Here is a 185,472-nt window from a genome sequence, read left to right as displayed (position 1 = left end):
AGAAGAAAACAATCGTGATTCCGTCAGTAGCGGCGAGCGAAAGCGGAGGAGCCCAAACCAGAGAGCTTGCTCACTGGGGTTGTGGGACACCTTATACGGAGTTACAAAGGAGCAGATTAGGCGAAGAGGTCTGGAAAGGCCTGCCACAGAAGGTAACAGCCCTGTAGCTGAAAGTCTGCTCTCTCCAAGGTGGATCCCGAGTACGGCGGGACACGGGAAACCCCGTCGGAATCCGGCAGGACCATCTGCCAAGGCTAAATACTCCCTAGCGACCGATAGTGAAGCAGTACCGTGAGGGAAAGGTGAAAAGCACCCCGGGAGGGGAGTGAAAGAGAACCTGAAACCGTGTGCTTACAAGAAGTCAGAGCCCTATGATTTTCTTCGGGAAATCAGGGTGATGGCGTGCCTTTTGTAGAATGAACCGGCGAGTTACGCTTGCATGCAAGGTTAAGGTGAAGAGCCGGAGCCGCAGCGAAAGCGAGTCTGAACAGGGCAAAGCATAAGCTTACGAAGTAGCAATACTTTGTATTGCTTGGAAGTATGCAGGCGTAGACCCGAAACCGTGTGATCTACCCCTGTCCAGGGTGAAGGTGAGGTAACACTCACTGGAGGCCCGAACCCACGAATGTTGAAAAATTCGGGGATGAGGTGGGGGTAGCGGAGAAATTCCAATCGAACTCGGAGATAGCTGGTTCTCCTCGAAATAGCTTTAGGGCTAGCCTCGGGTTAGAGTGATGGAGGTAAAGCACTGATTGGGTGCGGGGCCCGCCAAGGGTTACCAAGTCTAGTCAAACTCTGAATGCCATCCACTCGGTGCCCGGGAGTCAGACAGTGAGTGCTAAGATCCATTGTCAAGAGGGAAACAGCCCAGATCATCAGCTAAGGTCCCCAAGTGTGTGTTAAGTGGGAAAGGATGTGGAGTTGCACAGACAACCAGGATGTTGGCTTAGAAGCAGCCACCATTTAAAGAGTGCGTAATAGCTCACTGGTCGAGTGACTCTGCGCCGAAAATGTAACGGGGCTAAATACACCACCGAAGCTATGGGTCCTAATTAAGGGCAGTAGGGGAGCGTTCCAAGCAGCATAGAAGGTTGACCGTGAGGACAGCTGGAGCGCTTGGAAGTGAGAATGCCGGTATGAGTAACGAAAAGATCAGTGAGAATCTGATCCGCCGAAAGCCTAAGGGTTCCTGAGGAAGGTTCGTCCGCTCAGGGTAAGTCGGGACCTAAGGCGAGGCCGAAAGGCGTAGTCGAAGGACAACAGGCAGAAATTCCTGTACCACCAAACACCGCTATGAGCGATGGGGTGACACAGTAGGGTAGGGACGCAAGCTGATGGAAGTGCTTGTCCAAGCAGTGAGGCTGGTGTGCAGGCAAATCCGCACACGATGAAAGCCGGGCTGTGACGGGGAGTGAAAATAGCAGTAGCGAAGGTCTTGATCTCACACTGTCAAGAAAAGCCTCTAGCCAGGTGCAGGTGCCCGTACCGCAAACCGACACAGGTAGGCGAGAAGAGAATTCTAAGGCGCGCGGAAGAACTCTCGTTAAGGAACTCGGCAAAATGACCCCGTAACTTAGGGAGAAGGGGTGCCCCGGTAGAGTGAATAGCTCGAGGGGGCCGCAGTGAATAGGCCCAAGCGACTGTTTAGCAAAAACACAGGTCTATGCGAAGCCGCAAGGCGAAGTATATGGGCTGACGCCTGCCCGGTGCTGGAAGGTTAAGGGGAGTGGTTAGGGCTTAAGGCCCGAAGCTATGAACCGAAGCCCCAGTAAACGGCGGCCGTAACTATAACGGTCCTAAGGTAGCGAAATTCCTTGTCAGGTAAATTCTGACCCGCACGAATGGCGTAACGACTTGGGCGCTGTCTCAACGAGAGATCCGGTGAAATTTTAATACCTGTGAAGATGCAGGTTACCCGCGACAAGACGGAAAGACCCCATGGAGCTTTACTGCAGCTTGATATTGGACTTTGGTACGATCTGTACAGGATAGGTGGGAGCCTAAGAAGCCGGAGCGCCAGCTTCGGTGGAGGCAGCGTTGGGATACCACTCTGATCGTATCGGAGTTCTAACCCGGGACCGTGAACCGGTTCGGGGACAGTGTCAGGTGGGCAGTTTGACTGGGGCGGTCGCCTCCTAAAGAGTAACGGAGGCGCCCCAAGGTTCCCTCAGAATGGTTGGAAATCATTCGAAGAGTGCAAAGGCAGAAGGGAGCTTGACTGCGAGACCTACAAGTCGAGCAGGGACGAAAGTCGGGCTTAGTGATCCGGTGGTACCGCATGGAAGGGCCATCGCTCAACGGATAAAAGCTACCCTGGGGATAACAGGCTTATCTCCCCCAAGAGTCCACATCGACGGGGAGGTTTGGCACCTCGATGTCGGCTCATCGCATCCTGGGGCTGAAGTAGGTCCCAAGGGTTGGGCTGTTCGCCCATTAAAGCGGTACGCGAGCTGGGTTCAGAACGTCGTGAGACAGTTCGGTCCCTATCTGTCGTGGGCGCAGGAAATTTGAGAGGAGCTGTCCTTAGTACGAGAGGATCGGGATGGACGTACCGCTGGTGTACCAGTTGTTCCGCCAGGAGCACAGCTGGGTAGCTATGTACGGAAGGGATAAGCGCTGAAAGCATCTAAGCGTGAAGCCCGCCTCAAGATGAGATTTCCCAAGTAGTAAGACCCCTTGAAGACGACGAGGTAGATAGGTTGGGGGTGGAAGCGCAGTAATGCGTGGAGCTGACCAATACTAATCGGTCGAGGGCTTATCCTAAAGAAACAACTGTTCTAAGTACACTTTGCTTCGCTGCTAGTTTTCAGGGTAAAAGTAAATGAGTAAGTCTTATGGACATATTCCATAAGGCTTTTTTTGTTAGATTTGGGGAATAAACTCGCTCAGAATGTTAAGAATAAAAATGAGGAAGAAAACAAGACCTATCCCTTGCATAACTCAGCTAAACCTATTATAATTGAGTTAAGGTCAAAGAAAGTCAAAGTCAATTAAATCCTTACGGAGGATGAATTGATGAGAAATGTATCTGAAATCATCGAACACTACTTAAAACACATATTACAGCAAAGCCCGAATGGAGCTATCGAAATTCAGCGTAATGAACTGGCAGATCAGTTTCAGTGCGTGCCTTCGCAAATCAATTATGTCATTAGTACCCGATTCACCTTAGAAAAGGGATACTTAGTTGAGAGTAAACGTGGGGGCGGCGGATATGTCAGAATTCAAAAGATTGAGTTGAATTCACATGGGTCTATTTTGGATTATATTTTAACGACAATTAACCAGAGTATTGACCAGTCAACATCGGAAGGATTGATTTACCGCTTAGAGGAAGGCGAATTCTTAACCGCACGTGAAGCAAAGCTCATTCGCGCTGCCATATCCCGGGATGTTTTGCAGTTTAAGCTGCCACTTCGGGATGAAATACGGGCTAAGATTTTAAAGGCGATGCTAATATCCTTGCTATCGAGATAAGGAGGGGTAAACCATGCAATGCCAAGATTGCGGCAAAAGACCAGCCACTTTGCATTTTACCAAAATTGTAAACGGCGAAAAAACGGAATTTCACATATGTGAATCCTGTGCCAGAGAAAAAGGGGAACTGATTCCGGGAACGGCCGGGGGTTTTTCTATTCATAATCTGCTTTCAGGCCTATTAGACTTTGATCAGACATCTAACGGCTCTGTTTCTTCCCAGTCCCCGGCATCCTTGAGATGTGAAAACTGCGGCTTAACCTACTCCCAGTTCAGCAAGTTGGGCAGGTTTGGGTGCGGACAATGCTATCACTATTTTGAAGACAAATTAGATCCGCTTTTCCGCCGTGTCCATGGAAATACCGCTCATAGCGGTAAAATTCCTAGACGGGCAGGAGGACAGCTTCAGCAGCGCCGTGAAATTGATGAGCTGAAGGCACAAATGCAAAGAAGCATTGAGCATGAAGAGTTCGAGAAGGCCGCTCAGCTAAGAGATAAAATTCGTGAACTTGAGCGCAAACTGACCAGTGGAGGATAAAATTTGTATTCGAAGGGATTTGAAGAAACAGGTTATTGGAGGTGGGGTGTCCATGAACCACGAACGTTTCGTTAAAGATGCAATCAGTGAATGGATGAACGGTGACGGCCCAGATTCTGATATCGTCATCAGCAGCCGAATACGCGTAGCCAGGAATCTTAAGGATTATCCTTATCCGATGCTCGCCACAAATCAACAGTCCAAAGAAGTGCTGGACCAGGTAGCAAATGTGCTTAACAATGAAGATTTAAAAACGATCAGCCACTTCACGCTTGTTTCGTTAGGAGATATGAGTGAACTTGAGAAAAAAGTGCTGGTTGAGAAGCATTTAATAAGTCCTGGTTTGGCTAATGAATCCCGGAACGGGGCAGTCATTATTAATGATAACGGGTCCATCAGTATCATGGTGAACGAAGAGGACCATTTACGTATACAGTGTTTATACCCGGGTTTTCAGATCAGGGAAGCCTGGGATTTGGCAGATCAGTTAGATGACATTTTTGAGGCCCATTTAAATTATGGCTTTGACGAAAAAAGAGGATATTTGACCAGTTGCCCAACCAATGTGGGGACCGGTATCCGAGCTTCCGTTATGATGCATTTGCCTGCCTTGGTTTTAACCCAACAGATTAACCGAATTCTTTCGGCTGTAACTCAAATCGGGGTTACCGTAAGAGGGTTATACGGAGAAGGCAGTGAGGCGTTAGGGAACTTGTTCCAAATATCAAACCAGATTACATTAGGGCAATCCGAGACAGATATCATTGAAAATCTGTACAGTGTAGCCAGACAAATTATTGAACATGAGCGTGCCGCAAGAGCTAAATTGATACAAGATTCCAAACTAAAAATAGCGGACCGTATCAATCGTTCTCTGGGTATATTAACGCACGCGGTTATAATGGATTCTAAAGAAGCTGCCCAACGTTTATCGGATGTCCGCCTTGGAATAGATTTGGACTTAATTCAGAAGATACCTTCTAAAGTTCTTAACGAATTGCTTGTAATCACACAGCCTGGCTTTTTACAAGAGGACGCAGGCAAGCTATTGAATGCTGAAGAAAGAGATGTACGAAGAGCCAAAATTATCAGGGAACGATTCAGCAGAGCAGCACAAGTGTAATTCACTTTAATGGAATCGATGCTAACCATATTTTTTATTTGGAGGTGCAAAGAATTATGATGTTTGGAAGATTTACTGAACGAGCTCAAAAAGTATTATCCCTATCTCAGGAAGAAGCCCTGCGTCTAGGACATAACAATATTGGAACGGAGCATATCCTACTTGGGCTAATCCGTGAAGGGGAAGGCATTGCCGCAAAAGCATTGGTTGCTTTGGGATTGAGTCTGGAAAAAATTCAGGATGAAGTAGAGTCTCTTATTGGCCGCGGTCAAGAGCAGCCGACGAATCCTGCTTACACACCCAGAGCTAAAAAGGTCATTGAACTTTCGATGGACGAAGCCAGAAAACTTGGTCATACGTATGTAGGAACCGAACATATTCTGCTTGGATTAATCCGTGAAGGCGAAGGTGTAGCAGCACGGGTATTAAACAATCTGGGCATCAGCTTGAACAAAGCCCGACAGCAAGTACTTCAACTCCTCGGCAGCAGTGAGGTGACCTCCAGCAGCAGCGGAGCAGGCAATCATGCCAATACACCAACGCTGGATAGTCTGGCACGGGATTTAACCGCAATCGCCCGGGAAGGCAATTTGGACCCGGTTATCGGGCGAAGTAAAGAAATTGAAAGAGTCATTCAGGTGTTGAGTCGCCGTACAAAAAATAACCCGGTTCTGATTGGGGAACCAGGGGTCGGTAAAACAGCCATTGCGGAAGGACTCGCTCAGCGTATTATAAATAATGAGATCCCGGAAACATTAAAAAATAAACGTGTGATGACCCTGGATATGGGTTCTGTAGTTGCGGGAACAAAATACCGGGGTGAATTTGAAGACCGGCTTAAGAAAATCATGGATGAAATTCGTCAAGCCGGAAACATCGTTCTTTTTATTGACGAGCTGCACACATTGATCGGTGCAGGTGGAGCGGAAGGTGCTATCGATGCTTCCAATATTCTGAAACCTGCACTTGCCCGTGGTGAACTGCAGTGCATCGGTGCGACCACACTCGATGAGTATCGCAAATATATTGAAAAAGACGCTGCTTTGGAAAGAAGATTTCAGCCGATTACGGTTGACCAACCATCTGTAGAAGATGCTATCCAAATTCTGCACGGATTGCGTGACCGTTATGAGGCTCACCATCGTGTGAAAATTACAGATGAATCTATAGAGGAAGCTGTTAAATTGTCCGACCGCTACATTACAGACCGTTTCCTTCCCGATAAAGCGATTGACTTGATCGATGAGGCCAGTTCAAAAGTAAGGCTTCGTTCCTATACTGTACCGCCAAGCCTCAAAGAACTGGAGCATAAACTGGAAGAGATCCGCAGGGAAAAAGATTCAGCTGTACAAAGTCAGGAATTTGAAAAAGCGGCTTCTTTAAGGGATACGGAACAGAAATTAAGAGAAGAGCTGGAAAGCACAAAAAATGAATGGAAGCAAAAGCAAGGAAGCATGGATACCGAAGTAACAGCCGAGGATATTGCCGAAGTTGTAGCCAGCTGGACAGGAATACCGGTCCGTAAGCTTGCAGAAGAAGAAACGGAGCGCTTGCTCAAGATGGAAAGCATTCTTCATAGCCGGGTCATCGGTCAAGAAGAAGCTGTAAAAGCCGTCAGCAGGGCTATCCGCAGGGCCAGAGCAGGACTTAAAGATCCAAAGCGTCCGATGGGCTCCTTTATTTTCCTCGGCCCTACAGGGGTAGGTAAAACTGAGCTGGCACGGGCCCTTGCTGAGTCTTTGTTCGGTGATGAGAATGCAGTGATCCGGATTGATATGTCCGAATATATGGAGAAGCATTCCACCTCCCGTTTGGTAGGTGCTCCTCCGGGATATGTAGGTTATGAAGAAGGCGGCCAATTGACGGAAAAAGTCCGCCGCAAACCTTACTCTGTCGTCCTGCTCGATGAGATTGAGAAAGCTCATCCGGAAGTGTTCAATATCCTCCTGCAAGTACTGGAAGACGGACGCTTGACCGACTCCAAAGGCCGTACTGTCGATTTCCGCAATACGCTGATCATTATGACATCAAACGTTGGCGCAGAAACTATTAAGAAAAGCTCTACACTGGGCTTTACTGTAGTTGCAGATGCGGAAAAAGACTACAACTACATGAAAGATAAAGTTATGGATGAGCTGAAGAAAAGTTTCCGCCCGGAATTCCTGAACAGAATTGACGAAATCATCGTGTTCCACTCTTTGGATGAAAAACACATTGCGCAAATCGTCACTCTAATGGCCGAAGATTTAAGAAAACGCCTGAAAGAACAAGATGTAGACTTCGGTCTGACCGATAGAGCAGTTAAGTTCCTTGCCAAAGAAGGATTCGATCCCACTTATGGAGCCAGACCTCTTCGTCGTGCAATTCAAAAGCACATCGAGGACCGTCTGTCAGAGGAACTGCTTAAAGGTAACATTAACAAAGGTGATTCGCTTACAATTGATGAGCAGGGTGGAGAACTTGTTGTTTTGCACAATGAAAAAGAAACAGAAACTGCAAATCAATAATTAAGGAAAAAATAATAAATACCTTAAAAGCATTTTGCATGCTATCAAAATAGATGCAAAATGCTTTTTTCTTTAAGTTCAGGTCTTTCATAGCCTCTTTAAAAATGGTAAACTTTGAATGGTACACATAGGTAAATAATTACCTTTGTCTGTCGAAAATAGAAGGGAAAGAATGATGGGTAAACAGAAGACTAAGTTTTATTGTCAGGATTGTGGGTACGAATCGATTAAATGGCTGGGAAAATGTCCGGACTGCGGAGCTTGGAATACATTTGTCGAGGAAATACAAAAAATTATGAAGACACAAGGAATGGATTCATCCTTGTTTCAAACGAAAGAAAAACCACAACCAATCATAAATATAGAAAGCAGCCCGGAGCCTAGGGTAATTACAGAGAACAGAGAACTCAACAGGGTATTGGGGGAGGGTTCGTTCCCGGGTCCCTTATATTAGTCGGAGGGGATCCAGGAATAGGAAAGTCCACTCTTCTTCTTCAAACTTCTTATTCTTTAGCAAAATCCGGCCAGAAGGTTTTATATATATCCGGAGAGGAATCGGTGAAACAGACAAGGCTGCGGGCGGACCGTTTAAATGCTATGTCACGATTGCTTTATGTCCTCTGCGAGACGAATCTGGAATCCATTGAGGAGGCAATTCGGGAAGTAGAACCTGATTTTATGGTTATCGATTCCATTCAGACGGTATACCATCCTTCTGTTACTTCTGCTCCAGGTACTGTATCCCAGGTCAGGGAATGTACAGGGCATTTCATGAGAATTGCCAAAACGAAAGGAATTGCTACTGTACTGGTAGGCCATGTCACCAAAGAAGGGGCCATTGCCGGACCAAGAATGCTGGAGCATATGGTTGATTGTGTCCTTTATTTCGAGGGAGAGCGACATCATTCTTACCGCGTTCTTCGGGCTGTCAAAAACCGTTTTGGCTCAACTAATGAAATCGGTATTTTTGAAATGCAGGAAACCGGTTTGACTGAAGTTCATAATCCTTCCGAGCTGTTTTTGTCAGAGAGGCCTCTGGGGGTTGCAGGTTCCACGGTAGTCGCCAGTATGGAGGGGACACGACCCGTATTGGTTGAGATTCAGGCGTTGGTCTCAATGACCAACTTTCCTTCTCCAAGAAGGATGGCTACAGGTATAGATTATAATCGCTTATCTTTAATCATTGCCGTTTTGGAGAAAAGAGTAGGATTATTTTTACAAAATCAGGATGCTTATTTGAATGTCGCAGGCGGAGTTAGACTCGATGAACCTGCGGTAGATCTGGCCGCGGCTATCAGTATTGCATCCAGCTTCAAAGAACAAGCTACCCAGCCTTTTGATGTTGTTTTTGGTGAGGTAGGGCTTACCGGCGAAGTAAGGGGAGTCTCCCGGGTAGAGCAGCGGGTCAACGAAGCCCAGAAGCTTGGATTTAAACGTGTCATTATGCCCGAAAAAAGTCTTAAAGGATTCACACCACCACGCGGGATTGAAGTGATAGGGGTTAACACGGTAGATGAAGCATTAGCCATTACACTAGGCTAAAACAAGAGCCATATGCCTTCGGGAGGATAAACATGACGAAAGAAGACAACAAAAAAGATATCATGAGCCAGCTCCTGCAATTGGTTGCCCCTGGCACCCCTTTCCGTGATGGGCTGGAGAATGTGTTAAGGGCCAAAACAGGGGCCCTGATCGTAGTTGGTTATAGTCCGGAAGTGATGGAAATTGTGGACGGCGGATTCTCTATAGACTGTGAATTTTCGCCGAACTATCTATACGAGCTGGCCAAAATGGACGGGGCCATTATTTTAAGTGAAGATGGCAAACGGATCCTGTATGCCAATACTCAGCTGATTCCAGACCCGACAATCAGCTCTTCCGAAACGGGGATCCGGCACCGCACTGCCGAAAGGGTAGCACGACAAACCGGCAAACTGGTTGTATCCATTTCACAGAGACGAAATATTATCACGCTTTATCAGGGAACATTAAGATATTCACTGAAAGATATCGGTGTCATTCTAACGAAGGCCAATCAAGCGATTCAGACGATGGAACGATACCGAACGGAACTGGACCAGTCTTTAATTAACCTGGGGGCATCTGAATTCGAAGAAATGGTTACTTTGCATGATGTTACTCACGTGATTCAGCGTGTAGAAATGGTACTTCGGATTAAGACAGAAATCAACCGTTATATTAATGAGCTGGGTACGGAAGGACGCCTGATCAGCATGCAGCTGGAAGAACTGGTTGGAAATACTGAACTTGAAGTCCGACTTTTGATTAAAGATTATATCCGTGAACCAAGTGACGAGAAAGTCAAAGATGTATTAAATGGGCTTAAACGCTTGTCTTCCGATGAACTGCTCGATCCGCATCATATTATACGGCTGCTTGGTTTTCCCCATACCAGTTCCATTTCTGAAGAACCTGTATCTCCACGAGGCTTCCGGGTATTAAATAAAATTCCTAGACTTCCGTCCATTATCATCGGAAATTTGGTAGAGCAATTTGAATGTCTTCCCCATGTTATGACGGCTACGATTGAAGAGCTGGATGAAGTGGATGGCATCGGAGAGGTGCGTGCGCGGGCTATAAAAGAAGGACTTCGCCGCATTCAAGAGCAAGTATTGATTGACAGACATATTTAAATTGCATACAATTAATAAGTAATGCATTTATAAAAAATGGGTATAGTATACCTTAGAGGTGGACTAAATATATGTTTACAAAATCTTTGCCCAGTGTATTTACAATCGGAAACTTATTTCTTGGAATCATCTCGATCATTCTGGTTTTTAATGAGATGCCGGAGTATGCAGCCATCCTGGTTATCATAGCGATGCTGCTCGACGGACTGGATGGTCGTGTAGCACGGGCGCTGAATGCGCAAAGTGAATTTGGTAAAGAACTTGACTCTTTGTCTGATGTGATATCGTTTGGTATGGCTCCGGCTTTTATTATGTATGTGACTGCTTTTACTGAATTGAATGCAGCTACGGCTTGGATTGTGACCGCTATTTTCCCTATTTGCGGAGCTATCCGTTTGGCGAGATTTAATGTAATAGCAGGGATTCCGGGCTATTTTATCGGTTTGCCTATCCCGGCTGCAGGAGGAATCCTCTGTACGCTTGCCCTGTTTCATAATGACTTGCATGCGTATATCCTGGTTCTGGGTACATTACTTCTTTCATATTTGATGGTCAGCAACGTGAAATATCCTAATTTTAAAAAGGCGGGATTGCCGAAGGCAGCTATTTGGATTTCACCTATCATTATAGCTGTGGCCGCAATTATCGGAATTCAGTATCCGCAATATATCTCTAAAATGATTCTTGTGGTGCTTTTGGCTTATGCCCTGTATGGCTTAAAAAAAAACGTTGACCGGTCCATCACAAGATTAAAAAAGAAAAACCGCCGCAACAAAAAGATGGACGATACGGCTAAATCCGAATCATCCATGTAATAGTTCAAAGGAAAAAGCATGTGTTCTCTAATGAGACATACATGCTTTTTTTGTCTTGTCAAAAGAGATAATGTCAAGTTTTCCGTACACTCTAGTTATCTTTCTCTAAGACATATTAAATAAACCGAGAGCAGCACATTTTTTTGATTCACTTTCCACGGTTTCTTCCAAATCTACATCAAGCAGATTGGCAAGAGCGGATAAATAAAAGAGGTGTTTGCCAATTTCAGCCCCAACTACTTCCATGCAGTTTTCGCACAGTTGGCCCTCTAAATGGGTATTCAGCTGCAGCTTAGCCTGCTCCAATGTCATTTCCGGTGTATAAGTTTGCTTGCGGGCTGTTACTTCTACACAACCGCACTCGGTTATTGACTTGATGACGGACCTGTTAACAGCTGCACCGGATTGCTGCAATTTGGACAAAACATCCAGAACACTACGGTGACGCAACAATAATTCAGATACTTGATCCTGGAAATCTTTTAAAGACGGAGCACTCATCCCATGCACCTCATTTTGAAATCATTTCTACTTTATTATATAGGACCTTGGCTAATATTTCAATTTTTATGATTAGCGAGGAAACATTTGGAACATAATTGTAACATAAAGGTTCTGTATTTATTTATGGAGGTGAACTATTTTGAAGAAATGGTTCTTGTTATTGTTTACTTGCATGGGTGCTCTATTAGGATATGAAGCTGCTAATTATGTGAAGGAAATCGTAGGGGCAGAGGTACTTGCTGGGCAGCAGTTCTGGGGAGCTGCACTTGGTGCGGGGATGTTTATGCTTCTATCTCTCTGGCTCACAGATACGGGTGTCTATCTCCTGAAGCAAGGGGTCTCCCTCGTCTCGGCAGTGCCGACGGCTGATTTGGCTGCCGGACTTATAGGCATGATTACAGGTCTACTCATTTCGGTGCTCATTTATCCTTCCTTGACGCAGATAAACTGGCTTACTTCATGGTTTCCTGTTGCTATCACCGTACTGCTGGGGTTTGCGGGTTTTCAGGTAGGGTTTAGCAAAAGGGAAGATTTGCAGCAGTGGATGTCCAAACCCAAGAAACAGATCCATTATAATGATGACGGAAGTAAAACGTATGAAGAACATAAAATTCTGGATACCAGTGTGATAATTGACGGCAGAATCGCAGACATTTGCAAAACCGGTTTTATTGAGGGCACTCTGGTTATTCCGGAGTTTGTTTTGGCGGAGCTGCAGCATATAGCGGATTCCTCGGACTTATTGAAGCGGAATAGAGGCAGACGGGGACTGGATATTTTAAATAAGATCCAAAAAGAGCTCGATGTCAAAGTGCTGATCTATGAAGGGGATTTTGAAGAGAGTTCGGAAGTGGACAGCAAATTGGTACGCCTGGCAAAAGTACTTGAGGGAAAAGTCATAACGAATGATTTTAATCTTAACAAAGTTTGCGAATTGCAGGGTGTATCCGTACTTAATATCAATGATCTGGCCAATGCCGTAAAACCGGTGGTACTGCCGGGGGAAGAAATCCTCGTACAGGTCATTAAAGACGGCAAAGAACATGGACAAGGGGTAGCCTATCTTGATGACGGAACAATGATCGTAGTAGAGGGAGGACGTGATTTTATCGGTGCGATGCTGGAAGTAATGGTTACCAGTGTGCTTCAAACTTCTGCCGGGCGAATGATTTTTGCTAAACCGAAACTGTTGGAAAAAGCCCAGTAAAACCAGTATGATAGGGAGAGTACAGTTTTGGTTAGGAAAGCAGGGGGAAACACATGGAGACATTCGGTGTCATCATTGTGGCAGCCGGTAAAGGTTCTAGAATGGGGACCAAAGAAAGCAAACAATATCTGAAGCTGGGGGGAAAACCTATTCTGGTACATACACTGGAACGGTTCCAGCAGATGACGGAAACACATTCAATCGTCCTGGTAGTAGGTCCGCAGGAGGTTGAACGATGCAAGTCTTACGTGAAAGATTACGGGCTCACCAAAGTGGTCCGTGTATTACCGGGAGGCCGGGAGAGGCAGGATTCTGTTTATGAAGGGCTAAAGGCACTGCCTGCCTCCGTTCAGATGATACTCGTTCATGATGGAGTAAGACCTTTTGTTCGGGACAAGCAAATTAGGGCCTGCTGGCAAGCTGCCGAGAAGGCAGGAGCTGCCGTATTAGCTGTTCCCGTCAAAGATACTATCAAGGTTATAGATGAATCCGGATATATCCGGTCTACACCTGACCGCAAGAGCTTGTGGGCCATTCAAACACCGCAGGCTTTTTGCCGTTCTCTTCTGGAGAAAGCTCATGACAAAGCTAAGCAGGATAATTTCACCGGGACAGACGATGCCATGCTGGTAGAACGGCTGGGAGCTCAAGTATTGGTTGTAGAAGGCGATTACAGGAATATAAAAATCACAACACCCGAGGACCTTCCTTGGGCTGAATGCATCTTACAGAACAAGGGAGAGGAATTGTAGATGATCAGAGTAGGACAAGGATTCGATGTGCACCAGCTTGTGGAGGGACGCAAATGTATCATTGGAGGAGTAGAACTTCCTTATGAAAAAGGGCTTTTGGGCCACTCCGATGCTGATGTATTGTTACATGCCATTACGGACGCCATTCTGGGAGCGCTCGGACTTGGAGATATTGGTACTCACTTTCCGGATACGGAAGAGGAATTCAAAGATGCCAACAGCCTCGTGCTGCTCAAAAGGGTATGGGGGTTGGCTAAGGAAAAAGGATACCGGCTTGGAAACGCCGATTCCACTATTATTGCGCAGCAGCCTAAAATGAATCCTCATATCCCGGCTATGGTGAAAATCATTGCTGAAGTGTTGGAAGCGGATGAGGAACAGGTGAACGTTAAGGCTACAACGACAGAAAAACTGGGCTTTACAGGACGCGGGGAAGGTATTGCGGCTCAATCCGTAGTTTGTTTGATCAGGGATTTATGATAGAATCAACTTCATAAATCTATTTCATAATTCGGGTTTTCTTCCGATAGATGAAGTAAAGAGGGGTTAACGATGACAGAACAGATTCGAGTGCGTTATGCGCCCAGCCCAACCGGACATTTACACATTGGCGGGGCACGGACGGCCTTATTTGACTATTTACTTGCTCGCCGTTTTGGTGGGCAGTTCGTAATTCGATTTGAAGATACCGATCAGACAAGACATGTAGAGAGTGGTGTTGAAAATCAATTAAACGGGCTGAAGTGGCTCGGTTTGGACTGGGACGAAAGTGTCGATGTTGGAGGGCCTTATGGCCCTTACCGCCAAACGGAGCGTCTTCATTTGTACAAGCCTTTTGTAGAGCAGCTCCTGCGGGAAGGAAATGCTTATGAGTGTTATTGCTCAGAAACTGAACTGGAAGCTGAGCGGACGGAGATGGAAGCTCGCGGGGAAACCCCGATGTATTCCGGCAAATGCCGTCATCTTACAGCTGAACAAAAAGCTCAGTATCAGATGGAGGGACGAAAACCGTCGATACGCTTCCTTGTACCCCGGGGGCGGGTCATTGCTTTTGATGATCGTGTTCGTGGGCATGTGGAGTTTGAGTCTGACGGAATCGGTGATTTTATCATTGTCCGGCCGGACGGAATTCCCACTTATAATTTTGCTGTTATCCTTGACGATCATCTGATGAAAATCAATCTGGTGATTCGCGGAGAGGAACATTTAACCAATACCCCGCGCCAGATTATGATGTATGAAGCTCTGGGTTTGACTGTTCCGGAGTTTGCCCATCTGTCCCTGATCTTGAACCAGGACCGTAAAAAAATGAGCAAACGGGATGAATCGATTATCCAGTTTGCAGAACAGTATAAGGAGCTTGGCTACCTGCCTGAAGCTGTAATGAACTTTATTGCACTGTTAGGCTGGTCTCCTCAGGGTGAGGAGGAGATTTTCACCAAAGAGGAACTGATCCGCCAGTTTGATCTGGACCGTGTGGCAAAGAGTCCTTCAGTTTTTGATATGGATAAGCTGAACTGGATGAACAATTATTATATCAAAAAGGCTGATCTGAAGCGGATAGCGGGGCTTGCTCTGCCTCATCTGCAAAAGGCGGGAAGGCTGCCTGAGAAGCTTACAGAAGAGCAGCAAAAATGGGCTGAAGACCTGATTGCGTTGTATCAGGAGCAATTAACATATGCGGCGGAAATCGTGCCTTTGACGGACGTATTTTTCCGTGAGGAATTGACCGTGGAGGACGAAGCGGCCCCGGTGCTTAAAGAGGAGCAGGTACCGGCTGTTCTTGCCAGTTTCCTGGAGAAGGTAAGGCAGGCCGATGTGTTTACGGCGGATAGCATCAAAGCAATGCTTAAGCAGGTACAGAAAGAAACGGGCTATAAAGGCAAACAGTTATTTATGCCGATTCGTGTAGCTTTGACAGGCCAAATGCATGGCCGCGATCTGAATATGACCGTTCAATTATTGGGATGTGAAAAAGTTACGGCAAGATTGGAGAACTTATTGTAAACTGAAGGAAACTCCGCTATACTAGTAGCAAATTCTATTAGATTGACAGGAAAAAGCAAAAAGCACTGAACAGGAAAGTATGCATAATGAGGGAATATACAGAGAGGATAACCTATATATAGGCTGAGAGTTATCTATTCCCCTTATGAGGAAATGCACCTGGGAGCTGTTATGCCGAACTGTTTCCGCAGTAGGTGTAACCGGTACACGCCGTTATGTGTTCAAGTATGATGGCCAACCGCGGAAGTGGTCTGCGGTGGCAATCAAGCAGAGTGGAACCGCGTCCTACACGCCTCTGCAGCCGTTTCGGCTGTGGGGGCTTTTTTAAAGACCAGATGCTCCGATTTCTTCCTTATGATTCCAGAAAAATAAGTAGTCATTCAGGTGATTAAAGTATTTTCTAGGATTCCACCCAAAGAAGGTGAACACGATGTGGAAAACAATCAGGTCTGATATACAGGCTGTTTTTGATAACGACCCTGCGGCACGAAGCATGTTTGAAGTTGTTTTTACCTATTCCGGGCTCCATGCGATATGGTGGCACCGGATAGCCCACTGGTTTTTTCGAAAACGTTTTTTCACGATAGCCAGGATTCTCTCTCAGATTTCACGATTTCTTACCGGGATTGAAATCCACCCTGGGGCTGTTATCGGGAAAAGGCTTTTTATTGACCATGGGATGGGAGTAGTAATCGGCGAGACTTGTGTCATCGGGGATGATGTGGTCCTTTATCAGGGAGTTACTTTAGGGGGAACTGGTAAAGAAAAAGGAAAGCGGCACCCCACAATCGGCAATAAAGTGGTCATTTCTTCCGGAGCCAAAGTGTTAGGTTCATTTAAAGTAGGCGATAATTCGAACATAGGGGCCAATGCAGTTGTACTTAGGGAAGTTCCTCCGAATAGTACTGTTGTTGGCATTCCGGGAAAAGTGGTGAAACGCGACGGCATGCGGGTGAATAAGCTGGACCATGCCAATCTGCCCGACCCTGTGATGGATGTATGTAAACATATGCAGCAGCAGATTGACGAGCTCCGGTTGGAACTGGAGAAGGAAAAAGCGAAGAATAGAAACGGAGGAGTCAAGGAACATGACACTCAGAATGTTTAATACCATGACCAGAGAAAAAGAAGAGTTTAAACCCGTAGTGCCGGGTAAAGTGAGCATGTATGTCTGCGGCCCAACGGTTTATAACTATATTCATATCGGCAATGGACGCCCTGCCATCTTTTTTGACGTAGTACACCGTTACCTGACTTACCTCGGATATGATGTCACTTATGTTGTTAATTTTACCGACGTGGATGATAAATTGATCCGCAAAGCGGAGGAAACCGGAGAAACTGTAAAAGAGCTTGCTGACCGGTTTATTGAGGCTTACCTCGAAGATATGGAAGCGTTGGGAATTCGTAAGGCGGATATCAATCCCCGCGTCACCGAAAATATGGATGAGATCATCTCGTTTATCCGGTCGCTGGTTGACAAAGGCTATGCTTATGAGAACGGAGGAGATGTGTTCTACCGTACGCAGAAATTTGCGGATTATGGTAAGCTTTCTCATCAAAATCTGGATGAGCTGCAATATGGCATTCGGATTGAAGTGGATGAAAGGAAAGAAAATCCGCAGGATTTTGTCTTGTGGAAAGCGGCCAAACCCGGTGAAGTATACTGGTCCAGTCCTTGGGGAAATGGGCGGCCGGGCTGGCATATTGAATGCTCCGCTCTAGTACACAAATATTTGGGTGAAACTATTGATATTCATGGTGGCGGTGTGGACCTAACCTTCCCTCATCATGAATGTGAAATTGCCCAGACCGAAGCCCTTACGTGTAAACCTATGGCAAAGTATTGGCTCCATAACGCTTTCTTAAATATTGATAATGAAAAAATGTCAAAATCACTTGGTAACGGAGTGCTGGTCCGGGAAATTTTGAAGCGGGTAAAACCCCAAGTACTGCGCCTTTTCATGATGATGGCTCATTACCGGAATCAGATTAATTTTAACTCGGACGGCTTGGAGCAGGCGGCTAACGGACTAGAAAGGATCATGAATTCCGTAACTAATTTGAAGCATCGGCTGAAAATCGCTCAGGAAGGGCCTGCCGATGAACAGGTCAAGAATCGTATTCAAGCAATCAAAGCGCAGTTTGAAGCTAAGATGAATGATGATTTTAATACGCCTGATGCCATTACAGCCGTATTTGAGCTGGTTTCCGAAGCTAACAATACACTAAAAGAAGAGCGGGTTAATGTTTCCACCCTCGAAATGCTACTGGACCAGTTTAAATCGTTTGATACTGTGCTAGGCATTCTTGAGCCGGAGGAAACAGATCTGATGGATGAAGAAATAGAGAAGCTGATAGCAGAACGGACAGAAGCAAGACGGGCCAAAAATTGGGCAAGGGCAGATGAAATCCGGGATATCTTAACGGAAAAAGGGATTCTTCTGGAGGATACACCCCAAGGCATCAGATGGCGGCAAAAATAATGACATATAGCTCATCTAACCTCTTTTATTTCCCGCCGGCCCAGCCGGCGAATTTGTTGAACCCTCTTGTTCTGGCCTATGTGGGAGATACCCTATATGACCTTTTTGTCAGACAGTATGTAATTTCAAAACCAAATCAGCGTCCCTATTATTTACATCAGCAGGCCACGCGCTTTGTTTCTGCCAAAGCCCAGGCAAGAGCGCTTGAAATGCTGATGCCTGAGTTGTCGGAAAAAGAGAAAGATATAGTAAAACGCGGACGCAATGCGAAGTCAGGTTCTGTGCCCAAGAATGCTGACATTATAGACTATAGACATAGTACCGCTTTTGAATGTTTGCTGGGGTATTTATATTACACCCAGCAGTATGAACGGCTGGAAGAGATCATGAGATCCTCGATCGAAGCCGCGGAAGAGAAATAACTAGGAGGAAAATTATCGATGGAGGAATTTATTGGCGGCAAACATTCCGTGCTTGAAGCACTGCGATCCGGAAGAACTATCAACAAAATCTGGATCGCTGAAAATGCCGGCAAACAGCAGGCGGGCTCCGTTTTGTCGGAAGCCAAAAAGCATGGGATTATTGTACAGACGGTAGATAGGCGGAAGCTGGACCAAATGGCGGAAGGGATTCAGCACCAGGGGATAGTTGCCCAAGTAGCAGCTTACGAATATGCCTCTGTTGAAGATATTTTGAATAAGGCCACACAAAAAGGGGAAGACCCGTTTATCCTAATTTTGGATGAAATCGAAGATCCGCATAATCTCGGTTCAATTCTTCGGACTGCTGACTGTACAGGTGTTCATGGTGTGATCATTCCAAAAAGAAGATCCGCAGGCCTTACTGCAACAGTATCGAAAACATCTGCCGGTGCTGTTGAGTATGTGCCTGTAGCCCGGGTTACGAATCTGGCCCAGACTATAGAACAACTCAAGGAAAAGGGAATCTGGGTGGCTGGTACTGATGTTAACCAAGCGGAGGACGTCTATCGCTCCAATTTCAGAATGCCCATTGCCCTAGTGATTGGAAACGAAAATAAAGGTGTGGGCAGATTGGTGAAAGAAAAATGTGATTTTCTCGTCAAATTGCCTATGCACGGACAAATTAATTCACTGAACGCTTCCGTGGCTGCCGGGGTACTTATGTATGAGGTTGCCAGACAAAGAAGCTCAAGTTAAAGAGTCGGTTTCACATGGAAGAGGTATTAATTGTCGATGGATATAATATAATAGGGGCATGGCCGGATCTCCAAAAATGGATGGATTCCGGGATGGAAGAGGCAAGGGACCGGCTAATCCATATGCTTGCAGAGTACCAGTCATATTCCGGAATAAAAGTATACCTGGTTTTTGACGCCTATAAAATTCCGGGCCTCGGAAAAAAGTACAATCAACACCGTTTGACTATCTTGTTCACTAAAGAAAAAGAAACGGCAGATGAACTCATTGAACGGTTGGTTACAGAACACGTCTCCCGGCGTAAAAGAATCTATGTGGCTACCTCTGATATGACCGAACAGCATGTGATTTTCGGCAAAGGTGCCCTGCGCCTTCCTGCCGGGGAACTTCTGGTGAAAATCCGGCAAAACCAGAAGGAGATCGGGCGCAGTCTGAAAGAAGACTTTGTTCCTGGGCGCAATACGTTTGACCGTAGCCTCAGTGATGAACAAAGGCTCCTTCTTGAGCAATGGAGGAGAGGAAGGGACTAGGAAACGTACGGAAATCTATCAACAATTTAGCAGAAAACTTCCAGTTTCCCGTTGACGTTGATAGATTACATAATGTATACTTATCCTATCCTTAGAGTGCAAATCAATCGCGTTTTGCAAGCCGGAGGGATGGATTGTTAGTGAGTGTTGACCTCAAAGAACTAAGAATGTCCACCTTTGATCTTATGACTGACGAAGATATCGTGGAAGAATACCGTGCGGGGAACAGCGAAGCTCTCGAGTATTTGATTAACAAATACAAGAATTTCGTTCGGGCCAAAGCCCGTTCTTATTTTTTGATAGGAGCGGATCGTGAAGATATCGTACAAGAAGGCATGGTAGGATTGTATAAATCCATTCGTGACTTCCGTGGAGATAAACTGGCCTCCTTTAAGGCATTTGCCGAATTATGCATCACCCGGCAGATTATCACCGCGATCAAGACGGCAACACGGCAAAAGCACATTCCTCTCAATTCGTACGTGTCATTAGACAAGCCTATTTACGATGAAGATTCCGACCGCACCCTATTGGATGTAATTTGTGGATCACGGGTGACGGATCCTGAAGAACTGATTATTAATCAGGAGGAATTCAGCGGGCTTGAGGATAAAATGGGCGAAATCCTAAGTGATTTGGAACGAAGAGTTCTAATGCTCTACCTCGATGGACGTTCCTACCAGGAAATTGCGGTAGATCTGGACTGTCATGTCAAGTCGATTGATAATGCCTTACAAAGAGTCAAACGAAAGCTCGAACGCTATTTGGAAATAAGAGACATTTAGAATGGCGCCCTTATCTTGTAAGCAAGTAGGGGTGTTTTTTATTCTAAATAAGAAAGATGAATGATGGTTAGGTTAAGGGGGCTTAGGTTTAATCTGCAGGGCCCCCGTGAATAATGGAATACTATTAAGAATGCAGGGAGCAGCCTTTTACCAGGTATCTTTTCCTTGACACTACATGCGCATTGTGATAAATTATTGCAGGTAGCCTGAAATCTCGCTTATTTTAGTATGGGCAATTTTAGGACTGAATACGGAGCTTGTCTCGGGAGGTGTACATCATGCGGGTTATCATTACATTGGCATGCACGAATTGTAAGCAGAGAAACTATACAACCGATAAAAATAAGCGCAACCATCCAGACCGTATGGAGTTAAAGAAATTCTGCAAATATTGCAATGAACATACCGCTCATCGTGAAACCAGGTAGTCTGTGGAGGTGTAGTTAATGGCTTTTCTGGCTAAAGTAAAACGTGGCTTTGGGTCAACTTTCTCTTACTTTGGTGAGAGCTGGGCTGAACTCAAAAAAGTGAAGTGGCCAAGCCGTAAAGAGTTGACTAGCTATACCATTGTCGTTCTGGCAACGGTAGCCTTCGTGACGATCTACTTTTTCCTATTAGACCTGGGCATTTCTGAGTTGCTGCGACTTGTGTTCAAATAAATCAGGAATATTAGGTGGAAGATATGGAAAAAAGATGGTATGTCGTCCATACCTATTCGGGGTATGAAAACAAAGTTAAAGCCAATTTAGAGAAGCGCGTAGAATCCATGGACATGACGGACAAAATATTCCGTGTGCTTGTACCGATGGAGGAAGAGCTGGTAAACAAGGACGGCAAGAAAAAAACCGTCATGCGTAAAGTTTACCCCGGCTACGTGTTGGTTGAAATGATTCAAACCGATGATTCGTGGTATGTTGTCCGCAACACTCCTGGGGTTACCGGCTTTGTAGGTTCTACCGGCTCCGGCTCTAAACCAACTCCTTTGCTTCCTGAAGAAGTAGATCAGATCTTGAAGCATATGGGTATTGAAGAACCTAAACCGAAGATTGATTTCAATCTGAAGGAAACTGTTCGGGTGAAAGTAGGGCCATTCGCCAACTTTGTCGGAACAGTAGAGGAAATTATACCCGAGAAGAGCAAGTTGAAAGTTCATGTCAATATGTTTGGCAGAGAAACTCCGTTAGAACTTGATTTTGATCAGGTGGAGAAGCTTTAGGAGATTGATTCTCCGGTTTTTTTGCATTCTCAGAACAGGCCGTTTATGGCTTGCTTCTGATAATGGATATATAGTTTCCCTGGGTCTATTCAACTAATGTGTAGGGTAGGCCTTTGTCAAAAGGTAGGAAGTATGAGAATCTCTTATAACATCTTATCTTTTCATGCAAAACGGCATCATCCTGTTATGGGGTGACCGAAGTCGTTTGCTTGGTGGGAGGGTTATATACCCGCCTGTACCACATTACGCGCGAGGAGGTGTCTCACATGGCAAAAAAGGTAATCAAAATTGTTAAACTGCAAGTGCCAGCAGGGAAAGCGAATCCTGCTCCGCCAATTGGTCCGGCACTGGGTCAAGCAGGTGTTAACATCATGGCTTTCTGTAAGGAATTCAATGCAAAAACTGCCGATCAAGCCGGCCTGATTATTCCGGTTGAAATCACAGTATTTGAAGACCGTTCCTTCACGTTCATCACCAAAACTCCGCCGGCTCCGGTTCTTCTTAGAATCGCTGCAGGTATTGAAAAAGGTTCCGGTGAGCCGAACAAGAAGAAAGTCGCAACTGTTAAGCGTGACAAAGTCCGTGAAATTGCCGAGCAAAAAATGCCCGACCTGAACGCTGCATCTGTTGAAGCTGCTATGCGTATGGTTGAAGGTACTGCCCGCAGCATGGGTATCACTATTGAAGACTAATTCCATTTATAAGCCGGCCTAGTGCCGCGCACATAGTGGGAGGATTATCCGTTAATACCACAAAGGAGGACAAGAACGTGCCTAAACACGGTAAGAAATATAATGAAGTGGCTAAGCTCATTAATGCAGATGCTACTTATGAGCCGGCTGAAGCGATCGAGCTTGTTAAAAAGGCAGCTTCGGCTAAATTCGACGAGACTATCGATGTAGCGGTTCGTCTTGGTGTAGATCCAAGAAAACAAGATCAGGCTGTTCGTGGCGTTGTTGTATTGCCGCACGGAACTGGTAAAACCAAACGCGTCCTTGTATTTGCGAAGGGCGAAAAAGCGAAAGAAGCGGAAACAGCTGGTGCGGATTTTGTAGGTGATCAAGATATGATCAACAAAATTCAGCAAGGCTGGTTTGACTTCGATGTCTGCGTAGCGACTCCAGACATGATGAGCGAAGTTGGTAAGCTCGGACGTCTGTTGGGTGGTAAAGGTTTGATGCCTAACCCTAAAGCAGGTACCGTTACTTTCGACGTAGCGAAAGCTGTTCAAGAGATCAAGGCGGGTAAAATTGAATACCGCCTGGATAAAGCAGGACAAATCCATGCTCCACTGGGCAAAGTGTCTTTTGACGCTGAGAAGCTGAACGAAAACTTCAAGGTGCTGATTGATGCTTTGTTAAGAGCGAAACCGGCCGCTGCAAAAGGTATATACCTGAAAAGCGTTGCTATTTCCTCTACAATGGGACCTAGTGTGCGTGTGAACCTACAATCTTTCAGGTAGGAAATGATTGCCATTTGACATCATCGGTCAAAATGTACTAACCTAGTTAAGATTGTTATGAAATTGAATATGAAAACCGTAGACAGCAGGTGCCGAAAGGCTTAATATCCCGCCGAGGTGTTATGATATATGATTCGATCTTCTCGATTGAATGCCGTCATGCCTTCGTGTCGTCTACGAAGGCATTTCTTAATTTACTTTAGCCATTGTCAAGCCCCTCAAGAGGTGTTGCCAATGGCGGTTTAAGAAATGCTTGGATATAGAATCTGTATAAGCAGATCAAGATGCTGAAGAAGTGAGGTGTAAACTATGGCAAATGCAAAAGTTCTTGCGATGAAAGAACAACAAGTGTCCGAAGTGGCTTCGAAATTTCAAGAATCTTCCTGCGCGATCGTAACCGATTATCGCGGTTTGAATGTGTCTGAAGTGACTGAGCTTTGTAAAGCACTTCGTGAAGCAGGCGTTGAATTTCAAGTTTTGAAGAACACTACTCTGCGTCGCGCAACTGCAAATGTGGACCTGAGTGATCTGAACAGCCACTTTGTAGGCCCAACAGCTGTTGCATTCAGTAAAGAAGACGTAGTGGCTCCTGCTAAAATTCTGAGTGATTTTGCGAAAAAACATGAGAACTTGGAAATTAAAGCTGGCGTAGTTGAAGGTAAGGTTGTAGATGTTTCCCAAATTAAAGCCCTGGCAGAACTGCCTTCCAGAGAGGGTCTTCTGTCCATGCTGCTTAGCGTTCTTCAAGCCCCTATGCGCAACTTTGCTCTTGCAGTTAAAGCTGTTGCAGAGAAGCAAGAAGGCGGAGTCGAAGCTGAAGCTTAATTTTCACCCAAAACTATTTAATCATTTAAGATAATGGAGGTTTAACCATGAGCAAAGAGCAAATCCTTGAAGCCATTAAAGGCATGACTGTACTTGAACTGAACGATCTTGTAAAAGCAATCGAAGAAGAATTCGGCGTAACTGCTGCTGCCCCTGTAGCTGTTATGGGTGGCGCTGCTGGTGGTGCTGATGCTGCTGCTGAGCAATCCGAATTTGATGTAGTCCTGACTAACCCAGGCGCATCCAAAATCAATGTTATTAAAGTAGTTCGCGAGATCACTGGTCTTGGTCTGAAAGAAGCTAAAGAATTGGTTGATAACGCACCTAAAGCCATCAAAGAAAAAGTTAGGAAAGAAGAAGCCGAAGCTATCCAAGCTAAACTTTCCGATGCTGGTGCAAACGTAGAACTGAAATAGTTGGTCTTGAACGAAGACGAACCTCTTGAAGCTTGGCTTCAGGAGGTTCGTTCATATATCAGCAGGTTGACCGTATAGATGGATACGGTTTTTCGCTTAATATCCATTGTCTTGGGAAAACGCCACCGTTCTATGCACGGTTCAAGCCTCTTCCCCTTGAAAGCTAAGAAAGGTAGAAAGTTTTTTTATACTGGTTTTATCTTTCACTGTGGGAAGGAGCACCGTCCCCGATTGGGACGACCAAGTCGTTTCCGCTTGTATTGGAGGAAATCTGTATGACAGAACACTATTATTCCAAAAAGCCGACCGTCAACAGTCAAATACAGACGATTCATGCCTCACTCCGGGGAATTGCTTTTACGTTTCAATCGGACGCTGGAGTGTTTTCTAAAAAAGAAGTCGATTTTGGCAGTCGCGTTTTGATATCGGCAATGGAATTGCCCAAAGATGCCCGAATTCTGGATGTAGGGTGCGGTTATGGTCCTATAGGGTTAACGGCTGCGAAACTTTGCCCGGCCGGCCATGTTACCTTGATCGACATCAATGAGCGAGCAGTGGAACTGGCTAAGCTGAATGCCAGGAATAATCACATTTCCAATGTAACGATCCTGCAAAGCAACTTATTTGAGCATGTTCGGGATCAGAAGTTTGATGTAATTTTGACGAATCCTCCCATTCGTGCAGGGAAACAGGTTGTCCACCAAATTTTCTCCGATTCTTTTGATTGCCTTAAGCCAGGCGGCTCTTTGTGGGTTGTCATTCAAAAAAAGCAAGGGGCACCATCCGCTTATGCCAAACTAGAACAGTTATTCAGACAGGTTCATGAAGTGACCAAAGAGAAGGGTTATCGTATTTTTCAGGCTATCAAGCAGTAATCCTTCTTTAAAGAAAAATATTTGACTTGACATTTTCATTGTGGTATCATTAAGAAACGTCAGTATTAAGATGGGCGTGATCTCTTTAGCTGACAAAATGTCAAGTTTTTTCTTTAGAGGATGCATAAAATTTAAGCGTTTGACGTATAATGTTTGAATTTTGGGCAACTCTAACAAGATAGAAGAAATATATGGAAGATCTTAACTGAATCAACAAGAAAAACCTCTACTCACTGTACGGGCGCTTTTACAGAACAGGTAATGAGCTATTTGTGAAATTTCCTGAACGAAAGAGCGCGCTTATTGTTTTTCTTGTGCGTCAGCATGCGGATAATTGGAAGTTCGCTAAAAGTTGGGGCCGGGGAAATGATAGGAGTTTTGGGACAAATACAGAGCTTGAGTGTGATCAATCCGTTTTTTTCTTAATGTCCTTTTCTTGTCTCAGGTATGAGATAGGGGGGATTAAGGGAGAACGAAGCTTTGCCTCATACGGGCCAGAGATTTCGATTGAAGTTTTTCTTATTTATTTTTATAGACTTGAGGGGTGAATGAAGTTGGCGGGACATCTTGTTCAATATGGTCGACGTAAACGCAGGACTTATGCACGAATTAATGAGGTGCTTGAGATCCCTAACCTGATTGAAATCCAACAAAAATCATACCAGTGGTTTTTGGATGAGGGTCTGCGTGAGATGTTTCAGGATATCTCACCGATTCAGGATTTTACGGGGAATCTGGTGCTGGAGTTCATTGATTATAGCTTAGGTGAACCTAAGTACACCGTCGATGATTCCAAAGAGCGTGATGTCACTTATGCTGCTCCGCTCAGAGTTAAGGTTCGACTCATCAACAAGGAAACAGGAGAAGTCAAAGAGCAGGAAGTCTTTATGGGAGATTTCCCGATCATGACGGAAACAGGAACCTTCATTATTAACGGTGCAGAACGGGTTATCGTCTCACAGCTGGTTCGTTCTCCCAGTGTCTATTATAACACGAAAGTGGATAAAAACGGTAAAAAGGCGTTTACCGCTACCGTGATTCCGAACCGCGGAGCATGGCTTGAACTGGAAACTGACGCCAAAGATATCATTTATGTCCGTATCGACCGTACACGTAAAATCCCGGTAACTGTTCTTCTCAGAGCACTCGGGTTTGGTACGGATGCGGAGATTCTTGATCTTCTTGGCGATGATGAATATATTCGCAATACCCTTGATAAAGACAATACGGACTCGACAGATAAGGCTCTGATCGAGATTTATGAACGTTTGCGTCCAGGCGAGCCGCCTACTTTGGATAACGCTCGAAGCTTGCTCTACGCCCGTTTCTTTGATCCAAAACGCTATGATTTGGCAAATGTGGGCCGTTACAAAATCAACAAAAAGCTGCACATTAAAAACCGTTTGTTTAACCAGCGCTTGGCGGAAACGCTTGTCCATCCGGAAACGGGTGAGATTATTGCAGAAGCCGGGCAGCTTGTTGACCGCCGCCTTCTGGATGAGATTCTTCCCTGCCTGGAAGAGGGAGTCGGTTTTAAGGAATACAGCGTTCCTAATGGTGTGTTGGAATCAGATCATATTCCAATGCAAACCATTGACGTATTTTCGCCAATTGAGGACGGCAAAGTAGTGAAGGTAATTTCCAATGGTGTAATTGATAAAAATGTAAAGAATATTACCCCTGCGGATATTATTTCCTCCATTAATTATTTTATAAATTTACTTCATGGTATTGGAAACACAGATGATATTGACCATCTGGGGAACCGCCGTCTCCGCTCTGTAGGTGAATTGCTGCAGAACCAGTTCCGTATCGGTCTTTCCAGAATGGAACGTGTGGTTCGTGAGAGAATGTCCATTCAGGATGCGAATGTAATTACGCCGCAAGCTCTGATTAATATCCGTCCGGTCATTGCTTCGATAAAAGAGTTCTTCGGCAGCTCCCAGCTCTCCCAGTTTATGGATCAAACCAATCCGCTCGCCGAATTGACACACAAACGGCGTCTTTCTGCTCTGGGACCGGGTGGTTTGACTCGTGAACGGGCAGGTTTTGAAGTTCGTGACGTTCACCACTCTCACTATGGCCGTATGTGTCCGATTGAAACTCCTGAAGGACCAAATATCGGGTTGATTAACTCCTTGTCTACATTTGCACGGATTAACGAGTACGGATTTATTGAGGCCCCATACCGTCGCGTGGACCCTAAGACAGGAGTGGTTACCGATGAGATTGTCTATATGACGGCAGACGAAGAAGATAATTATGTCGTAGCCCAGGCAAACGCTGAATTGAATGAGGATGGGACTTTTGCGGCTGATAATGTGTATGTCCGTTACAAAGATGAAATTCTCACATTGCCTAAAGAACGTGTTGACTATATGGACGTATCCCCTAAACAGGTTGTGTCCGTCGCAACGGCCCTGATTCCGTTCCTTGAAAATGACGACTCCAACCGTGCGCTGATGGGATCCAACATGCAGCGCCAGGCCGTTCCGCTTCTGATGCCTAAAGCTCCTCTTGTAGGAACAGGCATGGAATATAAAGCGGCAAAAGACTCTGGTGTATGTGTCGTTGCAAAGCATGACGGGATTATAGAGAAGGTTTCCGGAAATGAGATTTGGCTTCGTCGCCAGGAAGAGGTCGACGGCAGATTAGTTTCCGGTAATATTACGAAATTCAAGCTTCATAAATTTATGCGTTCCAACCAGGGAACATGCATTAACCAGCGTCCGCTTGTGCTTGAAGGACAGCGTGTCAAAGCAGGGGATATTCTTGCAGACGGACCATCGACGGAACAGGGTGAACTGGCACTGGGAAGAAACGTGGTGGTAGCTTTCATGACCTGGGAAGGTTATAACTACGAGGACGCGATTCTGCTGAGCGAGAAACTTGTGAAAGAGGATGTTTACACTTCCATTCACATTGAGGAATATGAGTCTGAAGCCCGGGATACCAAACTTGGTCCTGAAGAAATAACGCGAGACATTCCTAACGTTGGGGAGGACGCTCTGAAGAATCTGGATGAGCGTGGAATTATCCGCGTAGGAGCTGAGATTGGCGCAGGAGACATTCTTGTAGGCAAGGTTACACCAAAAGGAGTAACAGAACTGACTGCAGAAGAACGCTTGCTGCATGCTATCTTCGGTGAAAAGGCCCGTGAAGTCCGTGACACTTCCCTCCGTGTTCCTCATGGAACAGACGGAATTGTGGTTGATGTCAAAGTGTTTACACATGAAAACGGCGATGAGCTGCCACCAGGTGTGAATCAACTGGTTCGTGTTTATATCGCCCAGAAACGTAAGATTTCCCAAGGGGATAAAATGGCAGGACGCCACGGTAACAAAGGGGTTATCGCAAGAATCCTGCCTGAAGAAGATATGCCGTTCCTTCCAGACGGGACTCCGGTTGAGGTCGTACTAAACCCGCTGGGCGTACCATCCCGGATGAATATTGGTCAGGTACTTGAAGTCCATTTAGGTATGGCTGCCAAACAACTGGGGATTCATGTGGCAACGCCGGTATTTGACGGTGCACATGAATACGATGTGTTCGATACGATGGAAGAAGCAGGTATGCAACGAAACGGTAAAACGAAGTTGTACGACGGCCGGACCGGTGAAGAATTTGAACGTGAAGTAACCGTCGGGGTTATGTACATGATCAAATTGGCACACATGGTCGACGATAAAATCCATGCCCGTTCCACTGGCCCTTACTCGCTTGTTACCCAACAGCCGCTTGGTGGTAAGGCGCAGTTTGGTGGTCAGCGATTCGGTGAGATGGAGGTTTGGGCTTTAGAAGCCTATGGTGCGGCGTATACGCTCCAGGAGATTCTGACAGTCAAATCCGATGACGTGGTCGGTCGTGTGAAGACTTACGAATCCATTGTCAAAGGCGAAAACGTCCCAGAACCAGGTGTTCCAGAATCTTTCAAAGTTTTGATCAAAGAACTTCAAAGTCTTGGTATGGATGTGAAGATTCTTTCCGGTGATGAAGAAGAGATCGAAATGAAAGAATTGGACGATGAAGATGATGCCGGCAGTGATAAACTCAATCTGAACCTGGAAGGTGCAGAAATGGGGGCAGAGTAATTCTCTGTTGAATGCACAAGATCAATCAGCCAATAAGCAGGGCCTCCGGGCCCTTGCTATGATTCAAAACAGTTTACACATTCTAAAAGGAGGGTTGCTCCTTGATGGACGTTAACAACTTCGAGTTTATGAAAATCGGCTTGGCTTCACCGGATAAGATCCGTTCTTGGTCCCGCGGGGAAGTGAAAAAGCCTGAAACCATCAACTACAGGACGCTAAAACCGGAAAAAGAGGGTCTTTTCTGTGAAAAGATCTTCGGACCAACAAAAGACTGGGAGTGCCATTGCGGTAAATATAAGCGTGTCCGTTATAAAGGCGTTGTTTGTGACCGTTGTGGCGTGGAAGTAACTAGACAAAAAGTGCGCCGTGAGCGTATGGGTCATATTGAATTGGCGGCTCCTGTTTCGCATATTTGGTATTTCAAAGGTATTCCTAGCCGCATGGGGCTAGCGCTCGATATGTCTCCCCGTTCCCTGGAAGAGATTATCTACTTCGCATCTTATGTGGTTACGGACCCGGGAGATACTCCGCTCGAGAAAAAGCAGTTGCTTTCCGAAAAAGAGTACCGCAGCTACCGTGAGAAGTACGGTTATGCATTCCAGGCGGGAATGGGTGCGGAAGCCGTGAAAAAGCTTCTGCAAGATATTGATATTGATAAAGAAGTGGATGTGCTGAAAGAAGAGCTGAGAACTGCTCAAGGCCAGCGCCGAAATCGGGCGATAAAACGTCTGGAAGTCATGGAAGCATTCCGTAACTCCAAAAACAAACCGGATTGGATGATCCTGGACGTTCTTCCTGTTATCCCTCCGGAACTTCGTCCGATGGTACAACTTGATGGCGGCCGTTTTGCCACTTCCGACCTGAATGACTTGTACCGTCGTGTCATCAACCGGAACAACCGTCTGAAAAGACTGTTGGATCTTGGTGCTCCGGATATCATCGTACAAAATGAAAAACGGATGCTGCAGGAAGCTGTCGATGCGTTAATCGATAATGGCCGGCGCGGCAGACCGGTAACTGGTCCGGGCAACCGTCCGCTAAAATCCCTCAGCCATATGCTGAAAGGGAAGCAAGGACGTTTCCGTCAAAACCTTCTGGGTAAACGGGTAGACTATTCTGGACGTTCCGTTATCGTTGTAGGACCTAGCCTTAAAATGTATCAGTGCGGCCTGCCTAAAGAAATGGCACTCGAATTGTTTAAGCCTTTCGTTATGAAAGAGCTGGTAAACAAGCAGTTGGCCCATAACATCAAAAGTGCAAAGCGAAAAGTAGAACGCGTAAGTCCGGAAGTTTGGGATGTGCTTGAAGAAGTAATTAAAGAACATCCGGTTCTGCTTAACCGTGCGCCTACTCTTCACAGACTGGGTATTCAGGCGTTCGAACCGATTCTGGTAGAAGGACGCGCCATCATGCTGCATCCGCTCGTATGTACGGCCTATAACGCTGACTTTGATGGTGACCAGATGGCGGTTCACGTACCTTTATCGGCTGAAGCCCAGGCTGAAGCCCGCATTCTTATGCTGGCAGCCGGCAACATTTTGAACCCTAAAGATGGAAAGCCGGTCGTCACACCATCTCAGGATATGGTTCTCGGAAGTTTCTACCTGACTACTGATAACAAGCATGCCAAAGGAAGCGGCATGATTCTCCGTTCTGTTCACGAGGCTTTCTCCGTTTATCAGAATGGAACCGCCGAACTGCACGCAAGGGTAGCAATTCCGGCCAAAGCCCTGAACAAAATAAGTTTTACTGATAAACAGCAAGACGCTTATCTTATTACAACCATCGGTAAAATTATCTTTAATGAAATCTTCCCGAAAGATTTCCCATATATCAACCAGTCTACGACTTCTAACCTGATGCACGGTCCTAGCGATGATTATTTTGCGTTTGAAAAGGGCAGTGACATTCGGGCTAAGATGGAAGAACTGCCTGAATGCAAAGCGGTTGGTAAGGATTATCTCGGGTCAATTATTGCAGAGTGCTTCCGTAAATATCATACAACCGAGACCTCTATCATCCTGGATAAAGTGAAGCAGCTTGGTTTCACTTACTCGACAAAAGCAGGAATTACAGTAGCGGTTGCGGATGTTATTGTACCAAAAGAAAAACAAGAAATTCTGAAGGAATCCGAACAAAAAGTCCAAACTATCACAAACCAGTACCGCCGTGGTCTGATTACAGACGACGAACGTTATGACCGTGTTATCGCGATCTGGAGTAAAGCGAAGGACGATATTACGGATATCCTGATGAAATCCTTGGATAAATACAACAGTATCAACATGATGGTAGAATCCAAAGCACGGGGTAACAAATCCCAGATTACCCAGCTTGGCGGCATGCGGGGGCTTATGGCAAACCCGGCTGGTAAAATTATCGAGCTCCCGATTAAATCCAATTTCCGTGAGGGTCTGACCGTATTGGAGTACTTCATTTCCACACACGGTGCCCGTAAAGGTCTGGCGGATACGGCGCTTCGTACAGCAGACTCCGGTTACCTTACCCGCCGTCTGGTTGACGTGGCCCAGGATGTTATTGTGCGCGAAGAAGATTGTGGAACGGACAAAGGATTTGTGGTCAGCAAAATTCAAGACGGTAAAGAAGTTATTGAAGATCTGTTTGACCGTATCGAAGGCCGCTATGCTTTCGAAACCGTGCGTCATCCGGAAACGGGAGAGATCATTGTCCATCGCAATGAGCTTATTGATGCTAATCTGGCGAGCCGCATTGTTGAGGCCGGTGTTGAAAAAATTCAAATTCGCTCTGTCATGAGCTGCCGTGCCCGCTATGGGGTATGTAAAAAATGCTATGGACGAAACCTGGCTACTGGCCAGCATGTTGAGATTGGCGAAGCTGTTGGTATTATTGCGGCTCAATCCATTGGTGAACCAGGTACCCAGCTTACGATGCGTACCTTCCATACCGGTGGGGTTGCCGGAGATGATATTACCCAAGGTTTGCCTCGGATTCAGGAACTTTTTGAAGCACGTAATCCGAAAGGGCAGGCGATTATCACTGAGATCGACGGTATGGTTAAAGATATTCGTGAAGCTAAAGATCGCCGTGAGATTGAAGTAGAAGGAGAGGCCGAATCCCGCGTATACTCCGTACCATTCGGTTCGCGCATCCGTGTTGCGGTAAATGATCATATCGAAGCAGGGGATGAATTGACGGAGGGTTCTATTGACCCGAAAGAAATGCTTCGCATTAAAGGAATCCGCGGAGTACAGAATTACATTCTTCAGGAAGTTCAGCGCGTATACCGGAACCAAGTGGTAGAAATTAACGATAAGCACGTTGAGGTTATGATCAGACAGATGCTTCGCAAAATCCGGATTGTCGATGCGGGTGATACTAACCTTCTGCCAGGTTCCTTTGTTGACATGCATGAATATGAAGAAGCAAACAAAACGGCTCTGCTGGAAGGCCGTGAACCTGCTGTAGCCAAACCGATTCTGCTTGGTATTACGAAAGCATCTCTTGAAACAGATTCTTTCCTTTCCGCAGCTTCCTTCCAGGAAACTACCCGTGTCCTTACGGATGCAGCGATTAAAGGGAAAGTGGACCAACTGCTCGGTCTCAAGGAGAACGTTATTATCGGTAAGCTGATTCCTGCTGGTACAGGTATGCAGCGTTATCGGAATATACGCATTACAGATGCGAACGGCGAGCTGGTTCCGGAGGAACTAACGGATGAGAAAGAGACTGTTGCTGTAGAATAAATTTGTTTTGACGGTAAAAAAAGAAGAGAATAATCGCCTGCCTTTTCAGAAAGATTTTGTTCTGGAAAGGCAGGTAATCTTCTTGACACCCTAATAGCAAAATGCTAATATATCAAAGTGTGCCTAGGATGATTTTATTTCCCTGTGCTTTGGAGGAACAGAATCGTGTCTTATGATAAAGTGAAACAGGCGACGAATATTAGCATTGGCACCAAACAAGCAACAAAACTTATTGAGCTTGGTAAAGCCGATGAAGTATTTGTTGCCGGGGATGCAGATCCTCGAATGACAATGAAGATGGTTAACCTCTGCAAGAAAATGGGCGTTAAGGTTACCTATGTAGACTCCATGAAGCAGCTTGGTAAAGCTTGCGGTATTGAGGTCGGTGCTGCAGTTGCAGCAATAGCCAAAGAGTAGTGCATAGCCGTTTTTGTGGAAATGCTCGACAGCAAAATAAAGAGAAATCGTTGTTTTGTTGTGGGATGGAAACAAAAACTTTTCCTTTGTCCATTTATGACATGCCTGGATCTGTGGGCTTGCGATAGAGGATTCCTTTTAAAAGATGAGAGAGGAGGTGGCGAAATGCCAACAATTAATCAGTTAGTCCGTAAAGGACGCCAAGCGAAGGTGGTTAAATCCAAATCCCCAGCTCTTCAAAGAGGATACAATGCTCTGAAAAGAGAGGCTACGGATATCAGCGCTCCGCAAAAACGTGGTGTATGTACTCGTGTGGGTACCATGACTCCTAAGAAGCCAAACTCCGCGCTCCGTAAATATGCTCGTGTACGCTTGACTAACCGTGTTGAGGTAACAGCATACATTCCGGGTATCGGTCACAACCTGCAAGAACACAGTGTTGTATTGATTCGTGGAGGTAGGGTAAAAGACCTTCCGGGGGTACGTTACCATATCGTTCGTGGTGCACTGGATACTTCCGGAGTGAACAACCGTATGCAGGCCCGTTCCAAATACGGTACCAAGAAACCTAAAGAAAAGAAATAATGGATCAACAAAATCTAGAATGACTTTTGAAGAAAGGGGGATAAACTATGCCTCGTAAAGGTCCAGTACCTCGTAGAGACGTTTTGCCAGATCCTATTTATAATAGTAAGCTGGTTACCCGTCTGATTAACCGTATCATGATCGACGGTAAAAGAGGAGTAGCCCAAACTATCCTATATAATGCTTTTAACATCGTGAAAGACCGCACTGGTAAGGAACCGATGGAAGTGTTTGAACAGGCTCTGAAAAACATCATGCCAGTACTTGAGGTTAAAGCTCGCCGTGTAGGTGGTGCCAACTACCAAGTGCCAATTGAAGTTAAGCCTGAGCGTCGTACCACTCTTGGTCTTCGCTGGTTAGTAAACTACTCTCGTCTCCGTGGTGAAAAAACTATGGAAGAGAGACTTGCAAACGAAATTATCGATGCAAGCAACAATACGGGTTCTTCTGTTAAAAAACGTGAAGATACTCATAAAATGGCTGAAGCAAACAAGGCGTTTGCTCACTACCGTTGGTAGGATTTTCGTAAGAAAAGGAAGGAGACATAACTATGAAAAGAGAGTTCTCCTTAAAAGATACACGTAATATTGGTATCATGGCGCATATTGATGCCGGTAAAACTACTACCACGGAGCGTATTTTGTTCTACACAGGCCGTACTCATAAAATCGGTGAGGTACATGAAGGTGCTGCAACGATGGACTGGATGGAGCAAGAACAGGAGCGCGGGATTACCATTACTTCCGCTGCTACTACCGCTCAATGGAAGAATCACCGGATCAATATCATTGATACCCCGGGTCACGTTGACTTCACGGTTGAAGTTGAACGTTCCCTTCGTGTACTAGACGGAGCGGTTGGCGTATTTAGCGCTAAAGAAGGGGTAGAACCTCAGTCCGAAACCGTTTGGAGACAAGCTGACAAATATGGTGTTCCTCGTATTGCTTACGTGAATAAGATGGACATCATTGGTGCGGATTACCTAGCTGTTGTTGAATCCATGCATGAGAAGCTTGGTGCCAACGCAGTTGCGATTCAACTTCCGATTGGTGCAGAAAATGATTTCAGAGGCATCATCGATTTGATTGAACAAAAAGCATACATGTATAAAGATGACCTTGGTAAAGAGATGGAAATTATCGATGTTCCTGCTGAGTTTGCTGACAAGGTTGAAGAACTCCGCATGGAACTTATTGAGAAGGTCGCTGAACTGGATGAAGATCTGACCATGAAATACCTGGAAGGTGAAGAAATCACTGTGGATGAGCTGAAAAAAGCTCTTCGTAAAGGTGTTTGTGAAGTTAAAATCTTCCCTGTAGTTTGCGGATCTTCCTACCGTAACAAAGGGGTTCAGCTGATGCTGGACGCAGTTATTGATTACCTGCCTTCCCCGGTAGACGTTCCGGACATTAAAGGTCAACTTGAAGATGGTACTGAAACTGTTCGCAAATCTTCCGATGATGAACCGTTTGCCGCACTGGCATTCAAAATTATGACGGACCCTTATGTCGGTAAACTGACATTCTTCCGTGTATACTCCGGAATTCTTCAATCAGGTTCTTATGTTTTGAATGCAACAAAAGGCAAACGTGAACGTATTGGTCGTATCCTTCAAATGCATGCGAACAGCCGTCAAGAAATCAGTGAAGTATTCTCCGGAGATATCGCGGCAGCTGTTGGTTTGAAAGATACAGGTACAGGTGATACCCTTTGTGATGAGAAAAATCCGGTTATCCTGGAATCCATGAACTTCCCTGATCCCGTTATTGACATTGCGGTAGAGCCTAAAACTAAGGCAGACCAAGATAAATTAGGTGTTGCTCTGGCCAAACTGACAGAAGAAGACCCTACTCTTCGTGCTAAGACTAATGAAGAAACAGGCCAAACCATTCTTTCAGGTATGGGTGAGCTTCATCTTGACATCATTGTGGACCGTTTACGCCGTGAATTCAAAGTAGATACCAATGTTGGTAAACCGCAGGTTGCTTATCGTGAAACTTTCCGTGCTTCTGCTAAGGTAGAAGGTAAATTCGTTCGCCAATCCGGTGGTCGCGGACAATACGGCCATTGTTGGGTTGAGTTCGAACCGCTTGAACCGGGAACAGGTTTCCAATTTGAAAGCAAAATTGTGGGTGGAGCTATTCCTCGCGAATATATCGCTCCAATTCAAGCCGGTATCGAAGAGTCCATGCAAAACGGTGTACTCGCTGGTTACCCAGTTGTAGATATCAAAGCTACAGTTGTTGATGGTTCCTACCACGATGTCGACTCCTCTGAAATGGCGTTCAAAATCGCTGGTTCCATGGCGCTGAAAGCTGCAAAAGACAAATGTCAACCAGTTATTCTTGAGCCTATGATGAAAGTGGAAGTTACCGTTCCTGAAGAGTATATGGGAGACGTTATGGGTGACCTTAACTCCCGTCGTGGACGTATTGAAGGCATGGATAACCGTGCGGGTGCACAAATCATTCGTGCGAAAGTACCTCTTTCCGAAATGTTCGGATACTCCACAACGCTGCGTTCCAGAACACAAGGCCGCGGTGTTTTCTCCATGGAGCTTTCTCATTATGAAGAAGTGCCTAAGTCCATTGCAGATGAAATCATCTCAAAGAACAAAGGCGCATAAAATAACTTTTAACCATTTAAGGAGGATATGTTTAAAATGGCAAAGGCTAAATTTGAACGTAATAAACCGCATGTTAACATCGGTACAATTGGTCACGTTGACCATGGTAAAACAACTCTGACTGCTGCTATTACTACTGTGCTTTCCAAAACTTATGGCGGTGCTGCAATTGCATTCGACCAAATCGACAAAGCACCAGAAGAGCGCGAGCGTGGTATCACCATTTCCACATCTCACGTAGAATATGAAACTGACAAACGCCACTATGCACACGTTGACTGCCCAGGCCATGCTGACTATGTTAAAAACATGATCACTGGTGCTGCGCAAATGGACGGAGCGATCCTGGTAGTTTCCGCTGCCGACGGTCCTATGCCACAAACTCGTGAGCACATCCTTTTGTCCCGTCAGGTAGGCGTACCTTACATCGTAGTATTCATGAACAAGTGCGATATGGTTGAAGACGAAGAACTTCTTGAACTGGTTGAAATGGAAATTCGCGATCTTCTTTCCGAGTATGAATTCCCTGGTGATGACACTCCAATTATCCGTGGATCTGCTCGTGAAGCACTGATGAACCCTGATGGAGAATGGGCTAAGAAAGTCATTGAACTGTTCGAACAAATCGATGAGTATATCCCAACTCCAGAACGCGATACTGACAAACCTTTCTTGATGCCAGTTGAGGACGTATTCTCCATCACTGGTCGTGGTACTGTTGCTACTGGCCGTGTTGAGCGTGGTGTAGTTAAAGTATCTGACGAGGTTGAAATCGTTGGTCTTGTTGAAGAAACTAAGAAAACCGTTGTAACTGGTGTGGAAATGTTCCGTAAGCTTCTTGATTCCGCTCAAGCTGGTGATAACATCGGTGCCCTTCTTCGTGGTGTAGACCGCAAAGAAATCGAGCGTGGACAAGTATTGGCCAAACCGGGTTCTGTTAACCCACATACTCAATTTACTGCTCAAGTATACGTACTGACTAGCGAAGAGGGTGGCCGTCATAAGCCTTTCTTCCCTGGATACCGTCCTCAGTTCTACTTCCGTACTACGGACGTAACGGGTGTAATCCAGCTTCCGGAAGGTACTGACATGGTTATGCCTGGTGATAACATCACCGTTACTGTTGAACTGATCGCGCCAATCGCTATCGAAGAAGGAACTCGCTTCGCGATTCGTGAAGGCGGACGTACAGTAGGTGCCGGTGCAGTAGCATCCATCATTAAGTAATATCTCTTCTAGAAGAATAGAAAAAACAAATAAATGAAACTTGTATTGGAACGAATTGTACTGTAACGAGAAAGACCCTGTTGCCGATTCGGCAGCAGGGTTTATTTCTTACTATATAATAGAAAGAATCAATTTCATAAAACTTCTGGTGAGCGTTTAATTGAGAAGATATAGATAAATACAGTTCAAATTTATCTATATCTTGTACCAGTTCGGATGGAAATCTAAGTTATGAAATTGATTCAGAAAGAATAAAGTTTGCTGTTTTTCTTGCATTATAGAGAAATGTTTTATATAATAGTGAACGTTGGTCTGTGACGTTGCGATGATGTGAGAGGTTGCTGACACACCCGGTCCCTTTGCCATGGGAGAGGTGTTCAGGAGATTTTCACGGAGTATGTCCGATACTAAATTGGGCGATAGAAGGAGGGACTTATATGGCAAAGCAAAAAATCCGTATTCGTTTGAAAGCATATGATCATAGAGTTATTGATCAATCTGCTGAGAAAATCGTGGAAACAGCAAAAAGATCCGGCGCAGGTGTGTCTGGTCCTATTCCGCTTCCGACTGAGAAGCAAATTATCACGATTCTTCGTGCGGTACACAAGTACAAGGATTCCAGAGAACAATTCGAAATGCGCACTCATAAGCGTCTGATCGATATTGTGAACCCTACACCACAAACTGTAGATGCTCTGATGCGCCTTGACTTGCCGTCCGGTGTAGACATCGAAATTAAACTGTAAGTGACTATATAGCATAAAAGTGAGAAAGAAAAGAGGTGTCAACGATGACTAAAGGTATCTTAGGTAAAAAACTTGGGATGACTCAAGTATTTACTCCGGAAGGTCTGGTAGTACCGGTTACTGTCATTCAAGCCGGTCCTTGCGTGGTTCTTCAAAAGAAAGATTCCGAGAACGACGGTTATGAAGCCATCCAAGTTGGTTTTGAAGATAAAAAAGAAAAAAGAGCTAACAAGCCTGAAATTGGCCATGCCAAGAAAGCTAATACAACGCCTAAGCGCTACGTGCAAGAATTCCGTGGAGTTCAGTTATCAGATTATGAAGTTGGCCAGGAGCTGAAAGCTGATCTGTTTGCTGAGGGAGAATTCGTTGACGTAACCGGTACATCCAAAGGTAAAGGATTCCAAGGTGTAATTAAAAGACATAACCAGTCAAGAGGACCTATGTCTCACGGTTCCCGTTACCATCGCGGTCCTGGTTCCATGGGTTCCATTGCAGCCAACCGTGTATTTAAGGGTAAGAACCTCCCAGGACATATGGGACATGAAACGGTGACTTTACAAAATCTTCAAGTAATTAAAGTGGATGCAGAACGTAATGTGATTTTGGTAAAAGGATCTATCCCTGGACCGAAAAACAGCTATGTTAAAGTGCAATCCGCAGTTAAAAAGTAAGAAAGGAGGAAGACTGATGCCAAAAGTAGCTTTATATAACGTACAAGGTACTCAGGTAGGTGAAGTAGAACTATCTGATGCAGTATTCGGAATTGAGCCTCATGTACACGTGTTGCATGAAGCCGTAGTTATGCAACAAGCATCCCTTCGTCAAGGTACACACAAAACCAAGGGCCGCTCTGAAGTTCGCGGTGGCGGACGCAAGCCGTGGAAACAAAAGGGAACGGGACGTGCTCGCCAAGGTAGTATTCGTGCGCCTCAATGGAAAGGTGGCGGTACTGTTTTCGGACCTACGCCTCGCAGCTATGCTTACAAACTGCCTAAGAAGGTTCGCCGCTTGGCAATCAAATCGGCTTTATCTTCTAAAGTGATTGATAATGAGATCGTAGTTCTGGATGATCTGGCTATGGCTCAACCAAAAACAAAAGAATTTGCAGCAATTCTGACCAACCTCAAGGTTGAACGTAAAGCGCTGGTTGTAGCTTCTGAGCATGATGAGAACGTAGCTCGCTCTGCCCGTAACATTCCAGGCGTGAAGTTTCTTGCTGCTGATGGAATCAACGTATTGGACGTATTGGGATATGACAAATTGATCATTACGAAAGATGCGGTTCAGAAGGTAGAGGAGGTGCTTGCACAATGAAAAACCCACGCGATATAATCAAGCGTCCGGTTATCACTGAACGTACTGCTGACATGATGGCAGATAAGAAATACGTATTTGAAGTAGATATCCGTGCTAACAAAGTGGAAATTAAGCAAGCCATCGAACAAATTTTTAAAGTGAAAGTTACTAAAGTAAACACTTTGAGAATGCCAGCCAAGCCTAAACGATACGGCCGTTATAATGGATATACTTCCGAGTGGAAGAAAGCTTTTGTAACACTTAGTGAAGATAGCAAAGAGCTGGAATTCTTTGAATCGGTATAAGAAACTAGAAAGTAAGGAGGGAATCTAGGTGCCAATTAAAAAGTATAAACCAACATCCCCGGCTCGACGTGCAATGTCGGTTTCTACATTCGAGGAAATCACCACGTCTACTCCGGAGAAATCCTTGCTAGCTCCGCTTAGCAAAACGGCTGGACGTAACAACCAAGGTAAAATTACAGTTCGTCACCATGGTGGTGGACATAAGCGTAAATACCGGATTATTGACTTCAAACGGAACAAAGATGGAATACCAGGACGCGTTGCTACAATTGAGTACGATCCTAACCGTTCCGCTAACATTGCTCTGATTCACTACTTGGATGGTGAGAAGAGATACATCATCGCTCCGAACGGCTTGAAAGTCGGAGATATGATCCAATCCGGTACAGATGCGGATATCAAAGTAGGTAACTGCCTTCCTCTGGAAAAAATTCCGGTCGGTTCGGTTATCCACAACATTGAACTGAAACCTGGTAAAGGTGGGCAACTGGTACGCGCAGCCGGTACCGAAGCTCAGCTTCTTGGTAAAGAAGACAAATATGTAACTATTCGTCTTTCCTCCGGTGAAGTTCGTAAAGTGCTGAAAGTTTGCCGCGCCACGATCGGATCTGTGGGCAACAAAGACCATGAGCTTATTAAGATTGGTAAAGCTGGACGTAACCGCTGGTTAGGTAAGAGACCAGAAGTTCGCGGGGTTGTTATGAACCCTAACGATCACCCTCACGGTGGTGGTGAAGGTCGTGCTCCGATCGGTCGTAAGTCTCCAATGTCTCCATGGGGTAAACCGACTCTTGGTTATAAAACTCGTAAAAAAGGCAAAGCTTCTGACAAGTACATTGTACGTGGTCGCACGAAGTAAAACAGCTTTCGAATTTAACCTTAAGGATCAGAGAAGGGAGGAGCATCAATGGGACGCAGCCTGAAGAAAGGGCCATTTGTTGATGGTCATCTAATGAAAAAAATTGAAGAAATGAACGAAGCGAACAAAAAGGTTGTTATTAAGACCTGGTCTCGCCGTTCTACGATCTTCCCGCAATTCGTAGGACATACGGTTGCTGTATATGATGGAAGAAAACATGTTCCTGTGTATGTGACAGAGGATATGGTTGGGCACAAGCTCGGTGAATTTGCGCCTACTCGTACTTACAAAGGACACGTTGACGATAAGAAAACGAAACGCTAACAGCGATTTTTCTCTGAGAGGAGGTACTACCTATGCAAGCAAAAGCTGCTGCTAATCATGTTCGGATTGCTCCTCGTAAAGTGCAATTGGTTATTGACTTGATCCGGGGCAAGGCAGTGGGTGAGGCGATTGCGATTCTTCGTCACACTCCTAAAGCGGCATCTCCAGTCGTGGAGAAATTGCTTAACTCTGCTATTGCTAATGCAGAGCATAATCATTCGTTAGATCCTAACAAACTGGTGATCAGCGAAATTTATGTGAACCAAGGACCAACTATGAAACGCTTCCGTCCTCGCGCAATGGGATGTGCAAGCCGTATTAATAAACGTACCAGTCATATTACATTGGTTGTATCTGAGAAATAAGGAGGGATAAAGTATGGGTCAAAAAGTAAGCCCGGTGGGCCTTAGAATAGGTGTTATTCGCGATTGGGAATCCAAGTGGTACGCAGACAAAGATTTCGGCGCATTGCTGATTGAAGATGTGAAGATCCGTGAGTTCTTGAAGAACAAACTGAAAGACTCCGCCGTTTCTCACATTGATATAGAGCGCGCGGCTAACCGTGTGAACGTAACTATTCACACAGCTAAACCAGGAATGGTAATTGGTAGAGGCGGATCTGAAGTTGAAGCAATCCGTGCTCACATTGCCAGAATGACTGGTAAGAAAATTCATATCAACATCTCTGAAGTGAAAAACCCAGAGCTGGATGCGATTCTTGTAGCTGAAAGCATTGCACAACAACTGGAACGTCGTGTTTCTTTCCGTCGTGCTATGAAGCAAGCTATCCAAAGAACCATGAGAGCTGGAGCTAAAGGGATTAAAGTTACAACAAGCGGACGTCTAGGCGGAGCGGATATCGCCCGTTCAGAAGGATATAGCGAAGGAACAGTTCCCCTTCACACACTTCGCGCAGATATTGATTATGGTACTGCAGAAGCTCATACAACATATGGCCGTACTGGTGTTAAAGTATGGATCTATCGTGGAGAGGTACTTCCGACTGCTAAGAAAAAGGCTGCTACGGAAGGAGGAAATTAATCATGTTAATGCCAAAACGTGTGAAACACCGTAAAGAGCATCGTGGAAGCATGAAAGGCCGCGCAAAAGGCGGTACTGAAGTGGCTTTCGGTGAATACGGTCTTCAGGCTCTTGAGCCAGCGTGGGTAACTAACCGTCAGATTGAGGCTGCTCGTATTGCCATGACTCGTTACATCAAGCGTGGTGGTAAAGTATGGATTAAAATCTTCCCATCCAAGCCAATTACGCAAAAACCGTTTGAAGTTCGTATGGGTAGCGGTAAAGGTAACGTAGAAAAATGGGTTAGTGTTGTTAAACCGGGCAAAATCATGTTTGAGCTTGCCGGTGTTAGCGAAGAAGTCGCACGCGAAGCGATGCGTCTTGCAGCTCACAAACTTCCTGTAAAATGTAAGTTTGTGAAAAGAGAAGAAGTAGGTGGTGAAGCAAATGAAGGCTAGTGAATTTCGCAACTTAACCACTGCTGAGATCGAACAAAAAATTTCTGGATTTAAAGAAGAACTCTTTAACCTCCGTTTTCAACTAGCTACCGGTCAACTGGATAACCCAGTAAAGATTCGTGAACTGCGCAAAGAAATAGCGCGAGCGAAGACTGTTTTGCGTGAAAGAGAGTTAGGGATTGGCTAACACAATTCAGAGAGGAGGGTTCGTGCATGGCAGAACGTAACGAACGTAAAGTCCAAATCGGTAAAGTGGTCAGTGATAAAATGGATAAAACCATCGTAGTTGCTGTCGAAACTTACAAAAAACACGATTTGTACCACAAACGGATTAAATATACGAAAAAATTCAAAGCTCATGACGAAAACAATGACGCTAAAATCGGCGACACTGTAAAAATCATGGAAACTCGTCCGCTCTCCAAAGACAAGCGTTTCAGACTTGTGGAGATCGTAGAAAAAGCGGTAATTATTTAATCGACAAGGTGAACGAAAGGAGGGTTTAAGATGATTCAACCTTTATCTCGGCTGAAAGTTGCTGATAACTCCGGTGCAAAGAAGCTCATGTGTATCCGTGTATTAGGCGGAACCGGCCGTCGTGCTGCTAACATCGGTGATCTGATCATCTGCTCTGTGAAAGAAGCAACACCAGGGGGCGTTGTCAAGAAAGGTGATGTAGTAACTGCGGTTATCGTACGTACGAAAAGCGGTGCACGCCGTAAAGACGGTTCTTACATTTCTTTCGATGAGAACGCAGCGGTTATTGTGAAAGACGATAAGAGCCCTCGTGGAACTCGTATTTTCGGACCGGTTGCCCGTGAACTTCGTGAAAGAGACTTCATGAAGATCGTTTCTCTGGCTCCTGAAGTTATCTAATTAATTGGTTTCCCGCTAGAAAGCTGAACGTGAGTCATTATTTCGGCGGAGGCTTGTAGGAGGTGTAAAGGAATATGCCAAAACAAAAAAAGAGACTGGAATCTCATAATCATAAACTTCATGTGAAAAAAGATGACACTGTCATCGTGATCACAGGTAAGGACAAAGGGAAAAAGGGCCGTGTAATCGCCGCATATCCTCGTCAAAACCGCGTACTGGTTGAAGGCGTAAATATGGTAAAGAAACATGCGAAGCCTTCCCAACAAAATCCTCAAGGCGGTATCTTGAACCAAGAGGCTGCTATCCACGTTTCCAACGTGATGCTTGTTGATCCGAAGAGCGGAAAACCTACACGCGTAGGATACAAAGTAATGGACAACGGCAAGAAAGTTCGCGTAGCGAAAAAATCTGGTGAAGTCATCGATTAATTCAAATAAAGGCGGAAAGGAGGCCATCTGAATGACAGCGAGAATGAAAGATCGTTTTCTGAACGAAATTACTCCTGCTTTAATGCAAAAATTTAACTACACCACTGTAATGCAAGTGCCAAAAGTAGAGAAAGTAGTTATCAACATGGGTGTTGGTGAAGCTGTATCAAACTCCAAAGTACTTGATAGCGCAGTTGAAGATATGCAAAAGATTTCTGGTCAAAAGCCGGTTATCACAAGAGCGAAAAAATCCATTGCCGGTTTTAAACTTCGTGAAAATATGCCAATTGGTGTAAAAGTAACCCTGCGTGGTGAGCGTATGTATCACTTCCTTGACAAGCTATTCAACGTAGCTCTTCCACGTGTGCGTGACTTCCGCGGAGTATCCAGCAAAGCTTTTGACGGTCGCGGTAACTATACGCTTGGCCTGAAAGAACAGCTGATTTTCCCTGAGATTGAGTATGATCAGGTTGATAAAGTACGCGGTATGGACGTGGTTATCGTAACTACTGCAAAAACTGATGAAGAAGCTCGTGAATTGCTATCTGAACTCGGAATGCCGTTTGTAAAATAAGTTTAAATAACTGGAGGGACTTTCTAAGGAAAGCTCCTATAGCGGAGGTGTAAAATTAAGTGGCAAAAACTTCGATGAAAGTGAAGCAACAACGTCCCCCTAAGTATAAAGTGCGGGCCTGCACTCGTTGCGAACGCTGCGGTCGTCCCCACTCCGTACTTCGTAAGTTTAAAATTTGCAGAATTTGTTTCCGTGAATTAGCATACAAAGGTCAGATTCCAGGTGTTCGTAAGGCAAGCTGGTAATCATCCTATTTTCGGGAAGGAGGTTTACACATATGGTAATGTCAGATCCAATTGCAGATATGCTTACTCGCATTCGTAATGCAAACATTGTTCGTCATGAAACAGTGGAAATCCCGGCTTCCAAGGTGAAGAGAGAGATCGCTGAAATCCTTAAAAAAGAAGGATTCATTCGTGACGCTGAATATATCGAGGATAACAAGCAAGGGATTATTCGTCTGTTCCTGAAATACGGACCAAACAGCGAGCGTGTTATTACTGGTCTGAAAAGAATCAGTAAACCAGGACTCCGTGTTTACACGAAGAGCCAAGAAATCCCGCGCGTGCTTGGTGGACTGGGGATTGCAATCATCTCCACATCCAAAGGCGTTATGACCGATAAAGAAGCTCGTCAAAACAAAGCTGGCGGAGAAGTTGTCTGCTACGTTTGGTAATTCCCTAGCTTAATTGAATGGAGGTGCAAAGATGTCTCGTATTGGCCGCAAACCAATCGCAATCCCATCTGGTGTTGATGTAACATTAAACAATACCCTGATTACTGTTAAAGGACCAAAAGGTACACTTTCCCGTGAACTTCACAAAGACATGAAAGTGAATGTGGAGAACAACGAAATTACCGTCGAGCGTCCTTCTGAACATAAACTTCATCGTTCCCTGCACGGTACTACCCGAACTGTAATAGCTAACATGGTGAATGGTGTCACTGAAGGTTTCATTAAGACGCTGGAACTGGTAGGTGTAGGTTACCGTGCTAACAAATCTGGAGATAAGCTTGTATTGAACGTGGGTTACTCCCATCCGGTAGAAATTACTCCGGAAAAAGGCATTGAATTTGAAGTAGTTAACAATACAAAAGTTATTGTACGCGGTATCGACAAAGAGCGTGTAGGTGCGGTTGCAGCAAATATCCGTTCCGTACGTCTTCCTGAGCCTTACAAAGGTAAAGGAATCAAGTACGAGGGCGAACGTATTATCCGTAAAGAAGGTAAAGCTGGTAAGAAGAAATAAGATCGGCAGCCAGTTGATCGCTTCTTAATTTTTGGATGAAAGGAGTGCGAACGATGATCAGCAAAGGTGATAAGAACAAAGCTCGTCTGAAAAGACATCTGCGTGTTCGTAAAAAAATTCAAGGGACTTCTGAGCGCCCTCGTCTGAATGTATACCGTTCCTCCAAGCATATGTACGCACAAATCATCGATGATGTAAAAGGCGTAACTTTAGTATCTGCATCCACTCTGGATAAAGATCTTAAAGGTGAAGTTGAAAATGGCGGTAACGTAGAAGCAGCACGTAAGGTTGGCGAATTGATCGCAAAACGTGCCAAAGAAAATGGCCTGACTAACGTGGTATTTGACCGTGGTGGATACTTATACCATGGACGTGTTCAAGCATTAGCGGATGCAGCCCGTGAAGCAGGGCTTGAATTCTAGAACTTATTTACAAGGAGGTAAAAGACTTGCGTGTAGATCCTAACACTTTAGAGCTAACTGAAAAAGTTGTTAATATTAACCGCGTAGCTAAAGTAGTAAAAGGCGGACGCCGTTTCAGCTTTAGTGCTCTTGTCGTTGTTGGCGACGGCAACGGCTGGGTTGGCGCTGGTATCGGTAAAGCATCCGAAGTCCCAGATGCCATTCGCAAAGGTATCGAAGATGCCAAGAAAAACCTGATCCACATTCCTATCGTAGGTACAACCATTCCACACCAAGTAACAGGACGTTTCGGTGCAGGCCGCGTACTGTTGAAGCCGGCATCCGAAGGTACTGGGGTAATCGCAGGCGGACCGGTTCGTGCGGTTCTTGAGCTTGCTGGAATTGGTGACATTCTGACTAAATCGCTAGGTTCTTCCAACTCCATGAACATGGTGAATGCTACTCTGGAAGGTCTTCAGCGCCTGAAGAGAGCGGAAGAAGTAGCTAAGCTTCGCGGAAAAACCGTAGAAGAGTTATTAGGTTAGGAGGGGTAAACATGGCTAAACAATTACAGATTACCCTGAAACGCAGTCTGATCGGACGCCCTGAGTCACAACGTACGACTATTCGTACATTAGGACTGCGCAAAGTGAACCATACTGTTGTACAAAAAGATACACCTGCTATCCGTGGTATGGTGAATCAAGTAAGCCATCTGGTTGAAGTTAAAGAAATCGAGGCGTAATGCTTTAAATCAAAGTTCTAAGGAGGTGCAACGATGAAGTTACATGAACTAAGTCCTGCCACTGGTGCCCGTCACACTCGTAAGCGTGTTGGTAGAGGTATCGGAAGTGGTTTAGGTAAAACTGCTGGTCGTGGACACAAAGGTCAAAATGCACGTTCCGGTGGAGGTGTTCGTCCTGGTTTTGAGGGTGGACAAAACCCACTGTATCGTCGATTGCCAAAACGTGGTTTCAACAACCCGACACGGAAAGAATATGCAGTAGTGAATGTGGAGGAACTCAACAAGTTCGCAGCAGGTACGGAAGTTACTCCTGAAGTTCTGATGGAGTACGGTATCGTAAATGCTCCTAAAGATGGCATCAAGATCTTAGGCAACGGAGAGTTGACTGTAAAGCTAACAGTTAAAGCGAATAAGTTCTCTCAATCTGCGGTAGATAAGATCCAGGCTGCCGGCGGTCAATCCGAGGTGATTTAATGTTTCGCACCCTATCCAATATCTTTAAGGTAGAAGATTTGCGCAAGAGAATTATTTTCACGCTTCTTGTGTTGATCATCTATAGATTAGGTTCGTTTATCCCGGTACCTAATATTAACACTGAGCTTCTCAAAGTGCAGGATCAGGCAACGCAGGCCGATGTGTTCGGATTGTTAAATACCTTCTCCGGTGGAGCACTGTTCCAATTCTCCATCTTTGCGATGGGAATTGTACCGTACATTACAGCATCGATTATCGTACAACTCCTCTCTATGGATGTTGTCCCCAAGTTCACCCAATGGTCGAAAGAAGGGGAAGTAGGGCGTAAAAAAATTACACAGGTAACCCGATATGGTACAATCATATTGGGGCTTATTCAAGCTTTCGGGCTGGCAATTGGTTTTAACAGGATGTTTAATGGTCTTGTTAAAGACCCGAGTTTCACTACTTATGCGATGATTGCGATTGTAATTACTGCTGGAACAGCATTCTTAATGTGGTTAGGGGAACAAATCACCGAGAATGGCATCGGAAACGGGATATCGATCATCATTTTCTCGGGTATCGTCGCGGGAATTCCTGGTGGCATTCGTAAACTTTTCATTGGAGAGTTTATAAAGGCGGATGGAGCTCTTTTCTTGAACATCGTGAAAGTGGTATTGTTGGTAGTGGTGGTTATCGCCATCATTGTCGGTGTTATTTTTGTACAACAAGGGGTTCGGAAGATCCCGGTTCAATACGCAAAGCGCGTAGTAGGCCGTAAGATGTACGGTGGCCAAAGCACTCACATTCCTTTGAAAGTGAATGCAGCAGGGGTTATCCCGGTAATCTTCGCAATCTCTCTGCTTTCCTTCCCGGTTCTTATTGCAAACTTTTGGGCTGGAAGTGCGGTTACGAACTGGATCAATGCTTACTTGAACTTAAATAACTCTTCACCGCTAGCGATTGTACTTTACGTACTGCTGATTATTGGATTCACCTATTTCTACACCTTCGTACAGATCAATCCGGTTCAAATGGCGGATCAAATGAAAAAGAATGGCGGATATATACCAGGCGTTCGCCCGGGTAAACCGACATCCGGTTATTTGACCAAGGTGATGTCCAGAATTACCCTTTCGGGAGCAATTTTTCTGGCACTCATCTCTATCCTGCCGATGATCCTGGGTGCAGCTGCCGGCCTTGATAGCTCGATTCGGATCGGCGGTACTTCCCTTCTGATTCTGGTGGGTGTGGGATTGGAGACCATGAAGCAGATTGAAAGCCAATTGATGAAGCGCCATTACAAAGGCTTTATTAATAAATAGCAAATAGGTACTGGTGTTGGCAGCTTAGCATGCGGCATCGGCACCTATTGTGCTTTTCGTATTGCCAAGCGCAACCTGAGGAGGGGAACGAATTGAATATTATTTTTATGGGTCCTCCTGGTGCAGGCAAAGGTACACAGGCGGAAAAAATTGTAAGTGATTTTCAAATTCCTCATATCTCAACAGGTGATGCTTTTCGTTTAGCCATGAGCCAAGGCACGCCACTGGGCATTAAAGCTAAGGGCTATGTGGATAAGGGACTTCTGGTTCCTGACGAAATCACAAACGGAATCGTTAAAGAAAGATTGGAGCAGCCGGATTGTGCCAAAGGTTTTCTTTTGGACGGATATCCAAGAACCATTGCACAGGCGGATGCACTCGATGAGATGTTAAAGTCTCAATCCAGACAGATTGACCACGTCATGAATTTGACTGTTGATCGCGAATTGCTACTAGCTAGATTAACAGGTCGCAGAATTTGCAAATCCTGTGGTGCTACGTACCATGTGTTGTTCAATCCTCCTAAGCATGAAGGTATTTGTGATAAATGCGGTGGTGAATTGTATCAAAGATCAGATGATACGGAAGAAAAAGTCGGTACTCGTTTAGATGAGTACACAAATAAAACGGCTCCGCTGCTGGATTATTACCGTCAAAAAGGAATTCTGCGAGAGGTTAACGGTGAACAGGATATAACCGCGGTTACTTCTGAAATTAGCTCTATATTGCGAGGTCAGACTGAATGATCCGTTGTAAGTCCGAAGTTGAACTTAAGCTGATGCGGGAAGCTGGACGTATTGTTGCGGACACTCACCGTTTATTGGCAGAAGCGATTTGTCCGAATATTACAACCAAGGAACTGGATCAGATAGCAGAAGACTTTATACGCAGTCAAGGGGCAATTCCATCTTTTAAAGGTTACAATGGTTTTCCTGGCAGCATTTGTGCTTCAGTCAATGATGAGTTAGTGCATGGCATTCCTGGCGAAAGAAAGCTGCTCGAGGGCGACATCATCAGCATCGATATCGGTGCCGAGTTTCAAGGGTATCATGGTGACTCTGCTTGGACCTACGGGGTTGGGCAGATATCCGAGGAAGCAAAGAGACTCTTGGAGGTTACCGAATTATCTTTGTTTGCGGGACTTGCGGAAGCAAAACCGGATGCGCGTCTTTATACAGTCTCTCACGCTATCCAAAAATGCATTGAAGATGCTAAAATGTCAGTGGTGCGCGAATATGTGGGCCATGGGATTGGAACCCGCATGCATGAAGAACCTCAAATCCCGAATTACGGTATCCCAAACAGAGGTCCTGCCTTAAAGCCCGGCATGACATTAGCCATTGAGCCTATGGTGATTGCAGGCAAAAGACATGTCAGAACACTTAAGGATAACTGGACTGTTGTAACAGTGGACGGTTCCTTGTGTGCTCACTTTGAACATACGATTGCGGTTACGGATGACGGTTACGAAATCCTGACTAAATCAAAGGCGTAGGTGAAAGCGAGTGGACAAAGAACGTAGCCCTGGGAAGGGGCAAATCGTAAAGGTTCTTCGTGGAAGAGATGCCGGAAAGTATGCTGTGGTGATCGGTTTGGTGGATGAGAAATTTGTCTTGATAGCAGATGGGGACAAACGGAAATTCGACCAGCCGAAGAAGAAAAACATTCAACATCTTGAATTGCAGGATACAATTAGTGGCGAGGTTGTAAGGAGCTTAGAGGAAAGCAACCGCGTGACGAACGGAAAATTAAGGTACGCGCTTGCCAAGTTTATGGAAAGTCAGCCATCTGAAGCCGATGAGAAAGGAGAATGACTGTGGCCAAAGAAGATGTAATTGAAGTAGAAGGTACAGTGATTGAACCTCTTCCAAACGCCATGTTCAAAGTTGAACTGGAAAATGGTCATAAGATTTTAGCCCACGTTTCTGGTAAAATCAGAATGCACTTTATCCGGATCCTGCCCGGTGATAAAGTTACCGTGGAACTATCCCCTTATGACTTAACAAGAGGCCGTATAACCTATCGATTTAAATAAAGCGGAGTATACCTCAAGGGAACTCCAATTGTCGTTACAGATGCACAGGTTTTTGGAAAGTGGTTTTTCTTTAATGAAAAACACGCAGGCTTTCGACAATAGTTTCTGATATAGAAACTTCTAGGAGGTAATCAAAATGAAGGTAAGACCGTCGGTCAAGCCAATTTGTGAAAAATGCAAAGTCATTCGCCGCAAAGGCAATGTAATGGTTATTTGTGAAAATCCTAAACACAAGCAAAAACAAGGTTAATCAAAGGGAGGTGCATGTAGTACATGGCACGTATAGCAGGTGTAGACTTACCTCGTGACAAGCGCGTTATCATCGCGTTGACTTACATTTTTGGGATCGGTAAAACAACCGCTCAAAAAATCATTAATGAAACAGGCGTAAATCCGGATACTCGCGTACGCGATCTGACTGAAGATGAAATCAGCAAGATTCGTGACGTAATCGACAAGCAGTTGAAGGTAGAAGGGGATCTTCGTCGTGAGATCGCTTTGAACATTAAGCGCCTTGTGGAAATCGGATGCTACCGTGGTATTCGTCATCGCCGTGGACTGCCGGTCCGTGGACAACGAACGAAAACAAATGCCCGTACTCGCAAAGGTCCTCGTCGTACCGTAGCTAACAAGAAAAAATAATAAAGGGGGTAAGAGATAAATGGCAAAAGCTAAAAAAGTGGTTCGTACTAAACGTCGTGACCGTAAAAATATTGAATCCGGAGTAGCGCATATCCGTTCAACTTTTAACAATACCATCGTAACCATTACGGATCCTCATGGTAACGCGATTTCTTGGGCAAGTTCCGGTAATCTTGGTTTCAAAGGTTCCCGTAAAAGCACTCCGTTCGCGGCTCAAATGGCAGCTGAAACAGCAGCTAAAGCAGCGATGGAGCATGGGATGAAAGTAGTTGAAGTTATGGTTAAAGGTCCAGGAGCCGGTCGTGAAGCAGCGATCCGTTCCCTGCAAGCAGCTGGTCTTGAAGTTAACCTGATTAAAGACGTAACTCCAATTCCGCATAACGGCTGCCGCCCTCCAAAACGTCGTCGCGTATAATTTTGCAGCGGGTTGTGGTATAAATATTCCTAACATGTGAATAATGATGTTGAAGGATAGGCATACTACATGGTTTATGACTAAAAAGTCCGGGGAAACGACGTTTTGAAGGAGGGTTCATTTCATGATCGAAATCGAAAAACCAAAAATAGAAACCGTATCTGTCAATGAGGATGGTTCGTACGGCAAATTTGTAGTCGAACCTCTTGAGCGTGGATATGGGACAACTTTAGGCAACTCACTACGTCGTATCTTACTTTCGTCACTGCCGGGTGCAGCAGTAACTTCTGTACAAATTGACGGGGTTCTTCATGAGTTTTCGACCATCCCTGGGGTTATCGAAGACGTGACGGAGATTATCCTGAACCTGAAAGGATTATCCCTGAAGATTCATTCCGACGAGGAAAAGATACTGGAAATTGATGTTGAAGGAGAAGGTAGAGTCGTAGCCGGAGATATTCGCGCGGATAGCGACGTGGAAATCCTAAACCCGGATCTTCATATTGCTACGTTATCTTCTGACGCACGTTTGCATATGCGCATTCATGCAGGAAGAGGGCGCGGTTATGTCCAAGCTGATAAAAACAAATCGGAAGATCAACCGATCGGTGTTATTCCGGTTGATTCCATCTACACTCCTATCACCCGTGTCAACTACAGCGTGGAAAACACTCGTGTCGGCCAAGTGACCAACTATGACAAGCTAACGCTTGAAGTATGGACAGATGGCAGCATTCGCCCTGAAGAGGCTGTGAGCCTTGGCGCAAAGATTTTGACGGAGCATCTCATGCTGTTTGTAGGCCTTACTGATGAGGCTAAAGACGCTGAGATTATGGTAGAAAAAGAAGAAGACAAGAAAGAAAAAGTTCTGGAGATGACTATCGAGGAATTGGATCTTTCTGTTCGTTCGTATAACTGTCTCAAGCGCGCTGGTATTAATACCGTGCAAGAGCTGATTACGAAGACCGAAGAAGATATGATGAAAGTACGCAATCTAGGACGCAAATCTCTTGAAGAAGTACAAGAAAAGCTCGAAGAGCTTGGGCTTGGCCTTCGTACTGAGGAATAATACGACCTAGAGAAGGAGGTTACAGAACATGGCATATCAAAAGCTAGGCCGTGATTCCAGCGCTCGTAAAGCACTTTTTCGTGACCTGGTAACGGACCTGTTTATTCATGAGCGCATTCAAACGACTGAAGCGAAAGCGAAAGAAGTTCGTTCTATCGCAGAAAAGCTGATTACTCTGGCTAAGCGTAATGATCTTCATGCACGCCGCCAAGTGGCCGCTTTCGTTCGCCGCGAAGATGCTAACGGAGAACAAGATGCAATTCAAAAGCTGTTTGCTGAGATTGCATTTCGTTATTCCGAGCGTCCAGGCGGGTACACCCGTATCCTGAAACTGGGTCCTCGTCGCGGTGATGCAGCTCCTATGGTATACCTGGAACTTGTAGATCGGGCATAATAACGGATGGGAAAGGGTGGACAGAATCCTAGGATTCTGCTGAAGCCCTTTTTTTGCACTCTGGTATCCGAAACCTATTGTGAGCGTGAAGAGCATCTCTACGGAGGCGTAAGATTTGAGAAACCTGCGTTTTACCCTCAGTTATGACGGAACGTCCTATTCGGGATTCCAAACACAGCCTGACGGCAATACGGTCCAAGATCAGTTGGAGGAAGCCATACACATGTTAACTGGAGAAAAAGTCAAAATAACTTCTTCCGGGCGGACGGATGCAGGTGTCCATGCACGGGGGCAAGTTGTAAACTTTTTGACTTCCTCCAGAATCCCTGTAGACAGATGGTGTCTTGCTCTTAATTCCAGGCTGCCCCGGGATATCGTTGTGTATGAAGCTGAGGAAGTGTCGCTTACTTTCCACTCGAGAAAATCCGCTAAACGGAAAACCTATTGTTATGAAATCCGTACCTCTCGGTTCCCGGATGTATTTCACCGGGCCTTTGAAGTGCATTATCCAACTCCTCTAAATATTGAAGCCATGAAAGAAGCACTGTCTTGCTTTATAGGAACTCATGATTTCACATCTTTCTGCACAACCAGAACGACTATGGAAAACCGTGTGAGAACGATATACGAAGCCAGGTTAGAATATTTACCGGATCAGGATGATCCCGCCCGGGGACTTATCCAGATTTATCTGACCGGTAGCGGATTTCTGTATAACATGGTTCGGATTATCGTTGGCACCATTTTGCAGGTTGGAGAAGGGAAAGAGAAGAGCTCGGAAATACCGGTGATTCTGGCTGCCAAGGACCGGAGAAAAGCAGGGCCGACAGCAATGGCCAAAGGGTTAACTCTTTGGAAAGTTGAGTATGAATGAAGCCAAAAATAGGCTTGCTATTCTAAGTTCAATCATGTAGAATATTATTTGGTATTTCATGGTCGGCTATCCCACAGCCCCGGATCATGCAAATAACCACATACATGATTTTGAACATGAATATGATTGAATATGAGATATATTTGTTTAGGAGGATAAAGCATGCGTACCACATATATGGCTAAACCGAATGAAGTTGAGCGCAAATGGTACATTATTGATGCTACTAATAAAACTCTGGGACGTCTGGCAAGTGAAGCGGCTAGCATTATCCGCGGTAAACACAAGACTCAATTCACACCACATGTGGATACTGGAGATTTCGTAATCATCATTAATGCCGAAAAAATTCATCTGACAGGTAAAAAACTGACAGATAAAAAATATTACCGCCATTCCATGCATCCAGGTGGTTTGAAAGTAACTACAGCCCAAGAAATGCTGAAAAATAAACCTGAGCGCATGTTGGAACTGGCTATCCACGGTATGTTGCCAAAGAACCGTCTTGGTAACTCAATGAAAACCAAGCTGAAAGTTTACGCAGGTTCGGAGCATCCGCATCAAGCACAAAAACCAGAAGTTTGGGAACTTCGCGGTTAATAGAAAGGGAGGACTGACTCGTGGCACAAGTTCAATACTATGGAACCGGTCGTCGTAAACATTCGGTAGCGCGTGTACGCCTTGTACCGGGTGAAGGACGTATCATTATCAATAAACGTGATCTTAACGATTACTTCGGCCATGAAACGCTGAAGCTGATTGTAAAACAGCCTCTGGCTTTGACTGAAACATTGAATAAATATGACGTTATCGTACTGGCCCATGGCGGCGGTATGAGCGGACAAGCGGGAGCCATCCGTCATGGGATTTCCCGTGCACTTTTGAAGGCAGATCCGGAAAGCCGCGGTTCTCTGAAGCGTGCAGGCTTCCTGACTCGTGACCCTCGTATGAAAGAACGTAAAAAATACGGTCTTAAAGCTGCTCGTCGCGCACCACAATTCTCTAAGCGTTAAGATCATTCCTGTATCAACAATTATTGCCCTTGGTCTACTTTGGCCAAGGGTTTTATTTTTTCTGCAGAGGATTATCCGTGACCATATTTTTACCCTATTTTCTCAGTTGAAGGAATTTCTTTAATTGAGATGAGGTTTGTTTTAGGTATAATATCCTGATCAAGGCAAAGAAAATTTTACACCATAAATTTCCAATCTTCACCAGGCAGTACTGTTAAGTCTTTATGTACCAATCTGCTTTTCTTCATTGAATAAAGAAATGGTATATCTCAAAGGAATATCAATTTGATGGACTAGTCTTACGATAAACTCAGAAGATAGATAACGAGATAGTATCTGTTTTATGATTTACTCAATATAAATATTTAAAATTTTTTTAAAAATTGAGGAATATGATGGATTTTTGATGACTGAAAAAAATTTTAAATGGCTGAAAAGTTGCAAGACCCCAACTAATTATGCTAATCTTCTCAAAGACAAGGGAACTTTTTTGTATTTTAATAATAGCCGAATCCTGCTTTTCTACATCGGAAACAGGTACGGGGACGATATACTTGGGGTGAATTTGCGACATTTGTGCATTAGGGAATTCCTCTTCCCGAACCCGTCAACTAACCCCGGAGGCTACGTACAGGAGGTAATTTATGGCTACAAAATGGTTGAAAAGTTTGGTTCTTTCAGGAGCTTTAGTAACGGTAGGGTTAATAGCATCAAATACTACTGCACACGCAGCTGTTCCAGACGGTGTCAAAGTTCAGATCAATAACCACTTAGTTAATTTTTCGGATGCTATGCCTTATTTGAACCAAGGATCGTTAATGGTCCCAATGCGCGCGGTAGCTGAGAATTTAGGCTACAAATTGGAGTTTGAAATGGTTCAAAATGGTACTCAAGTCAGAGTCAAACTCATAGGAGATGGTCATGTATTTGAGTTTGAGTCCGGTAAGCAGAAGGCAAAAGTAGATAACAGAAGTGTGACCCTAGATGAAGCACCTGTTATTAAAAATGACCGTGTCTATGTACATATCCGTTCAATTGGAGAGCATTTTGGACATATTGTCCAATGGGATATGAACAATAATATCGGCATTCTGGGTGCAGATGGAAAATACCATGCTCCTGCGTGGTATAAGCCTGCAAAACGAACTACACCAAGCAAAGATGTAACCTTGTCTGCTAAGAAGTCAAACAAATCTGCAGGAAAGCAGCATACCGAGAAACCTGCTGATAAACAAGTAAAATCGGCTACAAGCAAAGATGTAACCTTGTCTGCTAAGAAGTCAAACAAATCTGCAGGAAAGCAGCATACCGAGAAACCTGCTGATAAACAAGTAAAATCGGCTACAAGCAAAGATGTAACCTCATCTGTTAAGAAGTCAAACGAATCTGCAGGAAAGCAGCACACCGAGAAACCTGCTCATAAACAGGTAGAACCAGCTACAAGCAAAGATGTAACCTCAACTGATAAGAAATCCATCGTATCTAAGGCAACAAGGCAGATTGGGGTACCATACTTATGGGGGGAACTTCCCCAAATGGGTTTGATTGCTCGGGTTTAGTAACTTATATCTTTAAGCAACAAGGTATTAATCTTCCTAGGACTTCCTCAGGCATGTATGGTGTGGGAACATCGGTATCCAATCCCGAACAAGGGGATCTTGTATTTTTCGCTGATGGCGGTAAAGTGTTTCATGTAGGCATTTATGTTGGTGGCAACCAGTTTATTTCTGCAACCGACGATGGAGTTAAAATTGATAGTTTAGGAAATCGTTATTGGAACAAATTTTATATAGGCGCTAAAAAAGTGATATAAGATTATATTCGTATTGGAACAGTTAAGACCAAGTCACTTTTCGGATTTTGTCCGAAAAGTGACTTTTTATATAGATAAAATCCATTTCATAACTTAGATTTCCATCCGAATGGGTACAAGATATAGATAAATCTCTCTGAACCATATGTATCTATATCTTCCCCATTAATTACTCACCAGTTGTATTATAAAATGGATTTCACATAATGTATTAAAATATTATCTTGAGGTCCAGATAATTGACTAAGTCATTTCTGATGTTTACGAAACCTGCTGTTGATTCCAATATAAAATAAGCTGCCCTGTAATTGATTACAACCTGTTAACAAGAAACATGGAGGTTCCTCCTAAAAAGGAGAGTCAGGTTAAATAAATAAATTTGACTACATTTAGTGATGGAAAAGGAGAACTTCTTGATTACATGGCTGGTCCAAGTAATCTGAAGCAAGTTTTAAGAACGTAAAAAATGCGGTCCTAAAACTGTTCGCTCCCGCATCACAATTCCCCAAACATTATTTGAGGATAGATAGCACTCAAATCCCTTTTTTACGGTATATAAAGAAAAAGATTTTTTATTTTTTCACCAAATTCATTCCCGCCCAATACAATACAAAAGTGAGTAGGCCTGTGAAATTATGGTTGACACACCCGGCAGGTCATGCTAAATTTCTAGTAATTTATTAATCATATAAGAATAATCGGAAATAAGGTGGGAGACTATGAATTTGCCCGAAAAAGAAGTTTTATTGTCTCAGATCAGCCAAGAGTATGAACAAAAGTCCGCGGAGGAGCTTGTAGTAAAAGCTGTTGAAACGTTTCCTCACATTACTTTTGCCTGCAGTTTTGGTGCTGAAGACGTAGTGCTCGTGGATATCATGCAAAAAGTAGCGCCATCCATTGATATCTTTTACTTGGATACTCATGTTCATTTTAAAGAAACGTATTTGACCAAAGACCGGTTGCAGGAGAAGTATAATATTGAGTTTATACAGGTCGAGCCTAAGATTTCCCTGGCGGAACAGGCCGATCGGTTTGGTGAAGAACTTTGGAAATCTGATCCTAACAGCTGCTGCAATATCAGGAAGGTAGAACCTTTGTCACGGATCTTAAGCGAATATGATGCCTGGATTACTGGTATAAGACGTGATCAGGCCCCCACGAGAGCCAATGCACCGAAAGCTGCCTATGATACAAAATTTGATCTCGCTAAATTCAATCCTTTAGCAAACTGGACATCAGATGATGTTTGGGACTATATCCGCGAATATGAGCTTATTTATAATCCTCTGCATGATCAAAATTACCCGAGCATCGGTTGCGAGTACTGCACACGGCAGGTTCTACCGGGAGAAGATCTGAGAGCGGGACGATGGTCCGGTTTTGGGAAAACGGAATGCGGCCTGCATCAGCCCCAAACTTAACTCATGGAGGTTGAAAAAATGACTGAATCCATTGCCCCGCACGGCGGAAGGCTTGTCAACAGATTCCCGGACAAACGGGATCGTGACAGACTCCTGAAGCATGCTGAGTCTCTTCCCCAAATCCAATTAAACGCATGGTCGCTGTCCGATCTGGAATTAATAGGAATAGGAGCTTTCTCCCCATTGCAGGGATTTATGAATGAGCGGGACTATCTATCCGTACTAAATTCCATGAGACTGGAAGATGGAACAGTATGGAGTCTGCCTATTACCCTTCCTTTATCGGCAAAGGAACAAGCTTGTATTCGAGTGGGGACGGAAGCTGCACTTATTGGGGAAGATAAGCACATATATGGAATTATTCAAGTTGATAGCCTATATGATATAGACCCGGTTTTTGAAGCTATACAAGTATTTAAGACCAGAGATGAGGCCCATCCTGGTGTAGCCCGGCTTATGGCTAAATCTTATACTTATGCGGGAGGTACGATTCAGCTTTTACGAAGGACACAACCTGAACAGTTCGCCGATTATTACTTTGATCCCGCTGAAACCAGAGAACAGTTCCGCCAAAGAGGTTGGAAGACTGTTGTAGGCTTTCAGACCCGGAATCCGGTTCATCGGGCACATGAATATATTCAAAAGTCTGCCATGGAGATAGTAGATGGCTTATTTCTCAATCCTTTGGTTGGGCAAACCAAGTCTGACGACATATCTGCTGAAGTAAGAATGAAGAGCTATCACACCCTCCTTGTACATTACTATCCGGAAGACCGTGTTTTCTTGGGGGTATTTCCTGCCGCCATGCGGTATGCAGGCCCGAGAGAAGCTATTTTTCACGCCTTAGTGCGTAAAAATTACGGCTGTACACATTTTATAGTGGGGAGAGACCATGCCGGTGTAGGTGATTATTATAGTACTTATGAAGCGCAAGATATTTTCCGCCGTTTTACTTCAGAGGAGATTGGAATCATTCCGCTGTTTTTCGAACACAGTTTTTACTGTACCGCTTGTGGTAATATGGCCTCCAGCAAAACATGCCCGCATGATTCTTCCAAGCATTTGCATCTTTCCGGCACTAAAGTGAGAGCCCTTCTAAGGAAAGGCCAATGTCCGCCCCCGCAGTTCACAAGACCGGAGGTGGCCAAGGTTCTAATCGGGGGAATGAAGGAACAAGTCTCGCCCATAAATTCGTAAGGATACTGACTTAACTCAACTCTGAGGTATATTTGTCCACCCTGTCCAATATAGATGAGAACAGAAGTTTATGGGAACAGAGGTGGTTTTTTGTGCCTAAAAAAAGAAAACGGCTGGTTGTCTGGCTCACCTTCCAAAGTGGATTGAAAATTGTTTTCTCGGCTATACTTGTCGCCCTCTTGGTTATGATCTATGCCTATAAATTGCCGGCAACCGAGACATGGACGGAATGGACGCAGCCGTTAGCGGGAAAAACCATTGCTTTGGACGCGGGGCACGGAGGGCCGGACGGGGGAGCCTCCAGCAAGAGTGGAGTCATTGAAAAAGATATTAACTTGATTATCTCACTATATGTGAGAGATTATTTACAGCAAGCGGGGGCGATTGTCGTGATGACAAGAGAGATGGATAAAGATCTGGCCAATCCCGATACGAAAGGTTACAGCAAACGAAAGACAGAGGATTTATTGAAGAGGGCGGAGTTTGTTATTCAGAAAAAAGCGGATTTGTTTCTCAGCATCCATCTCAATAGCGTCCCTTCACCAAAGTGGAGGGGAGCCCAGGCATTTTATTACCCTAATAATCAAGATAATTACCGTCTGGCATCTCTCATACAAGAGGAGATAAAGCGGAACATGGAGAACACAGACCGGGTTGCTAAGCAGGAGGAATCCGTATATTTGCTAAAAACACTAAAAATGCCGAGTACACTTATTGAATTGGGGTTTTTATCCAATCCGGATGAAGCCAGAATGCTGGCGGATGATAAATACCAAAAGAAACTGGCCGCATCCATTTATCAGGGTATTCTGCGCTACTATGCAGGGGAAAAAGTGAGCACATCGTAAAAATATGATATAATGTAATCGTTTAAAAATGTGCTTACCGAGGTGTGAGAAGATGACCAGAGAGGAAGTACTTGAGGCTTTGCAGGATTTGGTGGATTCGCATTATGGGAAATCAATCGTAGAACTTGGCGGCATAAAAGATGTGATCATCAAAGGACAAACCGTTGCGCTTACCTGCGTCTTATCCAAAGACGAAGGCGTAAACAAAGATAAACTTAAGCAAGATATTACGGAGGTCCTTACCCGGAAAGAAATTGAACAAGTACATATCCGTTTTCGCGTTATGACGGATTTTGAGCGTGCCCAATTGGGACAGGAGGCAGGAACCCCTTCTGCTGGGAGCAAACCCGTATCTTTATTATCTCCTTCCAGCAAAGTGCAATTTATTGCTGTGGCTAGCGGAAAAGGAGGGGTCGGTAAGTCTACTGTTACAGTTAATTTAGCCGCTTCACTTTCCAGACTGGGTAAAAAGGTTGGAATTATGGATGCCGACATCTATGGTTTCAGCGTACCTGATATGATGGGAATCGAGGAACAGCCCCGCCTGGAGAATGATCATATTATTTCGGTAGAACGTCATGGTGTAAAAGTGATCTCCATGGGATTCTTTGTTCAGGATAACGCCCCTGTTATTTGGCGCGGTCCTATGCTGGGCAAAATGCTCCGTAATTTTTTCAATGAGGTAAATTGGGGCGATCTGGATTATATGCTTCTTGATTTACCACCCGGTACCGGGGATGTAGCTCTGGATGTGCATCAGCTTCTGCCGGGCTGCAAAGAAATCATCGTAACAACCCCTCATGCTACAGCTGCTTATGTGGCTGCCAGAGCGGGTGCTATGGCTCTTCATACTGATCATGAGATTATCGGTGTAGTAGAAAATATGTCCTATTATTCCTGCAGCAAATGCGGAAATAAAGATTATATCTTCGGAAGAGGGGGAGGAGGCAAACTTGCGGAAGAACTCCATACCGAGCTGCTTGCCCAAATTCCGCTAGGAGCACCTGACAACCATGTTGCTGAGCCGGATTATTCACCCTCCGTCTTTAAAGAAAGTACAGAAACCGGGCAGCTATATTTAGAACTGGCCCGGAAAGTTTTGGAGAAACTATAGTTTACATCAATACAAGCAGAGGACTGCCGTATTAAATAATAAACGGGCAGTCCTTTTCTTTTTTATATTACTGATTCTCATCGTCTTTCTTCTTTTTCTTCTTGTTCGAATCAGTATCACTTTCACTATCGGAATCACCGCTTGAATCTTTGCCTTCCTCTTTACCGCTGCTTTGTTCCTTATCCTTTTTTTTCCCTTGGTCCTTTCCCTCTCCGCCTTTTCCCTCTTTTTCTTTTCCTCCTTCAGTCTTTTGCTGCATAGGCTGTTCCTGCTGCTCCACTGCTTTTTTCATCAGAGAAATAAGCTGAGTTTTAAAAAGCGGACTCTGCATGGATTCCTGAATTAAATTCATTACTTGCTGACGGTACGGAACACTCTTCATAACTTCCAAAACCATTTTTTCATAATCAGAGTTTTTCATGATTTCCAGCATTTGTTTTTGATATTCCGGATCTTTCATAAGATCTTTTTGCAGCTGTTTGTTGTCATTTTTTATGGCTTTGGCGAACTCACCGGCAAATTGCGGATCTTTCATTATTTCCTGCAACAATTTGCTGTTGTCCGTGCTGGTGAGTACATCTTTGGCCGCAATCTTTAGCTGTGCCAGCTGGCTTTCAGACATCATGCTCATGGCCCCGCCGCCAGAACCTGAACCCGAATTTCCCCCGCCTTTCGAAGCTTCCTTTATGGCTTTTTTTCCTTCTTCTGATTTCAAAATATCCATGACCATTGTTTTGGTGTCTTTATAATTACCTTGGTTTGTTCCCGAACTTTGGGAAGTGTCCGGACCGCAGGAGACCAACAAAATAACAAATAGAAGAACCGGGATAAAGCGAAGTTTCGTTAGAACATTCATTTTCATAAAAACTCCCTTTCCTGCTTAAGTACATATAGTATGTGTGACCAGGGCCCGTTTATGATTCGCAAAAATTAGCTTTTTACTGTGAACGTTGGTACAATTAGGAGATAAATTTGGTGTTTTTTTCTCAAAGGAATGGGAAGAAATAATCGGAATAGAAATTAAAAGCAACAAAAAAATAAAAAGAAGAGCTGAAATCAGCTCTTTTTCCGAAATAAGGGGGCTTTATCGTTCAAAAGGTTAAGGACGCTTTTTGTATTGAATATTAAGGATACTTAACGCTTAGGTTATATGAAGATTTGCTGCCTGGTCCTGAACGTCTTTATTTTCAGCTTTGGCTTGCTTCAATAATTCGCCCACAGTAACAAATTCATAACCCTTTGCCTTAAGCTGGTCGATGATAACGGGAAGGGCCTCATGAGTTTGTTTACAGGAATCACTTGCGTGCATAAGTACGATATCTCCGGGATGGACCTTTTTCATAACACGGTCAATGATCTTGTCTGTTCCAATATTCATCCAATCAAGGGAATCGGTATCCCATTGAATAACAGAATAACCGAGGTCCTTGGCAATTTTCAGTACACGTTTGTCAAAGTCCCCGTTCGGCATTCTGATGAGATTTGGCTTTTGGCCGACCGCATCAGTGAGCGTGCTATCGGCTGTTTGAATCTGCTTGCGGATTTCTTCATCATTCAAGCTGCTGTAATTGACATGCTTGTGGCCATGGCTGCCGATTTCAAATCCGCCGTCTTTTATTTTCTTGACAATCTCTGGATGGCTTTTCGTCCAGGGGGAGGAGAGGAAGAAGGTTGCGTTCTTTACTCCTTTTTCTTCGAGAATCTTCAGGATGGGCTCGGCCCTCTTATCCCCCCAACTGATATCGAAGGTCAGTGCAATTACTTTTTTATCAGTGGGTACGCTATAGATGGCTTTAGGCCCTGTATCTTTTCCTGCAAACGCACTGATGTTTTCCCGTTCCGCGTAAACAATACCGGCGGCAAACAGGAGAGCTGCAATGATAAATATGGCTTGTTTCAGCTTTTTCCCGTTCATGACATAAAAATAGTTCACTTTAGCTGTGACCTCCTTAAGCCTTTTGCAAGGCTTGTATAAATTCGCTTAGTACAATGTATGCTCGTACCATTAAGTTATGCGTGATAACTTCTGAAGATAAGGAAGGATGCAGAATGAAATTCAAACCATTATGGCGTCATTTTAGAGAAATGAAACATTATTTTATTGCTACTACACTTGTTTTTGTTGTAGGGATCTTTCTTGGCGCGGTTTATAATCAGCAGTTTTATGACTTTTTGGCAGCCCAAACGAAGGGGATGAAGGATCTTGTCAATAAGATAAACTCACAGGAAACGCCTCAGATCTGGTTTTTTGTTGTGATCTTTTTAAATAATTCGATCAAAGCGTTGTTGTTTATTTTCTCTGGATTGTTTTTCGGTCTGCTACCGCTGTTTTCGATGATAAGCAATGGACTACTGCTGGGGTTTCTGATTTCCCGGACTCCCGCTTCCGATGTATTTGAAATGGTGGCTAAGGGAATCCTTCCCCATGGAATTATTGAGCTTCCTGCAATTATCATTGCTTCTGCTTACGGATTAAAACTCGGGGGCCTGGTATTTAAGGGGATGTTTTCGCTATTCAGGCCTGCAGCTTTATCTAATGTAAAAAAAGAACTGATTCAGGTTCTTAAACTGACTGGTCCTCTGGCTGTTGTACTCGTTGGAGCCTTATTTATAGCGGCAATTATTGAAAGCACACTGACTTTTTGGCTGGCGCAAGGATAAGTTTTCAAAGTGATTGTCATAAAAATGGTAAAAAATGAGCATAACAATAAAGCCCGTTTTTATTTGCATTAACTTATGTCGAGAGGATTGGTTTCAGTCATGTTAGGATTTTTATTTAACGACCGCGAATGTAAAGAATTAGACTATGTACTTCGCAAGGAATTGGACGAAATGCTATTTGATCTAAATGACAAGCGTTTGGATGAAGAAATTAAGGCGGCTATTGAAGCAAGGTACCGGACCGTATTCAGGATGTATGCCCGGGTTGCCACTCCTAAAGAAATTTCAAAGTACGCAAGAAACCGGGTTTATCACTGAAAATGATGAAAATAAAAAAAGTATATTGACTTCTTTAGGAAGTTATGATAAATTCTAAATCGTCGCTTCTAGGCGGAAGCCTCAGAAACACTATATAATAGTAAACTTCTTTTTTAAAAAAAGATGTTGACTTGAAAGATCTGAGTGTGATATATTAAAGAGGTCGCCGCGAGAGCGGCTGACACGAAATGTAAGATTAACTCACATGATTGTCCTTTGAAAACTGAACAACGAGTGATAAAGCGGGTCACGCAAAGTGACTAAGAGAAGAAATTCTCGTCAGCAAAGTATAGTTGAGCAATCAGCTCATTCGATAAAGAAACAACTTTATTGGAGAGTTTGATCCTGGCTCAGGACGAACGCTGGCGGCGTGCCTAATACATGCAAGTCGAGCGAACCTTGTATTTCCTTCGGGAGACGCCAGGTTAGCGGCGGACGGGTGAGTAACACGTAGGCAACCTGCCTGAAAGACCGGGATAACTTGCGGAAACGTGAGCTAATACCGGATAGCTGGTTTCTTCGCATGAAGAAGTCATGAAAGACGGGGCAACCTGTCACTTACAGATGGGCCTGCGGCGCATTAGCTGGTTGGTAGGGTAACGGCTTACCAAGGCGACGATGCGTAGCCGACCTGAGAGGGTGAACGGCCACACTGGGACTGAGACACGGCCCAGACTCCTACGGGAGGCAGCAGTAGGGAATCTTCCGCAATGGACGAAAGTCTGACGGAGCAACGCCGCGTGAGTGATGAAGGTTTTCGGATCGTAAAGCTCTGTTGCCAAGGAAGAACGGCCAGGGGAGTAACTGCCCCTGGAGTGACGGTACTTGAGAAGAAAGCCCCGGCTAACTACGTGCCAGCAGCCGCGGTAATACGTAGGGGGCAAGCGTTGTCCGGAATTATTGGGCGTAAAGCGCGCGCAGGCGGTCTTTTAAGTCTGGTGTTTAAGCCCGGGGCTCAACCCCGGTTCGCACTGGAAACTGGGAGACTTGAGTGTAGGAGAGGAAAGTGGAATTCCACGTGTAGCGGTGAAATGCGTAGAGATGTGGAGGAACACCAGTGGCGAAGGCGGCTTTCTGGCCTATAACTGACGCTGAGGCGCGAAAGCGTGGGGAGCAAACAGGATTAGATACCCTGGTAGTCCACGCCGTAAACGATGAATGCTAGGTGTTAGGGGTTTCGATACCCTTGGTGCCGAAGTTAACACAGTAAGCATTCCGCCTGGGGAGTACGGTCGCAAGACTGAAACTCAAAGGAATTGACGGGGACCCGCACAAGCAGTGGAGTATGTGGTTTAATTCGAAGCAACGCGAAGAACCTTACCAGGCCTTGACATCCCTCTGACCGGTTTAGAGATAGACCTTTTCCTTCGGGGACAGAGGAGACAGGTGGTGCATGGTTGTCGTCAGCTCGTGTCGTGAGATGTTGGGTTAAGTCCCGCAACGAGCGCAACCCTTGATCTTAGTTGCCAGCACGCAGAGGTGGGCACTCTAAGATGACTGCCGGTGACAAACCGGAGGAAGGTGGGGATGACGTCAAATCATCATGCCCCTTATGGCCTGGGCTACACACGTACTACAATGGTCGGTACAACGGGAAGCGAAGGAGCGATCCGGAGCCAATCCTCAAAAGCCGATCTCAGTTCGGATTGCAGGCTGCAACTCGCCTGCATGAAGTCGGAATTGCTAGTAATCGCGGATCAGCATGCCGCGGTGAATACGTTCCCGGGTCTTGTACACACCGCCCGTCACACCACGAGAGTTTACAACACCCGAAGTCGGTGAGGTAACCGCAAGGGGCCAGCCGCCGAAGGTGGGGTAGATGATTGGGGTGAAGTCGTAACAAGGTAGCCGTATCGGAAGGTGCGGCTGGATCACCTCCTTTCTATGGAGTACAGAAATGTACAAGAAGGCTTTACTCACTCGTTGTCAGTTTTGAAAGGGCAGCCTTTCATCTGTTCGCGGTGCGAACTACCTGTTTGGTGGCGATGGCGGAAGGGAACCACACGTACCCATCCCGAACACGGCCGTTAAGCCTTCCAGCGCCGATGGTACTTGGACCGAAGGGTCCCGGGAGAGTAGGACGCCGCCAAGCAGACCCACTGTGGTGGGTTTTTATTTTCGAAAAAATATGTTTTAAACACATGCTTTCCTGTGTAAAGGATAGGGCATAACCTTTCGGATAAGTTAGTTTTACAAGTTAAATGTTTATTCCATTGAAGTAATTTTTCGAGGGCCCTTAGCTCAGTTGGTTAGAGCGCACCCCTGATAAGGGTGAGGTCGGTGGTTCGAGTCCACTAGGGCCCACCATTAAATATCCTAAAGATTAGGGTCATAAAAATATGGGGCCATAGCTCAGCTGGGAGAGCGCCTGCCTTGCAAGCAGGAGGTCAGCGGTTCGATCCCGCTTGGCTCCACCAGAAACGCTTCAGCAAAGCCAACCTTTCCAACAAATAGAGGCTTGAAAAGAACGGAGCGCTTGTGGTAAGATAGCTTTTGCCGCCGACGCGGCGAAACCTTGTACCTTGAAAACTAGATAGCGAAACAAAGCGAGAACTTAGAACATCCTTAGTATAAAGCGAAGTGTTTCGTTTGAAGTGAGCGACTTTGCAGATGAATGTTCACCTTACGTGTGATTGAAAACATTCAGGTGCAGCGAAAGCCCTTCAAAGAAATACAAAGCATAGGTTAAGCTGGTAAGAGCACACGGAGGATGCCTAGGCGCTAGGAGCCGAAGAAGGACGTGGCGAACAACGATATGCCCCGGGGAGTCGTAAGCAGACTTTGATCCGGGGATGTCCGAATGGGGGAACCCGGCTGCGGTTATGCGCAGTCACTCACTTCTGAATCCATAGGAAGTGAAGAGGCAGACCAGGGGAACTGAAACATCTAAGTACCCTGAGGAGAAGAAAACAATCGTGATTCCGTCAGTAGCGGCGAGCGAAAGCGGAGGAGCCCAAACCAGAGAGCTTGCTCACTGGGGTTGTGGGACACCTTATACGGAGTTACAAAGGAGCAGATTAGGCGAAGAGGTCTGGAAAGGCCTGCCACAGAAGGTAACAGCCCTGTAGCTGAAAGTCTGCTCTCTCCAAGGTGGATCCCGAGTACGGCGGGACACGGGAAACCCCGTCGGAATCCGGCAGGACCATCTGCCAAGGCTAAATACTCCCTAGCGACCGATAGTGAAGCAGTACCGTGAGGGAAAGGTGAAAAGCACCCCGGGAGGGGAGTGAAAGAGAACCTGAAACCGTGTGCTTACAAGAAGTCAGAGCCCTATGATTTTCTTCGGGAAATCAGGGTGATGGCGTGCCTTTTGTAGAATGAACCGGCGAGTTACGCTTGCATGCAAGGTTAAGGTGAAGAGCCGGAGCCGCAGCGAAAGCGAGTCTGAACAGGGCAAAGCATAAGCTTACGAAGTAGCAATACTTTGTATTGCTTGGAAGTATGCAGGCGTAGACCCGAAACCGTGTGATCTACCCCTGTCCAGGGTGAAGGTGAGGTAACACTCACTGGAGGCCCGAACCCACGAATGTTGAAAAATTCGGGGATGAGGTGGGGGTAGCGGAGAAATTCCAATCGAACTCGGAGATAGCTGGTTCTCCTCGAAATAGCTTTAGGGCTAGCCTCGGGTTAGAGTGATGGAGGTAAAGCACTGATTGGGTGCGGGGCCCGCCAAGGGTTACCAAGTCTAGTCAAACTCTGAATGCCATCCACTCGGTGCCCGGGAGTCAGACAGTGAGTGCTAAGATCCATTGTCAAGAGGGAAACAGCCCAGATCATCAGCTAAGGTCCCCAAGTGTGTGTTAAGTGGGAAAGGATGTGGAGTTGCACAGACAACCAGGATGTTGGCTTAGAAGCAGCCACCATTTAAAGAGTGCGTAATAGCTCACTGGTCGAGTGACTCTGCGCCGAAAATGTAACGGGGCTAAATACACCACCGAAGCTATGGGTCCTAATTAAGGGCAGTAGGGGAGCGTTCCAAGCAGCATAGAAGGTTGACCGTGAGGACAGCTGGAGCGCTTGGAAGTGAGAATGCCGGTATGAGTAACGAAAAGATCAGTGAGAATCTGATCCGCCGAAAGCCTAAGGGTTCCTGAGGAAGGTTCGTCCGCTCAGGGTAAGTCGGGACCTAAGGCGAGGCCGAAAGGCGTAGTCGAAGGACAACAGGCAGAAATTCCTGTACCACCAAACACCGCTATGAGCGATGGGGTGACACAGTAGGGTAGGGACGCAAGCTGATGGAAGTGCTTGTCCAAGCAGTGAGGCTGGTGTGCAGGCAAATCCGCACACGATGAAAGCCGGGCTGTGACGGGGAGTGAAAATAGCAGTAGCGAAGGTCTTGATCTCACACTGTCAAGAAAAGCCTCTAGCCAGGTGCAGGTGCCCGTACCGCAAACCGACACAGGTAGGCGAGAAGAGAATTCTAAGGCGCGCGGAAGAACTCTCGTTAAGGAACTCGGCAAAATGACCCCGTAACTTAGGGAGAAGGGGTGCCCCGGTAGAGTGAATAGCTCGAGGGGGCCGCAGTGAATAGGCCCAAGCGACTGTTTAGCAAAAACACAGGTCTATGCGAAGCCGCAAGGCGAAGTATATGGGCTGACGCCTGCCCGGTGCTGGAAGGTTAAGGGGAGTGGTTAGGGCTTAAGGCCCGAAGCTATGAACCGAAGCCCCAGTAAACGGCGGCCGTAACTATAACGGTCCTAAGGTAGCGAAATTCCTTGTCAGGTAAATTCTGACCCGCACGAATGGCGTAACGACTTGGGCGCTGTCTCAACGAGAGATCCGGTGAAATTTTAATACCTGTGAAGATGCAGGTTACCCGCGACAAGACGGAAAGACCCCATGGAGCTTTACTGCAGCTTGATATTGGACTTTGGTACGATCTGTACAGGATAGGTGGGAGCCTAAGAAGCCGGAGCGCCAGCTTCGGTGGAGGCAGCGTTGGGATACCACTCTGATCGTATCGGAGTTCTAACCCGGGACCGTGAACCGGTTCGGGGACAGTGTCAGGTGGGCAGTTTGACTGGGGCGGTCGCCTCCTAAAGAGTAACGGAGGCGTCCCAAGGTTCCCTCAGAATGGTTGGAAATCATTCGAAGAGTGCAAAGGCAGAAGGGAGCTTGACTGCGAGACCTACAAGTCGAGCAGGGACGAAAGTCGGGCTTAGTGATCCGGTGGTACCGCATGGAAGGGCCATCGCTCAACGGATAAAAGCTACCCTGGGGATAACAGGCTTATCTCCCCCAAGAGTCCACATCGACGGGGAGGTTTGGCACCTCGATGTCGGCTCATCGCATCCTGGGGCTGAAGTAGGTCCCAAGGGTTGGGCTGTTCGCCCATTAAAGCGGTACGCGAGCTGGGTTCAGAACGTCGTGAGACAGTTCGGTCCCTATCTGTCGTGGGCGCAGGAAATTTGAGAGGAGCTGTCCTTAGTACGAGAGGACCGGGATGGACGTACCGCTGGTGTACCAGTTGTTCCGCCAGGAGCACAGCTGGGTAGCTATGTACGGAAGGGATAAGCGCTGAAAGCATCTAAGCGTGAAGCCCGCCTCAAGATGAGATTTCCCAAGTAGTAAGACCCCTTGAAGACGACGAGGTAGATAGGTTGGGGGTGGAAGCGCAGTAATGCGTGGAGCTGACCAATACTAATCGGTCGAGGGCTTATCCTAAAGAAACAACTGTTCTAAGTACACTTTGCTTCGCTGCTAGTTTTCAGGGTGCAAGAGGCTGGTTCAAGCTGCATGCCTTTTCTAAGGCAGGATATTTTCTCGCAGCCTGATCGAAGCAGTAACGCTTCGAAAAATCCGATCTGAATGGCCATATTTTGCTTCGCAAAAATGGTAGTCTAAGGTAGGATATTTTTTCGCAGTCTGATCGAAGAAGCAATGCTTCGAAAAATCCGGTTTGGTGACGATAGCGGAAGGGAACCACGCGTACCCATCCCGAACACGGCCGTTAAGCCTTCCAGCGCCGATGGTACTTGGACCGAAGGGTCCTGGGAGACTAGGACGTTGCCAAGCTTATATTCCCTGATAGCTCAGTTGGTAGAGCACTCGACTGTTAATCGAGTTGTCACAGGTTCGAGTCCTGTTCGGGGAGCCAGTCTGCTTCCATAGCTCAGTAGGTAGAGTGCATCCATGGTAAGGATGAGGTCACCGGTTCGATCCCGGTTGGAAGCTTACTTAAGGCCCGTTGGTCAAGGGGTTAAGACACCTCCCTTTCACGGAGGTAACAGGGGTTCGAATCCCCTACGGGTCATATTAATCCCCGCAAAGCGTTGGCTTTGAGGGGATTCCTAATTGTGGACGCTTAGCTCAGCTGGGAGAGCATCTGCCTTACAAGCAGAGGGTCGGCGGTTCGATCCCGTCAGCGTCCACCATGAATATGACAATGAATTGCCGGTGTAGCTCAATTGGTAGAGCAACTGACTTGTAATCAGTAGGTTGGGGGTTCAAGTCCTCTCGCCGGCACCACGCTGGGGGTTAGCCAAGCGGTAAGGCAACGGACTTTGACTCCGTCATGCATAGGTTCGAATCCTATACCCCCAGCCATTAATTAGAGCCATTAGCTCAGTTGGTAGAGCACCTGACTTTTAATCAGGGTGTCGAAGGTTCGAGTCCTTCATGGCTCACCAGTTTAAACAATGAGGTCAGGTCATAATTTCATAATGTGCGCGTGTGGCGGAATTGGCAGACGCACTAGACTTAGGATCTAGCGTCTTTGACGTGGGGGTTCAAGTCCCTCCACGCGCATAACTTAAAAACCTTGTAAAGCCATTAGCTTGCAAGGTTTTTTTGTATGTCTTCCTGCTTATTCATGTTTTATACCTAGATCTAACTGCACGAGCGGGGATAAATTCAGCCACAGAAGCAAAAGTCAATAATTAAATTCATAAAGAATAAGCGAGATTTGTTTTCTTGACCAATATTTCTTCCTTTCCTGCTGATATTTGGAAAAAACAAGAAAAAAAGATCCTTGACAAGCTCGCGTTAATTCTTCTTCAAAACTTATCTTCTTTTTCATATACTAAATTGTTTACGCATTAATGTGAAAAACTGTAAAATATTAACGGAATAAAAATGAGATTATATCCTTTATTGTTAATTACTTGATATAAGGTGAACTTTATTTTAACAATTTTTGATTGAACAGTGAACGAATGCTGAACATACGGTGACATTTAGTTTATTGTGCATTTATTAGTTGATTAGTTTGATAAAATGAAAAAGCCTTAAAGAATGCAAATGGGAATTATTACTTATCTCCATTATTTATCTTCAATTACTTAATTGTTATAGGGAAGGGAAGGAAAAGCTCTTGATTAAGCCAAACAAGCCGTTGTTCACGCTGGGTTTATTTTTGACTTTTTTTCTATTAAGCGGCTGTGATTATGTGGTACTTGATCCAAAGGGCCCGGTTGCCGAAGAACAAAAAAACCTCATCTTGTATTCCATCATCTTTATGATCTTTATCATCCTTGTGGTTTATGCATTGTTCTTTATTATTGTGGTGAAATACCGGGAACGCAAAGATAAACTGGATTACGAGCCGTCGCAAAAAGAGGGGAGCAAGCTTTTGGAGACGATTTGGACAATTATTCCGATTATAATCGTGATTGCATTGTCCATCCCTACTGTGAAAGCGATATACGCAATTGAAAAACCAAAAGATGAATCCCAGGAACCATTGGTGATCAATGCAACATCCGTAGACTGGAAATGGGTATTCAGCTATCCTGAGCAAAACATAGAGACTGTTAATTACATTAAGATTCCGGCTGGGCGGCCTGTTTTGTTAAAATTAACGTCTGCCGATTCGATGGCCTCTTTCTGGGTTCCGGCACTAGGCGGCCAGAAATATGCAATGGCCGGCATGGAAAACAAACTTTATCTTGAAGCCCACGAACCGGGAGTGTTTGACGGACGCAATGCAAACTTTACGGGGGAAGGTTTTGCCCATCAAACTTTTAAGGTAACGGCACAGACAAAAGAAGATTTTGAAAAATGGGTAAATGAAAGTAAACAAACAGCGCCGCCTTTGACACAGGATCAATATGATCAGTTAATGCTTCAAGGCCCGGCTGACGTAATGACATTCTCAAGTACCCATCTGCAGTGGGTGGATCATGCACGCGAGCAGGATTATGCTTTACGGGTGCGTGAAAAGCTTGGTCAATTGCCAAAAGGTACCGTTGATCGGAAAAAAAATGAAGATATACCGTTATCTTATATGGGATCGTATGAATCAGAGAAATCTGGGCACGAGTACCAGTCCCACTCAGGTTCTCATTAACGGGGGAGGAAAGACAGAATGAAATGGGATGAATTTTTCGTTACCGGGGACCCGCTTATTTACGGGGCGGACGCGTCCATTATCCTGGCTACCATCGCCATTGTAGCGGGTCTTACTTATTTTAAAAAATGGAAGTGGCTTTGGAGAGAGTGGCTGACTACCGTTGACCACAAAAAGATCGGGATCATGTACATTATCTCCGCTGTCCTGATGTTGTTTCGCGGTGGAGTGGATGCTTTATTAATGCGGACCCAGCTGGCTGTTCCGGATGCAGGTTTCCTGGATTCCACCCACTATAATCAGATTTTTACCACACATGGTACGATCATGATTATTTTTATGGCGATGCCGTTTTTGATCGGGATTATGAACGTAGTTCTTCCGCTGCAAATCGGCGCGCGTGACGTGGCATATCCTTACTTGAATGCTGTCAGTTTCTGGTCGTTCTTTATGGGAGCGATGCTGTTTAATATCTCTTTTGTCATCGGAGGTTCTCCTGAGGCTGGATGGACCAGTTATATGCCGCTGGCGAGTAATGAGCTAAGTCCGGGACCAGGACAGAACTATTATCTTCTGGGTCTGCAAATTTCCGGGATCGGGACCCTATTAACAGGGATTAACTTTATTGTAACCATCCTGAAAATGCGTGCCCCCGGCATGAAACTGTTCAAAATGCCTATGTTTGCCTGGTCTTCCTTAGTGACCAGCATTATTATTGTGTTTGCTTTTCCTATTTTGACCGTTGCACTGGCTCTTATGACGTTTGACCGTCTTTTCGGTGCGCACTTCTTTACATTGGCCGGGGCGGGAATGGATATGCTTTGGGCTAACTTGTTCTGGCTTTGGGGCCATCCTGAGGTTTATATCGTTATTTTGCCGGCATTCGGTATTTTTTCGGAAATCATCAGTACATTTTCCCGGAAGAGGCTGTTTGGTTACCACGCTATGGTATATTCCATGTTGATTATCGCGGGCCTTAGCTTCCTGGTATGGGTGCATCACTTCTTTACAATGGGTTCAGGAGAATTGGTTAACTCCTTCTTCTCTATTTCCACGATGGCGATCGGGATTCCGACAGGAGTTAAGTTGTTCAACTGGTTATTTACGATGTATCAGGGCCGAATCCGGTTTACCACTCCAATGCTGTGGTCCCTTGGTTTTATTGTAAACTTTGTTATCGGGGGAGTAACCGGGGTTATGCTTGCTATGGCTGCGGCTGACTATCAATATCACAATACGTACTTCCTGATTTCGCACTTCCACTATGTGCTGATCGCGGGTACTGTATTTGCCTGTTTTGCCGGTCTTACTTATTGGTATCCGAAAATGTTTGGCCATAAGCTCAATGAACGTATTGGAAAATGGTGTTTTTGGATATTCATGATTGGATTTAATGTCTGCTTTATGCCAATGTATTTCCTGGGTCTCGCCGGTATGCCAAGACGGATTTACACATACCCAGCGGAGACTGGCTGGGGCGGCATGAATATGGTGGCTACCATTGGTGCGTTCCTGATGGGAATCGCCTTCCTGCTACTGGTATATAACATTTACTACAGCTTCAGATATGAAAAACGGGAAGAAACAGGTGATGCCTGGGATGGCCGTACGCTTGAATGGGCTACACCGAAGGCGATACCTCCTCATTACAATTTTGCTGCCGTTCCTAAAGTAGAGAGTCTTGATGCTTTCTGGCACATGAAGATGGAGAAGAAAAAATGGATTGTGAAGGACAACTTGCAGCCTATTCATATGCCTAGCAATTCCGGTGTTCCGTTTGTAATGGGCGTCTTCTTCTTCATTGCCGGCTTTGGACTTGTATTTGAATGGTTCCCTATGGCGATTGCCGGTGGAATCGGGGTCATTTTGACCATGATCATCAGATCTTTTGACTACGACCAAGGTTTCTATGTTCCTCTGGAAGAAATTGAACATGACCTTTCGTCGGTAAAATAGGAGGGGCATTATGGAAATAGCACACGGTCATGATAAATCTAACTCTGGCGCCCCTTTGGAGTATCAGTCCGAAACAGGACGATTAAATATTTTGGGATTCTGGATTTTCCTTGGGGCAGAAATTGTATTGTTCTCTACTTTGTTTGCCACTTTTATGGTTCTGGTTAACCGGGTGGCAGACGGACCTACACCTCAGGATTTGTTTGAAATCAAAGGTGTTCTCATACAGACCTTTTTACTGCTTACCAGCAGCTTTACCTGCGGCATAGCTGTTCATGAACTGCGCCGGCGGAATGTGAAAGGACTTGTTTTATGGCTGGTAATTACACTGGCATTAGGCCTTGGATTCCTGGGATTTGAAATAAAAGAATTCGTAGAATATGTCCATGAAGGAGCTACAATCGGTACCAGTGCTTTCTGGTCTTCCTTCTTTGTTCTGGCCGGTACGCACGGTGCCCACGTTACCCTCGGAATAGGGTGGATGATTCTGATTATCTTCCAGCTTTTGAAGAGGGGGCTTACACCGTTTACTTCTTCTAAAGTATTTATTGTAAGTTTGTATTGGCATTTCCTGGATGTGGTATGGATCTTCATTTTCACAGTTGTTTACTTGGCAAGGATGGTGATGTAAATGTCCAATTCACACGATACATCTGCCGAACACAAAGGTTTCCCTTGGAAACACGTTGTAGGGTATCTGGTTTCCATCGTGCTTACGCTTCTGGCGCTTTGGGTCGCATTTAAATCAGGTTTCAGCATTAATGTGCTGATGACCTTCATTTACATTCTGGCGTTCCTGCAAGCTGCTCTTCAGCTCCTCATGTTCATGCATATGACGGAGAGCAGCAACGGGAAGTATCAGACAGGTACGATGCTCTACGCAGTGTTTATTGCTATAGTTATTGCCGCCGGATCGGTATGGGTTATGTCTTCCGGGCATGCCGCCCACTAGCATGCAAAAGCTATATAAGTATTTAATACGGACAGAAAATTCAATGGATCGTGCAGAGGGATATAGAACCTCTGCACTTTTTTTCAATAATATTCGCTCCAGATGACCTTCCAATTATTCCCTTAATTAAGAAGAAAAAAATTTAAAAAAAGGTTGCATTCTTTATTGGTTTTTGTTATATTACTTCTTGTGACATTTGAAATACGTGATTATCTGCGGAAGTGGCTCAGGGGTAGAGCATCGCCTTGCCAAGGCGAGGGTCGCGGGTTCGAATCCCGTCTTCCGCTCCATATGTGTGCCCTTAGCTCAGCTGGATAGAGCGTTTGACTACGAATCAAAAGGTCGGGAGTTCGAATCTCTCAGGGCACGCCATTTATAACTCGAGTTAAGCTTTTGAGTATTGTACTCAAAGCGGCAGCATCACCTCTGCTTCGGGACGTAGCTCAGCTTGGTAGAGCACCTGGTTTGGGACCAGGGGGTCGCATGTTCAAATCGTGTCGTCCCGACCATATAGATTTGCGGGTGTAGTTTAATGGTAGAACTCCAGCCTTCCAAGCTGGTAGCGTGGGTTCGATTCCCATCACCCGCTTACCTTTCGAGTGCAGAAGGGGCTCCTTTATGGAGCCCCTTTTTGCAGTATAAATATTTGAGGGAAATTAGTTTAGTCTTGTGCTTAAAGCGTATGCTTAAAACTTGCTTCTCCCGAATACAAAATAAACCCTTTCCGCTTAACTAATGAGTTTAAAGCTTAACCTCATAAACTTATATTCACGTGAACCGTATAAAGGTCCATTACCCATAAAAGTATCAATATCCCCCTGCTTCTATCAAGGCTGAGCGGGATTTCCAGAAAAAATCCCTATATCGGAATCCTTTATTGTGGTAAAATATTCTGAAATGAACAGGACTTGAACCAGATCAAGATCAAGATTCAACTTATGCAGGCGGCTACATAAAGATGAGGTGAGAGAATGTCGGATAACGAAATGGTATTTCAGAGAAACGTTACCAATAACCTGCTTCGCCGGGATATCAGCTTCCTTGGGCATATTTTGGGCGAAGTGCTTGTGCATCAGGGTGGCAATGGGTTGTTAACAGTAGTTGAAAAAATCAGAGAGATGAGCAAATCCCTTCGGGCTCAATATAATCCTGAAGTATTTCGTGAATTTAAAGAAACAATTCACTCCTTAAATCCGGAAATCCGCCACCAAGTTGTTCGGGCGTTCGCGATTTATTTCCAACTGGTGAATATTGCAGAACAGAATCACCGGATCCGGAGAAAGAGAGATTATGAGCGTACATCTGGTGTCATGATTCAGCCGGGTTCTATTGAAAGCATTATCCAACACTTAAAACAAAAAAACGTTCCCGCGGAAGAGCTGAAGGAAATGATAGGCGGTGTGACCTTAGAATTGGTTATGACCGCCCATCCGACCGAAGCTGTCCGGAGAACCGTGCTGAATATACACCAACGTATTGCCAAAGACGTAATGTTGCTGGACAACCCTACACTTACGTACCGCGAACGGGAGCAGCTAAGGGAAAAACTCCAGGCGGAAGTCATGACGCTTTGGCAAACGGATGAACTTCGGGACCGAAAACCAACGGTGCTTGATGAGGTTCATAACGGTTTATATTATTTTGATGAGACACTCTTTGATGTTATTCCTGAAGTTTATCAAGAGTTAGAACGGTGTCTGACCAAGTATTATCCTTCCGAGACTTGGCATGTACCGACATTCTTAAAATTCGGCTCCTGGATAGGAGGAGACAGGGACGGAAACCCTGCCGTTACCTCCCGGGTTACCTGGGATACTCTGGAGCTCCATCACCAACTGGCTCTCAAGAAATACGAAGAGATTCTGCATGAAATCAGGGACCATATGAGCTTCAGCAAAAATATTGTAAATGTCAGTGAAGAACTGCTTGCGTCGCTCCAGGCGGATCAGGAGGCCCTGGGCCGGCGTGATGTCTGGCCGAACGAAAAAGAACCTTACCGAATCAAGATCGGTTATATGATTCAAAAGATCCGTAACACAGGCAACGACCAAATTGCCCGGTTCCAGAAATATAATAAACCGGAAGAATTGATCAATGATCTTGTCATTATAGAACGAAGCCTCCGCAATCATTATGCTGATTTTGTTGCCGATGCTTATATTAATAAGCTGATCAGGCAGGTGGAGCTGTTCGGATTCTATGTCGCTGCTTTGGATATACGGCAACACAGCAAGGAGCATGAGCTGGCTCTTGATGAGATTTTATCCAAAATGGGCATTCAAGATCATTACAGCGAATTGGATGAAGAGACGAAGATAGACCTGCTGACCAGGCTTTTGAACGACCCAGGGCCAATTACTACCCCTTACCTGGAATATTCGGAATCCACTCAGGAATGTCTGGATGTCTTCAAGACAGTGAAGCAAGCACAAAAAGAATTTGGGGAAACTTGTATCACCAGTTATTTGATCAGTATGACCCAAGGCTCCAGTGATCTTTTGGAAGTCCTTCTTTTTGCCAAGGAAGTGGGATTGTACCGCAAAGAAAAAGACGGTACGATAACAAGCACGCTGCAGCCGGTTCCTCTTTTTGAGACAATTGAGGACTTGCATGCAGCCCCCGAGATCATGAACACAGTCTACGAGATTCCGGCTTATCGTGAAAGCGTGGAAGCATACGGCGACCGTCAGGAGATCATGCTGGGATACTCCGACAGCAATAAAGACGGCGGGGTTATAACAGCAAATTATGAATTAAGGTTGGCTCTGCGAAGTATTACGGCAGCATCAGATAAATATGGCGTTAAGGTGAAGTTCTTCCATGGCCGCGGGGGTTCATTGGGCCGCGGAGGGATGCCGCTTAACAGGAGCATTCTTACACAGCCTGCCGATACAATCGGAGGAGGCATTAAAATCACGGAACAGGGAGAAGTTCTGTCATCCCGTTACTCTCTTCAAGGGATTGCTTACCGAAGCCTGGAACAAGCAACCTGCGCGTTGATTACTGCAACAGTCATTTCCCGCAAGCCGGAGGTTCTGCCGTACGAAGCAGAATGGGATGAAATCATGGTGGGTATTTCAGAGGCGGCTTATAACAAGTATCAGGATCTGATCTTCCGTGATCCGGACTTCTTAACCTTCTTCAAGGAAACTACCCCGCTGCCCGAAGTCGGAGAGCTAAATATCGGATCAAGACCTTCCAAACGGAAGAACAGCGACCGTTTTGAAGACCTCAGAGCCATTCCATGGGTTTTTGCCTGGACCCAAAGCCGATATTTGCTGCCAGCCTGGTACGCTGCAGGAACGGGCTTACAGAGCTTCTATCAGGGTAAGGAAGAGAATCTGCAAATCATGAGGACAATGTATGAGAAGTGGCCTTTCTTCCGGTCCATGATCGATGGTCTGCAAATGGCCCTGGCTAAAGCTGATCTACTGATCGCCCAGGAATATGCCCGCATGGTCAAAGATCAGGAGGCGGGACAGCGTATTTTTGAATTCATCCGGGAGGAATTCAAGTTAACCTCTTCCCTGATATTGAAAATCACAGGACAGAAAGGAATTCTCGACAATGTACCTGTAATTCAGGAGTCCATCCGTCTGCGCAACCCGTATGTGGACCCGCTCAGCTACCTGCAGGTTGACCTGTTGACCGAGTTAAGGGCACTCCGTGAAGAAGGCAACGATGATGCGGAACTCTTAAGAGAAGTTTTACTTACTATCAACGGCATCGCTGCCGGATTAAGGAATACGGGATGATTCTCATTTTTCCTATCATGATGCAGGGGCGGTAACCGGTATGAAGACGGTTGATCCGTCTCTCCTATACATACATGCTGTCTGAACGGGCCTTGGAACCTGCTCACGGCAGGATACTTTTTGTGTTACAATAAGGTAATATTGAAGGACAAACCGGGGCATGTGGTACGAAGAGATACAGAAAGAAAACGAGAAACGAAAGAACTTCTAAAGTTGGGGGATTTGGAGTGAATGTTGTAGAGGTACGGCTAGCAAAACTGGCGCGAAAAGGGGATCGTGGAGCTTTTGCAGAGTTGGTAAATCTGTACAAGGATAAAATTTATCATCTTGCATACCGTATGCTAAGTAACTCCCAGGAAGCGGAAGATGCGGTTCAGGAAACTTTTTTGCGTGTTTATATGAATTTAGAGCGGTATGATGTGAAACAGAAATTCTCAACCTGGATTTTTCGAATTGCAACAAACTTGTGTATTGACCGACTTCGCAAAAGAAAACCAACGTACTCTCTCGACGCAGAAATGCCGGACAGCGAGGGGAATGATTTTTATGCCATGCTGCCCAGTAAAGAGGATACTCCGGAAGATCAGGTTATTCTGTCTGAGACTCAGGAGCATATCCGCTGTGCTATCAATACACTCCCAGTAAAATATAAAACGATTGTTGTACTGCGTTACTTGCATGATATGTCCCTTCAAGAAATCAGTGATGTGCTCAATATCCCTGTTACTACGGTTAAGACCAGAGTCCACCGGGGAAGGGAATATTTACGTCAAAAATTATCTGACGAGTATCAGAAAAAAAGATGAAACATCTTGAGACAGTGAAACGTAATGTATTACACGAACGGTAGAGGACCAAGAAAGGAGTGGCTCTAGGTGGATTGCAAACAAGCCCTTCCCCTCATGCATGAGTATCTGGACGGGGATTTACAGGGTGCTGACGCCTTAGCACTGAAAGAACATCTTATTGCGTGCCCCGGGTGCAGGAAACTCTACAAGCAAATGGAGACAACTGATGCGCTCGTCAAGTCTATACCTACCGCGCAATTGCCTGACGATCTTACCGATCGTATCATGACCAAACTGCCTCCTGAGAAGAAACGTAACTCAGTGGTCCATTGGCTGCGAAGGCATCCGGGCCTCTCGGTTGCAGTCGTTTTTGTTGTAGTCATGTTAGGAAGCTTTCTCACTCTTTGGGACGAAAACAAGCAGGTCATGGTCAAGGGGCCTGAATCTGGTCAAGTCATTATTGATGGGAATACAGTTATTGTTCCTGAAGGGGTTACCGTTAACGGGAACCTTGTCGTACAAGGTGGAGAGCTGGATGTAGAGGGTGAGTTGGACGGAAATCTTACACTTATTGACGGCACGCTGAATTTGGCTTCCACGGCACACATCTCAGGAAACGTACAGCGCATAAATGAATCAATTGGATGGCTGTGGTATAAAGTGAATGAATTCTTTAGCTCGTTTACGAAATAAAGAACTGGCCTCCCTAACAGGGAGGCTTATTTATGTCCTGTTTTTTTGCCGGTGGAAGTTATGGCATTTCCCCCCAATAGAAGATTTGCTTTGAATGTGGTATCATCTAGGAATAGACAGAAAACAATAGAAATACTACGTTAATCGGTAAGGTGTTGGTCTGGGGGATAAAGGATGGAATACTTCGCTGTTTTTTCATTCAACGACATTGTTGATATTCTGATTGTCAGTTATGTCATATATAAACTGATTATGCTGATCCGGGGAACAAGAGCCATTCAGCTGATGAAAGGGATTTTCATCGTGGTGGCCACCTGGGCGTTCAGTTTTTTGTTTAAGCTTAATACCCTGCAGTGGATGATGAACCAGATGTTTAACATCGGGGTTATTGCCATCATCATAATTTTTCAACCTGAATTAAGACGGGCTCTGGAACAGCTCGGACGAGGAAAATTATTTAGCAGAAGCAATGATCTTGATCAGGATGTAAACAAGCGAATTGCTGAAGTTATCAAAGCGCTGAATTATTTATCCAAACGTAAAATCGGCGCGCTTATTGTGTTTGAAAAAGAGACAGGCCTTACTGATTATATCGAGTCCGGGATTCCTATGGAGTCCAAAATTAGTTCGGAACTGCTGATCAATATTTTTATCCCTAATACACCTCTTCATGATGGTGCCGTCATCATTCGCGGCCATCAGATTATGGCTGCCGGATGTTATTTGCCTCTTTCGGAGAATCCTTTTATCAGCAAGGAGCTCGGAACCAGGCACCGTGCGGCTATTGGCATGAGTGAAGTTTCAGATGCGGTTTGTTTGATCGTTTCGGAAGAAACCGGACAAATTTCGCTTTCTCTTAATGGACAAATTGTCCGCGACATCAAGGAAGAGTCTTTAATCTCCAAATTGTTCGAGCAGTTGAAACCGCAGGGACGCAGCGGAGACAAGAACCCTTTCAAGAAATGGTGGGAGGGACGAAGACGTGGATAAGTGGCTGCGAAATCCAAATGTTGTGAAAGTTGTCGCCCTTATGCTGGGCATTATGCTATGGGTGGTTGTCCGTATGGACGGGAACACGGGAAATATTTCTTCAGTGGGCTTAAAGGAGCAAACGATCAGTAATGTGGCCGTAGTTCCGAAATATGACTCCAGCCAGTATTATGTCTCATCCATAGAACCGTCTGAAGTAACGATTCGTCTAAAAGGCAGACAGTTTGACATTGATAAAGTTAGTACCAGTAATTATAAGATCGAGCTTGATTTAACGAAGGCCTCCGCTGGTGAATACTATCTCGCTCCTATGGCGGTAGGGCTGCCTTCTTCCCTGGATTGGGAAATTTACCCGCGAACGGTGAAGGTTGCCATTGAGAAGCAGCAGAAAAAAGAGGTTCCTGTTGTCATTGATGTGACGGGAACACCGAAAGAAGGCTTTAAAGCAGGACAACCTATAGTTAAGCCTAACCGGGTACATGTCACCGTACCAGACAGCAAAGCGGACCTGGTAGATTCCGTACACGGGGAGATCTCCGTGGATCAGGCGGATTCAACTATTAAACAGCAGGTGAAACTAAGGGCCTTTGATAAAAAGGGTAAAGAGCTTGATTTTGAGGTATCACCTGCCGTAGTGGATGTAGAAGTGCCGGTAACGATGCCGTTTAAGGCTATGCCTTTACAGATCAAATTGGTTGGGGACCCCCCGCCGGGATTTGCGGTTGCCTCTGTCAAGCAGAGTACCGATAAAGTGACAGTATATTCAAACTCGCCTAATGATTTGGATAAAATGGAGTTTTATGAAGGGCCTGAAGTGAATTTGGCGGATTTGAAGGAAACGAAGAAATTTACATTGGATATTCCTCATCGGAATAATGTAACACAAACAGATCCGGATAAAGTGGATGTGACGGTGGAAATCGTACCTTCGGTGACCAAGCAGGTCGAAAATTTCCCCCTAAATATAACGGGGCTTGCGAAGAATATGAATGCCAAAATTACAACACCGGAATCCGGGCAAATTAGCTTTACCATGGAAGGAGCGCAAACGCTCCTCAATGAGGTGAAACTGGAAGATATTCAGGCTGCTATAGACGTGACCAATCTTCCGCCAGGTGATCATGAAGTAACGGTCAATATTAATCTTCCGCCATATATTAAAAATGCAACCGGCGAGATTAAAGCCACTGTTACCATTACCGAAAAAAAGAAAAGGGCAAAGTGATAGCAGAAAAGGGGAATGAACAAAATGGGGAAATATTTTGGGACAGACGGAGTACGCGGAATCGCAAACAGAGAATTGACGCCTGAACTGGCTTACAAAATCGGCCGATGCGGCGGGTATGTACTGACAGGAAAGGCGGAACATCCCAAGGTGATTATTGGCCGCGATACCCGTATCTCCGGTCCTATGCTGGAGGCAGCACTGGTAGCAGGGCTACTTTCCATTGGAGCAAACGTAATCCGGGTCGGGGTAGTCTCTACACCGGCCGTGGCTTACTTAACAAGAACATTGGATGCGGACGCGGGAGTTATGATCTCTGCTTCCCACAATCCTGTGGAAGATAACGGCATTAAGTTTTTCGGGGGAGACGGTTTTAAGCTGTTGGACGAGACAGAGCTTGAGATTGAGCGCCTGCTTGATGCCGAGACCGATGAACTGCCTAGACCGATTGGCGGAAATATCGGATCGGTGCTGGACGATGAAGAACTCAAATTCAAGTATGCGGAATTTTTAAAATCGACGGTAGATGTATCTTTTGAAGGCATGAAAATTGTACTTGATTGTGCTAACGGGGCTGCCTATGAACTGGCGCCGAAAGTATTTAAAGACCTCGGCGCAGAAGTAATTACGATGGCGGCATATCCAAACGGAACCAACATCAACGACCATTGTGGCTCGACTCATCCGGAAAAGCTGAAAGAATTGGTCGTCAAAGAGAAAGCGGACCTGGGTCTTGCTTTTGACGGGGATGCCGACCGCTTAATCGCAGTGGATGAGAATGGAGAAGAAGTAGACGGCGACTTCATTCTTAGTATTTGCGGTCACGATATGCACCAAAGCGGCAAGCTGAAGCAGGGTACCATTGTAACGACTGTAATGGCTAATATCGGATTCTTTAAAGGCATAGAGAAGGTCGGTTTAAAAGCGGTTCAAACAGCTGTAGGCGACCGCTACGTGATGGAGGAAATGCGTAAAGGCGGCTATAATCTGGGTGGAGAACAATCCGGGCATGTGATCTTCCTTGATCACAATACTACGGGCGACGGTATTCTTACCGGTCTTCAGCTGGTCAATACGGTGAGGAAAGCCGGCAAAAAACTGAATGAAATGAAGAGCATCATGAGGAAATCCCCGCAGGTACTTGTGAATGTACGTGTAGGGGATAAGAACAAGCTGAAAGATAATCAGGCAGTCGCAGATGTTATCCAAGCCGTTGAAGCAGAGCTTGGCAGCAATGGCCGGGTTCTGGTTCGGCCATCGGGCACAGAGTCCCTCATCCGTGTTATGGCAGAAGGTCCGGATAAGGATCAGGTGGAAACACATGTGCAGCAAATTGCCGAAATAGTGCAAAGAGAGCTTTGCTAGTTTTTGAGTTTCATAGATAGCTAGATCAATAGAAATAGCCGGGCTATAAAAAACCACCAAAATATTAAAATTTTGGTGGTTTTAGCTTTTGAAAAACCAACTTTACGGGAGAAATGGTCTGTATAAGACGGTGGGGATATCCCTCCAGCCGTTTGCCCGGAACCCGCAAAAGAGATTGAAATTAGCGGTATTTTCACGGGCTCCAAAAACGGGTGTAACTCTTTAGCTGACCCACCTTAAGCTATATAAAAACCACAATTGAGTGTTTAATAGAGAAGATATAGATAAATACGGTTCAAATTTAACTATATCTTGTATCCGTTCGGATGGAAATCAAAATTATAAAATTAATAAAAACTCCTATAAATCGACATATATAAACGATTTCATTTAGTTTTTTTTAAAACTCAGCGTTTTCTGGAGTTGCATTACGGCTCCAAAATGAATATGATGTATATATGTTTTTTCCACTCAAGAAGAGAAAGGTAGGGTAGAGGTAGGAAGCAACATAAGCGCCAGAACTTAGGATGGCATCGGAGTCTTTTTCATCCCGGCAGCCTGGCTGCATATCTGTTTTGTCGAAGGAGCGTAAGGAAAGACAATGGCAGGTGGGAAGAAGAAGCGAAGAGCATCTAAGTTGACGAGGTGAAGGTGTTCGAAACATTCGGCGGGGACCTTCCGGCATTTCATTCATGCCGTAAGCTTGGAAAGCAAACTGCCCGGGTGACCGGGTAAACAAGATTCCAGCATAATGATGCATATGATTTTTCGGAAAATTTAAGGGATCGGACCTTTTTTTGTGCTGCCCAAATCTAGATACGCTTCAAAAAATGACAGATAGCGTACCTTTATTTGTGTTGGCCTCAAAAGGATTCCGATCCGGAAAACTTGAATGAACGAAGCATGTGACATCAATAGTCAGCAGGCTTATTCAATAACGGAGGGAATCGACTTATGTGTGGAATTGTTGGATATATCGGAAACCGGAACTCAAGAGAAGTACTGATCAATGGACTGAGCAAGCTTGAATATAGAGGATACGACTCTGCGGGAATCGCAGTTCAAACAAAACAAGGTCTTCAGGTTAAGAAAGCGAAAGGACGCCTGGCTATTTTGGAGTCCAAACTGAATGAGGAACCTGTTCAAGGAAGCGTAGGGATTGGCCATACACGCTGGGCTACCCATGGGAAACCATCGGACGTGAATTCACATCCTCATACGGATGACTCTTCCAAATTTGCAGTTGTGCATAACGGAATTATCGAAAATTACATTGCACTGAAAGAAGAACTTATCGCCAAAGGTCATCATTTTGCATCTGAAACGGATACGGAAGTGATTGCCCATTTGATCAGCGAACTGTATGACGGAGATATCGTCAAAGCAGTTCAGCAGGCCGTAAAACAAATACGGGGTGCCTTCGCACTTGGTGTATTGACCGAGTATGAACCGGATAAACTGGTTGCCGTACGTTTGGCCAGCCCGCTGATCATTGGAGTAGGTGAAGGGGAAAACTTCATCGGCTCGGATATTCCGGCAATCCTTGAATATACCCGTAATGTATATATTCTGAATGATGGTGAAATGGCTGTTCTGACACGGGATGGTGTCGAATTAAGAACAATCGAGGGTAATTTTATTTCTCGGGAAATGTTCCATGTCGATTGGGATCTGATTACCGCGGAAAAGGCGGGTTACGAGCACTTTATGCTGAAAGAGATCTACGACCAGCCGAAAGCTTATCGGGATACCATGGGAAGCCGTATTGCGGATGGGGATAAAATTAACCTGGAACAAGTGAGCATGTCCAAAGAGGACATCAAGAACATAGACCGGATTCACATTGTCGCTTGCGGTACCGCATATCACGCCGGATTGGTCGGGAAATATGTGATCGAAAACCTGGCTCGCATTCCGGTAGAAGTCGATGTTGCTTCCGAATACCGTTACCGTACCCCAATCATTACGGACAAAACGCTGGTAATCGGTGTGAGCCAATCCGGTGAAACGGCAGATACACTGGCGGCCCTGCGGGAAGCTAAACGCTGCGGTGCCCGTATTTTGGCTATTACAAACGTAGTAGGAAGTTCCGTAGCCCGTGAAGCGGATGACCTGATCCTGACTTGGGCAGGACCGGAAATCGCAGTGGCATCGACCAAAGCATATACAACCATGCTGATTTCGTTCTACCTGCTTGGCCTTCATCTGGCTCAGCAGCTCGGTACGAAAGACGAGGCTTACATCAAGAATGTCATCGCAGCAATGAAAAGCCTGCCGGAGCAAGTGGAAAGCATCCTGAACCGGACCGACGAAATCAAGAAATTTGCTGAAGAAATTGCGGGCTATGAAGATCTGTTCTTCATTGGACGTGGCCTGGACTATGCGGTAGCATTGGAAGGTTCCCTGAAGCTTAAGGAAATTTCTTACATCCATTCCGAAGCTTATGCTGCCGGTGAGCTTAAACACGGTACACTGGCACTGATCGAAGAGGGAGTACCGGTTATCGCACTGGCTACACAAGCTGACCTGTTCGAGAAAACCGTCAGCAACATCAAGGAAGTAACAGCCCGCGGAGCACATGTGCTTGGACTGAGCCATGAAGGAGATAAAGAACTGAAGAAATCCGTAGATCAGTATTTTGTGATCCCGCAAACGCTGGATCTGCTGTCCCCGGCCCTTTCCGTAGTACCTCTGCAGCTGCTGTCCTACTACGCTTCCCTGGCACGCGGCAACGACGTAGATAAGCCGCGTAACCTGGCTAAGAGCGTGACCGTGGAGTAAGTTGGGATAGATTTAAAGAAAAATGTCCCGTGATAAAAAACTGTGGAACCAGTAAAAAATGTGTGGAACTAACATGCAAGATGATTAGTGCATCTAGAGGGGAGCCTGAAGGAATCATTTCGGGCTGCCCTCTTTTTAAGGTAGTGTGATTGTTGATGGTGACTTCCTTTGGAAGGTAAAACAACAAAGAGGAATTCCGCATAAATTTCGGACTCATATAATGCGGTAAAGAAAAATTGCCATTTTGAGAAGGGGGAGTTTCGGAGTTGAGTGATTTTCATAAGAGTCTACTTAAATATAAAAAAATGTTTTGGGAAAAGGGGATAATACATTACGAAGATGTATTGGCTTTTGCTTGGGAGATTTTAAATTCATCTAAGGAAATTCTTCGCATAATACGTTCTAAATTCCCGTATTTCTTCATTGATGAATTCCAGGACACTAATCCAGTCCAAACTGAGATTATTAAACTAATAGCCGAAAAAGAAACGGTTATGGGGGTTATTGGAGATAAAGCTCAATCTATATATGAGTTCCAAGGTGCTGATGTTAAGCAATTTGATAATTTTGTATTGCCGGAAATGGTATTTTACAAATGGAAGATAACCATCGAAGTACTGAAAGTATAATCAATCTATTAAATGGAATTAGGAAGGATATTGTTCAAAGAAGCCCAGATAAAAAAGTAGGGAGCTCCCCATGTGTTATCGTTGGTAAACCTTTGCTGGCGTTAAAACATGTACAGGATATTGTGGATGGTGAAGATGTTATTACCCTTTCATATTCGAATCTTATGGCGAATTCCGTTAGAAATAACAAGGATTATAAAGATGGACAGAAGTGGATGTTAATTGATGAAGCATTTGTAGATTCAACCCCTGATCGAAGAAAAGTATTGATATCAATTATTAAGAGTATTGAGTACGCAAGACTGAATCATTATAAGGATGCGATAAAAGAATTAAGTAGACATTTGAGATTAACTGATGATCATAATGGACAAAAGACTGCATTAATGTTTATTAAGATGATGTTGAATGAATATAGTGACTATTGCGATAAACCATTATGGGAAATTTATTGCAAGATAAATGGAACAGGGTTCTTTGACATTCCAAAGATACGGGAGAGTAAGGGGAATAGAGCTCCATCATCAAATGAAGAATTCTATAAAAATACGATTTATACTAGTATTGCTCTGCATGTGAAAATAGCTGAAGATGAAATTTACATCGTACAGTTCATAAAGCAAAAGGTAGTGAATTTGATAATGTACTGGTAATTGTCAAGGGCAAGGATGGTTATAAGTACAATGAAGAGAGGGATTTGGGATTTCTACTAAAGCCCGATCTAGATGGTAATGAAGATCACAGGGTTAACTATGTAGCATGTAGTAGGGCGAAAAAGAAATTATATATTTGTGTTCCTGAGATTTCGGATGAAGCTCATACGATTTTATCAACTAAGTTTATTATAAGAAAATTGTATTAATATAGAAGGCGTATTTATTTTAATTCCATAAGGTTACAAATTGAATTGCCATCATGAAAAATATCTAGTTTAGTGATTTATATTCAATTATTGGAATATTGGATATCAAGACAACTGTAACCGTCAAGTACCTTTAAGAAGATTCCGCTAAATAATACACCCAGATGTTACTAAAAATGGTTTCCCGATGTTTGAGACGGAAGCTGTCTCCGCTCAACGTTATCACTCGCTTTTTTGCAAAATCCGGACGAGGATGGCGGTTGTAATCGCCGGATCACCTGTCGTTCATAGGTATAGTGATTGGACGTCCATAGAGTTGAGACGGGTATTGTTTAAACGAAATGCACTACATAACTGCAACCGTAAGTTAACAAAATGTATGTTGTAAGATAGAACTTAGAGCAATGTCTGATTTTGAAAGATCTTTGATTGAAAGATTAAATTTGCCATTTTGAAAAAAGGAAAACGTAAAATTGTTATTTTGATTAAAATGTGCTAAAAAAAGCGATACAATATGTACCATAAATAGTAAATTGTAAAACGGAGGGAGTTAAATGATTAATTTTACTGCCATTGGGCAAAAGAAAAACTTTACTACATTTAAAGCCACTCAAGGGCAACAATTCGGTAAATGTGTAGTATCAATTCAATGTACTGTAAATGAAATTTTAAAATTCATTGAAATTGATAAGTCAGTTCAAAGGGAGATTATTGATCAGCATTTACTTAACTTTTCTAAAAAGGGGTGAAATGAAATGAAACAATTTTTAAAATTGAAGGGTACGGTTCTTCCAATTGATGAGCGTCAGCCTACAAAAGGGCTAATGACTACTCAAATAAAGGTGAAGAATTTATTAAAAATTTACTTGATAGATAGTGAAGTGAATAGAGATATAAATATCAATAGAATACCTAAAATTGAAAAATATATTGACACTTTTGAAAGTAACTTAGGGATATATTTCCCTGCAATAATGTGTAATATACAACTAAAAGAATTTAATTACGATGAAGAAAATTCAGCATTAACTATTTATCCCAATGAAAAGTTAGTGATAATAGATGGTCAGCATCGTATTACAGGGTTAGAAAGATATTTAAGTACAATGAAGGAGAGTGATATAAGAAAGGTAAAAATACTTGATAGCATGCTTACTTTACAACTTTATATTAATTTAGATAAAGCGGAGCAAAGAGAGTTATTTACTTCTATTAACTCAAATGCAAAAAAAGTATCAATGTCATTAACGACATCATACGACAGCAGAGATATATTAAATATTTTAGCAAAAGATATACTTTCAATTTCCGAATCTTTACAATCATTAGGGGTCGAGACGAATAAATCGAGATTAGCAAGACCAAAAAATAAAAATTTAACTTCAATGACCAGACTAAAAACTTTCCTTAGTCTATTACTTTTCGGAAAACCAACATTAAGTAATAGTAATGAACAACTCATTAAAGAGAATTATGATTCAGTGTTAAATTTTTTAGAAAGACTATTTTATAATTTATATTCAGATTTAAATTCAAATTCAATTTTCCCTCGGGAACCGGGAAATGTAAAGAAATATGTATTAGGTCATGAGGCAGTATTGAATGCGTTGGCTATTTATTTAAACCGAAAAATTGTAGTTGCTCAAAATGATGGTTTTCTTTTCCATCATGATTTAGACGATTTTTTAGAAACACTTACTTTAATAGATTGGTCAGTTGAGGATTCTTCTTGGAAACCGTTTTTACAAGTGGCACAAAGAGGCCAAAGTACGGAATTTAAGACTATAGATTTAAAATTTCAAGATGCAATTGCTGAGTATTTAACTGATGTTCTGTCTTAATTTAAAAGAAAGTCCAAACTATCAAGACATAACTTTGAAATAAAATCGAACCGTTTATAAAAAAGAATACGATGTTTTGAAAAATTGCGAAGCTTTCCCCCTTTGGTTATGATGAACCAAGGGGTCTTTTATATAGTGAAAAGAACATATGTTAAAAGAGGTTTAAGGAATCAGGAACTCATATTATTGATTAAAGACTAGTGAAGAGGAGCTATTTTATGAATTCAAAAATTCCCTTAACCTGTTGATGCTTATATATTAATCCGCATTTACATGATAATAGCGGCATATGAATTCCTGGTGAAAAACGAGAGCATATGGAAAGATTAGACGAGAAAAAATGGAGGAAAATGAGGAATGAATTGGTTTTGATCGTAGTTAAAATCATTACAGGGTATGAAAGAGTGGAGCAACAGGTTTTACCATTAAATAAATCAAAGGGATTTTGAGTATATATAAAGAAGTGGAATTTCTTCAAAGAGGCTGAGCATAAATCAAATTTCGACTTATGTCTCAGCCTCTTATAATCTCTTTATGTTTATTGAGCTGTGGATTGTATGTTTTTTTTCATAGCTCTCATGGATTCGGCCACTTTCACCATCATGGAACATTCTACCCTCTTGCGGAAGATGTCACAACTGAAATCGTAGATTCCATTGATGGACCCTGTTGCGTGCAGCGCGTTAGCAGGGCAACCGCCACTGCAGTAAAGTTTCGCCCAGCAGTCCTGGCATTTCGGCTTCGAGTAGCAGCTGCTCTCTTTAAATTGGCACTGCGTCTCTTGTTTTGTAATCCCATCCCAGATGTTTCCTATCTTGTATTCGTTATTCCCGATGAACTGGTGGCAAGGGAAGAGTTCGCCCCATGGTGTGACAGCGAGATATTCGGTTCCTGAGCCGCAGCCGGAAATTCTCTTTTGGATGCAGGGGCCTTCTGAGAGGTCAAGCATGTAATGGTAGAAGGTGAAGCCATTGCCCTCTTCCCCACGTTTCAGCATTTCCTTGGCGAGAATTTCGTACTGGTTATATATATCTGGAAGGTTTTCTGCGGTAAGCGCATAGGGTTCCCGGGGATCACAGATGACGGGTTCCATCGAGATTTTGTCGAAGCCAAGATCTGCGATATGAAAAATGTCATTGGTGAAGTCAACGTTGTTGCGGGTATAAGTCCCACGCACATAATATTCTTTATCTCCACGCTTTTCAACGAATTCCTGGAACTTCGGAACGATATAATCGTAGCTTCCCTTTCCGGTTACTGTTTTACGAAGGTGATCGTGAACTTGTTTTCTTCCATCAAGGCTCAATACGACATTGTACATTTCCTCATTCAAGAAATCGGTGACCTCATCGTTTAATAACATACCATTTGTAGTAAAGGTGAAGCGAAAAGTTTTTTTGTACTCTTTTTCTTTGCTTCTTGCGTAAGCGACAATTTGTTTAACAACTTTCCAGGCCATAAGCGGTTCTCCGCCAAAGAAATCAACGTCGAGGTTTCGGTGGTGACCGGAGTTTTCCAATAGGTAATCGATAGCTCTTTTGCCAACCTCATAGCTCATGATCGCTCTGCTTCCGTTGTATTTTCCTTGGCTGGCAAAGCAGTATTCACATGACAGGTTACATGTATGTGCGACGTTGAGGCAGAGGGCCTTTACATAAGTTTGGCGATTTTTTAAATCCATTGAGAGATTCTTATATTCATCCTCAGTAAAGAGTTCCCCATCATTTTTTAGCTCTTCGATATCGGCAATTGTTTCCCGAATGTCCTTCTCAGAGATATTGGAATCATGTACGTATTTTTCCAGCATTAGTAGTCTCATAAAGGGCGATGATTTCATAGGCGAGATCGTCGACAACATGTACCGATCCGCTGTAGGTATCGAGTACGATGTTGTATCCGTTTAGTTTATATTGATGAATCATACTTGATAATCAAGCTCCTTTTATTTATAAAGTAAAACCTCCGTTTATGAGACGTTTACTTCCTGCTGATGTGAGATAAAAATGGCCGCCCATCCGGAAAGCAGTTGGGCGGTACGTTTCTTGGTTTATCTGTTCATTATGTTTTCGCATTTTTGATTTGCAACTCCGCAAGACGTTTTGCAGGCTGATTGGCAAGATGTTTGACATGCACCACATCCGCCATATTTTATTGTATCTGTCAGTTTACGGGTGCTTAGTGTTACGATTCTTTTCATAATAAATAACTCCTTTTAAAAATATCTTTTAAGAAACAAGTTCAATTATTGTGAATAATTTCACATTAATTCCATTAATAATTTTAACAACAGCTTTGGTTCACGTCAATCATTTCGTGATGTTTTGTTGCTGCGGAAATTCACTCAATTGTGCAGCTCTTTTTTTATCGTGATGTGAAGGGTCTTGAGGGTCCAACAACGTGATTCTTCTTATTGTCGACAAGCCGACAGAAGAATAATGAGTAGGAGTTTTATTGTAGCATTTCAAGGTTGATGTTACCAAGAAGTGTACCTTTATGGTTTCGTATGTATCTTTCTTTATCCGGGTTTTCCGTGTAATATTTGTCTGCCATCTTGGAATATAACAAAGAGACTTAATTTAGCCTTAAAAAAAGGAAGGCAAGCGTAAATTGGGACTGGGTCGCATTCGTGTTCGTGGCGCCGAATCCAGTTTGACCGTCATCGCCCTTCAGTTTCTGGTCATCAATCTGGAGAGACGACTTCTGAAAGGCAATGTTCAAATTTGCGATAGGTAGGAGAAATGTTAATATCTTGACGTGTTTATAGGGCAAGCGCGTGTCATTCGAATTCCCAATAAATCCGTAATCGGCATTAAGGAATTGTCCAGTTTCGACCTCGATGGCGTAACGCGGCTCTTAATTCGGACAGACGCTTGGCCAGACCGAACCGTATTTCCGGTTTCTATCCCTTACATGGATCCTCAGGCAATCGGCTACTTGTCGGACAAAGGTATCCGTCTCATCGGATTTGATCTTCCATCTGTAGATCCGATTGAAAGCAAAACTCTTCTCGTCCATCATCAATTATCACATGCGGATATCTCGATTTTAGAGGGGCTAGTATTGGATCACATTGATGCCGGTGATTATGAGTTCATTGCCCTCCCCCTTTCTCTAAGTGAGGCCGATGCAAGTCCGACTCGTGCTGTCTTAAAAAAATTACCTAAAGTAAAGAAAGGGGAGCAAACCAAAATGACAGCCACAAACAATACAATTGAGAAGTTAGATGAAACACATCTAACGAATCAACCAGCAGAAATGAGACATTCGATGACGTATGGAGACTATTTATATTTGGATCGGCTCCTCTCTAGCCAACATCAACTCTCCGGACATCATGATGAAATGTTGTTTATAATTATCCATCAAGCGAGTGAACTGTGGATGAAGTTAATGCTGCATGAAATTAATGCGGTCATTTCCTATATCCAAAGTAACCATTTGCAAAAAGCGTTTAAAATCTTAACCCGGGTATCTAAAATACAAGAGCAATTAATTCAGTCATGGAACGTGCTCGTAACATTAACCCCAGCAGAATATATGGAATTCAGAAATCAATTAGGGCAATCATCCGGGTTTCAATCGTATCAGTATCGTTTGATTGAATTTGCACTAGGAAATAAAAATACTCAAAAGTTGGCGATATTTGAGCATCAGTCGGAATTGTACCAACAATTAGCAAAAGCCGCACATGCACCCAGTCTTTATGATGCAGCCATTCAAGCCTTGGCTGTAGCGGGATTGTCCATTGATTCCGATATGCTGGATCGGGATTTTTCGAAAAAGTATCAACCGAATGCAAGTGTAGAGCAAGCTTGGTTAACGGTGTACAAACAGACAGAACAGTACTGGGAACTCTACGAATTAGCTGAAAAGCTAATGGATATCGCGAGCCAACATCAGTTTTGGCAAGCGAAGCATATGGGGACCGTCGAACGAATTATTGGAAGCAAAGTAGGGACCGGCGGAACTTCAGGAGTATCTTATTTAAAAAAGGTACTGGAGCAAAACCTATTCCCCGAACTGTGGAACCTTCGAACAAAAATGTAAACAGTCAGCCGGCTTAACGTATATAGCCAACAACGTGATTCTTCTTATTGTCGACAAAGCGACAAAAGAATAAATGAGTACAGAAGCAGGTCATATTCAAAATGGCCTGCTTCCGCATACAGCTTTACTCGATATTTACTTGCTTATACCGGTAATCAGGCTTCTATTATGCGGCATGACAGCAAATTGAGAAGTTTGAGGAAATTGGTTTTTTGAATCACAAAACCAATAAATCGGCAAATCAGGCAAGCCTGTTTCTTGAAACAGGAGTAATTTCATAGGAAGGGGTGTGTTCATTATTTTCCAAAATTAGTTTATATTTCTGGAAAATCAAGAAAAAGATCGGTATACTGGTTATGTATCCTGTTATTCCTACTTGACGGATTAAACACATCTTACGGAATGTACAGATGTTTTTTTATTTCTTAAGCTTCATTTCATAATGTTTTCAACCACTATGTTTGCTGTAGAGCCTTTTATATTGGAGTGATGATGATGAAAAAAGGTGCAGGTATCGTTTTGCTGTTATTAGTTTGTATTCTCTTCCTGGATGGCTGTACATTACAGGAGGAGTATGATGAAAGTGGCCGCAGAAAGGATACCTTCATTCCGTTGAAACGGCCCAATATGTTCACCTTAAACTTTCATGACCTGTATGACCAAATTTTCGCCAAAATTAAGGCTGAAGATAACAAGGTAGCCGATCCGACTATGAATATCCTGTTTACTCCCGGAGGCGAAATTATGCATGTCGATTGTTCCGTTCATGCACTGATGGAATCCTCGGATTCGGAAGATCAATACACCATGAGGCTGTATAGAATCAGGAATAACCACGAAACCGAATTCAATAACAAGCAATCCCTGCCAGAAGCATTCTCGGCACCTTCTTCAACCATGACGGGAATTGACGTATATCGGGAATCGGGAGGGTACTATGACGGGAGAGATATGGACATGTTAAACTTTCAAAAGTTCCCCAAGTTCATAGAGTGGTTTGCGAACTTCAACTTAAAATCAGTATTAGAACAATATACGGTGGGAAGACCCGTTCGCTTCCAACTTCTATCTGGGCCTATCACAGGCGAGGTTGTCAAGAATCCAGATGTGCATGTTACTTACCTGGACTGCTCGCCAAACGACATACGTGAAATGGACAAACCGAAATCATACCCGGTGTCCCGTTATTTGGAATTTACCGATAAAGACTATTACGCCGTGATCCCCTATTATGTACAGGATGGAACCATAAAGGGGTTTAATGAAATGAAATTGGGGCAGACAGAAAAAATCACGTATATAGCCAATAACGTCATTCTTCTTATTGTTGATAAAACGACAAAAGGATAAACGAGTATAGAAGCAGGCATTTTGAACATGGCCTGCTTCTACATGCAGCTTTCTCGATATTTACTTGCTTATACCGGTAATCAGGCTTCTATTATGAGGCATGACAGCAAATTGAGAAGCCTGAGGAAATTAGTTTTTCGAATCACAAAACCAATAAATTGGCAAATCAGGCAAGCCTGTTTCTTGAAACAAGAGTAATTTCAATAGGAAGGGGTGTGTTCATTATTTCCCAAAACTTGTTTATATTTCTGGAAAATGAAGAAAAAGATCGGTATACTGGATATGTATCCTGTTATTTCCTCTCGATGGACTGATCACATCTTACGGAATGTACAGATGTTTTTTTATTTCTTAAGCCTCATTTCATAATGCATCAAGCACTATGTTTATTGCAAGCTTTTATAATTGGAGTGATGATGATGAAAAAAGGTATAGGTATCGTTTTGCTGTTATTGGTTTTCCTCCTTTTCCTGGGTGGCTGTACATTACAGGAGGAGTATGATGAAAGTGGCCGCAGAAAGGATACCTTCATTCCGTTGAAACGGCCCAATATGTTCACCTTAAACTTTCATGACCTGTATAACCAAATTCTCGCCAAAATTAAAGCTGAAGATAACAAGGTAGCTAATCCGACTATGGATATCCTGTTTACTCCCGAAGGCGAAATTATGGATGTGGATTGTTCCGTTCATGCACTGGAGGAATCCGCGGAAGATCAATACACCATGGGGTTATATAGAATCAGGAATAACCATAGAACCGATACAAAAAACCAGCAATCCATGCCGGAAACGTTTTCAGCGCCTTCTTCAACCATGACGGGGATTGACGTATATTGGGAAACGGGAGGGAAATATGACGGGAGAGATATGGCCATGTTCAACTTTCAAAAGTTCCCCAAGTTCATAGAGTGGTTTGCGAACTTTAACTTAAAATCAGTTTTGGAGCAATATAGGGTGGGAAGCCCAGTTCGCTTTGAACTTCAATCGAAAGTTATAAGTGAGGTGGTTCAAAATCCGGATGTGCATGTTACTTACCTGGACTGCTCATCAAACGACATACGGGAAATGGACAAACCGGAATCATACCCGGAGTCCCATTATTTGAAACTTACCGATAAAGACTATTACGCCGTGATCCCCTATTATGTACAGGATGGAACCATAAAGGGGTTTAATGAAATGAAATTGGGGCAGACAGAAAAAATCACGTATATAGCCAATAACGTCATTCTTCTTATTGTTGATAAAACGACAAAAGGATAAACGAGTATAGAAGCAGGCATTTTGAACATGGCCTGCTTCTACATGCAGCTTTCTCGATATTTACTTGCTTATACCGGTAATCAGGCTTCTATTATGAGGCATGACACCCATTTCAAATCCCAAATCAACAAACCCGTATGGTTCACCCGGGATTAAGCTTTCCCATGTGTTGCTTCCGGGAATCATTTTGGCGGTGCATTGAATCCAGTGTGGGTAGGACTCTCCCGTACTAGATGATGCCAAAATTTCGATTTTTGTTCCAGGTAAAAGATCGCTATAATAATCGGAATCTTGGTTGTAGCATTTCAAGGCTGATGTAACCAAGAAGTGTACCTTTATGGTTTCGGGTGTAAGTTCTTCGGACAAATAAAGATCTCTAGGGATCAAAGTTGCCTGTTTGCCATCGCTATCTCTCCATACCTCTGTACCTCCAAAGTAATGATAGACAAACTTCCCCTTTCCTTCATTCGGATAATTAATCAAAGACGACTCGTCAATATAACCCGCATTCAGTCGACCACCGACATCTCTGAAATATACATATCGAATCTGATCCCCTTTACTGTCATCCCGGTTTGGGTTTATATCCCGCCGGCTGTAAAACGCACCAACTGGAATGCCGTCATACATGGGGTATTTGGCTTCGAATTTCCCGTCAGCCCTTTTCACTTTAGCCCAATAGCCCTTAAGTTTACTTTTATCATCCGGATAGGGTCCCTTTGGACCTTCTATAAGCATACATGCACGACCGTTATTAAGAATCTGATCCCATTCATTATCATGTACTTTCTCAAAGTCATTAAAACCTTCATACCGGCCTGAACTCACATTCTTATCAATTCCGATGCTTACAGATGAACTCGGGCCGTATTCTTTGATTTGGTCAAAGGCCCAATCGTCCGGTAGGGGATATCCCATATTTCCGCTGTACCCGGTTGAAAGATCGGAAACAAAACTACTGACAGAATAACCCTCATTTTTCACAAGTGAACATGTGTTACGGGAACCATAAATCCCGATCCTGAAGATATTCCGGGCTTCCTTCGCATATTCATTAATCCCTTTAAAATAAGGAATGATCTTCGACTTGACCTGATCTTCCATAAAATCATAATCTACCGTAAAATAAATGATTTCGTTCCTCGGAACACCAAGTGATTTGGCGGCGGAAAACGCCTTCTCAGCATCGGCATATCCCCGCTTTTGTGTAAAATAGTTTACAATGTTCTCCTCATCCGGGTTTTCCGTGTAATACTGTCTGGCATCTTGGAATATAACAAAGAGTCTTAATTTAGCTTTAAAAATAACCTCCATCTCTGGACGCAGCAGATTTTTGGCAACCCGGGTATTCTTTACGACGATATCCCCGGTCAGGTACCGGCCAACAAGTTTATATTTTGCTTCTTTTAATTGGGCTGCGATAGCAGGCGTAATTCTGGAAGCACAGTCACAAACGTCGCCGGCACGGTCCGGATTACCTGTGCTGACAAGCAGTGCCATCCATTCATCTATTCCAATCCTGTCCCTGACAGGCAAGGCGGCATCTCTTTGGAATTTATGAAGAGCCTCTCGGGTTGAATTATTAAACTCTCCGTTAAACTTACCGGGATCATATTTGCTTCCATTGAAAGGAAGTGCGCTGTACCGGTCATGCCCGACACAATATAAGGTGAACTGTACTAACTTAATGAACCGGGTAATACTTTCGCTGTTGTAGGCTTTGCCATGATAATCTTTTTGTGCTTGCGTATAAGGAATTTCCGGACAGCATTTCCTGGTTGTAACGCCAAAGTTGCCATTTGCAACACTGGTAGGTAAATGTTCTTCAGCCTGTAAGGCATAAATTAGAGCCGCATTTGTTCCGCAAGAATAAATCCCATCACAGGGGCGCAGACCTGTATAGTCCAAATACCTGCGGTTCAGTTCCTGCTGCATTTCCCGTATCTTGCTGTCTCCGCGGCTGACTTTCTTGTATTCATCAGGGCCAAGAACCGCCTTCATTTGAAGTCCTTTTGCAGCTGTTGAGATTTGGTTTTCCGATAGTCCGGCGTCCTGTTGAATGGATTTCAACGCGTTTTGTGTATGTTGATTAAATACCCCATCCGTATTCCGTGGATTATACCCTTTACAGTAAAGCCCATATTGGAGTAATTTGACTTTGTTTCCCGTACTTCCGGTATCCAGCGGATTTACATCGCAGGCCTTGGAAGTCATATTTCCAAAGTTTCCTGTAACAGAAGAAAGCCCCAGTTCAATTTGTAAAGCGGATATTAATGCTTTCGAAGTTGCCGTCCCGGGGTAGCCCGTCTCCTTTACGCGTATGTACCTTGAATCTTTCCCATAGGTAGAATTTAGCCATACCTGCGCGTCTAAAACTTCTTTGGACATGAGAATTCCCTCTTTCTTTCATGATTTGAATCCATTTCATAACTTGGATTTCCAACTGAGCCGGTCCCAGATACAGCTAAATCTGAACCTCATTTATCTATATCTTTTCTATTTAAACGCATACCCGTTGTTGAGAAGTGGATTCTGTTTCTTAAAAAGTGACTTTCTTATTAGTAGATTACCATTAATTTCATATATTAACAATATTAATTAAAAGTAATAATTTTGGAGCCAGATATTGAAATCACGCAAGCACAGAAATTTGAGTGGCCCTATTAACAGGGAGAAGACCTCTTTCCTTGTTGCATTGACAAGGCTCGCGGAGGATACTATCTATTTTGCAGGGAAGTGTAAATGAAACAGACAAGTATATAACTTTTGGACATGTAATGAGCAACTGGCCTATCAATTGCTCATGAATTATATAAAAGAAAGTGGAGTGAACATGTGAAAATTAGGAGCAGCAAATGAAGTAGACTACTCCGATTTAAGAAGGTTATACCTGGAGTCACGCTGTAAAAGTTTCCATTGGGCAAATATAGAAGACATGACTTTGGAAGATTTCGATAAGCATACTGCAGAAGAGTATATCATGTTGGCAGAGTCTGTATCGGAGAATTTAAAAGCAATGAAATTTTATGAGAATAACGATAGGAAGAAAGTTGTTGAAGAAGGAGAACCGGGAGAAAGATATTGGGTGATGGTCTACGAATAAAATATATTGTTTCTTGCATCGGAAAACTAAAAACACGCTTTAGTTGACAATTTTTATGAGATGATCTAGTCTAAACTCAATCATTTATGCGTTAAAATGTTTCGGATAATTTTAGAAAACAGGGGAAGGAGGGTATTCCAATGAAGAAAAAATCTTTAAGGTCTTTATCTAAAGGTATCGGAACTCTATTGCTGTTTTCTTTGATGCTGCTAATCACGGGAGAAGTATGTCCAAATTTGGATGAGAGCGGCTTTTATCCTTTTGATTAGAACGGTATTGCAAGGATACAGTGGAAAAATACCATAGGTCGCTTTTCCTGTGGTTGCATATAGGTTGACATGTACACTACAGGAGATCTATGGTGTTTTTTATTTTGTTAAAAAGGAGAGGGACAAGATGAAATTAATGGGCCAAAACATTTATGTCAAACCGGCGGAGGAAGCGGATACCAGTCGCTTTTAAAACTTGAAATGAAAAATAAAGATTTCTTTCAGCTGTTCACCGGATTGTGGAGTATCGATATCATGAATGTAAACAACGATTTGAAAATTAACTAAATATATTTTGTATCCCTTTTTTTGTCTTCTAACCCTAATGTTGTTTAGTGAGTGAATTTGACAAAAAAATAAGTCATTGCTATAATTCCCATCATATATTAAGGAAGGATGATTCCGATGGTTCGCCGTCTAAAAATGCTTAAGAATGTAGCTACCGCATTTAGCTTCTAAGTAACCATTGTAAGAAAATAACTTAGAAGCGAGGATATCAAAATGAATAAAAACAAATTTAAACACTGGTCTGAGATTAAATATTTAAAGGATATCGTAACGAATCCATTAATCGAAGTCGGTGATTACTCCTATTACTCCGGTTATTATGATAATTATTCCTTTGAAGACGGATGCGTGAGGTATTTATGGGGAGATAAAAAATCTAGGAGCTTATTCAATCCAATCGAGGAATTTGGATGGCAAATAGACCGATTAATTATTGGTAATTATGTATGTATCGCAGGTGGTGTCGTCATTCTGATGGGGGGAAATAACAATCACCATGCAGAGTGGATTACTGTTTATCCGTTTGTTGAACAAATTAGCCATTCCTTTGAACCAAAAGGGGACACAATCATAGAAAGTGATGCATGGATTGGCATGAATGCAATGATTATGCCAGGTGTTACCATTGGTGAAGGCGCAATTGTTGCAGCAGGTTCAGTTGTAACAAAAGATGTTGCACCTTACACTATAGTTGGCGGGAACCCTGCAAAAGAAGTAAAGAAGCGTTTTTCAGAAGAGGAAATTGCGAAGTTAAAAGAGATACGCTGGTTTGATTGGAAGAGGGAGTCTATTGAAGCAGCCACTCACTTACTTTCAAGTTCTTCTATTGATGAGTTATATGAGTACTATTTACGAGAAATTAAGGACTGAGATCCTATAAATATAAAGCTAGGCAGAATATTCTGCCTAGCTTTTTAATATTACGGTAATCCTAAGATACTTACCAAGATGACTGAAGAACAACTACAAACAATGAATCATCTCTGGTAAATCTCTTTAAAATCGCTTCTGCTGATGCAGTTCCCAACCGTACCGTTGCATACTTAATGATTTGTTCATACTGTTGACGGATGAGATCCCAGTTAATCGGTCTACTTAAAACTTCCTGTAAATAAGGATATTCCTCATTCATGCCAGCTTCCGGACGATATAACTTTTGAGAACCGATATTTTTGAACCGTGGCATCAGTTTAAAACCAAGTAGATGACAAAAAGCAAAAGCAACGACACTTTGTCCATGCGTAATAATTTCGGTCATTTTCCTTTGCTTATCAAATCTAAAAGCTTGATGAGCTGTATCAGATTTTAAACGTGAAACCCGTAAGAGTTTTCGTCCGCCTTTGGAACCCGTGAAAATAGCGTTAAATTCCAATCCCTTTCATAGGTTCCGGGCAGACTGGAGGGATATCCCCACCTTCCTATGCAGCCAATTTCTGCGTGAAGCGGGTTTCCGGGTAAGGTCAGCCCCTTAAAGAGGCTTTTTTTAGTTATACGGGAATGTCCGGAACCAAAACTCCCCAATGTCACATTTGTTCAACATGATTATTCTTGTAAATGTTTCGATATACAGCAGGAGTAAGATTCTCGAACTTTTTGAAAGTTTTAATAAAATATCCGGCATCACAGAACCCTAACTTGTCACTAATTTGATTAATGGATAGCTCAGTTGTCTCTAAAAGCTGTTTAGACCATTCAATTTTTAAGCGTGGGACAAAGACTGAGAAATTTTCTCCCGTTTCTTTGGTAAAAATTCGGCTGAAATAGCTTGAACTGATGTGGCACAGTTTTGCCATTTCATTTAATGTAACATTTTCATTTTTATGATGATAAATATAATCAAAAGCTGGTTGAAGCAGCCGGTTAGAAGGACGGATTTCGTGTGATGTAAATTTCTTTACTTTCGTTTCAATAAGAGTACTGGACAATTCATTTTGGATAGCCTGTATATTCCGGTACGTACGGTCAGAAGAGACAATCGAATCCATGGATGGGGGATCTGTATCCAAGGATACGGCTTTTTTATACATCTCTATAGTTGAATGTTTGTTTATAGCCTCTTCCACGATGTAGGTGCATAAGTGAAATAACATATCCGCGATGGTTGAAACTTCTTCGAACGATAAGACGGGTAAAGAAAGATAGTCCTCTTCCAGTGTTTTAAATTTATTGTTTGTTTCTGAGTTTGCCGGGCGGGATACGATTTGTTCAAGAAGCGGAATATCCGGATCGCGCAGCTTGATTTGTCCGGCCATAATAGCTCCAATATATTGATTATCAATAATGATGGGGATTGCAATATCAAGAATGTTGAAATGGCACAAATAGATATACGGTTTATTTAACCGTACTGCTTCTAATCCTCCTCTTGCATCACATTTTTGACAATACTGGGAAAGCAGGGGATCTTTCCTCACACCCTGACAAAACGATTGGCAGTTACTGTGTTTGGAAACCGGAACCCCCTTGTAATCAACCGTAATGATCGCCATTTTGGTTACGAGAGAAAGGGAGTCTTGCAGTTTATGCCATTTCTTTAAATCAATAATTGCATTTAGATCAAACCGCGATTTCACCATAATTTTGCACTCTCCATGAATTAAAATATAAAATTGGACCGTTGCTTTTGAATAATCATGAAATCCCAGGTTCTTGAGAAACCCGTGAAAGGTTTGGAATTGGCGGTTTTTCACGTGTTCTAATCTGTTTTAATTATACTAAATTCATCATACAAAAGGACAAAATTTTACGATTTCCCAGATAAAAGACAAGAAAAAACAATATGAAAACGCTTAAAATCGGATATATAGTTCAATGTTAACTGACAAATATCACATTATAATAGAATTATACTCAATCAAGGGAGGCAGTTGTTATGAGAAAAGCTTTTATTAGCCCTACCAAATATGTCCAAGGTGAAGATGAATTATTAAATCTGGGATATTTCGTAAGAACGTTTGGAGATTCGGCTTTGCTAATTGCCCATCCGGATGATGTAAAAAGAGTGAAAGATAAACTTGAATATACGAAGAAAAAATTTAATATTAAATTGATTGAAAGCGATTTCCAAGGGGAGTGTTCACGCGAAGAGGTCAAGAGATTGCAAGAATTGGCTAAACAAAATTCCTGTTCCAGTACGATTGGATTAGGCGGGGGAAAAGCCATTGACACGGCTAAGTGCATAGCGGAGGGAGAAGCATTAATTATTGTTCCGACTATAGCAGCAACCGATGCACCAACAAGTCATTCGGCGGTTCTTTATACACCGGACGGTGAATTTGATGACTATGCCTATTTTAAGCAAAGTCCCAGTGTAGTAATGGTTGACACTACAGTGATTGCCAATGCCCCTACAAGATTTCTTGTTTCAGGCATGGGAGATGCACTCTCTACCTATTTTGAAGCCAGAGCAACATCCAGATCTTTTTCTAACGTTAATGCAGGATTGCCATGTGGTGTTCACGAAGGAGTATGCGGTGATGCCAAGGGAACTAATACGGCACTGGCACTTGCTACATTTTGTTATGAGACCTTATTAAAAGACGGTTTAAAGGCAAAAATAGCTTGTGATTGCAATTTAGTCACGCCTGCTCTTGAGAACATTGTAGAGGTCAATATTCTTCTGTCAGGGTTAGGCTTTGAAAGTGGCGGATTAGCTGCTGCCCACGGCATTCATGATGGTTTAACGGCACTGGAGGGGACCCATCACTATTTCCATGGAGAAAAAGTTGCCTTCAGTACAATAGCCCAACTGGTTCTTGAGAATGCAGACAAAGATGAATTGAATGAAGTATTGGAGTTTTGTACAGCAGTCGGCCTTCCGGTATGTCTTGCAGACATTGGTGTGGACAGCATTTCGGAGGAAGAGTTGATGAAAGTGGCCCAAAAAGCTTGTATTCCGGAAGAATCCACTCATTCTATGCCATTTCCAGTCACGGAAGAAGCTGTGGCAGCTGCCGTCATGGTAGCAGATCAAATCGGCAGGGAGTTTAAAAAGAAAAGGGGGGAATAATATGAAAAAAATCATAAATAAACCGGAAAGTCTCGTCAGGGAAATGTGTAACGGATTAGTTCTGGCACATCCTAACCTGGAGTTTAACAGTAAATATAAAATAATAAAAAAAAGAGAAATAAACAAAGAAAAAGTAACTTTAATAAGTGGTGGAGGAAGCGGTCATGAACCGGCACATGCCGGATTTGTCGGAAAGGGTATGTTGGATGTGGCTGTTTGCGGGGATGTTTTCGCGTCCCCTTCGCAAATTCAAGTGTACCAGGCTATCCGCTCCTCAGCGAGCAATAAGGGAACATTGCTGATTATTAAAAATTACAGCGGCGATATTATGAATTTTAAAAATGCGGCTCATCTTGCCGGTGAAGACGGCATACAGGTCGATTTTGTTAAAGTTGATGATGATATTGCGGTGGAGGACAGTCTCTACACCGTTGGGAGAAGAGGCGTAGCGGGTACGGTTCTGGTTCATAAAATTGCAGGTGCAGCGGCAGAAGAAGGATTGTCGTTAAGCCAAGTGAAAGAGGCGGCCCAGAAGGCAATAGACAATACAAGAAGTATCGGATTCGCTCTGACCTCCTGCACGGTTCCTGCCAAAGGCACTCCCACTTTCAAACTTGAGGATAACGAAATGGAATACGGCGTCGGCATACACGGAGAACCGGGAATCCGCAGAGAAAAAACGGTTTCAGCCAATGAATTGGCCAATAGAATGGTGACTGCCCTATTGGAAAGTTTAAACCTGGAACATGATGCTGAACAGGAAGTGGCTGTACTAGTCAACGGATTCGGCGGAACTCCGCTTCAAGAACTATACCTTTTGAATAATTCGGTTATACGTGAGTTAGCGACCAGAAATATCAAGGTATATCAAGTTTTTGTTGGCAATTACATGACGAGTATAGATATGGCAGGAGCATCGGTTTCTATTATGAAACTGGACAATCAGTTGAAGAAATTATTGGCTGAAGAATGTGATACCCCTGCGCTGGTTATTCATGAACCTTTCGAACCGGTGGAATACACCGAGGCAATCTTCGAACAAAATGGAGAAAAATCCGTATCGTTTAAAGTTGAGACCGATGCAGATTATGCAAAAATTGAAAATGGTAAGTTATCTTTAAAAAATTTCATTTATCTAATTGATAAAATGAGTGAAGTGATCATTGAGAATGAAGTTCCTTTCTGTGAGTTAGACGCTCATGCCGGGGACGGCGATTTTGGTATGAGTGTTGCGAAGGGATTCAAACAATTAAAAACAGAGTGGAACGAAATTGTAACAAACCATACAGCGGATATTGGAAGTTTTCTGGATGCTTGCTCTCTGGTTATTATGGAGCATTGCGGGGGAGCTTCTGGTCCAATTTGGGGATCGGCTTTCCGGGCAGCGGGTAAACATGTTGGAAATAAAAAGGAGCTGTCCGTTGGCGAGATTGCCGAAATGATGGCCGCTGTTGCGAAAGGTGTGCAAGACACAGGAGAGAGATCCTTTGGAAGAGGGGCCGTTGTGGGTGACAAAACCCTGATTGACGCCCTTGTTCCTTACGCCGAATCCTGGAAAAACAGTGCCCGCAATGTCGATGATATAAAAACGGCATCAACCAAGGCAGCGGATGCCGCCGTACAAGGGGCGAAGCAAACCGAGAAGATTGTTGCCCGGATGGGAAGAGCCGGTACGGTTGGCGAGAGAAGTATTGGTTATCCTGATGCAGGAGCCTACGCATTAGGGGTTATTTTCACAGAGCTTGCAAAAGCAATCAGATAAAATGCTTGGTTTCCGACAATAAATGGTCCAAACGAAATCCTACCGGTTTCCTCTTAACTGAATGATTATTCATTTTTATGCGGATCTATGGTACGTGATAATGGATATTCCAAAAATTAGGAGGTAACCGGTGTGGATATTAAAACAGATGATGTGTTTACTTGGGAAAGGACATTTACCGAGGAAGAAACTTTACAATTCGCACATCTTACAGGTGACCGGGGAAGGCACCATATGGAGCGGGATGAAAAAGGCCGCCTAATGGTTCATGGATTATTGACTGCAAGTATAGGAACTAAAATTGGCGGGGATTTACATTACATTGCAAGGGAAATGGTCAATGAGTTTGTCCGGCCTGTTTTCACTGGAGATACGATTACTTGTGAGCTTATCCTGACAAATGTTGAACAAAGAGAAGGATATAAAAAAGTAGGCATAAAGTGCGTTTACCGTAATCAAGACGGCAAAGAAGTATTGATAGGGACAAGTCACGGGATTATTCGGGAATGAAAGTAAGCGGAACTTAATCATAAGGAGAACATGTTTCGGGTGGACGTGCCGGGATGTTCTCTTTTTTAGTTTACGGGCAGTATTGCATTGTGGGATCGGGAATGTTATGAGTGCCCCAATACTTTAAACGATAAAAATCTTATATATTTTAAACAATTAGAGGATAACTCTTTCCCTATTATGTTATGAATTCAAGTGAATCTTAATTATCCTCATCTCTATAATTTGTAAAAAATTACAAATTTATGAACTCCTTGACCCTTTTTCAGAAGAATAGGTAGGATGATAGTGTGCTTTACAATACGAATGCAGGAGGAACAAGGCAGATGCCAAAATTAGAAGGTAAAATCGCAATTGTAACGGGTTCCGCGAGGGGGATTGGAAAAGGGATTGCCACAGTTATGGCTAAATATGGCGCCCACGTCTTGTTATTTAACCGGAGCGAAAAAGTATTTGAAACCGCGAAGAGGCTTCGGGAGCAAGGGCTTAAAGCCACAGAATTTCAGGTGGATGTGACAGACCGTGAAGGGCTCAAAAGGGCTGCAGCGGAGGCCCATAACAAATTAGGGAAAATTGATATATTGGTGAACAATGCCGGAGTTATCAGGCTGGCTAATTTTACGGAAACCGAAGACGAGATTCGCGATTTTCATTTCAGCATCAATATTAACGGGGTTTGGAACATGTCTCAGGTTGTGCTTCCTTATATGAAAGAGAGAAAATGCGGTAAGATCGTGAACATATCTTCCGTTACCGGTTATATGGTTGCGGATCCGGGGGAAGTTGCTTATGCTACGACGAAATCGGCCATTATCGGATTTACCCGTTCACTGGCTGCCGAAGTTGCCGCCTATAACATTAATGTGAATGCTATTTGTCCGGGTTATATCGAAACGCCGATGACTGAGCAAATCGGAAAAGAATCTAATCCGGATAATCCCGAAGCCGTTATCCAAGGGATTGCAAACAGTGTACCGTTAAAACGGTTGGGCAAGCCGGAGGAAGTTGGAGAACTCGCTTCGTTTTTGGCTTCTGAAGAAGCAAGCTATATTACAGGTACCCAAATCGTGATCGATGGCGGCAGCACCTTACCGGAAACTCCATCCGTTGGTGTTTAATTAACAGAATACATACTACATCATTTAAAATATATATGTGTTTAGGACCGGAAGACCACCAAAGACCTCTGATATGCTCCCCTCATAGTAGACAGTAGAAAAAACAAAAACATCTACTCTACAATGATGGGAGTTTTTACAATGTCCAAAAGGAGTCCAACTTCTTTAGAGGTAAAGCTACGTGTCGTAAAGCGATGTCTTCAGAATGAGACAAACCCAAGTTATGAGGCGAAACAGCTGGGAATAGACAAAAACACGGTAACAGATTGGGTAAGGAAGTATAAAGCAGATGGTCTTGACGGATTAAAGGAATCCACGCAGAAAGGATATGAATATGTAAGAATAGATGAATTGCTGGGAAAGGATGAGAAACGCCCTATGGAAAAGCCCCAAAATGGCGGTCAGGCCGGAACCTCATCCCATGAAAAAGTAATTACATGAATAAAGATTAAAATGAATCCCGATTTCAGTCAGACTATGGCCAAGGAAAAAGTCATGGATACACTACATTTGATCTCCCGGGATTTGATACTCTTCTAATTGCCGCTTTTAACTGGAGCCAAAATAGAATGCAGATGGGCCAGCCAATCTTGTACGTGTTCATATCCGATATGTTTGTCCACGACGTCTTCACTAGTATGGATTAAAACAAAAGAGGGCAGAAACCCCATCTGAAAAATGGCAAAAAGGTCATGATGATGATCTAACAGAGTAGGGGTAACGATTTTATGGGAAAGAATTACTTTATCGATACCGGATACGTCCAGATCCTCTTCACATATGGGAACATGTACACCGACCACTTTGACCTGATTCTTCACCTCCTCGTAAAAAGACTGTATAGCGGGGAGTATTTCTTTGCAGTATCCACAGCTCACTGACCAAAAGTAAAGAAAGGTATGCTCAGAATCGTTTTCCAGAACATCTGCTTGATATCCATTCCAGCATTCGAGTGACCGAAGGGTTTGAAATATATTCTTCAATTCAATGGCCTCCTTCACTGTTTTAACTGATTTCCGATGACTTTCCCCAATGCCTCCTCAGCTGCTATCATCTCAATCGGATTGGTTGAATCTTTGTGAGCCTTGTACAAAGCGGCTACCGCTTTTTCTTCCAGAGGAGAATTGAGCAAAGCCAAAGACCAGCTGGCCCAAAAACAATCTTCATCGTCTGCCGAAGCAATGTACTCTCTGATCGGATGGATACTTTTGTCGCCAATTCTTACTAAAGCTAACGCAGCAGCCATGCGCATTTGGTCGTTCTCTTCTTTTAACAAATCCAGTAATACGGGAATAGCCGGCACAGCAGCCGTTTCAAGTTCCCCCAAAACCACTACTGCCATAACACGAGTGGATTCTTCCTCCCGCCGGATAGCTTTCATTAAATAGGGGAGAGCCTGTGCCCCCTGATCTTTCAGGTTACTGATTGCTCTAAACGCCTCCGGTATATTCTGACTGCCCAGCTTCTCTATCATGCTTTGATTTGGGTCTTTTGGTAACATTCTATAAACCTCCTGCTAAAAATTTGAACATCCTTATAAGTATTCATGAACGGATAGACACTGGCGATCCATATGGAAATCGGGAGAGCATAAGCGACCAGTCCGATAAAATTAAGACATGCTCCAAACACAATAATAGCTGCAAGAATAAACAAACTATACTTAAATAAAATTAAGTAATACTGGGTTACAGAGGATGATTCTGACCGCAGGAACGCTTTACAAAAAATCTGGCATCTCAATCCTATAATCAGAGCCCATGTAGCGGGAACGGTTAAGAACAAGCTGTACTGAATCCCATTTGAAGCGATACTCCAAATCAGACATAACAGGGCAAGACTAATCGTAGCGGGAAGCATAGAGATAAGTTCTAATGTGTATATTTTTTTTATAAGTTGACCAGGCAGTAAAAACAAATCTCCAGTTTGTGCGTGTCTGGCCAAACCGGAAAAGTAAGAGCCGATGAGAGAGGCGATCAGAATCAGTCCTGCAATCATTCCAAATGAATGAGGGGCCCATTGTAAGGCGGCGTACATAAGCAGAACCCCTAATACGAACTGGAAAAGGACAGATTTCAAGTGTTTCCTGATGATCGCAAACTCAAACCAGACGAATGAGCCTACTCCTCTTAACCTCCTGCCCCCCACCAACTGGGCCGGTCTTTTCCGCGAATCGAAGATACCAAAGAATGAAAATCTTTAAATTCAGACCAGAAGCTGGCTTCCGCCACTAATTTTTCTTTGTTTTTCAGCTTCAGGCTGGAGACATAAATAAGGAGGAGGGAAAGGGCGGCTATGGCGCCAATAAAAAGCACTCCCGCAAGACTGAACGTACCGGTCAGCAATAGACCTATAGGCTGAACAGGATCAATGTACACGGAGTTTTCGCGAAAGATAAAGAGATATGTTATTCCCATGTGAAAAATCAAAAGAACAGCCAGAATGAGACCTGCCCATAAGGTGTACATTTTATTTCCCCGTAAAGAGGAGGCAACCAAACAGCAAAATTCCAAAGTGACCAGGATCAGGAAACTCGACATAGAGGATATGGCCAAGTGATAGAACCCTTGATTTATGAACAAAAGGCCGATATCGGCGACGATTGCCGACCCGATCCAGAAGACAGCTCTTACGATGACTTTCGGTATAAAGCAGGCGTAAATGATTTTATAAAAGGGCAGGGGAACAGAGTAAATCCACAGTACATCTTCCATCCGGGAAGGCATACGGGTTGATATCAATCCGAACAGACCGTACACAATATAAATTCCCACAATTATCCAACCACTTATGCTTGCATTGGCAGGGCCGTCTCCGGTTCCTATATAAATATGAAGACCCATAAGAGCAAAAAAAAGAAGGAGAGGGGTCCATAATCTGCTTTTGGATGTTGTTACATCGGTAAAGGTCCTGTATGTATGGAGCAGCTGCAAGGAGATGATATTATTCATGGCTATCCAAAACTCCCCCTAACTCTTCAATAATTCCGTTACACCATGCTTGAAGTTCAGCCTTACCCTTCGGCACTGGTTTGGAGCTTTTCAGTTCTCCCTGCTCAATCAAAATGACACGGTATGTTGTTTCAATAACAAAGTCCAGGCTATGGGAAGAGATAAGAATACTTCTTTTGTCCATAGCGTTTTTCTTGATCCAGTGGGCAAGCCATTGCTTGGAGGGAATATCCAACCCTACGGTGGGCTCATCGAAAATGATTAAATCCGCTTCTTGAAGAATGGCGGCAGCCAGCATGACTCTTTGCTTCTGGCCTTTCGAGAGATTGCCGCTTAATCTGTCGGAAAATTTCTCCAGACCGACTTCTTCTAAGACGTGATAGACCTTATCTTCCAGATGTTCCTTAGCAGTTCCAAAAGCCTTGGCTTTGAATTGAAGATGTTCAGCCACTGTAAGGGTAGGGTACAGATAAGGGGTATCCGGAATAAAAGCCGTGGCTTTTTGAGCTTCAACTGAACCCGGGTAGGCCCCCCTGATTCTGATATCCCCCGTATCCGGCAGGTATAGGCCGGTGATACATCTTAAAGTGGTTGTTTTACCAGCTCCGTTAGCACCTAATAAACCGACGATTTCACCGGCTTCCACGGAAAACGAAATATTATGGACTCCATCCCCGTTTGAATATCTTTTTTCTAAATTATTGACTGTCAGCATAACTTTAACCCCTTAATTTAGTGTTATATCCTTTTCTATTTTTTGGAAGTATTTTCCTTCTTTTATTTGGATTTTATAGGAAAAAAGTGGAAGAGAGGTCAGGATAAAGTTGTGTACGAAATGAGCGGTCAGTACGGTCAAGAAGCCAACATGCAGATAGGCGTAGCCCAGAATAATTCCAAAGATAACGAGTTGGGACCAGCGATAGACAGAAGGATTATACCCGCTTCCCTGATGAAGAAATGCCCATAAAACAGAAGTAAGTAAAATAGCCATAAGATCATGCCCAAAAAGCCAAATAAACAGGGAAACTCCCAGCAGCCTAAAGATAAGTTCCTCCATAAGGGAGCTTTGAATGCTCATGCTGATACTTTGGCGATATTTAAATCCCGACAGGAATAAGGACCTCTCCGATAGTTCAGGGGATATGCGCACCAGTCCTTTGTTCTCCAAGATCCTAAACAACAGGGAAAATAACCCTAAACAAATAAGGCCAATACTTACTCCGTAAGTAATCTGGGATACCTGATTCCGGAAAAGGGGAATCTGTTCTAAAGACGCCAGATTAAAGCCTGCCAGAGAGGTGACGAAGACTACACAACTATAGGCCAATCCGGCCATAAGAGCGGATAAATATCCGATAATGTACACGGATTTTATGGTCAAACGAGAATCATAGGCGTTCACAATGCCCATTTTCACATCATCCGTGCTGGTAAGAAATACGGCAAATACAATAATGGCGGCAAGCAGAACACTGATGGTTGAACCAATGGAAGCATCCGTATAAATCAGGCTTAAAACACCGGCTATTGTAGCTCCAAGGGCACCGATAAAACCGGACAGGTTAAGGGCAGTCTCCCGAAACTCCTTTTTCACTACTTGCTGGATATTAGAGGTTTTGATTTCGGTATCACTAAGAATGTTTATGATGCGGCCCTGGCTTACTTGAACAGAAATTTTCATTCTTAGGTCTTGGCCTTCAACAAGATACCAGTATGTATCGATATTACTCAGATCTTCCGTTCGTTGGCCCTGACCGATTATTTTCGCATCTTTCCAGAAAATACTGTCCTTCTGAGTTAATGTCCGTTTGATATCCCCGATAGATTTCTCCTGTTTTTCACCCGTATAGTGCCGGTTATCTCTAACGGTAACGTTCAGAAAAGTAACTTCTCCCCTGGCATTTAAGCCAATAATGATTGAATTATTGAGACTTATAAAACGAATCCTCCAGGACTCCACCAATCCCCAATTGAATAATGTTTTTCTTAATGTATCCAGCTTGTTTAGCTGATGCAGTCTGCTAATTGTATTCCGGTCGTGCCAATACATGGCGTAAGCTTTCCATGTTGAAACATCAACCCCTGCGAGTTCAAAAATACGTTCCCGGGCCAACCTGATTGCCTCCGTCCTGGGAATAAGCATGGACTCGTATGATTTGGGGCGATATTTAACGAAAATGCCCAGCGATACGAAGCCAATTATGAGCCATATAAGTTCCATTAAGGAAAACCTCCTATTTTCCGGTATAAATGTATGGCAGGTCCACATCTTCAGGCAGTTTCACTTTTCTGATACAATTACAGGATTTTGCAGTCTCCTTTACCCGTTTCAGACGTTCAGGATTTCCGATGTCCCCAATAGAGTCTCTTAAAATATGGCCCAGCGATTCACTTTCAACCTGACAGGGTGTGACAACCCCATCCGCCCGTATGTACCATTGAAGATAACCGGGGGTACAGAAATCAGTACAGCCGTCATGATCATCCTCTTCCCAATTGGAGATATAGATTTGATCTCCATAAAGACGTGATGATTCTTTAAGCTGCTGATTTACACAGGAATATTGTTCGTCTGTTAATCCAAAAGAAAAGCCCTCAGCTCTGCCTGCAGGAAGGGTGATTCCTGCCCGGAATATTCGGGCCCCGGCGTTTACGCTATCCTTCACCACATCTTTGACAGTATGGAAGTTTTTTGGGTTTACTGTCATCGCTACCAGGCAGTTTATATGGGCGGAAGCCATTCTTTTTATATTGTTAAAAGTCTCCTCATAAGCTCCCTGTCTTTCTCTTAAGAGATTATGAATCTCCGGGGTGCTGTCGATGCTGACCTGGACAAAAACATTGCCAAGATTTTGAATGAGTTCAATTTCATCATCTCTCCAGTTCAAACCATTACTGAATAAGTGAACACTTGTAAACAAGGAACTGGCAGCTGTAAGGATATGTTTAAAGCCTTTGGCTAATCTGGCTTCACCGCCGGTTAGCGTCACATCGTTCACCCCGACCGCCGCAAGTTTTTTCAATATTTGTAACCATTCATCTGTTGCCAATTCATTTTCCAGTCTTTTACCCGACGAGGCATAACAAAAAGAACAACTTAAATTGCACCCGTTGGTAAGCTGTAATGTGCAGCTTATTGGCACATAGGAGCGGGTTGACCCGTAGACAGGCAGCCTTCCCTCTATGCCGTTCTTCCATGTATCCGTTAGCGGATGGGCACTCAACTGAGCCAGTAAATCTTCTTCGGTAATCTTGCTTCCTTTGGTCATACTTAAAATGTTGGCCGTTCTTCGAATGCTTTTATTTCTGGCAAGCAGAAGGGCAATCTCAACGGCCTCCCCGCTTAGCCGGAAGTAATACATGCTTCTTTTTTCAACCAGTAAAGCACCTTGAGGCTGCAAATGTATGAAAAACTCCGGACCGGCTTGTTGCTCAGTTTCAGTCTCCATACCGGGACCTCCTCAACTAAAATGAAGTTGAGAAACGGAAGAATCTCTTTTCCGTTTCTCCTAAGTAATTGTATTAGAGCGCTAAGTTGATTGGGGTTGGCGGTAAGCAAGCCCGGGTCAGAGAAATGTTCTTGGCGCCCCAGCATGCTGCACAACCTACCGACTTAATGAGAGGAATACCGGCAGGCTTGCTCAAATTATTTTGCGCCGATGATTCCCAGGCAGGGGCAGGTTCATTACGGACATTATGATTAGACATATTTATCACCTCCTTTTTACAGTATTTTACAATAAAGATGTATAAAAGTAAAATCGTTATATAAAAGACAATATATTACAAATTTGTGTCGAGAAACAACGGCAAAAATGAAGAAATCCAGGCTTCACCGGAATGAAATTTGCCTTTTTTATATTTGGTGCTGTAGCTGCTGATAAAATGATCAACGGAACCATTCATATATGTCAATTATTTTTGCCTGTTTTTTCTTTTATGTCGATTGGACTGTATTAAAGAATATATGGCTATTCTATGGAAATTGAATTATTTCCCAAAATTATATTTAGATAATTGGAATATAATGGTACAATTTAAATGAATATTACTATTCTATAACGAAAAGAGGTTGATAGTTTATGAAGAAGTTATCTGTTCTTTTATTTGCCGTATGCATGTGGGCTTCGTTCAGTGTTCCTACCTTTGCTGCTGCAGGCCAACATTACCTCAATGAGGGTGAATCTCTTGTAAGAGGTCAATGGCTGAAATCAAATAACGGAGAATATACTCTTATCTTGCAGGATGACGGGAATCTGGTGTTGTATGGCAGGGGGAAAGCGTTGTGGAATACGAATACGCACGGATTAGCAGCGAAAAATCTGGTTATGCAATCAGATGGTAATCTGGTGTTGTACGGATACAGTGGCTCGCTATGGCACTCGAATACGCACGGATATCCAGGTTCTTATCTGGTTGTTCAGGACGATGGGAATGTGGTGATTTACATAGGCCGATTAGCAATTTGGAATACAGGTACGAATTAAATCTTTTCCCACTCATGTTCTCATTCTATAGTAATTAAGGCACCAACCGAAGTAAGAAAGAGCTCATTACAAAAAACACACGGTATGATTACAAGCTGATGTAATCAAGCATGTGTTTTTTTGGTTTTAGTTCCTGACGGGCACTTGAATCTCTGTGAGCCATTCATCCTCCTGTTTTCCCGGGGATGATCAGCAACCTGATAGCCGTTATCACTGATCCACTTCATGACGTGGGTGTAAGGCTCCGATTGCCTATTAATTGCCTTTATGGAGGACACAGGCGGCAGCATCCATTTTTTTGAACTTGAGGAGGTTCATATCCGGTCTGAGTTCAGTCACAGCTTCACAGATTTCCACATCGATATCCGATTCGTGTCCCCTTAGAGGAGAGTCAAACAAGAAGTTGAGCGTTTGCTCCATCGTGCTTCATAACGGTTGCATACATCCCATCCCAGCATATTTTCCGGTAATTCTGCGGATCGGTCAAAACTTCACACGTTTCTTTGGCTACAGCAGTTCCCGGATGCCGGGTTCAATCTGTTCAGGGGTTTCAGTAGGTGCAAATCTTTTAACTACTTAAACATCAAAATGAATGAGCTGGAAAATTTGGGCTATGAACGGTTTCTGATTAAATTTTATTACACAAGGGGGCGCGTCATGTGTTTCCGGTAAAGAACATTTATTGCAGGGAGAATGAGACAAACCCACTTTAATTGACAATGATAATCTTTATCAATTAAAATACAGGAAACGAATGCCAACAAATTGGGGGAGGGCGAACAATTATGTTTATCGAGATGAAAACCATTGTTGTCAAAGAGGGAACTTCAGATAAAGTGGTGGAACGTTTCGGCCAGGATGGGATAATTGAACAATCCGAAGGGTTTATTGACTTGAGCTTACTGGTAAAGAAAGTGCGGAGAGGGGTCGAAGAAGTGGTCATCCTGATCCGCTGGGAGTCGGAAGAGGCCTGGAAAAAATGGGAGACAAGCGAAGCCCATATTGAGGGACATCGGCAAAGTAGGGGAAAACCGGTACCGGAGCATGTCCTCAGCCGTTCTCACGCTAATTATGAAGTGAAAGCAATTAAGGGTGCCAAACAGCCCCAATAGTTATTGGTAAAACAAAGGTATGCCGGGAAGCAAGGCTATCCGGGTGTGCCGACAGATTATATGTTTTACCTGTATACCCTGGAATAAAGAGACAGGCAGACCTCCGGTTTGCCCTCTGCATGCCGGTTATCCTGCCTGTCAGCTTATTTTAAATCTTTTCAGTTGTCCCCATTCGCCTTCCTTCTGTAAAATTTCCTTCTGCTTGGGACCAAGTAGATCGAAGTGGGGAAAAGGGGGGCGATTATGAATATATTCAGTGTCTAGGCACCATTTGGCCAGGCGCTCCAAGTCGGAACAGCCTACTTTCGTTACCGTCCGGACGCCCGGAAAGCGGTCGTCAAGCCAATAGTGGGTGAGGAAGGCAATGTCCCCCTTCAGGACGGAGGCCTTCCATCTGGCCAGTTCTACCCGTGTTATGCCAAATGCCATATAGGGCTTCATTCCCATCTGCTTTTTGCTGAACTGTAGTTTTCTTACCCATTATAACAAATTATTTACCCTCATGCCGGTCACAGTAAACATGCATAGCCTCCCGCATGAAAGCAGCCAACCCAGGCTGATGCTTATCAATATTGGACGAAAACCGTTTATCCGCCATATATAAATCCCCAATGCCGCGAGCTTTTTGAAGGATTTGATATGAAGGAGATTGAAGAAGCGAAGGCCAAGTATACGGAAGAAGCCCGGCAGAAGTACGGCCTGCAATTTTTTGATAAATGGCTCCCTGTTTTTTCGTTATAGTTGCCCAATCCTCTCTCGTATAGCGGTTAGTTTTGTTGAGAGTTTCATCTACTATTTTTTTGCTTGTGTTTAATTCGGAGGTTATGATATTTCGTCGCGGTTAAGAGGGTCCTTAATATAGTCAAGCGCTCCTTTACAAGCCGGGACGGATGATGGAAAGACGCCTTTGTCTCTTGCCCAAGAGCGGGGAAACTGCAAGGTTACAGAGAGATTGATGCGGAGCGGACAAGCAAAACAGGAAAAAATCCGGCTGGTGACGGGCCGGATTTTTTAGATGAATTAGAACAACTAACTTTATGTTCAGCTAATATTTGATAAGTTTTCTCGTCATACTTTAAATTTAGACAAGGTTTCCTGAAGCTCCTGGGCCATTTCGCTTAAGGCACGGCTTGATGCGGAGATCTCTTCCATAGAAGCAAGTTGTTCTTCAGAAGCTGCGGAAATAGACTGGGTACTACCGAAGGAATTTTGCGAGATTTGCACCACTTCCTGCATGGATGCGCTGACTTCCTCCGAACTTGCTGACATTTGCTCGGTAGCCGCCGATACTTCACGTACCTGATCTGAGATGACCTCCACTGCTGCGGAAATTTCCTCAAATACAGCTCCTGCCGTGTCGATCAGGGAAGAACCTTTCTCCACTTCGGATACGCCCTGGTTCATCGTAGTAATGGCTTTTTTCGTAGCGGATTGGATCTGTCCGACCAATCCGGCAATATGTTGCGCGGAAGTCGCCGACTGTTCAGCCAGTTTCTTTACTTCCTCTGCGACAACGGCAAAGCCCCGGCCTGCTTCACCGGCTCTGGCTGCCTCAATAGAAGCATTGAGCGAGAGCAATTGCGTTTGTTTCGCAATGGCTGTGATTGCCGTTATAATCTCGTCAATCTGCTGGGTATGCTCACCAAGAGTATGCAGTTCCGAAGAAGTAGTCTTCACGGACTGGTGAATGGACCTCATTTGGCCTACAGCCTTCTGAACTGCCTCATTCCCGCGTTTCGTTTCCTGAGCGGTCCGGGCCATCGTATCGGAAACGGTGGAAGAGGACTCTGCAATCCGCTGTATGCCTCCTGCCATTTCTTCCATTGCGGTTGAGCTTTGCTCGGCACTTTGCAGCTGGGTCTCTGAGCCTTGCACCACCTGTTCGACAGCTTTTGTCACATGCTTATGAGCTTCAACGGATTCTGCCGAAATAGCCGTCAATTCCTCCGAAGAAGCGGCAACTTGTTCTGAGGCTTGATGGACTTGTCCGATTATCTGGCTCATGGCACCCAGCATCTGATTCATGTCTTCCGAGATCTGACCCACCTCATCTTTGGTTTTCACCTGAAGACGTGGCGTCAGATCACCCTGAGCTGCCCGATTAATCGTGGCAGAAAGGCTAAGCAGCGCTTTTACGGCAAAGCGTCCCATTACTATAGAGATAAGCAGAATCAGGGCACCCGCGGTGATAACAAGCAGAGTATTAATTCTAATCATCTTATTGACCGGGGCAAGGACCTCGTCTTCGTTAGCCAAAATGACTAATTTCCAATTGGCTGTCGGAATGAGAGAATACAAAGCAACACGGTCTTCATGTTCATTGGAGAGGTACGTGACAAGGCCTTTGTCTTGTTTTAACACTTCATTCTGAAATTTTTCCAATGCGTCCGGGTTTAAAACATCCGTTATATTTTTCCCGATCTGTTCTTTCTCTTTATGGGTAACATAGGTTCCATTTGCGGAGAGTAAATAACCGAATCCGCTTTCTTTTACTTTAATATCTTTCATCAGATTCATTAGGGTATTCGTGTTGACCTCACTGTGAATAGTTCCGATAAGCTCTTCCCCGTCCATTAACGGTGCCGCAATGACCACAATGGGAGTGCCTGTATTTTTATCGTACAGAAAGTCACTCACAGCAGGCTTTTTAGTTTCCTTTATCTTTTTATAATAGTTCCGGTCGTTAACATCGGATACCTGTCCTGTGGTACTAGTGTTTACTCCATTTCTGTCCGTATAGGAGTAAACTTCCACTTCATTATCAACTTCACCAATTGTATTCAAAACAGAGAGAATCTGATTCTTGTCGCCCTTTTTGAATTCCGGATGCTTCTTGATCGTTTCTTCAATAAATGAAATACGTTTTTGAAACCAGGCATCTATATTCTCGGCAATGACCTTGGCGAGATTTTGCACATTCTCCAATTCCCTGTTTTCGGCACTCGTCTTGGTGAAGTTCTGAGTGATTAGCGATAAGGTAATCATCGGGACTAATGAGATCACCATAAAAGTAACGATCAGCTTGATTTTGATAGAGTGTCTCCATTTTCGTTTTTTTGTGCTCAATGTCTTAATTTCTCCCCCAACTAAATAAAATGAAAGTACCATATTTATCGGCTAAAAATTATGTCGAAATTAATAGTTTTATGTAGTTTGATGAAAAAAATATAATTAGTTTCATTTACTCCCTATATAATTCCTAAAATGTAATTTTGACCCGGACCATTTCATTCTTTATCGATAGGAGAGGCAAGATGATCTTTATAATAATCAATGATTAAATTCCCCTTGGTGGATTTCACCGCATAAAACACATCCGAGACTTTCTTTCCTTTCTTACTTAATTGGGAGGTTAGCCATTCTTTTGTGATTCCATGAACGGCCAGATTATCTTCCTGAATCTCCCCGTCCATGATTAGTTCCACTGGAAAGCTTGATTTTAAGGAGTATGGGAGTTTCAGATCTTTCATTGTGACGGTTTTGTATTCCGGTTTCTTTTTCACTGAAATCTTTCCGTTCGTCTCCAATATCGGGTATTCGACTTCGTCTATATCAAATATATCTTTTTCACGAAGGGATTGAATGAGGGAGTCGAGAGAATATTTAATCTTCTTCATGTTATCCTCAAGAATCTTTCCTTTTTCAATGACCACTGTAGGACTGCCCGAAATCCATTTTCTGGCCTTTTTGCTCTTTAGCGGCAACCAGGACAAAATTAAAGAAGTTATTGCAAAGACGGCAAGACATAGAATAATGTGGAGAGCCGGCATCTTTACGTTAAACGCTAAATTAGCCGCAATGGCCCCCATTGTTATTCCCGTAGCAAAATCATGAAAAGTCATGTTCGAAATGGTCTGTTTGCCAAGCAATCTGCCAATTAATAAAATGATGATTAAAGCGGATATTGTTCTAAGCAGAATATCTATATATTCATTCATTACATATCACCCCTAGCTTACAGTTTGTACAAACCAAACATAATTAAGCCATGGAAAGAGTTTTTTTACTAAAAAGTTTAGCTTCCGGACCTGTTCATTCCAGGGAAGCCAGATTAAAGCTGTATGGTTATTCCCCGGAATAAAAGGCAACCGCTACCGTACTTCGGCTAAATTTCCGGTATATTCAACGGCTTTCTCCGTACCATTCTTTCAACTCCATCTTTTCAAAATCTTCCTCTACATCCAGCCGCAGTGGCGATATCAGCTCCAGCAGATTATCGTCAGGATCGGTAAAATAGATGGCGGCATGGGCATGCGGATTATTATTTAGAACAAGAGGCTGTTGGCCGGGGGAGAAGCAAAGAATTCCTTGACCTCTATGCCGCGTTTTTCAAGCCATTCTTTTGCACGCTCATATCCTCCAGTTCTATTGAAAGGCGACATGGCGAATCGAGGCAGGGCAGGGAATGTTTACTTGTTCACACGGCCACAGACCAAGCCAGATCTTTCCCTTCTCAAGCCAGAAAAAAGTAACAAGCTCGTTTTTATAAGCCAGTTCCAGCCCCAATTTATTATAAAACTCGATGGATCTTTCGATATCACGAACGGGCAGGTAGGCTTCGTATAATCCTTTAATCATGGGGATTCCTCCTTGGAATGAAAGATTTCGTTAATAAATTACCCGTAAAAAGGGCGGGAAGCGTCATCGAAAGGTATGAGAGAGAATACGACTTTAGATGGAGGGGTTTTTAGAGTGTCTTTTGTTTGACAGCGTAAATTGGTTTTTATTATAGTTTATATTATCAACTGTTTATGGGGTGAACTAATTGGATCAGAAGCAGGTACAGATGATTGTAGACCGGTACGTGGATATTTTCCTGTACGGGTCCAAGGGGGTATTAGACCTGATGTCGGAGCAGTTATTTGAACAGTTATCATTCATGCAGTACTCTCTTCTCCGGATATTATATGAGAAAGAGCCCCTACGGATGTCCGAATTGGCCGGCCTTTTAGGCATACATAAAAGTGCTGTTACCGTTAAGGTAGAGAAGCTGGAGAAAAAAGGACTGATTGAGCGCGAAAGGGACAGGCAAGACAGAAGGAACATTTATTTGTACGTTTCTCCTAAAGGGAAAAAACAATATGAGGAAACCGAAGAGAAGATAGCCCAGTTTTTGACAGACATTATGCAGCAGCTTTCACCAGAGGAGATGGAGGCTTTCCTTGACGGATACGTCAAGATAGCAAGTGCAATCAAGAGATATGGGGAGGAGAAGAAATGAAACATATTATTCGTTTACGCTGGATTGTTCTGGCTGTATGGATTGCGGCAGCTGTTCTTCTGATGTGGCAGGCGCCTGACATGGCCAAACTGGTTCGTGAAAAAGGCCAGCTTACTGTACCCGATGGCTATCCGTCCAAAATAGCGGGGGAAATTCTGGATAAGCACTCTTCCAAGGAAAAAGGAGTAGAATCGTTTATCGTCGTATTCCATAGTAAAGAGAAATTGACAGATAGCCAGCTTGGTGAGATCGAAAATACGGTGAACCGGCTGAAGAATGAGAAAGACCGGCTCAATATAGAGAGCGTTACAACTCATTTCGGCGATAAGGATCTGGAGAGTCAACTGGTATCTAAAGACGGGAAGACAGTTATGACCTTGCTGAATGTAAAGATGAAAGGCAAGGAAGTTAAGGATGTCCGGAAACCGCTTGAGCAAGCCATTCATACCAAAGATGTGGATGCCTATATGACAGGGAACTCCCTGATTAATGAGGATGTGGTCATCAGTTCGGAAAAGGGTCTGGCGAAAACGGAAGTCATCACCGTGATCTTTATCCTGATTGTGCTTATCCTTGTATTCCGTTCCGTAATGGCTCCGTTGATTCCGCTCCTGACCGTCGGCATGACCTACTTGATCAGCCAATCGGTAGTGGCCTTCCTCATAGACAGAATGGACTTTCCGGTCTCTACCTTTACCCAGACGTTCCTGGTGGCTGTCTTGTTCGGAATCGGAACCGACTACTGTATTTTACTGCTCAGCCGGTATAAAGAGGAGTTATCAGATGGGAATGAAGTTGGAACTGCTATTTTAAATACGTATAAAACTGCTGGTAAAACCGTCATATTCAGCGGTCTTGCCGTGATGGTCGGCTTTGCTTCCATCGGTTTCGCCAGCTTTAAGCTGTATCAGTCTGCCGTTGGCGTGGCAGTAGGAGTGTTTGTCCTTCTCGTGGCCCTTTTTACACTGGTTCCGTTCTTTATGGCTACACTCAAAAAAGGATTGTTCTGGCCTGTAAAGAAAGACATTTCCCATTCCCAAAGCCGGATCTGGGGCTGGATGGGCAAACTGTCCATAATCAGACCTCTGATTGCCCTGGGAATCGTAGGGATTCTGACCATTCCTCTTCTTATCAGCTATGATGGAGAACTCTCCTTCAACTCGCTGGATGAAATCGGGAATGAGTATGATTCGGTTAAAGCGTTCAATATCGTTTCGGATAGTTTTGGTCCAGGGGAAGTTATGCCGGTTCAGATAGTGCTTGAAAATGATGATAGTATGAAAAACAAAGAATATTTGACGATCATTGAAATGATAAGCAACAAGCTTGAAAAATTGGATCACGTGAATAAAGTTCGTGCCATTACCCGCCCAATGGGAGATAAACTGGAAGAAATCTATGTTAAGAAGCAGGCGGATGAAATGGGAAAAGGGATTGAACAAGGAACAGATGGAATCAATACGATCAAGAACGGGTTAAACGATGCCTCCAAAACACTGCAGGACAATAAGCCCCAGCTTCAGGAAGCAACCGGTAGCATAGGCAAACTGACGGACGGAACGAAAGGGCTTCAATCAGGTATTGGCCAGCTTCAAACTGCTCTGGGCGATATTGAGAAAGGCATTCGAAGCGGATCTTCGGGTGCGGCCCGGTTGAAAGAGGGAGTGAAGGAGGCTCAGGAACAGGCGCTGAATATACAGCAAAAAAACCGGCAACTGCTGGGAGGACTTCAAGCAGCCGAATCGGGGTTTCCCAAGTTAGTGGAAGGATATAACAATGTATCCGTTCCACTTCAAAACGCACTGGAACAGCTGATGAGTTTGGAGAAACCTCTTCAAGAACTGATGGAAAATCATCCTGAAATCGCAGCTGACCCTAATTTCCAGCAAATCCAGGGCATTATTCATAAAGCAGCAAGGCAGGTGGCTATTGCTAAGGGGACCGTATCGGCATTAAATCCGGAGCTGGACAAAGTTCAGTCGGGGCTTCAGAAAGCCAATGCCGGATTAACTGAACTGACAAACGGCCTGGGCCAATATGCAAACGGCATGCAGCTTATTATTGATGGATTGGGACAGCTCCAATCGGGTATGGATCAAGCTGCTAACGGGCAAAATCAGGTGATCGGGAAGATTCCGGAAATATCCAAAGGTCTTGATCAGATTGCAAGTGGTCAGCAACAATTGCAAACCGGATTTGGTAAAGTCAGCGGACAGTTGGATCAGCTTACCCAGGGACTTTCGGACAGCAGTACAGGTCTTGCCAAAATCGGAGATGGCTTAGACAATGCGCAGAACTATCTGGAGGATTTGTCCAAGGATACGAACCTTCAACAATCCGGTATTAACATCCCGGATCAATTGCTGAAAGATGAGCAGTTCCAGCGCGTATTTGATGTGTATATGTCCAAGGACGGAAAAATGACCACTGTGGACGTGATTCTGGATACGAATCCATACTCCAATCCTTCTATGAAAATGATTCATCAAATTGAGCAAACGGTGAAGGAAGAGACCAAAGGCACCAAACTTGAAAACGCCCATGTAGGAATCGGAGGAATTACCAGTACACACCGCGATCTGGAAACCATGTCAAACTCCGATTATAACAAGACCGTAACCTACATGATGATCGGCATCGTTCTTGTTCTGATCATTTTGCTGCGCTCCCTGATTATGCCCGTCTATTTAATTGTTTCCCTGCTGCTTACTTATTACTCATCTATAGCCGTTACGGAAATAATCTTTGTGGATATTATGGGATATCCTGGAATTAACTGGGAGACGCCTTTCTTTGGATTCGTCATGCTGATGGCGCTCGGAGTGGACTACTCGATCTTCCTGATGGCCCGATTCTCGGAGTACAAAGAACTGGACGTGAAAACAGGTATCCTGCTTGCTATGAAAAATATGGGTACTGTCATTATGAGTGCTGCCATCATCCTGGCGGGGACCTTTGCGGCGATGCTGCCTTCCGGCGTGCTGTCCATGCTGCAAATTGCCACAGTTGTGCTGACCGGACTTCTATTCTACGCTTTAATTATTCTGCCTTTGTTCGTACCGGTTCTGATCAGTTTGCTCGGTAAGGCGAATTGGTGGCCTTTTACGAAACGCGATCATTCCGGCTCGGACCATTCTTCGAACCATCACGGCATAAGCCAATAAAAGAAAGGGCGGTCCCGGATATTCGGGCAAGACAGAGGTTCTCGCGTGATTTCCGGTCTTAAGGCAGCCCCTGCACTGCTACTTAGCGAAAGATGATACCGGGGGGAAGGAACGCTATAGTAACATGTAAGGAGAACATGAATTCTAGAGAAATTCTAAATCGGCAGTATGTGTTGAAGAAAGGAGTTAGTCAGGGTTATGAATAAATTTAAGGCAGAGTATATCCTTACTATGGACGATATTGTAAGGGAAGGGGACCCGATTTTGAGAGAGGTTACACAACCTGTTCATGTTCCCCCTTCTGAAGAAGATCGGGAAACGCTGTGTTGTATGCTGCAATTCCTGAAAAACAGCCAGGACCCCGAGCTTGCCGAGAAATACCAGCTCCGCGGCGGGGTTGGTCTCTCTGCGAACCAGATCGGACTGAATAAACGGATGTTTGCTGCCTATTTACAAGATGAGCAGGGAAAGACACACGAGTACATGGTTGTGAATCCGCAAATCATCAGCCATTCTGCTGCCATGACTTATCTGGATCAAGGGGAAGGCTGTCTGTCTGTGGACCGCCCTGTCCCCGGATTCGTTCCCCGTTATGAACGTATAAAAGTAAAGGCGTATGATATAAACGGGGAAGAAGTGGTTCTGCGGCTTAAAGGATATGTATCTATTGTCTTTCAGCATGAGATGGACCATCTTAACGGGATCATGTTTTATGATCATATTGATAAGAAGAACCCTTACAAACTTCCGGATGATGTATTCATTGAACCGCTATGGAGAAGCTAAAGCAGATGGCCTGCTTGGCCGGTTAATTCATCAGATAAAAAGGAGGGAAACACCATGAATGGGGAACAAGGCAAACATACAGAACTGGCCACCTTCGCCGGAGGTTGCTTCTGGTGCATGGTCAAACCATTTGATGAGCTTCCGGGGATTAAAAAAGTAGTATCCGGGTATACAGGAGGTCACACGGAAAACCCTACTTATGAAGAAGTCTGCTCCCATACGACGGGGCATATTGAAGCCGTCCAGATCACTTTTGATCCTGAGGTGTTTCCGTATGAGAAGCTGCTCGGTATCTTCTGGCAGCAGATTGACCCTACGGATCCGGGGGACAGTTTTATGACAGGGGAGAATCGTATAAGACGGCGATTTTTTACCATACAGAGGAGCAAAAGCATAAGGCGGAAAATACCAGAGAGAAATTGGAAAAAAGCGGGCGCTTTGATAAACCGGTCGTAACGGCGATACTTCCAGCGGGCCCATTCTATCCTGCGGAAGACTATCATCAGGATTATTATAAGAAAAACCCGCTCCGGTATAAGATGTACCGCAAGGGTTCAGGCCGTGATGTATTCCTTAGAAAACATTGGGATACAGGTAAAGACAAGGAAGAACGAAAAAAAATATTGACGGAGGTGCAATACGAGGTTACCCAAAATAACGGGACGGAGCCTCCTTTCCGCAATGAATTTTGGGATTTCAAAGGAGAAGGCATCTATGTGGATATCGTCTCTGGAGAGCCCCTGTTCAGTTCGCTGGACAAGTTTGATTCAGGGTGCGGCTGGCCAAGCTTTACCAAGCCGCTTGAAGCCTCGAATGTGAAAGAGAAACAGGATTACAGCCACTTTATGATCCGTACAGAAGTCAGAAGCCGGGAGGCGGATTCTCATCTGGGTCATGTTTTTGATGATGGTCCCGGTCCAAATGGCCTGCGTTACTGTATCAATTCCGCCGCACTCCGCTTTATACCTAAAGAAGATCTGGAGAAGGAAGGATACGGGCAGTATAAGAAATTATTTGAATAGATAAGGAGAAAAGCAGCAAAGGCATTGCCCTTTGCTGCTTTCTCTTTCAAATAATAGCATATATATTTCTTCTTCGTACGGAGCATTTTTCTGGATAGCATGGAACAATTCGATTGCTTTATCTAACCATGACTGTTTTGTATAATAATCGATCAATCCATAAGTAATTCTATAGTAAATATTCCGGAGTCTTATTTTTTTCCTTCTGCCCACCAGTAATGACAATTGCTGAAATAATCCACTATAGATTTCAACCAGGCTCACCTCTTTTGGAATTTCGAAAGTGTTGGTCGATTTAAAACGAACGGCTAACTCGGAGACAGAATTGATTCTGGGCATTATTATGTTTGAGGATATATTCCTGGCTGTATACCTCTCTATCATTTCGGGTCTGGTCCGCGGGGATTCTTCTTCCCTTTTAGGCACGTTTACCTCGATTTTCATAGCCTTTGGCTATATGTTCCTGTTCTTCGTGATCGCTCGCAAAGGAGCACCCCTTTTAAACAAACTATTAAACATCCGTTCGGATGAAATCTTTATTCTCGTCATTTTTACTTCTCTGGCGGGTTTTTCGGAACTCATTCATGTGGCTGAAGCGATAGGTGCGCTCTTACTGGGTCTGGTCTATTCTGAGACTGAGCATCGGGAAAGGATCGAACATCTCGTAGTACCCTTCCGTGATTTCTTTGGAGCTATTTTCTTCTTCAGTTTTGGTTTGAGTATTGATCCTTCTCTTTTGTCACATCCTCCAATTCCTCCGCTTTCAACAAAAACCGGTCTACCAGACTTTCCAACTGACGCAGCTCCTCGGCAGAATAAGATTGGAGAAGGGACTCATGGTAATGTTTTACCAGTCCATTCCAGAAACCCAGCTTTTCCCTTGACAAATCGGTGAGGGCAATTTCCCGTTCCTTTTTGTTTTTGCCCGCCACACGCTTGACATATCCAAGCTTCTCCAGCCGGTTTATCGTTTTGGTTACGGTTGGGGGTTTAATAATCAGCGCATTCGACAGATTGGTCACTGTAGTGGGACCTAAATCATGAATGGCGTTAAGCATCACCCATTGGGACTCATAAATTCCATGAGGAGCCAGGCGGCGGTTAATCCCGGTATCAAGGGAGCGTGCAATCTTGCTTACTTTGGTGAAAATACTGCTGGAATACATAAATATAACCTCCGGAGTTCAAAGCCGCCTAAGCGGTATTAAGGTAAAGATAGTACGGCTGTATGACGTTTGTCAATGAACTGGGGAACAAAGACAAGCCACTCCTCTTGCAGGAAATAGGAGAATGGGTTATACTGGGGAACATGATTATTAGCTAGGAAATAAAATTCGGAGGAGCTGAGAAATATGCCTACATCCAGATCTGCTGCAGCATCGTTTTTTCTGGCACTGGGTATTTTGCTGATCGCAGCCAATATGAGGGCGCCAATAACGGCGGTTGGGCCTCTGGTAGGAAATATCCGTTCTGATCTCGGTATTTCCAACAGCATGATGGGATTGCTGACTACTTTGCCTATTCTGGCCTTTGCCTTTATGTCTTTTCTAGTGCCTAAGCTGTCAAGGTGCCTGGGGACGGGCCTTACGCTGTTCTTCAGCTTGGTGGTGATCGGAGCCGGGATCGCAATTCGTTCGATTCCGTTTATTTTATCCTTGTATCTGGGCACACTCCTTTTGGGTATTGGCATCGCAGTTTGTAATGTTCTGCTTCCAAGTGTGATCAAGAAAGAATTTCCCGGTCATATCGGGAGCATGACAGGGGCTTATTCTGTAGCCATGACTGTAATGGCGGCCATTGCTTCCGGGATCAGCATCCCCATGGCTAACCTGTTTGGCTGGCGGTCTTATTTGTTTATGGCTTTACTACTGCCTGTCGCCGGGATACTGGCCTGGCTTCCGCAGCTTAAGCATCCGCAGGAAGCCAATGTGGAAATTCCTGAACAAACAGGGAGTGTATGGGGATCAAAGTTGGCCTGGCAAGTTACTTTGTTTATGGGCCTGCAGTCCCTGGGGTTTTATGTCACAGTGGCCTGGCTTCCGGATATTTTGATTGAAAAAGGGTTTGAAGCTTCACTAGGAGGGTCTTTGCTGTCATTAAACCAGTTCGTCAGCATGCCTGTTGCTCTTGTAATCCCGATTTTGGCAGGTAAAATGAAGAGTCAGAAGCTGCTTGTAGCCATTACTACAAGCTTTAGTATAGCCGGCTTTGCCGGTCTTTGGCTGAGTTCTCTCGCAGTGCCTTTATGGGCGATCCTGCTGGGAATAGGCCAAGGAGCAAGCATCGGGCTTGCACTAAGCTTTATTTCCATGAGGGCTGCTAATACCTATCAAGCTGCAGAGCTTTCCGGAATGGCCCAATCCGTCGGGTATTTGCTTGCTGCGGCGGGACCTATATCGATGGGGGTTCTGCATGATATGACCGGAACCTGGGGCGTTTCCTTGCTTCTTTTAATTCTTTTATCCGTTTTGCAGCTGCTGTTCGGTTTAGGGGCCGGCCGTAATGCTGTAGTTACATCCGCACTTAAAACGGCTGTCCTTAAATCCAGATGGGGATATAAAAAATCCAATTGAAATTAATAAAAGACCGGAATCTCTATCAAGATTTCCGGTCTTTCAAATTGCCAGCACTTTAGTTCCTTTGCTGGTTTTCTTATAGGATGATCCAATTACAACGCCTGTTGCAATTCCAACCGCCATCCCCAATGTCATATTATGTAGAACTAATCCGAGGAGTAATCCCGTTAGAATCCCTATACTCATTCCAACAGAGAAGTTTTTTTCAATTAATCAACCTTGTAAACAGGGAATAGGAAAGGCGAATCTTGAAAAAACTAATGGATGTAACTATAATTGTTACATATACATAGATACAAGAGGAAAGGGCTTTGCCGTCTTCTTATACTTCAATAAAGACCTCTCGGTATCTAAAAAGGAGACGAAGTGAATGAAAATTAGCAGTCGCTTTAGTGTAGGGGTGCATATCCTTTCTCTGCTGGCCATGAATGATAATTCGCTTTGCACCTCCGAATGGGTTGCAGGGAGCGTAAATACGAATCCGGTTGTCATTCGGAGGATTATGGGCCAGCTTAAGAAGGCCGGACTTGTTCAGGTTCGTTCGGGTACAGGAGGGGCTTATCTGTTGAAAAGCCTTGATGAAATTACTCTGCTGGATATTTATAAAGCGGTGGACGTAGTGGAAGAAGGAGAACTGTTCCAAATGCATGAGGACCCGAATCCGAACTGCCCCGTCGGAGCTAATATTCAGTCTGTTCTTATGCTTGTGCTGGGACGGGCTCAAGAAGCCATGGAACAGGTCCTGAAGGATATAACAATGGACGAACTGGTTACCAGCCTCAGTAAAGAAATTGGTTGACCGTAATCCAAAGGGTATCTGCAATATGCCGTATGGCTTGCTCTTTCCACAGAAGGCCGTGGTGTTTCCATTCAGCATTATAACCCTCTGATTGACGACAAGGTACGGGAAAAAGGGGAAATTCCCAAGGCCCGTTTTCTTGAATTCAAAAAAGAAAGCCTTTACAAAATAATGAGTAAAGTTTAAAATAGTAATGACCTCATAACCAGCATTAAGATTAGGAGGTGAAAGATGAAACACATCAATAAGCATAGCCGGATCCCATTATATATCCAGCTTATGGATATCCTAATCGAAGAAATGGAGAATGAGCTGGGTGAGCACGAGCAGCTAAGCCCCGAGAGGGAGATTTGCTCCAAGTATGACGTATCCCGGACAACTGTCAGACAAGCTATAAATGAACTTGAGAGAGACGGTTATATTTATAAGGTCCAGGGGAAGGGTACGTTTGTTTCTCCCAAAAGGGTAAAACAGGATCTCATTAAGTTTTATTCTTTTACCGAGGAGATGAAAAAACAGGGAAAGATCCCCTTTTCGAAGGTTTTGACGTTTGAGGTCGTTGAAGCTGATCGGAAATTGAGCGGCAAGCTTTCTATAGCCGAAGGAAGTAAAGTCTATGTATTTTCAAGACTTCGTCTGGCTGACAATGTACCCATGATGTTAGGCACTTCTTATGTTCCTTATGATTTATTTCCGGGAATAAGCAAGAGGGATCTGGAAACAACAGCACTGTATGATCTCTTTACTAAGCGCTTTCATACCAGCATAACGAAGGCCGAAGAATTATTTACCCCGGTTATGACAAGGGCTCATGAGGCCAGGCTTCTGAACATGCCTGATTCTATTCCGTCATTAAGGATTGAACGTTTTACTTACATGGGAAATCAAATCATTGAGTATACAAACACAATTGCCAGAGGGGATAAATTTAAATATCGGGTGAGCCTAGAAAATTAACTCTAGGTGTACAATAATTGATAATGACATCATGATATGGTAATCCGGCAAAGCGTTTTTGAATAAAGTAGTTCGCATCTTTAATGACCCGTATACCAGCTTCACCGACTTCGGTCAATCGGGTCGTGAATGGTGCTCTAATAGAATCAATTTCATAGTACAACTTTAGATGGAAATCTAACTTATGAGGAAAGGAAGCGAGTTTCTTATGCCGAACATTTTGTTAACGAGGATTGACAACCGTCTGGTGCACGGGCAAGTAGGAGTAACTTGGGTGAATCATTTGGGAGCTAATTTAATGGTTGTCGCTAACGATGAAGTAGCAGAGGATGAAGTGCAGCAGGATTTAATGGATATGGTTGTGCCCGGGACTATCGGAGTTCGATTTTTTTCCATCCAGACAACAATCGACGTCATTCATAACGCAGCGGATGACCAGCATATCTTCCTGGTTGTAAGGACTCCCCAAGATGTACTGCGTTTGGTTAAAGGGGGAGTACCTATTGATAAAGTGAATATTGGAAACATGCATTATTCGGAAGGAAAGACACAATTATTCTCTACAGTTTCGGTAGATGAATCGGACAAGGAGGCTTTGAGAGGCTTGCGGGATCTTGGCGTTAAATTGGAAGTCCGACGGGTACCGGATGAAAAAGCGGATGATATTTTGAAACATCTTTAAAAAAGGGAGTGGAACCTTATGGCTGATATGTTGATACCGGCATTACTCATTGCCCTATGGGCAGGTATTGCAGGGCTGGATCTGTTTAACGGTCTGTTTCATATTCACCGTCCAATTGTAACCGGTGTCATCGTTGGACTTATTTTAGGCGATTTGAAAACGGGGGTCATTACAGGTGCGGCTATTGAACTTGTATGGGCCGGGATGGTACCCCTTGCTGGAGCACAACCACCTAACGTTGTTATTGGGGTGTAATCGGCACGGCATTTGCCATCCTCACAGGCCAGGAACCCAAAGTAGCCATTGGGATTGCGGTTCCGTTTGCAGTTGCTGTACAGGCATGTATAACACTTATGTTCACCGCTTTCTCCCCGGTTATGCATAAAGCGGATAAATACGCTGAGGAAGCTAATACAAAGGGAATAGAACGAATCAATTATCTGGGGTTAATTCTGTTGTTTATTTTCTATTTTGTAATCGGTTTCCTTCCTATCTTCTTCGGGGCAGAAGCAGCCAAAAATGTAGTGGAAATGCTGCCGTCATGGCTGATTGACGGGCTTGGAGTAGCAGGAGGAATGATGGCGGCTATCGGTTTCGCCATGCTTTTGAAGATTATGCTCAAAAAGCAGTATGTAGCCTTTTTTATCGTCGGTTTTATCCTGGCTACCTATTTGAATCTGCCAATCATAGCAGTAGCTTTAATTGGGCTGTCCATCGCTCTCTACGATTTTTATAAGTCAAGCGGCGATAATTCCGCAAGGGGGGTTTCTAAACGTGGCATCTGATAAAACAGTTTCTGAAACTCAGCAAAACGTTCAAATAAGTCCTGATCATTATGAAGATCCTTCAACCGAACAAGTATTAACGAAAAAAGATTTAAATAAGATGGTCTGGCGCTCGCTATTATTACAAGCTTCCTTTAACTATGAAAGGATGCAAGCTTGCGGCTGGCTTTACTCGATTCTTCCGGGGCTGAAAAAAATTCATAAGAAGAAGCAGGATCTCAGCCAATCCATGAAGAGCCATATGGAGTTTTTCAATACCCATCCTTTCTTGGTGAACATCATTATGGGTATCGTCCTTGCCATGGAAGAGAAGAAGCAAAACCGGAATACCATCAGGGCTATCCGGGTGGCTATGATGGGACCTCTTGGAGGAATAGGGGATGCTTTGTTCTGGCTAACGCTGCTTCCCATTTGCGTAGGAATAGGGGCCTCGTTAGGACAGGATGGAAATCCGATGGGTGCCGTTATCTTCCTGATTATTTTCAATATCGTACATTTTGGTTTGAGGTTCGGCTTGATGCATTATGGTTATAATACCGGTACTAATGCGATCAGTTCATTAAAAGAGAATACGAAAAAAGTATCCCATGCGGCTTCCATTGTTGGACTGACTGTTGTGGGAGCCCTTATCGCTTCATTCGTAAAAGTTCAGACCAGCTTTGTCATTCATGCAGGACAGGCGGAAATCGCATTGCAAAAGGATCTGCTGGATAAAATCATGCCGAATATTTTGCCGCTCGGTTATACCTTGCTGATGTATTTCCTGCTTAAAAAAGGCTTATCGCCTGTTATGCTGATCTTAATCACAGTGATTATCGGAATTATTGGGAAAATACCATTTTCGTTCGGAACAATATTATAACTTCAGGAGGAAACACAATGAATGGATTGATCGTAAGCGGACATGGAACTTTTGCTTCAGGCCTTCAATCTGCGGCAAAACTGATAGCGGGAGACCAGCCGAATGTTGGGTTCGTTGATTTTTTGGAATCGGATTCCGTTGCGGATTTGGAAACAAAATTTAAAGCGGCCATAAATAAGCTTAAAGATTGTGAAGGTATTCTGTTTCTTTGTGACCTGGCAGGAGGATCACCCTTTAAGACAGCTGTTTTAATTTCGGCGGAACACCCGAACAGTGTTGTCATTGGCGGTACTAACCTGGTTATGGTTGTGGATGCGGCAGTTTCAAAGGATAGTTTTTCCATAAAAGAATTAAAAGATGCAGCCATACAGTCCGGGATGGACGGCATTAAAAGTTTTCAAAAGACGGAACGCCCCAAGAAAGAAGGCGGCGGTATTTAATTCCCTTAACTAACAATAAGAGGCCCCGGCTATTTCAGCTGGGGCTTGTTTTTGATCTGCTATATTATTTATTGGTAATTCTCGGCTTAGGGAAGTAACCTACTTCAACGGCATGAAGAATCATCTTTTGTATGAAGGCTTGATCTACCGGTTTGCACCGGACTCTTCCCCGGTTGAGGAAGGCTGTTGTTTCCTTGCATCCGTACCGGTATGCTGAGTCTTTAGCGCCATCACCTTCCAACTGGGCCATGGCAAGCTGAAGGGCTTCTGTCTCTTTGGGAATTGAAGAATCCAGTAGCCAATTCGTATACTCATCGAAAGCCATCGTCTCTACGTTATAACCGCAGGCGCGAATCATGCCCAAAAGCTGTTCATAGCGGATTGGTTCGGGGTGGCAGATATGGAAGATGCGGTTGGCTGTATCCGGTTGAGAGGCCAGATGAACGATCGCTTCACTGGCGAAATCGACAGGAGTAAAGTCTACGTGCCAATTAACTTCAGGTGCCTTCTCAAGGAGCAGCATGGCTTTGATCATACGATAGAACGCATTGCTGTCGATATTGCGCTGGAAACGTCCGCTTTCGGAGTGGCAGCTTAAGTTGCCGGCCCTGTAGATGGTAATGGCAGCACCCTGTTTGCTTGCTTTAAAGAGCAGTTTCTCAGCTTCCAGCTTGCTCTGGGTATAGACATTTTCTACTCTCAAATCCGGGTCGAATTCTTCTTTCCGGAGAACTGTTTCCCATTGGCCGCTTAATGCCAGATCCTCCGGAATACCCATCGTGGAGATATGGTGGAAACGTATTCCTTTTTTAAACATTGCCAGATCCGCCAAATGCTTTGTAGCGAAAATATTTGTTTTTTCAAACTGGGCAGCATCACCAAAATGACGGACATCGGCTGCACTGTGAACAATAGTGTCAATATGCTGGCGCAGAAGGGAGAGATTCTCCCCGGGTAAACCAAGACCCGGCGCTTCCAGATCTCCTTCCATTACTTTCACACGGTTCTTAGCAAGTCCCAAAACGGCCTCACCGAAATACAGCTTAAGGATATCCTGCAATCTGGATCTTCCTGTACCGGCAGAAGTCTTCCGTACAATTGGATAAATGACGGCATCCGTTTTCGTCAGAAGCTCATACAGCAGATGAGATCCCAGATAGCCGGTTGCACCTGTGAGAAGAACATGCTTCGGAACACCATATTTCAGGGTCCCCGCACTGTTCTTCAGATATAAAGGATGCTCGTCAAGGTCCGTAATATTCGTAAAGGATGCGGCATTCTTCCTTCCTTGTGTCTCTTCCATTAGATCTTCTGCCCGTTCAGCTAATTGTTCTACGGTCTTGTACGTAAAGAAATCATTGATCCTTAGCTTGGTAAAACGAGGTTTCAGCAGCGCCAGAACATGAAGTACGTCAAGAGAGTCACCGCCGATGTCAAAGAAATCATCTGTAAGACCAATTGGTTTCTTGTTTAGTACCTCTTCCCAGGCTTTCGCGATCAGGCGCTGGGGTTCCGTTTGGGGAGCCACGTAATTCCGGTCCTTGTCAAATGCATCCTCATGCGGGAAACCGGCCAGTTTTTTGCGGTCGATTTTTCCTGTGGGTGAAAGAGGAAGCTGATTCAACTGGCACAAATATTTTGGAATAAAGTAAGACGGCAGGCGGTCCGAAAGAAACTGTTTTACCTTGGATAAAGGCAGCTTGTCCTGATCTTTGGAAGTGAAGTAAGCGACAAGCATATTTTGACCGTCGGGCTCTTTTTTAGGAATGACAGCTACGTCCTGGACATCCGGGTATTTGGCAAAATTGTCTTCGATTTCGCCAATTTCGATACGGTGCCCGCGTATTTTGATTTGCGAGTCTCTGCGTCCCACATACTCTACCGTTCCGTTTTTCAGAAGTCTGGCAATGTCTCCGGATTTATAAATAAGTTCATTTAGCGCAAACGGGCTCGGAATGAAGGATTGCCTTGTTTTCTCGGGTTGATTCAGGTAGCCTTTTGCCAGTCCGACAGTAGAAATATAGATCTCTCCGGGGACATTAAGAGGACAAAGCTGATGGTCTTCATTCACGATATATATTTTATAATTATCTATCGGTTTGCCAATGGGTACATTCGCAAGATCTTCCGGTAAATATCCGCTGATTTTATGGGTCGTAGTACAGACCGTACATTCCGTAGGCCCATAGACGTTGATGATCTCAATATGCTCTCCGAACTTCCGCTGGACGGAACGGACGAGTTCACCATACAGGGCTTCCCCTGCTACGGTAATCAGCTTGACTTTTTTCAGTTTGGTATACCCCTCATCTGAGAGGTAGGTGGCCAGCTGATTGAAAAAGACGGTCGGTAAAATGGTGATAATAGTTGTCCCTGTCCGCTCGATGGCATCAGCGAATTCCTCAACCGATACTCTCTCTTCCGCGGAAAGCAGGTACAGCTTCGCACCGAAAAACAGGGCTCCGATCGTATCCCACACAGAAGCATCAAAGCTGTACGTGGCAAATTGTGTCAGGACCTCCCGCTCACTGATTCCGCACTGTTCTTTCACGACAAATCCCAGATTTACCACGCCTCTATGGGCAATAAGCGCTCCTTTCGGTTTGCCCGTCGATCCGGAAGTGTAAATAATATAAGCCAAGTCATCCGGATCTACATGGACACCCGGATTGTCGGCAGGATAGTTGTCCAAATCTTTGCTATCTATTGGTACAATTTCCTTTACTGACGTTATGGGAGTACTCAGATGTCTGGCCTTATCCGCGTAAATCTGTTTAGTCAGGATAAAAGCGGAACGGGTATCTTCCACAATATAGCTATTTCGTTCTTCAGGGTGATCAGGGTCTACCGGGACGTAGACACCGCCCGCTTTCATAATGCCAAGCAGACTGATGATAGTTTCCAGACTCCGGTCCATAAAAATGGTAACAAAGTCACCCTTCCTTACCTCTTTTTCAAGGAGAAGATGAGCGATTTGATTGGCTCTTCGGTTTAGTGCCGCATATGTATATTCTTCTTGTTGTGAAGCCAGGGCAAGATGTTCGGGAAAGCGGCTGGCGGCTTGTTCGAACATCCCGTGTATCGTCTGATTCTCAGGATAAGGAGTTTCAGTCCGGTTCAGCTTCTGATACATATTCAGGTCTTCATCCGTCAAGATGTCCACACTGTTAATCCGCTGATCCGGTCGGTTTCCCGCAGCTTGAAGCAGGGTTAGAAAATAGGAAGAGAAGCGTTTCACAGAATCTGGACTGAGCAGGGAAGCATCATACCGGATTAGGATAGAGAATTTTCCTTTCGTATTCACCCGGACCAGCCAACTGATAATGGGGCCTTTTTCCTCGTTCTCCGGAAATCCGGAATGGCACAGAAAGAAAGTGTCTGTTTGAAGGGCTTCTTCTTCAAAGTTTTCGGATTGTTCCGGGATTCCGGCCAATTGGTTTCGAATTAGTTCTTCCAGAGCCTCAAAAGTGTGAATGTTCTCCAAAGAGAGCTTAAGAGGGAAGAGGGTTCCGCTTTTCCCTTCTATGCCGGCAGCCAGTTCTTTTTCACCGGATAACCGGTACATCCAAGAAAAATAGGCTGTCAGCAGGAGGACCTGACGGTCCTTGTGGTCTGCCAACAACCGGTTGATTGCAGAAGGAACAGAGTTTTCCGTTTGGGTATATTTATATGTTCTGACATGCCGTGCGGCATCCAAAGGAATTTGCAGCACAGGCAGTGACTGATGACTTGAATGATATTGTTTTTTTACCGTAAACATAGTTTCCTCCCGCTTAGAAGTCATTTTTTCGAAACATAAAGGGAAAAGCCTCCATGCGAGATAGAGGTCCTTTTCTGCTTGCCTTTATACAGATTTGGATACATAAAATTGGCAGATTAATTGCTGCAGCTCTTCCGACATTTGAGTCAGCTTATTGGAAGCATCCACCAATGATAAGATAGAGGAATTTTGTTCTTCCACTTTGCTTGAAATGTTGTTGCTGCTTGAAGCCGTTTTACGGGCGGTATTCGTCAGTTCTTCCGCCGTTGCGGAGATTTCCTGAGTACCCGCCGAGATTTCCTCGGTTGCGCTGGATACTTCCTGGGTCTGCAAGGTTACTTTTTTCGTAGCTTCCAGGATATCCCCGAACAGTCTGCCTGTCTCCTTTGCAATCTCCATGCCGGCAGTTACTTCCTTGGTGCCTTTTTCCATAGATTGGACCGCGTCGCGGATTTCCGTCTGAATTTCCTTGATCAACTCGGCAATCTTGTTGGAGGATTGAACTGATTGTTCGGCCAATTTGCGGACTTCGTCAGCAACGACGGCAAATCCCCGACCTTGTTCACCGACGCGGGCGGCCTCGATAGCTGCATTCAAGGCGAGCAGATTAGTCTGGCTGGAAATTCCTGCAATGATATCTGTAATTTCACCGATTTCCTGGGAGCGATTTTCCAGGACTTTGATGGCATGGGAGGAGCTGTTGACGGAATCTGAAATCAGATTCATTTGTTCCGTTACCTTCTGGATGATTTCATTTCCTTGCAGAGATTTCATCTCCATGGCATATGCCTCATCTGACACATTAGCGGAACTGCTGGCAATCGTTTGAATGACCGCTGCCATTTCGGACATCGCTCTGGCCGTATCAACAGTGGTTTGCTCCTGGGTTCGGATACCGTAAGCCACCGTCTGCATGTTGGTCGAGATGAAGGATGCTCTCTCGCTGTGTTTTTCCATGATGCTGAGCAGTCCTTTTGCTGAGTCTGTCACTTCATGTGAAGTATCCTGAACCGTTAGAATCATGTTGCGGATTCGAGCAATCATATTGTTGAACTTCTGATTAATTTGACCGAGGTCACTATTGGCTGTCTTGATCTCGAAATCCAGGTTTCCCTTACTTACTTCATCAATACCGCTCATCAAATCTTTAATAGGAGACAAAATCTTTTTGACTACTACGTATTGGAACAGCAGAATCAGGGTAAGGAAACCGATCAGCAGGGTAATGCCGTAAGTAAGCAGCTTTTTCAGACCGGCAGGAACCATTCCCGCATTCGCATCTACCGCAAAATAAGCAAAAATAGTTCCGTTTGCATCTTTAATTGGATAAGTAATCGTAGTCCACGTACCAAACATGTCATGATAGAAATCGGTAAACATGACCTCGCCTGTTTTGAGCATTTCCTTTACTGTTTTGGCTACTTCCATAGGCTGTTCGTACAAATCCCCGATGTTCACGTTATCTTTGCTGAAATCTTCCATCAAATTTTGCGGCATTGCCACCAGGGAGGTTTTGCGTCCGTCCGCAAGCTCGGTTCCGAACACATAGCCCTGGGCAATGTTAGGATTATATTTGTTGACTTGGCTGAGATACTCGCGAAGTTTCGTTTGAACAGGTCCATCATAACTCTTTTCCTTAATAGCGGTCTGGATATCGTTAGGATCAATACCCTGGACCCACTTATCGGTTACAGATTGAATCTGCTGGTGCAGCTGTTTAATCAGAATTTGCTTTTGAACCAGGTAGCTGGAGACGATTAAAATAGTACCGATCAGGATGATGTTCATAAATGATAAAAGAAGATTTTTTGAGAAAAAAGATAAATTAGTAAATTTTCGCACGTGATTCCACTCCCGATTTTAGTAAAAATAATGTGACTTAAGACCTATGATCTCCACTGGGTTTATTGCCTTCAGACTCATCCCCGCAATTAAATCTGTATTATATATCGAACCAAAGTCACTAAGTTGTTAGAGATTTTTTCATGTTTTTATCATTTTTTTCATAGTAATTTTCAAAAACTTAATAATATGTACATATTATAAACTGAATTTACCTGCTGTGGGAATATGAAGAAGTTACTCATTTATAGGTCTTTAGATGCAAAAATGAAGGAAAAATTCAAGGAAAAGAAAACACGGGGCAAAAGGCAAGAAAATAGACATGCAAGGGTTTCCGCCGGATTAGAAAAGAAAAATCAGTTTGAAAGACCCGGATGTCCTATACAATAGGAGAGGCAGCCTTAATTTTGGATTTGGGGCTGCCTTAGAAACGTCAAGCCGCTTTTCAGGAAGAAGGCGGGATCGCTGCTGTCCGGGAGACGGGAGCAGGATTTTGCTTCCACTTCCGGAAGGTTTCTATAAATTGGCGTTTGCTTTCTTCATCAGGAAAGCTTTGTTTCGGAATGATAAAAGCCTGCAGGCCATTGAAATAAATGAAAAGATGCTGATCCGTTTCAACCAGGTCTCCAACCGTTTCCCATTTGACTTGGGTTTCTCCGCCGTTATTTTGCTCCGTAATTCCGTCTTCCGTTACCTCTAGCGTCTGTTTTCCGAATAAATGCTGCACGTTTGCTCCGCTCACATATTTGGTTACACTTCTGCGGGCCATACTTTCAAAAAACTTAGGATAAAATACCGCCCACACTATGGCCAAACCAATAAAAATAACAAAAAAGGGGTGTAGCCCATTCCTGATTCATGTAAGACAGAATAAACGGAATCATGATATAGATAAGCGGGATAATGAAACGCTGAATCAACAGAGAACGCTGTACGGATTTCGCATGCTTCATATGATACATATTAAATGTGATGAAATCATCTGCTGTTGTTTCGCATTGGATCTTCATACCGGGCTCCTTTCGCCAAAAAGTAATAGAGGCAAACACCTCCAGGTTCCACCCCATCATTATAACGTACCTTCAAGAGAAAACAACCTTGCCATTCTTGTTCAAGTACGGCTATTCGTTGGTTATAAAACACTGGCTTCAATTAAGAAAGCACGCGCCGCGAACTTGCTGCTCGGACATGCTCTCGTTGTGGATTTGTAGTGAAAAGAAGCAAGCAATTGTATCAGGCTATATGTGATTTTATGCACCCAGGTTTCTGAAGTTTCTTAGTCCTTTACTTACAGCTTTGGCAATAATCAGATATACGATAAATAACAACAGGAACAGAATCGAGTAGACACCGAATACGATGCAATACGGCAGGAAACCGAATTCCATACCAAGCATATTGTCTGCGGCAAAAAACGGCAGGGTAAGTAAGACAAGCAAAGCTAGCTTGAACCAGGTACCCTTATTATAAATCCTGAATGAAACGGTAAGCCGGATCCCGGCGTAATTAAGCAGCGACATTATCAAGAAAGCCAGAATGGAAGCGGTCATGATGCCATCAATACCCCATTTGGGGGCAAGTATAAGGTTTCCGATGATTTTAGTCAGTACTCCAAAGAGAACGGACCAAATCAGAAGACGCATTCTTCCCGTGCCTGTCAGGATAGCGCCGGAGGTTTGCATTAGAATCTGGAAAAAAGCACTGATGACCATCAAAATCATCATACGTGGCGCAAGCTCTACACCAATTTGTACACCGCCAAAATTGAAGATGCCCGAAATCGGAAAAGCTGTGATACAAAGAAGCAAAACCATCGGCAATCCGGTGATAATCGATATGCGATAGACCTTGGTCACATTCCGGCTTACGATTTCCATGTTCCGCAGCGAATAGTTGGATGAAATAATCGGTACGGCCGTTTGGCTGAGGGCAATAGCCAGGATCACCGGCAGCCCTGCAATCGGCTGGGCGATGCCGGTATAGACTGATACTACATCGGCAGCATCGGATAGTCCCATTTGTCCATGCAGCAAAGAAATAATGGTGGAAGTATCGATCGTATAAATGACCGTCACCGCCATGGAATAGATGACGATAGGAAGACCGGTCAGAATAATCATGTGAAAAAAAGATTTATTAAATAAAAAATATTTAAGCTTGTGCGGCCTCTTTGTATTCCTTAATGTCCGGAGTACGGAGGTTTCCGGAAACATCTTTTTCGAATAGAACACCATAATGAATAATGCCCCTATCCCGCCTACAACGGCTCCGAAAGAAGCACCGGCAGCAGCCGCATTCGTGTTGACGGACAAGAAGACCCAGGCAAGAAGCAGTGAACTTGCTACACGGAAAATTTGTTCTACGATTTGTGAAATGGCATTAGGCGTCATATGCTGCCGCGCCTGAAAATGGCCGCGCATAATCGCAATCAACGGGAAAAACAGCAGTGTCGGTGCGATTGCCCGGATAGATGAAACAGCCGACGGGCTTTTGACCCAGGATGCATAAAGAGGAGCAGCTATGTATAAAAGCAAGGCTGCCAAAAAACCGATCAAAATGGCATAGAGGATAGCGGAAGCGTACAGTTCCCGGGCCTCTTTTTCACACCCGTTTGCCAGTTTGGCAGAGACTGTTTTGCTTAGTGCGCTTGGGATTCCGGCCGTAGCCACGATAAGGATCAGTGAATAAATATTGAAAGCGATGCCGTAGGTACCCACGTCACTAAGGAGCATATAGTTAAGCGGGAGCTTTTGAAAGACCCCTAAAAATCTTGAAATAAATGCGGCCAGTGTGAGAACCAGCGTTCCGCGGATTAACGAGTCTTTAGTCAAAGGGTGTACACCTTCCCGTTTCAAAAATAAGAATGAATTGCCGATCGGCTTCATGCAAGCAGCAAATTTGTTATCTATTGTATCACAAGTCAGTGATCATGAACGAGAAGAAAGTAGGAACGGGGCGGTTTTTGGCGGAAAATGCCAAACATTCATGGAGCTGTCGGATAACAATGAAAAGGAAATTGTGGATAGATAGCTTCTTCGCAATGAACTATCCACAGATTTTTCTGAAAAATAAGAAGAATACACAATTCATCAACAAAGTTTTGCACATTTTCCACAGATATTGTGAATGATTGGTAGTTATAACCCAGATGTTGTGGATGAGTAAGACGGGAGGAAGAAATCATCCACAGAAAAACAGTAGGGAATTCTTTGGGGACTAACGGAAAAAAATCGACAGGTTCCGATTGTACCACGTTTTGGGAAGAAAGCAAACAACTGTTCCGGAGATTTTCCTAAAAGAAGAAAAAAGTTTCCCGCAACACCTTGCAGGTGTAACAGGAAACTTCTTTGTGTGTAAGCTTTAAAAATAATCAGCATGCCAAGGCTGCTCATTCGGAATCAGGCGCTCAAGCCAGTTAACCATTTCAACCGGACCTTTAATCCGTTCCACTTTTTTCAGATAGGCAGGGCGCCTGTAGCTGAGCATCATCGTTGTTAGCGTCTGAATGTCCATGGAAAGGCCGTCCTCACGTCCAGATTCCTTAGTTACGGTTAGCCGGCTTTCATCATTCCAGGAAAGGACGAAAGTATCGTTGTTCCAATCCAGCATAGGGTCTTTTAGATGCAGTACAATCTCCTTGATTGCAGGATCTGTCCGAACAGGTCTCTGGAAAGGGAACTCCTCCAGAAATCCTTGAACGTCTACAATTCTTCCCATGTAATAAGGGGAGATTTTTTGCTCAATTTCACCGTCTTCCAGCAGAAAGGCGAGGGGTTCATTGGTGAAAATTTTGCCTTTTACATCGTATACCATCGAGATATGGGCCCGGATAAAATTCCAAAGGCCGCGCCTGGCTTCCTCGTCCAAATAAATCATTTCCGTGGCAAAGAACGTTTCTTCCTCCACCTTATAATAGATATATCCGGTCGGCTGGCCTTCAGGATTATAATATATGGCTACCGATAAATCCGACCTCTCCCAGCGGAAACGTTCGTCCCAGGCCAAAGCGTTGCGGATCATGGCTCCATGGGTCCGTCTGGCGAAACGGGCATATACCTGTTCCTTATCGGGATGATCGATTACAACCCTCATCGTGCGTCCCGGCACTTGGCTCATTTTGGGAATCTGTGTATCTTTTACTCTGTAATCAATCACATCGGATATGATCTCCCAGCCTTTTTTTCGATAATAGGGGATGGAGTAGGGGTACAAATAGGAAAGCGTCTGGCCTTTCTCTTTCATCCGGAACAGCATTTCCTTCATTAGAGAGTGAATGAGCCCTTTGCCGGCATATTCGGGATAAGTACCAACCCCGGTGAGACCCCCCATTTTGTATAATTTGCCATGGATATTAACTTGAAAAGGATAGACCATGATCTGGGAAACCAGTTTATCTTTATCGAACCACCCTAATACATCGCAAGCTTGCAGGAGCGGTTTTTTCATATTGAGCAAATATTTATCCCCGATTTCATTGATCTCCGCATTTGTAATTTGAAATACGTAATTCATCAGGTCGTTAAACTGTTCCAAGTGTTTTTCTTTGACTTCGCGCATCTCTAAACTTTCTTTAAGGTCTTGCGGTGACATGATGAGACTCTCCTTTAGTTCATCTTTTTTTATAAGAAACAGATACATCCTATTATGGATGGGTGAATGGAATGTATGCATAAATAAACAGGCAGAAACTCCTGCTGAACAAGCGATTACTGAATAATAAAAATCATTGGGGTTAAAGAACAAAAGTAAATTGGAAAAGACAACGGGAAAAGAGCCGCTCTTACAGCAATTAAGGAAGAGGCAATAAGGAAGGGATGAAGCTATGTATAGGAGAGGTCAAAACGTTTCCAGATAATAAAGCAGGTATTCCGTCGGTGCGGTTCCATAATTTCAATTCCTTTCATCAAAATGGTTCTTTATTCTTATTATAGCATAGAAAAGGGTTAGACTTAAAATCATCGGGCCGCCTCAAAAGCATTTACCCCAAAAAATAGCCGCCTGTTGCAGAACAAGCGGCTATTTTTATACTGGTATTCAATTGCCGGAAGCGACTAGCGTATACTTATCATTCGTCAAATTAAGTTTCATTCCGGAAGTGGTATAGACCTTCTTGTCTTTGGTTATAAAAACCGCTTCAACCCCCTTAAGTTTTTCCACAAAATCCAATCCTTTTTCAAGTCCGAGGGTGAAGGTCTTGGCCAAAGCATCGGCATCGATGGATTTGTCCGTCAAAATAGTGACGCTGCTTAAATTGTTTTCTACCGGATATCCGGTATCCGGATCTAAAATATGATGATAATGTTTGCCGTCTTCAACGAAATAACGTTCGTATATTCCCGAGGTCACAACAGTCTGGTTATCTACCTTGATGTTTCCGATCTGATTTCCCCGTGATTCAGCCGGATCCTGGACGCCTACTGTCCACAGCCGGCCATCCGGTTTTTTGCCGAGGGCAAATATATTACCTCCCAAATCAATAATGGCACTGTGAAAATCATGCTCGGTCAAGTAATCCGCAATGCGGTCTGCGATATACCCTTTGGCGATACCTCCAAGATCCAGAGCCATACCGGCTTCTTCCAGCTTAACCGATTTATCTTCATCATGAAGCGTTATTTTGCGGAAATCACTGAGTTTACGGTTTTTTTCAATTTCATCTTTGGGAGGTACCTTGGCTCCTTCTGTGCCGATTCCCCACAAAGAAACGAGAGGACCGATAGCCGGATCAAAGCGGCCATCTAGCATTTCCGCATATTTCATGGCTGTTTTGATAACGTAATAGGTCTCGTCCGAAATCTTGACGGCTTCTTTACCGGCAGCCTGTTGGATCTTTGAAAGTTCGCTATCCTCTACAGTCCGGCTCATTTTTTGGTCAATATCCTTCATCATGTCGTGCATTTCTTTAAAATTTTGATCCGTAACACGAGGGTCATACACTTTAATGGTTACAATCGTATCGAAAATAAAATAGGTTTCAGATTTGGGCTCGACCGCAGCCGTGGATGCTCCTTTTTTGGATTCAGATTGGTTGCTGCAGCCGACCAGACCTATAGCAAGCATAACCGAGAAAAGAAGAATGCTTGTTTTTTTGAATGTATGCATAGAATTCCCTCTCTCTTCTGATTCTAGCTGGATTATATCATTCAGAATAATGCGGGAATGTGATATTGTTCACAAAAAGCTGTTAAGAATCGTACTATAGTAGAAGATAGAGAAATAGGAAGATTTCATGACACTGTGAAGTTTTGATGGTTGATGATTGTACAGGCCCTTTGAAGTGCTCTTTCAGGACAATCTTCATTGATGATTTTCTGCGGGGCAGTGTATAATGGGCGTGTTTTTTCAAAATTTTGATTCAAGGAGACCGTATTTCAGCCATGAAATTAAAAAGAGGAGACTGGATGATCATTATCCTGGTCATAGTGGCAGGATTAGCTTTCATGATTCCAAGATACTGGCCGTCTGACCAAACAAATGGAAAAAGTCACAACAATAAAACGTATGCGAAGATTTCCGTGGACGGAAAGGAATTTAAAACCGTCGAGCTCACACAGGAAGAACAAATCATAGAAGTAAAAAGTGATCATGGCCTTAATATCATAAAAGTTCATGATTACGGGGTGGAAATGACCGATGCGGATTGTCCGGATGAAGTATGTCTGACGTTTGGATTTGTTACCAAACCAGGCTAAAATATTGTATGCCTGCCTCACCGGGTGCTTGTTGAAGTGATAGGAGACGGCGGCATACAGGGAGATGATGAAATCGATGCCTCAACCTAATTCAATGAGGGAAACCTCGTCTGCTTTGAAAAAGGCAGTGATTATTGCCATCTTTGCCGCAGTAGCCGCTGTACTCAGTGTAGTAGAAACCATGATTCCAATGGGGGTCCAAATTCCCGGTATCAAGCTTGGGCTTGCCAACATTATGGTCCTGACCTGCCTGTATTTTATGAAGGGGCGGGATGCTTTTTCGCTTATTATTCTGAAAACGATCTTAACCGCCTTCCTATTCGGGACGTTCTCCGTATTTTTGTTCAGCTTCTTTGGTGCCTTATTCAGTTTCGTCGTGATGCTGCTTCTGATGAAACTTGGCAAAAAAGAGTTCAGTCTGACCGGTATCAGTATAGCCGGCGGTATTTTTCATAATATCGGCCAGCTGACGGCGGCTATGATTGTTATGAAATCGTCGGTTATTTTTTATTATCTTCCGGCTTTAATGTTTAGCGGCGTCGTAACGGGGGTCTTTATCGGGATAGCCGTCCGATATCTGACTGCGGCTTTGTCCAAGCTGTCTCTGTTTGAATCATTTCTGGCAGAAGAAGCCTGAGAATTCGCAGAGAAAAAAGAGCGGGAGAGGAAAAAATGAGGGATCCTTTGATAGAACTGAACCGCGTTTCATTTGCCTACCGCGAGGGGGAACCGCTTCTTCAACAGATCAATTTGATCATACCTGAAGGACAATGGGTGTCCATAGCAGGCGCTAACGGCTCAGGCAAATCTACACTAGTCAAACTCTTAAACGGACTATTGGCCCCTTCCGAAGGGAGAGTTTATATCGGTGCTATGGAAGTGATGCCGGATACGCTTGTTGAAATAAGGCAGAAGGTGGGTATGATTTTTCAAAATCCGGATAACCAGTTCGTTGGCACAACGGTAGAAGAAGATATAGTGTTCGGCCTGGAAAACCGCTGTCTGGATATAGAGGAGATGAAGCAGCGGCTCCATCAATATGCCTATAAACTGCAGATTGCGGACCTGCTGGATAAGCACCCCAGCCAATTATCCGGCGGGCAGAAACAAAGGGTTGCTATTGCCGGAGTGCTTGCTGTAGAGCCTGATATTGTCGTATTTGATGAATCAACCTCGATGCTCGATGAGAGGGCCAAACGGAACATCATCAGCCTCATGAAGCAGATGCGGGCGGAAAGACGATATACGATGATTACCATTACTCATGATACGGATGAGATCGCCGCTTCGGACCGGGTGGTTGTTTTGAACGGGGGAAACGTGGCGGCAGACCGGACTCCGGAGGAGCTCTTCCAGGACGAAAAGCTGCTGGCTTTATGCAGGTTGAAGGAGCCTTTTCATATGCAGGTATGCAGGCGGCTAAGGGAAAGAGGAATTCAGGTAGGTCTGCATCTCGGGGAAAAGGAGCTGTTGGAAGAGCTATGCCGATTCAATTCGAAGAAGTAAGCTATGCTTATCAGGCGGAGAGCCCCCTGGAGCAGGAGGCTCTGAAAGCGGTCAGCCTAACTGTTGATAGTGGTCAATTTGCAGCTATTATAGGAGCAACCGGTTCCGGCAAGTCTACGCTTGTGCAGCATATGAACGGTATTCTTAGACCGACCAAAGGTACTGTCCGCGTATTGGACATGACAATAAGGCCCGGTTTAAAACAAAACATGAAGGAGATCCGCAGGCGTGTCGGGCTGGTCTTTCAGTTTCCCGAACAACAACTGTTCGAGGAAACGGTTGAGAAGGACCTGTGTTTTGGTCCGCGGAATTTCGGAGCCGGTCCGGAGGAAGCGAAGCTTATGGCACATCAGGCCATGGAGCTGATGGGACTGGACCCGGTACTGCTGGGGCGCAGTCCCTTTCAGCTTAGCGGCGGGCAAATGCGTAAAGTTGCCATCGCTTCTGTACTCGCGATGGACCCGGATGTCCTTGTGCTGGATGAACCAACGGCCACACTTGATCCTCAAAGCCGTGAGGATTTAATGAAACTTTTGCACCGCCTAAGCACAGAGAAAAACAAAACCGTCATTCTGGTCACTCACCGTCTGGATGAATTGCTCGAATTATCCGACCGGATTGTGGTCATGCATGAGGGAAGTGTCCTGTTTGCAGGTTCGAAAAAGGAGTTTTTCCACCAGTCCCTTATGTTGGAGAGCAAGGGAATAGAGCTTCCCAAGTCCATCCGGTTGTTTCACAACTTAGAGCGGAGCTTTGGTGTTAAACTGGACCCATCCGGTTTTTCACCGGAGAAGGCCGCCGAGACAATCGCTTCCGCACTGGGGAATATTTCTGACCGTTAAGGAAGGGGGGAGCGGCATGAACGATGCTTTTATCCTCGGGAGATATATAGAGACAGGCTCCTGGATCCATAGAATGGACCCGAGGGCCAAAATTACGGCAATGGTGCTGTATTGCATTGTCATTTTAGTCACGGATGATCCGGATTCCTATGGCCTCGTTACGGTTTTTTCCATCCTGATGCTGCTCAGCTCCAAAATACCGCTAAGTACCTATGTGAAGGCGATGAAACCGCTGCGGTTTCTCATGCTGTTTATCTTTCTGTTCCATCTGTTATTTATCAAAGACGGAACAGCTCTTTTTTCGCTTGGCGTAGCGGAGGTCCACTCAGGAGGATTAATTCTGGCCTGTACTACAGTATGGCGGATGGGTATGCTGGTTTCATTTACAGCCATTCTTACGTTTACCACTACACCGAATAAATTGGCACAAGGATTGGAGGATGTGATGAAGCCGCTTGGATGGGTAGGTTTGTCCCCCGAGAAGCTGACTCTTATGATCAGTCTCGCACTCCGGTTCATTCCGACCATATTCGAAAAAACGGAAAAAATTCTCAAGGCGCAAGCTTCGCGGGGAGCGGATATCAAGGAACTTCCCTGGGTGGAAAAAGGAAAAATGCTCGTGTCTTTGTTGGTCCCCGTTACCGTAAGCTCCTTTCGCCGTGCGGAAGACCTGATTCATTCCATGGAATCTCGGGGATATGTGCTCGGTGCTCCCAAAACCCGGTATCACAGGTTGAACTGGTCGAGAAATGACAGCCTGTTCTTGGCTTCATTTCTTTTGCTTGTCTTTCTGGTAATATCAGGGGGAATTTGGTTGTAGTCCCGTCTTGTTCCATGATAAAATTCACAGTATCGCCCCGCCTATGAGGTATAAACGTGTGATTTTTCACACAAGCACATCGTCGGGCCTTGTTACACTTGAGATATCTTACAAGCGACGGAGGATGACATCATGGCAAGATATTTTAACGGAAAAGAAATTGAACTGCTTGCTCCGGCAGGCACATTTGAGATTTTTGAAGCGGTTATACGGGCAAACTGCGATGCCGTCTATTTTGGCGGTCCCAGTCTGAATATGCGGATGATCCGCAAGGGATATAACCTTTCTTATGAGGAAATTGAAAAAGCTGTTTGCATAGCCCATGAACTCGGAAAAAGGGTCTATGTGACCGTAAATAATCTGCTTAACCAAGAAGACCTGGAGGAGGCGCGCAAATATCTTCAATTTCTGGACGGCGTATAGCCGGATGCCATTATTGTACAGGATTTCGCCATTCTTGCCCTGATTCGGGAGATGAACCTGAGTATTCCGGTTCACGCTTCCGTCATGATGAATGTGCACAACCTGGAGATGATTGAAGCTCTTGAGAAGCTGGGAGTTACCCGGGTGGTGGCCTCCAGAGAAATGGACCTGCAGACAGCCCAGTATCTTCAGTCCAAAACGGGGATGGAGTTCGAGTATTTTGTTCATGGGGATATGTGTTCGGTGAACGGGGGGAACTGCCTGTACAGTTCATTCCTGTTCGGCATGAGCAGTAACCGGGGACGCTGTCTGAAGCCCTGCAGATGGGACTATCGGGTGAAAAGGGACGGTTATGTCTTCCCCACAGAATATCCGCTGGCTGCCAAAGACATGTATATGTACGAGCATATTCCGGAGCTGATCAAATCGGGCATTTGCTCCTTTAAAATTGAAGGCCGCATGAGGGAAAAAGAGTTCCTTACCAAACTTGTGAACAGCTATGGGGAAGCCATCGACCGGTACATTGAAGACCCTGTCGGATTTGACCGCCGTAAAGACCAGCAGCAGTTGTTCGAAAACCGGAAAAGGGATTTCTCAACGGCTTATGCCTTCGGCAAACCGGGACTGTCCAACATTAACCGCCGTTATGAAGGAACGGGCAAGTTCTACAGTACGGGCAAAGTATTCAGTACACCTACTGCAGAAAGGGAAATAAGTGATAAACGTCTGGAGGAAATTCAGGAGGCTCTCATGCAGGAGCATAACCGTGAACGCAAGGAACCTGAACTGTGTGTAAGAGTCAATAACATGGAACAGGCCAAAATGGCGCTGGAACAAGGTGTGGAACATTTATATCTGTCCGGTGATGTATTCCTTCCGGATCTTCCGTTCACAAAAGCAGAGGTGGAGGAACTGATTCGGTTAAAAGGGGATACCCGTCTTTATTTGGGCATGCCCCGGATGATGAATGAACTGCAGACGGAGCAGTATTATCAACTTCTGAGTGCAAAGCAACTGGATTTGGACGGCCTGCTGGTGACAAGCATCGGGGCCATGGATAAATTTTATAAATTTGGCTATCCCATGATCGGGGATTTCAATCTGAATCTGTATAACCATAAGGCTGCCGAAGTGTATGCCGACTTTGGGGCACGCCGTATGACAGCTTCCCTGGAGCTTCCGCTTGAGGATTTCGTAAACCTGATTCATAACAATCCTCTTCCTACAGAAGTCATTGTGCATGGTTCCCCGGTTGTGATGTACATGGATCATGATCTGTACGAAAATACGGAAGTGATGGAACCGATAGCGGAAGAGGACAATGCGTACGTAGATAATAAATATCTCGTACTGCTTACTGACAAAGGGGAAAATCCGGTATATAGAGATTCTTTCGGACGAAATCATCTGACCTTATCCAAGGAACTTTGCTGCCTTCCGTTTCTTTCCCAGCTGATAGGAGCCGGTGCGGGGCACTTCCGCATTGAGGGATGCACATACACAACCGAACAGCTCAAACATATCATTCAAACCTATAAACAGGCTTTGCAGCAGCCGGAAGAGGCAGAGACTTTGTATAGACAAATGAAACCTGTGTATGCAGGCTATACGCTGGGAACATTGCAATTTTAACCCCGGCGTCCATATGGAAAGGAGCGTAGACAGATATGAACCAGGCTATAGGAGCCGAAGCCATTCTGAAGAAGCGCAAGCAATATTTTTATCCCTGTACCGCCCATTTCTACAAGCAGCCTCCGCAAATTGTAAGGGGCCGCATGCAGTATCTGTATGATGACAACGGCAAACAGTACCTGGACTGCTTCGCCGGAGTTTCCGTTGTTGCTTGTGGCCACTGTAACGAGGAGATTACGCGTGCCACTATCCGTCAGCTGGAAACCCTGCAGCATACGACGACCCTTTACCTGACGCAGCCGATGGCAGATTTGTGTGAGCGGCTGGAGCGTATCCTCCCGGGGCAAATCAGACGGACTTTCTTCTGTAACAGCGGTTCGGAAGCTAATGAGGGAGTGCTGCTGCATGCACGTTTGTATACAGGGCGCAGAAACTTCATCGCTTTGGATAAAGGACTGCACGGACGCACTTACTTGACGATGGGGGTAACCGGACTGCCTATGTGGCGTGCAGATGATTACCTGGATGCCGAAGTCAGTTTTATTTCGCGTCCACATGATGTCTCCTTAACATCTGAAGAAGCTGCCCATCGTTCGCTTGATGAACTGAAGCGGCTTCTCGAAGAAAAGGGGGAAACGTTTGCGGCCATGATCGTGGAGCCGGTTCAGGGTAACGGGGGCATGATCGTACCCGCTCCATGGTATTTCCGTGAAGTGAAGGCACTGCTAAAACAGTATGGCATTCTGCTTATCGCAGATGAAATTCAGACCGGCTTCGGCCGTACAGGCAGGATGTTTGCAATGGAGCATTTCGGAGTAGTACCGGACATCCTCTCGATGGCTAAAGCGCTTGGCAACGGTATCCCTATCTCTTGCTTCTCCACGACAGATGAGATCGCATCCGCCTTTAACCGGCCTTCGGCCTCTACTTTCGGAGGAAATCCGGTATCTTCTGCTACGGCGATAGCTGTACTTGAATACATTCAAGAACATAATTTGGCGGAGTGTGCGGAGAGCCTTGGGAATACATTGATGCACGGGCTGAACATGATGCTCAAATACAAGATTGTAAGTGAAGTACGCGGACTTGGCCTGATGGTTGGGGTGGAGATTTGTGCGGAGAATCCGGAACGGGGAGCTGTATTGGTGGACCGGATTCTGGAGGAAATGAAAGACCGCGGTTATTTGATCGGCAAAAACGGTGTAGGGCGCAATGTTCTGGCCTTTCAGCCACCCCTTGTGATTACGGAAGAGGACTTGAACAGCATGCTGGTTGCTTTGGATGAAGTGATAGCCGGCTGCCAGTCTTAGAAGGAGAGAGAAGATGACCTACCGAAACTTGCAGGAATTCATCCAGGACCTGGACCGTAAAGGGATGCTGCATATTATTGAAGCGGAAGTGGACAGCCATTTGGAGATTACGGAGATTACTGACCGCGTCTCCAAGCAAGCGGGCAAGGCCCTGCTGTTTAAGAACGTCAAGGGTTCACCGTATCCCGTCCTTATTAACAGTATGGGGTCTTATGAACGGATGAACATGGCGCTAGGTGTGAATCACTTCGACGAAATTGCGGATCGGATTGAAGAGTTTATGGATCTGGCCAATTATAAAGGGCTATGGAATCAAATCAAAATGGCTCCGGACTTGTATAAGCTTTCCAAGGTGTTTCCGAAAAAGGTGAAAAAGGCAGCCTGCCAGCAAGTGGTGGAGGAGCCGGATTTGGCGAAATTGCCGGTGCTTCACTGTTGGCCTCAGGATGCGGGAAGATTTATTACTTTGCCGCTTGTGATCACGAGGGATCCGGAGACCGGGCAGCAAAATATGGGGATGTACCGGCTTCAGGTGTATGATAAGCAAACAACAGGCATGCATTGGCATCTGCACAAGGACGGCAGGGAGATTTACGGGAAATACCGGAAGCTTGGATTGAAAAAGATGCCGGTTGCCGTAGCGCTGGGATGTGACCCGTCCATGATTTATTCAGCCACGGCTCCTTTGCCGAAGATGATCGATGAAATGATCTTTGCTGGATTTTTACGACAGGCTCCCGTTGAAGTTGTGAAATGCATTACAAATGATATCTATGTACCGGCCGAAGCGGAGTTTATTCTGGAAGGTTATGTGGATTTGGATGAAATGAGGCTGGAAGGGCCTTTTGGAGACCATACGGGATATTATTCCCTGGCTGATATGTATCCGGTGTTTCACGTAGAGAAAATTACCCGCAGGCAAGAGCCGGTCTACCCGACTACCATTGTCGGGCAACCGCCGATGGAGGACTGTTACATCGCCAAGGCGACGGAACGGATTTTCCTCCCTTTAATGAAGATCCAGCTGCCGGAACTGGTAGACATGAATTTACCGCTTGAGGGAGTTTTCCATAATTGTGCCATCGTCTCGATCAAGAAGGCTTACCCGAAACATGCCCAGAAAGTCATGTATGCTTTGTGGGGGATGGGCCAGATGATGTACACGAAGATGATTATCGTTGTGGATGAGAAGGTTAATCCGCATGATGTATCCAAAGTAATGTGGAAAGTATTTAACAACATTGATCCTAAACGGGATTTAGTAATTACTGAAGGGCCACTGGATGCTCTCGACCATTCTTCGCCTACGGCTCTTTATGGGAACAGGATCGGTATTGACGCTACGAAAAAATGGGCGAGTGAAGGGCATACAAGGGAATGGCCGGACGATATTGAAATGTCGGAAACAGTGAAAAAGCTCGTGGATGAAAGATGGCAAGAGTATGGTTTTTAAGCAGGCGGTTCACAAAGTAAAAATGTTCGGCGAGCTCGTCATGTTTTCCCATACGCTCTTTTCTCTTCCTTTCGCCTTGATCTCGATGATCTGGGCGGCCCAAGGCTTTCCCTCTGCGGAGAAATGGTTATGGATTCTTATCGCTCTGGTGGCAGCACGCAACGGTGCCAATGCCTTCAACAGGCTGGTGGACCGGAAGTTCGACGCGGAAAACCCCCGTACTGCACACCGCCATTTGCCGCAAAAAAAACTGGGGGAGCGGGAAGTAGCCGTCTTTATCGCCATTAATTATGCGATACTTATCCTTGCTGCGTACATGCTGAACCCGCTCTGTTTTTTCCTGTCGCCGGTTGCGATTATCCTGATCTCTTCTTATTCATATACCAAAAGATTTACGTGGTTAAGTCATCTGTATTTAGGTTTTACCATCGCATCCGCTCCTATTGGTGCCTGGTTTGCAATAACAGGGCAATTCGCTTTTACCCCCTTCATACTGGGGACGATTGTTATGCTGTGGATTGCCGGATTTGATATTATTTACGGGACACAGGATATTGAATTCGACCGTAAAACCGGCTTGTGGTCTATACCAAGCTACTTTGGTTTGGAGAACGGGTTGATGATTTCCAAGGGGCTTCATGCCATTATGGTTTTGCTCCTTATAGCTCTTTATTTTATCCGGGATTTGGGACCTTTCTATTTGTCGGGAATTGCACTTGCTGCGGTTCTTTTGGCCGTGGAACACAACATCGTAAAGCCTGCCAACAGGAGAAGGATGAATCTCGCTTCCTATAATCTCAACCAGGTGATCAGTATGATAATCCTGTTCTTTACGCTGACAGATTTCTTTGTTTAAAGGAAAAACCCTCAAGGATGGAGAAGATGACATTTTTCCATAACCTTGGGGGTTTTACCGTACCGTGGGAAAAAGATAGGGGATACAACAAATATGGACTTATTAGAGCGTCTAGACAAAGTATGTCCGAAATGAAAAGGTATAAGTTTTTGCTTCCGGTGCTCTTAATTCCAGGGAATTCTGAATGAAAGTATGGATCGTTATTCTCCGGAATTAAAGGCGCACGCTATCGCTTTCCAGCCAAAAACTTTTACCTTAACGTTGAATTCAAAGACTTTATCGACAGTCTGGGACTTATCAAAGTCTATAAGGAGCCATGCGCTAAATTTGGCCGGTCAGACATTAGCTTAATAAGGGTATGGGAAAAATACAGTAACTTTCGTACCCGAGTTGGAAATGTTCTTTACCAATATTTCCCCGCCATGCTTTTCAATGATTGTTTTTGAAATAGACAAACCCAGTCCATTACCCGGAATATGTTGGGACCGCGATTTGTCCGCCCTGTAAAAAGGTTCGAAAATATGGGGAATACATTCATCCGTCATCCCGATTCCGGTATCTGTAACAGAAATCGATATCTTGCCACCGGTTAATTTATTTAAGGCTACCTTAACTTCCCCGTTCTCTTTATTGTATTTAATGGAATTTTCTATAATATTGAAAAAGGCATTTTGCAAAAGATAATTTTATCTCTCCAGCATGGCATTAAACGAATTTGTCAGGCTTCCCATTTCATCATCTGGTGCCTTCGCCTCTATTTTTGTGTTTAGATTGTGTTCATTTATATTTCGTATGCGCAGGCTTAATTGGGTAAGCGGCTTTAATGCATTACCAACAATGAAATAGGTTGCACAGAGACCCAAAATAATAATGAAGACCATAGCTGCGACACTTTGCGTTGAAAATCCTTCCTGCGCTTCCGTAATTGCAATAGCAGAAATGGCGCTATCCAACCCTGTATTATCGTGATTATTGCTAATAATACTGCTCACACAATAACACTTTCCGTCTGGGTGAAGGACCATCGTAAAAGATTTCGTATCCTTGCTGCAAGTTCATTGAAATCAAAAGGTTTGGAAAGATAATCGTTTGCACCGGCATCAAGTCCTGACACTTTATCTTCAACTTCGTTACGTGCGGATAAAATTAAAACTTTTAACTCTTTTTTGGTATGCCGAAGCGTTTTCAGTACCTCTATCCCGTCTATTCCGGGAATATTCAGGTCAAGAATGACCAGATCATATTCATTGAGTTCCATAAGCTCCAGGGCATCTTCCGGCATGTTGTCAGGCATTTCCCCTGTTGCGTATGTCTTGATTTCAGCAGACACGTTGTCTGAGTCTGAGTTGGCCTTTGTTTCATCAGGTACAGTATCACTGGTTTTGGCAGGCATCTTGGCTTTCGCATGTTGGACATTGGAAACCCAGTTTCCGGCTGCCATCCGTGCATCATCACTTGCGGCAAAAGCTGTAAGGGCTGAGCCCGTTCCAATGATAGCGGCTACTAATAATCCCGTTTCGATTTTCATTAGTTTCATTATGCTTCCTCCGTATAATTTATTTGGTTGCTTATCAACCATGGCCCGATTATACAAGAGAGTAAGTTAGATTTCGGTTAGGAATGAACAAAGGCTTATAAAGATAGATTAAGCAGTTGTTTAATAGGCTTTAGATCATTCAGAATCAATTGATCTGAAATCCAAACTACAGGGACTTGAGTATTTTTGATTTTGTAATTTGTTATAATAAAATCGAATTTGGTAGTATCGCCAGGTTCTGTTTGAAGGTTTAGAATGTTACCGAATTCATTATTTAATTTATGATAAATAAATTTTTTCCAGGTTGTTGGCCCGGATAATAGCAATAAAACCTTTTTCTTATAATTTGAAAGGAAAATAGATAGAATATTGAACGTTACATAGTAGATTTCATCTTCAGTTAATCTGTTTTCATTAATTATTTTATTCCAAGAGGTAATAAGAGGTTGAATAATATTGTAACCGTCTATTAATTCATGAGGTACGGTCTTAAATTCCCCCAAAAAGTAATCTAATGGTAAATTGAGGCGCTTAAATGTATAGATTTTATGTAAAGAAAAATGAATGTCGTGTTTAATTCCTTCTATTACTTTGTCATTCATATTTATTTCACATGAAATCATATTAATTAAAGTCAGGTGCTTATCGTAAGTTTTTTTATGTAATTTATGATAGTAATTCTTAATTTTAGTTTTTTCTTCAATATCACCCTCTGAGATTATGAAAAAGAATAGGGTGAAAAAGTTAAGTTCTCTTTTGGGAAAGAAAACTTTATAAAAATTTTCAACTTCAGATATAATAGCATAGGTACAATCTATCTTATCAGAGCTAAATATGTATTCAGTATTAAGATTTTTTGAAATAAAATGTTTATGTATATTTCTGTTTACTGATACATGGGTAATTATTGTTAATAGATTATAATCTATATCAATTTTATGAAAACTAATAATATTTTCAATTTTCTGTTGCAAGTTAGGGTCCAGAGTGAAAACTTCTTTGTATTTTTGTATATTGTAAAAAAAAATTATGTAGAAGTATCTGATGTTCAATTCCTTTCCAATTAATTGAATGGTTGTTCTGAAATTAAAATCAATTTTAAAATCTTTAAGTATTTTTCTGAAATTATTTAAGTTTTTTTAATGTTAATTTGTCCAGGTACAGTATTTGGGACCATTTTTCTAAGCTATAATACTTATTGTTAAATATTCCCAATAAAATCTTATAAATTTCACTATTTATCAGGTAAGTGGCTATAACGCTTGAAAGATGATCTAAAGGATCTTTTTTTTAATAAATACCCTTTAGAATTGACGCTTATTATGTCCCAATTGTTTGGGAGAATTTGTTTTATTTGGGAAATGTCACTTATAATAGTTCTGCTTGTGCATTGCAGCTTACGCGCTAAAAATCTTGAAGATACTATACCATTGTTATCAATTAAGGATTCTAAGATATGGAGTTTTCGAATGATTGATTTATTTTGAATTAATTGAATAATAAATTTATCCATTTGCTTTTCCCTCCAAAACCAAATATATATAACAAAATCTAATCTGCTGAAGTTGATACCGAATCAACTTGGTATTCAAAACGATACTATATGGCTTGGTTTGATAGGTTTTTTTTCATAATTGTCATAACATTTGGAAGAATTGTTTAATTTAAAATTAACGTAAATATCTTTAAAAAAAGCATAAATATTTTCACCTATTAATGAAAATATTTTTATGCAATAGGGCAGAAACTGTCTCTAAATTCTTCCGAATATGTGCCGGACCACGAAGAACTGCGAAATCCGACATTTTCATTCCTCGATCTTTCATTTCATATTTAGAAACATTATTTGTCATTTTTTTCCCGAAAGAGTTCCAAAAGTTGCATAAAGATCTGAATTTATTTATATTTTGACATCAAAATTACAATTGGGAACTTTGAGTGTTCAAATTTTGTCATTTAATTGTCTTTTTAAAAAAATTAAAAGATAAAATGCTTGTGATTTCAATCAAGAGAATCTATAAGCTGGAAAGCGGGGGAAAAGAATGAAAAGAGATATAGAAAGAACTATTGAAGCAGGGGGCAGCCAGCCATCATCAAGACAAAGATTTGGAACACTAGTAATCACTTCAGATCCTCAGTATCCCTGGACAGAAAAAACATATAGTTTGCTAGCGACGCGTAGATCTACCGCCGAACATTATTATAAACAAAGATATTACGGCACAAGGTTATGGATGGAAAATATCAAAAATGAAGGAATTACTTAGTATATTAAAGGAGCAATTTTGGATTAGGTAATCATGATATTGGAAAAAATTGTGTTTTAGATGTATGCTTCAGAGATTCAATGAGTTTATATATGATTAGATCTCCTAAAAAAACGAGGGTAATCTCTCTCGTTTTTTTATTTTTCCTACAATCTGAACATACATTTTTTCATTAATAGATGAAAAAATGTATGCTCTTTAGAAAAAAGGTTTGAAGACCCTACAGGTTTAAATGACGGGAATCCAGTTGAATTAAAAGTAAAAACAGACCGTGACCAAAACCAGAATCCCCCAGTGATTCTTGTGGACTCTTACTATTCCGAAGAGCTTAAAAGCCCGTTGTTGAACGGTATCGTAACTAGTATGTTTAAAGAATGGTTAAATGAAAACATCAATAAATTCGAAAATATTTTTTCGTACTTTCTTTTGCAAGAAACTGCAAAAGATGAAAATTTCCAATGGTTGAAGCCGACGACGGCTTATTATGGAGTAGCAAGTGTGGAGAATAATGGTAATCCCGATTTGGATAAAAGTGTATTCTCTGTTATGGCGATGGTAGAGAATCATAAGAATGAATTTCCACAACATACAGTAGATGCGCGATTATTACACGCAGTTAATAATGAATCAGCCTTTGGGATTGATATGCCATTATTTGTAGATAAATTTTTGACACAAGGGCTAAATATTATGCAAGTTGGTACTCCAGATGAATTTGAGAAAACCAATAATGGACTGTTTATCCAAAACAAAAATAAAATTAAGTTTGGTAATATACAAGTTTCTGAAGATAAATATGAGGATGCCTGGATTGATCCTAAAAAGTTTAAATTAGATATTAGTAATAATCAAATGGTGTTAGATATTGAAGATCTTACATGGCAACAAGCCAGAGGAATTATCGGACATGTAAATTATAACCAACACTATACATTAAATCTTAAAAGTGGAATTGATAAATTAGGAAAAGAATATAAAAATGTATTAATTCCAACAGAAGCAAATGACCCTACATTAACATTCACGTATACACTTGAAGATTGGTATCAAAGGGAACAAATGATTGTAGAAATTGCAGTAGGAATGGCTTTATCAGTAGCAACAGGAATACTTTTTTCAGCTGTCAGTTCTACTTTTAGAGCTGCATCTAAATATATTCAAGGACTTTTCAAAAAAGTAGGGAATGGTCTGGTAAGAGCAGTGGTCTCCTTAAGAGAGTTAATGAGTAAAGTAGGGGTCAAAGCTTCTCAAGAAGCTATAAATGAGGGGCTAGAATTAACAGCACGTAACCTAAGCAGGGCTAATTCTGTGATTAGTCTCGGTTCAGAGGAGGTAATTTACCAAGTAGTAAATCAACAAAGAACACTCTGGTCTAGAATTTGGGAAATATCGTGGAAAACAGCTCTAGTATTTAGTCAAATGGTTGCAATAGCGGCTGCAGGAATGGTTCCAACTATGATATACAAATATTTAGAATACATTGCAAAAGAAGAATATTCAAAACTTCCAACCATCAATGAATTTCTAGCAAATTGTGTAGGAGCTGTAAGATGGCCCGATAACAGTGAATTTAAAGTTGAAACGGCTCAACTTCAAGGTATTTATTTAATGGGCGGAAGATTAAATAAATAAGGATTTGGTCAAAAGCAATCCTTCTCTTTAATAGATTGCATTTCATTGAGGGGAGTGCCGGACAAGACGTTCCCCAATATCAAATTTTAATAAAGAAATGAGGGGATGATGGACGTGGCCGTTACCCATTCAACCAGTACTTTTAATTGGGATACCGTATTTGCAATTCCTATTGCAGAGGTGAACCGTATAATAAAGGAACAAAAAAGCAGTCCGAAACATTTTGAGCTTCATGATTCAAATCATAATTTCAAAGGGGATTTTGGAGAATGGCAAATTATTACCGGCGGTGACGGAAATAGTATTCGAATGAATATACCTATTCAGAATTTTCGAACATTTCTGAACGAGGATATATTTACAGGTGAATTTGGATTTCAATCCGCGGATTTGAATGTCCAGGTTAAGCTTAATTACCTTCCACACGAAAACATATTATCGAATACGGCAACCAATGAACAATTATTTGATTTGAAAATTAAATCAAAAAGTTCTGATCCAATTGATCCTGTAGTGATAGGTATCTCGCTAAAAAATGTTGAAGGCCTATTTTTCCCGTGGAAATTGAAAAGCAGTTTGTTTATTGATATCCAAACGATCTTGAAGGAATTATTCATGCAGTAAATCATTAAATGGTTAACGTTGAACTTGAAAGAATTTAACCACACTTTTAGTGTAGTTAACTTGAATCTGTATATTAGTGATGAGAAACCGTGGGATTGGTGCAAACCTTCTTATGTCGATTATGCATACACAGATATTGAAGAAAACTTAGACAAAAGCTTGTTAGGAGTATTGTGTATGACAGGAGGAAGAAAAGGGGGAATCCAGCAGCAGCAAAAATTGGATGCCTATGTTATTCCGGAATCATCGAATGCCGGTTTTCTGATCGCACAAGAACGCTTTTTATTAGATGTAGTATTACCGACTTTACCAATGAAGTTTGAATATTCAACTACCAATGACTATGAGGTAATCAATGCAAGTGGGGAGGCAGGTCAATATCAATATATATTGAGATTGAAAAAAGACAGAAAAATTAAGTTAGACAGGGTAGAAGTGAAAGGGTCAAGATACGATCCGTATATGACAGAAATGAGCCTAAGTTTAGTGAATGATACACTGAAGCTTGAAGCGGCCACAGAAACTTCTGTGGGAATAGGTGGAGTGGTAGGTTGTAGAACAACAAATTGGTATAAGCTAAAACTGGCGGAAAATGGAAAAGGCGAACAAACTATAGCATATGAAGAGGCTGGGCAGCCTACTATAACACATTACGTCATAAAAGAAGGTGATAATTGGGTATGGGATGTTATAGCGGTCATTATAGCATTATTAGCTGAAGCTGTATTAGCTATATTTACAGCAGGGGCATCATTAATTATAGGATCCATTGTCATAGCGATATTGACGGGGTTGTTGGCCAAAACTCCTGATATTATTCAAGATTGGAATGTTAATACGTCCCCGAGTGTCGAACCTTTTTTAGATTTGGAATGCCAGTGAAACTTTTAAATTGGATTATGCCGGTTTAGCAGGACCGCTCCAATTAGGCGGCAAGTTTGTATGAAATGAAACAGACACGGTTAATTAGAAAGAAGGTATTATTTTGAATACTTACGGTTGGGATATCCTTTATGTGAATTCTAATGAGGGTATAAATAAGCAATTAAAGAAATATATGAGTGAAAATAAAACAACTTTTACTTATGCTGATGAAAATAGTTCTATTACCGTAACCTTTGATAATTGGGAGATTGTTCCCGGGGGATCAAGTAAACTTTTGAGAATGAAAACACTTGCGAAAGAGGGGGAGCTAACCTTTATGGGGAAGCGCACAATATTAAACGGTATATGCCCTCTCTTAGAAGTTCAACTTGGTTTTTTTTGATGACAAAAAAGATTCCTATATTCAGAAGTTAATGTTTAACTTTCAAGTTAAAGGTGAGAAGGAAGGGGATCAAAAAGAAGGGGCAGTTACGGTAATTAATCCGGATATAAATAATGTATTTGCTGAAGGAAGCATGATTTACACAATTTTAAATTTAATATTGGCATATATGTTTATAGCAAACAAAGAGAAAATATCTTATATTTTTGCAAAACTGAATATATCACCGGACATTCCGTGGATGCAACCTAAAAAGTACAAATATTCTTATTATTCTCCAACTTCCAGCCAAGAAAAAGGATTTTTGTCAGTTCTTTCTGTTGTAACGAATCGGGACATATCAGGACTCACAGAGGCGATTGACGGTGCAATATTGGATAATAATCATGACAGTTTTCTGGTGCTGTCTGAACGATTGTTTCTGGAGCGTATCATTATGCCGGAGTTACCCAATTCATTTGGCCATGGGACAACAAAAGACCATTTTAAATTTGAAGGGACATCGAATACAAGCGGGATCATTAAGAATAACAGGAATATAAGTTGTGGTTCGGTACGATGGGGTCTAATAGATTATTATCCGGTACTAAAAGATTTAAAAATACAAGTCGAAGGTAACAGCCTTCGTATGAAAGCATCGGGAGAATGTGACATTACGGGTCTGGCAAACTCGTATGTAACATTTGAAGTCGAAACGAAAAATACTTTTTATTTTAATAAAAATACGAAAAAAATTGAATTTAAGCCTGACAGTAATCCAAAAGTAAGTTACGAGCGCCATATTCCATGGTGGATATGGGTATTAGGAATAGCGGCTCCTATAGTGGATGTTATTATACATTTTGTCACTGACGCAATTTCCGGTTCCGTTGCCGGAAGTATCAAAATAGATACAAATACTTCTATTGGTGACTTAAGAAGTGAAGTAGTGAAGTGGAGCGGTATGGACAATTCAGAAGTTTCAGATTGTATACTGGATGTTGCTTTTTGCATAAAAGGAAAAAGTTAATAAAAAGGTGGGAAGAACGATGAAAGAAATTAGCCGAACAGGGGATAATCAACAAGATCAACAAGTACTAAAGTCCGTGGGCCAATTTTTCTATGGGGAGAATTTGGATGAACCGGCTTTTGTCAGCGGGCATGGTATAAATGGGTTTAAGATAGATCCTGGCCAGTTGAAAGGAGCTGATTTGAAAAAGAAAGTAAAATCAGCCCGATGGATTGCCGACTTTACTCCAAAGCAAACAGGCTTATATACATTTATAACCGGTTCAAATCCGTATACACATATGTTTGTGGACGGAAAAGAATTAAAGGATAATGAAATCACACTGACAGAAGGAGAACATTATTCCTTTGTTATCGTCTATTTTGGAAACCCGGAAGTGGAGCAAGAAGACTTGTTTCAATTTGAAGTGAAATATACATGTAACAAGCAAGAAACTCAAGAGATTGCGGCAGAAGACTTCTCCATTCCCAAAAAAGTTTCCTTTGATAGTCTTCCCCCGGGCATTGTACCCGGAACGGAGGGGAATGAAGAAAAACTTAAAGATACTGATGAGGACGGGATTTATGATGAATGGGAAATAAACGGATATACAGTAGTTAATCATGTTGTTTATCCTTGGCCTGATAATACCACTGAGGAAGGGAAAAAAAGGAAGAGCAATACAAAAAAAGGGATACAAAAAATATGTGTCCAATCCCTATGAATCCCATACAGCCGGGGACCCCTACTCTGATTTGGAAAAAGCCAGCGGAAGTATAGACCGTAACATAAACAAAGTGGCTTGGGACCCGCTTGTTGCAGCGTATCCAAGTATCACGGTGGGGATGGAAAGGCTTGTTCTTTCCGATAATAAGGAATTTAGTTCATCATCAGGAAAGAGTATCAGCCGGGAGACGTCTTCCAGTTCCAGTGCCTCCAATACGGAAGGAATTGATGTGAGTGCGGGTTTTTCCCTTTTTCAAGGGTTTTCAGGTTCCGTTACCGGCCATTATTCGCATACGTCTACTCATACGGTTAATTCTGCACAGACTTCAGGACAGGACTGGTCGGAACAATTAGGTTTAAACGCTGCACAGGCAGCCTATGTGAATGCTAATATCCGCTATTACAACTACAGGAACAGCTCCTGTGTATAAATTTATTCCTACAACAAATTTAGTTTTAGGGAAAGAGACGATTGCTACCATTACAGGACAAATGAACCAGGAAGCTTTCAGCTTACCTCCTGATCAAACGTATCCTAGAAGACATTTACATGCTATAGCCTTAAATACGTTAGACCAGTTCAGTTCTACCCTATTTCCATGAATATCAATCAAGTGGACAGACTGGAAAACGGAGAGAAATTAAAATTGGAAACTACTCAATTCCAAGGGGCGTTTGCGAAAAGAGACCCTGCAGGCGGACAAGTAGTCATAGAAGAGAATGAGTGGGCGAATTATATCCCGCAAATCGAAAGCGTAACAACCGGAATCCTGATTGATATAAAAGGTGGCCCGATGATGGAGCGCCGTATTGCAGCAAAAGCCCCTGATAATCCAAATGACCTTACACCGGAACTTACACTGGGTCAAGCATTGATAAAATCGATAGGAGCATATAAAGACGGAGAAAATTGGTATTTTAAAAATGAGTATACGGATGAAGCACATATTCTGAGTCCGAACCTGGTACATTTCATCTATGATAGAAAAACAGAAAAAAAGATTAAAAAGGAATTGGAAAGGAATAAAAATATAAAAAATATTTACGATATGACAATCCGGCCGGGAATGAATATTCAAATCAGTGTCCCTGTAGTATGGGATGATTTCAAAAATAAAAATGGAAACTGGGACGGAGGTTCATACGACCAAACTAATGGTTTAAATAATGGCAGCTGTTACAAGATAGAACCGAATAAAGAAGTAACCTACAAAATCAGATTAGATGCAAATTCTAAATATCTTATTTCCATGGATGTTAAAGGAAATGGTACGGGCAAGGTTACTGTTGGAACAGAACTAATGACAAGAGAATTCAATACTCCTAAAGAATACAATAGGCAAAAGGTGATGTTTGAAGCGTTCGAAGTTCCAATTGAAGAAATCATTATTTCAACTAATAGTACACAATCTATATATATTGATAATTTCTCAATTGTGAAGATAGGGGATGCGTGGGACAAATTAAAAGAGGAGAATAAAGATTTCTCCAAGACATATGATCAAAAGGACATTTATTTTGCATCTACCGATTTAGAAAAATATATTACCAATTATAAGGATGAAGCAATTATCAATAAATGGGTTTCAGATTATAAACAAGAATTTAAGTTGGAGTACTATCAAAATAGGGGAGCATTTTTCATTGGCGACGAGCAAGTAGAGAAAGTTTTGACATGGGATAGAAAAAATCAGAAATTAATTTTTATGAAAAACATGGGTATAGATCGTCAGCTTTGGTTTTTTAAAAAAGGTCAAAAAGGCTTTAACATTATGAGCGCCGCAGATAGAAGTAAAGTGTTGGATTATGACATCGAAAAACCGCATAATCTAATACCAATTCAAATTGCGACATTAGACGAAGTAAAAGATAGTCAATATTTTTTGTTAAGAGAATTATGATTTCCTGGACAAACCTCGTCTTTATGGCGGGTTTGTCCCCCCATTATATACGTGGCTGATTCAGTTAACTTTATTAAAAAAACAAGATATGGTGGAATGACAGATGGAAAAAAACCTCTGAATTTCAAGAAAGATGAACGTAAAGCCAAAGCATGGAGTAAAGAACGTTATTCGGCTTGAAAAAAAACATTACCACAAACTCGTCAAGAAACAATCGAAGCATTTAAAAGATCATCAAAAGAGATCAATAGAAAATTGAAAGAAGTTCGTGGAAATATCGATGAACTAACAGATGAACAATTAAAAAAACAAATAAAAGAAATGGACATCATGATTAAACAGTTGAGTCCGTATAATTGTGTAAAAAGCTAGGTTCCAAAAAATGAAAGGAGCCATATTCATAGCCCTCAGTTAGAATAATGTTGGGACACAAAATTCTAAATATACGAGGTGTTATGAAATGGCTCAATACCAGATTAACGTAGATTCGCAGCTTTTGCATCAACTATTTTTGGGAAATTCTCAGGATGCGGGTGTAGCCAAGCTGCTCGAGTCTGTACTGAACCAAGTCTTACAAGCACAGGTGAGTGAACAAGTGGAAGCAGATCGTTATGAACGAACAGAGAATCGAAAAGCGTACCGGAATGGATCGTATCCACATGGGCTGCATACGCGGGTGGGAACCATTACACTAAGTGTTCCGCGCATCCGTGGCGGGAAGTTCACGACAGAGCTCTTTAGTCGTTACCAGAGAAGTGAACAAGCGTTAATCTTAGCGATGATGGAAATGGTCGTAAACGGCGTCTCTACGCGTAAAGTCTCGCAAGTAACCGAAGAACTCTGCGGAACCGAGTTTTCTAAATCCACTGTTTCAGACCTTTGTAAGCGGCTGGATCCCATCGTAACTGCTTGGAATAATCGAAGCCTGGCAGACAGCCTCTTTCCGTTTGTTCTCGTAGATGCGATGTATCTCAAGGTCCGTGAAGACGGTCGTGTACGCTCACGAGGCATCATGATTGCCATTGGTGTAAACACCGAGGGCTATCGTGAAGTCCTTGGCCTGATGCTGGGTGACACAGAATCTGAAGCAAGCTGGAGTGAGTTTTTCAGCTCTCTAAAAGGACGTGGATTACGAGGTGTGGATCTCATTACCTCCGACGATCATGGCGGCCTTGTACGCGCGGTACGGCAGCAGCTGCAAGGGGTAACATGGCAGCGATGCCAGACTCACTTCACGCGAAATGTATTAGAAGCCTCACCCAAAGCCTTGAAGGATGAGATCCATGGCCGTCTACGGTCGATTCTAGATGCTCCTGATACTGGAACGGCAAGGTTTTTATTAAAACAGACCTTAGCGGCTTATGAAGATAAGGCGGGTAAGGCGATGGGCGTGCTGGAAAGCGGATTTGACGATGCTACCGCCGTCTTAATGCTGCCAGAGCGTTACCGAAAACGGCTGCGCACGACAAATAGCGTTGAGCGTCTCAACGAAGAGGTTAGACGCCGGGAACGTGTCATTCGCATCTTCCCAAACCGTGAATCCGTGATTCGTCTTATTGGTGCTCTATTGATGGAACAGGATGAAAAATGGGCAGCCGGCAAGAAATATCTCGACATGACCGAGTACATGGAATGGCGGAAGGATCGGCCAAAGTCCGATGCCAAAGTGACTCGCATTATGTAGCACAGTCTAGCTGAGGGAATTTACACACAAATTTGGACTTGATCGATTAAACAACCCGTTAATCAATTAAAAGAAAGACAAATCATTTATACCCATTTTGATCCCGTAGATTTAGGCTATTCGAATGAATTGCAAATGTTGGTGGGGGAGAGGGATCACCGGTTAGACCTTGGAAAAATTAAAACTGTCTTAACAGAGTATAAATATGGAAATTTGACAGATTTAAAAACAGGAAATTTAACACTTTCCGGGGGAGAAACAGGACAGCATTATGTAGCGGAGTTAGAACTGCCGAAAGGCACCTATTTAGGCCATTTTGGAGATGGACAAACGGTATTGCCAACGGATTATGCGATAGAAATCTCGCATAACGTATTTAATAAGCCGAAGATTATTGTAGAAAACGGAAAACAAGTCATTAAAGTAAAAGCAAGGTTAATCAAAAAAGAGGAGATTGAACATAAAGTAAAAGAGACGGAAGCGGCATTAAACAAAATGCTAAATAAAGATACTGATTTTGTCCGGTTAGATATTGGAGGGGGATTTGAATCCTATACAATAGATCATGCGAAAAAAGCAATTAATGCTTTAATCAAACAGTTACCGTCGAAGTTGTTAACTGATGCTGTTGATGAATTAGATTCCGTAGTGTTTCAAGATGTGAAAATTAGTGAACATAACCCGAGGGGATTATTTAGCGTTCTGGATAATAAAGTTTATCTAAGAATGAATCACGAAATATTTATTCAACATTTAGACCAAAGTACAGTGCCATCTACAGGATTAATACATGAGATGGGACATGTGGTGGATGTAGTGTTACTTAATGATACTTCCAAAAGTGCCAGATTTAATGCGATTTATGAAGAAGAAAAAAATAATATTACCAGTTTAGTAACATATAAGGATTATGCCAAGAGCAACGCGCAAGAATTTTTTGCGGAAGTATTCAAAGCAATGTATTCTACAGATTCTAAACAACAGGATGCCGTTAAAAAAGAAGCAGCAAAAGCGGTTGATTATATAAAAAATAAAATAAAGGAATATGTAGAGGATTAAATCAATTTCATAAAACAACTGGTAAGCGTTTAATTGAGAAGATGTAGATAATGCTTGATACTAAAATGTTGTGCAGGTAGCAGGTGAATGCCATTATGATAAATTTTCGTATTGATGAAGGAAAAGCTAAAAAATGGGGGAAAGAAAAATATTCAAGATGGAAATCAGTATTAAAAGAGAACGAAAAAAGACAAATTACGGAATATACCAAAAACGCCAGTCCTATAAATAGTTATCTTCGAGAAAATGACGGGAACTTGGGTCCCAATCCTGAAATGGACAAGAAAATTGAATTAATGGACAAAGCGTTAAAAAAGACAAAACTACATGATTCCATAACAGTATATCGAGGGACGGACGGAATCATTTTCGGAGAAGAATTCCAAACAACTTTAATGAACGGGAATAAAGTTAATGAGGAAGTGGCCATGAAGATCAGAGAACAATTCGAAGGGACTGTGCTATTGGAGCGGGGATACTTAAGCACATCAATAGTTCTTGGAATACAATTCCGGCAAGAAACGTTCTCATAGAATTAAAGGTTCCTAAAGGGGACAATGCCGGGTATGTAGATCCAATCAGCTATTTTCCCGGCCAACTTGAGCTGTAATTACCCAGGAATACTCAATATTATATTGATAATATAAGGACTATTGTTAATGGCGGATCACAAAGATTAAAAGTTGAAGCCAGAATAATCAAATAAAAATTCAATAAGCATCTTAGTAAGCCTGAATGGACCCGCAAGAAGGACACTTAAAAAAAAGAGCCCCTCTTGTGGGTCCATTTGTGTTTTAATCACAGTAACGGTAAAGGAGCGTAAAAGACAATGGGAAAATTAAAACGTTCAAGGAAGAGACCATGAGAAGATTAGAAGGGAATCCGAGGGTCTGTCAAGATTTATGTGTAAACTTTTTTAAAAGTATTTCCCCCGAGGGGGGATCATGTTGTTACTAGCGCAAGTGGTGGCCGACCTGATCCGGAAAAAAGAAGGAGAATTGAAGCAGCATTTGTCCCCAGTTTTGAACCCGGCCGGTCCATTTGCGGGTGACATCCATCGTCGCCAGATAGAGCATTTTAAGCAGGGCTTCGTCGCTAGGAAAGATACTTTTGCCCTTTGTCACTTTCCGAAGCTGACGGTGGTAGCTCTCGATCATATTGGTTGTATAGATGAGTCTTCAGATCTCCGGCGGATACTTGAAAAAGGTAGCCAGTTCTGTCCAGTTATTTCGCCAAGACCGGATAATGAGCGGGTATTTGGTGCCCCATACCTCTTCAAAACGATCCAGTTCCAGTAGAGCGGCTTCTTCGGTAGAATCCTTGTAAATGGGCTTTAAATCGGCGGTGACCTTCTTTAAATCTTTGTAAGAGACATAACGGGTAGAATTCCGGATCTGGTGGATAATGCATTTTTGGATTTCCGTCTTGGGATAGCTCGCCGTAATGGCCTCGGAGAACCCATCATGTTGTCCACGCACGTAATAAGAATGTCCTGGACGCCACGATTTTTCAGGTCATTCAGCACGCTGAGCCAGAACTTGGATGACTCGTTTTCGCCAATCCACATCCCAAGCACGTCTTTGTTGCCGTCCAAATCGATGCCAATGACCATGTACGCCGCCTTGCTGACGATGGCCCCGTCCTGTTTGACTTTGAAATGAATAGCATCCAGAAAGACAACCGCGTATACGCCTTGCAAGGGGCGATTTCTGCCATTCTTTGATAAGGGGTACAATCTTATTCGTCACATTGGAAATGAGCGTGGGCGAAACTCAATACCGTATAGATTTTGTAGGTGATCCTGATTCATTTTACTGGGTTTGAGAGTTACACAAACCAGCTAATATAATGTCAATCCTTTTCGAGAATTAAATTCATTGATAGAATTAGAAAAAAGGCAATACGAATCCAGCCCCAGCTCTAACTGGAGTTATGTGCCATATTGTCCTTATTAAGGTTTATTAAGGGTGGTAATGAACTGAGTTCTTAAGTAGGGCAAAGATAATACGCAGCAGCTTATTGGTGCAAGCAATAAGTGCAACACGGTGAGGTTTACCTTCAAGTCTCTTCTTATCATATGCCCGGATGCGCTGGTTTTTGGCTACCCCTCGAATACCGCAAAGCACAGCGAGATACAAGTCTCTCCTTAGTCGGGTGGAGCCTCGTTTTGTTATACGATTTCTTGTTGCTGTAAATTTACCAGATGAAAATACGCTTGGATCTATTCCGGCAAATGCTACGAGTTTTTTGGCATGATCAAATGACGAAATATCCCCGATCTCTGCAAGGATTGTCGCTGCAAGCTTATGACCAATTCCAGGAATGGAACACAACACGTCGAACCCTTCAATGGTACTAGCCTTCAGCTTGATCGCCCGTTCAAGATCAGCTAGATGGTTTTGATACTCCATCAGCAAATTAATCATAAGGCGTAATGCCGTGATTTGACATGAGTTTGAATCAACTATGAGGCTGTTTTTTGCAGCTTTAACAATATCATCAGCTCTTTGAGAAGCCCAAAGAAATGAACGATTACACTGTGCATGTATGGTCTCTTTCATTTCGTCATGATCAGCATTGAGAACATGTTCAGGCGTTGGGTACTTCCTTAGTATCTCAAGAGCAGTCATGGAAAATAACTGACCAAATACGGTTGAAAACAGAGGAAATACCTGATCCAGCATAGATCGGAAATTAAGCTGGGCCTGAACATATGAATGGCTAATCATTTCATACTGTCTACTTAAGAAACGAAGTTCCTCCTGGGAGATTGGCCTAGGTGGACTTGCTTTCAACTGCTCCTTATAATAGAGCTCCGCCAGATGCTTAGCATCTTCTGCATCCGTCTTTACTTTCCTTAATTTGAATTTACGTGCCCGTTGAGGAATAGCGGATTTAAAGTAATGACTTCATACCCCTTTTTCTGCAGTACGGCAACAAGCCCTCGATGATAATGTCCCGTTGATTCTAAAACTACAGCAGGTTTCGAGAAAGATGAACCCTTCACTTTCTCCTTTGGATACATCAATGCCGATAACAGGTCTCATACATCCTCCTAAATGTGATTTTTGACGGATCCCACTAACCATTGCACTTCCATAGCTTCGCGTGTTATACGAGATCATAGTCTCAACCAGCTTAATCATGGTTTGTACAATAGCAGGTGAACAGTTTGTGTAACAGGCTCATTACCCAGATATTTTTTCGTTCTCCCCGGCTACAACTATTTTAAACGAAAAACGAGGTTAACCAGATTAAGCTGGTCAACCTCATAATACGAAACTATTTTACAGACTCAGACAGGGAAGGATCTATTGTCCTATTACCACGATAAGGAAGAGGGGCATGCAAACGATGAAAGTCAAAAAAAGGGTAAGGGGATATAAGAGAATCAATGCAAGGGGATACAAGAGAATCGCCAATGCAAAAGGGAAGGGTCTTCCTGAAAAAGACCCTTAGTTCTTTCGGTCAGCAAAAAAATGAAGGATGTGTTCCAGATCCCGGTAAGCCGGGTAGGCATGGAGATCACCAATCAGAGTTTTCGCCCGGTCTAAATAATGGTCACTTAGAGCTTCTACTTTATCCAATACTCTGCTGGAGCGGATCTCTTCCACTATCTCTGCAATCTCCTCCCCGGTAGAACGGAAAGTAAGGGAACGGATTTTTGGCCCGAGTTCCGGCAAATCCAAGGCGTACAGGACGGGCAAAGTAACTTGTCCGTTAATCAAATCGCTACCGGCCGGCTTGCCAAGCTGTTCGGAAGGCTGGGTAAAGTCAAGCAAGTCGTCCCGGATCTGAAAAGACATGACGAGACATTCACCGAACTGATACAGTTTATCCGCCACTGCATCAGAGGCATCAGAAGATTTGGCTCCTACCTTTAAGCAAGTAGCCATAAGCTGTGCTGTTTTATTTCCCGTTTTTTCCAGATACACTTCTTCAGTCACATCAAAATCAAATCTATGGTTAAGCTGCTGGTATTCACCAATGCATAGCTGAGTTGTCGTAATTGCGGAGAAGTCCTGAACATAACGGTCATGCTCCTTGGAATATTGGGACAATAGTTCCACAACCCGGGCCATCATATAATTGGCCGTATGCACAGCCGTCTGAATACCTACTTTGGTATGCAGGGCCGGTCTGTTCCGCCTCGTGTCCGAACGGTCAATAATATCATCATGAATCAGGGAAGCAGCATGAATGAACTCGGCAATAGCCGCCAGCTGGAGCGTTTTACGCGGGGACGGCCTAGGCCCGAAACGGCTTCCGACAATGACCATCATAGGTCTCAAGCGTTTGCCGCCGGATTCAACAAGCTCCGCAATACTTTTGCCTATAACCGAGTCACTCGGGATATCGGGGTCATGCTTGACAAGACTGAGAATTTCCCGGTCAATGCGTTTAGGATCAATATGTAAGGCTTCGTTAAGCATCATTAGGTCACCTGCTTACATTGCTTTGCCAATCCATTCAGGATCACTCTGCTTGGCTAAATACATACAAAAATGATGGTATAAAAGCCGGTCCTGAAGAGGGAGGCCAAGCGCTTGTTGAATTTGAATATTTTTATTTACAGATGCAAGGAATTCTGTGAGTCCGGTTTCTTTATGAAGAATGGCAAAATCGTAATAAAAGCTGAGAAGGTAATCCCCATCGAGTATACGTTTGGTCAGATCCGGATTGTCCGCCTGCAAACCGCTGTGTCTCTCCAAGGCAAGCTGGAGAACAATATAACAACCCAAAACCGCTATTTTACGTTCTTCCGGCATTCCGGTACGGCTTAGCTGTTCGGCCAAATCCCGGGCAAGATATTCAGTTTGGTCCAGGACAATAGCTGCTTCAGGGGACAGCTCTTTATGCAGTTGTCTGATGGTTTTGGTGATCAGTTGTGTATCCATAAGCCATAAGCACCCCTAGATTCTACTCGGTACTAAGTTCCGTCCTGTTGGACAACTTCCTCTTATAAAGAAAGGAGAGTAATGTGCCCGGGCTTGAACACATTACTCTGCCTCCTTAGCTTATTTTAATCAGTGTAGATGTACCAACGTTTAACAAACGGTATCTTCTTCCATGCTTTTTTAAGTTTTGGCAGAACATAGTAGTCAAGGCCAAAGGTACTGCCGGACCCGCCGATAAGGGCAATTCCTGCTGTCATATACCAAAGCATCTCTGGCGGTGCCATTCCGGAGGCCCAGATCATGGCTCCCATTCCTACCGTTGCGATAGACGAGAAGGCGGTGAAAAGGCCGACAATCAGCAGGAAGCCGAAAATGATCTCCGCACAAATCATGCCGGTTTGAAAAGCATGGGCGAGCCAAGTATAGCCTCCGTCATTCGTGTAGAACATGAGGTTCATGGAGCCTTTTACCATGCTTGTAACAAAATCCGGAACCGGCAGAGCTTTGATAGCATCGGATGCATTGGACACGGCCGATGCGGCAGTCTGCGCGTCTACCGTCTGGTTTACCGCATCAATAGCTTGAGTGGCGGCCGTTGTGGCGTCAGCAGTAGGAGCCGGCGGTATCAGGAAGATCCGGCCCGGATCTTCCTGGATCTTTTGCAGCTTTTCCCAACCCTCAAGCAGCCACATGATACCTACATATATTCTTAAAGGCACTAGCCAGAAATTCGGGGAACGCTTGGAAAAGTGCCCGCCGACAAAACTTCTTCTGTTCTTGACATGAAAAAACTCATGAAGCATATAATTCCAGACTTTGTTGAACCCGGCTACCTGAACCAGGTAGACCATGTTAATCATGTGCTTCATGAACATGGCGATAAAGCCGCTGAATTTGAACATTTTTTTCGGTGTACCCACATTGGCTACGCCATAGCGGGAACCAATACAAACCATGGCTCCATGGAACAAAGGTTTATAAGTCTTGAGCTGACCGCCCGTAATCGTGGCATGAATATTATGAGCAACAAGCGGTGCGGAATGCTCTGTGTTCTCGACCATTTGCGGGACAGGTCGCTCTTCTCCTTCAGGAATAAAGAAGATGTTATCTCCAATGACATATACATTCTCGTGGTCAACACTTTGCAGCTTGTCATTGGTAACGATGCGTTTCCGGCCCTTTTGTTCCAAATCCAGATTTTCAAGCAGTTCGGAACCTTCAACACCGGCGGTCCAGATAATCGTATTGGCTACAAGCTCTCCGCGTCCGCCAAGAACAACGGCGTTCTCTTTTACCGCTTCGATTTTGGTTCCGGTTATGATCTCGATGCCAAGCTTCTCCATGCGCTTTTCAGCCTTGGCAATCAGGGAATCAGGAAGAATCGGCAAAATTTTCGGTGCCATATCTACGGAGTAGATTTTGACTTCCGCCGGGTCCAGATAAAACTCTTTGCACAGGTCATCCCGGTATTCAGCCAGCTCGCCGACCATTTCAACACCGGTAAACCCGGCGCCTACTACGACAAAGCTAAGCATATCCGCACGTTTTTGCTTGTCCGCTGTTTTGGCGGCTTCACTGAACATTGTACGGAACTGCTGTTTCAAACGAACAGCATCCTCATGAGACCATAGGGTGAAGGAATTTTCTTCCGCCCCGGGAATTCCGAAAAATGTCGGTTTACAACCCGTACCGATTACCAGGTAATCGTACGTATAGGAAGCAGTTTCGGAATGAAGGGTCTTTTCGGCAAAGTTGATATTGGTGATTTCATCCATTACAACATCCACTTTTTTGCCTGCAAAAATTTTCTTCAGATCTACTTTCACCGCATCTTCATCCGTACGGTAAGCAGCGACCTCGTGTAACTCGGTTAATAGGGTATGGTAGGGCAGTTTATCGATGAGTGTAATCTCAACGTTGGAGTCTTTTTTGAATTTCTTGGCCAGCTTTTTAGCCGTCAAGACCCCGCCGTAACCACCACCCAGGACGATGATCTTTTTCAAAACGATGGTTCACCTCACTAGGTTGTCTTTCGTATACCTCTATGATAGAGAGGAACCTAACAAATGAAAGTGACATATTTCACATATAGGTGGATCCATTTTACCACTCAAAAGTGGCAGGTAATCTTGGTTATTGAAATCTTATTTATTTCTTGGCACCATCCAGTGCTTTCTGGGTGAGGGACACATAGTCGTTCACATGGACAGTCACACCGGATACAGCATCGGTTTTACCGTCGTCTTTGACTTGGAATTTAGCCGGATCCTGGTTATCGATCAGGAATTGTTCTGCTTTAGCAATTTCTTCATGCCATTCGCCTTGAGCTTTTCCTTTTTCCTTCATACCGTATTTACCGTCTTTGGATAGCTGTTTTTTGGTTTCATTGGTATCCTTTTTCACAGAATCCCAATTTGCCGCCACAATATTGCCGTTCAGTACAGTCAGGTCAACTGTTGGAACCCAACCGTCCTTATCAGCCTGGCCTTCCGCATGATATCCGCCGTCTTTGTATTGGCCTTCTTTAGCCGGTCCTGCCAAAAGCGCTTTATCAGCCAGAGTAAAGAAATTTTTCACATGGATGGACACACCGGAAATCGCATCGGTATGACCTTCGTCATCTTTATATTTGATGGCTTTCGGATCTTGTTTTTCAATCAAATATTTCTCTACTTTTTCGGCTTGTTCATGCCATTCGGATTGTGCCTTCCCATTTTTCTTCATGCCGTATGTGCCGTCTTTAGAAGCTTCTTTCTTGTCTGCGCCTCCGTTTACATTAATGGTAGTCCAGTTGGCATCGGTGATTTTACCGTCTTTCACTTTAAGAATCACTGCCTCTTTCCAGCCGGATTTTTCATCAAATTTGTCATCGGCGGCATAATATGTACCGTCTGCCCATTTTTGATTTTGATTGGTACCGAAGCTTTGTTCGGCTGCAGGAGTAGGGCTTGGGCTGGCTGTTGTTTTGGAATCTTTGGCTCCACAGCCTGCAAGCAATCCGGCGATCAGTGCCCCCGAGAGAAGAATAGACATCTTTTTGTTCATGACAAGTAACCTCCCTGATTTTCGTAGAACCATTGTATGATTTGTCATCCACATTTTATCATGGGGCTGGAAGCATCATTAGGACTAGTGTCACACTTATGTCCGGTATGTGAAGAAAATTAGAAATTATTTGTCATGAAAATTACATATTCCCTGAATGAGTTTGAAGATGGGAGATCTATTACAAATCAAGTTAGGAAATGGATTCATACAGGGCCGAATTTGGAAGGAAAATGTTAAGGTTTGCCCCAGGTCTACGTTTGGAAAATTTTATTTTATATTAGTTTAAATAAAATTTTCCATGATATAATAAGAAAAAAAGATAAGAGTTCCAATAGCAGTTTTATAAGCGGTTTCTAAATTTCGGGCTAAGAAAGCGGGGGTTCAGATGGAACTGCATTCATTTGGATGCCGGGTATTGGAGGAGAAGCGCATTCAAGCGGCTTTTGCCTTGTTGGAAGCGGAGAGGGGGAAGGGGAATTTCCCCGGATTCAGCGCATTGGTCGGGCAAGGTGACCAGACGCTGGCTTCCAGTTCCGGCGGATTTACCCATCCGGTTAGCAGGGCGGATAATCAGCCTGTTACCGGCTCAACAATATTTGATTGTGCTTCTCTGACTAAGGTAGTGGTGACACTTCCGCTGCTGCTAATCCTGGTTGATCATGGCCGGCTCTCACTGAGTGACCCGGTCAGCCGGTATCTTCCTGCTTTTGCAGGAGAGGGCAAAGAACAGGTTACTTTGCAGCATCTGCTGACTCATACGTCGGGGCTGCCGTCTTCTCTGGATCTGTACTCTCATGGCTGGAGCCGGGAGCAGATTGTGGGGCATGTCTGCAGAGCTTCCCTTACAGCAAAGCCTGGAGAGCGCGTGGTATACAGCGATCTGGGTTTTATCCTGCTGGGCGAGATCGCTTCCGCCCTGCTCAGACAGCCGCTGGAACAAGCGGCGAGGAGGCTCGTTCTCGAGCCTCTCGGCATGGCGGACAGCGGCTTTTGCCCCGGTGATCTGCTGAAGCCCCGCATTGCCGCCACCGAATTCGATCCTGCCCTGGGCCGGCATAAGCACGGCGAGGTGCATGATGAGAATGCGGCGGCGATGGGCGGCTCTGCGCCGTTGGACGGCGCAGGAGGGAGCCGCCCGCGGGCTGGGCTGGGTGCTGCGGGGTGACACGCAGGATGGTGCCGGAGACTGGTTCTCCGTGCGCGCGTTCGGTCACACCGGCTTCACCGGGACCAGCCTGTGGCTGGACCCGGATGGGGAGCGGTTCGCCATTTTGCTGACGAACCGGGTTTACGGAGGCCGCGGATACTCGATCACGCGGCTGCGGGCTTGTTTTCACAACGCGGTTGCCGCCGCGTTCCGATGAGGGTACCGGCCTTAATCCCGGGCGATAAAGGAGGAAGCTGCATGATCATATTCCGCTCTTATCAGGCGGGTGCTGAACGCCAGTTAGTACCGCTTTGGAACCAAACAATGCAGGCAGATCCCGTTACTCCGGAACGGTTTCGCAATCTGGTTCTGCTCGATGCCAATTTTGACCCTCTTGGCCTGCGCATTGCCGCAGATGGAGAACGAATCATAGGGCAGTATATGCGGTCCGGCGCCTTCTGCCTATGTACCGGACTGAATTGGAACCAGAAAATGGCTGGATTCCTTTTTTCTTTACGGACTCAACAAACCCGAGTACCGAAGCGGTGAACTGACCCCTGTCAAGTAGACAGTGTAAAAAACAAAAAAAGTTGTGGCACTAACCGTATCCCCATGGTTGGTGCCATTTTCTATGCTGCTGAACTTAGAAGGTATTGCCTATATTCCAACGGCGTCATACAATTAAGTCTTTTCTGGTATCGACGAGTATTGTAGTAATCGATGTATTCTATCACGGCTGCTTCCAGTTCCTCATATGTATAGAACTTACGAAGATAATACATTTCGGATTTCACCATTCCCCAGAATGATTCCATTGGGCCATTATCTATACATCTGGATACCCTGGACATGCTTTGAGTTATACCTGCATCGTCTAGTTTTTTCTTGAAGATTTTACATGTATATTGGAAACCCCGGTCACTGTGAAAGAGGGGTGTAGCGTCAGGATAAGTCATATGGGCGATATCAAAAGTTTTAAATACAAGTTCATTGTTGTTGGAATGCCCTACCACAAAAGAAACAATGCTTTTATCCGACAAATCAAGGATTGCACTAAGATAAGCCTTGTTTTGGTTGCCATACTTCATTTCAGTCACATCTGTGAGCCATTTTGTACCGAACTCAGAGGATTCAAAGTCTCTGTTCAAGATATTTTCCGCCGTAATTTCAGGCGTGGAATGGATGTAGTTTTTTCGCTTCCTGCGGCATACCGATTTAAGGCCTAGGATGCCCATAAGTCTGTATATTCGCTTATGATTGACTGTTAAATGGCGTTCCCGGTTTAGTTTAATGGTCATCTGGCGATATCCAAGGATGCCATCCTTTTCCTCGTAGGCATCTTTAATCATGGGAAGCAACGCTTTATTAAAGATCTCATTCATGCTTTCTTTCCGGTTGATCCATTTATAATACGATGAATGTTGGATCCCAATAAGATCACATAATTGACATATGGGATATGACTTCGTTTCATGGAGCCCGCGTATTGCAAGGTATATCGTTTCATACCTTACCTGGCTTAGAACCGCCTCCTTTCGATCTCGTCCAACTTTTTTAGCAAATCGATCTCCATCTGCTTCCTTCTGTTCTCAGCCTGTAACAGCTTATTCTGAGCCCTTAGTTTCTCCACTTCGGACATCTCATCCTCAGATTTTCTTTTCCCGCGTCTGTCCTGAAGTGCATCCACACCAGATGTTAAGTATTTATTTGTCCATGAATACACTTGCTGATAGGATACCTGGAATTTATCAGCTGTCTGGGCATAATTGTGTTGATGTTCAATGCAGAATCTGACGATTTCAACTCTCTCATCGTAAGTCGTTGTTCGTCCTTTTGTCATGATCGGCGCTCCTCCCGTTCCGGAAGTGTTCAACTTCTCATGACCATTATACTTCAGAATCCAATCGCGCAATTGGCGGGTTGACTTAATGCCATATCTTTTACATATATCCATATGAGAACCGCCGCCAGCCAAATAGTCCCCGACAGCTATTCTTTTTAACTCTGCGGAGTAAGATGCATTCTGTGATGTTTGAAGCAATCCGTTTGGGCCTAGTGACTGGTAAGTCTGAAGTCATTGCCTAACGGATGAATGGTGTACATCAAGAAGTGCTGCTAAATGATTAAGCGAATCTTCTCCACGTAAATACTTTTCAACAGCTGCAATCTTTTCTGATCCTGATACTTTTGCTTTAGGGGACATGAAAAAATGCTCCTCCTTACAGTAAACAGTTTTATTATTTCAACTGTCTACCGCAAGGGGAGCATATCACCGAAGCGGTACCGGGTTGTTTATTTGCTTTCATTTGTTTTTTCTGACGGTTTCTCCTTTACCGCAAAATTAGCCACAAACATGAGTCCGGCAATCATAAATGCGGCTTTTAAAGATACTTCCTGATTTGCGATGTGTGATACCGAATAAATAATCCAGGCGGAAAGGGGAATCATGCCCATTCCTACTAACCAATTTGGAACTTTCTTAAAGAGGATCGTTACAAGAATACCCATAAGCAAATAAACAACTTCAACAAATAAAACAATCAGTGTCATGGTTGCTACCAAGGAAAACGAACCGGTAAAATGAATCCCTCCGACCAATAAACTCGCAAGGTAGACGAGTCCCATTTCTGCAAGGATAACGACCCCAATAGCAAAATAAATAACGAGACAAAGCGAAAGAAAACTGATGGCTTTTTCTGAGCGATTGAAATGCAGATAGCCATCATTCTTTCTCACATAAAGATAAACCAGGACAGGGATACAAGCAAGAAAAAATAGTAGAAACAGGATTAGCATAAGTGTAACCATCCTCCTATAAAGAAGCTATCGTTTCGGCCAATAGGGAGGCATACGCTTTGGCACCCTCCGGTTTCAGATGGGTACCGTCAGGTTCAAAATAAGAGTCTTTTCCCTTGCTGGCACCGTACCAGTCAACCAGTGTAACGTTTGGAGTGGTTTTGCTGATTTCCTCCAGCATAGCATTTACTTTGGATTCCCATTTTACCGGAGCCCGCATATTGACAAGCACGATCTGTTCCACATCGCCCTCCAGGGATTGAAGCAGAGTTTCCAACTGTTTCTGGTTAAATACTCCGTTGGTTCCGAGTTCAATGATGACGCCCTTGCCTAGAGTACCCTTTTGTTTCATGCCGGCAAGGATATTCTTGGCTTCGGACATTTGCCTTCCTATTTTGGCATCCACTACGCTGCCGGGGAGAAGTTCCTTCAGATAAGGTGCGGTATCCACCATCACGGAATCTCCAATTGCGGTCAAACTCCAGCCTTTCTCCGTTTTTAACGTGTTATGGTTCGTTTCAGCCGGTTTCTGTCCCCCGGTTTCATTTTCTTTTTGCTCTCCCCCTGCAGAATTTGGCTGAATGGAGTCAGGGTGACGGTGCGGATCCGAACCGGGCTGTCCGTCAAGTCCAGGAGACAAATCCGTCCGGGCCGTTGGTTCGGGAGACGGTACAATTTCCAGTTTCGGAGTGGTATCTGGTTTGCCTGATTCTGCTGCCTGTAGTGAAGCTGTTTCGGTAAGTTCACTTTGCTTTTCTGGACGGGCAGAGACCGCCGATGCTCCGGACCGGGGATATACCATCCCCAGACAAAAAGTCAGGAATACTAGAGCGGCGCAGAAGGACATAATCCATTGCCTGACAGGGACGCGGTTCCAGTTCCATTCTTTGGAACGGATCTTTCCCCATGCCCGTCTCAAGGCTCCTCTGCGGATAGGTTCTTCTATGTAACGCCAGGACAAGGCCGCAAGAAGAATGCTGGCGGTTACCTGAAGGACAGCTCTTCCTGCGTTGAAACCGTTTGTATTCACCACAGGATTTGTGAGAATAATAACGGGATAATGCCAAAGATAGATGCCGTAAGAGCGTACTCCGATCCAGGTTAAAGGTTTCCAGCTCAGCCATTTGCCAAGACGGGGGGCCGGGTGGGCCAACACTGCAATTAACACTGCGGTTACGGCTGATAGAATAAGCAAACCGCCGCGGTATACAAAAGGATCATACTCACCGACGCTCCATAAGAGATAAAGGAGCAAACCCAGACTGACAGTACCTGTAATATCCAATATGCGGCGCGCGGATGCTGAAATCTTATCCGAAAGTCTGCGGCTTGGCCATAGGATCGCCAGCAGCGCCCCGATTAGCAAAGCGAACACGCGTGTATCCGTTCCGTAATAGACACGGCTTGGGTCCGTACCCGGTTCATAATATAGTCCCATAAGCAGAGCGGACAAAACTATACCGGTAGTTAGTACCCCTAATAAATAGATTCTTCTGAATTTAAGCCGGATCATAACTGCAAGCAGGAGCGGCCAGACAAGATAAAATTGTCCCTCCACAGCCAGTGACCATAAATGAAGAAAGGGTGAAGGAGGTCCAAAACTTTCAAAGTACGAAACCTGGTGGAAGATCAGCCACCAGTTTTTGGCATACAACATCGTTGAAACTACGTCTCCGCGCAGGGATACGAGCCGGGAAGGGTCCGTCAGAGTGATCCATGCGACTACGGTTGTCAGCATGACGAGCACTGCCGGAACCAGTCTCCGTATCCGGCTCACCCAGAAATCTTTGAGACAGAAACTTCCAGTCTGTATCCGCCGGGCCATCAGAAGGTCCGTTACCAAATATCCCGAAAGCACGAAGAACATGCCAACGCCAAAAAATCCTCCCGGCAGCCAATCCGGATTCAAGTGATAAATAATAACGGCAAGTACGGCCAATGCCCGGAGCCCGTCAAGACCGGACATGAAGCGTCTATTTCCTTTACTGGGTTCAGGCATTGCACAAGCTCCTCAAACATGAATTTTCCTTTATAACATGAACCCAGCCTGTCATTTTCCTGAGAGAGCAACTTTTCGAACAGCTTTTCTTTTGCTCTGAAATCTTATTATGTATCATTGCTTGTTCTTCCCCCGTTGTCGGTCATAGATTGTTCTGATCATGTCTACTATAATGAATATAACGAATATAGGAAACTAGTATCGTTACAATCGGTTTACAATTCTTAGCACTTTGGAATCAAGCCTATTCAGATACTGGAAAAGGTTTGTCCTATCATCCTGTTCAATCCTAAACAACAAAATGTGTGAATAATAGTATTGCTATCGAAAGAAATAAAATAAAACTTCCTAAACTGGGCTTGGTTCGAATGGCTAAAAATCAAGAACCGAAAGGCAGAATATTGAATGCCACAATTCGTAAAAATTCTAGGGTGCGTTTTCAAAGTATCATGAAGTCCAAAAGTCTGGTAAACTTTGCATATGAAGAGACGATACGAATTACGAGATGATCAATGGAACCAAATCAAAGATATGTTGCCGCCTGAACGAAAAACGCAGGGTGGCCGCCCTGCCAAGGATAACCGTCAAATGCTCAATGCGATGCTTTGGGTGATCCGTTCGGGAGCGCCTTGGCGCGATTTGCCCGAATACTACGGACCTTGGCAATCGGTATACACCCGATTCCGCCGATGGGAAAAAGCAGGCGTATTCGATCGCATGCTGGATGTCCTTTCTGCCGATCCCGATGATGAAAGCGTCATGCTCGATGCCTCCATTATCCGTGTTCACCAGCACGGGGCGGGGGCAAAAGGGGGCAGCAATTCCAAGGCATCGGCCGGTCGCGAGGAGGCTTAACCTCCAAAATCCACGCGGTAGTGGACGCCCTCGGCAATCCTTTCAAATTCGAAGTGACGGCAGGAAACATCAACGATTGCGTAGTCGGATACGAAATTCTGCAAACCCTTGATATCGAGGTAAAAACGTCTTGGCTGATCGTGGGTACGACTCCGATAAAATTATTGCGCTGCTGGAAGAAAAGCAGGCCTGTTCCGTCATTCCCAGCCGTAAACATCGAACCGTTCAACGTGTAACCGACTGGTGGCTCTTTAAAGAACGGCACCTGGTCGAATGTCTTTTCAATAAACTGAAACACAATCGTCGATTAGCTACTCGTTACGATAAATTATCGTGCACGTTTGTTGCTTTTTTAAAGCTGGCTTCTGCTATCTGGCTGGCTTAAGGTTTAAAAACACACCCTAGGATATATATTTAGAAGCAAGTCTACTATATTTGTTCAAATAGTATATTGTTGCTGTATTAAAAGAAAAAATTGATGGCAATGAATTTATTACGAAGAGTGATATTGCTGTTACATTATCTGAGGGTGATCGACCATTCAAGATTTAATATATTTTAAAGACAGAAAGGGAATGTATTCAACTATCACCTATCATGGTTCAAATTGGTTCAAATGCTGTCTATAAGAGTCCTTTTTTTATCAGCTTTAATGTATAACGAAAACTAGCGCAACGTTGATATAAAAGGATTCTTATAGATTGAATCTTATCAAAAATCAATCCTAATATCGCCAAAAAGTCTAATGTGGCGTTTGAAATCCTGAAGGTATAACTGGGTTGAAGTTACAAGTCGTAAGTAGACTTGGTCTAAAAGCTGGTGAATCAGCAACTATAGATCTTGGTAAATAGAAGTGTAAAGCCCTTCGGGGCTTTTTATTTTGCGCAAAAATAACCTGCCGCTAAGACAGGTTATCTCAATCATTTCTTTCAATCATTAATTTTTTCTTACAATATTGCAGTAAGAACGGACTGTTAGGAAGTAGTAGCCAACATAAATAAGCACATAAGCCGCCATGCTCATCACAAGCGGAAGTTTGTCAGAAACATTAAAAATAAGAGTCGCCGTTTTGAGGGCAAAGATACTGTGCAAGATTCCTACAATCAGAGGTGCCACGAAGATAAAGGCAATTTGCTTGCCAATCCCCTTCTTCATTTCCTTCGGGGTTACTCCTACTTTGCGTAATATGTCATACTTGGCTTTATCCGCATTGGCTTCGGACAATTGTTTGAAGTAGATAATAGATCCTGTAGCAATCAAGAAAACAAGTCCGACAAACGTCCCCACGAAGATCATAATCCCCATGCTCTCCAT

General features: G+C 43.8%; 176 protein-coding genes, 14 tRNA genes, 5 rRNA genes, 15 pseudogenes, 1 riboswitch and 2 other annotated features (2 of these 213 running past the window's edge). Of the genes and pseudogenes, 161 read left to right on the top strand and 49 right to left on the bottom strand.

The features are described from left to right. The 8 genes and pseudogenes from BXP28_RS15665 to pssA all read left to right on the top strand — a co-directional run. Positions 1–2,763: ribosomal RNA gene (locus BXP28_RS15665) — 23S ribosomal RNA — on the top strand; it begins 218 nt to the left of the window's first position. Between the two features lie 252 nt (positions 2,764–3,015). After that, entirely contained in the window at positions 3,016–3,477 is a 462-nt protein-coding gene (locus tag BXP28_RS15660) for a CtsR family transcriptional regulator (RefSeq protein ID WP_036655527.1), read from the top strand. Between the two features lie 13 nt (positions 3,478–3,490). Continuing rightward, the gene (gene mcsA, locus BXP28_RS15655; RefSeq protein ID WP_023482201.1) at positions 3,491–4,015 is read left to right on the top strand and encodes a protein-arginine kinase activator protein McsA; all 525 of its coding nucleotides are present in this window, start codon (positions 3,491–3,493) and stop codon (positions 4,013–4,015) included. A gap of 52 nt (positions 4,016–4,067) precedes the next feature. Further along, the gene (gene mcsB, locus BXP28_RS15650; protein WP_036655525.1) at positions 4,068–5,138 is read left to right on the top strand and encodes a protein-arginine kinase McsB; all 1,071 of its coding nucleotides are present in this window, start codon (positions 4,068–4,070) and stop codon (positions 5,136–5,138) included. Positions 5,139–5,194: 56 nt separating this feature from the next. After that, positions 5,195–7,645, top strand: a complete 2,451-nt coding sequence (gene clpC / locus BXP28_RS15645) for an ATP-dependent protease ATP-binding subunit ClpC (protein ID WP_023482199.1) — start codon at positions 5,195–5,197, stop codon at positions 7,643–7,645. A 175-nt stretch (positions 7,646–7,820) separates the two neighbouring features. Then, a pseudogene (gene radA / locus BXP28_RS15640) lies at positions 7,821–9,187 on the top strand (DNA repair protein RadA). Between the two features lie 32 nt (positions 9,188–9,219). Continuing rightward, on the top strand, positions 9,220–10,299 hold the full coding sequence (disA, locus tag BXP28_RS15635) for a DNA integrity scanning diadenylate cyclase DisA (protein ID WP_023482197.1): 1,080 nt from the start codon (positions 9,220–9,222) through the stop codon (positions 10,297–10,299). Between the two features lie 71 nt (positions 10,300–10,370). Beyond that, positions 10,371–11,114: a CDP-diacylglycerol--serine O-phosphatidyltransferase gene (gene pssA, locus BXP28_RS15630; RefSeq protein WP_023482196.1), complete on the top strand. Its 744-nt coding sequence runs from the start codon at positions 10,371–10,373 to the stop codon at positions 11,112–11,114. Between the two features lie 105 nt (positions 11,115–11,219). Here the strand turns inward: pssA and BXP28_RS15625 are convergent, their stop codons facing one another. Continuing rightward, the gene (locus BXP28_RS15625) at positions 11,220–11,615 is read right to left on the bottom strand and encodes a nucleoside triphosphate pyrophosphohydrolase family protein (RefSeq protein ID WP_023482195.1); all 396 of its coding nucleotides are present in this window, start codon (positions 11,613–11,615) and stop codon (positions 11,220–11,222) included. A 139-nt stretch (positions 11,616–11,754) separates the two neighbouring features. Between BXP28_RS15625 and BXP28_RS15620 the strand changes: the two genes are divergently transcribed. From BXP28_RS15620 to salA, 65 genes are all read left to right on the top strand, one after another. Next, entirely contained in the window at positions 11,755–12,825 is a 1,071-nt protein-coding gene (locus BXP28_RS15620) for a PIN/TRAM domain-containing protein (protein ID WP_036655521.1), read from the top strand. Positions 12,826–12,878: 53 nt separating this feature from the next. Continuing rightward, complete coding sequence (gene ispD / locus BXP28_RS15615; RefSeq protein WP_023482193.1) at positions 12,879–13,577, top strand: 2-C-methyl-D-erythritol 4-phosphate cytidylyltransferase; 699 nt, start codon at positions 12,879–12,881, stop codon at positions 13,575–13,577. After that, positions 13,578–14,057, top strand: coding sequence for a 2-C-methyl-D-erythritol 2,4-cyclodiphosphate synthase (ispF, locus tag BXP28_RS15610; protein ID WP_023482192.1), 480 nt, complete (start codon positions 13,578–13,580; stop codon positions 14,055–14,057). It begins immediately after the preceding gene. A gap of 72 nt (positions 14,058–14,129) precedes the next feature. Next, positions 14,130–15,584: a glutamate--tRNA ligase gene (gene gltX / locus BXP28_RS15605; protein ID WP_024095403.1), complete on the top strand. Its 1,455-nt coding sequence runs from the start codon at positions 14,130–14,132 to the stop codon at positions 15,582–15,584. A 56-nt stretch (positions 15,585–15,640) separates the two neighbouring features. Further along, positions 15,641–15,884, top strand: a binding site (T-box leader). Between the two features lie 130 nt (positions 15,885–16,014). Beyond that, complete coding sequence (gene epsC, locus BXP28_RS15600) at positions 16,015–16,692, top strand: serine O-acetyltransferase EpsC (RefSeq protein ID WP_023482190.1); 678 nt, start codon at positions 16,015–16,017, stop codon at positions 16,690–16,692. Then, complete coding sequence (cysS, locus tag BXP28_RS15595; RefSeq protein ID WP_036655520.1) at positions 16,673–18,070, top strand: cysteine--tRNA ligase; 1,398 nt, start codon at positions 16,673–16,675, stop codon at positions 18,068–18,070. Before epsC ends, cysS begins: the two co-directional genes overlap by 20 nt. Beyond that, a complete protein-coding gene (locus BXP28_RS15590; RefSeq protein WP_024095401.1) occupies positions 18,070–18,492 on the top strand; it encodes a Mini-ribonuclease 3 in 423 nt (140 codons plus the stop codon). Before cysS ends, BXP28_RS15590 begins: the two co-directional genes overlap by 1 nt. Positions 18,493–18,510: 18 nt before the next feature. Then, positions 18,511–19,248, top strand: a complete 738-nt coding sequence (gene rlmB / locus BXP28_RS15585) for a 23S rRNA (guanosine(2251)-2'-O)-methyltransferase RlmB (RefSeq protein WP_023482187.1) — start codon at positions 18,511–18,513, stop codon at positions 19,246–19,248. Positions 19,249–19,262: 14 nt separating this feature from the next. Then, positions 19,263–19,778: an NYN domain-containing protein gene (locus BXP28_RS15580; protein ID WP_023482186.1), complete on the top strand. Its 516-nt coding sequence runs from the start codon at positions 19,263–19,265 to the stop codon at positions 19,776–19,778. 140 nt (positions 19,779–19,918) lie between these two features. After that, positions 19,919–20,563 carry an RNA polymerase sporulation sigma factor SigH gene (sigH, locus tag BXP28_RS15575; RefSeq protein WP_036657205.1) on the top strand — a complete coding sequence of 215 codons (645 nt, stop codon included), beginning with the start codon at positions 19,919–19,921 and terminating at the stop codon, positions 20,561–20,563. A 278-nt stretch (positions 20,564–20,841) separates the two neighbouring features. Then, entirely contained in the window at positions 20,842–20,991 is a 150-nt protein-coding gene (gene rpmG, locus BXP28_RS15570) for a 50S ribosomal protein L33 (protein ID WP_036655517.1), read from the top strand. Between the two features lie 18 nt (positions 20,992–21,009). Next, positions 21,010–21,222 (top strand): preprotein translocase subunit SecE, encoded by a 213-nt coding sequence (gene secE, locus BXP28_RS15565; RefSeq protein WP_024095398.1) that lies wholly within the window; start codon positions 21,010–21,012, stop codon positions 21,220–21,222. 23 nt (positions 21,223–21,245) lie between these two features. Next, positions 21,246–21,779 (top strand): transcription termination/antitermination protein NusG, encoded by a 534-nt coding sequence (gene nusG, locus BXP28_RS15560; RefSeq protein WP_024095397.1) that lies wholly within the window; start codon positions 21,246–21,248, stop codon positions 21,777–21,779. Positions 21,780–22,045: 266 nt separating this feature from the next. Then, entirely contained in the window at positions 22,046–22,471 is a 426-nt protein-coding gene (rplK, locus tag BXP28_RS15555) for a 50S ribosomal protein L11 (RefSeq protein ID WP_023482183.1), read from the top strand. Between the two features lie 77 nt (positions 22,472–22,548). Continuing rightward, the gene (rplA, locus tag BXP28_RS15550) at positions 22,549–23,241 is read left to right on the top strand and encodes a 50S ribosomal protein L1 (protein WP_036655512.1); all 693 of its coding nucleotides are present in this window, start codon (positions 22,549–22,551) and stop codon (positions 23,239–23,241) included. Between the two features lie 58 nt (positions 23,242–23,299). Then, positions 23,300–23,441 (top strand) — a sequence feature (ribosomal protein L10 leader region). A 109-nt stretch (positions 23,442–23,550) separates the two neighbouring features. Continuing rightward, a complete protein-coding gene (gene rplJ / locus BXP28_RS15545) occupies positions 23,551–24,066 on the top strand; it encodes a 50S ribosomal protein L10 (RefSeq protein ID WP_023482181.1) in 516 nt (171 codons plus the stop codon). A 47-nt stretch (positions 24,067–24,113) separates the two neighbouring features. Further along, entirely contained in the window at positions 24,114–24,482 is a 369-nt protein-coding gene (gene rplL, locus BXP28_RS15540) for a 50S ribosomal protein L7/L12 (protein ID WP_023482180.1), read from the top strand. A gap of 275 nt (positions 24,483–24,757) precedes the next feature. Then, positions 24,758–25,357, top strand: coding sequence for a class I SAM-dependent methyltransferase (locus BXP28_RS15535; RefSeq protein WP_023482179.1), 600 nt, complete (start codon positions 24,758–24,760; stop codon positions 25,355–25,357). 554 nt (positions 25,358–25,911) lie between these two features. Continuing rightward, positions 25,912–29,448: a DNA-directed RNA polymerase subunit beta gene (gene rpoB / locus BXP28_RS15525; protein ID WP_036657203.1), complete on the top strand. Its 3,537-nt coding sequence runs from the start codon at positions 25,912–25,914 to the stop codon at positions 29,446–29,448. A 101-nt stretch (positions 29,449–29,549) separates the two neighbouring features. Further along, complete coding sequence (gene rpoC / locus BXP28_RS15520; RefSeq protein ID WP_077585128.1) at positions 29,550–33,173, top strand: DNA-directed RNA polymerase subunit beta'; 3,624 nt, start codon at positions 29,550–29,552, stop codon at positions 33,171–33,173. Between the two features lie 165 nt (positions 33,174–33,338). Continuing rightward, positions 33,339–33,590: a ribosomal L7Ae/L30e/S12e/Gadd45 family protein gene (locus tag BXP28_RS15515; RefSeq protein ID WP_023482176.1), complete on the top strand. Its 252-nt coding sequence runs from the start codon at positions 33,339–33,341 to the stop codon at positions 33,588–33,590. 165 nt (positions 33,591–33,755) lie between these two features. Then, positions 33,756–34,175: a 30S ribosomal protein S12 gene (gene rpsL / locus BXP28_RS15510; protein WP_036655500.1), complete on the top strand. Its 420-nt coding sequence runs from the start codon at positions 33,756–33,758 to the stop codon at positions 34,173–34,175. A gap of 47 nt (positions 34,176–34,222) precedes the next feature. Next, positions 34,223–34,693, top strand: a complete 471-nt coding sequence (gene rpsG / locus BXP28_RS15505) for a 30S ribosomal protein S7 (RefSeq protein WP_024095388.1) — start codon at positions 34,223–34,225, stop codon at positions 34,691–34,693. A 32-nt stretch (positions 34,694–34,725) separates the two neighbouring features. Next, complete coding sequence (gene fusA, locus BXP28_RS15500; RefSeq protein ID WP_023482173.1) at positions 34,726–36,801, top strand: elongation factor G; 2,076 nt, start codon at positions 34,726–34,728, stop codon at positions 36,799–36,801. Positions 36,802–36,837: 36 nt separating this feature from the next. Continuing rightward, on the top strand, positions 36,838–38,028 hold the full coding sequence (gene tuf / locus BXP28_RS15495) for an elongation factor Tu (protein ID WP_024095387.1): 1,191 nt from the start codon (positions 36,838–36,840) through the stop codon (positions 38,026–38,028). Positions 38,029–38,465: 437 nt separating this feature from the next. Continuing rightward, positions 38,466–38,774, top strand: coding sequence for a 30S ribosomal protein S10 (rpsJ, locus tag BXP28_RS15490; protein ID WP_023482171.1), 309 nt, complete (start codon positions 38,466–38,468; stop codon positions 38,772–38,774). Positions 38,775–38,818: 44 nt separating this feature from the next. Continuing rightward, positions 38,819–39,445: a 50S ribosomal protein L3 gene (gene rplC, locus BXP28_RS15485; RefSeq protein ID WP_023482170.1), complete on the top strand. Its 627-nt coding sequence runs from the start codon at positions 38,819–38,821 to the stop codon at positions 39,443–39,445. A 16-nt stretch (positions 39,446–39,461) separates the two neighbouring features. Further along, a complete protein-coding gene (rplD, locus tag BXP28_RS15480) occupies positions 39,462–40,088 on the top strand; it encodes a 50S ribosomal protein L4 (RefSeq protein WP_023482169.1) in 627 nt (208 codons plus the stop codon). Then, entirely contained in the window at positions 40,085–40,375 is a 291-nt protein-coding gene (rplW, locus tag BXP28_RS15475; RefSeq protein ID WP_023482168.1) for a 50S ribosomal protein L23, read from the top strand. The genes rplD and rplW overlap by 4 nt, the downstream gene beginning before the upstream one ends. 28 nt (positions 40,376–40,403) lie before the next feature. Further along, positions 40,404–41,234: a 50S ribosomal protein L2 gene (gene rplB / locus BXP28_RS15470; RefSeq protein ID WP_023482167.1), complete on the top strand. Its 831-nt coding sequence runs from the start codon at positions 40,404–40,406 to the stop codon at positions 41,232–41,234. Positions 41,235–41,282: 48 nt separating this feature from the next. Then, a complete protein-coding gene (gene rpsS / locus BXP28_RS15465; protein WP_023482166.1) occupies positions 41,283–41,558 on the top strand; it encodes a 30S ribosomal protein S19 in 276 nt (91 codons plus the stop codon). Between the two features lie 32 nt (positions 41,559–41,590). After that, positions 41,591–41,923, top strand: coding sequence for a 50S ribosomal protein L22 (gene rplV / locus BXP28_RS15460; protein ID WP_023482165.1), 333 nt, complete (start codon positions 41,591–41,593; stop codon positions 41,921–41,923). Between the two features lie 13 nt (positions 41,924–41,936). Further along, positions 41,937–42,599 (top strand): 30S ribosomal protein S3, encoded by a 663-nt coding sequence (rpsC, locus tag BXP28_RS15455; RefSeq protein WP_023482164.1) that lies wholly within the window; start codon positions 41,937–41,939, stop codon positions 42,597–42,599. Between the two features lie 2 nt (positions 42,600–42,601). After that, complete coding sequence (gene rplP, locus BXP28_RS15450) at positions 42,602–43,036, top strand: 50S ribosomal protein L16 (RefSeq protein ID WP_023482163.1); 435 nt, start codon at positions 42,602–42,604, stop codon at positions 43,034–43,036. Continuing rightward, positions 43,026–43,223, top strand: a complete 198-nt coding sequence (gene rpmC, locus BXP28_RS15445) for a 50S ribosomal protein L29 (protein ID WP_024095382.1) — start codon at positions 43,026–43,028, stop codon at positions 43,221–43,223. The genes rplP and rpmC overlap by 11 nt, the downstream gene beginning before the upstream one ends. A 26-nt stretch (positions 43,224–43,249) precedes the next feature. Continuing rightward, positions 43,250–43,513 (top strand): 30S ribosomal protein S17, encoded by a 264-nt coding sequence (gene rpsQ / locus BXP28_RS15440; protein ID WP_023482162.1) that lies wholly within the window; start codon positions 43,250–43,252, stop codon positions 43,511–43,513. A 30-nt stretch (positions 43,514–43,543) separates the two neighbouring features. Next, on the top strand, positions 43,544–43,912 hold the full coding sequence (gene rplN, locus BXP28_RS15435; RefSeq protein WP_023482161.1) for a 50S ribosomal protein L14: 369 nt from the start codon (positions 43,544–43,546) through the stop codon (positions 43,910–43,912). Positions 43,913–43,986: 74 nt separating this feature from the next. Further along, the gene (gene rplX / locus BXP28_RS15430; RefSeq protein ID WP_023482160.1) at positions 43,987–44,340 is read left to right on the top strand and encodes a 50S ribosomal protein L24; all 354 of its coding nucleotides are present in this window, start codon (positions 43,987–43,989) and stop codon (positions 44,338–44,340) included. A gap of 31 nt (positions 44,341–44,371) precedes the next feature. After that, positions 44,372–44,914, top strand: coding sequence for a 50S ribosomal protein L5 (gene rplE, locus BXP28_RS15425; RefSeq protein WP_036655489.1), 543 nt, complete (start codon positions 44,372–44,374; stop codon positions 44,912–44,914). 59 nt (positions 44,915–44,973) lie between these two features. Beyond that, a complete protein-coding gene (locus tag BXP28_RS15420; protein WP_024095379.1) occupies positions 44,974–45,159 on the top strand; it encodes a type Z 30S ribosomal protein S14 in 186 nt (61 codons plus the stop codon). 32 nt (positions 45,160–45,191) lie between these two features. After that, positions 45,192–45,590, top strand: coding sequence for a 30S ribosomal protein S8 (gene rpsH, locus BXP28_RS15415; RefSeq protein ID WP_024095378.1), 399 nt, complete (start codon positions 45,192–45,194; stop codon positions 45,588–45,590). Between the two features lie 31 nt (positions 45,591–45,621). Beyond that, positions 45,622–46,164, top strand: a complete 543-nt coding sequence (rplF, locus tag BXP28_RS15410) for a 50S ribosomal protein L6 (RefSeq protein WP_023482157.1) — start codon at positions 45,622–45,624, stop codon at positions 46,162–46,164. Between the two features lie 53 nt (positions 46,165–46,217). Beyond that, the gene (gene rplR, locus BXP28_RS15405) at positions 46,218–46,586 is read left to right on the top strand and encodes a 50S ribosomal protein L18 (protein ID WP_024095377.1); all 369 of its coding nucleotides are present in this window, start codon (positions 46,218–46,220) and stop codon (positions 46,584–46,586) included. Positions 46,587–46,612: 26 nt separating this feature from the next. After that, on the top strand, positions 46,613–47,110 hold the full coding sequence (rpsE, locus tag BXP28_RS15400) for a 30S ribosomal protein S5 (protein ID WP_023482155.1): 498 nt from the start codon (positions 46,613–46,615) through the stop codon (positions 47,108–47,110). 11 nt (positions 47,111–47,121) lie between these two features. Beyond that, positions 47,122–47,310, top strand: a complete 189-nt coding sequence (gene rpmD, locus BXP28_RS15395; RefSeq protein WP_023482154.1) for a 50S ribosomal protein L30 — start codon at positions 47,122–47,124, stop codon at positions 47,308–47,310. 33 nt (positions 47,311–47,343) lie between these two features. Further along, the gene (gene rplO / locus BXP28_RS15390) at positions 47,344–47,784 is read left to right on the top strand and encodes a 50S ribosomal protein L15 (RefSeq protein ID WP_024095376.1); all 441 of its coding nucleotides are present in this window, start codon (positions 47,344–47,346) and stop codon (positions 47,782–47,784) included. Next, the gene (gene secY, locus BXP28_RS15385) at positions 47,784–49,091 is read left to right on the top strand and encodes a preprotein translocase subunit SecY (RefSeq protein ID WP_023482152.1); all 1,308 of its coding nucleotides are present in this window, start codon (positions 47,784–47,786) and stop codon (positions 49,089–49,091) included. Before rplO ends, secY begins: the two co-directional genes overlap by 1 nt. Before the next feature lie 92 nt (positions 49,092–49,183). Continuing rightward, positions 49,184–49,837, top strand: coding sequence for an adenylate kinase (locus BXP28_RS15380; protein ID WP_024095374.1), 654 nt, complete (start codon positions 49,184–49,186; stop codon positions 49,835–49,837). Further along, positions 49,834–50,586: a type I methionyl aminopeptidase gene (gene map, locus BXP28_RS15375; RefSeq protein WP_023482150.1), complete on the top strand. Its 753-nt coding sequence runs from the start codon at positions 49,834–49,836 to the stop codon at positions 50,584–50,586. Before BXP28_RS15380 ends, map begins: the two co-directional genes overlap by 4 nt. Positions 50,587–50,596: 10 nt before the next feature. Then, positions 50,597–50,905 carry a KOW domain-containing RNA-binding protein gene (locus BXP28_RS15370; RefSeq protein WP_024095372.1) on the top strand — a complete coding sequence of 103 codons (309 nt, stop codon included), beginning with the start codon at positions 50,597–50,599 and terminating at the stop codon, positions 50,903–50,905. 2 nt (positions 50,906–50,907) lie between these two features. Then, complete coding sequence (infA, locus tag BXP28_RS15365; protein ID WP_009676800.1) at positions 50,908–51,126, top strand: translation initiation factor IF-1; 219 nt, start codon at positions 50,908–50,910, stop codon at positions 51,124–51,126. Between the two features lie 136 nt (positions 51,127–51,262). Next, complete coding sequence (gene rpmJ, locus BXP28_RS15360; protein WP_003333770.1) at positions 51,263–51,376, top strand: 50S ribosomal protein L36; 114 nt, start codon at positions 51,263–51,265, stop codon at positions 51,374–51,376. Positions 51,377–51,399: 23 nt separating this feature from the next. Then, positions 51,400–51,768 carry a 30S ribosomal protein S13 gene (gene rpsM, locus BXP28_RS15355; protein WP_023482148.1) on the top strand — a complete coding sequence of 123 codons (369 nt, stop codon included), beginning with the start codon at positions 51,400–51,402 and terminating at the stop codon, positions 51,766–51,768. 19 nt (positions 51,769–51,787) lie between these two features. Further along, positions 51,788–52,183 carry a 30S ribosomal protein S11 gene (gene rpsK, locus BXP28_RS15350; protein WP_023482147.1) on the top strand — a complete coding sequence of 132 codons (396 nt, stop codon included), beginning with the start codon at positions 51,788–51,790 and terminating at the stop codon, positions 52,181–52,183. A gap of 124 nt (positions 52,184–52,307) precedes the next feature. After that, the gene (locus tag BXP28_RS15345) at positions 52,308–53,252 is read left to right on the top strand and encodes a DNA-directed RNA polymerase subunit alpha (RefSeq protein ID WP_023482146.1); all 945 of its coding nucleotides are present in this window, start codon (positions 52,308–52,310) and stop codon (positions 53,250–53,252) included. A gap of 28 nt (positions 53,253–53,280) precedes the next feature. Further along, positions 53,281–53,646 carry a 50S ribosomal protein L17 gene (gene rplQ, locus BXP28_RS15340; protein WP_023482145.1) on the top strand — a complete coding sequence of 122 codons (366 nt, stop codon included), beginning with the start codon at positions 53,281–53,283 and terminating at the stop codon, positions 53,644–53,646. 115 nt (positions 53,647–53,761) lie between these two features. After that, positions 53,762–54,520 carry a tRNA pseudouridine(38-40) synthase TruA gene (gene truA / locus BXP28_RS15335; protein ID WP_023482144.1) on the top strand — a complete coding sequence of 253 codons (759 nt, stop codon included), beginning with the start codon at positions 53,762–53,764 and terminating at the stop codon, positions 54,518–54,520. 162 nt (positions 54,521–54,682) lie between these two features. Continuing rightward, on the top strand, positions 54,683–55,120 hold the full coding sequence (rplM, locus tag BXP28_RS15330) for a 50S ribosomal protein L13 (RefSeq protein ID WP_036655477.1): 438 nt from the start codon (positions 54,683–54,685) through the stop codon (positions 55,118–55,120). A 20-nt stretch (positions 55,121–55,140) separates the two neighbouring features. Beyond that, positions 55,141–55,533 (top strand): 30S ribosomal protein S9, encoded by a 393-nt coding sequence (rpsI, locus tag BXP28_RS15325; RefSeq protein WP_023482142.1) that lies wholly within the window; start codon positions 55,141–55,143, stop codon positions 55,531–55,533. Between the two features lie 495 nt (positions 55,534–56,028). Then, positions 56,029–56,174, top strand: a riboswitch (cyclic di-AMP (ydaO/yuaA leader). A gap of 3 nt (positions 56,175–56,177) precedes the next feature. After that, positions 56,178–57,092, top strand: coding sequence for a stalk domain-containing protein (locus BXP28_RS15315; RefSeq protein ID WP_077585126.1), 915 nt, complete (start codon positions 56,178–56,180; stop codon positions 57,090–57,092). Then, positions 57,050–57,346, top strand: a complete 297-nt coding sequence (locus tag BXP28_RS15310) for a C40 family peptidase (protein WP_077585125.1) — start codon at positions 57,050–57,052, stop codon at positions 57,344–57,346. The genes BXP28_RS15315 and BXP28_RS15310 overlap by 43 nt, the downstream gene beginning before the upstream one ends. Before the next feature lie 719 nt (positions 57,347–58,065). Further along, the gene (locus BXP28_RS15305) at positions 58,066–58,767 is read left to right on the top strand and encodes a phosphoadenylyl-sulfate reductase (protein ID WP_023482140.1); all 702 of its coding nucleotides are present in this window, start codon (positions 58,066–58,068) and stop codon (positions 58,765–58,767) included. A gap of 18 nt (positions 58,768–58,785) precedes the next feature. Further along, positions 58,786–59,964: a sulfate adenylyltransferase gene (sat, locus tag BXP28_RS15300; protein ID WP_036655471.1), complete on the top strand. Its 1,179-nt coding sequence runs from the start codon at positions 58,786–58,788 to the stop codon at positions 59,962–59,964. 92 nt (positions 59,965–60,056) lie between these two features. Further along, positions 60,057–60,812: an N-acetylmuramoyl-L-alanine amidase CwlD gene (gene cwlD / locus BXP28_RS15295; RefSeq protein ID WP_036655469.1), complete on the top strand. Its 756-nt coding sequence runs from the start codon at positions 60,057–60,059 to the stop codon at positions 60,810–60,812. Positions 60,813–60,864: 52 nt separating this feature from the next. Beyond that, positions 60,865–61,926, top strand: a complete 1,062-nt coding sequence (salA, locus tag BXP28_RS15290; RefSeq protein WP_077585124.1) for an iron-sulfur carrier protein/transcriptional regulator SalA — start codon at positions 60,865–60,867, stop codon at positions 61,924–61,926. Positions 61,927–61,993: 67 nt separating this feature from the next. Here the strand turns inward: salA and gerD are convergent, their stop codons facing one another. Both gerD and pdaB read right to left on the bottom strand, forming a co-directional pair. Beyond that, a complete protein-coding gene (gerD, locus tag BXP28_RS15285) occupies positions 61,994–62,782 on the bottom strand; it encodes a spore germination lipoprotein GerD (RefSeq protein WP_036657197.1) in 789 nt (262 codons plus the stop codon). A gap of 285 nt (positions 62,783–63,067) precedes the next feature. Beyond that, entirely contained in the window at positions 63,068–63,859 is a 792-nt protein-coding gene (gene pdaB / locus BXP28_RS15280; RefSeq protein ID WP_023482135.1) for a polysaccharide deacetylase family sporulation protein PdaB, read from the bottom strand. A 116-nt stretch (positions 63,860–63,975) separates the two neighbouring features. Between pdaB and BXP28_RS15275 the strand changes: the two genes are divergently transcribed. The 34 genes from BXP28_RS15275 to BXP28_RS25240 all read left to right on the top strand — a co-directional run bounded on the left by BXP28_RS15275 (position 63,976) and on the right by BXP28_RS25240 (position 89,188). Next, positions 63,976–64,587, top strand: a complete 612-nt coding sequence (locus BXP28_RS15275) for a stage II sporulation protein M (RefSeq protein ID WP_036655466.1) — start codon at positions 63,976–63,978, stop codon at positions 64,585–64,587. A gap of 99 nt (positions 64,588–64,686) precedes the next feature. Next, positions 64,687–64,905 carry a hypothetical protein gene (locus BXP28_RS15270; RefSeq protein WP_024095360.1) on the top strand — a complete coding sequence of 73 codons (219 nt, stop codon included), beginning with the start codon at positions 64,687–64,689 and terminating at the stop codon, positions 64,903–64,905. 327 nt (positions 64,906–65,232) lie between these two features. Further along, positions 65,233–66,787: ribosomal RNA gene (locus BXP28_RS15265) — 16S ribosomal RNA — on the top strand. Positions 66,788–66,880: 93 nt separating this feature from the next. Further along, a 5S ribosomal RNA gene (gene rrf / locus BXP28_RS15260) occupies positions 66,881–66,997 on the top strand. 138 nt (positions 66,998–67,135) lie between these two features. Next, a tRNA-Ile gene (locus BXP28_RS15255) sits at positions 67,136–67,212 on the top strand. A gap of 34 nt (positions 67,213–67,246) precedes the next feature. Beyond that, positions 67,247–67,322 (top strand) — tRNA-Ala (locus BXP28_RS15250). 266 nt (positions 67,323–67,588) lie between these two features. Continuing rightward, positions 67,589–70,569: ribosomal RNA gene (locus tag BXP28_RS15245) — 23S ribosomal RNA — on the top strand. 234 nt (positions 70,570–70,803) lie between these two features. Beyond that, positions 70,804–70,920: ribosomal RNA gene (rrf, locus tag BXP28_RS15240) — 5S ribosomal RNA — on the top strand. Together the 16S, 23S and 5S rRNA genes with 10 tRNA genes alongside form the textbook arrangement of a ribosomal RNA operon. A 6-nt stretch (positions 70,921–70,926) precedes the next feature. Continuing rightward, positions 70,927–71,002: transfer RNA gene (locus BXP28_RS15235), tRNA-Asn, on the top strand. 4 nt (positions 71,003–71,006) lie between these two features. Next, positions 71,007–71,079 (top strand) — tRNA-Thr (locus BXP28_RS15230). 7 nt (positions 71,080–71,086) lie between these two features. After that, positions 71,087–71,158: transfer RNA gene (locus tag BXP28_RS15225), tRNA-Glu, on the top strand. 45 nt (positions 71,159–71,203) lie between these two features. Next, positions 71,204–71,279 (top strand) — tRNA-Val (locus BXP28_RS15220). Between the two features lie 18 nt (positions 71,280–71,297). Beyond that, a tRNA-Thr gene (locus BXP28_RS15215) sits at positions 71,298–71,373 on the top strand. A 3-nt stretch (positions 71,374–71,376) separates the two neighbouring features. Beyond that, positions 71,377–71,451 (top strand) — tRNA-Gln (locus tag BXP28_RS15210). A 7-nt stretch (positions 71,452–71,458) separates the two neighbouring features. Beyond that, positions 71,459–71,534, top strand: a tRNA-Lys gene (locus tag BXP28_RS15205). 37 nt (positions 71,535–71,571) lie between these two features. Beyond that, a tRNA-Leu gene (locus BXP28_RS15200) sits at positions 71,572–71,652 on the top strand. 565 nt (positions 71,653–72,217) lie between these two features. After that, positions 72,218–73,192 (top strand): cytochrome aa3 quinol oxidase subunit II, encoded by a 975-nt coding sequence (qoxA, locus tag BXP28_RS15195; RefSeq protein ID WP_023483472.1) that lies wholly within the window; start codon positions 72,218–72,220, stop codon positions 73,190–73,192. An 18-nt stretch (positions 73,193–73,210) separates the two neighbouring features. Then, positions 73,211–75,148 carry a cytochrome aa3 quinol oxidase subunit I gene (gene qoxB, locus BXP28_RS15190; protein WP_023483471.1) on the top strand — a complete coding sequence of 646 codons (1,938 nt, stop codon included), beginning with the start codon at positions 73,211–73,213 and terminating at the stop codon, positions 75,146–75,148. A 10-nt stretch (positions 75,149–75,158) separates the two neighbouring features. Then, the gene (qoxC, locus tag BXP28_RS15185; protein ID WP_024095358.1) at positions 75,159–75,779 is read left to right on the top strand and encodes a cytochrome aa3 quinol oxidase subunit III; all 621 of its coding nucleotides are present in this window, start codon (positions 75,159–75,161) and stop codon (positions 75,777–75,779) included. Further along, positions 75,780–76,100, top strand: coding sequence for a cytochrome aa3 quinol oxidase subunit IV (gene qoxD, locus BXP28_RS15180; protein ID WP_023483469.1), 321 nt, complete (start codon positions 75,780–75,782; stop codon positions 76,098–76,100). Positions 76,101–76,315: 215 nt separating this feature from the next. Then, positions 76,316–76,390: transfer RNA gene (locus tag BXP28_RS15175), tRNA-Gly, on the top strand. 5 nt (positions 76,391–76,395) lie between these two features. Continuing rightward, positions 76,396–76,472 (top strand) — tRNA-Arg (locus BXP28_RS15170). Positions 76,473–76,532: 60 nt separating this feature from the next. Further along, positions 76,533–76,609: transfer RNA gene (locus tag BXP28_RS15165), tRNA-Pro, on the top strand. A 9-nt stretch (positions 76,610–76,618) separates the two neighbouring features. Beyond that, a tRNA-Gly gene (locus BXP28_RS15160) sits at positions 76,619–76,689 on the top strand. Positions 76,690–77,071: 382 nt separating this feature from the next. Then, positions 77,072–79,855 carry a phosphoenolpyruvate carboxylase gene (gene ppc, locus BXP28_RS15155; RefSeq protein ID WP_023482936.1) on the top strand — a complete coding sequence of 928 codons (2,784 nt, stop codon included), beginning with the start codon at positions 77,072–77,074 and terminating at the stop codon, positions 79,853–79,855. A 227-nt stretch (positions 79,856–80,082) separates the two neighbouring features. Next, positions 80,083–80,661 carry an RNA polymerase sigma factor SigW gene (sigW, locus tag BXP28_RS15150; protein WP_023482935.1) on the top strand — a complete coding sequence of 193 codons (579 nt, stop codon included), beginning with the start codon at positions 80,083–80,085 and terminating at the stop codon, positions 80,659–80,661. 69 nt (positions 80,662–80,730) lie between these two features. Further along, positions 80,731–81,336 (top strand): zf-HC2 domain-containing protein, encoded by a 606-nt coding sequence (locus BXP28_RS15145; protein WP_024095356.1) that lies wholly within the window; start codon positions 80,731–80,733, stop codon positions 81,334–81,336. Between the two features lie 174 nt (positions 81,337–81,510). Beyond that, entirely contained in the window at positions 81,511–82,326 is an 816-nt protein-coding gene (gene cdaA, locus BXP28_RS15140; protein ID WP_023482933.1) for a diadenylate cyclase CdaA, read from the top strand. Beyond that, positions 82,319–83,551 carry a CdaR family protein gene (locus BXP28_RS15135; RefSeq protein WP_036655461.1) on the top strand — a complete coding sequence of 411 codons (1,233 nt, stop codon included), beginning with the start codon at positions 82,319–82,321 and terminating at the stop codon, positions 83,549–83,551. The genes cdaA and BXP28_RS15135 overlap by 8 nt, the downstream gene beginning before the upstream one ends. Before the next feature lie 24 nt (positions 83,552–83,575). After that, the gene (glmM, locus tag BXP28_RS15130) at positions 83,576–84,916 is read left to right on the top strand and encodes a phosphoglucosamine mutase (RefSeq protein WP_036655459.1); all 1,341 of its coding nucleotides are present in this window, start codon (positions 83,576–83,578) and stop codon (positions 84,914–84,916) included. A 954-nt stretch (positions 84,917–85,870) separates the two neighbouring features. Next, positions 85,871–87,697 (top strand): glutamine--fructose-6-phosphate transaminase (isomerizing), encoded by a 1,827-nt coding sequence (gene glmS / locus BXP28_RS15125; protein ID WP_023482930.1) that lies wholly within the window; start codon positions 85,871–85,873, stop codon positions 87,695–87,697. Positions 87,698–87,963: 266 nt separating this feature from the next. Continuing rightward, positions 87,964–88,326: a UvrD-helicase domain-containing protein gene (locus BXP28_RS15120; protein ID WP_024095352.1), complete on the top strand. Its 363-nt coding sequence runs from the start codon at positions 87,964–87,966 to the stop codon at positions 88,324–88,326. Continuing rightward, positions 88,293–88,979 carry a hypothetical protein gene (locus BXP28_RS15115; protein ID WP_051427952.1) on the top strand — a complete coding sequence of 229 codons (687 nt, stop codon included), beginning with the start codon at positions 88,293–88,295 and terminating at the stop codon, positions 88,977–88,979. Before BXP28_RS15120 ends, BXP28_RS15115 begins: the two co-directional genes overlap by 34 nt. Further along, positions 88,973–89,188 (top strand): hypothetical protein, encoded by a 216-nt coding sequence (locus BXP28_RS25240; protein ID WP_077585122.1) that lies wholly within the window; start codon positions 88,973–88,975, stop codon positions 89,186–89,188. The genes BXP28_RS15115 and BXP28_RS25240 overlap by 7 nt, the downstream gene beginning before the upstream one ends. 133 nt (positions 89,189–89,321) lie before the next feature. On the opposite strand, the pseudogene BXP28_RS25640 reads toward BXP28_RS25240, so the two are convergent. Then, a pseudogene (locus BXP28_RS25640) lies at positions 89,322–89,467 on the bottom strand (ATP-binding protein); the annotation flags it as partial. A 275-nt stretch (positions 89,468–89,742) separates the two neighbouring features. Between BXP28_RS25640 and BXP28_RS15105 the strand changes: the two are divergent. Then, positions 89,743–89,937 carry a hypothetical protein gene (locus BXP28_RS15105; protein WP_036655453.1) on the top strand — a complete coding sequence of 65 codons (195 nt, stop codon included), beginning with the start codon at positions 89,743–89,745 and terminating at the stop codon, positions 89,935–89,937. Positions 89,938–89,943: 6 nt separating this feature from the next. Further along, a complete protein-coding gene (locus BXP28_RS15100) occupies positions 89,944–91,029 on the top strand; it encodes a DNA sulfur modification protein DndB (protein WP_023482927.1) in 1,086 nt (361 codons plus the stop codon). Between the two features lie 538 nt (positions 91,030–91,567). Here BXP28_RS15100 and scfB read toward each other — a convergent pair. From scfB to scfA, 3 genes are all read right to left on the bottom strand, one after another. Beyond that, positions 91,568–92,866 carry a thioether cross-link-forming SCIFF peptide maturase gene (gene scfB, locus BXP28_RS15095; protein ID WP_235430656.1) on the bottom strand — a complete coding sequence of 433 codons (1,299 nt, stop codon included), beginning with the start codon at positions 92,864–92,866 and terminating at the stop codon, positions 91,568–91,570. Then, the gene (locus tag BXP28_RS24460) at positions 92,814–92,951 is read right to left on the bottom strand and encodes a hypothetical protein (protein ID WP_235430657.1); all 138 of its coding nucleotides are present in this window, start codon (positions 92,949–92,951) and stop codon (positions 92,814–92,816) included. Before BXP28_RS24460 ends, scfB begins: the two co-directional genes overlap by 53 nt. A 125-nt stretch (positions 92,952–93,076) precedes the next feature. Continuing rightward, positions 93,077–93,226, bottom strand: a complete 150-nt coding sequence (gene scfA, locus BXP28_RS15090; RefSeq protein ID WP_077585121.1) for a six-cysteine ranthipeptide SCIFF — start codon at positions 93,224–93,226, stop codon at positions 93,077–93,079. A 1,058-nt stretch (positions 93,227–94,284) separates the two neighbouring features. Here scfA and kynA point away from each other — a divergent pair. The 3 genes from kynA (at position 94,285) to BXP28_RS15070 (ending at position 97,691) form a co-directional block, all read left to right on the top strand. Continuing rightward, positions 94,285–95,076: a tryptophan 2,3-dioxygenase gene (kynA, locus tag BXP28_RS24450; protein WP_077996233.1), complete on the top strand. Its 792-nt coding sequence runs from the start codon at positions 94,285–94,287 to the stop codon at positions 95,074–95,076. Between the two features lie 495 nt (positions 95,077–95,571). Next, on the top strand, positions 95,572–96,426 hold the full coding sequence (locus tag BXP28_RS15075) for a hypothetical protein (RefSeq protein ID WP_036655449.1): 855 nt from the start codon (positions 95,572–95,574) through the stop codon (positions 96,424–96,426). A 419-nt stretch (positions 96,427–96,845) separates the two neighbouring features. Continuing rightward, the gene (locus BXP28_RS15070) at positions 96,846–97,691 is read left to right on the top strand and encodes a hypothetical protein (protein ID WP_036655447.1); all 846 of its coding nucleotides are present in this window, start codon (positions 96,846–96,848) and stop codon (positions 97,689–97,691) included. A gap of 60 nt (positions 97,692–97,751) precedes the next feature. Here the strand turns inward: BXP28_RS15070 and BXP28_RS15065 are convergent, their stop codons facing one another. Next, positions 97,752–100,079: a glycoside hydrolase domain-containing protein gene (locus BXP28_RS15065; RefSeq protein WP_052752957.1), complete on the bottom strand. Its 2,328-nt coding sequence runs from the start codon at positions 100,077–100,079 to the stop codon at positions 97,752–97,754. Between the two features lie 502 nt (positions 100,080–100,581). On the opposite strand from BXP28_RS15065, the gene BXP28_RS15060 reads away from it, so the two are divergent. The 3 genes from BXP28_RS15060 to BXP28_RS15055 all read left to right on the top strand — a co-directional run bounded on the left by BXP28_RS15060 (position 100,582) and on the right by BXP28_RS15055 (position 102,221). Continuing rightward, positions 100,582–100,794 (top strand): hypothetical protein, encoded by a 213-nt coding sequence (locus tag BXP28_RS15060; protein WP_042119360.1) that lies wholly within the window; start codon positions 100,582–100,584, stop codon positions 100,792–100,794. 140 nt (positions 100,795–100,934) lie between these two features. Then, positions 100,935–101,063: a hypothetical protein gene (locus BXP28_RS24445; protein WP_257125645.1), complete on the top strand. Its 129-nt coding sequence runs from the start codon at positions 100,935–100,937 to the stop codon at positions 101,061–101,063. Between the two features lie 501 nt (positions 101,064–101,564). After that, entirely contained in the window at positions 101,565–102,221 is a 657-nt protein-coding gene (locus tag BXP28_RS15055) for a CatB-related O-acetyltransferase (RefSeq protein ID WP_023482863.1), read from the top strand. 100 nt (positions 102,222–102,321) lie between these two features. Here the strand turns inward: BXP28_RS15055 and BXP28_RS15050 are convergent. Then, a pseudogene (locus BXP28_RS15050) lies at positions 102,322–102,594 on the bottom strand (Tn3 family transposase); the annotation flags it as partial. A gap of 280 nt (positions 102,595–102,874) precedes the next feature. Next, entirely contained in the window at positions 102,875–103,927 is a 1,053-nt protein-coding gene (locus BXP28_RS15045; RefSeq protein ID WP_036657187.1) for a PocR ligand-binding domain-containing protein, read from the bottom strand. Between the two features lie 296 nt (positions 103,928–104,223). Here BXP28_RS15045 and BXP28_RS15040 point away from each other — a divergent pair, with 296 nt between their 5' ends. The 5 genes from BXP28_RS15040 to BXP28_RS15020 all read left to right on the top strand — a co-directional run bounded on the left by BXP28_RS15040 (position 104,224) and on the right by BXP28_RS15020 (position 109,191). Then, positions 104,224–105,360, top strand: coding sequence for a glycerol dehydrogenase (locus tag BXP28_RS15040; RefSeq protein WP_023482866.1), 1,137 nt, complete (start codon positions 104,224–104,226; stop codon positions 105,358–105,360). A gap of 1 nt (position 105,361) precedes the next feature. After that, positions 105,362–107,122 carry a dihydroxyacetone kinase subunit DhaK gene (gene dhaK, locus BXP28_RS15035; RefSeq protein ID WP_023482867.1) on the top strand — a complete coding sequence of 587 codons (1,761 nt, stop codon included), beginning with the start codon at positions 105,362–105,364 and terminating at the stop codon, positions 107,120–107,122. A 132-nt stretch (positions 107,123–107,254) separates the two neighbouring features. After that, positions 107,255–107,632 (top strand): hotdog family protein, encoded by a 378-nt coding sequence (locus tag BXP28_RS15030; protein ID WP_023482868.1) that lies wholly within the window; start codon positions 107,255–107,257, stop codon positions 107,630–107,632. Between the two features lie 326 nt (positions 107,633–107,958). Continuing rightward, the gene (ucpA, locus tag BXP28_RS15025) at positions 107,959–108,750 is read left to right on the top strand and encodes an SDR family oxidoreductase UcpA (RefSeq protein ID WP_036655445.1); all 792 of its coding nucleotides are present in this window, start codon (positions 107,959–107,961) and stop codon (positions 108,748–108,750) included. Between the two features lie 141 nt (positions 108,751–108,891). Continuing rightward, entirely contained in the window at positions 108,892–109,191 is a 300-nt protein-coding gene (locus BXP28_RS15020; protein ID WP_036655443.1) for a helix-turn-helix domain-containing protein, read from the top strand. A gap of 95 nt (positions 109,192–109,286) precedes the next feature. On the opposite strand, the gene BXP28_RS15015 is transcribed toward BXP28_RS15020, so the two are convergent. From BXP28_RS15015 to skfA, 7 genes and pseudogenes are all read right to left on the bottom strand, one after another. Next, entirely contained in the window at positions 109,287–109,733 is a 447-nt protein-coding gene (locus tag BXP28_RS15015; protein ID WP_042118445.1) for a TlpA family protein disulfide reductase, read from the bottom strand. 14 nt (positions 109,734–109,747) lie between these two features. Continuing rightward, positions 109,748–110,251: a HEAT repeat domain-containing protein gene (locus BXP28_RS15010; protein WP_036655441.1), complete on the bottom strand. Its 504-nt coding sequence runs from the start codon at positions 110,249–110,251 to the stop codon at positions 109,748–109,750. Further along, positions 110,221–111,701 (bottom strand): annotated as a pseudogene (skfF, locus tag BXP28_RS24440) (sporulation killing factor system integral membrane protein). Before skfF ends, BXP28_RS15010 begins: the two are co-directional and overlap by 31 nt. Continuing rightward, positions 111,694–112,416, bottom strand: a complete 723-nt coding sequence (locus tag BXP28_RS14995) for an ABC transporter ATP-binding protein (protein ID WP_023485419.1) — start codon at positions 112,414–112,416, stop codon at positions 111,694–111,696. The pseudogene skfF and the gene BXP28_RS14995 overlap by 8 nt, the downstream one beginning before the upstream one ends. A gap of 12 nt (positions 112,417–112,428) precedes the next feature. Then, complete coding sequence (locus BXP28_RS14990; RefSeq protein WP_051427950.1) at positions 112,429–113,922, bottom strand: CPBP family intramembrane glutamic endopeptidase; 1,494 nt, start codon at positions 113,920–113,922, stop codon at positions 112,429–112,431. A 13-nt stretch (positions 113,923–113,935) separates the two neighbouring features. After that, complete coding sequence (skfB, locus tag BXP28_RS14985; RefSeq protein WP_023485421.1) at positions 113,936–115,150, bottom strand: sporulation killing factor system radical SAM maturase; 1,215 nt, start codon at positions 115,148–115,150, stop codon at positions 113,936–113,938. A gap of 73 nt (positions 115,151–115,223) precedes the next feature. Then, positions 115,224–115,409 carry a sporulation killing factor gene (gene skfA, locus BXP28_RS25235; RefSeq protein ID WP_024093143.1) on the bottom strand — a complete coding sequence of 62 codons (186 nt, stop codon included), beginning with the start codon at positions 115,407–115,409 and terminating at the stop codon, positions 115,224–115,226. A gap of 374 nt (positions 115,410–115,783) precedes the next feature. On the opposite strand from skfA, the gene BXP28_RS14975 reads away from it, so the two are divergent. Continuing rightward, the gene (locus tag BXP28_RS14975; RefSeq protein WP_036655439.1) at positions 115,784–116,188 is read left to right on the top strand and encodes a lectin; all 405 of its coding nucleotides are present in this window, start codon (positions 115,784–115,786) and stop codon (positions 116,186–116,188) included. Between the two features lie 785 nt (positions 116,189–116,973). Next, positions 116,974–117,300: an antibiotic biosynthesis monooxygenase family protein gene (locus BXP28_RS14970; RefSeq protein ID WP_023485422.1), complete on the top strand. Its 327-nt coding sequence runs from the start codon at positions 116,974–116,976 to the stop codon at positions 117,298–117,300. Between the two features lie 138 nt (positions 117,301–117,438). Here BXP28_RS14970 and BXP28_RS14965 read toward each other — a convergent pair whose 3' ends face one another. The 5 genes from BXP28_RS14965 to BXP28_RS24435 form a co-directional block, all read right to left on the bottom strand. Then, positions 117,439–117,729: a hypothetical protein gene (locus BXP28_RS14965; RefSeq protein ID WP_036657184.1), complete on the bottom strand. Its 291-nt coding sequence runs from the start codon at positions 117,727–117,729 to the stop codon at positions 117,439–117,441. Between the two features lie 61 nt (positions 117,730–117,790). Beyond that, complete coding sequence (locus BXP28_RS25780) at positions 117,791–117,898, bottom strand: TipAS antibiotic-recognition domain-containing protein (RefSeq protein ID WP_077585116.1); 108 nt, start codon at positions 117,896–117,898, stop codon at positions 117,791–117,793. Positions 117,899–118,368: 470 nt separating this feature from the next. After that, positions 118,369–120,366 (bottom strand): methyl-accepting chemotaxis protein, encoded by a 1,998-nt coding sequence (locus BXP28_RS14955; protein WP_036655436.1) that lies wholly within the window; start codon positions 120,364–120,366, stop codon positions 118,369–118,371. Positions 120,367–120,527: 161 nt separating this feature from the next. Further along, entirely contained in the window at positions 120,528–121,238 is a 711-nt protein-coding gene (locus tag BXP28_RS14950; protein WP_077585115.1) for a DUF421 domain-containing protein, read from the bottom strand. A gap of 427 nt (positions 121,239–121,665) precedes the next feature. Beyond that, entirely contained in the window at positions 121,666–121,878 is a 213-nt protein-coding gene (locus BXP28_RS24435) for a VOC family protein (RefSeq protein ID WP_024093148.1), read from the bottom strand. Positions 121,879–122,065: 187 nt separating this feature from the next. Between BXP28_RS24435 and BXP28_RS14940 the strand changes: the two genes are divergently transcribed. From BXP28_RS14940 to BXP28_RS14920, 6 genes and pseudogenes are all read left to right on the top strand, one after another. After that, a complete protein-coding gene (locus BXP28_RS14940; RefSeq protein WP_023485427.1) occupies positions 122,066–122,521 on the top strand; it encodes a MarR family winged helix-turn-helix transcriptional regulator in 456 nt (151 codons plus the stop codon). Beyond that, positions 122,518–125,685 carry an MMPL family transporter gene (locus tag BXP28_RS14935; RefSeq protein ID WP_023485428.1) on the top strand — a complete coding sequence of 1,056 codons (3,168 nt, stop codon included), beginning with the start codon at positions 122,518–122,520 and terminating at the stop codon, positions 125,683–125,685. The genes BXP28_RS14940 and BXP28_RS14935 overlap by 4 nt, the downstream gene beginning before the upstream one ends. Positions 125,686–125,883: 198 nt before the next feature. After that, positions 125,884–126,471 (top strand): peptide deformylase, encoded by a 588-nt coding sequence (gene def / locus BXP28_RS14930; protein WP_023485429.1) that lies wholly within the window; start codon positions 125,884–125,886, stop codon positions 126,469–126,471. Between the two features lie 54 nt (positions 126,472–126,525). Beyond that, positions 126,526–127,004 (top strand): annotated as a pseudogene (gene msrA, locus BXP28_RS24430) (peptide-methionine (S)-S-oxide reductase MsrA); the annotation flags it as partial. 6 nt (positions 127,005–127,010) lie between these two features. Next, positions 127,011–127,493: a peptide-methionine (R)-S-oxide reductase MsrB gene (gene msrB / locus BXP28_RS14925; protein WP_367869716.1), complete on the top strand. Its 483-nt coding sequence runs from the start codon at positions 127,011–127,013 to the stop codon at positions 127,491–127,493. Between the two features lie 274 nt (positions 127,494–127,767). After that, positions 127,768–128,223: pseudogene (locus BXP28_RS14920) on the top strand (cation:proton antiporter); the annotation flags it as partial. Here BXP28_RS14920 and BXP28_RS24425 read toward each other — a convergent pair. Beyond that, complete coding sequence (locus tag BXP28_RS24425; RefSeq protein WP_235430655.1) at positions 128,198–128,551, bottom strand: MarR family winged helix-turn-helix transcriptional regulator; 354 nt, start codon at positions 128,549–128,551, stop codon at positions 128,198–128,200. The pseudogene BXP28_RS14920 and the gene BXP28_RS24425 sit on opposite strands and share 26 nt — an antisense overlap. A gap of 294 nt (positions 128,552–128,845) precedes the next feature. On the opposite strand from BXP28_RS24425, the gene BXP28_RS14910 reads away from it, so the two are divergent. Then, complete coding sequence (locus BXP28_RS14910; protein ID WP_023485432.1) at positions 128,846–130,066, top strand: CynX/NimT family MFS transporter; 1,221 nt, start codon at positions 128,846–128,848, stop codon at positions 130,064–130,066. Between the two features lie 42 nt (positions 130,067–130,108). On the opposite strand, the gene BXP28_RS25775 is transcribed toward BXP28_RS14910, so the two are convergent. Further along, the gene (locus tag BXP28_RS25775; RefSeq protein ID WP_268589503.1) at positions 130,109–130,255 is read right to left on the bottom strand and encodes a hypothetical protein; all 147 of its coding nucleotides are present in this window, start codon (positions 130,253–130,255) and stop codon (positions 130,109–130,111) included. 184 nt (positions 130,256–130,439) lie between these two features. Here BXP28_RS25775 and BXP28_RS14905 point away from each other — a divergent pair, with 184 nt between their 5' ends. From BXP28_RS14905 to agaF, 6 genes and pseudogenes are all read left to right on the top strand, one after another. Beyond that, positions 130,440–130,868, top strand: a complete 429-nt coding sequence (locus BXP28_RS14905) for an Rrf2 family transcriptional regulator (RefSeq protein WP_036655432.1) — start codon at positions 130,440–130,442, stop codon at positions 130,866–130,868. A gap of 231 nt (positions 130,869–131,099) precedes the next feature. Next, positions 131,100–131,825: a GntR family transcriptional regulator gene (locus BXP28_RS14900; protein ID WP_024093152.1), complete on the top strand. Its 726-nt coding sequence runs from the start codon at positions 131,100–131,102 to the stop codon at positions 131,823–131,825. A gap of 208 nt (positions 131,826–132,033) precedes the next feature. Beyond that, on the top strand, positions 132,034–132,507 hold the full coding sequence (agaV, locus tag BXP28_RS14895; protein ID WP_036655430.1) for a PTS N-acetylgalactosamine transporter subunit IIB: 474 nt from the start codon (positions 132,034–132,036) through the stop codon (positions 132,505–132,507). An 18-nt stretch (positions 132,508–132,525) separates the two neighbouring features. Continuing rightward, positions 132,526–133,292, top strand: a pseudogene (gene agaW / locus BXP28_RS14890) (PTS N-acetylgalactosamine transporter subunit IIC). Then, positions 133,282–134,154: a PTS system mannose/fructose/sorbose family transporter subunit IID gene (locus tag BXP28_RS14885; RefSeq protein WP_036655428.1), complete on the top strand. Its 873-nt coding sequence runs from the start codon at positions 133,282–133,284 to the stop codon at positions 134,152–134,154. The pseudogene agaW and the gene BXP28_RS14885 overlap by 11 nt, the downstream one beginning before the upstream one ends. Positions 134,155–134,171: 17 nt before the next feature. After that, positions 134,172–134,594 carry a PTS galactosamine/N-acetylgalactosamine transporter subunit IIA gene (gene agaF / locus BXP28_RS14880; RefSeq protein ID WP_023485438.1) on the top strand — a complete coding sequence of 141 codons (423 nt, stop codon included), beginning with the start codon at positions 134,172–134,174 and terminating at the stop codon, positions 134,592–134,594. 64 nt (positions 134,595–134,658) lie between these two features. On the opposite strand, the gene BXP28_RS14875 is transcribed toward agaF, so the two are convergent. The 7 genes from BXP28_RS14875 to BXP28_RS14840 all read right to left on the bottom strand — a co-directional run bounded on the left by BXP28_RS14875 (position 134,659) and on the right by BXP28_RS14840 (position 146,298). Further along, positions 134,659–138,354, bottom strand: a complete 3,696-nt coding sequence (locus BXP28_RS14875; protein ID WP_036655426.1) for a non-ribosomal peptide synthetase family protein — start codon at positions 138,352–138,354, stop codon at positions 134,659–134,661. 84 nt (positions 138,355–138,438) lie between these two features. After that, positions 138,439–140,196 carry a methyl-accepting chemotaxis protein gene (locus tag BXP28_RS14870; protein ID WP_024093155.1) on the bottom strand — a complete coding sequence of 586 codons (1,758 nt, stop codon included), beginning with the start codon at positions 140,194–140,196 and terminating at the stop codon, positions 138,439–138,441. A gap of 445 nt (positions 140,197–140,641) precedes the next feature. Beyond that, on the bottom strand, positions 140,642–140,965 hold the full coding sequence (locus BXP28_RS14865; protein ID WP_023485441.1) for a YcxB family protein: 324 nt from the start codon (positions 140,963–140,965) through the stop codon (positions 140,642–140,644). A gap of 13 nt (positions 140,966–140,978) precedes the next feature. After that, positions 140,979–141,206 (bottom strand): hypothetical protein, encoded by a 228-nt coding sequence (locus BXP28_RS14860; protein ID WP_144083284.1) that lies wholly within the window; start codon positions 141,204–141,206, stop codon positions 140,979–140,981. Positions 141,207–141,446: 240 nt separating this feature from the next. Continuing rightward, entirely contained in the window at positions 141,447–143,027 is a 1,581-nt protein-coding gene (locus BXP28_RS14855) for a polysaccharide biosynthesis protein (RefSeq protein ID WP_046655058.1), read from the bottom strand. A 529-nt stretch (positions 143,028–143,556) separates the two neighbouring features. Continuing rightward, positions 143,557–144,786 (bottom strand): GNAT family N-acetyltransferase, encoded by a 1,230-nt coding sequence (locus BXP28_RS14845; protein WP_036655424.1) that lies wholly within the window; start codon positions 144,784–144,786, stop codon positions 143,557–143,559. A 444-nt stretch (positions 144,787–145,230) separates the two neighbouring features. After that, on the bottom strand, positions 145,231–146,298 hold the full coding sequence (locus BXP28_RS14840; RefSeq protein WP_023485444.1) for an FAD:protein FMN transferase: 1,068 nt from the start codon (positions 146,296–146,298) through the stop codon (positions 145,231–145,233). 275 nt (positions 146,299–146,573) lie between these two features. Here BXP28_RS14840 and BXP28_RS14835 point away from each other — a divergent pair, with 275 nt between their 5' ends. The 9 genes and pseudogenes from BXP28_RS14835 to BXP28_RS14795 all read left to right on the top strand — a co-directional run bounded on the left by BXP28_RS14835 (position 146,574) and on the right by BXP28_RS14795 (position 155,730). Further along, positions 146,574–146,888, top strand: coding sequence for a NusG domain II-containing protein (locus tag BXP28_RS14835; RefSeq protein ID WP_309555446.1), 315 nt, complete (start codon positions 146,574–146,576; stop codon positions 146,886–146,888). Between the two features lie 76 nt (positions 146,889–146,964). Beyond that, on the top strand, positions 146,965–147,525 hold the full coding sequence (locus tag BXP28_RS14830) for a Gx transporter family protein (RefSeq protein ID WP_374049690.1): 561 nt from the start codon (positions 146,965–146,967) through the stop codon (positions 147,523–147,525). A gap of 35 nt (positions 147,526–147,560) precedes the next feature. Next, positions 147,561–148,394, top strand: a complete 834-nt coding sequence (locus tag BXP28_RS14825) for an energy-coupling factor transporter ATPase (RefSeq protein ID WP_023485447.1) — start codon at positions 147,561–147,563, stop codon at positions 148,392–148,394. Then, entirely contained in the window at positions 148,370–149,236 is an 867-nt protein-coding gene (locus BXP28_RS14820; RefSeq protein ID WP_036655420.1) for an energy-coupling factor transporter ATPase, read from the top strand. Before BXP28_RS14825 ends, BXP28_RS14820 begins: the two co-directional genes overlap by 25 nt. A 16-nt stretch (positions 149,237–149,252) precedes the next feature. After that, positions 149,253–150,056 carry an energy-coupling factor transporter transmembrane component T family protein gene (locus BXP28_RS14815; RefSeq protein ID WP_036655417.1) on the top strand — a complete coding sequence of 268 codons (804 nt, stop codon included), beginning with the start codon at positions 149,253–149,255 and terminating at the stop codon, positions 150,054–150,056. A gap of 132 nt (positions 150,057–150,188) precedes the next feature. Further along, positions 150,189–152,111, top strand: a pseudogene (locus BXP28_RS14810) (peptidase U32 family protein). 35 nt (positions 152,112–152,146) lie between these two features. After that, on the top strand, positions 152,147–153,421 hold the full coding sequence (locus BXP28_RS14805; RefSeq protein WP_023485452.1) for an aspartate aminotransferase family protein: 1,275 nt from the start codon (positions 152,147–152,149) through the stop codon (positions 153,419–153,421). A gap of 13 nt (positions 153,422–153,434) precedes the next feature. Further along, a complete protein-coding gene (locus tag BXP28_RS14800; RefSeq protein WP_023485453.1) occupies positions 153,435–154,874 on the top strand; it encodes a menaquinone biosynthesis decarboxylase in 1,440 nt (479 codons plus the stop codon). After that, positions 154,864–155,730 carry a UbiA-like polyprenyltransferase gene (locus BXP28_RS14795; protein WP_023485454.1) on the top strand — a complete coding sequence of 289 codons (867 nt, stop codon included), beginning with the start codon at positions 154,864–154,866 and terminating at the stop codon, positions 155,728–155,730. Before BXP28_RS14800 ends, BXP28_RS14795 begins: the two co-directional genes overlap by 11 nt. A 347-nt stretch (positions 155,731–156,077) precedes the next feature. Here BXP28_RS14795 and BXP28_RS14790 read toward each other — a convergent pair whose 3' ends face one another. From BXP28_RS14790 to BXP28_RS24415, 5 genes and pseudogenes are all read right to left on the bottom strand, one after another. Next, positions 156,078–156,407: a sensor histidine kinase gene (locus BXP28_RS14790; RefSeq protein WP_023485455.1), complete on the bottom strand. Its 330-nt coding sequence runs from the start codon at positions 156,405–156,407 to the stop codon at positions 156,078–156,080. Between the two features lie 9 nt (positions 156,408–156,416). Then, on the bottom strand, positions 156,417–156,722 hold the full coding sequence (locus BXP28_RS14785) for a HAMP domain-containing protein (protein ID WP_036655414.1): 306 nt from the start codon (positions 156,720–156,722) through the stop codon (positions 156,417–156,419). Between the two features lie 2 nt (positions 156,723–156,724). Further along, positions 156,725–157,060, bottom strand: a pseudogene (locus BXP28_RS14780) (response regulator); the annotation flags it as partial. Between the two features lie 302 nt (positions 157,061–157,362). Next, positions 157,363–158,241, bottom strand: a complete 879-nt coding sequence (locus BXP28_RS24420) for a hypothetical protein (RefSeq protein WP_198041875.1) — start codon at positions 158,239–158,241, stop codon at positions 157,363–157,365. Positions 158,242–158,501: 260 nt separating this feature from the next. Then, positions 158,502–158,780: a helix-turn-helix domain-containing protein gene (locus tag BXP28_RS24415; protein WP_235430654.1), complete on the bottom strand. Its 279-nt coding sequence runs from the start codon at positions 158,778–158,780 to the stop codon at positions 158,502–158,504. A 529-nt stretch (positions 158,781–159,309) separates the two neighbouring features. On the opposite strand from BXP28_RS24415, the gene BXP28_RS14770 reads away from it, so the two are divergent. The 14 genes and pseudogenes from BXP28_RS14770 to BXP28_RS25225 all read left to right on the top strand — a co-directional run bounded on the left by BXP28_RS14770 (position 159,310) and on the right by BXP28_RS25225 (position 170,025). Further along, entirely contained in the window at positions 159,310–159,534 is a 225-nt protein-coding gene (locus BXP28_RS14770) for a hypothetical protein (RefSeq protein ID WP_036655412.1), read from the top strand. A gap of 291 nt (positions 159,535–159,825) precedes the next feature. Further along, positions 159,826–161,166 (top strand): annotated as a pseudogene (locus BXP28_RS14765) (TULIP family P47-like protein); the annotation flags it as partial. 105 nt (positions 161,167–161,271) lie between these two features. Continuing rightward, positions 161,272–162,672 (top strand): annotated as a pseudogene (locus tag BXP28_RS24410) (TULIP family P47-like protein). A 103-nt stretch (positions 162,673–162,775) separates the two neighbouring features. Next, a complete protein-coding gene (locus tag BXP28_RS14750) occupies positions 162,776–163,057 on the top strand; it encodes a TULIP family P47-like protein (RefSeq protein WP_036655409.1) in 282 nt (93 codons plus the stop codon). Beyond that, positions 163,044–164,066, top strand: coding sequence for a TULIP family P47-like protein (locus tag BXP28_RS14745; RefSeq protein ID WP_036655407.1), 1,023 nt, complete (start codon positions 163,044–163,046; stop codon positions 164,064–164,066). Before BXP28_RS14750 ends, BXP28_RS14745 begins: the two co-directional genes overlap by 14 nt. 19 nt (positions 164,067–164,085) lie before the next feature. Continuing rightward, positions 164,086–164,769 carry a binary toxin-like calcium binding domain-containing protein gene (locus tag BXP28_RS24405; protein ID WP_051427946.1) on the top strand — a complete coding sequence of 228 codons (684 nt, stop codon included), beginning with the start codon at positions 164,086–164,088 and terminating at the stop codon, positions 164,767–164,769. Beyond that, on the top strand, positions 164,753–165,202 hold the full coding sequence (locus tag BXP28_RS24400; protein ID WP_023485463.1) for a binary toxin-like calcium binding domain-containing protein: 450 nt from the start codon (positions 164,753–164,755) through the stop codon (positions 165,200–165,202). Before BXP28_RS24405 ends, BXP28_RS24400 begins: the two co-directional genes overlap by 17 nt. Further along, on the top strand, positions 165,156–165,374 hold the full coding sequence (locus tag BXP28_RS24395) for a hypothetical protein (RefSeq protein ID WP_235430653.1): 219 nt from the start codon (positions 165,156–165,158) through the stop codon (positions 165,372–165,374). Before BXP28_RS24400 ends, BXP28_RS24395 begins: the two co-directional genes overlap by 47 nt. Positions 165,375–165,418: 44 nt before the next feature. Then, entirely contained in the window at positions 165,419–166,672 is a 1,254-nt protein-coding gene (locus tag BXP28_RS24390; RefSeq protein WP_052752956.1) for a hypothetical protein, read from the top strand. Positions 166,673–166,885: 213 nt separating this feature from the next. Further along, on the top strand, positions 166,886–167,044 hold the full coding sequence (locus tag BXP28_RS25230; protein ID WP_367869715.1) for an ADP-ribosyltransferase: 159 nt from the start codon (positions 166,886–166,888) through the stop codon (positions 167,042–167,044). Between the two features lie 88 nt (positions 167,045–167,132). Continuing rightward, complete coding sequence (locus BXP28_RS14735) at positions 167,133–168,356, top strand: IS256 family transposase (RefSeq protein WP_023483236.1); 1,224 nt, start codon at positions 167,133–167,135, stop codon at positions 168,354–168,356. A 135-nt stretch (positions 168,357–168,491) separates the two neighbouring features. Beyond that, positions 168,492–169,415, top strand: coding sequence for an anthrax toxin lethal factor-related metalloendopeptidase (locus BXP28_RS14730; protein ID WP_023483368.1), 924 nt, complete (start codon positions 168,492–168,494; stop codon positions 169,413–169,415). 95 nt (positions 169,416–169,510) lie between these two features. Next, positions 169,511–169,948 (top strand): ADP-ribosyltransferase, encoded by a 438-nt coding sequence (locus BXP28_RS14725; RefSeq protein WP_226989788.1) that lies wholly within the window; start codon positions 169,511–169,513, stop codon positions 169,946–169,948. Continuing rightward, positions 169,879–170,025, top strand: a complete 147-nt coding sequence (locus BXP28_RS25225) for an ADP-ribosyltransferase (RefSeq protein ID WP_311854282.1) — start codon at positions 169,879–169,881, stop codon at positions 170,023–170,025. The genes BXP28_RS14725 and BXP28_RS25225 overlap by 70 nt, the downstream gene beginning before the upstream one ends. A gap of 343 nt (positions 170,026–170,368) precedes the next feature. Here the strand turns inward: BXP28_RS25225 and BXP28_RS25630 are convergent. The 7 genes and pseudogenes from BXP28_RS25630 to BXP28_RS14695 all read right to left on the bottom strand — a co-directional run. After that, a pseudogene (locus BXP28_RS25630) lies at positions 170,369–170,587 on the bottom strand (transposase); the annotation flags it as partial. 6 nt (positions 170,588–170,593) lie between these two features. After that, positions 170,594–171,114: pseudogene (locus BXP28_RS14720) on the bottom strand (IS256 family transposase). A 262-nt stretch (positions 171,115–171,376) separates the two neighbouring features. After that, entirely contained in the window at positions 171,377–172,303 is a 927-nt protein-coding gene (locus tag BXP28_RS14715) for an IS110 family RNA-guided transposase (RefSeq protein WP_036655405.1), read from the bottom strand. Between the two features lie 567 nt (positions 172,304–172,870). Next, positions 172,871–173,851 carry a polyprenyl synthetase family protein gene (locus BXP28_RS14710; RefSeq protein ID WP_023484001.1) on the bottom strand — a complete coding sequence of 327 codons (981 nt, stop codon included), beginning with the start codon at positions 173,849–173,851 and terminating at the stop codon, positions 172,871–172,873. 12 nt (positions 173,852–173,863) lie between these two features. Beyond that, entirely contained in the window at positions 173,864–174,313 is a 450-nt protein-coding gene (locus tag BXP28_RS14705; RefSeq protein WP_023484002.1) for a hypothetical protein, read from the bottom strand. 125 nt (positions 174,314–174,438) lie between these two features. Further along, entirely contained in the window at positions 174,439–176,316 is a 1,878-nt protein-coding gene (locus BXP28_RS14700; protein WP_023484003.1) for an FAD-dependent oxidoreductase, read from the bottom strand. 145 nt (positions 176,317–176,461) lie between these two features. Next, positions 176,462–177,358: a hypothetical protein gene (locus BXP28_RS14695; protein WP_036655403.1), complete on the bottom strand. Its 897-nt coding sequence runs from the start codon at positions 177,356–177,358 to the stop codon at positions 176,462–176,464. A 388-nt stretch (positions 177,359–177,746) separates the two neighbouring features. Here BXP28_RS14695 and BXP28_RS14690 point away from each other — a divergent pair. Continuing rightward, positions 177,747–178,725: pseudogene (locus BXP28_RS14690) on the top strand (serine hydrolase domain-containing protein). Positions 178,726–178,766: 41 nt separating this feature from the next. Continuing rightward, entirely contained in the window at positions 178,767–179,057 is a 291-nt protein-coding gene (locus BXP28_RS25220; protein WP_036655402.1) for a hypothetical protein, read from the top strand. Between the two features lie 80 nt (positions 179,058–179,137). On the opposite strand, the gene BXP28_RS14680 is transcribed toward BXP28_RS25220, so the two are convergent. From BXP28_RS14680 to BXP28_RS14665, 5 genes are all read right to left on the bottom strand, one after another. Continuing rightward, positions 179,138–179,962 carry an IS3 family transposase gene (locus BXP28_RS14680; RefSeq protein ID WP_235430740.1) on the bottom strand — a complete coding sequence of 275 codons (825 nt, stop codon included), beginning with the start codon at positions 179,960–179,962 and terminating at the stop codon, positions 179,138–179,140. A gap of 65 nt (positions 179,963–180,027) precedes the next feature. After that, positions 180,028–180,549, bottom strand: a complete 522-nt coding sequence (locus tag BXP28_RS14675; RefSeq protein WP_200899987.1) for a helix-turn-helix domain-containing protein — start codon at positions 180,547–180,549, stop codon at positions 180,028–180,030. A 33-nt stretch (positions 180,550–180,582) separates the two neighbouring features. Continuing rightward, complete coding sequence (locus tag BXP28_RS24370; protein WP_257125643.1) at positions 180,583–180,711, bottom strand: hypothetical protein; 129 nt, start codon at positions 180,709–180,711, stop codon at positions 180,583–180,585. Between the two features lie 89 nt (positions 180,712–180,800). Beyond that, positions 180,801–181,304: a hypothetical protein gene (locus tag BXP28_RS14670; RefSeq protein ID WP_036655400.1), complete on the bottom strand. Its 504-nt coding sequence runs from the start codon at positions 181,302–181,304 to the stop codon at positions 180,801–180,803. A 16-nt stretch (positions 181,305–181,320) separates the two neighbouring features. Continuing rightward, positions 181,321–183,303, bottom strand: a complete 1,983-nt coding sequence (locus tag BXP28_RS14665; RefSeq protein WP_036655398.1) for an acyltransferase family protein — start codon at positions 183,301–183,303, stop codon at positions 181,321–181,323. A 480-nt stretch (positions 183,304–183,783) separates the two neighbouring features. Between BXP28_RS14665 and BXP28_RS14660 the strand changes: the two are divergent. Beyond that, a pseudogene (locus tag BXP28_RS14660) lies at positions 183,784–184,543 on the top strand (IS5 family transposase). A gap of 551 nt (positions 184,544–185,094) precedes the next feature. On the opposite strand, the gene BXP28_RS14655 reads toward BXP28_RS14660, so the two are convergent. Then, on the bottom strand, positions 185,095–185,472 hold the 3' end of the coding sequence (locus BXP28_RS14655) for an ABC transporter permease (protein ID WP_040931538.1). It continues 1,569 nt past the right edge of the window; the window shows 378 of its 1,947 coding nt (coding positions 1,570–1,947); the start codon falls outside the window, past its right edge; its stop codon occupies positions 185,095–185,097.

The sequence above is a fragment of the Paenibacillus larvae subsp. larvae genome, from assembly GCF_002003265.1.
Taxonomy (GTDB): Bacteria; Bacillota; Bacilli; order Paenibacillales; family NBRC-103111; genus Paenibacillus_H; species Paenibacillus_H larvae.
The sequence above is the reverse complement of the archived record's forward strand: the minus strand, read 5'-3'. Positions and strand labels throughout refer to the sequence as shown.

Bases quoted from the DNA above. Each gene is read 5' to 3' on its own strand.
- BXP28_RS15660 (WP_036655527.1), top strand. From the start codon at position 3,016: ATGAGAAATGTATCTGAAATCATCGAACACTACTTAAAACACATATTA.
- mcsA (WP_023482201.1), top strand. From the start codon at position 3,491: ATGCAATGCCAAGATTGCGGCAAAAGACCAGCCACTTTGCATTTTACC.
- mcsB (WP_036655525.1), top strand. From the start codon at position 4,068: ATGAACCACGAACGTTTCGTTAAAGATGCAATCAGTGAATGGATGAAC.
- clpC (WP_023482199.1), top strand. From the start codon at position 5,195: ATGATGTTTGGAAGATTTACTGAACGAGCTCAAAAAGTATTATCCCTA.
- disA (WP_023482197.1), top strand. From the start codon at position 9,220: ATGACGAAAGAAGACAACAAAAAAGATATCATGAGCCAGCTCCTGCAA.
- pssA (WP_023482196.1), top strand. From the start codon at position 10,371: ATGTTTACAAAATCTTTGCCCAGTGTATTTACAATCGGAAACTTATTT.
- BXP28_RS15625 (WP_023482195.1), bottom strand. From the start codon at position 11,615: ATGAGTGCTCCGTCTTTAAAAGATTTCCAGGATCAAGTATCTGAATTA.
- ispD (WP_023482193.1), top strand. From the start codon at position 12,879: ATGGAGACATTCGGTGTCATCATTGTGGCAGCCGGTAAAGGTTCTAGA.
- ispF (WP_023482192.1), top strand. From the start codon at position 13,578: ATGATCAGAGTAGGACAAGGATTCGATGTGCACCAGCTTGTGGAGGGA.
- gltX (WP_024095403.1), top strand. From the start codon at position 14,130: ATGACAGAACAGATTCGAGTGCGTTATGCGCCCAGCCCAACCGGACAT.
- epsC (WP_023482190.1), top strand. From the start codon at position 16,015: ATGTGGAAAACAATCAGGTCTGATATACAGGCTGTTTTTGATAACGAC.
- cysS (WP_036655520.1), top strand. From the start codon at position 16,673: ATGACACTCAGAATGTTTAATACCATGACCAGAGAAAAAGAAGAGTTT.
- BXP28_RS15590 (WP_024095401.1), top strand. From the start codon at position 18,070: ATGACATATAGCTCATCTAACCTCTTTTATTTCCCGCCGGCCCAGCCG.
- rlmB (WP_023482187.1), top strand. From the start codon at position 18,511: ATGGAGGAATTTATTGGCGGCAAACATTCCGTGCTTGAAGCACTGCGA.
- BXP28_RS15580 (WP_023482186.1), top strand. From the start codon at position 19,263: ATGGAAGAGGTATTAATTGTCGATGGATATAATATAATAGGGGCATGG.
- rpmG (WP_036655517.1), top strand. From the start codon at position 20,842: ATGCGGGTTATCATTACATTGGCATGCACGAATTGTAAGCAGAGAAAC.
- secE (WP_024095398.1), top strand. From the start codon at position 21,010: ATGGCTTTTCTGGCTAAAGTAAAACGTGGCTTTGGGTCAACTTTCTCT.
- nusG (WP_024095397.1), top strand. From the start codon at position 21,246: ATGGAAAAAAGATGGTATGTCGTCCATACCTATTCGGGGTATGAAAAC.
- rplK (WP_023482183.1), top strand. From the start codon at position 22,046: ATGGCAAAAAAGGTAATCAAAATTGTTAAACTGCAAGTGCCAGCAGGG.
- rplJ (WP_023482181.1), top strand. From the start codon at position 23,551: ATGGCAAATGCAAAAGTTCTTGCGATGAAAGAACAACAAGTGTCCGAA.
- rplL (WP_023482180.1), top strand. From the start codon at position 24,114: ATGAGCAAAGAGCAAATCCTTGAAGCCATTAAAGGCATGACTGTACTT.
- BXP28_RS15535 (WP_023482179.1), top strand. From the start codon at position 24,758: ATGACAGAACACTATTATTCCAAAAAGCCGACCGTCAACAGTCAAATA.
- rpsL (WP_036655500.1), top strand. From the start codon at position 33,756: ATGCCAACAATTAATCAGTTAGTCCGTAAAGGACGCCAAGCGAAGGTG.
- rpsG (WP_024095388.1), top strand. From the start codon at position 34,223: ATGCCTCGTAAAGGTCCAGTACCTCGTAGAGACGTTTTGCCAGATCCT.
- fusA (WP_023482173.1), top strand. From the start codon at position 34,726: ATGAAAAGAGAGTTCTCCTTAAAAGATACACGTAATATTGGTATCATG.
- tuf (WP_024095387.1), top strand. From the start codon at position 36,838: ATGGCAAAGGCTAAATTTGAACGTAATAAACCGCATGTTAACATCGGT.
- rpsJ (WP_023482171.1), top strand. From the start codon at position 38,466: ATGGCAAAGCAAAAAATCCGTATTCGTTTGAAAGCATATGATCATAGA.
- rplC (WP_023482170.1), top strand. From the start codon at position 38,819: ATGACTAAAGGTATCTTAGGTAAAAAACTTGGGATGACTCAAGTATTT.
- rplD (WP_023482169.1), top strand. From the start codon at position 39,462: ATGCCAAAAGTAGCTTTATATAACGTACAAGGTACTCAGGTAGGTGAA.
- rplW (WP_023482168.1), top strand. From the start codon at position 40,085: ATGAAAAACCCACGCGATATAATCAAGCGTCCGGTTATCACTGAACGT.
- rpsS (WP_023482166.1), top strand. From the start codon at position 41,283: ATGGGACGCAGCCTGAAGAAAGGGCCATTTGTTGATGGTCATCTAATG.
- rplV (WP_023482165.1), top strand. From the start codon at position 41,591: ATGCAAGCAAAAGCTGCTGCTAATCATGTTCGGATTGCTCCTCGTAAA.
- rpsC (WP_023482164.1), top strand. From the start codon at position 41,937: ATGGGTCAAAAAGTAAGCCCGGTGGGCCTTAGAATAGGTGTTATTCGC.
- rplP (WP_023482163.1), top strand. From the start codon at position 42,602: ATGTTAATGCCAAAACGTGTGAAACACCGTAAAGAGCATCGTGGAAGC.
- rpmC (WP_024095382.1), top strand. From the start codon at position 43,026: ATGAAGGCTAGTGAATTTCGCAACTTAACCACTGCTGAGATCGAACAA.
- rpsQ (WP_023482162.1), top strand. From the start codon at position 43,250: ATGGCAGAACGTAACGAACGTAAAGTCCAAATCGGTAAAGTGGTCAGT.
- rplN (WP_023482161.1), top strand. From the start codon at position 43,544: ATGATTCAACCTTTATCTCGGCTGAAAGTTGCTGATAACTCCGGTGCA.
- rplX (WP_023482160.1), top strand. From the start codon at position 43,987: ATGCCAAAACAAAAAAAGAGACTGGAATCTCATAATCATAAACTTCAT.
- rplE (WP_036655489.1), top strand. From the start codon at position 44,372: ATGACAGCGAGAATGAAAGATCGTTTTCTGAACGAAATTACTCCTGCT.
- rpsH (WP_024095378.1), top strand. From the start codon at position 45,192: ATGGTAATGTCAGATCCAATTGCAGATATGCTTACTCGCATTCGTAAT.
- rplF (WP_023482157.1), top strand. From the start codon at position 45,622: ATGTCTCGTATTGGCCGCAAACCAATCGCAATCCCATCTGGTGTTGAT.
- rplR (WP_024095377.1), top strand. From the start codon at position 46,218: ATGATCAGCAAAGGTGATAAGAACAAAGCTCGTCTGAAAAGACATCTG.
- rpmD (WP_023482154.1), top strand. From the start codon at position 47,122: ATGGCTAAACAATTACAGATTACCCTGAAACGCAGTCTGATCGGACGC.
- rplO (WP_024095376.1), top strand. From the start codon at position 47,344: ATGAAGTTACATGAACTAAGTCCTGCCACTGGTGCCCGTCACACTCGT.
- secY (WP_023482152.1), top strand. From the start codon at position 47,784: ATGTTTCGCACCCTATCCAATATCTTTAAGGTAGAAGATTTGCGCAAG.
- map (WP_023482150.1), top strand. From the start codon at position 49,834: ATGATCCGTTGTAAGTCCGAAGTTGAACTTAAGCTGATGCGGGAAGCT.
- rpmJ (WP_003333770.1), top strand. From the start codon at position 51,263: ATGAAGGTAAGACCGTCGGTCAAGCCAATTTGTGAAAAATGCAAAGTC.
- rpsM (WP_023482148.1), top strand. From the start codon at position 51,400: ATGGCACGTATAGCAGGTGTAGACTTACCTCGTGACAAGCGCGTTATC.
- rpsK (WP_023482147.1), top strand. From the start codon at position 51,788: ATGGCAAAAGCTAAAAAAGTGGTTCGTACTAAACGTCGTGACCGTAAA.
- BXP28_RS15345 (WP_023482146.1), top strand. From the start codon at position 52,308: ATGATCGAAATCGAAAAACCAAAAATAGAAACCGTATCTGTCAATGAG.
- rplQ (WP_023482145.1), top strand. From the start codon at position 53,281: ATGGCATATCAAAAGCTAGGCCGTGATTCCAGCGCTCGTAAAGCACTT.
- rplM (WP_036655477.1), top strand. From the start codon at position 54,683: ATGCGTACCACATATATGGCTAAACCGAATGAAGTTGAGCGCAAATGG.
- BXP28_RS15315 (WP_077585126.1), top strand. From the start codon at position 56,178: ATGGCTACAAAATGGTTGAAAAGTTTGGTTCTTTCAGGAGCTTTAGTA.
- BXP28_RS15310 (WP_077585125.1), top strand. From the start codon at position 57,050: ATGGGGGGAACTTCCCCAAATGGGTTTGATTGCTCGGGTTTAGTAACT.
- BXP28_RS15305 (WP_023482140.1), top strand. From the start codon at position 58,066: ATGAATTTGCCCGAAAAAGAAGTTTTATTGTCTCAGATCAGCCAAGAG.
- sat (WP_036655471.1), top strand. From the start codon at position 58,786: ATGACTGAATCCATTGCCCCGCACGGCGGAAGGCTTGTCAACAGATTC.
- salA (WP_077585124.1), top strand. From the start codon at position 60,865: ATGACCAGAGAGGAAGTACTTGAGGCTTTGCAGGATTTGGTGGATTCG.
- gerD (WP_036657197.1), bottom strand. From the start codon at position 62,782: ATGAATGTTCTAACGAAACTTCGCTTTATCCCGGTTCTTCTATTTGTT.
- BXP28_RS15275 (WP_036655466.1), top strand. From the start codon at position 63,976: ATGAAATTCAAACCATTATGGCGTCATTTTAGAGAAATGAAACATTAT.
- BXP28_RS15270 (WP_024095360.1), top strand. From the start codon at position 64,687: ATGTTAGGATTTTTATTTAACGACCGCGAATGTAAAGAATTAGACTAT.
- qoxB (WP_023483471.1), top strand. From the start codon at position 73,211: ATGAAATGGGATGAATTTTTCGTTACCGGGGACCCGCTTATTTACGGG.
- qoxC (WP_024095358.1), top strand. From the start codon at position 75,159: ATGGAAATAGCACACGGTCATGATAAATCTAACTCTGGCGCCCCTTTG.
- qoxD (WP_023483469.1), top strand. From the start codon at position 75,780: ATGTCCAATTCACACGATACATCTGCCGAACACAAAGGTTTCCCTTGG.
- ppc (WP_023482936.1), top strand. From the start codon at position 77,072: ATGTCGGATAACGAAATGGTATTTCAGAGAAACGTTACCAATAACCTG.
- cdaA (WP_023482933.1), top strand. From the start codon at position 81,511: ATGGAATACTTCGCTGTTTTTTCATTCAACGACATTGTTGATATTCTG.
- glmM (WP_036655459.1), top strand. From the start codon at position 83,576: ATGGGGAAATATTTTGGGACAGACGGAGTACGCGGAATCGCAAACAGA.
- glmS (WP_023482930.1), top strand. From the start codon at position 85,871: ATGTGTGGAATTGTTGGATATATCGGAAACCGGAACTCAAGAGAAGTA.
- BXP28_RS15115 (WP_051427952.1), top strand. From the start codon at position 88,293: ATGGAAGATAACCATCGAAGTACTGAAAGTATAATCAATCTATTAAAT.
- BXP28_RS15105 (WP_036655453.1), top strand. From the start codon at position 89,743: ATGATTAATTTTACTGCCATTGGGCAAAAGAAAAACTTTACTACATTT.
- BXP28_RS15100 (WP_023482927.1), top strand. From the start codon at position 89,944: ATGAAACAATTTTTAAAATTGAAGGGTACGGTTCTTCCAATTGATGAG.
- scfB (WP_235430656.1), bottom strand. From the start codon at position 92,866: ATGAAATCATCGCCCTTTATGAGACTACTAATGCTGGAAAAATACGTA.
- BXP28_RS24460 (WP_235430657.1), bottom strand. From the start codon at position 92,951: ATGATTCATCAATATAAACTAAACGGATACAACATCGTACTCGATACC.
- scfA (WP_077585121.1), bottom strand. From the start codon at position 93,226: ATGAAAAGAATCGTAACACTAAGCACCCGTAAACTGACAGATACAATA.
- kynA (WP_077996233.1), top strand. From the start codon at position 94,285: ATGAGACATTCGATGACGTATGGAGACTATTTATATTTGGATCGGCTC.
- BXP28_RS15075 (WP_036655449.1), top strand. From the start codon at position 95,572: ATGAAAAAAGGTGCAGGTATCGTTTTGCTGTTATTAGTTTGTATTCTC.
- BXP28_RS15070 (WP_036655447.1), top strand. From the start codon at position 96,846: ATGAAAAAAGGTATAGGTATCGTTTTGCTGTTATTGGTTTTCCTCCTT.
- BXP28_RS15065 (WP_052752957.1), bottom strand. From the start codon at position 100,079: ATGTCCAAAGAAGTTTTAGACGCGCAGGTATGGCTAAATTCTACCTAT.
- BXP28_RS24445 (WP_257125645.1), top strand. From the start codon at position 100,935: ATGAAGAAAAAATCTTTAAGGTCTTTATCTAAAGGTATCGGAACTCTA.
- BXP28_RS15055 (WP_023482863.1), top strand. From the start codon at position 101,565: ATGAATAAAAACAAATTTAAACACTGGTCTGAGATTAAATATTTAAAG.
- BXP28_RS15045 (WP_036657187.1), bottom strand. From the start codon at position 103,927: ATGGTGAAATCGCGGTTTGATCTAAATGCAATTATTGATTTAAAGAAA.
- BXP28_RS15040 (WP_023482866.1), top strand. From the start codon at position 104,224: ATGAGAAAAGCTTTTATTAGCCCTACCAAATATGTCCAAGGTGAAGAT.
- dhaK (WP_023482867.1), top strand. From the start codon at position 105,362: ATGAAAAAAATCATAAATAAACCGGAAAGTCTCGTCAGGGAAATGTGT.
- ucpA (WP_036655445.1), top strand. From the start codon at position 107,959: ATGCCAAAATTAGAAGGTAAAATCGCAATTGTAACGGGTTCCGCGAGG.
- BXP28_RS15020 (WP_036655443.1), top strand. From the start codon at position 108,892: ATGTCCAAAAGGAGTCCAACTTCTTTAGAGGTAAAGCTACGTGTCGTA.
- BXP28_RS15010 (WP_036655441.1), bottom strand. From the start codon at position 110,251: ATGTTACCAAAAGACCCAAATCAAAGCATGATAGAGAAGCTGGGCAGT.
- BXP28_RS14995 (WP_023485419.1), bottom strand. From the start codon at position 112,416: ATGCTGACAGTCAATAATTTAGAAAAAAGATATTCAAACGGGGATGGA.
- BXP28_RS14990 (WP_051427950.1), bottom strand. From the start codon at position 113,922: ATGGAACTTATATGGCTCATAATTGGCTTCGTATCGCTGGGCATTTTC.
- skfB (WP_023485421.1), bottom strand. From the start codon at position 115,150: ATGGAGACTGAAACTGAGCAACAAGCCGGTCCGGAGTTTTTCATACAT.
- skfA (WP_024093143.1), bottom strand. From the start codon at position 115,409: ATGTCTAATCATAATGTCCGTAATGAACCTGCCCCTGCCTGGGAATCA.
- BXP28_RS14975 (WP_036655439.1), top strand. From the start codon at position 115,784: ATGAAGAAGTTATCTGTTCTTTTATTTGCCGTATGCATGTGGGCTTCG.
- BXP28_RS14970 (WP_023485422.1), top strand. From the start codon at position 116,974: ATGTTTATCGAGATGAAAACCATTGTTGTCAAAGAGGGAACTTCAGAT.
- BXP28_RS14965 (WP_036657184.1), bottom strand. From the start codon at position 117,729: ATGGCATTTGGCATAACACGGGTAGAACTGGCCAGATGGAAGGCCTCC.
- BXP28_RS25780 (WP_077585116.1), bottom strand. From the start codon at position 117,898: ATGGCGGATAAACGGTTTTCGTCCAATATTGATAAGCATCAGCCTGGG.
- BXP28_RS14950 (WP_077585115.1), bottom strand. From the start codon at position 121,238: ATGAATGAATATATAGATATTCTGCTTAGAACAATATCCGCTTTAATC.
- BXP28_RS24435 (WP_024093148.1), bottom strand. From the start codon at position 121,878: ATGATTAAAGGATTATACGAAGCCTACCTGCCCGTTCGTGATATCGAA.
- BXP28_RS14935 (WP_023485428.1), top strand. From the start codon at position 122,518: ATGAAACATATTATTCGTTTACGCTGGATTGTTCTGGCTGTATGGATT.
- def (WP_023485429.1), top strand. From the start codon at position 125,884: ATGAATAAATTTAAGGCAGAGTATATCCTTACTATGGACGATATTGTA.
- msrB (WP_367869716.1), top strand. From the start codon at position 127,011: ATGTACCGCAAGGGTTCAGGCCGTGATGTATTCCTTAGAAAACATTGG.
- BXP28_RS24425 (WP_235430655.1), bottom strand. From the start codon at position 128,551: ATGCTTAACGCCATTCATGATTTAGGTCCCACTACAGTGACCAATCTG.
- BXP28_RS14910 (WP_023485432.1), top strand. From the start codon at position 128,846: ATGCCTACATCCAGATCTGCTGCAGCATCGTTTTTTCTGGCACTGGGT.
- BXP28_RS25775 (WP_268589503.1), bottom strand. From the start codon at position 130,255: ATGAGTATAGGGATTCTAACGGGATTACTCCTCGGATTAGTTCTACAT.
- BXP28_RS14905 (WP_036655432.1), top strand. From the start codon at position 130,440: ATGAAAATTAGCAGTCGCTTTAGTGTAGGGGTGCATATCCTTTCTCTG.
- BXP28_RS14900 (WP_024093152.1), top strand. From the start codon at position 131,100: ATGAAACACATCAATAAGCATAGCCGGATCCCATTATATATCCAGCTT.
- agaV (WP_036655430.1), top strand. From the start codon at position 132,034: ATGCCGAACATTTTGTTAACGAGGATTGACAACCGTCTGGTGCACGGG.
- agaF (WP_023485438.1), top strand. From the start codon at position 134,172: ATGAATGGATTGATCGTAAGCGGACATGGAACTTTTGCTTCAGGCCTT.
- BXP28_RS14875 (WP_036655426.1), bottom strand. From the start codon at position 138,354: ATGTTTACGGTAAAAAAACAATATCATTCAAGTCATCAGTCACTGCCT.
- BXP28_RS14865 (WP_023485441.1), bottom strand. From the start codon at position 140,965: ATGGCCCGCAGAAGTGTAACCAAATATGTGAGCGGAGCAAACGTGCAG.
- BXP28_RS14860 (WP_144083284.1), bottom strand. From the start codon at position 141,206: ATGAAGATCCAATGCGAAACAACAGCAGATGATTTCATCACATTTAAT.
- BXP28_RS14845 (WP_036655424.1), bottom strand. From the start codon at position 144,786: ATGTCACCGCAAGACCTTAAAGAAAGTTTAGAGATGCGCGAAGTCAAA.
- BXP28_RS14840 (WP_023485444.1), bottom strand. From the start codon at position 146,298: ATGCATACATTCAAAAAAACAAGCATTCTTCTTTTCTCGGTTATGCTT.
- BXP28_RS14835 (WP_309555446.1), top strand. From the start codon at position 146,574: ATGAAATTAAAAAGAGGAGACTGGATGATCATTATCCTGGTCATAGTG.
- BXP28_RS14830 (WP_374049690.1), top strand. From the start codon at position 146,965: ATGCCTCAACCTAATTCAATGAGGGAAACCTCGTCTGCTTTGAAAAAG.
- BXP28_RS14825 (WP_023485447.1), top strand. From the start codon at position 147,561: ATGAGGGATCCTTTGATAGAACTGAACCGCGTTTCATTTGCCTACCGC.
- BXP28_RS14820 (WP_036655420.1), top strand. From the start codon at position 148,370: ATGCCGATTCAATTCGAAGAAGTAAGCTATGCTTATCAGGCGGAGAGC.
- BXP28_RS14815 (WP_036655417.1), top strand. From the start codon at position 149,253: ATGAACGATGCTTTTATCCTCGGGAGATATATAGAGACAGGCTCCTGG.
- BXP28_RS14805 (WP_023485452.1), top strand. From the start codon at position 152,147: ATGAACCAGGCTATAGGAGCCGAAGCCATTCTGAAGAAGCGCAAGCAA.
- BXP28_RS14800 (WP_023485453.1), top strand. From the start codon at position 153,435: ATGACCTACCGAAACTTGCAGGAATTCATCCAGGACCTGGACCGTAAA.
- BXP28_RS14795 (WP_023485454.1), top strand. From the start codon at position 154,864: ATGGTTTTTAAGCAGGCGGTTCACAAAGTAAAAATGTTCGGCGAGCTC.
- BXP28_RS24415 (WP_235430654.1), bottom strand. From the start codon at position 158,780: ATGGATAAATTTATTATTCAATTAATTCAAAATAAATCAATCATTCGA.
- BXP28_RS14770 (WP_036655412.1), top strand. From the start codon at position 159,310: ATGAAAAGAGATATAGAAAGAACTATTGAAGCAGGGGGCAGCCAGCCA.
- BXP28_RS24405 (WP_051427946.1), top strand. From the start codon at position 164,086: ATGAAAGAAATTAGCCGAACAGGGGATAATCAACAAGATCAACAAGTA.
- BXP28_RS24395 (WP_235430653.1), top strand. From the start codon at position 165,156: ATGCTAATATCCGCTATTACAACTACAGGAACAGCTCCTGTGTATAAA.
- BXP28_RS14735 (WP_023483236.1), top strand. From the start codon at position 167,133: ATGGCTCAATACCAGATTAACGTAGATTCGCAGCTTTTGCATCAACTA.
- BXP28_RS14730 (WP_023483368.1), top strand. From the start codon at position 168,492: ATGTTGGTGGGGGAGAGGGATCACCGGTTAGACCTTGGAAAAATTAAA.
- BXP28_RS14725 (WP_226989788.1), top strand. From the start codon at position 169,511: ATGATAAATTTTCGTATTGATGAAGGAAAAGCTAAAAAATGGGGGAAA.
- BXP28_RS14710 (WP_023484001.1), bottom strand. From the start codon at position 173,851: ATGATGCTTAACGAAGCCTTACATATTGATCCTAAACGCATTGACCGG.
- BXP28_RS14705 (WP_023484002.1), bottom strand. From the start codon at position 174,313: ATGGATACACAACTGATCACCAAAACCATCAGACAACTGCATAAAGAG.
- BXP28_RS14695 (WP_036655403.1), bottom strand. From the start codon at position 177,358: ATGAACAAAAAGATGTCTATTCTTCTCTCGGGGGCACTGATCGCCGGA.
- BXP28_RS25220 (WP_036655402.1), top strand. From the start codon at position 178,767: ATGATCATATTCCGCTCTTATCAGGCGGGTGCTGAACGCCAGTTAGTA.
- BXP28_RS24370 (WP_257125643.1), bottom strand. From the start codon at position 180,711: ATGTCCCCTAAAGCAAAAGTATCAGGATCAGAAAAGATTGCAGCTGTT.
- BXP28_RS14670 (WP_036655400.1), bottom strand. From the start codon at position 181,304: ATGCTAATCCTGTTTCTACTATTTTTTCTTGCTTGTATCCCTGTCCTG.
- BXP28_RS14665 (WP_036655398.1), bottom strand. From the start codon at position 183,303: ATGCCTGAACCCAGTAAAGGAAATAGACGCTTCATGTCCGGTCTTGAC.